We start from the raw sequence: 228,160 nt of genomic DNA, 5'->3' as shown, positions 1-228,160 counted from the left end.
GCTACGGGCCGATCTTTATTATCGTATTAACGTGCTTTCCCTCACCATTCCTCCTTTACGGGAGCGCCCGCAGGATATCAGCCAACTTATTCGCCATTTTGTGCAGAAATACGCAAAGGAATTCCAGCGACGTCTGATTCTGGATAAAGCCTGTTTTGAGGCATTGCATCATCACGCCTGGCCGGGAAACGTTCGCGAGCTGGAAAACACTATTATTCGTCTGATGCTGATGGCGGAATCCGATGTTATTACCAGAGAGGATTTGGGGATGACAAATATGCCATCGGCTAAGCAGGTCCATGCCGAGCGCCCTTTTAAAGAGCAAGTTCAGTACGCTGAGCGTCAGCTAATCGAGCAGATGGTTGAAGAAAATGTCTCGTCGCGGCATATTGCCAAAGCGTTGGGGGTATCTCATACCACGGTACTGAATAAAATCCGCAGCTATCAACTGGAGAGTGTGAGTTAAGCGCCGCCAGGATTTGACGGCGCACAATGCGGACTATTCAATCAGTTTCAATAGCGGCGACAGACACAGCAAAATTCCGTACAGCAGGATAAGCCAGGTTTTCAGCCCGCGTAGTTTTTCCAGTTGCGTCACTTTATAGATCAGGAAAAACGGAATAATGCACGAAACGATACCGTAAAGTGGGCTGCCCATCTGGAAGAATACCAACACCGACACGCGGAATGACACCCAAATAACCAGTGTTGTTACGATAAACGCGCAAATACCCAGAGTTAAAACCAGCGGGTTAATTTTCTCAACGTCGATTACGCGCCCCAGTACGTTAAGAATAATGCCCTTAATCGCTTCATGGAACCCCAGATAAATACCGAAGAATGCAGTCAACACGGCAAAGATATTTAATACCGTTGAGGTAATATGGATGATTTGTCCTGGAATAACCTGAGCCGCCAGTGCCAACGCAGAAATATTCTGCTCGAAGGCCGATACAGCTTCTTCATGGCTAATGGAAAAGGTAAATGAAAACGAGAAGAACAGGATCACCGCAATCAGCGTAATGTAACTGATTCGATGGGTGCGAATGGCCATGCGTGTAGCCAGTATTCTGTCAGACACCCGTTTGCGGTAGGCGATGTTCATTGGGTTCAGCACCTGAATAAACACCGCCGAAAAGAAGCAGAATGGGATGGTCAGCAGTACGTCACGAAAGAACACTGACGCCTCTGGGAACGCACTGATATTGCTAAAATTCCAGTGTGGAACCATCGCAAAACCAAACACAACGATGATACCCACTTTCACCACTACCATTGGACCGGAGATCTTGAATAGCAGCTTCTCCCCACCGGAGGCAATAGCAACCAGTACAGCAAAAATAGCTACTTTATAGATGATCGATTGTGAAAGATCGGCATCAGTCAGCCCGAAGGTTTTTATATATGAAGCGCTGTCAAAAACAACGGATAATGAATATATAAATATACCATGGATAATCATCAGGAAATAAATAACACCGAGAAACACTCCCCAGTTTTTTCCCAGGTAATGACTAATAATATCGGTGTAGTCATTGCAGGTTTCGCTTTCTGATAATGTTTTTAAATAAATATCCTGCACAATATAGGTTGCTGGGTAGGCAATAATAAATGCGACAATAAATACCCAAATACCTGTCAGGCCAATTTGTACTGGCATCAGTACCGTTCCGGCACCAATTGCCATGCCGATGCAGAGTAGCACCCAGCCAAAATCGTATTTCGTGAACGGTATTTTTTGTGAGAATGGTACGGCGGTTGCTGTATTGTTGCTTAATTGTAATGTGTTGTCCTGCATAGAACCCCCTGCCCAAAATACCCACTCTCCCTGAAAAAGGATTGTGCGTATAACCTGGCTGTTGTGCCTTGATTCTCAACGACCTGAACCGAGCGGCGTCGGTTCAGGTCGTAATGGTCAGAATGTTGCCTTTCTGATGGCGTGTTCAAGGTCGTTAATAATATCTTCTGGATCTTCAAGACCTACAGAAAGACGGATAAGTCCGTCGGTAATACCTGCTTTAAGCCGTTCCTCTGGCGCAACGGGCGAATGTGTCATAGACGCTGGGTGCTGAATGAGGGTTTCGGTATCACCGAGACTGACCGCGAGGAGGCACAATTCTACAGAATTGATCATCCGTCTGCCAGCCTCCAGGCCTCCGGCGATTTCGAAGCTGATAATTCCTCCCGGCAGACTCATCTGGCGTTTACCCAGCTCATACTGCGGGTGTGAAGGCAGGCCAGGATAATAAACTCGGGTAATAGACGGATGACCTTCCAGGAAGCGAGCAATTTTTAACGCGTTTTCACAGTGGCGTTCCATACGAATGCCCAGCGTTTTAACACCACGCAGCGTCAGCCAGGCGTTGAAGGGGCTCATACAGCCGCCGGTGATATCCTTCAGCCCGACGAATCGTGCCTGGTCGATAAAATCCTGCTTGCCAACAATGATGCCGCCAATCACGTCTCCGTGACCGTTGATATATTTGGTCACACTGTGCACCACGATGTCGGCACCTAACTGCAGAGGCTGCTGACAGTATGGCGACATAAAGGTGTTATCCACGACCAGCAATGCACCTTGTTGATGGGCTATGCCAGCCACCGTTTCAATATCGACCAGTGAGAGCGTTGGGTTGGCTGGCGTTTCGATATATACCACTTTAGTTTCCGGGCGCATGGCAGCACGGATTTCATCGGGTTTTGCGGCGTCAACGAAGCTCACGTTAATACCGAACTTCGGCATGCTGTGGGACAGAAAAGCATGAGTACAGCCGTAAATTGCACTGGCGGAAACGATATGATCGCCCTGCTGGCACAGGGTCAGCAGTGACGTTGTGATGGCTGAGATACCGGATGCGGTTGCCAATGCGGCGTCGCCTTTTTCCAGTACCGCCAACTTTTTCTCCAGCGCGTCGGTGGTGGGGTTACCCAAACGGGTATAAATGTACCCGGACTCCTCGAGCGCAAAGCGGGCGGCACCTTGTTCGGCGCTGTCAAAAACAAACGTTGAAGTCTGGAAAATAGGCGTACTAAGCGCGCCAGTGGAAGGATCGGGTTGTTGCCCCGCGTGAACGATCTGAGTATTGAATCCGTAAGTACGACAGTCAGACATGATATCTCCTTTAATTCGGAACAGAACAGCTCACACTCAAATAGCAATCGCTGTGCCATAAAATGAACCTATGGATATCAATACATTAGATAAATCGCTGTTTAGTAAGTTGTCAGGAAAGTTGCCATCTGGCAAAAAACTTTCCAGCCATGAAGGATGTGCGCGTACAAGTCTGATTGCGAAGCTTCACGCAGACTGAGTTATGGTGGGGTGATAGGCCGTAATTGTTGACGTAGAATCCGCGGCAAGCCGGACTCGTCCGGTGAGGCGCAATGTTGCGGGGGCTTGATCCCTGGCGGCATAGGTTGCTGGAACGAGAAAACCCCCGCACGTTGTTTGGTATAAACCGGCAACATAACGGGGGCTAACTTGAATCCAGACAATTCAAGAATAGCCGCGAAAAGTTGCCATTGCAACACAGGCGGTTATATGACGCTCGCGCAGTTAGGCATTCCCTTCTGGCACGATCTGGTTGCTTCGGTCATCGCTGGCATTACTGCCAGTCTGATTGTGAACTGGCTGCGTAACAGAAAGTGACAGGGCTTATGGGCGTCAGCCTGCTGTAATGGAAATATGCGCCCGGACCAGGCCGCAGGGATAAACCTTGCGGCCTTTTTCGTCTTTATTGCAGGTAAGTTCCATCGCTATGTGGCTAACCTGCTGCGATAATGCGTGCGGGGAAGTTTTCAGATAGCGCCTCTCTTAATACGGCTACGATCGGGTATACTCTGACGGCAGTTTCGTCTATCCGTGGAGAGTCAGTTTGCGTGTCAGTCGCTCGTTAACAATTAAGCAGATGGCGATGGTTGCGGCCGTTGTCATGGTGTTTGTTTTTATTTTTTGCACCGTTTTGCTGTTTCATCTGGTACAGCAGAATCGCTACAACACGGCTACGCAACTTGAAAGCATCGCTCGCTCCGTCCGTGAACCTCTGTCGGCCTCTATTCTGAAAGCGGATATCCCCGAAGCGGAAACGATTTTAAGCCGAATTCAGCCCGCGGGCGTGGTCAGCCGCGCTGATGTTGTCCTGCCTAATCAGTTTCAGGCATTACGGATGAGCTTTATTCCCGAACGCCCTGTCCCGGTGATGGTGACTCGCCTGTTTGAACTGCCGGTACAGATTTCATTGCCGGTCTATTCTCTTGAGCGCTCCGCCAACCCGCAGCCTCTGGCGTATCTGGTTCTGCAGGCGGATTCGTATCGCATGTACAAATTCGTTATGAGCACGCTCTCAACGTTAGTGACCATTTACTTACTTTTGTCCTTAATATTGACGGTGGCAATCTCCTGGTGCATTAACCGTTTGATTGTGCATCCGTTACGCAAAATTGCTCGCGAGTTGAACGATATTCCTCAACAGCAGCTGATTGGCTACCAACTGGCGTTACCACGCCTGCATCAGGATGATGAGATTGGCATGCTGGTGCGCAGCTATAACCTGAATCAGCAGATGGTGCAGCGCTACACTGAAGAACAAAACGACCATTCGATGCGGTTCCCAGTTTCTGATCTACCCAACAAGACCTTTCTGATGGGGCTACTGGAGCAGGTCGTTACCCGCCAGCAAACCACGGCGCTAATGATTGTCACCTGTGAGACCCTGCGTGATACCGCGGGTGTATTGACCGAAACCCAGCGGGAGATCCTGTTGCTAACGCTGGTCGAGAAACTGAAATCGGTGCTGGCGCCCAGAATGGTGCTGACCCAGGTGAGTGGCTATGACTTTGCCATTATTGCACACGGTGTGAAGGAACCCTGGCATGCGATTACATTAGGTCAGCAAGTACTCACTATCATGAATGAGCGGCTGCCTATTCAAAGCATTCAGCTACGTCCAAACTGCAACATTGGAGTGGCGATGTATTACGGTGACTTGAGTGCTGAACAGCTATACAGTCGCGCACTCTCGGCAGCATTAACCTCGCGTCGCAGAGGTAAAAACCAAATTCAGTTCTTTGACCCGCAGCAAATGGAAGAAGCACAGCAGCGTTTAACGGAAGAGAATGACATTCTTACCGCACTGGATAATCAGCAGTTTGCGCTTTGGATACAGCCACAGGTAGAGATATCCAGCGGTAAGATGTTGAGTGCAGAAGCGTTATTGCGGATCCAACAACCGGACGGAAGCTGGGAGCTGCCGGAAGGGTTAATCGACAGGATTGAATCCTGCGGTCTGATGATAACGGTCGGCTACTGGATACTTGAAGAGTCCTGTCGCCAGCTTTCCGCCTGGCAGGAGCGTGGCCTGATGTTGCCGCTGTCGGTGAATCTTTCGGCGTTGCAACTGATGCACCCGAGTATGGTGTCTGACCTGCTGGAACTGCTAAACCGCTATCGTATTAAGCCAGGCACATTGATTCTGGAAGTGACCGAAAGCCGACATATCGATGATCCGAACGCCGCTGTGGCTATTTTGCGGCCACTGCGTAATGCGGGTGTACGTATCGCGTTGGATGACTTTGGCATGGGCTATGCGGGGCTTCGACAGCTGCAACACATGAAGTCGCTGCCGGTAGATGTGCTCAAAATCGATAAGATGTTTGTTGAAGGATTACCGGAAGACAGCAGCATGATCACTGCAATTATTCAGTTGGCCCACAGCCTCGATTTGCAGATGATCGCCGAAGGTGTCGAAACCGAAGCGCAGCGAGAGTGGTTATCGCAGGCGGGAGTGGAAGTGGCCCAGGGATTCCTGTTTGCCCGTCCGGTTCCGGCAGATATCTTCGAAGAACGTTATTTAACGAAGGAATGGCCTGATTACAAAAGTTAAAAAAGGTAGCGCTTGTGCGAGCCAGCTCAAATTTTTTAACATTTTTGTATCAATTATGATCTTTGTACATTTCTGTGATGTTGTGTGGGTGTTACTTTAAGGCCGCAGGTTAAATAAAACCTTACAAGACCTGTGGTTTTTACTTTAAGGACACCCTATGAAAACCTCTATCTTCAAAAGCCTTTACTTTCAGGTCCTGACAGCAATTGCCATTGGTATTCTCCTTGGCCATTACTACCCTGAATTAGGCGCCCAAATGAAACCGCTTGGCGACGCGTTCGTTAAGCTTATTAAGATGGTCATCGCACCTGTCATCTTCTGTACTGTCGTCACCGGCATTGCAGGTATGGAAAGTATGAAAGCAGTAGGCCGCACCGGTGCGGTTGCACTGCTTTATTTTGAAGTGGTCAGTACAATTGCACTGATCATCGGTCTTATCATCGTCAACGTGGTGCAACCTGGTGCCGGGATGAACGTCGATCCGGCGACGCTGGATGCTAAAGCAGTAGCGATTTACGCTGAACAGGCAAAAGACCAGGGGATTGTGGGCTTCCTGATGGATATTATCCCGGGTAGCGTCATTGGGGCGTTCGCCAGTGGCAACATCCTGCAGGTATTGCTGTTTGCGGTAATGTTTGGTTTTGCTCTGCATCGTCTGGGCAGCAAAGGCCAGATGATTTTCAACGTAATTGAAAGCTTCTCGCAGGTCATTTTCGGCATCATCAACATGATCATGCGCCTGGCGCCAATCGGTGCTTTCGGTGCCATGGCCTTTACCATCGGTAAATATGGCGTCGGAACGCTGGTACAGTTGGGTCAGCTGATTATCTGCTTCTACATCACCTGTATTCTGTTTGTGGTGGTGGTGCTGGGATCGATTGCCCGTGCAACCGGCTTTAGCATCTTCAAGTTCATCCGCTATATCCGTGAAGAACTGTTGATCGTTCTGGGCACATCTTCTTCCGAGTCGGCGCTGCCGCGTATGCTCGATAAGATGGAAAAGCTGGGCTGTCGGAAGTCGGTGGTCGGACTGGTTATCCCTACAGGCTACTCGTTTAACCTTGATGGTACGTCGATCTATCTGACGATGGCGGCGGTATTTATCGCGCAGGCAACGAACAGTCATATGGATATCTTCCATCAGATAACTCTGCTGGTGGTGCTGCTGCTCTCCTCGAAAGGGGCTGCGGGTGTTACCGGAAGCGGCTTTATTGTTCTGGCTGCGACTATCTCCGCCGTGGGTCATTTGCCGGTTGCCGGTCTGGCGTTGATTCTTGGTATTGACCGATTCATGTCTGAAGCCCGTGCGCTGACCAACCTGGTTGGTAACGGTGTGGCAACGGTTGTCGTTGCTAAATGGGTGAAAGAACTGGACCACAAAAAGCTGGATGATGTGCTGAATAATCGTGCGCCGGATGGCAAAACGCACGAATTATCCTCTTAATCTCGTCACTTATGCCCGTAGTCCCTTGTAGGGCTACGGGCTCCTGCGCATAATTGACCCCTGTGCCCGAATTCATCAATACGATGGCTTTGGGATTTTTTCACTTCTTCCGTGACATTTTTATGTTCTCGCGGTCTAACACGAAGTGTTTTTAACGTCATATTCAGAGAGTCCTTTCAGGACTGTCTTTTTATTACCAGGATTGTTGATCAGGGGTTCACATGCAGGGCACAAAAATTCGACTTTTAGCGGGCGGCTTGCTGATGATGGCCTCTGCCGGCTATGTGCAGGCAGATGCGCTCCAGCCTGACCCGGCGTGGCAACAGGGCACGCTGGCAAATGGCTTACAGTGGCAAGTTCTCGCCACGCCCCAGCGTCCCAGCGACCGCATAGAGGTTCGCCTGCTGGTTAATACCGGTTCACTCACCGAAAGTACGCAACAGAGTGGTTTCAGCCATGCGATCCCTCGCATTGCGCTGACGCAAAGCGGTGGTCTGGATGCCGCGCAAGCCCGTTCATTGTGGCAGCAGGGGTTCGATCCAAAACGTCCCATGCCGCCCGTTATCGTTTCCTATGATTCCACACTGTATAACCTCAGTTTGCCTAACAGCCGCAATGACCTGCTGAAAGAGTCGTTATCTTATCTGGCGAACATTTCCGGCAAGCTGACCATCACGCCTGAAACGGTCAATCATGCGCTGAATAGCGAAGATATGGTTGCGACCTGGCCTATGGATACCAAAGAAGGGTGGTGGCGTTATCGTTTGAAGGGATCGACGCTGTTGGGACATGATCCCGCCGATCCGCTGAAAACACCAATTGATGCGGCGAAAATTCAGTCGTTCTATCAGAAATGGTATACCCCGGATGCCATGACGCTGATTATCGTCGGTAATGTTGATGCGCGCAGCGTGGCTGAGCAAATCAATAAAACCTTTGGTGAGTTAAAAGGAAAACGCGAAACGCCGGCACCAGTACCTACGCTCTCTCCACTGCGTGCCGAAGCGGTTAGCATTATGACCGATGCAGTGCGTCAGGATCGCCTTTCCATCATGTGGGATACACCGTGGCAGCCTATCCGCGAATCCTCCGCGCTGTTGCGCTACTGGCGTGCTGATTTAGCCCGTGAGGCGCTGTTCTGGCATATTCAGCAAACGCTAACCAAAAACAACGCTAAAGATATCGGCCTTGGTTTTGACTGTCGGGTTCTGTTCCTGCGCGCGCAGTGCGCCATTAACGTTGAGTCTCCGAACGATAAACTGAACGCGAATCTTGGCATGGTCGCGCGTGAACTGGCGAAAGTGCGTGATAAAGGTCTACCGGAAGAAGAGTTCAATGCGCTGGTGGCGCAAAAGAATCTGGAGCTGCAGAAACTGTTTGCCACCTATGGTCGTACCGATACCGATATTTTGATCAGCCAGCGGCTGCGTTCGCTGCAAAATCAGGTAGTGGATATCGCGCCAGAGCAGTACCAGCGTTTACGCCAGAACTTCCTCAACGGCCTGACCGTCGAAATGTTGAACCAGAACCTACGCCAGCAATTATCGCAAGAGATGGCGTTAATTCTGCTCCAGCCGAAAGGTGAACCTGAATTCAATATGAAGGACTTGCAGGCTACGTGGGATCAAATCATGGCTCCTGTGACAACCGCGGCGACTGCTGTTGAAACGGATGAGGCTCATCCTGAAGTGACGGATATTCCGCCGGTGCAATAAGCAGGAATTTCCCTCTCCCGGTTGGGAGAGGGTGAACAAAACTAGCGTGACATTCTATTGTGGCATTGCGTCGCGTGGAATAATCGCCCCACGATGCTGAATAACAGTGCTTGCTGTCAGGTGGCCGCGTTTGGCGGCTTCTGCGGCATCGCCACCGGTTAAGCGTACTGCCAGATATCCTGCGCTGAAGGAGTCTCCAGCAGCCGTGGTATCAATGACCTTCTCTTTCGGTAATTTTACAGCCGGTACATCAATGAGTTCTTCGCCAGCGATGGAAACCAGGCAAGAGTCTGCGCCACGCTTCACAACCACTTCCTGCACACCAGCTGCGTGAGTGCGGGCAATCACCTCGGTAACGGGTTTTTCGCCCCACAATGCGTCTTCATCATCCAGCGTCAGGAACGCGATATTGGTGCATTCCAGCATCTGCTGATACACCTGCTGCGTCTCTTCTTTACTGCTCCACAGACGTGGACGGTAGTTGTTGTCAAATATGACTTTCCCACCGTTGGCGCGGCATTCGCGGAGCAGCGATAGCAGCTTCTCACGGCTGGATGGGCTTAATATCGCCAGGCTTATTCCACTCAGATACAGGTAGTCGAATGTGGCCAGTTCTTCGCAAATGGCGGCAGACTGTTCACTCTCCAGCCAGAATTTTGCCGCAGCTTCATTACGCCAGTAATAGAAGGTGCGCTCACCGGTATTGTCTGTCTCAATGTAATAGAGACCTGGGAGGCGATTTTCCATACGCTGCGTTAAAGAGGTATCGACGTTTTCACTGTGCCAGGATTCCAGCATTTGTTGGCTGAAACTGTCAGTGCCCAGCGCCGTCACATAGTGTACGGAAAGTGCCGCAGAATCGACCTGGCGGGCGATATAAACGGATGTATTCAACGTGTCGCCACCGAATCCGCGCTGAACATCAGCACCTTTCTGTGACAGCTCAATCATGCATTCGCCAATCACGGCAATCTTTCTGGACATAGTCGTAACCTGCTCTGAAAAAAATTAGCGTTAGTGTGCGCTGTGGGTAGTATGTGGTCAACTATATTAAAACATCGTTCCATTAATTTTTTGAGCCAGCACGTGTTCTGTGTGATTTTTGCCGCTTAGTTTTTTATTTTGCGTCGCGCTGAACGTAAAGTTCTGCGCCCGAGCGCCGATAACCTTTGACGAGTCCGGTCAGTCACACTCTTATTTACAGGACACCTCAGATGATAAAGCAGGTTACCCAGCAGCTAATTACGCCTGATGCGAGTATCGAAAGCTTGCTTGAGCGACGCTATTGGCTGCAGTGCGAGCGTGCTTACACCTATCAGCCGATTTACCAGACCAATGGGCGACTGATGGCCGTTGAGCTGCTGACTGTCGTGAGCCATCCTGATAACCCTTCCCACCGTATTGCGCCGGATCGTTATTTTGCTGAAGTGGCCGTTCGACACCGGGTTGACGTGGTGAAAGAGCAGCTTCACCAGTTGCAGTTAAAAGGCGAATTTTTCAGGGCCCACGGTCTGCTGGCGTCAGTGAATGTTGATGGACCGACGTTAATTGCGATGCGCCAGGAGGCTGAAATACTGAAAATCATCGAATGCTTGCCCTGGCTGCGATTCGAGCTGGTGGAGCATATTCGCCTGCCGAAGGGATCGTCTTTCGCCTCTATGTGCGAGTTCGGGCCACTCTGGCTGGATGATTTTGGTACCGGAATGGCGAATTTTTCGGCCCTCAGCGAAGTCAGTTATGACTACATTAAAGTGGCGCGGGACCTGTTTGTTATGCTGCGCCAGACGCCGGAAGGTCGGAACCTGTTCACGCTGTTATTACAGTTAATGAACCGCTATTGCCGTGGCGTGATCGTCGAAGGTGTAGAAACGCTGGAAGAGTGGCGTGATGTGCAAAACTCACCGGCTTTCGCCGCACAGGGCTATTTCCTCTCTCGTCCGGTCCCACTGGATACCCTTGAAGAGGTGATATTGTCGCTTTGATATGGTCGTAGCGTGTCTCCTTTTGCCCTGCTGGACTATCTTTAGGACAGGCAAGGATGGAAACGAGGACGTAATATATGACGAAAGCAGGCAAAATAACCGCCATAGTATCAGGGGTTTTCTTGTTGTTGATCGTCGTACTCATCATGGTGATTGCGACATTTGACTGGAACCGGCTCAAACCGACCATCAACCAGAAAGTCTCTACTGAACTTAACCGACCATTCGCCATTCGGGGTGATTTAGGCGTTGTCTGGGAGCGCCAGAAGCAGGAGACCGGTTGGCGAAGCTGGATTCCGTGGCCGCATGTTCATGCTGAAGATATCATCCTCGGCAACCCGCCAGATATTCCTGATGTCACGATGGTACATCTTCCCCGTGTTGAAGCGACGCTTGCCCCATTGGCTTTGTTGACGAAAACCGTCTGGCTACCGTGGATCAAGCTGGTGAAACCGGATGCACGACTTATCCGCCTGTCGGAGAAAAACAACAACTGGACCTTTACCCTGGCGGGAGATGACAATCGCGAACCCAATACTTCGCCGTCTGCCTGGTCTTTTCGTCTGGATAACATTCTGTTCGATCAGGGGCGCATAGCCATCAACGATAAGGTGACTCGCTCTGAGATTGAAATTCTGGTCGATCCGTTGGGCAAGCCGCTTCCCTTTAGTGAAGTGACCGGAACGAAAAGCAAAGAGAGTAGCGCCAGCGTCGGAGACTACGTTTTTGGTCTGAAAGCGCAAGGGCGATATAACGGCGAACCGCTAACCGGGACAGGGAAAATAGGTGGAATGCTGGCATTACGGGGGGAAGGTACGCCTTTCCCGGTACAGGCCGATTTCCGTTCGGATAACACGCGTGTGGCATTTACAGGAACGGTGAAGGATCCGATGAAGATGGGGGGCGTGGATCTCCAGCTTAAATTCTCAGGTGATTCATTAGGGGATTTGTACGATTTGACGGGGGTACTTCTGCCGGACACCCCACCATTTGAAACTGACGGGCGCTTGGTGGCAAAAATCGATACCGGCAAATCTTCAGTTTTTAATTATCGTGATTTTAATGGCCGCATTGGCGACAGCGATATTCACGGTACGCTCGCCTATACCACTGGTAAGCCGCGTCCGAAGCTGGAAGGCGATGTTGAGTCGCGCCAGTTGCGGTTAGCTGATTTGGGACCACTGATTGGCGTGGACTCCGGGAAAGGTGCGGAGCGGGCGAAAAAATCTGAACAACGCAAAGGTGAAAAAAGCGTTCAGCCTGCGGGTAAAGTGTTGCCATACGACCGCTTCGAAACCGATAAATGGAACGTGATGGACGCTGACGTGCGTTTTAAAGGACGACGTATTGAGCACGGCAGTAGCCTGCCCATCAGCGATCTCTCCACTCATATCATCCTGAAAAATGCCGACTTGCGGTTGCAGCCGCTGAAATTTGGTCTGGCGGGGGGCAGCATTGTTTCAAGCATCCATTTGCAAGGGAATAAAAAGCCGATGCAAGGAAGTGCGGATATACAGGCTCGCCGCCTGAAGCTGAAAGAGCTAATGCCGGATGTGGAACTGATGCAGAAAACGTTGGGCGAAATGAACGGAGATGCCAGATTTAGCGGTAGCGGGAATTCAGTGGCGGCACTGCTTGGTAACAGTAATGGCAATCTGAAGCTGCTGATGAATGATGGTCTTATCAGTCGAAATCTGATGGAAATTGTTGGACTGAATCTGGGTAACTATATCGTCGGGCAGATATTCGGTGATGACGAGGTCCGGGTGAACTGTGCGGCGGCGAATCTGGATATCGTCAATGGTGTTGCGCGTCCGCAGATTTTTGCGTTCGATACCGAAAATGCGGTCATCAATGTGACCGGAACCGCGAGCTTTGCCTCTGAACAGCTGGATTTAACCATTGATCCCGAGAGTAAAGGTATCCGTATTATCACCCTGCGTTCACCGCTGTATGTTCGCGGGACATTCAAGGATCCACAGGCCGGGGTGAAAGCCGGGCCGCTGATTGCGCGTGGCGCGGTTGCCGCAGCGCTGGCAACCTTAGTCACACCTGCGGCTGCCCTGCTGGCGCTGATTTCACCCTCTGAAGGTGAGGCCAACCAGTGCAGGACTATTTTGTCTCAGATGAAGAAGTGATTGCAGAAGAGAATTGCCGGATAGCGGTGCTATCCGGCAAGCAAATTATAACGACTGGTGACGTGTTTCGTGGGTTAACAACAGTGCTATCAGCGTTAATGTCGCCATTGACGCCAGGTAAATGCCGACCGCTGGCAGACCATAGTTTCCCTGCAACCAGGCGGCAATATACGGAGCAACGGAAGCACCAAGGATTGACGAAACGTTATACGAAAATGATGCGCCAGTGTAGCGAACCTCGGTCGGGAAGAGCTCTGGTAGCAGCGCGCCCATCGGGCCGAATGTCAGCCCCATCAGGCTTAACCCCAGCAACAAGAAAGCGAACACCAGCGCCGGATTGCCGGAACCCAGCAACGGTTTAAAGGCGAACAGCGCGAACAAAATGATAAGCGTCGTGATGATAAGCATACTCTTGCGACGACCAAACGCGTCGGCCAACAGTCCCGCCACGGGAACCATTACGCCAAAGCCAATCACCGCCATCATCAACATCCACAACACTTCATTACGCGGCAAGCCAAGACCCACCGGGGCAGCTGCGGTACTGAACGTCATTGAATAGACGGTCATGATATAGAACAGTGTATAGGTTGCCAGCATGATAAACGTACCGAGGATCGTTACGCGTACATGTTTTGTCAGCAAGGTACCCAGCGGGATTTTAACCTGCTTTTTCGCCGCAGCCACTTTAGCGAAAACTGGCGACTCATGCAGCGAAACACGAACGTACAGGCCGATGATCACCAGCACAGCAGAAAAGATAAACGGTATGCGCCAGCCCCAGCTCATAAACTGCTCATCGGTAAGCAGCCAGGAGAGCAACAGGAACGTGCCGTTGGCAAAGAAGAAGCCGATAGGTGCGCCCAGCTGTGGGAACGAGCCGTACAACGCGCGTTTACGCGGAGGGGCGTTTTCCGTTGCCAGCAACGCCGCGCCGCCCCATTCACCACCAAGTCCCAAACCCTGACCAAAACGTGCCAGTGCCAGCAGTAGTGGTGCAAATATACCGATAGTTTCATAACCCGGCAGCAGACCAATGACGACCGTAGAAATCCCCATGGTGAGCAGTGACGCAACCAGTGTCACTTTGCGCCCTACGCGGTCACCGAAATGTCCGAACACGGCAGAACCAATTGGCCGTGCGACAAAGGCGATGGCAAAGGTCGCGAGAGACTGAAGCGTTGCCGCTGCTGGGTCGCCCTGCGGGAAGAAGATATGGGGGAACACGATCACTGCAGCGGTCGCGTATATATAGAAGTCAAAGAACTCAATGGCAGTGCCAATAAGTGAGGCGACGACGACTTTATTGCGCGAGTTGACCGGCGTGTGTTCCTGTTCATTGTCGAGCGTTGTGGCTGTTGCTTGCATAATATTTTCTTATTTTTGGTCGAACGAAAGGTCATATTACGCACAGCAAAAGAGACATTTCAATCTGTAACAAGCGTTGAGTCTGGTCAAAAATATGTCAAAAAGGGGATAATTTTTAGGCTGAAGATTTCTCTTCCATGAAATGCTTCACATAATTTAAAACTTGGATAATAAAACTGGTTTTTGGTTAAATAAAAGTTACGTACTGGATTTATATTCTAAAAAGAGTACCGGATGACGATACAGGTATCTTATCTGGCCTACAGATCCTTGCGGAACGTAAGCCGGAGGCGGCTCACGAATCCGCTGTTGGGATGAGAATTAGCGGTGAGTTTTCCCCGGCATGCGCGGGTCATCTTTGTATTCAGCTGTTGCTATCCAGGCCGCGCAGAATAAGGTCAGGCGGGCGAAGAAATAGAAGAATGCCATCAGCCCTAGCACGGAGCCAAACGCCGCACCTGATGGTGATTGCACCAGCGACGGCAGCATATACGTCATAATAATTTTAATCGCTTCAAACCCAAGCGCCGCAATAAATGTGCCGCGAATAAGCGCTCTCTTACGCGGACGGTGGCGCGGCAATCGCCAGAATATCCAGAAGAACAACAAATAGTTGGCAAAAATTGAGATGGCCAGGCCGATCAGTCGCCAGGCTGGCTTCAGCCATTCGATACCGTCGAGATAAAGTGCAGAGATAATCATCTGCTGAGCGGAACCGGCGATGGACGTAATGGAGAGGGTAACGATCAGCGCAATCAGCAAACCAATCAATGAGACAAAATCGCGCAGGTATTTTATCCAGATTTTTTCCTGATCCTGCGGTGTGCGCTCCCAGACATCCCGCGACTGGGCGCGAATAGCTTCACGTAGATTTCCCATCCAGTTAATACCGGAATAGAGCGCGATCCCTAGCCCCACCAAACCGACGGTGGTACGTTGTTGAACGGCGGTATTGATGGTGTTTTTCAGCGTGGACGCAAGGGTAGGATCGCTGACGTTCATCAGGATTTTATTGAAGATATCCTGCAACAACGTGGGATGTGACGCGAGAATAAAACCGGCAGCGGCAAACGACACCATCAGGATGGGAATCATCGACAGGAACGAGAAATAGGTGATGGCTGCGCCAAACTGATTCCCCATTCGGTCATTAAAACGCTCCGTGGCGCGGATGAGGTGGGCGATAACAGGTTGGCGCTGGACCTTTTCCGCCAGGGTTATGGCCGTTTTCAGAGCCTGGTTCGCCTTCGCGTTGCTCTCAGGCGTTGTGGGAGTTGGTTCTTGTGTATGCGTAGGGTGTTTTGCATCGTGTTCCTGCGTCATCCGGTCGGTAGTCCTTATTTTGTGCACTCAAGTCATTATAGCCTGCTCAAGCCAGAATCCCGAAAATCGGTCTAACAGACTAATCCACATAGTCTTTCATCACGCCGGTTAACCATTCCATAAACAGATGTACCCGACGAGAGAGATTGCGACGGTGCGGATACAATAAAGAAACCGGCATAGGCTCTGGGCGATACTGCGGCAACACTTCGACCAGCGTTCCGGCGCGTAATGCCTCACGTACACCTATGCGTGGTACCTGAATAATGCCTAACCCGGCAAGGCATGCCGCATGGTATGTTTCGGTGCTATTCACCGTCAGCATGCCGCCGGTTTTCACCCATTCTGTGCCGTTTTCTGTCGCCACCTCGAAACCCTGTGAACGCGAGCCTAAATTCACTGAGTAATGCACCACCGCATGTGAAGCCAAATCTTCCAGACTTTCCGGATAACCAAAACGGGCCAGGTATTGTGGGCTGGCACAGTTAACCTGCGTTAGTTTTCCCAGCGGGCGAGCAATTAGCCCGGAATCTTTTAACGTACCAACACGCACCACACAGTCGAAACCTTCACGAATCAAATCTACCAGGCGATCGCTGCTGCTCAGTTCAATTTCAAGACCTGGGTATTGATGTAAAAAATCCGGCAGGCGGGGTATTACCAGATTCTTTGCAACGCCAACCGGCATATCAACCCGCAGCTTACCGCTGATGCTGGCCGGATCGTGATGAAATAACCCGTCCAGTTCATCCAGATTGCTCAGCAGATCTTTAGCACGCTCGTAATAGATCATACCGTCCTGGGTAAGCTGTACGCGTCGGGTGGTGCGGTGAAGAAGCTGCGTACCCAGCGAGTTTTCCAGGGCCTGTATCTGGCGCGATACGCTACCTTTAGGGAGTCCGAGCGTTTCCGCTGCGCGAGAAAAGCTTTCCAGTTCTGCGACGCGGATGAACAACTGCATTGCGTGAATTTTATCCATTGCCATACCTTATTGTTGTTCTGGATGAAACAGTAATGCGTAATCAGCGATATTTATTGTTTTTTTAACACCTAATAAGCTCTGTCTCAATCTTCACAACACCTGAAATGAGGTTTCTTATGACGCAACGTATCGCATTGGTGACCGGTGGCGGTCGTGGACTCGGTAAAAACGCGGCGCTGAAGCTGGCGAACAAAGGAATTGGTATTATTCTGACGTGGAACAGCAATGAAAAAGAAGCGCAGCAGGTTGTGCATGAAATCAGACAATCTGGTGGCAAAGCAGCAGCATTGTCGTTGAATGTCGGAGATATTTCCGCTTTCCCTCTGTTTGTTGAACAGATGCAGGAAGCATTACAGACGCAGTGGCAAAGCGATGGGTTTGATTATTTATTGAACAATGCCGGGATCGGCATTAACGCGCCGTATTCGGCATTCACCGAAGCGCAATTTGACCAACTTTTGAACATACATTTTAAGGGGCCTTTTTTCCTGACGCAGAGCCTTCTACCGCTGATGAAAAAGGGGGGCAGGATCCTCAATGTCTCGACCGGATTATCGCGTTTTGCCCTGCCAGGCTACAGTGCATATGCTGCCATGAAAGGGGCGATGGAAGTGTTAACCCGTTACCAGGCCAAAGAGCTAGGTGAGCGCGGGATTACTGCAAATATTATTGCGCCAGGGGCGATAGAAACTGATTTTAGCGGTGGGAACGTACGGGACAATGCACAGCTGAATGCCTATATCGCCTCGCAAACGGCGCTGGGGCGTGTTGGATTACCGGATGATATTGGTGATGCCATTGCTGCACTACTCAGCGATGACCTGGCCTGGATGACAGCGCAGCGTATCGAGGTATCTGGCGGGATGTTCCTGTAAATCTGCAGGGTGCTTATTCAGTAGGTCGCGGTACCTGCTGAGTAAGCACTTAATGCTATATTGTGTTTTGTAACATATTCTCCGATTATCCGTGGTTCCTTATTTTTAGCAAACGTTATAGACTCTTGGAAATTAATATTTGCAAAGGTATTTTTGAACGCTAAAAATAAGAAGTTCCTTAAGCTTTGACGTAATTTTAAACGCTTTATGTAATCCTTTTTTGTGAGCTGTAACTATTTATAATTTCTGCTTCTTTCCTATCCTGTCATCGGTAGAATGGCCTCTGCCAAATGGTGAGTTCTTATTTTACCCCGTAGGTAATACCCTTCGCGTGTTAAGGCTAATATCTTATTTGGACGGAGAGAAATAATGCAGGTAATAATGTTTGACAGGCAGTCAATATTTATTCATGGAATGAATGTAAGTTTACAACAACGTATTCCAGGAGTGGATGTTCAGGGTGTCAGTCAGGCAGATGACCTTTGGCGAAAACTGGAAGAAAATCCTGATGCGCTGGTGATGCTTGACGGCGATCTTGATGGCGAATTCTGCCGTGGAATACTGCAGCGAATAGCGGAGCTATTTTCGGCGGTAAAAGTGTTGATAACGGCAACAGATTGCCGAAAAAAATGGCTGCAGGAAGTCACTCAGTTAAACGTACTGGCGGTTGTCCCGCGCGATTCTGACGCGGAAACGTTCACGCTGGCGATCAACAGTGTAGCGATGGGTATGATGTTTTTACCCAGAGATTACTTAGCGGTATCAGAGAACGGTAACCAGAATATAAAAGCGTTAAGCGCACGTCAGCGAGAGATCCTGACTATGCTGGCAGCCGGAGAATCTAATAAACAAATTGGTCGGGCGTTAAATATCAGTACCGGGACGGTAAAAGCACATCTTGAATCGCTTTATCAGCGGCTGGAGGTAAAAAACCGTACTCAGGCAGCAATGATGTTAAACGAATCATACTAACGGGTACTTATTTCACAGTCAGAAAGTGTCTGGCTGTGAAAGATGAGCGACCCCATTTCTGAAGTACAAAATTGCTTCATCCCAATGCTGAGTATCCACGCAATAAGCGCTTCCTGCTGAAACAGATCGTTAAGTTGTGGCAACTTCGTCCGTATTAATGCCTCGCAGGCATACAAATCATCGAGCAGCAGTTTATCTGCCTGCATGACTGAAATAGGTTTATCGAAGTTTTCATCTGCAGTGATTTCATGCCCGTAACCAATGACCCATATACCCTTTTTGTCCTGATACTTTTCCAGTGACAGACCCTGCCATTGTTTAATAAATGCGATACAGGTCGGCGTAAAATGTGCTGAATGGAGCTGCATACCGATCTCTCTTCATGTAAAGATCATCATTCTAAAGAGAACTGCTCGCTATAGTAGTTGCCATTCAGCCGGTTTTTTCAGTAAAACGCCTTATGGCATTGGTGAGAGGTATTCACGCTTTAACAAGCCGAAAATCCAGTCGTCATGCCAGGTTTGATGCAGCCAGTAACTTTCGCGTAGCGTGCCTTCATGAATGAATCCCACCTTTTCCAGCACATGTCGTGAAGCATGGTTGCCTGCGGTGACGCAGGCCGTCAACCGGCGTAGGCCTCCAATTGTAAACGCGAAGTCGCAGATGGCACGCAGGGATTCTGCGCCATATCCTTTACCTTGTGCTTCTGGCGCGAACAAAAAACCGACTTCGGCACATTCATTGTTTTCATGAATATATCCAGTGACGCCAAGCGGTAACCCTGTGTCGTTGTCGCAAACCACCAGACATAGCCAGTGTGGGCTTCCTGGAGACCACTCGGGTAAACGTGAGTTGAATACCGTCAGCACATCTTCTTCAGTGCGTGCGTCGGAGACAAATCGCATCACATCAGGGTTTTGCTGTAATTTTAAAAAGAACGCCCAATCGCCTTGATCCAGTGGGCGACAGGTAAGACGTGATGTTTTTAATACCGGCACAGGCTTATCTCCTGAATAATTTTCAACGATTACGCGGTTATCACTGTAAAACGTATCTATTTGGTATATGAATATGTTTTAGTCTACAACGGCACACATCTGTGGAGTGCCGCTTTATAAAAAGATAAATAAATACATTGTGAAGTCGCATTTTCGCGGCTCTTTTAGGGATGATAATGACCAATAGCGCGTTACAGGCGACATGTACGCCATTTGAACACTGTTTGGGGATCATCCGCCAGGCATCGGTGGAAATCTTACTGCTGTTAGGCGTACACGTCGCTGAGGGCAAGGATCCACGCTGGTTTCTGGAGCAACTCGATCAGGCCCGGCTGAATTTAGGCGGTTGGGGGATTGTGGCCAGACGGCTTCAGATGAATGATGCGCAACTGAGCCAGTTCACCCTGCGATTGCGCCATCTTCAACAGAATGTGCCTCAGTATGAAAGTGGTCAGGATGTCAGTGAAAATCAGCTGATCTCTGCGCTGCGCTTTGTGGCCTCCCTGGAACATTTGCGCCAGCAGCAGCCGCTGCTGAACTATCAAACCGAGTTTGACACAGGGAGTCAGGACGCACAGGTAAAGGCCCAGCGCCAGCTACGTGCAATAGAGTTAACGCTAAAATCCCTCGTCGCCCGGGTATGGCCGGATCAACACCCGCTAAACAGTTTTCTGAAACAGCATTTTGGCGCCGATCGTCTGCGCCGCTGGCTAAAGCTGGGTGAAGGGCGTGATGCGCTGGACGGTATGATGTTTAGCGAACTGGCGCTGATGGTTGTTGATAAGAAGCTGTTTGTTCGTCACTTTACCCAGATTTTTAATGATACTTCGGTGCTCACACTGTTTGTCGAACCGCGCTTAACGCTGCGTATGTTTCTGGATGACTGCCGTCAGGCACGAAACCGCGTTATCGCTCAGCAGCCGCTGACATCAGTACAATTGATGCTGTTAAATCACCAGTACGGGCAAATTACGCACCCTGTGCAGCGGGCGTTTGAAGAGCGGCGTATCCGTACTAATCCCTCGTCGTATCTGGAATCAGATGAGGACCTCGTCCGCCAGTTCTGGGAAACGGCAAGGCAAAAAGATGAGCAGGCCGGGGGAGATAAACAGGAAATCGCTGACAGTATCGATCCGCCAGATAAACGGGCAAAGCGTACGGCAGAAGAACGCGAGCAGCTCATTTCAGGCATGCTGTGGGTTGCTGTTGGTGTGATGGTGCTGGTGATATCGCTGGGGGCATTCTGGCTCTTCAGTACACCTGCTCCGCTTGCGTCCGCCGGGAAGTCCGTTGAAATTGTGCAGGAAGAACCGCGGCGTGATGCGCCTTCCGCCCGGGAAACGGTGACCCGAATGGGGATCTCCTGGGATTCATTCAATATGCGGGCTGCCATCGATCGCAACGATACTCGCGTCACGTCACTGTTTTTGCAGGGCGGTATGGACTGGAAACTGGCATGGACGGAGCAGGCGTTCTCGACAGGCAATACCGATGTGCTGAAACTGCTGTTACGTTATCCCTCGCAGATGGATGAGGCTAAACCTTGTCAGCAGTTTATGAGTACGCTAAGCCACGCAATGTCGAATGGAGCATCCTTAACGTCGCTGCATAAAAGCTATTTAAAAAGTTTTTGCTCGGTACCGGACGTTGTCGCACGTCAACAATATAACGCCGAACAAGCTCAGTTGCGTGTGGCCGCAGAGCCAAGCGCAGAGAACAAAAAATGGCAGAAAATTCACGCAGCGCTTTATGATGCGATTAACTAACTGCCTGACAAGTATGGCATTATCAGGCAGTCAGGCGATTATGGTTCCCCATACAGGCCGATTAAGCGACGGACCACGCCATTGGTCCAGCCAAAGCCATCCTGTAACGGATATTCCCCGCCGCCGCCTTCTCGCGGCGTGCCGTCCGCGATGTGGTATTTCTCGATGAGTTTGTGATGCTCCTGGTAAAAAATATTAACTGTTTTCAGCCAGTTGTGGGCGATTTCATCCCCCAGGTGATCATCACCATACAGTTTGAACCCCTGAATTGCCATCCACTGCAACGGCGCCCAGCCATTAGGTTTATCCCACTGCTCGCCGGTTTCATATTCCGTCGCCATAATTCCACCGGGTGTTAGCAGGCGGCTACGCACTGCGTTGGCGAGTCGGTCGGCTTGCTCATGGGTCGCCATACCTACATACAGTGGCACAATACTGGCTGCAGAAAAGAGAGCCATTTGTTCGCGGCGCCAGTCGTAATCACGATAACAGCCATTTTCATCGTCCCACAAATAGCGGTTCACGGCGGTACGGCGGTCACCCGCTTTCTGACGGAACAACGCTTCGGTTTCTCGATCGCCTTTTAGCGCGGAAATATTGGCAATGGTACTTTCCAGCTTGTACAGGAATGCGTTCAGGTCAATAGGGATGAACTGGGTGGTGCGTATACTGGCAAGGCGACCTGCATCGCGAAGCCAGCGTGAGGAGTAATCCCAACCGGAGGCAGCGCCAGCACGCAGATCTCGGTAGACCTCATTGGGGGGACGACCTGAATGTTTGGCGGTCTCTACATCTTCGAGCCAGGATTCATCGCGAGGAGTATCGCGATCGTCCCAGTAACGGTTGAGCAATGAACCGTCCGGCATTCTGATGACGTGGCGGTAGGCCTGGTTTAGTACCAGGGAGTCGGCACCATCCATCCAGAACGCATACTCCATTTTTAGGTGATCCAGGTAACGACGCGCACCGCGCACGCCATCCTCTTCAAACAATTCCACCATCAGCGCAAATACCGGCGGTTGAGAGCGACTCAGATAGTAAGTGCGATTACCGTTTGGGATGTGGCCATAGTTTTCAATCAACCAGGCAAAGTTATCCGCCATACACTTCAGAAGATCTTCCCGGCCGCTCTCCGCCAGGCCCAGCATGGTGAAGTAGGAGTCCCAATAGTAGGTTTCGCTAAACCGTCCGCCTGGTACAATATACGACTGTGGCAACGCCAGCAGCGAAGACCAGGGAATGTGATCCTGCGGCTCGCGCGTTAGTACTGGCCACAGTTGGTCGATATGCTCTTTCAGCGAGCTATCCGGGTCGGAAACGTATTCACTGGAGGGCGTTTCCGGTAGCCAGAAATGGTTCTCGACGAAGCGTTTCAGATCAAAGTCACGATGTCGTCTGACTTTGCGATAGCGGATAAGAATATCCAGCGGATCCATTTTGGGCGCGCAGTCGGGGAATGTTTTACTGTCGGCAAACAGTTTTGACGACTGGACGTGCTCAAACAGTTCAAGGTAGCGATCGGCTGGCGTCAGGGCATCAGAGGCGGGTAGCCCTTCAATCATCTCTGGCTCGGGCTCTGCCTCAATCATTTCATCCAGCTTTAACTCGCACGGATCCATTTCATAAAGCAGATCGACATCGATCGTGAGTTCTTCTGAAGGGGCGTGGGATAGTTTCTGGTTGAGCATAATGAGAAAGACCTCCGGTGGATGTGGAAAGGGTAAGGCTATTGCCCGGCTGTCTGTTAAGCGTAGACATTCGCTTCGGTATTTGATGGATAAAGCGTGCGCTCAATCACACTTTTATGGTTTTCAGGAATCAATGAATAAATGTATCTCAATGATAACAATGGGTAATTTTTAATTATGCGAAAATGGATATATTTCATTTTCGGAACATTCGATTGCAACGATATGTGAACAGAAATACGTAGTGGCTCCTGCTTATAATAGGCACAGGCTATTCTATTGATAGTTCTGCTCCATGTAATTGATTGATACTTATCAAAATAATATCCCCCTCATTTCCTATGATGGTCAGGTCTGACAAAGACTGCGCATTAATTATTTTAATTTTCTGGGTCACAATAACTCACAACGGTGAGGGTAAAATAATGAAAATCATTACCCGTCTTACCGCGATTGCTATAGCAGGCATCGTGATCGGTTATTTTGGATTATCCGGTTATGTGTGGTACCACGATAATCAACGAAGTAAACAGGCTGATGTTCAGGCCTCTACACTGGAAGCCAATAATAAAGTTTTAGGTTTTTTACGCGAAAAAGGATGCGATTATTGCCACACGCCTTCGGCAGAATTGCCTTTTTATTCTTCTTTTCCTGTCGCTAAACAGTTGATGAATTACGACATCCAACTGGGATATAAATCTTTCAATCTTGAAGCTGTTCGTGCTGCGCTGGTCGCGGATAAACCTGTCTCTCAAAGCGATCTGAATAAAATCGAATGGGTAATGCAGTATGACACCATGCCGCCGACGCGCTACACCGCGCTGCACTGGGCCGGTAAGGTGAGTGATGCGGAGCGCGAAGAGATCCTTGGCTGGATCGCGAAACAACGTGAGCAGTACTACGCCAGTCGTGATACCGCACCTCAACATCGTAATGAACCTGTTCAGCCGATACCGGAAAGCATCCCGACTGACGCCCAAAAAGTGGCCCTTGGATTTACGCTTTATCATGATTCGCGTATATCCGGAGACAGTACGATCTCTTGTGCCCACTGCCATGCCCTGAATGCGGGCGGCGTGGATGGCAGAAAAACGTCAATTGGTGTGGGTGGTGCAGTCGGTCCTATTAATGCGCCGACGGTATTTAACTCGGTCTTTAACGTTGAACAATTCTGGGATGGTCGTGCGCCGACATTGCAGGCTCAGGCGGGCGGTCCACCGTTGAACCCGATTGAAATGGCATCGAAATCCTGGGATGAAATTATCCAGAAACTGGATAAAGATCCGCTACTGAAACAAGAGTTTACCGCGGTCTACCCCCAGGGATTCAGCGGCGATAATATTACCGATGCCATTGCTGAGTTTGAGAAAACGCTGATTACGCCAAATTCGCCGTTCGATAAGTGGTTACGCGGTGATGAAGCGGCGTTAACTGCCCAGCAAAAGCATGGTTATCAGTTGTTTAAGGATAATAAGTGCGCGACCTGTCATGGCGGTATTATTCTGGGTGGACGTTCATTTGAACCATTGGGTTTGAAAAAGGACTTTAATTTCGGTGAAGTGACAGCCGCTGATATTGGCCGTATGAATGTTACCAATGAATTACGTGACAAACTGCGCCAGAAAGTACCGGGATTGCGTAACGTTGCACTGACGGCACCTTATTTCCACCGGGGTGATGTTCCAACGCTCGATGGTGCTGTCAAACTGATGCTGCGCTATCAGGTTGGCAAAGAACTCCCGCAGGAAGATATCGACGATATCGTTGCGTTCCTTGAAAGCCTTAACGGGGTTTATACGCCGTATATGCAGAGTAAGTAATCAATACAATGCCGGATGGCGGCTGATGCCCTATCCGGCCTACTGATTGCCGTGACTTTTAGGCCTGGTAAGCGTAACGCCGACGCATGTCACTGTACTATTCGACGGTCAGTAGGGGAACGAATTCATTTCTGGCGACTGCCAACTCGACGACACTTCAACAAGCCTACCATCTCATACATCAATAAAACTGTATATTTTTCGGTTCATCTTCAATACTCTCGGTCCCGAATTATTTGTAACACTTATTTTAAACGATGAAGACGTACAGAAATAAGAAAAAATACCGCTACGTCGGATTATATGTATTTGTTTATAAATTGTTATTTGTTGTCTTTTTATACCATGGTCTGATTATTATATAGCTTATATTTGGGGTGGCAGATATCCTGTAATATATAAAAGCGTTTCATTTTTATTACTTATAATTTTTTATCGTTACCAGATTACGGTAGTTGCGAAATAGTTCTCAAGTCTGTAGTTGACGGCTTTTTTATAGGATGTTCAAAATGAAGGCTGTATATATTATTTCAGATAATCAGTATTTCGCGCTTGGTGCTGCTGCGTTAATAAAGCATCAGCAAGCAATCATTGTTTCTCCTGAGGAACTGCTAAATCAGAACCCAGGGATCAATAGTGGCGATTGCTATATTTTCGTCCGGAACAGGGTGTTGCATCGCCGTCTGTGCTGTTATTTGAAGCAGACGAACTGCAACCTTATTTTTTTTCTGCCCGGTTTGCGTTACCGCAGTGGAACGAAATTGTTGCCCTGTTTCTGGCCCGCCAGAATATCAGCGAAAAGTTTTCGTGAGCGATCGGCGCAGGTTGCCAGATATTTCAGCAGGAGTTGCCCGGAAAATACTACGCTGTCAGGTCGTGCGCGTATGAGCATGGCTGCGGCGGGGCTGGAGCGTTATATGCGCTGGGTTAGAGCACGTAGTATTTCACACCAGGCCGCTCACAGTCATCACCGGGCTCTTATTAAAACTGTAGGCATCGAGAACGTAAGCATTCACACTTTATTTCTTTCAGAATACATTGCGGCCAGTCATATCGCCTTGTCATGACTGATAGAGAATGGATCTTTCAAATGTGAATGGCCCAATGATTCTGGGGGCTTACATATACACACTATTCAGTAAGGAAAACTGGCCTTTTACAACCAGTTTTCCAGAGCTGAGAACATGTATAGCTGCGTTTTCAATATTAACGCATCGTGACAAACTCTTCCGCTGCGGTCGGGTGTATTGCAACGGTATTGTCGAAGTCTTTCTTGGTTGCGCCCATTTTCAGTGCGACCGCGAAACCCTGCAACATTTCATCCATACCAAAGCCGATGCCGTGGATACCGACAATCTTCTCTTCTGGCCCTACACAAACCAGCTTCATACGGCACGGCTGACGATGAGTTGTCACCGCGGTGTACATCGCGGTAAACGATGATTTATACACTTTTACCAGGTCATCGCCATGCTGTTCGCGAGCCTGCTGTTCGGTCAAGCCTACAGTACCAATCGGCGGGTGGCTGAAGACCACGGTCGGGATGTTGCTGTAGTCCAGATGTTCGTCCGGTTTGTTGTTAAACAGACGTTCGGACAGACGGCGACCTGCGGCAACGGCAACAGGTGTCAGTTCAACGGCACCCGTGTTATCACCGACAGCGTAAATGCCTTTTACGTTAGTATTCTGGAATTTATCAACGACGATATAACCTTTTTCATTGGTTTTCACGCCCGTTGCCGCCAGGTTTAAATTATCGGTTGCCGGTTCGCGACCGATTGCCCAAATCAGACAATCCACAGTTTCGCTGCGACCATCTTCTAGCTCCAGGGTCAGGCTGCCGTCTGCGTTTTTAACCACTGCTTTCGGGATGGCATGCGTATGCAGAGTCGGGCCTTCGGCGTTCATCACTTCAACCAGGGTTTCAACAATCATCGGGTCAAAACTGCGCAACGGCGCATGTTTACGCACGAACAGGTGTGTTTCTGCACCCAGGCCGTTAATTACGCCAGCCAGCTCAACGGCGATGTAACCCGCACCGACAACCGCAACGCGCTTCGGCAGGGCTGGCAGTTCAAAGAAGCCATCTGAATCAATGCCGTATTCCACACCGGGAATATTCGGGTGGCTCGGGCGACCACCGGTTGCAATCAAAATATGGTCGGCAGTGATGGTTTCACCGTTTACTTCAATGGTTTTAGCATCAACGAAGCGGGCGAAGCCTTTGATCACATCAACGTTATTTTTACCCAGCACGTTGTCGTAAGAGGTGTGAATACGGTCGATATAAGCGGTGCGGCTGGCGATCAGTTTGTCCCAGTCGAATTTGTTGATGGTGGTATCGAAACCGTAGTCCGGGCCATACATATGGATCGCTTCCCGGATTTGAGCAGCATGCCACATCACTTTCTTCGGTACACAGCCAACGTTGACGCAGGTGCCGCCCAGTTCTTTGGCTTCAATCAATGCGCATTTTTGGCCGTACATTGCCGCGCGGTTAATGGAGGCAATTCCGCCGCTGCCGCCGCCGATAGCGATGTAATCATAGTGTTTGGTCATGACCGCTCCTTCATGTTCATTGTAGGGCGGAGAAGCGTTTCGCCATCCGCCAAAATATTCGCGATTGTATACCTGAAATCGAAAGGTTCCACCGATGGCTGCGATTACTCCGGCACGATCCAGCTTACCGAAGTATGCCCGGTTCCTGCCGGAACCAGTTTGCTGTGCAGCCACGGTAGCACGCTGTTCATCTGCTGCTCCAGCTTCCACGGCGGGTTAATCACAATCATGCCGGAAGCCGTCATACCGCGCCGATCGCTGTCCGGGAGAACCGCCAGTTCAATCTGCAGGATGCGGCGGATGCCGGTGGCTTCCAGATCGTGCACCATACGCTTGATTTGCTGGCGCAGGACCACTGGATACCACAGTGCATAGGTGCCGGTTGCGAAACGCTTATAGCCTTCATTGATGCCGGTAACCACGGCCTGATAGTCGGTTTTAATTTCGTACGGTGGATCGATAAGGATCAACCCGCGACGGGAAACCGGCGGTAATTTTGCCTTTAACTGCTGGTAGCCGTCAGCTTTGGCTACGCGGGCACGCTCGTCTTTCTGGAATTCGGAGCGCAGCAGCGGAAAATCACTCGGGTGCAGTTCAGTTAATTGCAGGCTGTCTTGTTCGCGCAGCAACTGGCGGGCAATCAGCGGAGATCCTGGGTAATAGCGCAACTGACCGCTACGGTTGAAATGTTGCACGACGGAAATATAGGGTTCGAGTTCAGCCGGGAGGGAGTCCTGTTGCCAGATACGGGCGATGCCTTCCAGATACTCGCCGGTACGCTCGGCATGTTCACCGCTCAGCTGATAACGGCCAGCGCCAGCATGGGTGTCCAGATAGAGAAACGGTTTTTCTTTCTCTTTGAGTGACTCGATGATCAGACTCTGAACCGTGTGTTTAAGGACGTCGGCGTGGTTGCCAGCGTGATAGCTATGGCGATAACTGAGCATGGGTAAACGTATTCCAGGTAATATAATAAACGATTTGCCACAGTTTACAGTAGAACGGTACAGATTACCCGCAGGCCCGATCGCTAAGCGCCAGCGGGCGTTTTTCCGCCACGCCCGGCATTGAAATCCTCTACACTTAACCCCATTCTACTGAGTATTACGCGCCGGAAGGCGGCTGACGCCTTATCCGGTCTACAAATGGTGATACCTGTAGGTCGGATAAGATGCTTTGGCGTCGTCATCCCGCGAAAACGCCTGAGCGTTTCGTTTCCTTTTTTTAACCAGGACTGTGCATATGACAAATCCATTACTGACGCCCTTCGAACTGCCGCCGTTTTCCAAAATTCAGCCTGAGCATGTTGTGCCTGCAGTGACTAAGGCACTGAATGATTGCCGTGAAAACGTTGAGCGAGTGGTTGCGCAGGGTGCACCGTACACCTGGGAAAATCTCTGCCAAAAACTGGCGGAAGTGGACGATGTACTGGGGCGTATCTTCTCTCCGGTAAGCCATCTGAACTCGGTGAAAAACAGCCCGGAACTGCGTGAAGCCTACGAACAGACGCTACCACTGTTGTCCGAATACAGCACCTGGGTTGGGCAACACGAAGGTCTGTACAAAGCGTACCGTGATTTGCGAGATGGTGCTCATTACGCCTCTCTGAATACTGCACAGAAAAAAGCTGTCGATAACGCGCTGCGTGATTTCGAGCTTTCTGGTATCGGTTTACCGAAGGAAAAACAGCAGCGTTATGGCGAAATAGCCACGCGTCTGTCTGAGTTGGGCAACCAGTACAGCAACAACGTTCTCGACGCCACCATGGGCTGGACGAAACTTGTTACCGACGAAAAAGCGCTGGCAGGAATGCCTGAAAGTGCGCTGGCTGCCGCGAAAGCGCAGGCAGAAGCCAAAGAGCAGGAAGGATATTTGCTGACGCTGGATATCCCGAGCTACCTGCCGGTGATGACCTACTGTGACAACCAGGGGTTGCGCGAAGAGATGTACCGCGCCTATGTAACCCGCGCTTCTGACCAGGGGCCAAATGCGGGTAAATGGGACAACAGCCCGATCATGGAAGAGATCCTCGCGTTGCGTCACGAGTTGGCTCAACTGTTGGGTTTTGACAGCTACGCCTATAAATCACTCGCCACCAAAATGGCGGAAAACCCGCAGCAGGTGCTCGACTTCCTGACAGATCTCGCGAAACGCGCGCGTCCGCAGGGTGAAAAAGAGCTGGCCCAGTTGCGTGCTTTTGCCAAAGCTGAATTTGACGTTGATGAGCTGCAACCGTGGGATATCGCGTACTACAGCGAGAAGCAAAAGCAGCACCTTTACAGCATCAGCGATGAGCAACTGCGCCCGTACTTCCCGGAAAACAAAGCCGTTAACGGCCTGTTCGAGGTGGTTAAGCGCATTTACGGCATTACCGCTAAAGAGCGCTCAGACGTCGATGTCTGGCATCCGGAAGTGCGCTTCTTCGAACTGTATGACGAAAACAATGAGCTACGTGGCAGCTTCTATCTTGATCTCTACGCGCGTGAAAACAAACGTGGCGGGGCGTGGATGGACGACTGCGTTGGCCAGATGCGTAAAACCGACGGCACGCTGCAAAAACCGGTCGCTTACCTGACCTGTAACTTCAACCGTCCGGTTAATGGCAAACCGGCGCTGTTTACTCACGATGAAGTGATTACCCTGTTCCACGAGTTCGGTCACGGCTTGCACCATATGCTGACCCGCATCGAAACTGCAGGTGTTTCCGGTATTAACGGTGTGCCGTGGGATGCGGTCGAACTGCCGAGCCAGTTTATGGAAAACTGGTGCTGGGAGCCGGAAGCGCTGGCGTTTATCTCCGGCCATTATGAAACCGGCGAACCGTTGCCGAAAGAGCTGCTGGATAAAATGCTGGCGGCGAAAAACTACCAGGCAGCGTTGTTCATTCTGCGCCAACTGGAGTTCGGTTTGTTCGATTTCCGCCTGCACGCCGAGTTTAATCCGCAGCAAGGGGCGAAAATTCTCGAAACCCTGGCAGAGATCAAAAAGCAGGTTGCCGTTGTTCCGGGGCCTGCCTGGGGTCGTTTCCCGCACGCCTTCAGTCATATTTTCGCGGGTGGTTATGCGGCGGGCTACTACAGCTATCTGTGGGCAGACGTACTGGCAGCAGATGCTTTCTCTCGTTTTGAAGAGGAGGGGATCTTCAACCGTGAAACCGGTCAGTCGTTCCTCGATAATATTCTGACTCGTGGCGGCTCTGAAGAACCGATGGAGCTGTTCAAACGCTTCCGTGGCCGTGAGCCGGAGCTGGATGCGATGCTTGAACACTATGGTATTAAAGCGTAAGTGAAGATCTGCTTAATTGATGAGACGGGCGCCGGAAACGGCGCCTTATCTGTTCTGGCTACCCGCTGGGGACTGGAGCAGGATGAAGACAATCTGATGGCGCTGGTGATGACGACGTCGCATCTGGAGTTGCGCAAACGTGATGAGCCAAAACTTGGCGGCATCTTCGTGGATTTTGTCGGTGGGGCAATGGCCCATCGGCGCAAATTTGGCGGGGGACGCGGCGAAGCGGTGGCAAAGGCGGTCGGCATTAAAGGTGATTATTTGCCGGATGTGGTGGATGCCACGGCGGGGCTGGGACGTGATGCTTTTGTGCTGGCATCTGTTGGCTGTCGTGTGCGGATGCTGGAGCGCAATCCGGTTGTTGCGGCGCTGCTCGACGATGGTCTGACGCGTGGCTATGCCGATGCTGAGATTGGTCCATGGCTGCAGGAACGGTTGCAGTTGATCCACGCATCCAGTCTGACGGCGCTAACCGATATCACTCCACGTCCACAGGTGGTGTATCTTGACCCGATGTTCCCGCATAAGCAGAAAAGCGCGCTGGTCAAAAAAGAGATGCGCGTGTTTCAGTCGCTGGTGGGCCCGGATTTAGACGCTGATGGCCTGCTGGAGCCTGCTCGCCAGCTTGCCACCAAACGCGTGGTGGTGAAGCGCCCGGATTACGCCCCACCGCTTGCAGATATCGCAACTCCCAACGCAGTGGTGACCAAAGGACACCGGTTTGATATTTACGCCGGAACGCCGTCAATTCATGGTTAAGTAGCGTGTAGAGGCCGGATAAGGTTGTTAGCCGCATCCGGCAATTCCGATTACACAAACGGTGCCAGCGGATCGGCTATCTCAAACGCGACCGCTTTATCAGCCTTCGGCGGATAAATCAGCTCGCTGACGATCGACAGTTTTAACTTCTTCGCCTCTGCGCGGGTCAGTTTCACTTGCTGATCCCAACCTTCGGTATACACCGCACCCCATGCGCCAAGATCCAGGCAGGTGACGTAGTTTTCCTGGCGGTACGGCAGCGACGGCACGTCGAGCAGGCTTGCTGCGGCATTGTTACCGGCAAATTTGCCCAGCAGAATGGCATGCTGACAGGTCATTAAGGCATGATTGCCTTTGTCATCGGTGGCGGCGTACGCCACATCGCCAGTGGCATAAATATCGTCATGTCCCACCACCTGCAAATTTGCATTTACGTGCAGACGACCCTGGCGATCGCGCGGGGCGTCAATTTGCGCCGTCAAACCGTTTGCCTGCACACCGACCGTCCAGATAACGGTGTGTGAACCGATAGTTTGCCCGTCTTTCAGTGTGACACCAGAAGCATCCACACTTTCGACTTCTGCATTTACCAGCCACTCTACACCCAGCTCAGCGGAGGCTTCAGCAATCACATCGCGCAACGCTTTGCTCCAGCGTGCGCCTGGTTGTGCGCCTCGTTCAACTACGACAACTCTGGTCTTAGCATCAGCACCAAGAATTTCTCGCAGACGGCCAGGTAACTCCAGCGCCATTTCGATGCCGGTAAAACCGCCGCCGAACACTACTACGGTATTGCGTGCCTCACTTTCTGGCTGATGTGCCAGATCATTCAGGTGTTGCTCCAGTACGGCTGCGCTTTCCAGCTGGTCGAGGTCAAAAGCGTGCTGAGCCGCTCCAGCGACCATTGAACGGTTTACCTGGCTGCCACTTGCCAGAATCAATCGGTCGTAGCCGAGCAGTTGCGTGTTGCCAGCCGCATCTGTCCAGCTCACCTCTTTTGATTGCACAAGCAACTGAGATACTGTGCCGCTGAGGAATTTTACGCCAGTTACGTCAAACAGCGGTTGCAGAGGTGCGACCAGCGTCTGGACGTTGTTTTCATAAAAACGGGGGCGAACACGCAGCTCTGGCTGGGGTGCAATAACTGTTATATCAATGGATTGCTGGTGTTTATCTGCCAGGCGCGCGGCACTCAGCGCTGCCCACATACCGGCAAAGCCGGCGCCTACGATCAGAATTTGTTTACGCATTCGGTTTTCTCACTGGTCATCACGATTTATTTACTCGGATTTTATTGGTCGTAGTTATTAAATGCAATGCGATTTGCAAAATATGAAGGGAACAAGGTGCTTAAATGAAACTATTTATTTGATATTTATATTATTTATTTTTTAGTTTCAGCGCGTGTGTACGCGGTCTATGGCAAGATTCAGTTGAAAAAGCTACAATAACTCAGATTAATTTTGGCTGAGATAAGATAATGGCATTCTACAGTTCCGGGGTTGAGTACGGCATTCATAGCCTGATGTGTATGGTCGACAGTAGAGGCGACGCGCGGGATATGAGCGTTCGGGAAATTGCTGAATTGCAAAGTGTGCCGTATGACTATCTGGCCAAGATATTTACCCGCCTGTCGAAAGCGGGCCTGGTGCGCAGTATCGAGGGTAAGGGCGGCGGTTTTCAGCTCGCCAAACCAGCTGAACATATTACGGTGCTGGATGTGGTAAACGCGATTGATGGCGATAAGCGCATTTTTGAATGCCGTGAAATACGCCAAAGACTGGCGGTATTTGACGAGCAACCGCCAGAGTGGGCATGTGAAGGGATCTGCGGTGTGCGTTCAGTGATGGATATGGCTCAGCAGCGGATGGAAGAAGCGCTCGGCCAGCACACAATTCTGGATTTGGCCCGCAAGATGTACCGCAAAGCGCCGGACACTTTTGTCATTGAAGTGCAGGAGTGGATTGACGCGCGCAAAGGATAACGGTTGGAAATGCCCGATAGCGAAAGGTGTATCGGGCATGTTGAATACAGGCCGGATCAAGCGATAGCCGCCATCCGGCACTGAGTATTATTGTTCGGTGCTTGGCGTATTAATCATCCGGTTCAACCACGGCACCATAATCGCCATCACCACTGTGACTGCCAGCGTTACCAGACCGATATTACTGAACACGTTGGTGTAGATAGGTAATGTCTGTAACGGGTCGGTGATGTTTTCCGGTACTGCGGTGAACGTCGCAACGTAACCCCCCATCAGGAAGGCTGCTGCCTGCGTCAGGAACCACATCCCAAGAATAAAGCCCATCAGATGCTGCGGCACCAGTGCGGCGACCATTGCCAGTCCCAGGGCGCTAATCAGCAACTCACCCAGGCTCTGGAACAGGTACACCAGTACGATAAACCACGGCGATGTCAGGCCCTGTGCATCAGCAAACCACATGCCGGCAGCGGCGGCAGTCAGGAATCCCAGTGAGCACAAGAACATACCGAGAGTAAACTTCATCGGCATGGTCAGGTCTTTGCCTTTGTTACCCAGACGGGTATAAATCGCTGCCAGTACCGGGCTGGCAAGAACGACCCAGAACGGGTTCAGCGCCTGGAAGCTAACCGGGTTGATGGCGAAGCCCAAAATTTCATGATGTACGTTATTGATGGCAAAGAAGTTCAGTGACGTCGGCATCTGCGCATACAGAACGTAGAACACCACCGCTTCCAGCATCAGAATAAAGGCCACAAACATCTTGTTGCGCCCGGTTTTATCCAGTTTGAATGCCTGGCGGAAGAAGATAATAGTCACAACAATCGACAGAACGATCAGTACCAGGTTAGCGATTTTAACGTTGTGCATCACGCGCAGATAAACACCATTACCACCGTACCGGCCAGCACACAGAGCAGGTTGCGGAATACCAGCGGCTTATGGTCTGGCTCAGAACCAATGTCTTTCACCATCCCGCGGCAGGCAAAGTAGACCAGCAGCGCGACGATAAGTCCGGCACCACACAGGTTATAGGTAACGGCGTAACCAAACTTATCGGCAATTACCGGTGCCAGCGACAGCGACAGCAACGAACCGATGTTAATCGACATATAAAACAGGGTGAAGGCGCCGTCCAGTCGGGCATCTTTTGGGGGATAGCATTTTGACAGCAAACTTGCCGGGTTAGCTTTAAACAGCCCGTTGCCTACGGCAATAGTACCCAGCGCGATAAAGATCAGATCGGGTTTGAGTAGTGACATCCCGGTCATGAAGTAGCCAATTGCCAGCACAATAGCACCGAGAACCAGCGTGCGTTTTGTCCCTAACAGGTGGTCGCCGACATAGCCGCCAATGGAGATTAGGCCATACACCAATGCGGCAAACGCACCGAAGGTGATAAACGCCTGTTCCTGGGAGAACCCGAGTTGCTTAACAAAAAAAACCGCCAGGATGCCCTGAACGCCGTAATAGCCAAATCGTTCCCATAATTCTACAAAAAAGATCATGAAGAACGGACGAGGTTGCTGCAGCAAGCCCGTAGGTGCACTTGTATTCATATTCCTTCGCCTTTCAAAGCCATCCCGAAAAGTATGAACGCGTATGCTAAAACGCGCCGAAAAAGTCTTATTTTGTTATAGACTGCGGAGATTAGCCGCGAGAGTAGATTATTATAGAGATAGTTTTCGATCCAATTAGTTGATCACACTAATTATGATTTATTTGTTGGGTTGATGTACTGATAAGTGCCGAAGGGATAAAAACAAAAACGCCCGCAGAGGCGGGCGCTTACAGGCGTAAATGTTTGCAGCAGGCCGGGTTACTTCCCGGCGGCAAGCATTTTATGCTTCTTCGTCGTCACGCAGCGGAACAATCAACATGTCGACGTGAACGGTGTTGATCAGTTGACGTGCGGAGGACATCAGCTTGCTCCAGAAATCCTGGTGATGACCACAAACGACCAGGTCCATGTCGTATTTTTTAATGGCATCAACCAGAACCTGACCCAGGTCACCGCTACCGCTCAGGGTTTCGGTGATAGGGTAGCCAGCATTGGTGGACAGCTCGGTTAACGCGTGATGAGTTTCTTCAGAAATACGTTTCTGCATATCACCCAGATTCACGTCGATTAACCCGGTGTACAGATCGGAATAGTTTACGTCAACGTGGATAAGGGAGACTTTTGCATTGTAAGGCCGCGCCATAGAGACCGCTTTTTCAACCAGAACTTTACTTTCCGGAGAAAGATCAACCGCGATAAGAATGTGTTTATAAGCCATAGTGTTACTCCTTCCATAAGTTGTCGATGACTAGCCTTCTGGCGTTCATTTGCCGCCGCGTCATCCGCGTCCTGCGAACGTTGTGCGCGGGGCTAGCCCAGTCGTAAAGACGTACCATTTAAGGACTATCCTTACATTATAGCGACCGGGATAATCCGTCAATCCGCCTTGATTGCCAATTAGTTAAACAAATTTTTCAGCTAATTGCATTGATAGTGATTAACCTTCTGGCAAAAAAATTAACTAATCTCCTACACTATCTAGAGAGGCGTTCGGATACGAGATACAAACACGAGCGGTTTCGGTAGCACTCTTCACTGAATGGTTTGGCAGGGTATCGGGTAGCGGTAGCCCCGGAGAGGAGTTCCGTGGGCGGGTCGCCGGGGAGGGGATATGATAAGCACCATTGCATTATTCTGGGCTTTATGTGTCGTTTGCATTGTTAATATGGCGCGCTATTTTTCTTCGCTGCGCGCACTGTTAGTCGTACTTCGTGGTTGCGATCCATTGCTCTACCAGTATGTAGATGGAGGCGGCTTTTTTACCTCGCATGGGCAACCCAATAAGCAGATGCGGCTGGTGTGGTATATCTACGCGCAGCGCTACCGTGATCATCATGATGATGAATTTATACGCCGCTGTGAGCGGGTTCGCGGTCAGTTCATTCTCACCAGCGCGTTATGCGGCCTGGTATTAATCAGTATGGTTGCGTTGATAATCTGGCACTAAGCCACGTCACTCTACGGCAGATATAAAAAAAGCGGGTCAGTTTCCTGGCCCGCTTTTTTACTGTGCATTCGCTTAGATAAGCTTCAGGGAGAGCCAGTACAGCACCCCAGAAAGAATAATCGCCGCAGGCAGGGTAAAGACCCAGGCCATCAGAATGCTGGTCACTGTTTTACGCTGTAAGCCGCCACCGTCAACAACCATCGTGCCCGCAACAGAAGAGGAGAGAACGTGGGTGGTGGAAACAGGCATACCGGTATAACTGGCGAGACCGATAGAGACAGCGGCGGTCATCTGCGCCGACATCCCCTGAGCATAGGTCATGCCTTTCTTACCAATTTTCTCACCGATAGTGGTCGCCACACGACGCCAGCCAATCATCGTACCGCAGCCCAGAGCCAGAGCAACGGCCATAATGATCCAGATAGGCGCATACTCGATGGTGCTCAGCATGTCGGTTTTCAGTTTCTTCAGCAGACGCTGGTCGTCAGCGCTTACGCCAGGCAGCTTAACCACTTTATCGGTGGTATCGGAGATGCACAGCATAATGCGGCGCAGTTGTCCGCGCTGCTCAACGCTTAACTTGTCGTAAGTTTCCAGATTCGCCAGCATACCTTTTGCACGCTCAAGCGCGTTGATGGTATTTGCCGGGTGGCAATGGAACTCGTTAGCTTGCGTTGGCACGCCAGCTTCCGGCGACGGAATGAGCTGATCTACGCCAGTGGCTTGCTTCAGCAGATCAGGACGCTGCTGGAAGAAGGTTTCGACGTTATTGATAGCATCGCGGGTACGAGTAATTTCGTAACCGGAGGCGTTCATATTCACTACGAAACCTGCAGGCGCTACGCCAATCAGTACCAGCATCACCAGACCAATGCCTTTCTGTCCGTCGTTCGCGCCATGGGAGAACGCCACGCCGATAGCAGAGAGGATCAGTGCGATACGCGTCCAGAAAGGTGGTTTTTTCTTACCGTCTTTCTTTTCACGTTCCGCTGGCGTCAGGTGGATACGGGCACGTTTTTTAGTACCGCTCCAGTAACGACGCAGAATGAAAATGAGGCCGCCTGCAACCACCAGACCGACAATCGGCGAGACGATAAGCGAGGCAAAGATACCGATAACTTTCGGGATGTTAAGTGCGTCCACCACCGAAGTGCCGTTCATCAGCGCATTGGTTAAACCAATACCGATGATCGCGCCAATCAGCGTGTGGGAGCTGGATGCAGGCAAACCAAAGTACCAGGTACCGAGGTTCCAGATAATTGCCGCCAGTAGCATAGAGAACACCATGGCGAGGCCATGTGAGGAACCCATGTTGAGCAGCAGATCCGTTGGCAGCATATGCACGATGGCATAAGCTACGCTGAGACCACCCAGCAAAACACCAAAGAAGTTGAATACCGCAGCCATGATAACCGCCAATTGCGAACGCATTGCACGGGTATAGATCACGGTTGCGACAGCATTTGCTGTGTCATGGAAGCCGTTAATTGCTTCGTAGAACAGCACAAAAGCCAGAGCAAGCAATAGTAAAAGCCCGGTATGTAAATCCAGGCCAGCAAACAAATGTAGCATAGGACGTTACGCCATTTTGAGGACATGAACGCGGCGCATTATCAGTGACTTTGGCGGCGCGGGCAAAGTGAAATATAGAGTTTTTTTGATATATCTCCTGCTTTGTTTTACACCACTAAAGAATTATCCTATAGAATTCAGATAAATACCTATTATTGATAGTTTGGTGCTGGTGCGACCACTGAGGAATCTTTACAATTCACGCCCGCTTTTTAGAGAGGATCGCAACGTGGAAAGGTTTGATACCGTTATTATAGGCGCTGGCGCAGCGGGTATGTTCTGTGCCGCGCAGGCAGGACAAGCAGGTAGTCGCGTACTGCTGATTGATAATGGTAAAAAGCCTGGGCGCAAGATCCTCATGTCTGGCGGGGGGCGCTGTAACTTTACCAATCTTTATGTGGAGCCGGCGGCTTATTTGAGTCAAAACCCGCATTTTTGCAAATCAGCGCTGGCTCGCTATACGCAATGGGATTTTATCGATCTGGTCGGCAAACACGGCATTGCCTGGCATGAAAAAACGCTCGGTCAGTTGTTCTGCGACGACTCTGCTCAGCAAATTGTCGATATGCTGGTGACAGAATGCGAAAAAGGTAACGTTACAATGCGGTTACGTAGCGAAGTCCTGAGCGTAGCGCGTGATGATGACGGCTTCCAGATTTTGCTGAACGGCATGACGGTCAGTGCGAAAAAGCTGGTTATTGCGAGCGGAGGGCTATCCATGCCGGGTCTTGGCGCTTCGCCGTTTGGTTATAAAATTGCTGAACAGTTCGGTCTGAACGTGCTGCCGACGCGTGCAGGTTTGGTGCCTTTTACGCTGCACAAGCCGCTACTGGAGCAGCTTCAGGTGCTCTCTGGCGTGTCAGTACCTTCCGTTATCACCGCTGAAGACGGCACTGTGTTTCGTGAAAACCTGCTCTTTACGCACCGTGGCCTTTCAGGTCCGGCGGTTTTACAGATTTCCAGTTTCTGGCAGCCAGGTGAATTTGTCAGCATTAATTTGTTGCCCGATGTAGACCTTGAGGCTTTCCTCGACGAACAGCGTAGCGCACACCCTAATCAGAGCCTGAAGAACACACTGGCGATGCAGTTGCCCAAACGTCTGGTGGAGTGTTTGCAGCAGTTAGGGCAACTTCCGGATGTGACGCTGAAACAGCTTAACGTGCGCGATCAGCAGGCACTGGTGGAAACCCTGACCGAATGGCGCGTGCAGCCAAACGGCACAGAAGGGTATCGCACGGCGGAAGTCACGCTGGGCGGCGTGGATACCAATGAGCTGTCATCACGTACGATGGAAGCGCGTAAAGTACCAGGTCTCTATTTTATCGGTGAAGTGATGGACGTCACTGGTTGGCTGGGCGGGTATAACTTCCAGTGGGCATGGTCGAGCGCCTGGGCGTGTGCGCAGGATTTGGTGTCTGCGTGAATGTGATGCCCGATAACCTGAGTTACCGGGCGCTATATTAGTTCAGGCCAAGAAAATACTGGGCAATTTTAAAATAGATAATCAACCCGGTACCGTCGATAAGCGTGGCGATAAACGGCGCGGATACGACGGCCGGGTCAATGCCAATACGCTTGAGCAACATTGGGATCACTGATGACACCACGGCGCTCCACAGCGTAATGCAAACCAGTGTCAGGCTGACGATCAGTGTGATTTCCATGCCGATGCCCATCATCCAGGCGCGTACGCAGCCTGCCAGACCTAGCGTCAGGGCGATCAGCAAGGAAGTTGAAACCTCTTTGCGGATCACCCGGCCCATATCCCGTAGCCGCACTTCTCCCAGCGCCATTGAACGTACCAGCGTCGAAGTGATCTGTGTACCGCTGTTTCCGCCGGTACCAATTAGCAACGGAATAAAAAAGGCCAGCGCGATCGCTGATTCCAGCGCCTCTTCGAAGTGCTGAATTACACTACTTGTGTAGGCTTCCGCGACAAACAGCAGCAGGAGCCAGACCGAACGTTTTTTCCACAATGTCCACGGACTAATTTCCAGATAGGGTTTCTCCAGCGGCAGTGTCGCTCCCTGAAGCTGTACGTCTTCGGTAACATCATCCTCCTGTAGATGGGCTATCTCTTTTTCCATCAGACAGCCGACCAGATCGCCTTTCTCAACTACAGCAACCAGATCGAGTTCACGCTCGGCTAGCTCGGCAACGACCATTGCCCGTTCATCATCAGGCTTAACATGGAACAGACAGCTGTCCATAATATGGTTGATGTTCAGCGACGTATCTTTTTCCTGCAGCAGGCGCTTGACGGATAACACCCCGCGTAGCGCTTTCCCTGCAACCACAAAAACCTGACCAGGAATATCATCCGTCGTGAGCTGTGAGACAAAGTATTCACGGGCACCGTTCACGCTGAGATGATCCGGCAGGGTAATAAAATCGGTACGCATATACTGCGCGATGGCATCGCCATTAAAATCCGGCTCAGGAAGATGGGTGGCGCAGAGTTGCATAGATGACATGGTGTAATTCCCTATAAAAAGCTCTCATAGGGGCGAACAAGACAGGATTAGCACAGGCAGATCCCTACGTCCTGGTTTTAGCACTGAACAACGTATCTGTCCGATGGTGAGATCGTCAGAAGTTACCTTGGCAACACCTTGATTCGATGGATGCCTGTATTTCCCTGAGTGGTCTCTCTCGATACCAGCAGGGCGGTAACTTATATTTGTGCAGGAGCCTCGCCATAACGAGATCGGTAAATGAGCCGCTATTATAGGTATGTCTAATTATTGATTATGTTTATAGTTACGTTTGTTTATCAATCGTTGATATACGGAATAATTTCTGAGTCGGAGCGCGGTAGGGCATAACTGGAAACTACAACCGAATAGACATATCGAATCCAGGTGTTAGTATTCAATAGATAGCAGTTATGAGTATGCGTGTTTCATTTCCGGCCAGGAACGCTGATGATGACAACATTACTACCCGATTTCACAGCATCTTCGTCATTCACTTCCTTTGCGGTGAGCGTTGTCGTGACGCCTGTCCACCGTCTGGCCTTTACTTTTCATTCCTTCTCATCCCGGATGGAATCTCCCGCTGAATAGCTGTTCAGTGGTCTTTGTGACACGCATCGTTTGGTAACAGGGATTATAGCGGGTCGAATATGGATAAAATTAAGCGTCATCTGGTGTGGTGGGGGGCAGGCCTCCTGGTGGTGGCCGCCGCGATAGTATGGTGGATGCTACGTCCGGCGGGAGTACCGGAAGGATTTGCTGCCAGTAATGGCAGAATTGAAGCTACCGAAGTAGATATAGCCACTAAGATTGCCGGGCGTATTGACACGATCCTCGTGTCGGAAGGGCAGTTCGTTCGCCAGGGCGAGGTGCTGGCGAAAATGGATACCCGCGTGCTACACGAGCAGCGGCTGGAAGCGGTCGCGCAAATCAAAGAGGCAGAAAGTGCCGTTGCGGCGGCGCGCGCGTTGCTGGAACAGCGGCAAAGTGAAATGCGCGCCGCGCAGTCGGTAGTAAAGCAGCGCGAGGCGGAACTGCAGTCGGTCTCTAAACGTCATATTCGTTCCCGTTCGCTGTCACAACGTGGAGCGGTATCTGAGCAACAACTGGATGACGATCGTGCCGCTGCCGAAAGCGCGCGGGCTGCGCTGGAATCATCAAAGGCACAGGTCTCTGCGGCGAAAGCGGCTATTGAAGCAGCCCGCACCAGCATTATTCAGGCGCAAACTCGTGTTGAAGCTGCGCAGGCAACCGAACGACGGATTGCGGCAGATATCGATGATAGCGAGCTTAAGGCTCCGCGCGATGGTCGCGTGCAGTACCGCGTAGCTGAACCGGGTGAAGTGCTTTCAGCCGGTGGGCGGGTGCTGAATATGGTCGATCTCAGCGATGTTTACATGACGTTTTTCCTGCCTACTGAACAGGCTGGTCTGCTAAAAATTGGTGGTGAAGCGCGTCTGGTACTGGATGCCGCGCCCGATCTGCGTATTCCGGCAACCATCAGCTTTGTTGCCAGCGTGGCGCAATTTACGCCAAAAACGGTCGAAACCAGCGATGAACGGCTGAAACTCATGTTTCGTGTAAAAGCCCGCATCCCACCGGAGCTGTTACAGCAGCATCTGGAATACGTCAAAACCGGGCTGCCGGGCATGGCCTGGGTACGTCTTGATGAAAGTCGTGCCTGGCCGGATGATCTGGTGGTGAGGTTACCGCAATGACGCAACTGGCGCTGGTTCCCGTTCCTCCCGTGGCGCACCTTGACGGCGTGAGTCAGCATTACGGGGCAACGGTAGCGCTGAACAATATCACGCTGGATATCCCCGCCCGCTGCATGGTGGGGTTGATTGGCCCGGACGGTGTGGGTAAGTCGAGCTTACTGTCCCTCATCTCCGGCGCTCGGGTTATTGAGCGCGGCAACGTGATGGTGCTGGGCGGCGACATGCGTGACCCGAAGCACCGCCGCGATGTCTGCCCGCGCATAGCCTGGATGCCTCAGGGGTTGGGGAAAAACTTGTACCACACGCTGTCGGTGTATGAGAACGTCGATTTTTTCGCACGCCTGTTTGGCCATGATAAAGCAGAGCGCGAGGCGCGAATAACAGAGCTGCTGGATAGCACAGGTCTGGCGCCGTTTCGCGATCGTCCTGCCGGGAAACTCTCGGGTGGGATGAAACAAAAGCTGGGGTTGTGCTGTGCGTTGATCCATGACCCGGAATTATTAATCCTTGATGAACCTACCACCGGGGTGGATCCGCTCTCCCGCGCCCAGTTTTGGGAGTTGATTAACAGCATTCGCCAGCGTCAGACCAACATGAGCGTGCTGGTCGCGACTGCCTATATGGAAGAGGCCGAGCGTTTTGACTGGCTGGTAGCGATGAACGCGGGTGAGGTATTAGCCACAGGTAGTGCACAGCACCTGCGCGAAAAAACCAACAGCGACACGCTGGAGCAGGCGTTTATCGCACTGTTACCTGAAGCCCAGCGTCAGGCGCACAAACCGGTCGTGATCCCGCCTTATCACGCAGAACAAGAAGAGATAGCCATCGAAGCGCGGGATCTGACCATGCGCTTCGGTAATTTTGTTGCCGTTGATCACGTTAATTTTCGCATACCACGCGGAGAGATCTTTGGTTTTCTCGGCTCGAACGGCTGCGGTAAATCCACCACTATGAAGATGCTCACCGGGCTGCTACCAGCCAGTGAGGGTGAGGCGTGGTTGTTCGGACAAGCGGTTGATCCGAAGAATATCGACACTCGTCGTCGGGTGGGCTATATGTCGCAGGCTTTTTCGCTCTACAGCGAACTGACCGTGCGGCAAAACCTGGAACTACACGCACGTCTCTTTCACATTCCGGAAGCGGAGATCCCTGAGCGCGTAAAAGAGATGAGTGAGCGCTTTACGCTGGCCGATGTCGAAGATGTACTGCCTGGCGCGTTACCACTGGGGATACGTCAGCGCCTGTCGCTGGCAGTGGCGGTGATTCATCGCCCGGAAATGTTAATTCTTGATGAGCCTACCTCCGGCGTTGACCCGGTGGCCAGGGATATGTTCTGGCAACTGATGGTTGATTTGTCTCGTCAGGATAAAGTAACCATTTTTATTTCCACCCACTTTATGAATGAGGCGGAGCGCTGCGACCGTATGTCGCTGATGCACGCCGGAAAAGTGCTCGCCAGTGGTACGCCTCGGGAACTGGTGAAGCAGCGTGGTGCAGCCAGTCTGGAGGAGGCATTTATCTCCTGGTTACAGGAAGCAGCAGGGCCGGCCCCTGAAACTCAGTTACCGCCAGCAGATGCTCCGGTTGAGCATGAGAGTAGCTTGCCGCCACGTCAGGGATTTAGCCTGCGGCGTCTGTTCAGTTACAGCCGCCGTGAAGCACTCGAACTACGGCGCGATCCGGTCCGCTCAACACTGGCATTGATGGGTACGGTGATCCTGATGTTGATTATGGGCTACGGCATTAGCATGGATGTGGAAAACCTGCGTTTTGCGGTGCTCGATCGTGACCAAACCGTCAGTAGCCAGGCGTGGTCGCTGAATCTGTCTGGTTCCCGCTATTTTATCGAGCAACCGCCGCTTACCAGTTATGACGAACTGGACAAACGGATGCGCTCGGGTGAGGTGGCGGTAGCAATAGAAATTCCACCTAATTTTGGTCGTGACATTGCACGCGGCACGCCGGTGCAGCTTGGTGTCTGGGTGGATGGCGCGATGCCCAGCCGTGCCGAAACGGTGAGGGGTTACGTACAGGCGATGCACCAGGCCTGGCTACAAGACGTGATGGCGCGTCAACCAAACGCCAGCGGGCAGAACGGACTGATGACCATTGAAACACGCTATCGCTATAACCCGGATGTGAAGAGCCTGCCTGCGATTGTTCCTGCCGTGATCCCATTACTGTTGATGATGATCCCTTCGATGCTTAGCGCCCTGAGCGTGGTGCGCGAGAAAGAGCTGGGGTCGATTATCAACCTGTATGTCACGCCCACTACCCGCAGTGAGTTTTTACTCGGTAAACAACTGCCTTACATCGTACTGGGGATGCTGAACTTTCTGCTGTTGTGTGCGCTATCGGTATTTGTTTTTGGCGTGCCACATAAGGGGAGTTTTTTGACGCTGACGCTTGCTGCGTTGCTGTATGTCACTATCGCTACCGGTCTGGGATTGCTGATCTCCACGTTTATGAAAAGCCAGATTGCGGCCATCTTCGGTACGGCGATTATTACGCTGATCCCGGCAACGCAGTTTTCCGGGATGATCGATCCGGTGGCGTCGCTGGAAGGACCGGGGCGCTGGATCGGTGAAATTTACCCGACCAGCCACTTTCTGACCATTGCGCGCGGCACGTTTTCGAAAGCGCTGGATTTGATGGATCTCTGGCAGTTGTTTATTCCGCTGGTGATCGCTATTCCGGTGGTGATTGGCCTGAGCGTGTTGCTGCTGAAAAAACAGGAGGGGTGATGCGCCGATTACGCAATATTTATAACCTCGGAGTCAAAGAGTTGCGCAGCCTGCTGGGTGATAAGGCGATGCTGGCACTGATTGTCTTCGCCTTCACCATTTCGGTTTATTCTTCTGCAACGGTTCTGCCGGGTTCTCTGCATCTTGCGCCGATTGCTATTGCCGATATGGACCAGTCACAACTGTCGAACCGTATCGTGAACAGTTTTTATCGCCCATGGTTTTTACCGCCGGAGATGATCACCGCGGATGAAATGGATGCTGGCCTTGATGCCGGACGTTATACCTTTGCGGTGAATATTCCCCCCAACTTTCAGCGTGATGTGCTGGCAGGGCGGCAACCAGAGTTACAGGTTAATGTGGATGCCACGCGTATGAGCCAGGCATTTACTGGCAACAGCTATATCCAGAATATTATCAGTGGTGAGGTGAACAGCTTTGTTGCTCGCTATCGTGATAACAGTATGACGCCGGTCGGGCTGGAGATCCGTATGCGCTTCAACCCGAATCTGGAACCCGCGCGTTTCGGGGCGGTAATGGCAATCATCAACAATATCACCATGCTGGCGATTGTACTCACCGGGTCGGCGCTGATCCGCGAGCGCGAACACGGGACCATTGAGCACCTGTTGGTGATGCCGGTGACGCCGTTTGAGATAATGATGGCAAAAATCTGGTCGATGGGGCTGGTGGTGTTGGTGGTTTCTGGCCTGTCGTTGATGCTGATGGTGAAAGGCGTTCTCGGCGTGCCGATTGAAGGCTCCATACCATTGTTTATGCTCGGCGTGGCGCTGAGCCTGTTTGCCACAACGTCCATTGGCATTTTTATGGGCACGCTGGCGCGTTCAATGCCACAACTGGGGTTGCTGATGATTCTGGTGCTGCTGCCATTACAGATGCTCTCTGGAGGTTCTACGCCGCGCGAAAGCATGCCGCAGGCGGTGCAGGATATCATGCTGACCATGCCGACCACCCACTTTGTCAGTCTCGCACAGGCGATACTCTATCGTGGCGCAGGGTTCAGCATCGTCTGGCCGCAGTTCCTGACGTTACTGGCGATCGGCTGCGCGTTCTTCCTGATAGCACTGCTGCGTTTCAGAAAGACGATTGGCACAATGGCGTAGTGCCGGAAAACAGAACCGACGTAGGCCGGGCAAGCTAAGCGCCCCCGGCAACGTAACGGGCAATTACTCTTCTTTTGGCAAACACTGCAAATGGCCATGGCGTACGCCGCGCTGGGAAATGACGTCGTCAGCAAAATGCTGGACATCGCCCATGTCGCCTTTCAGAACGGCGATTTCAAGGCAGTCGTCATGGTTGATGTGAACATGTAGCGTGGCGACTGACAAATCATGGTGATGATGTTGGGTTGAAACAATGCGGCTGGCTAAGTCGCGTTTCTCATGTTCGTAAACATAGGACAGCACGGCGAAACCCTGAGTGCCGTGCTCCTGGGTGGTCTCTTGTGCCAGCGCACCGCGCAGAATGTCACGGATCGCTTCGGAGCGGTTGTTGTAGCCACGGCGCTGGCTCAGGCTATCCAGCGTTTCCAGTAAATCGTCATCGAGAGTAATGGTGACTCGTTGCATCTGCAGTTAACCTTTCATATGGTGCGTCGGCGCACAGGGAATGCGGGAGTTACAGCCTCTGAACGGCGTCGGCTGTCAGGGTAAATGGTGTCGGAGTACACACTGCCAGGCTCAGCGTATCGAGCTGACACTGGCTAACAGAGAGCGAGGATGTCAGCGTGGTGCTGTCGACGCTGACAATTTGCCAGGCGCTACCACCTCGCTGTTTAATGATGGCTTCTTTACGCGTCCAGATACGCCAGAAAGCCGCCAGCTGTTGGTCTGGATGTTCTGCTTCTATTTCGGCATGTTCTCTCAGGCTGAACACCGTATTTGCCAGCGTCTGCCAGTTGTCGCGTGGGCGTACGACTTCAATATCGCAGCCCACTTCCCCTTCGTCGCTGAGCAGCAGAGCGATGTCATCGCCGCTGTGGCTAAGGTTGAACCATAGCGGCGTGTCGGCTGTAAAAGCCGGTTTTCCTTGCTCGCCGTAGATGATGTCAGGCAATGGCGAAAGGGTATGGGAAAGCAGCACGCGGCCCGCCAGCCAGCGTTCACGGCGAGCACCCTGCGGTGCCTGCTCGAAGAGCGCGGGAGGCAATGTGCCAGCGCTTAAAGTAGAAACTTTCCCGAGAACGATCCGGTACATATCAGGGCCAACGTTTGATGATAATGGAAGTGTTGATGCCGCCAAACGCAAAGTTATTGCTCTGCAGGAACTCACAATCAATCTTGCGGGCTTCACCCATAATGTAATCCAGCGCGCCGCAATTGGCATCTGGCTGGCTCAAATTTAGCGTAGGTGCAAACCAGCCTTCACGCATCATTTGCAGACTCATCCAGGCTTCCAGTGCGCCACAGGCGCCAAGGGTATGCCCAAAATAACTTTTAAGCGAGGAGAGCGGTACATTATCACCATAAACTGCGGCGGTTGCCTGGCTTTCTGCAATATCACCACGATCGGTTGCGGTACCATGTGCAGAAATATAACCGATATCCCGGGCACCAATACCGGCCATCTTCAGCGATTTTTCCATGCAAATCTGCATCGTTTCGCGTTGTGGTTGGGTAATATGCGCAGCATCGCAGTTGGTAGCAAAACCGACGATTTCGCCGTAAATAGTGGCCCCGCGCGCTTTAGCGTGTTCCAGTTCTTCCAGCACCAGCGTGCCCGCGCCCTCACCAATCACCAGACCATCGCGTTTTTCATCAAACGGGGAGGGGGTGGTTTTCGGTGCATCGTTGCGCTGGCTGGTGGCGAATAGTGTATCAAACACCGCGGCTTCAGAAGGACACAGTTCTTCTGCGCCGCCTGCGACCATCACCGTTTGATAACCGTGTCGAATAGCTTCCCATGCGTAACCAATCGCCTGACTACCAGAGGTGCAGGCGCTGGAGGTTGGGATTACCCGCCCGCGCAGGCCGAAAAACAGACCGGTGTTAACGGCAGTGGTGTGCGGCATCATCTGCACGTAAGTTGTGCCGGTGATGTTATTGGTGTGCTTCTCGGTCAGCATGGTGGCGAACTCGCTCACCGGGCCGGTACTTCCGGTGGAGGAACCGTACGCGATTCCAGTTTCACCGTTGGTCAGTATCTGATCGCCAATCAGCCCTGCTTGTTCAAGTGCCAGTTCGGATGCGCGCGTGGACATCAGCGACACGCGTCCCATGGCGCGAATACGCTTGCGGGTATAGTGTTCCGGCAGGGTGAAATCGTCGATCGGCGCGCCAAGCAGCGTGTGCAGTCCGTCATAAACCTGCCACTCCGGCATTTTGCGTACCGCATTTTCATACGCCAGTAACCTGGCGGAGACATCCTGCCATTTTTCCCCAAAGGCGGTGACGCCGCCCATGCCTGTAATCACGACACGACGTGTCATAACATCCCTCCATTGATGGAAATCACCTGACGAGTCACATAACCCGCCACATCCGACATTAAATAGCTGGCAAGTCCGGCCACTTCTTCGGCCTGACCTATCCGTTTCATTGGGATCATCGACATGGCCTCTTTCAGCGCGGCTTCCTCCATCTCGATCATTCCGGTATCAATGAGTCCCGGTGCGATGCAATTTACGGTGATTTTGCGTTTTGCCAGCTCAATGGCCAGCGCTTTGGTTGCACCGATAATCCCTGCTTTTGCTGCACTGTAATTGACCTGGCCGCGATTGCCCATTATGCCGGAAACCGAGGACAGCGTGATGATACGTCCGCCCTGGCGTGCGCTAATCATCGGCATAATGCATGGATGAATGACGTTATAGAAACTGTCGAGGTTGGTGTGGATCACCGCATCCCAGTCATTATCGTTGAGCGCAGGGAAAGCGGCATCGCGGGTGACCCCGGCGTTGCTGATGATGCCGTACCATGCGCCATGTGCGTCAATATCCTGCTCCAGTACTTCACGGCACTGTTCGCGATTAGCAACATCAAACGTCAGCAGACGCCCTGCGCCACCAGCGGTGAGGATAGAATCTAGCGTTTCTTGCGCACCTTGCGCATCACGATGATAGTGAACGCCGACCACAAAACCGTCCGCCGCCAACTGTAGGGCGATGGCGCGACCGATACCTTTGCTGGCACCCGTAACTAAAACTGAACGACTCATGTGGACGCTCCTTGTTGAAATAGCGTGTTAATTTCTTCAGATGTCGGCTGGAAGGTGTTGACGCGACCGGTTGCCAGCGTCTCTTCGCCCGCCTGAATGGCGCATTCGAAGCTGCCGAAACGTGCGTCCTGCATCAGCAATTTGACATTGATACTTAGCATCCTGCCTGCAGGCAGAACCCCCGCAGCACAGACTAACTCGCGCGCGCCAAGCACCATGCCTAAAGCAATACTCTCCTGACCTTGTTGCTGACGGTGCCAGCCAGACCAGACGCCGATGGTCTGCGCCATTAATTCCAGGGCGAACCAGCCGGGCAGGTTGCCGTCTGGATCGAGAAAGGGGGCCAGCACGCTGTTTGCTGATATTGTCACGTGGCAGATGGCGGTCTCGTCCGTCACGCTTGCGACCTCTTCGAGTAGCAGCATCGGCGCATCGTGCGGTAAATAGTCGCCAGGCGATAAATAGTGGCTCATGAGATTCTCCCGAGCAGGATACTGGCATTGTTCCCGCCGAAGGCAAACGAATTAGACAAGATTACCGGGCGAGCCAGCGGCTGCGGCTGCTCAATGATGCCGCAGGGCGGCAGCGTTTCATCGCGTGGCGACTGGCTAAAATCCTGCGGCGGCAGCGGCAGGTCGCGTTGTAAAATCAACATACTGATGGCTGCTTCGGTAATCCCGGCCGCGCCCAGCGTGTGCCCGGTCAGGTGTTTAGTCGAACTGCACGGGACATTTTCGCCAAAAATCGCGTTCACGACTTTGGACTCAATCTGATCGTTTAACGGTGTAGCGGTACCGTGCAGATTGATATAGCCTACCTGATCCGGCGTAATCCCCGCGTCGTTAAGCGCCTGGCCTATGGCGCGAATAGCACCTTCCCCCTGTGGATGGGGAGCTGAAATATGGTAAGCGTCGCTGGATTCACCGACGCCCAGTAGCGCAATGGGCTGTGGTTCACGGGTCAATAGCATCAACGCGGCACCTTCGCCGATGGTGATCCCGCTACGGTCGCGGCCAAACGGCTGACACCGCGTCAGGGAGAGGGATTCCAGACTGTGGAAGCCGTTGATTGGCATCCGACTGAGCGTATCAGCACCGCCAACAATCGCGATGTCCGCCAGACCGGATTCAATCAGGCGACGTCCGCTCATAATAGCGCGCGCGCTGGATGAACAGGCAGTTGAGAGGGTAAAGGCCGGACCATCCAGCGCCAGCCAGTGGCTGAGAAAGCGCGAGGGATCGCCCAACTCCTGCTGCGGATAGTGCCATTCGGTGCTCACTTTGCCATTGAGCGTGAGATCAACGTGAACGTCACCTTCATCCAGCCCGGAGGTACTGGTGCCGAGCACGATAGCAATCCGATCGCGGCCATACCGGGCGATGGCGTCATCCACCTGTGGCTGGATTTGCGCCAGTGCCGCCAGCAGCAGCTGATTATTGCGTGAACGATGGGCGCGAAAATTGTCGGGAATGGTCGGAAGTTCACCGTCAATGCCTGCTAATACGGCGCACAGATGCCCTTGTAGCCAGTCTGTGCGGGCGCGCATTCCGGGTGCAATGCCACGTGTGAGGTTAGCTGCAATTTCATCGGCGTCGTTGCCCAATGCGTTAATCATGCCAACGGCAGAAATGTAGATCATCTCAGTCACCCAGATATTGAATGGTGATGTGGTATTTAAAAACGTGCTGCTCGATACTGATCGGCTCGCGTTTTCCTTTCCGATTCAGATACGTGATTTCCGTAACCAGTTTGCCGTTGGCGTTGCGCAGTTCGCGTGTGTCACCCATATCAATGAGCGTCCAGCCTTTCGGCAATTGTGGCTGCCAGGCGCTAATTGGCCAATGGCTGAGCATCACGTCAGCCAGCACCTGGCTGGCGGGCGGCAGTTGCGGCACGATGATTGATTGTTCGGTATGTAAGCCTTTTTCATCGTAAGTCACAAGAAACAGACGAATGCCGACCGACGACAGCCCGGCAAGCGTTATTTTCCTGTCGTCGGCGTTAAGCATTACCAACAGTGACTGGGTTTTGCCGTTAAAACTGCCGGTCAGCAACTGTTGTGAATTAACCTGGGGGGAAATCCCCGGGGCAGGCAGCGTCACGCGTGTGCCCGGCTCCAGCCACGCTTGCGGACGGCCTTCCTGTTCCGGCTGTGAGTGGCTGCATCCGGTGAGAATTAACGTAGCGACCAGTGCGGCGGCGCGCCAGAATGTCTGTTTGATCATTTTCTTTTTTTCTCTTTTTTACCAGGCATCGCCAGTGGTGAAAGCAGGAATGCGGTGAAAATACCGCTCACCAGTACAATGCCAAAACTGCTGATGGCTTGAGTGGCGCTGAATACCAGCATGCCGAGCGTCAGGAGCGTGGTCATCATCGCCAGAGTGATAGCCAGCAGCGATGTCAGCGGTGTGCTGCGTGGATTACTGAAAAACAGCGTGTAGTTAATGCCGATTCCCAATACCAGCACCAGGGCCAGCAGTGAGAACAGGTTGAGCGCATGACCACTCAGGGCCAGTACCGCCAGACCACAACCTAAAGACAGCACTGAGGGTACCAGGCTGATAAAACCCTTACGCCAGCCAAGTCGGATGACAGCCCCGCAAGCGATTACCGCCAGCGCAATGCATAGCAGGCCGGTCAGGATATGGCGATACAGGGCGAAAAGCGTGTCGAAGCTGCTCTTACGGTCCACCCACGCGACGCCGGGATATTTCGCGCTGAGTGTGTTTAATGCCGTACTTTGTTTAACGCCTTCAACGGGAACCAGTACGCTGCTCTCGCCATCAGCCAGTGTCAGCCACAGTAACCGCCAGCCTTCGCTGGCTGAACTGGCAAGCCAGGCTTCGACTGTTACCGGCATGGCGGTAAGGTCGGGATTTACCGTTGCCAGTCCGGCGTGATTCAGGGCTTTCGTTACGGCGGGCGCAGCGTCTTTAAGCAGAGTGAGATCCTGTTGCTGTCGGGCGAGCGAATTTAGCGGAATAGTGCGATATCCGCCGAGTAATCCCTCTTTTTTCGCCTGTTCCAGCGCCGGAATAAAGGTTTCCAGCCGCTCCAGCGTTTGTTGTGCAGATTTGCCGTACACCACAAACCACTTCTGATCGACGCTTTGCCCGGTCAGGGCAGTAATCGCTTTTTCCTGAGCCAGAATATCCTGCGGCAGCGCCTGTAGCTGGGAGATATCATCGTCCACGCGCAGCGTCGCCATGCCTGCCAGCGAGAACAGCGCCAGCGCTACTGGCAGGCCAACGGCAAGTTTTTTATTGCGTCGCCAGGCGGCAAGCCAACGTAACATCAGCACCATCGCCGGAACCGGACGCACCGGCAGACTGCGGCACAGCCATGGGTGCCAGAAAATCACCGTCAGGCAGGAGGCGCTCAGACCCACCGCCGCGAATACCGCCATTTGACGGATTCCGGGGAAGGGGGCCAGCATCATGATCAGGTATGCTGCGACGGTGGTGAGTAAGGCCAGCAGCAGTGCGTTACGCACTTTGGCGAGACTTTGCCATGGCGATGTTTCCGCACCGTGTACCATCCGCTCGGTCAGATAGTAGAGCGTATAGTCAGCGGAAATACCGATGATGCTCATGCTCATAACCAGCGTCATCAGGTGGAGTTCACCGAAAATCAGCAGCGTGACGACAGTACCCGCCAGCGCGCCAACACCAATCGAAATCAGGCATAGCAGCAGCGGGCGCAGCGAGCGAAACACCGCCACAATCAGCAGTATCACCCCGATCACGGTAGCTATACCGAGGGTAGAGATGTCTTGTTTCGCCTGCTGGCTGGCGTAATCGCTATAGAACAGCGTCCCGCGCGACAACAGTTGTGCCTGGGGATATTGTGCTTTGAGTTCATTTTCCAGCGTAGTAAGCGTGGTGACCAGGTGGTGTGTCTGTTGCATATCAAACGATGAACCGGTCAGTTCGCCGTGCAGCAGATACCAGTAGTTGCCTTGTTCATCCTGAGTGACCAGCCAGCCATCCATCAGGCGCAAGCGCTGGCCGTTTTTGGCCATCGCCAGCTGCGAGCCGCGCATCAGCATCAGTGGATCGTTTTGCAGCTCTTTACCACTGACGCCGGAAAAGGCTGAGTAAAGTTGGGAGAGGATCCACTGGGCCTGCGCTTCACCGCCGTTTTGCAGTCTGGCGCGGGTGTCGTTATCTATCAGGCCGTTGCGATTTTGCCAGAAGAATGCACCCCATGCCTGCTGGCTGTCGGCATCCATCGGGCCTTTCACCTGTGCCAGCGCGTGTGATTTTTGCAGCAACGTCAGCCAGCCGCGGGCCACCGCCGGGTCTGGCCGTTTACCGGGACTCACCAGCCAGACCAGTTGCCGGTCGAGGCGCTGCATGAAACCTTCGTTCAGGCTCGGTGGTATGGTCCCCAACGTCTGTTTTGGCAACATTGCCAGCACGCTGCTGTTGAGACGCGCCTGAGGTAGCAGCGTCAGCAAAACGCCCAGCAGTATCAGGCAGGCGATTCCCCATAACAGCGCGGGACGTTTACTGGGTTGCAAAGCGTTGGCGTTCGTCATCGGTCAGTTGCGCTGGCGTCAGTTGGTGTTGAGAAAGCGCGATATCGGTGCGATCGCCCTGTTTATCGTTGAGCTGAATACTCTCCAGATAGGTTTTTCCGGCTAAATCAATAGTCGCAAAAATCTTATCCAGCGGTGTGGTAATAGGCGTCAGGCGTAGTGTCCAGCGGCCTTCACCTAAATCTGCAAACTCTACACGGAAGTTCTGCTCCAGCACTTTACGATCCGCCTGGAATAACGCACGCAGCAGATGGTTGAACTGGAACATTTGCGGGTTGTTATCGGCGGTGATGGTTTGTGGTGGCTGACCGTTAATCACCTGAACCATCCGTTTGTCATCCAGCAGCAACTGCATCGGGAACGGAGCGGTTTGATCCCACAGTAAGCCCTGGTCGCGTGCGATCAGCATCCGGCCCTGAGATCGCAACGGCTGCGGCAGATCCTTTATCGTCCGGGTTTGATCGAAGCGGGCACGGACTACCGGCTGTTCGGTAAAACGCTGTTGCAGGGAGTCAAGCGTCAGGGCGCTGACGAATGGGCTGATGAGTAGCGCCAGCAGTGGCCATAATTTCATGGTGTGACCCCCATGCGTTCAAACAGAATATCCGGGCTGACGAAGCATAGCTCGCGACTTTTTTCGTCCACCGCGACCTGAATGGTGTAGCCCGTGGTGGCGCGTTTCCCTGTTTCAGCATCGAAAATTTCGTAGCCGATACGCAGACGATTTTCGAATTCCTTAATCTGAGCACGTACACGGATACGCTGTTCGAAGGTCAGGGCGTTACGGTATTTCACCCGTGTATCGACCACCGGCCACAGATAGCCAGATTCTTTCATCTGCCGATAGCCGTAATCGAACTGGTTCAGCAGTGCCTCACGGGCAATCTCGAAATAGCGGAAGTAGTTGCCATGCCACGCGACGCCCATCATATCGACGTCATGGAACGGAATAGTCAGCTCGACTTCAGCCGTAAATCGGGGATCGTTAAGCACCCTTTACTCCTTGTCTTTGGTATCCGGCAGTTGCCAGAAATCGAAAAAGTTAAACCAGTCAAGCGGCGACTGAAGCGCATAGTGCTCCAGGCGTTCGGCGTAGCGATCGATAGCATTCTGTAACGCGTGTTGCCGGCTGGCGCGCGGTAAGAGCAACGGGTCGGCAAACGGCTCGCAGTGAATGCGTAGTTTATTCTGCTGGCGCAGGGCAAAAATCAGATCGACCGGGCAGCGTAAAATAGACGCAAGGATAAACGGCCCCTGCGGGAAGGGAGCAGCTTGTCCCATAAAGCGGCTCCAGCAGACGCGCCATTCGCCGCCACGTTGGGTATTTACCGCGATGCGATCGCCGACGATGGCGATCCATTCTCCGCGCTCCAGTTTCTCTTTGAGCAGAATGGCGGTATCCGGGCCGATATCGTTCACCGGAAGCAGGTTTAGTCCGGCCTGTGGGGCCATCTCTTCCATGATTTGCCTGAAACGCTGGGCGTTCTCGCTGAATACCAGTGCATTGATGGTTTTGCTGCCCTGTAGTTGGGCCAGAGCCCTACAGGCTTCGACATCGCCCAGATGTGAAGCCAGCAGTAGTTTTCCCCGCGGATCGCTGACGTTTAACGCCTCTTCTGCGCCTGGCGCGAAAACCACATCGCGACCAAAGTGCAGTTCACCGCGCCAACTGGCAATTTTATCCAACATTGCGTCGCCAAAACGCAGGAAATGTTGATAGCTGGTCAGGTTTGACGGCACTGCCATCTGACGTGCGGTCAGTTGTGCCCGTACGCGGCTAATCCAGCTCTGAGATGCTTTACGAGCGGCCGAAGCCGTGAGCCAGTAAACGCCGACTACCGGATATAGCATCAGGGAAAATACCTTGCGTCCCAGAAAACGCCAGACCAGCACCATCAGACGCATTCCCCACAGCCCTTTGACCTCTTGCTGATGTGCCCAGTGTGTGGATGAGCGGCGAAGAAGCAGGGAAGGGATGCGCGGCAACATGCCAAAGAACAGGCGTGTATGCATCCGTGAAATGCGCAGGTTGTCTTTGAGCGCGTCGAAATGGGACAGTCCATCCAGTGGGTAGGTAACCCTGGTTGGAATAAAATAGCTGGTGTTGCCTTGCCAGTAGAGGCGTACCATCACTTCGGTGTCAAAATCCATTCGCTTGCCAAGCGTCACGCGCTGCGCCAGTTGAAGCGTTGGCGCAACCGGATACACCCGGAAACCGCACATGCTGTCTTTTAACTGCAGTGAAAGCGTTTCTATCCACACCCAGACGTGGGTTACCCAGCGTCCGTACAGGCGCGAGCGGGGAATTGAGCCATCGTAAATCGGTTGTCCGGAAATCAGCGCCGTCGGATGTTCTTTCGCCAGCGCAAGCAGTCTGGGAATATCTTCAATGTCATGCTGTCCGTCGGCATCCACTTGCACCGCATGGCTGAACCCTGCGTCTGCCGCGGCCTGCATTCCCCGGAGCACCGCAGCACCTTTGCCCGCGTTTACAGGCAGGCGGATTAATGTCAGATTGCTATTTTCAGCTGCCAGGCGAGCCAGTTCATCCCGTGTGGCGTCATCACTGCCATCGTCGACCACAATGCAGGGGAGGTCAAACGGCTGTAGACGTGCCAGTACGCGCGACATCATCGCGCCATGGTTGTAGCAAGGGATCAGCACGCAAGGGGAAAAGGTTAGTGACATAACCGAATCTTCCCGCTGCTGGCGGTATGACGCGCTTCGCCGTCGTGACGCTGGTAGCTGAAAGAGAGCATCTGACGCTCTTCCTGCCAGCTCAGACTCAGGGTTACGGTTGTTCCCGGCAGGAGCGGTGACTGGAATTTCACGTTCTGAATACTGTGAAAACGCCAGCCGGGGATCAGCAGCGTGGTGGCGTAATGCATCACCCAATCCAGCTGTGCAACGCCAGGCAGCAGTGGCTGCACAGCAAAATGCCCGCTGAACCAGAACAAAGAAGGGTCGAGATGTAAAACGATCTCAGCCTGTTGAGGCTGTGCCTGGTGGCGCTCGATTTCATGGGGTTTCATGAAATAACTCCTGTAATTGCGCATAGACACGCTTGTTCATACTGTTGACCGGGATTTCGTCAATCACGCGCCAGTAGCGAGGAACGGCGACCGGCTCCAGCCACGGCAGCAGCGAGCGCCTCCAGCTCAGCTCTTGCGGTTTCCCCCCGCATTCATGCCAGCGTTGACGCGCCTCGTTATCCAGCACTAACAGGACGCCAACTCCCTGACGCCCTCCGCGTGAGACGGGCAATGCCGCGACTTCGCGGATACCGTCCAGAGCCAGTAAGCGTTGCTCCACTTCGCTGAGTGAAATACGCTTCTCTTCAATTTTGACCACGCGACCCCGTCTACCCATCAGACGGAACTGCCCGCTTTCTGTAAAATGCAGAATATCGTCGAGCAACAGGCCATCATCAGCGGCGATAAGTGGAGAAAACACGCGAAATGCCTCGTTTTCTGGCTGGAATATGACCCCCGGGAAGGGCTGCCATGCCACATCATCCCGCTGGCGATAACGCCAGGCGAGGATGCCGGTTTCGGTGCTGCCGTAGATCTCATCGGGCCATACGTTCAGCCAGTCAGCGGCCTGCGTGACGTCCTGCCAGGGCAGCATGCCGCCTGCGGACAGAATCATCTCGACCGGCGGCGGGGTAAGCTGATGGTCGAGGCGTTTCAGAAACGCCGGGCTGCTGATAAACACATAGCGATGTTCATGGCTTAGCGCCGCCAACTGCTCGGCGTACCACAGCATTGCAGCATGTAACGGTAAACCTAAGGCCATTGGCAAGAAGATACGAAACGTCAGACCATACAGATGCTGTGGCACCACTGACGCGACCACCCGACAACCTGCCAGGCGATCGGCAAAACGCGTCGCGAGCAGCGCGGCTTCGTTATCCAGACGATTGATTGGCTTGATGACCCGTTTCGGTTGGCCGGTGGAGCCGGAGGTGAAGAGTTCCACGAAGGCGTCGCTGGGTATTGCCGGGAAAGTAATATCGTAGGTAGCGGGTTTCATGGCAGAACTGACAACCAGCAGTGCACCTTGCCAGTCCAGCGCTTTATCGCTCAGTACGCCATCAAACAGCGCATGCTGCTCGTTTAATAATGAAACACGGCAATGACCAGGGATCACCGGTATTTTGCCTGCGTGGAGCGTTGCCAGCAGTGCGACGATAAATAAATAACTGTTCTCGAAGCACAATGCCCAGCGTTCACCTTCCTGCTGCTGCAGATGTGTTATCAACCGGGCCACATCATGGCGCAGATGACCAAGTGTCCAGGTGTGCTCTTCCTGCCACGCCACAGGCACTCCGTCCGGACGTGGGGCACTGAGCCATTGAGCAAGAGTGAGGGGCTGCTTCATTGGGTATCTCGTTTTATCATCTGTTGGCGAACTAACCACTCACCCGCCATGAGTGTTCCCATCAGCAGATAGGAGATCATACCGTTCCAGGTCGTCCACAGTGACATATCGCCATACAGTGCGGTAAAAAGCGCAACGCTGCCGTTAAGGATGAAAAAGGCGCACCAGATTTGCGTCACACGGCGAGTGTAGCGCACGCCCGCTTCGGGAAGGTTTGGGTCACGCAGTCGCGCCAGCCGTTCGACAATTGGCATGGCTGACCAGAGTGAGCCACCAAATACCGCCAGCATGACGCCATTTACCACCACCGGATAAAACAGCAACAGTTGGTGCGTTTTGAGCAGATAGCTGGCAATGCACAGTGTGATGCCAGCGACCGCCACTACCTGTGTCACGACGCGCAACGGCCCCGCCTGTCGCCGGGTCTGGCGAAAGCGCAAAAACAGGAGTAGCGCCATCAACGGCAGCAGCCAGTGCAGGCTGTTATGCGCCAGGCCAAACCAGATTAAAAATGGCCAGGCCAACAGCAGTAAACCTGTTAGCAGTTGTACGACTGGCAGCGAGCGAGTGCCCGACACGGTGAGTTACGCTTCTTTAAGAAGGCGTTCTACCGCATCGACGACATCTTGTACGGTGCGTACTGCTTTGAACTCTTCCGGCTTGATTTTCTTACCGGTTTTCTTTTGCAGATGCACGATCATGTCGACGGCATCAATGCTGTCGAGCTCCAGATCTTCGTACAGGCGTGCCTCAGGCTTGATATCCTGTGGGTCGACTTCGAATAGCTTAACCAGCAGCGAGGAGACTTCTTCGTAAATGGCTTTTTGTTCGGTCATAACGGACTATCCTCAGGCACGTTGCGCGTGAATGAAAGATGCCAGCGTGGCGACGGAGAAGAAGTGCTGGCGCATCTCTTCACTCTCAGCAGAGAGCACCACGCCATACTCGTTTTTCACCGCCAGACCCAGCTCCAGAGCATCGATCGAGTCCAGCCCTAAGCCATCACCAAAGAGTGCCGCTTCGGTTTCAATATCGTCAGCTGTCAGTTCGTCGAGATTCAGTGTCGTTATAATGAGATTTTTGATTTCAAGATAAAGCGCTTGCATCATTAATTCCTGAAAGAGGTAAATTACCTGGTTGTAATTGAAGCAAAAGATGCCGGTTTAACTGCCTTGCAGCCAGCGCCGGTTCTTGTGAATTTGCATCGTAAAATTGATCGATTTTAACTCGTTCGTGTACTGAAATAGTAAATACTGGTTTTACCGATGGGACGTCATACCATTTGCTTTCTTTATCCAGCATTTGTTCGCTGCAGTTAATGGTCACTATGCGTAAATCGCTGCTGCAGCGCACAGCGATATTTGCTGCACCGCGCTGTAGCGTCATTTCCTCTCCGGGGCGTGTGCGAGTACCCTCGGGGAAAATTAAAATTGTATCGCCTTGTTCCAGCCGTTGCTGGCAGGCAGGCAATAGCGCATCGGCCTGACTATTAATCAGGTAATCTGCCGCCCGGACTACGCCGCCGAGGAACGGATTCTTCAGGAGCGCGCTTTTCACCAGGCAGTCCGTTTCCGGCATAACCGAGGCCAGTAACACATAGTCGATTAGCGTCGGATGATTGGCGACCACCAGACACCCTCGCTCTTTGCGCAAGATATCTCGTCCTTCAATGCGGTAATCCAGTACGCCAAGTCGTTTCGCCACGGTTAAAAAGAGACGAAAACTGGCGGCAATGCTGCGTCTGGCGATGCGCCGACGTCTGGTATTATTCCATATCGCAACTAACAATAAGTTAAACCAGATAGTAGAAAGCAGTAGTCCCCCGAGACCAAACAAGGCAAAGCAAAATCCGGTCATTACCAGCCGCCATCCCCAATTAAGGCGCAGAAGTATCCTGTTCATCCCTGACTCCACTGCCACTGCACGCGTTCACCCGGCAGGGTAAACGTATCGATATCCTGTAGATAGTGCTGTAAAAACAACAAGCTTTGCGGCAACGAGGTCTCACTATGGGCGCTATGCGGACGGGTTTTGCATTGCCAGGTATCACCTGATTCAATTACCAGCGCGACGGCAAATGGCCATGTCGGCATTTCAGGAGGCAGTTGTGGGTGATAAAACTCAGGCAGAAAACCGTCGAAATCGACCATTAACACGCGCTGATATCCCGCCTGCAACAGGCTCATGACTTCGCATAATCCTTGCTGGAATGTATCCCTGCCTGCAGAGAGCGAGGAGGAGACGATCGGTTTTTTCGCAGCGATAGTCAGGTTACCCACGGCGGAGTTATGCACAGAAAGGGCAAAATCGGTCGGTGAGAGTGCCTGCTCTGTCGCCAGGGCGTGCAGGATCCGGTAGTTACGCTCCAGTTCACCGTGGCGGCTGGTATAGAGGATGGCATCGATCTTATGGCGGCGTAGCATCGCCAGCCCGCAATCGACGGCCAGCTTGCTGCCGGAACTGAGGCGGCGAGCCGTCATCATCGGTAACTCGCTGAGTTTAGCCAGTGGTGCGGCTGGATCGATAGCGTGCGAAAGCCGTGACCATTCATGCCACTGTGTCCTTTCGCTTAACCCTGGCGCCTTGGCCTGCCAGTCGATAATGTTTAATGCAAATTTCATCAACGCGCGTCCGCGATAAATCGGTAGTTCCGATTGTTTATTATTTTTTCTTCTGACATATCAATAAAGTATGTCCAACACCTAAGTTGTCGTGGCGTTCATCTACCTGAAATCCTGCCTGATTCAGATAGTGATAAAACTTCTCTACGCTGTAGAAACGGCTGTTGCCATTCGCCATACAGGTAAAATAAAGCGAAGACGCATTCAGGCTAAATGAGGCCGCTTCAAATTTTTGGGCATCCCAAAACAGTTCCATAATGCACAACTTTGCGCCGGGTTTCATCACGCGGGCAATATTGCTAAGCATGGTGATAATTTGTTCCGGAGAAAAACAATCCAGGAATTGGCTCATCCACCAGATATCCGCCTCGGCGGGTAAAGGCGAATCGCTAAGCATATCCACAGGATGGAAATTTATGCGATGAGATAATCCTGCATTTTCGATATTTTCACGTGCAAGTGCAATTTGTTGCGGTAAATCTAATAGGGTTACTGCAATATTGTCATCATGTTGACAACAACGTAATGCCCATTTCCCGGTATTTCCGCCAATATCGTACAGGGTTGCAGGGGCGCTGGCGAATACATATGGCAGTGCGGCGTCAAATGCCCCATCTGAATAGTAATGATCGAAAGCAAACCAACTTTCACGCGCAGCCGGCGGTAATTGCGACAGAGCGGGATAGATTGTTGGCCAGTCACCAAAGATTTTTAATCCAGCGGGTTTTCCTTCTTTCAGCGCATTCTCCAGATAGAACAAACCCTGATAGCAAACATCCTGGGTGAAATCCATATTCACACGCGTCATCGTGTCATGTAAAAGAAAATGACCGACTTTAGCGAGGTAATAATGCCCCTCTTTATAGGTAATGATTCGCCCGCTTAACCCCATATCCAGCAGTATGCTGGCGGCATATTCGTTGATGGTACTGTTTTCAGTAATTTCGTCGAGTGTCGCGCCGCGTTTACCTTGCTTGTCCAGCCAGGCGAGTACTCCCGCATTTCGCAGGCACAACGCGGTTTGAAAAAGCATAGGGGCAAATGCGATTCGTTGTGCTTCAGTAATGGCATCCAGTGCGCTAAGCGAATCCTGTTCGTACATGTGGGAACAACCTGTTAAATGGCAGATAGTTAGAGTATCGGGCCTTATCGGCCCGACTTTAGGCATAATTACAGATTGGCACCGGTTGACAAATTGATCTGGATGTCTTTATCCAGATTGCGCACCCAGCGGTTATAGTTTTTGTGAATTTTCCCGCCTGAAGCCTGCAGATTGAGGCTGCTGTCATATTTGATGTCGTAGCTGGTGGCGGTATAGGTAATACGGACTTCAGCCACATGATCGCGGGTTTGCTGACGTGCTTTGATGACGCCAGGGCTAACCTCAGACATGATCCACTGGCGTTGAACGCCTGCTTTCAGAATAGCGGTTTTTACCTGATCCTGAGTGTGCCCTGCGCTAACGCTGGAGTGTACTTGATCAATCGGCGCGGTACGCGCACAACCTGCCAGCGCACCGACAACAGCAATTGCCGCAAACCATTTAATATACTGTTTCATTAAAACTCCCTATCAAAGTACTGTTTATACGTGTTAAATAATAAGCTGCGAAATAATGATCACCCGCATCACCTTGTGATTTTATTTAAGCTAAATTTGTGATCTATTTCACAAGACTGATAGCAAGGTGATGGAATTACCTGAGTATAATATTCTATGTTTTTCTGCAACGGAAAGTCTACGTCGCTATTGTCGGTGGTAAGTATAGGTTGTCAAGCAAACGATATCAATGGAAATAACCTTTAAATATAGAGGGTTGGTTTGGGTTAAATGATTTTTGAAATTTATTGTTTTATATATTCAATTCATGAATTTAATGTGTTTCCTTAAATAAGATAATGAACTTATTTTCATTATCTTATTTATGGCAAATCGGCATATATATCTACGCTTATACCAGTTTAATGGTCGTGTAAGAACTACCCCGGTTGGTAGTTTTTCAGGGAAGCCGGCTTTTGGGTCTGCCTGGTCCAAGTAAAATAGCCAGTTTGCTGCCGCCTGTGGTGGTTTCCATCCAAATTTTGCACACGCTGGTTAATGGTACGGAGAGCAGCATTCCTACCGGGCCGAGTAGCCATCCCCATACCAGCAAGGAGAGAAATACGATCAGCGTCGACAATCCTAAGCGATGTCCCATCATGCGTGGCTCAAGGATGTTACCAATCACCATATGTACCGCCAGAAAAAGTGCGCCAACGAGCACGCATTCGTAGATGCCATTGAACAACAGTGCCTGGATCATCGGTGGTACGGCGGAAATGACGGAACCAATATTGGGTACGTAATTTAACAGGAATGCCAGTACGCCCCACATCAGAGCAAACTGAATACCCATTAGCGCCAGCCCCAGCCAGATGATAGCTCCTGTCCATAGGCTGAGTAGCGTTTTTAGCGCCAGATAGTGAGAGACGCCCTTTAATGCCCGATGAAGACCAGCAATATGGATTTGCGGATTATTCAGCGCAAAACGCATTTTGTAGGGGACATGGCGTACTTCAAACAGCATAAATACCACCGTCATTACCAGCAGGACGACGCTTGCCATCGCACCGGAAACTCCGGTCATCAGCGTGGTTGTAAAGGTCATCAGCTTGTCAGAATCAATGCGTTGTAGCATGCGCTCTGGCGACATATGCAGATTAAGAAAGGGCATCATATCCTGCAGATACAGTACCTTGCGTGTTAGCTCCTTGTTGTACTTTGGCAGCATGCCGATAAACTCATTGACTGAGGAAGCAAGAACACCCACCAGCGCGGTGAGAACGATCAACATCACCATCACTACCAGCGTAATGGCGATCGGTCGACGTACTCCCCGGCGAATAAACCAGGTGACCAGTGGATTCAATACAATGGCAAAAAAGAGGGCCAGCAGTAGTTGCACAATAATATCTGCGGCGGCATGTATGCCTGCGAGGATAACAACCAGAGCGGCAAGTTTGAGCAGAATGTGCAAACCCGTTTTATCGGGCTGAGAGGTTGTCATGTATTCTTCCTTTTTACGTTTTGCATTAAGTGTAGCGGCTGGCTTGCGACAGATATTCCTAATCTGGCTGCTGATTTCTCTTCTGCATCATGGTAGATATGAAACACTGTTGTAAAAATGTGGTGACACTCCATGCCCGAACCCGTCGCTGAACCAACGTTTAGCGGATTACGTCTCAATCTGCGCATTGTCTCCGTGGTAATGTTTAACTTCGCCAGCTACCTGACTATCGGCTTGCCGCTCGCGGTTCTGCCGGGATATGTCCATGATGTTATGGGCTTTAGCGCCTTCTGGGCCGGACTGGTGATTAGCCTGCAGTATTTCGCCACGCTACTGAGTCGTCCCCATGCTGGTCGATATGCCGATCTGCTGGGGCCGAAGAAGATCGTAGTTTTCGGACTGTGTGGCTGCTTTTTAAGTGGGCTGGGCTATTTGCTGGCGGGTTCGACCAGCGGCTGGCCAATGGCGAGTTTGCTGCTGCTGTGTCTGGGACGCGTGATACTGGGAATTGGGCAAAGTTTTGCTGGCACGGGATCCACGTTGTGGGGCGTGGGAGTAGTGGGGTCAATACACATTGGCCGGGTGATTTCGTGGAATGGCATCGTCACCTACGGCGCGATGGCGATAGGCGCACCACTAGGCGTACTGTGCTATGCCTGGGGCGGATTACAAGGACTGGCATTAACCGTCATGGGGGTGGCGCTACTGGCGATACTGCTGGCACTCCCTCGCCCGGCAGTGAAGGCCAGCAAGGGCAAACCGCTGCCGTTTCGCGCGGTACTCGGACGCGTCTGGTTGTATGGCATGGCGCTGGCGCTGGCCTCCGCAGGATTTGGGGTGATCGCCACCTTTATTACGCTGTTTTATGACGCCAAAGGTTGGGACGGTGCTGCATTTGCGCTAACGCTGTTCAGTTGCACGTTTGTCGGTACTCGTTTGTTATTCCCAAATGGTATCAATCGGTTAGGTGGTTTGAATGTGGCGATGATCTGCTTCAGCGTAGAGATCGTTGGGCTGCTGCTGGTAGGGATGGCATCCATGCCGTGGATGGCGAAAATAGGCGTTTTGCTGGCAGGTGCGGGATTCTCGCTGGTCTTCCCCGCGTTGGGCGTAGTGGCGGTAAAAGCTGTACCGCAACAGAATCAGGGTGCTGCGCTGGCAACTTATACGGTGTTTATGGATTTATCGCTAGGGGTCACCGGGCCGCTGGCGGGGTTGGTGATGACATGGGCGGACGTGCCAGTTATCTATCTGGCGGCAGCCGGGCTGGTTGCGGTGGCGTTCCTGCTGACCTGGAGGCTAAAAAAACGGCCCCCGATTGCATCATCGGAGGCAGCATCATCATCTTAACGATTACTGGATAACCAGGGTGTTAATGATATTTTCTGCGGTAGTCTGCGCTTTCTGCTGATCGTCAGCAGGCAACGTGATTTGCAGAGTCAGCAGCTGGTTGTTGACTTTCCCCAGTACCACGGAAGAGTAAGCAGTCTGGCCTTTCGCGGAGATGATGCTGTCTAACTGCTGAAGAGTGTGACCTTTCAGTTCAATCGACTTGTTAGTGACCACCTGTAACTGCGGGTCACGGCTGCGCTGCTGATCTTCCAGACGTTTTGCCAGAACAGCCAGGTCTTCGCTGGTATCGTCGCCGACAATCACAATCACTGCTTTTTGGCCGGTAGCATCAGAGTACACGTGCATGTTGTTGGCCTGAGTACCTAGCTTGCCGCTCTGATCGGTCATGTCTGCTGGCAGGGAAAAACTGAGTTTGCCATCCAGCAGGCTAACCGGTTGTCCGGTAGCGCTACTTTCTGCGGCAGCACCCTCTGCTGGTGCTTTTGAATCGCTATTATCACAGGCCGCAAGCCCCATAACCAGCAGGCCAATACCGACATATTTAACCAGATTGCGCATTGACTTCTTCCTTTCGATAAACGGCCATAACGGCTCATTCGTCCATCTTATCACAACTCGGAAAATGAACCTTTAACTCGTCTGCAATGCCGATATTTCGGATTTATCTGCCAGCCTTTTCAGTAACATATTCAACAGCACGCCGTACATCGGCAGGAAGAAAATAATACTGATCAGCACCTTGAAGCAGTAATCAACAAGCGCGATTTCCATCCAGTGCTCTGCCATAAAGGCATCCGGGCTACGCCAAAAGGCGATAAAGAAGAAGGCCAGCGTATCGCTGATATTGCCAAACAACGTTGAAGCCGTGGGTGCCAGCCACCAGCGACGGTTCTGACGCAGACGGTTGAAGACATGCACGTCCAGAATTTGTCCCAGCGCGTAGGCCATAAAGCTGGCGGCGGCGATACGGGCAACAAACAGGTTAAAGTGCAGCAGCGCGCCGAATCCCTGCCAGGATCCCATATAAAACAGTGCTGAAATAACATATGAGATCAGCAGCGCGGGGACCATCACTGCAAAGATGATGCGTCGTGCCAGCGGTGCGCCAAAAATACGTACGGTCAGGTCGGTTGCGAGGAAAATAAACGGAAAGCTAAAAGCACCCCATGTGGTATGAAAACCAAAGATGGAGATCGGAAGCTGCACCAGATAGTTGCTGGAGGTGATCACCAGCAGATGAAATAGCGATAGCCAGAACAACGCTTTTACGCGCTGAGTTTGTGTAAACGGAGTCATATTGTGACCTTTTTGTTGGATGGGGTGAGGGAACCCAATAAAAAACCGTCGCATGATACTGCTTTAAGAGCACATTGCAATGGTTGTTTTTCACGCAATCGTTAACCTGATTGGCTTACTGACCAACAGAGCGTAAAATAACGCCGTTTTTTATTGAACGAGATAATGATGAGCGATTTGTTTACCTCTCCCGACCATACCCTTGATGCACAGGGACTGCGCTGCCCGGAACCGGTAATGATGGTGCGTAAAACCGTACGCGGCATGCAGGCCGGAGAAACGCTGCTGATTGTCGCGGACGATCCGGCGACAACCCGCGATATTCCCGGCTTCTGCACGTTTATGGAGCATGAGTTGGTGGCAAAAGAGACCGACTCTCTGCCGTACCGTTATTTAGTGCGTAAGGGTCAGTAATCGCTGCCGGATGCCGACGCTAAAGCGTCCCATCCGGCCGACAAAACGCGTTATCCTTTACGTAACAGTCGCAACGCGTTGGCAGTCACAAGAACCGTCGCCCCCGTATCTGCCAGCACCGCCAGCCACAATCCGGTGATCCCGAGCAGTGTGGTAATCAGAAAAATTCCCTTCAGTCCCAGCGCAATCGCAATATTCTGACGAATATTGGCGTGAGTGGCGCGCGCCAGTTGAATCATTTGTACCAGACCACGCAAACGGTTATGGGTCAGGGCGGCGTCTGCGGTTTCCAGCGCGACGTCGGTCCCGCTTCCCATTGCAATGCCGATAGTGGCGGCTTTCATTGCCGGAGCGTCGTTAATTCCGTCACCGACCATTGCTAGAGGCGACTGCTGGTTCAGGCTGGTTACCACCCGAACTTTGTCTTCCGGCAGTAGCCCGGCTTTGAACTCCAGACCCAGTTCACTGGCAATCGCTGCTGCTGCTCGTGGATTATCGCCGGTGAGGATCACACCTTTCACACCTAACTGATGAAGCTCGCTGATGGCGGTGCGGGCGTCGTCACGCAACGTATCCTGCAAGGCAATTACACCCAACACGGCATTGTTGCGCAGCACCAGCACTACCGTTTGTCCTGCGCTTTCCAGTTCACTTATCTGCCCGGTAAAGGCTTCGGCAGGTTGTTTACCTGCGGCGCAAATCAGCACGCGTTCGCCATTAACCTGCGCTTCAATGCCTGAACCAACCAGCGCACGCTGTGCTTTGGCCCCTGGGATGGTCAATTCACGGGTTTGTGCTTCGCGAACAATCGCCTGTGCCAGTGGATGCGTGGCGCCTTGTTCTACCGCCGCCGCCAGTGCCAGGAGTTCGGACTCGCTGATATTGCTCGCTGGATGAATGGCTGTTACGCGGGGTTTACCTACAGTCAGCGTTCCGGTTTTATCAAACGCCACCTGAGTGACTCTGCCCAGTTGTTCCAGTGCCGCACCGCCTTTAATGAGCGCCCCACGACGTGCCGCTGCTGCCAGACCGGAGGTGATCGCTGCAGGCGTAGAGATAACCAATGCGCATGGACAACCAATCAACAACAGCGTCAGCCCTTTATAAATCCACTCCTGCCAGGATGCAGCAAACAGCAGCGGCGGCACGAGGGTGACCAGCAGGGCAACCGCCATAATAGCTGGGGTGTAAATCCGGCTGAAGCGGTCAATAAAACGCTCAATGGGCGCGCGACGCTCGTCGGCTTCTTCAATCAGTTTCAGAATGCGGTCAATGGCGCTGGCACCGGGTTCAGAGAGAACTTCAAGTGTGACCAGACGGTCGACGCTGGTTGCGCCCGCCGGGACTTTTTCGCCGGTTGCGCGTTCAACCGGGATAGATTCGCCGGTGAGTGCGCTTTCATCAAAACTGGCAAAATCGGAGACCAGTTTGCCATCGGCAGGTAAACGTCCACCCGCGGCAACTTCGATAATGTCGCCAGGCTGGAGAGTATTAATGGCGACCTCTTCACGCTTGCCATTATGCAGGCGTGTGGCGGTTTCTGGTTTCAGTGCCATCAGGGCGCTGACGCCTTTACGGGCGCGGCTGGCTGCCCATCCTTCCAGGCGTTCGCCAATTAAGAACAGCAGTAAAACCATCGCGGCTTCAGCCGTGGCACCAATAAACAGCGCGCCAATGGCGGCAACGCTCATCAGTGTTTCAATGGCGAAGTAGCTGCCGGTTTTCATCAGGCGCAGGGCCTGACGGGCAATAGGATACAGACCAACCAGCGTGGTGGCGATAAACGCCATCTGACCAAAAGGGTGATTGAACTGCTCCAGTCCCCAACTGATAGCCATCATGATGACCAGCGTAATCAGCGGCAGGTTCTCTTTAAATCGGGACTCGGGGGCCTCTTGCGGAGCCTGCTCATCGCGCAGGGTATAGCCTGCCTTTTGCACCGCGTTTTCAATTTGTTGGCGGATATCGGCGTCGGTATTGACCACCAGTTTTTCAGTCGCGAACAGCACCTGAACGTGATTGACACCACTGACCTGACGGACCGCATTTTCAACTTTACGGGCGCAGGCAGCGCAATCCATACCCGCTACTTTCCAGGAATAGCGAGTACCTTCAACGGCATCGGAAACGGGCGGTGGGGTTGAGCAACTCCCTTCACAGCAGCAGTCATCTGCCTTCTGTGGTGCAGGAGCAAGCTTGAATGAAGAAAACTGTGGGGCCTTTTTGCCATTGGCATCTGGTGTCGACATGGCATCCTCCGGTCGATAATCATTTCGTATTAACCGGAGGATACACTCTGGAGTCGACTCCAGAGTCAAGCATTTTTAAAGATACAGCGAACGAACAATCAGGAAATGTCCGGCAAAGTAGCAGGCGGCGGCAATTGCATTATCAGCGCGGAAGCGGCAACGATAATGACTTCCCAGCCAGACAATATTGCCGACAAACAGTAACGCGGCCCCCATAAATGCTGACAGCGCCGGGGCAGTTGGGCGGAAGAACCAGAGCTCACCGGCCATCCATACCATCATCAGGGTGATGCCGATAAAGGTACATATTGCTAAGCGAAGCTCTTCCAGTCGCGTCCAGATCACGGCGATCAGTAAGGCTCCCATCACCAGCAGCACCAACGGCAGTGGCCAGAAGAACGACAGTGTCATTTGGCTGGCGAAATAAATGGTATACAGCAAATGCGACAGGAAAAACGCGCCCACGGCATACAACAGGCGTTGACGTGGCAACAGTGTCAGTGCATCGCCCAGTAGTGAGGCAAACAAGCCGGCCAGCACCAGGTAGCTGACGGCGTTAAACATTGGTGCCTGCCAGGCCAGTAACAGCAGGAGTAATAATGTGAGTGGCTTAAAGACCCAACGTTGCCAGACGGGGCCACGATAAGAGGCATCTACAAACAGCCATGCGGAAAGACAGACAGCGATAAACGACCAAAGCATCTTAGTTCCTTGAATTCGTTATTTTTTCGTAAGCGGGGTGCCTACGGCTCTTCTGACCAGTGTAGAGGCCGATAGCGCCAGATGACAACACCATAACAGGCAGGTTATGCTTATTTCCGCATTTTCTGATGGGTTAATAATATGAGTAAACCACCACTTTTTTTCATTGTTATCATTGTATTAATTGTTATTGCCGCATCGTTTCGCTTTGTTCAGCAGCGACGTGAAAAAGCGGATAATGATGCCGCACCGCTGGTGCAAAAGCAGGTGGTGGTAAGTAATAAACGAGAAAAGCAGCTTAACGACAGGCGTTCACGTCAGCAGGAAGTGACTCCGGCGGGCACCAGCATGCGTTATGAAGCGAGCTTCAAGCCGCAAAATGGAGGTCTGGAGCAGACGTTTCGTCTTGATGCGCAGCAATATCATGCATTAACGGTCGGGGACAAGGGCACGCTGAGTTACAAAGGCTCGCGCTTTGAGGGGTTTAGCGCACAACCGTAATTGAGCAGGCCGGATAAGGCGTAAACCGCCATCCGGCATTGCGGTTACTTCTTCAACTGAGTCTTAATTTTCTTCTGCCAGACCAGTAGCTCAAACACGCCAAACAGAAAAATGCGGATTTTCTCACCGCGGGTCATCTGCGGGCCATCTTTTGGCAACGTGCTTTTTAACAGCGCTAACTGCATCCCATGCATCAGTGCCATAAACACCAGTGCAACGTTAACGAAGATGTTGAGTGGGCGTGGAAACGGCTGAAAAATATTAAGCAGTAAAAAGGCCCAGACGCAGAGCATCAATAAGCGTCCCAGATTAATCAGCATTGTGCTCTCCTTTGGCTTCGCGTTGATACAGGCGATAGGCGACCTGTCCGGCTACCTTTTCGCGATACAACGACCAGTTAACAGGAACCGGAGGCAGACCGTTTTCAACTTCGCTTTCCACGTAAATATACGCCTCGTTTGCCAGCCAGTTGTTTGTTTCCAGAAGAGTTAATGTTTCTTCCAGTAAACCTTTGCGAAAAGGTGGATCAACAAACACCACATTATGCGGCGTACCCGCCTGGGCCAGAAATGCGAGCGTGTTGGTGTTGATGACGCGGGCATGGCTTGCCTTAAGTGTGGCAAGATTCTTTTGTAACTGCTGCGATACCGCACGGTCCATCTCCAGCAGCGTGGCGTCTGCTGCATAGCGGGAGAGGGCTTCCAGCCCCAGCGCGCCGCTTCCGGCGAAGCAGTCGAGGCAGCGCGCGTCGACCATCACCGGGGCCAGCCAGTTAAACAATGTTTCGCGGACTCGGTCGGTCGTCGGTCGTAAACCGGGACTGTCCGGAACCGGGAGTTTACGGCCCCGCCATTGCCCGCCAATAATGCGGATCTGACCGCTGCCTGAGTGATTCGGTTTTTTCATTTCGATTATTGCTCAATCCGCCTATAGCATGTCGTTCCAGGCGGTGATGTGAGTTGAGTTAAGTGATAGACTATTTCATCATTTTTATAGCTGCTATGTACATAGCGTTGACGCTGTGCCATGAAGCAACAGCGGGGGAGTGTAGTCGCAAATGGCGAAAGAGAAAAAACGTGGCTTTTTTTCCTGGCTGGGCTTTGGTCAAAAAGAGCAGGCACCGGAAAACGAGACAGAATTAAAAAACGAAGAACAACAATCGGTTGCCGAAGAAACTGTCGTCGTAGAGGAACAACCTCGCGCGCAGGAAACGCATAGTGAAGCGGAATCAGAAGCTTTTGCTGCTGAAGTTGTTGAAGTCACGGAACAGGTTGCGGAAATCGAAAAGCTGCAGCCTGAAATAGAGCCCGTTGCCGAACATGTTCAGCCGGTTGTTGAAGCACCTGAACCGACAGTGGCCGCCGTTGAGGTTATTGAACGCGAAGAGTTGCCGCTGCCGGAAGAGGTGAAAGCTGAAGAAACTTCACCTGAGGAGTGGCAGGCCGAAGCGGAAACCGTTGAAATTGTGGAGGCGGTTGAAGAAGAAGCGGATAACGAACCGCAACTGACTGACGAAGAGCTGGAAGCGCAGGCGCTGGCAGCCGTGGCGGTGGAAGAAGCCGAAACTGTTGTACCGGTTGAAGATACCCCAGCGGAAGAGGGTTTGGTAGAGGAAACGGTAGAAGAAGAGGCCGCGCAGGAGCAGGAAAAGCCGACGAAAGAAGGTTTCTTTGCGCGTCTTAAACGCAGCTTGCTGAAAACAAAAGAAAACCTCGGTTCCGGATTTATCAGTCTGTTCCGTGGTAAAAAGATCGACGATGATCTGTTTGAAGAGCTGGAAGAGCAGTTACTGATCGCTGACGTGGGTGTGGAAACCACCCGCAAGATCATCGCCAATCTGACGGAAGGCGCCAGCCGCAAGCAACTGCGTGATGCAGAAGCGCTGTATGGTCTGCTGAAAGATGAAATGGGCGAGATTCTGGCAAAGGTTGATGAACCGCTGAATGTTGATGGTAAAACGCCATTTGTTATTTTAATGGTGGGTGTGAACGGTGTGGGTAAAACGACCACCATCGGTAAGCTGGCGCGCCAGTTTGAGCAGCAGGGTAAGTCGGTGATGCTGGCAGCCGGGGACACCTTCCGTGCTGCGGCGGTAGAGCAGCTGCAGGTCTGGGGTCAGCGTAACAACATCCCGGTGATTGCTCAGCATACCGGCGCGGATTCCGCATCCGTTATCTTTGATGCTATTCAGGCTGCGAAGGCGCGTAACGTTGACGTGCTGATCGCTGATACTGCGGGTCGCTTGCAGAACAAAGCGCACCTGATGGAAGAATTGAAAAAAATCGTTCGTGTCATGAAGAAGCTGGACGAGGATGCGCCGCATGAAATTATGCTGACCCTTGACGCCAGTACCGGGCAGAATGCAATAAGCCAGGCCAAACTGTTCCATGAAGCGGTGGGATTGACCGGTATTACCCTCACCAAGCTGGACGGTACGGCGAAAGGTGGAGTAATTTTCTCGGTTGCCGACCAGTTTGGCATCCCTATCCGTTATATCGGCGTGGGCGAACGTATCGAGGATTTACGTCCGTTTAAAGCGGACGATTTTATAGAGGCACTTTTTGCCCGAGAGGATTAACAATGATTCGCTTTGAACATGTCAGCAAGGCCTATCTCGGTGGGAGACAAGCGCTGCAGGGAGTCACATTCCATATGCAGCCTGGCGAGATGGCGTTTCTGACCGGCCACTCCGGTGCGGGGAAAAGTACCCTGCTGAAGCTGATCTGTGGAATTGAGCGGCCCAGCGCCGGGAAAATCTACTTCAGCGGGCATGACATTAGCCGTTTAAAAAACCGTGAAGTGCCTTTTCTGCGCCGTCAGATCGGGATGATTTTTCAGGATCACCATCTGTTGATGGACCGAACCGTTTTTGACAACGTAGCAATCCCGCTCATCATTGCGGGTGCCAGCGGGGACGATATCCGTCGCCGCGTGTCGGCGGCACTGGACAAGGTCGGGCTGTTGGACAAAGCGAAGAACTTCCCGATTCAACTCTCCGGCGGCGAACAGCAGCGCGTGGGGATTGCCCGTGCGGTGGTGAATAAGCCTGCGGTACTTCTGGCGGATGAACCTACAGGGAACCTCGACGATGCGCTGTCGGAAGGGATCTTACGCTTGTTTGAAGAGTTTAACCGCGTAGGAGTAACGGTATTAATGGCAACGCACGATATTGGGCTGATCTCCCGACGTTCATATCGTCAGCTTGTCCTGAGCGATGGACATCTGCATGGAGGCCTGGCCCATGAATAGGCGCGACGCTATCAATCAAATTAAACAGTTTGGTGGCCGACTGGACCGCTTCCGTAAATCGGGCGGTGCTCCGGGGGACGGTGGTCGCAACGCGCCAAAGCGTGCAAAATCATCGCCGAAGCCGAACTCGCGTAAAACCAACGTCTTTAACGAGCAGGTGCGCTATGCATTCCAGGGGGCGTTACAGGATCTGAAAAGTAAGCCACTGGCGACATTCCTGACGGTGATGGTAATCGCCATCTCCCTGACGCTGCCAAGCGTCTGCTACATGGTTTATAAGAACGTTAACCAGGCGGCAAGCCAGTATTATCCGTCCCCGCAGATCACTGTTTATCTGCAAAAAACGCTGGATGACGATGCGGCGGCGCGGGTGGTGGGTCAATTGCAGGCAGAGCAGGGCGTGGAGAAAGTGAATTATCTTTCCCGCGATGATGCGCTGGGCGAATTCCGCAACTGGTCCGGTTTTGGTGGTGCGCTGGATATGCTGGAAGAGAACCCGCTTCCGGCTGTGGCGGTGGTGATCCCGAAACTGGATTTCCAGGGCACGGAGTCGCTGAATACGCTGCGTGACCGTATTACGCAAATCAATGGTATTGATGAAGTTCGCATGGATGACAGCTGGTTTGCGCGGCTGGCTGCGCTGACGGGACTGGTTGGGCGTGTGTCAGCGATGATTGGCGTGCTGATGGTGGCAGCGGTCTTCCTGGTCATCGGTAACAGTGTACGTCTGAGTATCTTTGCTCGTCGCGATACCATTAACGTACAGAAACTGATTGGTGCAACGGATGGATTTATCCTGCGACCGTTCCTCTACGGTGGGGCGCTGTTAGGCTTTTCTGGCGCATTTCTTTCACTGATTTTGTCAGAAATTTTGGTGATGCGGCTGTCGTCAGCGGTAACAGAAGTGGCGCAGATTTTTGGAACAAAGTTTGATATCAATGGCTTATCATTTGATGAATGCCTGCTGCTTCTGCTGGTGTGCTCGATGATTGGCTGGGTGGCAGCCTGGCTTGCCACGGTTCAACATTTACGCCACTTTACCCCCGATTAAAAAATCTCTGGTATAATCTTTCCCTGCACTGAGTAGTTCGCTCTGCAGGGAAAGAGTCACTGTTTTCTCTTCCCGGCGCATTCATCGTGATGTCACATTTTGTGCGTAATTTATACACAATACGACATGGAACTTGTGGATAAAATCACTGTCTGATAAAAGATTGAATGATATTCTCGTTGCTCATAAGCTCTGGCATGGTTGTTGCTATTGGTTTTCCATCGCGCCAGATGATACAGATTGAGAGGATTTGAATGACCAAAGAAATGCAAAATTTAGCTTTAGCCCCTGTTGGTAACCTGGAGTCTTACATCCGGGCTGCGAACGCGTGGCCGATGTTGTCGGCTGACGAGGAGCGGGCACTGGCTGAAAAGCTGCATTACCAGGGCGATCTGGAAGCAGCTAAAACGCTGATCCTGTCTCACCTGCGCTTTGTTGTTCATGTTGCTCGTAATTATGCGGGCTATGGCCTGCCGCAGGCGGATCTGATTCAGGAAGGTAATATCGGCCTGATGAAAGCCGTGCGCCGTTTCAACCCGGAAGTGGGTGTGCGCCTGGTTTCCTTCGCCGTGCACTGGATCAAAGCTGAGATCCACGAATACGTTCTGCGTAACTGGCGTATCGTTAAAGTCGCGACCACCAAAGCACAGCGTAAGCTGTTCTTTAACCTGCGTAAAACCAAGCAGCGTCTGGGCTGGTTTAATCAGGATGAAGTTGAAATGGTTGCTCGTGAGCTGGGTGTTTCCAGCAAAGACGTCCGCGAAATGGAATCCCGTATGGCGGCGCAGGACATGACGTTTGATATGTCTTCGGACGACGAGTCCGACAGCCAGCCGATGGCTCCCGTGCTTTATCTGCAGGATAAATCGTCTAACTTTGCTGACGGCATCGAAGATGACAACTGGGAAGAGCAGGCGGCTAACCGACTGACCGACGCAATGCAGGGTCTGGACGAGCGTAGCCAGGACATCATTCGTGCCCGTTGGCTGGACGAAGACAACAAGTCGACGTTGCAGGAACTGGCCGATCGCTACGGCGTCTCCGCTGAACGTGTGCGTCAGCTTGAAAAGAACGCCATGAAAAAACTGCGCGCGGCAATCGAAGCGTAACCTTCCAGTAAACCTGGAAATGCTTATAAACCCTGGATGAAAATCTGGGGTTTTTTGTTTTTATCTCTCCTGCTCTCTCCTGAGGTCTATGCTTTTTGTCATCAAGTTGTTATCTGCATGTCAAATTTAGCTATTCCAAAATAATAAAAATCGGGTATGTTTTAGCAGAGTATGCTGCTAAAGCACGGGTGGCTATCCAATAATTGAAATAAAGTGCTGAACAACAACATCACAACACACGTAATAACCACAATAATGGGGATTGTCAGGATGAATATGAAGGGTAAAGCGTTATTGGCAGGATGTATCGCCCTGTCTTTGAGCAATATGGCGTTTGCTAAGGATATTAAGGTTGCCGTCGTCGGCGCGATGTCGGGCCCGGTGGCGCAGTATGGCGACCAGGAATTTACCGGTGCAGAACAAGCGATTGCGGACATCAACGCAAAAGGTGGCGTTAAGGGTGACAAACTGGCCGTAGTGAAATACGACGACGCCTGTGACCCTAAGCAGGCGGTAGCGGTTGCTAACAAAGTGGTCAACGACGGGATCAAATACGTTATCGGCCACCTTTGCTCATCATCCACTCAGCCAGCATCAGATATTTATGAAGATGAAGGTATTCTGATGATCACCCCGGCGGCTACGGCACCGGAACTGACTGCGCGTGGCTATAACCTGGTTATGCGTACGACCGGCCTGGACTCCGATCAGGGGCCAACCGCCGCGAAATACATTCTGGAAAAAGTGAAGCCGCAGCGCATCGCTATCATCCACGATAAGCAGCAGTATGGTGAAGGTCTGGCGCGCGCAGTGCAGGACGGTCTGAAAAAAGGCAACGCCAACGTAGTATTCTTTGACGGGATCACCGCCGGTGAAAAAGACTTCTCTACCCTGGTAGCGCGCCTGAAGAAAGAGAACATCGACTTTGTTTACTATGGTGGTTATCACCCGGAAATGGGGCAGATTTTACGTCAATCGCGCGCCGCAGGTCTGAAAACGCAGTTTATGGGGCCGGAAGGAGTTGCGAACGTATCGCTGTCTAACATTGCCGGTGAATCTGCTGAAGGGTTGCTGGTAACCAAGCCGAAGAACTACGATCAGGTTCCTGCGAACAAACCAATCGTAGATGCGATTAAGGCCAAGAAACAGGATCCGAGCGGAGCCTTCGTGTGGACGACCTACGCTGCACTGCAGTCTTTGCAGGCCGGTCTGAACCAGTCTGAAGATCCAGCTGAAATTGCCAAATACCTGAAAGCAAACTCAGTGGAAACCGTCATGGGGCCGCTGTCCTGGGATTCGAAGGGTGATCTGAAAGGCTTCGAGTTTGGCGTGTTCGACTGGCACGCTAACGGTACTGCAACCGACGCCAAATAATTTTCCTGCGCCTTTCGCGCTGCAGGGGCGTTGGCTGCGTTATTCTCCCCCGGGAACTTACTTATGTAAGTTCCCGGGGATTTAATGAGGGACATCCCTGTCCCTCACCGAAGGCAGCCTTTGGCTGTTCAAATTCGTTCCAGACGAATTTGTCACTCCCTTGCCGCCTTCCTGCAACGCGAAATTCTTGGAAAATTGCGAGGCGGTTATTTTATCTTTTCTCCCAGCCATCCGCCTGCGCAGTAAACCCTAACGCATGCATAAACGCGGCCATGGTATTTCGGTCCTCGACGCCAACATCCGCCATCCACCAGCATGAAACGTCCGGGTTATCCCGGAGAACCTCCTCTACTAAATACTGCCCGACGCCTCGACGACGCGTGATTTCACGAACACGTAATGAATCCAGCGCGCCTTGCGTACCGCTCAGTGTCACACGTACCGCTCCCAGCAGACGCTCGTTAAAACGCGCAGCATAGATCCGGTGGGCGTCATCTACGCTTAAGGATGAGGCGGAATATTCAGGCCAGATTTTGCCCAGATCGATGTGATCCTGAGCGCTAAAGTTTTCTAAACGAATGATGGTCAGCTTCATTGACAGCATGTCCAAATCACAAAAGATGAAATCAGTGTACCGAAATAATTCACCCGGACGCTTTCTCTTTTTTATGCGAATAACCAGGTTAATAGTTTTGTAACAACGATAATGACAGTTTGAAACATTAGAGATTGAAAAACAGGCAGGATAATACCCTGGAATGCAGCATTTTATTCCGCTCATTATGCCGTTATTTTATGCTGACAAACGCACTTTTTTTTGTTTATCTATAGTGAAAAGCAGAATATTATCTTTTCTTAATCGACTGAAAAATAGAGATTTTAGCCTGATTATGCTTAAAAATCTGCGCTAAGCCATTAATGAGACTGGTAAAAATAGCGCAGTTCAAAAAAAGCACAGTCTGCTTTTTAACCATATAAATACAAAATATATACGCAAAATCATTCAAGTTGCATCAAGGCGGCAAGGGAGTGACAAATTCGTCTGGAACGAATTTGAACAGCCAAAGGCTGCCTTCGGTGAGGGACAGGGATGTCCCTCATTAAATCCCCAGGAGCTTACATAAGTAAGTGACTGGGGTGAGCGAAGGTAGCCAACACTGAGGCAGCTTGAAGGATGAAGTGTAAACACATCACGAATGGGGATTCAGTTAATGAAACGGAATGCGAAAACAATCATCGCGGGAGTGATAGCACTGGCAATGTCGCACACTGCCATGGCGGAAGATATTAAGGTCGCTGTTGTCGGAGCGATGTCAGGCCCGGTCGCGCAGTGGGGCGATATGGAATTTAATGGCGCACGTCAGGCAATTAAAGATATCAATGCTAAAGGCGGGATCAAAGGCGACAAGCTGGTGGGCGTGGAATATGACGATGCCTGCGATCCGAAACAGGCTGTGGCTGTGGCGAACAAAATCGTTAACGACGGCATTCAGTATGTTATTGGTCACCTGTGCTCGTCCTCCACTCAGCCAGCCTCCGATATCTACGAAGACGAAGGTATTTTGATGATCTCCCCGGGAGCCACCAACCCGGAACTGACGCAACGCGGCTACGCGCACATCATGCGTACCGCAGGTCTGGACTCCTCCCAGGGACCGACCGCCGCGAAATACATTCTGGAGACGGTGAAGCCCCAGCGTATCGCCATCATCCACGATAAACAGCAGTACGGCGAAGGTCTTGCGCGTTCGGTACAAGACAGCCTGAAAGCGGGCAAAGCCAATATTGTCTTCTTTGATGGGATCACCGCGGGTGAAAAAGATTTTTCTGCGCTGATTGCTCGCCTGAAAAAAGAGAACATCGACTTCGTTTACTACGGTGGCTATTACCCGGAGATGGGACAAATGCTGCGCCAGGCCCGTTCTGTTGGTCTGAAAACTCAGTTTATGGGACCAGAAGGTGTGGGTAATGCCTCACTGTCCAACATTGCAGGTGATGCCGCTGAAGGCATGCTGGTTACGATGCCAAAACGCTATGACCAGGATCCGGCGAATAAAGGTATCGTGGATGCGCTCAAAGCTGACAAGAAAGATCCAACCGGACCTTATGTATGGATCACCTACGCCGCCGTACAGTCGCTGGCGACAGCTATGGATCGTAGCGGTAGCAAAGAACCGCTGGAGCTGGTGAAAGATCTGAAAGCTCACGGGGCTGACACCGTGATTGGGCCGCTGAATTGGGACGAAAAAGGCGATTTGAAGGGATTTGAGTTTGGTGTCTTCCAGTGGCACGCGGATGGTTCTTCCACCGCCGCCAAATAAGGCAGCCACTCGTTATACTTCGAATCGCAGGTGCGTTGGCTGCAACTCGAATTATTTAGAGTGGATTCAATATCCCGTCCGGGCGGGTTTGGAAAGGTTATTTTATGTCCGAGCAGTTCCTCTATTTTTTGCAGCAGATGTTTAACGGCGTCACGCTGGGAAGCACCTATGCGCTGATTGCCATCGGTTACACGATGGTGTACGGCATTATCGGCATGATCAACTTCGCCCACGGCGAGGTGTATATGATCGGCAGCTATGTCTCCTTTATGATTATCGCCGCGCTGATGATGATGGGCATTGATACCAGCTGGCTGCTGGTGGCGGCCGGATTTATCGGTGCTATCGTGATTGCCAGCGCCTACGGTTGGAGTATCGAGCGCGTGGCATACCGGCCCGTGCGTAGCTCCAAGCGTCTGATTGCGCTGATTTCTGCGATCGGGATGTCTATCTTCCTGCAAAACTACGTCAGCCTGACGGAAGGCTCGCGTGATGTGGCGCTGCCAAGCCTGTTTAACGGTCAATGGACTATCGGCAGTAGCGAAAACTTTTCTGCTTCCATCACTACCATGCAGTTGGTTATCTGGATAGTGACCTTCATGGCGATGCTGGCGCTGACCATTTTTATCCGTTATTCACGTATGGGACGCGCCTGCCGCGCCTGTGCGGAAGACCTGAAAATGGCCAGTCTGCTGGGTATCAACACTGACCGCGTCATTGCGCTGACCTTTGTGATTGGTGCGGCGATGGCGGCGGTGGCGGGTGTGCTGCTCGGTCAGTTCTACGGCGTAATTAATCCGTATATTGGCTTTATGGCCGGGATGAAAGCCTTTACTGCTGCGGTTCTCGGCGGTATTGGCAGCATTCCTGGTGCGATGATCGGCGGCCTGATTCTGGGCGTAGCTGAAGCGCTTTCCTCTGCTTATCTGAGTACGGAATACAAAGACGTGGTGTCGTTCGCACTGCTGATTCTGGTGCTGCTGGTGATGCCGACCGGTATTCTGGGTCGTCCGGAGGTAGAGAAAGTATGAAACCAATGCATTTTGCGATGGCGCTGCTCTCTGCCGTTATGTTTTTCATCCTGGCGGGTGTCTTTATGGGCGTCCAGCTAGAGCTGGATGGCACTAAGCTGGTTGTTGATGTCGCCAGTGATATTCGCTGGCAGTGGGTGTTTATTGGCACTGGGGTGGTTTTTCTGTTCCAGCTGCTGCGTCCGGTGTTCCAGAAGAGCTTGAAAAGCGTCTCCGGACCGAAGTTTATTCTGCCAGCGATTGACGGCTCAACTGTCAAACAAAAGCTGTTCCTGGTGGCGCTGCTGGTCATTGCCGTGGCATGGCCATTTATGGTGTCACGTGGGACGGTGGATATCGCCACGCTGACGATGATTTATATCATCCTCGGTCTGGGCTTAAACGTCGTGGTTGGTCTTTCCGGTCTGTTAGTGTTGGGCTACGGTGGTTTTTATGCGATTGGCGCTTACACCTTCGCGCTGCTGAACCACTATTACGGTCTTGGTTTCTGGACCTGCCTGCCACTGGCGGGGCTGGTTTCGGCAGCTGCAGGCTTTATGCTCGGCTTCCCGGTGCTGCGCCTGCGTGGTGACTACCTGGCGATTGTGACGCTGGGCTTTGGCGAGATCGTTCGTATTCTGTTGCTCAACAATACTGAAGTGACCGGTGGTCCGAACGGTATCAGCCAGATCCCGAAACCAACCTTTTTCGGCCTTGAGTTCAGTCGTAGTGCCCGCGAAGGCGGCTGGGATACCTTCAGCAACTTCTTTGGCGTGAAGTATGATCCGTCTGACCGCGTGATTTTCCTTTATCTGGTGGCGCTGCTGCTAGTGGTCTTCTCGCTTTTCGTCATTAACCGTCTGTTACGTATGCCGCTGGGTCGCGCATGGGAAGCGTTGCGTGAAGATGAAATTGCCTGTCGTTCGCTGGGCCTAAACCCAACGCGCATCAAACTGACCGCTTTTACTATCAGCGCTGCGTTTGCTGGTTTTGCCGGAACGTTGTTTGCCGCTCGCCAGGGCTTTGTCAGCCCGGAATCTTTTACCTTTGCCGAATCCGCCTTTGTGCTGGCGATTGTCGTCCTGGGGGGAATGGGGTCGCAGTTTGCGGTGATCCTGGCGGCTGTCCTGCTGGTTGTATCACGCGAGCTGATGCGCGATTTCAATGAATACAGCATGTTGATGCTGGGTGGTTTAATGGTACTGATGATGATCTGGCGTCCACAGGGCTTGTTGCCGATGACCCGTCCACAGTTGAAGCTGAAAAACGGTCAAGCAAAAGGAGAGCAGGCATGAGTCAGCCATTATTATCCGTTAACGGCCTGATGATGCGCTTCGGTGGACTGCTGGCGGTCAACAACGTTGAGCTGGAGCTGAGGCCGCAGGAGATCGTTTCGTTAATCGGGCCAAACGGCGCGGGAAAAACTACGGTCTTCAACTGCCTGACCGGCTTTTATAAGCCGACCGGCGGCACGATCAAGTTGCGTGACCAGCACCTGGAAGGGCTACCGGGCCAGCAAATCGCCCGTATGGGCGTGGTGCGCACCTTCCAGCATGTGCGTCTGTTTCGTGAAATGACGGTGATTGAAAACCTGCTGGTAGCACAACATCAGCAACTGAAAACGGGCGTGTTCTCTGGTTTGCTGAAGACTCCGTCGTTCCGTCGTGCACAGAGTGAAGCGCTGGACCGCGCCGCTACCTGGCTGGAGCGTATTGGTCTGCTGGAGCATGCCAACCGTCAGGCCAGTAACCTGGCGTACGGTGATCAGCGTCGCCTGGAGATAGCCCGTTGTATGGTCACGCAGCCGGAAATCCTGATGCTCGACGAACCCGCTGCGGGTCTCAATCCGAAAGAGACTAAAGAGCTGGACGAGCTGATTGCCGAACTACGTAATCATCACAACACCACCATTTTGCTGATTGAACACGACATGAAACTGGTGATGGGCATTTCTGACCGTATTTATGTGGTGAACCAGGGCACGCCGCTGGCGAACGGGACGCCGGAACAGATTCGTAATAACCCGGACGTGATCCGCGCATACCTTGGTGAGGCGTAAGATGGAAAAAGTCATGTTGTCCTTTGACAAAGTCAGTGCCCACTACGGCAAGATCCAGGCGCTGCACGACGTCAGCCTGTATATTAACCAGGGTGAAATCGTGACGCTGATTGGTGCCAACGGTGCAGGGAAAACGACGCTGCTCGGTACGCTGTGCGGCGATCCGCGTGCTACAAGCGGGCATATTGTCTTTGACGGTAAAGATATTACCGACTGGCAGACGGCGAAAATTATGCGTGAAGCGGTAGCGATTGTTCCGGAAGGACGTCGTGTGTTTTCCCGTATGACGGTGGAAGAGAACTTGGCGATGGGCGGCTTCTTTGCTGAGCGTGACCAGTTTCAGGAACGCATCAAGTGGGTATATGATCTGTTCCCCCGCCTGCATGAGCGCCGTATCCAGCGCGCAGGGACCATGTCCGGCGGCGAGCAGCAGATGCTGGCGATTGGTCGTGCATTGATGAGTCAACCGCGCCTGCTGCTACTTGATGAGCCTTCCCTGGGGCTGGCACCGATCATTATTCAGCAGATTTTTAACACCATCGAGCAGCTACGCGAGCAGGGGATGACAATCTTCCTCGTTGAGCAGAACGCCAACCAGGCGCTGAAGCTCGCCGACCGCGGATACGTGCTGGAAAACGGTCATGTGGTGCTATCCGATACCGGTGACGCCTTGCTTGCCAACGAAGCGGTACGCAGCGCGTATCTCGGCGGTTAGCCCTTTGCGGCACTACAGGATGGCAGCGTAAACGCTTAATCCGGCCTACACGTGATCGTAGGCCGGATTAAACGCACCAGCGTTGTCATCCTGCAGAGTGTTCATAAGCAGCACCGTATCTATACGTGTCTTAACTCCCACTTTCTCCTCTCATAACCTTCACTGCCTTGCCATCTGTTTGTCGCCTTACTATCTTTTTTTTGTAATAAAAAAGTTATTTTTCTGTCATTCGAGCATGTCATGTTACCCCCGCGAGCATAAAACGCGTGATATCGCGCATCCGGCACAACAAGAGAGATAACCGATGATATCGTTACGACATACAGCTTTAGGACTGGCTCTCAGTCTGGCATTTGCAGGTCAGGCTCTGGCAGTAACTACCATCCCATTCTGGCATTCAATGGAAGGCGAACTGGGTAAAGAAGTTGATTCACTGGCGCAACGTTTTAATGAATCCAACCCCGATTACAAAATTGTTCCGCAGTACAAAGGTAATTACGAGCAGAGTCTGAGCGCAGGTATTGCCGCCTTCCGTACCGGAAACGCGCCTGCGCTGCTGCAGGTGTATGAAGTTGGTACGGCGACGATGATGGCTTCGAAAGCGATTAAGCCAGTTTTCGAAGTGTTTAAAGAGGCCGGAATTAACTTCGATGAGTCCCAGTTTGTGCCGACGGTGTCCGGGTATTACACCGACTCTAAAACCGGGCACTTACTCTCTCAGCCGTTTAACAGCTCCACTCCGGTGCTGTATTACAACAAAGATGCCTTTAAAAAAGCCGGCTTAGATCCCGATCAGCCGCCGAAAACCTGGCAGGATTTGGCCGAATACACCGCGAAGTTGAAAGCCGCAGGCATGAAGTGTGGTTACGCCAGCGGCTGGCAGGGGTGGATCCAGATTGAAAACTTCAGCGCCTGGAACGGCTTACCCGTTGCAACCAAAAATAATGGCTTTGACGGTACCGATGCGGTTCTGGAGTTCAATAAGCCAGAGCAGGTGAAACACATTGCTCTGTTGGAAGAGTTGAACAAGAAAGGGGATTTCAGCTACTTCGGGCGCAAAGATGAATCCACTGAGAAGTTCTACAACGGTGACTGCGCAATTACTACCGCCTCTTCGGGTTCTCTGGCTGATATTCGTCACTACGCTAAATTCAACTACGGTGTAGGCATGATGCCATACGATGCCGACGTGAAAGGCGCGCCGCAGAACGCGATTATTGGCGGTGCGAGCCTGTGGGTGATGCAGGGTAAAGACAAAGCAACCTACCAGGGTGTGGCGCAGTTCCTCAACTTCCTGGCGAAACCTGAAATCGCTGCCGAATGGCACCAGAAAACAGGTTATCTGCCGATTACTACCGCCGCGTACGATCTGACCCGTGAGCAGGGTTTCTATGACAAGAATCCGGGAGCGGATATCGCTACACGTCAGATGCTGAACAAACCGCCGTTGTCGTTTACCAAAGGTCTGCGTCTGGGCAATATGCCTCAAATCCGCACTATCGTGGATGAGGAACTGGAAAGCGTATGGACCGGTAAGAAAACGCCACAGCAGGCGCTGGATTCCGCTGTTGAACGTGGGAATCAGTTGCTGCGCCGCTTTGAGCAATCGACCAAGTCTTAATGTGAAATGCCGGGTGGCGGCTTCGCCTTACCCGGCCTACAAATGCGCGTAGGCCGGATAAGCGTAGCGCCATCCGGCGCTGTTCAGGAATCAAACCTCAATGTCCTCATCCCGTCCGGTGTTCCGCTCGCGCTGGCTTCCCTACTTATTGGTTGCCCCGCAGTTGGTCATCACCGTTATTTTCTTTATCTGGCCCGCAGGTGAAGCGCTGTGGTATTCACTGCAAAGCGTCGATCCGTTTGGTCTTTCCAGCCAGTTTGTAGGCCTGGATAACTTCGTCGCTCTGTTCCATGACATCTACTACCTCGACTCTTTCTGGACAACGATGAAGTTCAGTACGCTGGTCACGGCAAGCGGCCTGCTGGTTTCGCTGTTTTTTGCCGCACTGGTGGATTATGTGGTGCGTGGTAGCCGTCTTTACCAGACGCTGATGCTATTACCTTACGCCGTGGCCCCCGCCGTCGCTGCCGTGCTGTGGATCTTCCTGTTCAACCCCGGACGTGGGTTGATTACGCATTTTCTCGGTGAGTTTGGCTATGACTGGAACCATGCGCAAAACAGTGGCCAGGCGATGTTCCTGGTGGTGTTCGCGTCCGTCTGGAAGCAGATTAGTTACAACTTCCTGTTCTTCTTTGCTGCCTTGCAGTCTATCCCTCGTTCGCTGATAGAAGCCGCTGCAATTGATGGTGCAGGGCCGATTCGCCGTTTCTTTAAACTGGCGCTGCCGTTAATTGCCCCGGTGAGCTTCTTTTTGCTGGTGGTGAATCTGGTTTATGCCTTCTTTGACACTTTCCCGGTTATCGATGCAGCGACTGCAGGTGGGCCGGTACAGGCGACCACTACGCTGATTTATAAGATCTATCGTGAAGGGTTTGTTGGACTGGATCTCTCAGCTTCCGCCGCACAGTCAGTGGTGCTGATGTTCCTTGTCATTATTTTGACAGTGGTGCAGTTCCGCTATGTCGAAAGTAAGGTGCGTTACCAATGATTGAGAATCGCCACGGGCTGACAATATTCAGCCATACCATGTTGATTCTGGGGATTATGGTGATCCTTTTTCCACTGTACGTCGCGTTCGTCGCGGCGACGCTGGATAACAAAGCGGTGTTTGAAACGCCGATGACGCTGGTTCCTGGTACGCATCTGCTGGAAAACATGTACACCATCTGGGTCAACGGCGTGGGCGTCAATAGCGCGCCGTTCTGGCTGATGATGCTGAACAGTTTCATCATGGCGTTCAGCATTACGGTGGGGAAAATTACGGTTTCCATGCTCTCTGCGTTTGCCATTGTCTGGTTTCGCTTCCCGCTGCGTAACCTGTTTTTCTGGATGATCTTTATCACGCTGATGCTGCCGGTTGAGGTGCGTATCTTTCCAACGGTGGAGGTTATCGCCAACCTGAAGATGCTTGACAGTTATGCAGGCCTGACGCTACCGCTGATGGCGTCGGCTACCGCCACCTTCCTGTTCCGTCAGTTCTTTATGACTCTGCCGGATGAACTGGTCGAAGCGGCGCGTATTGACGGCGCTTCTCCAATGCGTTTCTTCCGGGACATCGTGCTGCCGTTGTCGAAAACCAACCTGGCGGCGCTGTTTGTCATCACCTTTATCTACGGCTGGAATCAGTACCTTTGGCCGTTGTTAATTATTACCGACGTTAATTTGGGCACGGCCGTGGCAGGCATCAAAGGCATGATCGCCACTGGCGAAGGCACCACGCAGTGGAACCACGTAATGGCAGCCATGCTGCTGACGCTCATCCCCCCGGTAATCATCGTGTTAGCCATGCAGCGCGCATTTGTGCGTGGTTTAGTAGACAGTGAGAAATAAAAATGGCTGGTTTAAAACTACAGGCAGTAACCAAAAGCTGGGACGGTAAAACCCAGGTTATTCAACCGCTGACGCTGGATGTTGCGGACGGGGAATTTATTGTGATGGTCGGCCCGTCGGGCTGCGGTAAGTCCACGCTGCTGCGAATGGTCGCCGGGCTGGAACGGGTGACTAGCGGTGACATCTGGATTGATCGTAAGCGCGTCACTGAGATGGAGCCAAAGGATCGCGGTATTGCCATGGTGTTTCAAAACTACGCGCTCTACCCGCATATGAGCGTGGAAGAAAATATGGCCTGGGGGTTAAAAATCCGCGGGATGGGCAAGGAACATATTGCGGAGAGGGTGAAAGAAGCCGCGCGTATTCTTGAACTGGGTGAACTGCTCAAACGCCGCCTGCGTGAGCTTTCCGGTGGTCAGCGGCAGCGTGTGGCGATGGGGCGGGCGATTGTGCGCGATCCGGCGGTATTCCTGTTCGATGAACCGCTTTCTAACCTTGATGCCAAGCTGCGTGTGCAGATGCGCCTTGAGTTACAACATCTGCACCGCCGACTGAAAACCACCTCGCTATACGTTACGCACGATCAGGTTGAGGCCATGACACTTGCCCAGCGCGTGCTGGTGATGAACAAAGGTGTCGCTGAGCAAATTGGCACCCCGGTCGAGGTATACGAAAAACCCGCCAGCCGCTTTGTGGCGAGTTTTATTGGTAGCCCGGCCATGAACCTGATGGACGGACACATCAGCGCCTCGGGTACCCATTTTGAACTGGAGGGGGGCATGGCGTTGCCTGCCGGTCATGACTATCGTCGCTATAGTGGACGGAAAATGACGTTGGGTATCCGCCCGGAGCATATTGCGCTAAGCTCGCAAGCCGAAGGCGGCGTGCCGTTGGTTGTCGACACGCTGGAAATGCTGGGAGCAGATAACCTGGCACACGGACGTTGGGGTGAGCAAAAGTTGGTGGTGCGACTGGCACATCAGCATCGCCCGACGGCTGGCAGTACGCTATGGCTGCATCTGCCAGAAAATCATTTGCATCTCTTTGATGGCGAAACAGGACAACGCGTATGAGTAACTGGCCTTATCCTCATATTGTCGCCCACCGTGGTGGCGGCAAACTGGCTCCGGAGAACACCCTGGCGGCAATCGACATGGGGGCGCGATACGGGCATACCATGATTGAATTTGACGCTAAATTGTCGAAGGATGGCGAGATCTTTTTACTGCACGACGACAACCTCGAGCGTACTAGCAACGGTTGGGGCGTTGCCGGTGAACTGAACTGGCAGGATTTGCTGCGTGTGGATGCTGGCGGTTGGTTTAGCGGTGAGTTCAAAGGCGAGCCGTTGCCGTTGCTCTCACAGGTGGCTGAGCGCTGTCGCCAGCACGGTATGATGGCGAATATAGAGATTAAACCTACCACGGGTAGCGGAACCATCACGGGGAAAGCCGTCGCGCTCGCCGCGCGTGAATTATGGGCTGAAATGACGCCGCCGCTGCTTTCATCATTCGAGATTGACGCCCTTGAAGCGGCGCAATTGGCTGTTCCTGAACTGCCGCGTGGGCTACTGCTTGACGAGTGGCGTGAAGACTGGCGAGAACTCACCGCGCGCCTGGGCTGCATCTCGATTCATCTTAACCATAAGCTGTTGGATGAGGCGAGAGTGGACGCGTTGCGCGATGCGGGTTTAAGAATTCTGGTGTATACCGTCAACCGGCCCCAGCGCGCTGCTGAGCTGTTGCGCTGGGGAGTGGACTGCATTTGTACTGATGCTATTGATGTGATTGGCCCTGATTTTCAGCCCGATTAAGGCCCAATCGTTTTTAACGGAACGTTAGGCTGCGGCGTGTTGGAGGGTCTCAGCATGTCGCCGTTCTTTTTCTCCGGAAGCATTTGCTGCTGTTTATTCAGCGAGCTGTCCGGATTACGGGCTCCGTTTAACATCCCACCGTTGTTGTTGGGCAGCATTTGCTGTTGGGTGGAATTCAACTCCCCTGGCTGAGACTGACGTACTCGCTGGGAGTTGGTGTTGATTTGATTTTCCATATGCTGCTGTTGCATACGCGTCTGCGATTGCAACTGCTGGTTGAGCATCCCTTTCTGCTGAATTTGCTGTGTCTGCATTTGCGTCTGCATACGCTGCTGACTCGGGATCTGATAACCAGGTTGATTCGGGTTATTCATGGTGTTGATGGGCTGTGCAAAGCCTGCAAACGGCAATAGCATGGCTAATATCAAGAGTCGTTTCATCGCTTTTCTCCTCCCGGGGATCTCTTAAGTTTACTCCTTATTCACCGTTACGATGATTATTTCAGAGTTATGCACCAGGCTTAGTGGGGGCTGACCCCATACATCTGGAGAATAACGATGATAAAACCGACGTTTTTACGCCGGGTAGCCATTGCTGCTCTGCTCTCAGGAAGTTGTTTTAGTGTTGCCGCCGCACCGCCGACACCCTCACCGGTGTCATACGGTGTTGAGGAAGATGTGTTCCATCCTGTGCGCGCGCAGCAGGGGATGGTGGCCTCCGTGGATGCGCTGGCTACGCAGGTTGGCGTTGATATCCTTAAGCAGGGTGGCAATGCTGTAGACGCCGCCGTTGCCGTTGGCTACGCGCTGGCGGTGACGCATCCTCAGGCGGGGAACCTGGGTGGCGGTGGGTTTATGCTGCTGCGCACCAAAGACGGAAAGACTACCGCGATTGATTTCCGTGAAATGGCGCCTGCTGGCGCAACCCGTGATATGTTCCTCGATGAACAGGGCAACGCTGATGCGAAAAAGTCGCTGACTTCACATCTGGCTTCCGGCACGCCAGGCACTGTGGCGGGTTTCTCGCTGGCTCTGGAAAAGTATGGCACCCTGCCGCTGAATAAAGTGGTGCGCCCGGCGATGAAGCTGGCCGAAGAGGGTTTTGTGGTTAACGATGCGCTGGCCGACGATCTAAAGACCTACGGCAGTGAAGTGATCCCAAACCACGAGAACAGCAAAGCCATTTTCTGGAAAGACGGTGAGCCGCTGAAAAAAGGCGACAAGCTGGTACAGGCAAACCTGGCGAAAAGCCTGGAAATGATTGCTGAGAACGGCCCGGATGCGTTTTATAAAGGGGCGATTGCCGATCAGATAGCCGCGGAGATGAAGAAGAACGGTGGTCTGATGACCAAAGAGGACTTAGCCACCTATAAAGCTGTGGAGCGTACGCCAATCAGCGGCGACTATCGTGGGTATCAGGTTTTCTCGATGCCGCCTCCATCCTCTGGCGGTATTCACATCGTGCAGATCCTTAATATTCTCGAAAACTTCGATATGAAGAAATACGGATTTGGCAGTGCCGATGCCATGCAGGTGATGGCGGAAGCGGAGAAACATGCCTACGCCGACCGTTCAGAGTATCTCGGCGATCCGGATTTTGTGAAGGTTCCGTGGCAGGCACTCACCGATAAGGCCTATGCCAAATCCCTTGCCGATCAGATTGATATCAATAAGGCCAGGCCTTCAAGCCAGATTAAGCCAGGTAAGCTTGCCCCATATGAAAGTAACCAGACCACCCACTTCTCGGTGGTGGATAAAGACGGTAATGCTGTGGCGGTGACCTACACCCTGAACACCACCTTTGGTACTGGTATTGTGGCGGGTAACACAGGCATTTTGCTCAATAACGAGATGGATGATTTTTCTGCCAAGCCAGGAGTCCCGAATGTCTACGGATTGGTAGGCGGCGATGCCAATGCCGTGGGGCCGAAGAAACGTCCGTTGTCGTCGATGTCACCGACCATCGTGGTCAAAGATGGTAAAACCTGGCTGGTCACTGGCAGCCCCGGCGGTAGCCGAATTATCACCACTGTGCTGCAAATGGTGGTGAACAGTATCGACTTTGGGATGAACGTTGCCGAAGCCACCAATGCGCCGCGCTTCCACCACCAGTGGTTGCCGGATGAACTGCGTGTGGAAAAAGGCTTCAGCCCGGATACTATCAAGCTGCTGGAGCAGAAGGGGCAGAAAGTGGTGCTGAAAGAGGCTATGGGTAGCACTCAGAGCATCATGGTTGGACCGGACGGCGCACTGTATGGTGCTTCCGATCCACGCTCTGTGGATGATTTAACGGCAGGGTTCTAAGGTTAGTGGCCTACATCGTCTGGAACGCTGTAGGCCTTATCTGTCGGTTACGGGAGATACCGTTGCTTCGATTCGGACCAGCGAAATATGTGACTGCTTTTATCCTGTAGATCAACGCGTTCCAGGTCATAAAACCCCTCGGTTTTTGCTGAACGCATTTTCAGGATGTATTTACTTTCGCTGATGTCGTGCTGTCGCGTTCCATCCTGATTCCAGTCTCCGGCGAGATCCTGATATTGGTAAACAAGGTCGGAAAAGACGTTGATTATCCTGTTATCTTTGATCGCGTAGAGCTCCAGCACTTCATAGAAGGCACCGCCGCCGGAATACGCATCAGAGTATCCGCCGCGTACCCCGAATGCCAGGGTATCGGGTGCGATCCGATAAGGGGCCAGATCCAGTTTGGTGTAATAGGCCAGCGGTCTGACCGATTCATCATTGCTCTCTTTCTCGGCAGCGTTATTCCATGTTGAAAGCTGGTCCAGCGGGTTTTCTGAACGTGCGATCGGCTGCAACTGTTGATTCTGCCAGGAAAATACGCCGAGATATAATTTATTGACGCGGCTGGTGCTGTAATTTTCCGGACAGCCGTTATCTGCGCGTTTCCTGGTTTGTTCTGCCTCTGCCTGATTATCTGCAAAACAGGCAACACCAATGTATTTCCCGTTTTTGCCCCAGGCTTTGGCACCGCTCATGATCAGGTTTTTGGGGTCTTCATTCGGCGCAACCCAGGCAATCCATTGGGCCACATCCAACCCTTGCGGAAGTTCGCCAAACCCTTTGGCAGGTGTCGCACCCATCATTTGTTCGGTGAAGATCTGCTTACCTTCCGGATGGTGAATGGCGCTGGGTACGGAGTCCAGATTCTGTACGGTCGTGGCATAGCCAGGGAAGATTGCTGCCAGCAGAACAAGCGAAAAAACCTTTTTCACAATGCGTCCTTTCAAGATAAAGGGCGATATAACTCGCCCAAAAAATTATTTCACCCGCGCCATAAAGTAAGCATCAACGTATTCACCGTTGCGCAGGCCGTATTTCTTGCCTGTGCCTTCGATTGCAAAACCATGCTTCTTATAGACCGCAACAGCAGGTTCATTATCGACAAACACTGTGAGCTCGATACGATCGACGCGCAGCCAGTTGTCGCACATATCAATCATCGTGCGAATTAGCGCGCTGGCAACGCCGCGGTTCTGCCATCGGGCATCTACACAGATACCAAAATCGGCGACGTGGCTACGGCGCGGGCGCTGTGCGACTTCAATGGAAAGATGCCCAACGACAATATCATCAACACAGGCGACCAGTTGTTTAATTCCAGATCGCTCGGCGAGTCTTTCCTGCCACATCTCCAAAGAAGGATGAGGAACCTGTAGCGTGTTGTGGTACACCTCCGGCTGGGCATGGATCTGACGAATTGCGTCGTAATCTTTCGGTTCAGCGTGGCGTATCACTATCTCACTCATTCCTTATCTCCTGCAGGGTTAATTGTGTATTTACACTCGCTGAGATTGAAAATGCCGTCAACTGCATTTTTTTGCAAAAAGAAGTGGACAAGTGCGAATGAGAATGATTATTATTGCTCTGCGTTCAGGGGAACCCTACGGAGAACCTGAAAGCACGACATTGCTCACATTGCTTCCAGTATTACTTTAGCCAGCCTTGCGCTGGCTTTTTTTTTGGCTCGGTTTCGGACTAGTTTGCTTGCCAGCTTAATCCCGGGCTGTGCTCACAATCCTCACATACTCTGTGTACGCTCCTGGCCCTGCGCGCTTGCCGTGAACAAACTGACGGCGACGCTGATGGTCGATTTTTTTGTTTTGTAGGCCGGATAAGGCCGCGCCACATCTGGCAAAGAATCCAATATTCAGTCTCCCCCCACTTTGCGCTATGGTGTAGACAATCACCTTCAAAAGGACTGTCCCATGACCTTACACTGCGCATTCATTGGTTTTGGTAAAAGCACCACGCGCTACCATTTGCCATACGTCCTTAACCGCAAAGAGAGCTGGCATGTTGCTCATATCTTCCGTCGTCATGCTAAACCGGAAGAGCAGGCACCCCAGTATTCACATATTCACTTCACCAGCGACCTCGACGAGATCTTAAACGATCCGCAGGTGAAACTGGTGATCGTTTGCACCCACGCCGATAGCCATTTTGAATACGCCAAACGTGCGCTGGAAGCAGGGAAAAGTGTACTGGTCGAGAAACCTTTCACCCCGACGCTGGCTGAAGCGAAAGTGTTGTTCGAACTGGCGAAAAGTAAGGGACTCACCGTTACTCCGTATCAGAACCGTCGGTTTGACTCCTGCTTCCTTACCGCCAAAAAAGCGATAGAGAGCGGCAAGTTGGGCGAGATTGTTGAGGTTGAAAGCCATTTCGACTACTACCGACCTGTTGCGGAAACCAAACCAGGGTTGCCGCAGGACGGTGCGTTTTATGGTCTGGGTGTGCACACGATGGATCAGATTATTTCGCTGTTTGGCCGCCCCGATCATGTGGCGTATGACATCCGTAGTCTGCGCAACAAAGCGAATCCGGATGATACCTTTGAAGCACAACTGTTCTACGGCGATCTGAAGGCGATTGTCAAAACCAGTCATCTGGTGAAAATCGACTACCCGAAGTTTATCGTCCACGGTACGAACGGTTCGTTTGTGAAGTACGGTATCGACCAACAGGAAACCAGCCTGAAAGCGAATATCATGCCGGGTGAACCCGGTTTTGCCGCCGACGATTCCATTGGGATGCTGGAGTACGTCAATGATGAAGGTGTGACGGTGAAAGAAGAGGTGAAACCGGAAGTGGGAGACTATGGTCGCGTCTATGATGCGCTGTACCAGACACTGACATCCGGTACGCCCAATTACGTCAAGGAATCTGAAGTTCTTACCAACCTGGAAATCCTCGAACGTGCGTTTGAACAGGCATCGCCTGCGACGATAACGCTCGCCAATTAGCGTTTACCGACTCCTCTGGGTTTGTTCATATTTTTTGAACAGAGGAGTCAATTTTCACCCTCTATGATCCCAGACTGATTAAGTCCACACTTACTTCATCGAAAACATCTGGGGGTGAACACAATGATCTATTTACGCAAAGCTAACGACCGTGGTCATGCTAATCATGGCTGGCTCGATTCCTGGCATACCTTCTCTTTTGCCAACTACTATGACCCGAATTTTATGGGGTTCTCTGCACTGCGCGTGATTAACGACGACGTTATCGACGCAGGTCAGGGTTTTGGTACTCACCCCCATAAAGATATGGAGATCCTGACCTACGTGCTCGAAGGCGCGGTAGAGCATCAGGACAGCATGGGCAACAAAGAGCAGGTTCCGGCTGGTGAATTCCAGATTATGAGCGCCGGGACGGGGATCCGTCACTCGGAGTACAATCCGAGCGATACTGAGAAGCTGCATCTGTATCAGATTTGGATCATTCCGCAGGAGAACGGTATTACGCCGCGTTACGAGCAACGTCGTTTCGATGCCGCTCAGGGCAAACAACTGGTGCTTTCGCCGGATGCTCGCGATGGTTCGCTTAAGGTTTATCAGGATATGGAGCTGTACCGTTGGGCGCTGGTCAAAGATGAGCAGTCAGTGCATCAGATTGCCGCTGAACGCCGCGTCTGGATCCAGGTGGTAAAAGGCAATGTGACTATTAATGGAACCAAAGCGTCCACCAGTGATGGACTGGCTATCTGGGACGAGCAGGCGATTTCTATCCATGCCGACAGTGATTGTGAAGTGTTACTGTTTGACCTGCCGCCAGTCTAATGTGCTGTAACCCTTTGTAGGCCGGATAAAACGCGAAAGCGTCGACATCCGGCTTTTCATCGTTTGTCATTAATTCCGCGCGTCCGTGGTAAACTGGGGATATCTATCCCCTTTTTAATACTTCAGGACGATGAAAAAGAAAAGACCCGTACTTCAGGATGTAGCCGACCGCGTGGGTGTGACCAAAATGACGGTCAGCCGCTTTTTGCGTAATCCGGAGCAGGTCTCCGTCGCGCTGCGGGGCAAAATTGCCGCTGCACTTGATGAGCTGGGTTATATTCCCAATCGTGCTCCTGATATCCTTTCTAACGCTACCAGCCGCGCTATCGGCGTACTGTTACCATCTCTTACCAACCAGGTTTTTGCTGAAGTATTACGCGGTATTGAGGCTGTTACTGACGCTCACGGTTATCAGACTATGCTGGCGCACTATGGCTATAAACCCGAGATGGAACAAGAGCGTCTGGAATCGATGCTGTCGTGGAATATCGATGGTCTGATCCTCACCGAACGTAGTCATACTCCCCGCACGTTAAAAATGATTGAAGTCGCGGGGATCCCGGTGGTTGAGCTGATGGATAGCCAGACTCCGTGTCTTGATATCGCTGTGGGTTTTGACAACTTCGAGGCTGCTCGCCAGATGACCGCCGCCATCATTGCTCGCGGACATCGCCATATTGCTTATCTTGGCGCGCGTCTTGATGAACGTACTATCATCAAACAAAGAGGCTACGAACAGGCAATGCGGGATGCGAACCTGGTGCCTTACAGCGTGATGGTGGAACAATCCTCTTCTTACTCCTCCGGTATTGAGCTAATCCGCCAGGCGCGACGTGAATATCCGCAACTGGACGGTGTCTTTTGTACCAACGATGACCTGGCTGTCGGGGCGGCATTTGAATGCCAGCGGTTAGGATTGAAAATCCCTGATGATATGGCGATTGCTGGTTTCCACGGTCACGATATCGGGCAGGTGATGGAGCCACGTCTGGCGAGTGTGCTCACGCCGCGTGAACGGATGGGCAGCATTGGCGCAGAACGTCTGCTGGCGCGTATCCGTGGTGAAACAGTTACCCCTAAAATGTTAGATTTAGGTTTCACCTTGTCACCGGGCGGATCTATTTAGCCCAACAAGTTTGAAGTAGCTCACACTTATACACTTCTGGCACGAATGGATATTGCTTCTCCATTTATCCGGTCGGACAATGTTACCGATAACAGTTACCCGTAACAATTTCCTGATTCTTGTACCAGTGGGGGCAACGCTTTGAGCACGACTAATCATGATCACCACGTTTACGTTCTGATGGGCGTATCGGGCAGCGGTAAATCTGCTGTCGCCAGCGAAGTGGCGCATCAACTGCAGGCCGCGTTTCTTGATGGCGATTTTCTCCATCCACGCAGCAACATCATGAAAATGGCTTCCGGTGAGCCGTTAAACGATGATGACCGTAAACCGTGGTTACAGGCGCTGAATGACGCCGCTTTTGCGATGCAGCGTACCAACAAAGTGTCGCTTATCGTCTGTTCTGCCTTGAAAAAACACTATCGTGACCTGCTGCGTGAAGGTAACCCGAATCTCTCTTTCATCTATCTGAAAGGGGAGTTTGACGTTATCGAAAGCCGCCTGAAGGAGCGTAAAGGCCACTTCTTCAAAACGCAGATGCTGGTGACCCAGTTTGAAACGCTGGAAGAACCGGGTGCAAACGAAAGTGATGTTCTGGTGGTGGATATCGATCAGCCGCTGGACGGTGTGGTAGCAAGCACCATTGAGGTCATTAACCAAGGCAGTAAGTAGTGAGTACATTAACGCTTGTTTTAACAGCAGTAGGGTCCGTTTTATTACTGCTGTTTTTAGTGATGAAGGCGCGTATGCACGCCTTCGTTGCTTTGATGGTGGTTTCTATAGGTGCAGGTCTCTTTTCCGGTATGCCGCTCGATAAAATCGCTGCGACTATGGAAAAAGGGATGGGAGGCACACTCGGTTTCCTGGCGATTGTGGTCGCTCTGGGAGCGATGTTCGGTAAGATTTTGCATGAGACCGGGGCGGTCGATCAGATTGCCGTCAAAATGCTGAAGTCCTTCGGCCACAGCCGCGCGCATTATGCGATTGGCCTGGCCGGCCTGATTTGCGCGCTGCCGCTGTTCTTTGAAGTTGCGATTGTGCTGCTGATAAGCGTGGCGTTCTCTATGGCGCGTCATACGGGCACCAACCTCGTGAAGCTGGTTATCCCGCTGTTTGCGGGTGTGGCGGCTGCTGCAGCGTTTCTGCTGCCGGGGCCTGCGCCAATGCTGCTGGCCTCTCAGATGCACGCCGATTTCGGCTGGATGATCCTGATTGGCCTGTGTGCGGCAATTCCTGGCATGATTATCGCCGGACCGTTGTGGGGCAATTTCATCAGTCGTTTCGTTGAACTGCATGTGCCGGACGATATTACCGAGCCGCATCTGGGCGAAGGCAAAATGCCGTCCTTTGGTTTCAGTCTCGCGCTTATCCTGCTGCCGCTGGTATTGGTTGGCCTGAAAACCATTGCTGCTCGCTTTGTGCCGGTCGGTTCTACCGCTTACGAATGGTTTGAGTTTATTGGTCACCCGTTCACCGCGATTCTGGTCGCCTGCCTGGTCGCTATTTATGGTCTGGCAATCCGTCAGGGTATGGCGAAGGACCGCGTGATGGAGATCTGTGGTCACGCGTTGCAACCTGCGGGGATTATTCTGCTGGTGATTGGTGCTGGCGGCGTGTTCAAGCAGGTGCTGGTGGATTCTGGTGTCGGTCCGGCACTGGGTGAAGCGTTAACCGGCATGGGGCTGCCAATTGCCATTACCTGCTTTGTGCTGGCGGCTGCGGTTCGTATCATCCAGGGTTCCGCGACGGTGGCCTGCTTAACGGCGGTCGGTCTGGTGATGCCAGTGATTGAACAGCTGAACTTCTCCGGGGCGCAGATGGCGGCGCTGTCTATTTGCATCGCGGGTGGTTCTATCGTGGTCAGCCACGTCAATGACGCTGGTTTCTGGCTGTTCGGTAAATTCACCGGTGCGACTGAAGCACAAACGCTGAAGACCTGGACGATGATGGAAACTATCCTCGGAACGGTCGGTGCAATTGTCGGTATGATTGCCTTTCAGCTCCTGAGCTGAGTTAGAAAGCCCGGTGGCGCTTGCGCTTACCGGGCCTACAAACTGGCACATATCCACACCGTAGGCCGGGTAAGGCGAAGCCGCCTCCCGGCGTAAAACGAGTACATCACCCCTTCATCCACATCCGCACACCATCCAGGAACATCTGGGTCGCCATCATCACCAGAATCAGCCCCATCAGGCGTTCCAGCGCATTAACACCTTTCTCGCCCAGCAGACGCAAAAACAGCGATGACTGTAGCAAGATCACAAATGTACCGCCCCAGGCGATCAGCAGTGCAATCACCAGATGTCCCATCTGATTCGGGTATTGATGCGATAACAGCATCAACGATGCCAGGATAGTCGGTCCTGCAACCAGTGGAATGGCCAACGGCACGATAAAGGGCTCTTCACCCGCCGGAAGTCCGGTGCTATTGCCGGTTGCGCTGGGGAAAATCATCTTGATGGCAATCAGGAACAAAATGATGCCCCCGGAGATGGAGACGGTTTCCGCTCGCAGGTTAAGAAATGCCAGAATTTTCTCGCCCGCGAACAGGAATATCAGCATCACCAACAGCGCAATAAACAGCTCGCGAACCATAATCGCGCGACGACGTTTAGGTTCGGTATGTTTCAATACGGACATGAAAATGGGCAGATTTCCGAGCGGGTCCATAATCAGGATCAATAAAACTGCCGCAGAAATGATTTCATTCATAAGTCAAATTCCCTGATAATTACAGCGGACTTTCTGCTTGCTTGCGCAGCGGGATAAGTCGCATTACTGATGGCTTCGCTATCATTGATTAATTTCACTTGCGACTTTGGCTGCTTTTTGTATGGTGAAGGATAGGCCAGTAGGATACTGGTTAGCATACACAGCACACATCTCTGCAGGAAAAAACGCTATGAAAAATGTTGGTTTTATCGGCTGGCGCGGTATGGTCGGCTCTGTACTCATGCAACGCATGGTAGAAGAACGTGACTTCGACGCCATTCGCCCTGTTTTCTTTTCTACTTCCCAGCTCGGACAGGCGGCACCGACGTTTGGTACGACCTCCACTGGCATGCTTCAGGATGCATTTGATCTGGAAGCGCTGAAGGCGCTCGACATCATTGTGACCTGTCAGGGCGGCGATTATACCAACGAAATCTATCCAAAGCTTCGTGAAAGCGGTTGGCAAGGGTACTGGATTGATGCGGCATCTTCGCTGCGTATGAAAGACGATGCCATCATTATCCTCGATCCGGTTAACCAGGATGTGATTACCGACGGTCTGAACAAAGGCGTTAAGACCTTTGTCGGCGGTAACTGCACCGTTAGTCTGATGCTGATGTCACTCGGCGGCCTGTTTGCCAACGATCTGGTGGACTGGGTATCCGTAGCAACCTACCAGGCGGCTTCCGGCGGCGGTGCGCGTCATATGCGTGAACTCCTCTCCCAGATGGGCCATCTGTATAGCCATGTGGCCGATGAACTGGCGACCCCTTCTTCTGCTATTCTCGATATCGAACGTAAAGTGACAACCCTGTCCCGCAGCGGTGACCTGCCGGTTGATAACTTTGGCGTACCGCTGGCCGGGAGCCTGATTCCGTGGATCGACAAACAGCTCGATAACGGTCAGAGCCGCGAAGAGTGGAAAGGGCAGGCAGAAACCAACAAAATTCTCAACACGTCTTCCGTGATCCCGGTGGATGGTCTTTGCGTGCGCGTAGGCGCACTGCGCTGCCACAGCCAGGCGTTCACCATTAAACTGAAAAAAGATGTGTCAATTCCGACCGTGGAAGAACTGCTGGCAGCTCACAATCCATGGGCGAAAGTGGTGCCTAACGATCGGGATATCACTATGCGTGAGTTAACCCCTGCGGCCGTAACCGGTACGCTTTCCACGCCAGTAGGCCGTCTGCGTAAGCTGAATATGGGACCGGAGTTCCTGTCAGCCTTTACCGTTGGCGACCAACTGCTCTGGGGTGCTGCTGAGCCACTGCGCCGGATGCTGCGTCAACTGGCGTAATGATGACTGCCTGACGGCACTCTATTTATCTGGCCTGCACATGACGTGAGTCAGTAGGCCAGGTTAGACGAGTTCGTCATCAGGCAGATGATAATCATGTGTAAACAATGGGTGCTGAGTCGCCCTTTTTTTTGCGTAATACAGGAGTAAGCGCAGATGTTTCATTTTTTACCGGGAGTAAGATAAAGCATTGGCTATTCTTTAAGGGTGGCTTAGTACCGGAGGTATTAAGTTGTTGCCTGAAGGTGGGACGACGCAGAGAGGATGCACAATTGTGCTGCGCCGTTCAGGTCAAAAAAATGTCACTACCTGATGTCGAAAATCAGTTGGAAGGGGTGACACATAAAACAGGATGACAACCATGTCCGTTCGTGTTGATAGAGACGTGATTAATGCGCTAATTGCAGGCCATTTTGCGGATCCTTTTTCCGTACTCGGTATGCACCAAACTGAAGCGGGACTTGAAGTCCGTGCCCTATTGCCTGACGCCACCGAAGTGTGGGTGATCGAACCTAAAACCGGACGCAAAGTCGGCAAACTGGACTGTCTCGACTCTCGCGGTTTTTTCTGTGCTGTACTTCCCCGACGTAAAAATTTCTTTCGCTATCAACTGGCTGTTGTCTGGCATGGACAGCAGAATCTGATTGATGACCCTTACCGTTTTGGCCCACTAATACAAGATATGGATGCCTGGCTGCTGTCTGAAGGGACGCATCTGCGCCCCTACGAAACGCTGGGCGCACATGCGGATACCATGGACGGCGTAACAGGTACTCGTTTCTCCGTCTGGGCGCCGAATGCACAACGTGTCTCGGTAGTCGGGCAGTTCAATTACTGGGATGGACGCCGACACCCGATGCGTCTGCGTAAAGAGAGCGGCATCTGGGAGCTGTTTATCCCCGGTGCACAGCATGGTCAGCTATATAAGTACGAGATGATCGATGCTAACGGCAAGCTACGCATCAAAGCTGATCCTTACGCTTTTGAAGCGCAAATGCGTCCTGAAACAGCATCGCTGATCTGTGGTTTGCCGGAAAAAGTCGTGCAAACTGAGGAGCGTAAAAAAGCTAACCAGTTTGATGCTCCGATCTCTATCTATGAAGTCCATCTGGGCTCATGGCGTCGCCATACGGACAACAATTTTTGGTTGAGCTACCGCGAACTTGCGGATCAGCTAATCCCCTACGTGAAGTGGATGGGGTTTACCCACCTTGAGTTGCTGCCAATTAACGAACATCCGTTCGATGGTAGCTGGGGTTACCAGCCGACTGGCATGTACGCACCGACCCGTCGTTTCGGCACGCGCGATGACTTCCGCTATTTCGTGAATGCCGCGCATCAGGCCGGGCTGAATGTCATCCTTGACTGGGTGCCGGGCCATTTTCCGTCGGACGATTTTGGGCTGGCAGAGTTTGATGGCACCAATTTGTATGAACACAGCGATCCGCGCGAAGGGTATCACCAGGACTGGAACACGCTGATATACAACTACGGTCGCCGTGAAGTCAGCAACTATCTGGTGGGCAACGCCCTGTACTGGATTGAACGATTTGGCATTGACGCGCTACGGGTCGATGCCGTGGCGTCGATGATCTATCGCGATTACAGTCGTAAGGAAGGGGAATGGGTTCCTAACGAATTCGGCGGGCGCGAAAACCTCGAAGCCATTGAGTTTTTGCGTAATACCAACCGTATTCTTGGTGAACAGGTACCTGGTGCTGTGAGCATGGCGGAGGAATCCACCGACTTTGCCGGAGTATCGAGACCGCAGGATATGGGCGGCTTAGGTTTCTGGTACAAGTGGAACCTGGGCTGGATGCATGACACGCTGGACTACATGAAGCTGGATCCGATTTATCGTCAGCATCATCACGATAAGCTGACTTTCGGCATGCTCTACAACTATACCGAAAACTTTGTTCTGCCGTTGTCCCACGATGAAGTGGTGCACGGTAAGAAATCGATCCTTGATCGCATGCCAGGCGACGCGTGGCAGAAGTTTGCCAATCTACGTGCCTACTATGGCTGGATGTGGGCCTTCCCCGGCAAGAAACTGCTGTTTATGGGTAACGAATTTGCCCAGGGACGAGAATGGAACCACGATGCCAGCCTCGACTGGCATTTGCTGGAAGGGGGCGATAACTGGCATCACGGCGTACAACGCCTGGTACGTGATTTGAACCACACCTACCGTCACCACAAGGCGCTGCATGAGCTCGACTTTGACGGGTATGGGTTCGAATGGCTGGTGGTGGACGACAACGAGCGTTCGGTGCTGATTTTTGTCCGTCGTGACAAAGCTGGCAACGAAATTATTGTCGCCAGCAACTTTACGCCAGTGCCACGTTACGGCTATCGCTTTGGCATCAATCAGCCGGGTAAATGGCGTGAGATCCTTAATACTGACTCGATGCATTACCACGGCAGCAATACCGGTAATGGCGGCGTGGTACACAGCGATGAAATCGCCAGCCATGGTCGTCAGCACTCGTTGAGTCTCACCTTGCCTCCGCTGGCCACGATTTGGCTGGTTCGGGAGGGGTGATGACGCAACTGGCAATCGGTAACGCCACCCCCCACGGTGCCATGTATGACGGTCATGGCGTCAATTTTACACTCTTCTCGGCCCACGCTGAGCGCGTTGAGCTATGCGTCTTCGATGAGCAAGGCTGCGAGCACCGCTATGACCTGCCTGGACGTAGCGGTGATGTCTGGCACGGTTATCTGGCCGGTGCCAGACCGGGTTTGCGTTATGGTTATCGTGTACATGGGCCGTGGCAACCTGGGCAAGGTCATCGTTTTAACCCGGCGAAACTGCTGATTGACCCCTGTGCACGCCGCGTGGAAGGCGAGTTAAAAGATAACCCGCTGCTACACGGTGGGGTGGATGAGCCGGATCATCGTGACAATGCGGAGATTGCGCTCAAGTGCGTGGTGGTATCAGACCGATATGACTGGGAGGATGATGTCCCGCCGCGTACACCGTGGGGCAACACCGTCATTTACGAAGCACACGTCAAAGGACTGACGTATCTGCACCCCGATATCCCGGAGGATATTCGCGGCACGTACAAAGCGCTCGGTCATCCGGTGATGATTGACTATTTCAGGCACCTTGGCATTACCGCGCTGGAGCTGCTGCCAGTGGCGCATTTCGCCAGCGAACCCCGTCTTCAACGGCTGGGATTATCTAACTACTGGGGTTACAACCCGTTGGCGATGTTTGCGCTGCATCCGGCTTATGCCTGCTCGCCAGAGAGCGCTCTTGATGAGTTTCGTGACGCGGTGAAAGCGCTGCACAAAGCGGGTATTGAGGTCATTCTCGATATCGTTTTAAACCACAGCGCCGAGTTGGATCTTGAGGGGCCGCTCTTCTCGCTGCGCGGAATTGATAACCGTAGCTATTATTGGATTAGGGAAGATGGTGATTACTACAACTGGACCGGCTGTGGGAACACCATCAATCTGAGCCATCCCGGTGTGGTGGAGTATGCGTGTGAATGCCTGCGTTATTGGGTTGAAACCTGCCACGTGGATGGTTTTCGTTTCGATTTAGCTTCCGTTATGGGGCGCACGCCTGCGTTTCGTCAGGATGCACCGCTGTTTACCGCCATCCAAAACTGTCCGTTGCTCTCACGCGTTAAGCTGATTGCAGAGCCGTGGGATATTGGTGAAGGCGGTTATCAGGTGGGTAATTTCCCACCACCGTTTGTCGAATGGAATGACCATTTCCGCGACGCAATCCGACGCTTCTGGCTACAGCGTAATCTGTCGCTGGGGGAGTTTGCTGGACGTTTTGCAGCATCCAGCGATGTGTTTAAACGCAATGGTCGTAAACCCAGCGCCACGGTTAATCTGGTTACTGCGCATGACGGTTTTACGCTGCGCGACTGTGTGTGCTTCACAAATAAGCACAATGAAGCGAACGGTGAGGAAAATCGGGACGGCACTAGCAATAACTACAGTGATAATCATGGTAAAGAAGGGTTAGGCGGCACGCTGGACCTGATTGAAAGGCGGCGCGACAGCATTCATGCCCTGTTAACGACGCTGTTGCTCTCTCAGGGGACGCCGATGTTGTTGGCGGGCGATGAGCATGGTCATAGCCAGCACGGCAACAATAACGCTTACTGCCAGGATAACGCTTTAACCTGGCTGGACTGGCAGCAGGCAAACAGTGGGCTAACCGCATTTACCGCCGCCTTGATTCATCTTCGCCGGCAGATCCCCGCGTTAACAAACGATCGCTGGTGGGAAGAGGGTGATGGCAATGTCCGTTGGCTGAACAAGTATGCACAACCCTTAAGTGCGGATGAGTGGCAAAACGGCCTGAAGCAGATGGAAATCCTGCTTTCAGAGCGTTTTTTGATTGCGATAAACGCTTCGCTTGAGGTGACAGATATCGTTTTACCTGAAGGGGAATGGCACGCCATCCCCCCATTTGCCGGAGAGGATAATCCGGTGCTTACGGCTGTCTGGCAGGGACCTGCGCACGGACTGTGTGTGTTCCAGAGAAGATAAAAAAGGAGTTAGTCATGGTGAGTTTAGATAAGAACGATCGTGTAATGTTGGCGCGCCAGCTGCCATTGAAATCTGTTGCCCTAATCCTGGCCGGTGGCCGCGGGACACGCCTGAAAGATTTAACCAACAAACGCGCCAAGCCAGCCGTACACTTTGGCGGTAAGTTCCGCATTATCGATTTTGCTTTATCCAACTGTCTTAACTCCGGGATCCGCCGTATTGGCGTGATCACGCAGTACCAGTCGCACACGCTGGTACAGCATATCCAGCGCGGTTGGTCGTTCTTCAGCGAAGAGATGAACGAGTTTGTCGACCTGCTTCCTGCTCAGCAAAGAATGCAGGGGGAAAACTGGTATCGCGGAACGGCAGATGCGGTAACGCAAAACCTGGACATCATTCGACGCTATAAAGCGGAGTATGTGGTGATACTCGCGGGGGATCATATTTACAAACAGGACTACTCGCGCATGCTGATCGACCACGTTGAGAAGGGCGCTCGCTGCACCGTAGCCTGTATGCCGGTACCGATTGAAGAGGCCAGCGCATTTGGCGTAATGGATGTGGACGAAAACGACAAAATTATCGAATTCGTTGAAAAACCGGCAAATCCGCCAGCCATGCCAAATGATCCAACAAAATCCCTCGCCAGTATGGGGATCTACGTATTTGACGCCGATTATCTCTATGAACTGTTGGCGGAAGATGACCTGGACGAAAACTCAAGCCATGACTTCGGCAAAGATATCATCCCGAAAATCACCGAAGCGGGTATGGCGTTTGCACATCCTTTCCCGTTGTCCTGCGTACAGTCCGACCCGGAATCCGAGCCGTACTGGCGTGATGTTGGAACATTGGAGGCCTACTGGAAGGCGAACCTCGATCTGGCTTCGGTAACGCCTGAACTGGACATGTATGACCAGGACTGGCCAATTCGTACACATATGGAATCACTGCCACCAGCGAAGTTCGTGCAGGACCGTTCCGGTAGCCACGGAATGACGCTGAACTCGCTGGTTTCCGGTGGGTGTATTATTTCCGGTTCGGTGGTGGTGCAGTCCGTGCTGTTCCCGCGGGTGCGGGTGAATTCATTCTGTAACATTGATTCGGCAGTGTTGTTACCTGAAGTGTGGGTAGGGCGTTCGTGCCGGTTACGTCGCTGTATCATCGACCGCGCCTGCGTTATCCCTGAAGGTATGGTCATTGGTGAAAATGCGGAAGAAGATGCACGTCGCTTCTACCGTTCAGAGGAAGGCATTGTGCTGGTCACGCGTGAAATGCTACGCAAACTGCAGATCAAACAGGAGCGATAATGCAGGTTTTACACGTATGTTCAGAGATGTTTCCCCTGTTAAAAACCGGGGGACTGGCGGATGTGATTGGGGCATTGCCCGCTGCGCAAATTGCGGACGGAGTGGATGCCCGCGTGCTGCTCCCGGCGTTTCCCGATATTCGCCGTGGTATCCCTGATGCGCAGGTTGTAACGCGCCGGGATACCTTTGCTGGCAGAATCACCTTGCTGTTCGGACATTACAACGGTGTCGGCATTTACCTGATTGATGCGCCGCATCTCTATGACCGCCCCGGCAGCCCGTATCACGACACAAATCTGTTTGCTTATACCGATAACGTCCTGCGCTTTGCACTGCTCGGCTGGGTCGGATGTGAAATGGCCTGTGGTCTTGATCCATTCTGGCGCCCGGATGTGGTGCACGCGCACGACTGGCATGCCGGGTTGGCCCCGGCGTATCTGGCGGCGCGCGGCCATCCGGCGAAGTCTGTGTTCACTGTGCACAATCTGGCGTATCAAGGCATGTTTTATGCAAAGCATATGGATGACATCCAATTGCCATGGTCGTTCTTTAATGTGCATGGTCTGGAGTTCAATGGGCAGATTTCCTTCCTGAAGGCCGGTTTGTACTACGCCGACCACATTACGGCGGTCAGCCCGACCTATGCGCGGGAAATCACTGAGCCGCAGTTTGCCTACGGGATGGAAGGTTTGTTGCAGCAGCGCCATCGCGAGGGGCGTCTTTCCGGCGTGCTGAACGGTGTCGATGAAAACATCTGGAGTCCGGAAACGGACTTGCTGTTGGCATCGCGCTATACCCGCGATACGTTGGAGGATAAAGCAGAGAACAAGCGTCAGTTGCAGATTGCAATGGGGCTTAAGGTTAACGATAAAGTGCCGCTCTTTGCAGTGGTAAGTCGCCTGACCAGCCAGAAAGGTTTGGACCTGGTGCTGGAAGCGCTGCCGGGTTTGTTAGAGCAGGGTGGACAGCTGGCGTTACTCGGCGCGGGCGATCCGGTGTTGCAGGAGGGGTTCCTGGCCGCTGCAGCAGAGCATCCAGGGCAGGTGGGGGTGCAGATTGGTTATCACGAGGCCTTCTCTCATCGCATCATGGGTGGGGCCGATGTCATTCTGGTTCCCAGCCGCTTTGAGCCATGTGGCTTAACGCAATTGTATGGACTGAAGTACGGCACGCTGCCGCTGGTGCGGCGCACCGGTGGGCTGGCTGATACGGTGTCTGATAGTTCGCTGGAAAACCTGGCGGACGGTATCGCCAGTGGGTTTGTATTTGAAGATAGTAATGCCTGGTCGCTGTTGCGGGCGATTCGGCGTGCTTTCGTATTGTGGTCCCGGCCTTCGCTTTGGCGGTTTGTACAACGTCAGGCCATGACCATGGATTTTAGCTGGCAAGTCGCGGCGAAGTCTTACCGTGAGCTTTACTATCGCTTGAAATAGATATCCAGGAATCACCTATATGAATGCTCCATTTACTTATGCATCGCCCACACTCAGCGTAGAGGCACTTAAGCATTCTATTGCCTATAAGCTGATGTTCACTATTGGTAAAGATCCGGTCATTGCCAATAAACATGAGTGGCTGAACGCCACATTATTCGCGGTGCGGGATCGTCTCGTGGAGCGCTGGCTGCGTTCTAACCGTGCGCAATTGTCTCAGGAAACTCGCCAGGTCTATTATCTGTCAATGGAGTTTCTGATTGGCCGCACACTTTCTAATGCACTGTTATCGTTGGGAATCTACGACGATGTAAAAAATGCACTGGAAGGTATGGGGTTAGATCTCGAAGATCTGATCGACGAAGAAAATGACCCCGGCCTCGGAAACGGTGGTCTCGGGCGTCTGGCAGCCTGTTTCCTGGATTCTCTGGCGACGCTGGGCCTGCCGGGACGTGGTTACGGTATTCGTTATGACTACGGCATGTTCAAACAGAACATTGTTGATGGCCGACAGAAAGAATCCCCGGACTACTGGCTGGAATATGGTAACCCGTGGGAGTTTAAACGCCACAATACCCGCTACAAAGTACGTTTTGGCGGTCGTATTCAGCAGGAAGGCAAGAAAACGCGCTGGATTGAAACTGAAGAGATCCTCGCGGTGGCTTACGACCAGATTATCCCGGGCTACGATACCGACGCCACCAACACGCTGCGCCTGTGGAACGCCCAGGCCAGTAGCGAAATCAACCTTGGTAAATTTAACCAGGGGGATTACTTCGCGGCGGTGGAAGATAAAAACCACTCCGAGAACGTATCTCGTGTGCTATATCCGGATGACTCCACCTATTCAGGGCGCGAGCTGCGTTTGCGTCAGGAGTACTTTCTGGTCTCCTCCACGGCGCAGGACATCCTGAGTCGTCATTATCAGTTGCACAAAACCTACGACAATCTGGCGGATAAAATCGCCATTCACCTCAACGATACCCATCCGGTGCTGTCTATTCCGGAGCTGATGCGCCTGCTTATTGATGAGCACAAATTTAGCTGGGATGACGCGTTTGAAGTGTGCTGTCAGGTCTTCTCTTACACCAACCACACGTTAATGAGTGAAGCGCTGGAAACCTGGCCGGTCGATATGCTGGGTAAAATTTTGCCGCGCCATCTGCAAATCATCTTTGAGATTAACGATTACTTCCTGAAAACGTTACAGGAGCAGTATCCGAATGATACCGGCCTGTTGGGGCGGACGTCGATCATTGATGAATCCAACGGTCGTCGTGTGCGTATGGCATGGCTGGCGGTAGTGGTGAGCCATAAAGTGAACGGCGTTTCTGAGCTGCACTCCAACCTGATGGTGCAGTCGTTGTTTGCGGATTTTGCGAAGATTTTCCCGACGCGCTTCTGTAATGTGACCAACGGTGTGACTCCTCGTCGCTGGCTGGCGCTGGCGAACCCGCCGCTCTCCGATGTGCTGGATGAGAATATTGGCCGCACCTGGCGTACCGATCTCAGCCAGCTCAGCGAGCTTGAGCAGCACTGTGATTATCCGCTGGTGAATCACGCAGTGCGCCAGGCAAAGCTGGAGAATAAAAAGCGTCTGGCTGCGCTCATTGCCCAACAGCTTAACGTGGTAGTGAACCCGAAATCGCTGTTTGACGTGCAGATCAAACGTATTCATGAGTACAAACGGCAGTTGATGAATGTGCTGCATGTGATCACCCGCTACAACCGCATTAAGGACGATCCTGAAGCCGAGTGGGTACCACGCGTAAATATCTTCGCCGGTAAGGCTGCTTCGGCCTATTACATGGCGAAGCACATTATTCATCTTATCAACGATGTCGCTAAAGTGATCAATAACGATCCGCAGATTGGCGACAAGCTGAAGGTGGTGTTTATTCCCAATTACAGTGTCAGCCTGGCGCAGGTGATCATTCCTGCAGCCGACCTGTCTGAACAGATTTCTCTGGCAGGGACGGAAGCTTCCGGTACCAGCAATATGAAGTTTGCTCTGAACGGAGCGCTGACTATTGGCACGCTGGACGGAGCAAACGTCGAGATGCTGGAGCATGTGGGTGCGGAAAATATCTTTATCTTCGGTAATACAGCGGAAGAAGTCGAAGCATTACGCAGTAAAGGCTACAAACCGCGTGAATATTACGAGAAAGATGAAGAATTGCATCAGGTGCTGACGCAAATCGGCAGCGGCGTATTCAGCCCTGAGGAGCCGGGACGCTATCGCGATCTGGTGGACTCGTTAATCAACTTTGGCGACCACTACCAGGTGCTGGCGGATTACCGCAGCTATGTCGATTGCCAGGATAAGGTAGACGAACTGTATCGCCGTCCGGAAGAGTGGACCACGAAGTCGATGATCAATATCGCCAATATGGGGTACTTCTCATCAGACAGGACGATCAAAGAGTATGCCGAAAACATCTGGCATATTGATTCGGTGCGGTTGTAACAAGGGATAGGATGACCTGTAGGCCGGATAAGGCGTTAGCCGCCATCCGGCAAAAGGCCCGGTGGCTCTGACGCTTACCGGGCCTACAGTTTTATAGCGTGTGTCTTAAGACGCTAGCGACAACTGGTGTTTTTCCACATATTCCACCAGCCACTGGGTCATGCGCGACTGCTGTTCGGCATTCAGCCACATACCTTCTTTCGTACGACGCCACAGGGCATCGTCTGCGCGACGCACCCATTCGTGATCGACCAGATACTTCAGCTCTGCTTCGTAGAATTCATGGCCGAAGTCTTCGCCCAGCTCAGCAACCGAGGTCGCGTCACCGAGGATCCATTCCGTGTTGCTACCGTAGGTGCGCGAGTAGTGGCGTGCCAAAGACTCGGTCAGGAACGGATAGCGGCGGCGCAGTTTTGCCGCGTAGTCTTCACGATCGCCGCCAATATCACCGCCGGGCAGGATGCACTCTTTGGTCCATGCCGGGCCAATGCCCTGATAGTAAGACGACAGTTTTTCCATCGCGTGTTCTGCCAGCTTACGGTAGGTCGTCAGTTTGCCGCCAAAGACGGAAAGCAGCGGCGCTTTGCCGTTTTCATCGTGGATATCCAGCGTGTAATCACGGGTGATAGCCTGCGGTGAATCGGACTCGTCATCGCACAGCGGGCGGACGCCAGAATAGGTCCAGACGATATCATCACGGCCCAGCTGTTTCTTAAAGTGTGCGTTGTAGACCTTCAGCAGGTAATTGATTTCGCTTTCATCAATCTTCACCGCTTTCGGGTCGCCCTGATACTCAACGTCAGTGGTACCGATAATTGAGAATTCATCCATCCAGGGGATAACGAAAACAATACGCTTATCTTCGTTTTGCAGGATATAAGCCTGCTTCTGGGTATGCACGCGTGGTACCACGATGTGGCTGCCTTTAATCAGGCGAATACCATACGGTGATGGCAGGTGCATTCCGTCATCGAAGAACTCTTTTACCCACGGGCCAGTGGCGTTTACCAGGCCGCGAGCCTGCCAGGTGTGTTTTTTACCGGTATCGATATCTTCTGCTTCGACAATCCACAGACCGTTTTCGCGACGAGCGGAAGTGGCGCGAGTGCGGGTCAAGACTTCGCCACCTTTACGTACCACCATTTGGGCGTTTGCCAGAACCAGACGCGCATCGTCTACCCAGCAGTCAGAATATTCGAAACCGCGCACGATCTCAGGCTTCATCACCGAGTCTGCGCCAAAACGCAAACCAGTTGAACCTGGTAAACTGGTGCGTTTGCCCAGGTGATCGTACATAAACAGACCAATGCGAATCATCCATGCCGGGCGCAGGTGTGGGCGATGGGGCAGACGAAAACGCATCGGGAAAGCAATATGCGGTGCCATTTTCAACAGCACTTCACGTTCAGCCAGCGCTTCACTGACCAGACGAAATTCATAGTGTTCCAGGTAGCGCAGACCACCGTGGATGAGTTTAGAGCTGGCGGAAGAGGTCGCACAGGCTAAATCCTGCGCTTCCAGCATCAGCACGGATAAACCGCGTCCAGCGGCATCTGCCGCGATACCGGCACCGTTGATGCCTCCACCTATCACAATCAGATCTTTGGTTTCCATGCTGGCCTCTCGCACTTTCGTTATAGCTCATTAATGTTCGTTATCGAGCATAATAGCAAAGAATAGCGCCATTGGTAACATCGGATAAACAATTTACAGTGATACATATAACATTATGGCGTTTACCTGTGCAGGCAACGTACACTGGACGGTAATATTGAACACCTGCAGAGAAAGAAAAAGAGAACACCATGGATCAGTTTGAATGTATTAATGTCGAAGAAGCCCATCAAAAGTTGCTGCATGGAATGGCGGTGCTGGTGGATATCCGCGATCCACAAAGTTATGCAATGGGTCATGCGCCACAAGCGTTTCATTTGACTAACGATACGCTGGGTTCATTTATGCGCGACCATGATTTCGATACCGCAGTGATGGTGATGTGTTACCACGGCAACAGCAGTAAAGGCGCGGCGCAATATCTGCTTCAACAGGGATATGACGCGGTATACAGCGTTGACGGCGGCTTTGATGCGTGGCATCGACATTTTCCTGCAGAAGTGGCTTTTGGTTCGTAAGCTAACAAAGATGCAGCCTGAAATGAGCAGGGTATATATACTGTCCCCTTTTGTGTGGAATAAGCGACAGCAACAATGTTGATGATTACCTCTTTTGCTAACCCCCGCGTGGCGCAGGCATTTGTTGATTATATGGCGACACAGGGCGTTATTCTGACAATTCAACAACATCAGCAAACCGATGTCTGGCTGGCGGATGAGTCCCAGGCTGAGCGCGTGCGGGCTGAACTGGCGCGTTTTCAGGAAAATCCAGGGGACCCGCGTTATTTGGCTGCCAGCTGGCAGTCTGGCCAGACAGACAGTGGGCTGCGCTATCAACGTTTTCCGTTTCTTGCCACGCTGCGCGAACGGGCTGGTCCGGTGACCTGGGCTGTGATGGCGGCGTGCGTGTTGGTGTATATCGCGATGAACGTCGTGGGCGACCAGACGGTCATGCTATGGCTGGCGTGGCCGTTTGACCCGACGCTGAAGTTTGAGTTCTGGCGTTATTTCACCCACGCTTTTATGCACTTTTCGCTGATGCACATTCTTTTTAACCTGCTGTGGTGGTGGTATCTCGGCGGGGCGGTAGAAAAACGTCTGGGCAGCGGCAAACTCATTGTCATTACCGTTATCAGCGCGCTGCTGAGCGGCTATGTTCAACAAAAATTTAGTGGCCCGTGGTTTGGTGGATTGTCTGGCGTGGTTTATGCGTTGATGGGGTACGTGTGGTTGCGCGGCGAGCGCGATCCGCAAAGCGGTATTTTCCTGCAACGCGGTTTGATTATCTTTGCCTTGATCTGGATTGTTGCCGGCTGGTTTGATCTGTTCGGCATGTCTATGGCGAACGGAGCACATATTGCCGGGCTGGCCGTCGGTCTGGCAATGGCATTTGCAGATACTATTCATGTACGAAAACGAACGTGAATGAGATTGAGCGGGATGGTAATGCGAATTGCAGGCCGGATAAGGCCGCAGCCGCCATCCGGCACAAGATCTTTGTTAATTCCAGGGACTTATAATGAAACAAACACAACGACATGACGCGATCATTGAACTGGTAAAAAAACAGGGATACGTCAGCACCGAGGAACTGGTGGAGCATTTCTCCGTCAGCCCACAAACGATTCGCCGGGATCTTAACGATCTGGCCGATCAGAATATGATTTTGCGCCACCACGGTGGCGCGGCATTACCATCCAGCTCAGTGAATACCCCGTGGCATGACCGTAAGGCGACGCAGACGGCGGAAAAAGAGCGTATTGCTCGTAAAGTTGCCACGCAGATCCCTAACGGCTCCACGCTGTTTATAGACATCGGTACCACGCCGGAAGCGGTGGCTCACGCATTGCTGAATCACAGCAACTTACGTATTGTGACCAACAACCTCAATGTGGCAAACACGCTGATGGCGAAAGAGGATTTCCGTATCATTCTGGCCGGTGGCGAACTGCGCAGCCGTGATGGCGGCATTATGGGTGAAGCGACCCTCGACTTTATTTCACAGTTCCGTCTGGACTTCGGTATTTTGGGTATTAGCGGCATCGACAGCGATGGTTCATTGCTGGAGTTTGATTATCACGAAGTTCGCACCAAACGTGCCATTATTGAAAATTCACGTCATGTGATGTTGGTGGTGGATCACTCGAAGTTTGGACGTAACGCGATGGTGAATATGGGGAGTATCAGCATGGTGGATGCCGTCTATACCGATATCTTGCCGCCAGCGGGCGTGATGCAGGTGATTGCGGATAATCACATTCAGTTAGAGCTGTGCTAGGTCATCTGTGGGCCCGGTAAGCTTCAATGCCACCGGGCAAAATTAAACGCCGTACCCCATCATCTTCAGCAGTTTCTGCGCATGCTGCACCGCATCCTGGCGGTGTGCCACGCCAAGTTTTTGGTACAAGTTGCGAATATGCGTTTTGATGGTTGTCGCCGCTACCGCCAGTTCTCCGGCGATTTGTTCGTTGCTGTAACCGGAATAAATCAGGCCTAAAACCTGCCACTCACGCTGGGTTAGTGGGCTGGTACGGATCAGTTCCGGCACTTCCGGGTGAGTCAGCAGACGTTCAACGAATCCTTCATCAAAGTGGGCGAATTTGTGGCGATGGTGTTGGTTAATCTCACGCAAAATACGCTGGGCACGATGCTGATCGAGTTCCGGCAGCGTATTAAGCTGAATCAACTGACGCAACTGCTGCGCCATGGCCTCACCTTCGATGACAAAGTGGCTGATAAACCCGGTACGGTTAGCCAGTTGCAGCGCATCAAGCAATACGCGTTGGGCATCATTTTTGCGTCCTGCCTGCCAGTAAAGCTGATTGAGCAGCAGCAGGTTGCGGTTCAGATCGCTCATCAGGCGCAGGTTGCGCGCATTTTCGTTTAATTCTTCCAGCACAATCTCTGCCGGCTCGAATTCACCCAACAGGATCTGCGCACGGGCGATGTTACGCCACTGACTTTGCAGGAAATGGTTGTTGGCGAATTCCGGTTTTGGCGTGTGGCGCAGCCAGTTGGCAGCCGAGTTTTTGTCCCCGGTCATTTGCCAGTAAATTACCCGGACCTTATCGGCATTGGAAATCCAGTCGCTGTGATAACGTCCGTTACCCAGCAGGTTTTCCAGGCGATTAAGCAGACTGCGGGCGTTGTCCAGGTCACCCCGCGCCAGTGAGCACTGAACCAGCAGAGCCAGGCATTGAAGCTGCTGCTGGGGTTGAAAAGTAGAAAGGAGTTCAATACCGCTGCGGGCAGAGGCTTCGGATTCATCCAGACGTGCCCAGGCCCATAGTAACTGTGCCCGGATACGAACCAGAAACTCGTGCATCGGCAGTTGCTCCAGATGCTGCTCTTTGATTAACTGGAACGCTTTTTCCTGAGTCTCCCAGGCGGCCTGCAAAAAGCCCTGAGCGAATAAAATTTCACTTTGCTGGATCAGGCTCCAGAGCGCGTAATGCCAGACGTCATGATGACGTGCCATTTGCTCTGTTTGTTGCATCAACGACAACGAACGAGTGAGATCGCCTTTGCAGTGCAGGACTTCACCGTGTACCGACATGGCGACAATGCGGCTATAGAACCAGGCGATAGGTAATTCATCCAGCGCCAGTTTTGCCAGACGTTCTGCTTCGTCAGGGTTACCGTCGTTAATCGCCACCTGTGCACGCAGAGCATTAAATTCCGCATGCAGGGTTGTTTCCATATCGCCTTTCATTTCCTGCTCGGCACGCGCCAGCAGGGTGTTAACCTCACTGTAGCGATGCTGACTCTGCATCAGCCAGGCCTGCAACAGCACCAGACGTGGGTTTTCCAGCAGACTTTCCCACGGTAGAGCTTTCAGTGACTCTTCCAGTAACGCCAGCTCGCTGTGGTTAAACAGCCCCCATGCATGATTGAGCAGGATATCGCGCAGCATATGGGCATCGCCCGCGGCCAGTGCATGATGAATCGCTTCGCTGGGGAAACCTTGTGCCATCCAGCTTTCTGCGGCGGCACGGTGTATTTCGGGGAGCTCGGTCGCCAGTTCCCACTGGCAGCGCTGGCGTAAAAAGTTGCCAAACAGAGGGTGATAGCTAAACCATTCGCCAACGTCATCCATCCGTTGCAGGAATAAACCCTGACGCTCAATTTCTTCCAGCCGCATTTGGCCGTTTTCTTCACCGGTTACCCGGGTAATCAACGTGTCGTTCATTGAACGCAGGATGGCGCTTTTCAGCAGGAAGTGACGAGTACCCTGATCAACGCTATCCAGAACTTCATCGACCAGATAGTCGGACAAATGACTGGCGTTGATACCCGCCAGACGGCGCGCTGATTGGTGCGCAGAATTGTTATTCTGGCGAGCTGAAAGGGCGATCAGTTGTAATGCGGTTGCCCAGCCAGCGACGTCATCACACATGCGGCTGCTTTCCGCCGCCTCAATGGGGGATGAAAGACGACGGTCAAAGAATTGTTTGGCTTCCTGATGGTTAAAGGCTAATTGTTGGCTGCCTATCTCCAGCAGTTGATCGCGCACACGCAGGTTAGCGATACCCAGTTGCGGTAAGTTACGTGACAGTACGACCAGCGTGAGATTCTCAGGCTGGTGGCGCAGGAAAAAGCGCATCGCTTCGTGGATAGCCGGATTAGAGATCAGATGATAATCATCTACGACCAGATAAAGCGGACGATGCCACTCTGCCAGCTCAATAAATAGCTGAGCAAAGAGAGAAGTCAGGCTGGCGTACTGGCGTTTTTGCACCATCGTTTCGCTGGTCGTACAGTGCCCACCAGTTGCCTGCTGGATAGCGGCAATCAAATAGCTGGCAAATCGCTCCTGCTGATTATCACCTTCATCAAGAGAGTACCAGCCTAATTCATTTTTCCCCGCAGCCCACTGCGAAATAAGCGTCGTTTTTCCGTAGCCAGCAGGACTTGTTATCAGAGCGAGCCTGAAATTGTTCGCGCCGGAAAGTTTAGCCAGCAGGCGCTCACGAACCACCGTATGGTCGAGTCGAACCGGACGACTTAATTTAGACGGAATCAACATAGGTTAGTCACTTCACTGTGTGAAAATGGGGAAAAATGATTTTTTTTGCGCTTCGTAATTAATGGTTATAAGGTCGGCCAGAAAGTCATTTTATGCAAGCTAAGTGGACTTTTTGTGTGTCTGATTTTGCACTATGTCACAATTTTATACATCTATTGCAATAATTATCTCAAAGAGCCGCAACAGGCGTGGCTACTGGATCCAACGTTATTTTTACCGTATTGAAAAATACCTTACTATGCGTGCGCCTACCGGGGTGTTTAATGAAATCGGCAAATTTTGCGATCGGCATATAACTTTCGCGTGAAATATCTTAATTATTATATGTATTTCAGACTGGAAATTATTTCTCTGTTTACATATTTTTTCTCAACATCATCTCCCTGTTTGGTATTGTCTGGTTAAGAGCCTGGCCCAACAGGCTAATGCGAAATGTGTGGTGCATTTCGGGGATGATGTACGGGTATTCTGTATCTGTACGAGCCATCACATCCCCTTTAAGTGGCCGCGATCACATTTTTATGCTCATCCCCACTCCTCCTCCCTGCCTAATCCTCGCCAGGATGAGGAAGGTCAACAACGAGCCTGGCAAACTAGCGATAACGTTGTTTATTACCTAAGGATCTGGAATCTCTATGTCACAGCCTACCTTCAACAAAGATCACTTTCAGGCTGCACTGACGCGTCAGTGGCAGCGCTTCGGTTTATTGTCGGCTTCAGAAATGACGTCACGCCAGTGGTGGCAGGCGGTGAGCGGAGCTTTAGCTGAGTTGCTCAGCGCCCAGCCTGCGGCGAAACCGGCAAAAAATCAGCGTCATGTTAACTACATTTCAATGGAGTTTTTGATTGGTCGTCTGACGGGCAATAACTTGCTTAACCTGGGCTGGTATCAGGGCGTGAGCGATGAGCTGAAAGCGCATGACATCAATCTGACCGACCTGCTGGAGGAAGAAATCGATCCGGCGTTGGGTAACGGCGGCCTGGGGCGTCTGGCGGCATGTTTCCTCGATTCGATGGCGACAGTTGGCCAGTCCGCTACGGGCTATGGCCTGAACTATCAGTACGGTCTGTTCCGTCAATCTTTTACCGACGGTCAGCAGATGGAAGCCCCGGATGACTGGCATCGCGGAAGCTATCCGTGGTTCCGCCATAATGAGGCGCTGGATGTACAGGTCGGTATTGGCGGTAAAGTTAGCAAAGAGGGGCTCTGGGAGCCTGGGTTTACCATCACCGGACAGGCCTGGGATCTGCCGGTACTGGGCTACCGTAACGGCGTGGCGCAACCGCTACGTCTGTGGCAGGCCAGCCATGCACATCCGTTTAACCTGACTAAATTTAACGACGGCGATTTCCTGCGCGCAGAGCAGCAGGGTATTGACGCCGAAAAACTGACTAAAGTGCTGTACCCGAACGACAACCATACGGCAGGTAAAAAACTGCGCCTGATGCAGCAATATTTCCAGTGTGCCTGCTCCGTTGCTGATATTCTGCGCCGTCATCATCTGGCGGGACGTAAATTGCATGAACTGGCTGATTATGAAGTCATTCAACTGAACGATACCCACCCGACCATCGCCATTCCAGAACTGCTGCGCGTGCTGATTGATGAGCACCAGATGAGCTGGGACGACGCATGGGCGATTACCAGTAAGACCTTTGCCTACACCAACCACACGTTGATGCCGGAGGCGCTGGAGTGCTGGGATGAGAAGCTGGTGAAAGCACTGCTGCCGCGTCATATGCAGATTATCAAAGAGATAAACGACAGATTTAAGAAGCTGGTCGATAAAACCTGGCCGGGCGATGCCGCCGTCTGGGCGAAGCTGGCGGTAGTTCACAATAAACAGGTGCGCATGGCGAACATGTGCGTGGTCAGCGGCTTTGCGGTCAATGGTGTGGCAGCGCTGCACTCCTCCCTGGTCGTGAAAGACTTGTTCCCGGAATACCACCAGCTGTGGCCGAATAAATTCCATAACGTCACCAACGGGATTACGCCGCGTCGCTGGATCAAACAGTGCAACCCGGCGCTTGCTGCCTTACTGGATAAATCGCTGAAGAAAGAGTGGGCGAACGATCTCGATCAGTTGATCAATCTGGAAAAATACGCTGACGATGCGACGTTCCGTCAGCAGTATCGCGATATCAAGCTGGCGAACAAAGAGCGGCTGGTGAAGTTTATCAAAGCGCGTACCGGTATTGAGATTACAACCAACGCGATATTTGATATTCAGATCAAACGCCTGCATGAGTACAAACGTCAGCACCTGAACCTGCTGCATATTCTGGCGTTGTACAAAGAAATCCGTGAAAACCCACAGGCGGATCGCGTACCGCGCGTATTCCTGTTTGGCGCGAAAGCGGCACCGGGTTACTACCTGGCAAAAAATATTATCTTCGCCATTAACAAGGTGGCAGAAACCATCAATAACGACCCGAAAGTCGGTGACAAGCTGAAAGTTGTGTTCCTGCCTGATTATTGTGTCTCGGCGGCGGAAATGTTGATTCCGGCGGCGGATATCTCAGAGCAGATCTCGACTGCTGGGAAAGAGGCTTCCGGTACCGGTAACATGAAACTGGCGCTGAACGGGGCGTTAACGGTCGGTACGCTGGACGGTGCGAACGTCGAAATCGCCGAGAAAGTGGGAGACGAGAACATCTTTATCTTTGGTCACACTGTGGAAGAGGTTCAGCGGCTTAAAGCGAAAGGCTATGATCCGGTGAAATGGCGCAAGAAAGACAAAGTGTTGGATGCGGTACTCAAAGAGCTGGAAAGCGGCAAATACAGCGATGGCGATAAGCATGCCTTCGACCAGATGCTGCACAGTATCGGTAAGCAGGGCGGCGATCCGTATCTGGTAATGGCAGATTTCACAGCTTACGTTGAGGCGCAGAAGCAGGTCGACGTATTGTACCGTGATCAGGATGCCTGGACCCGGGCTGCCATTCTGAATACTGCTCGCTGCGGTATGTTCAGTTCGGATCGCTCCATCCGCGATTATCAGGCTCGTATCTGGCAGGCGAAACGCTAAGGAATCGCGATGGAAAGCAAACGTCTGGATAATGCCGCACTGGCGGCGGGGATCAGCCCCAATTACATCAATGCCCACGGTAAACCGCAGTCTATTGGCGCCGAAACCAAGCGGCGTTTGCTTGATGCCATGCATCGCACTACCTCCGCCACGAAAGTGGCGGTAACACCGGTGCCAAACGTCATGGTTTATACAGTGGGGAAAAAAATGCCGCTGGCGGTGGAGGGTAACGGTGAGTTTAGCTGGCTGCTCACCACCGAAGATGGCGTGCAGCACAAAGGTCATGTCTTCGGCGGTAAATCTTTTCACCTTCCGGCGAAGTTGCCGGAGGGGTATCACGCGCTCACCCTGACACAGGGAGAATTGCGTACCCATTGTCGTATTATCGTCGCCCCTAAACGCTGCTATGAGCCGCCGGCTTTGCTGGCCGGGAAAAAGCTGTGGGGCGCATGCGTGCAACTTTACACTCTGCGTTCAGAGAACAACTGGGGGATTGGCGACTTTGGTGATCTCCGCGCCATGCTGGCAGACGTAGCAAAACGTGGCGGGGCGTTTATCGGTCTGAACCCGATTCATGCGCTGTATCCGGCAAATCCGGAGAGTGCCAGCCCGTACAGCCCGTCTTCACGCCGCTGGCTGAACGTTATTTATATTGATGTGAATGCGGTAGACGATTTCCGTCTGAGTAAAGAGGCGCAGGACTGGTGGCAGATGCCATCTACTCAGCAAATTCTGCAACGTGCGCGGGATGCTGAGTGGGTTGATTACTCCACCGTGACCGCGTTGAAGATGACGGCGCTGCGCATGGCGTGGAAAGGTTTCTCTGCCCGTGATGATGAACAGATGGCGGCATTCCGTCGTTTTGTGACTCAGGAGGGCGATAGCCTGTACTGGCAGGCGGCGTTTGACGCGCTGCATGCGCATCAGGTGAAAGAAGATGAATTGCGCTGGGGTTGGCCAGTATGGCCGGAGGGGTTCCAGTCGGTGGACTCACCGCAGGTGAAGCAGTTCTGCGAAGAGTATCGTGATGAAGTGGATTTCTACCTCTGGTTACAGTGGCTGGCATATACCCAGTTTGCCGCCTGCTGGGAAACCAGCCAGGGCTTTGATATGCCAATCGGTCTGTACCGCGACCTGGCGGTCGGCGTCGCAGAAGGCGGAGCGGAAACCTGGTGTGACCGTGAGCTGTATTGCCTGAAAGCTTCCGTTGGCGCACCGCCGGATATCCTCGGCCCGCTCGGCCAAAACTGGGGGCTGCCGCCGATGGATCCGCACATCATCACGGCGCGCGCTTACGAGCCATTTATTGAACTGCTGCGCGCCAATATGCAGAACTGTGGTGCGCTGCGCATTGATCATGTCATGTCGATGCTGCGCTTGTGGTGGATCCCTTACGGTGAGACAGCAGATCACGGTGCGTATGTGCATTATCCGGTAGACGACCTGCTCTCTATTCTGGCGCTGGAAAGTAAACGTCATCACTGCATGGTGATTGGCGAAGACCTGGGTACTGTCCCGGTTGAAATTGTCAGCAAGCTGCGCGACAGCGGCGTGTATTCATACAAAGTGCTCTATTTTGAGAATGACCATGAGAAGAATTTCCGTGCGCCGCAAGCGTACCCGGAACAATCAATGGCAGTCGCGGCGACGCATGACCTTCCAACGCTTAAAGGTTATTGGGACAGCGGTGATTTGACGCTGGGTAAAACGCTGGGGCTGTACCCGGATGAGGTCGTACTGCGCGGCTTGTATCAGGACAGGGAGCTGGCGAAGCAGGGCCTGCTGGATGCGCTGCATAAATATGGCTGTCTGCCGAAACGAGCCGGGCACAAGGCGTCGCTGATGTCGATGACGCCTATCCTCAATCGTGGGATGCAACGCTACATTGCCGACAGTAACAGCGCCCTGCTGGGGCTGCAGCCGGAAGACTGGCTTGATATGGCTGAGCCGGTCAACATCCCTGGGACCAGCTATCAGTATAAAAACTGGCGACGTAAGCTCTCCACTACGCTTGAGAAGATGTTTGCTGATGATGAGGTGAACAAGCTGATTAAGGATTTAGATAAACGGCGAAAAGCAGCCGCCAGGAAGAGGTAAAAAAGAACCCGCCAGATGGCGGGTTCTTTATATTTATGTTGGCCGGGTAAGCATTAGCGAACCCGGCTTTTTTACATCAGATTGCCATATTTAACAGCAGGCACCCTACCAGGCCGCATACCGAAATAATGGTTTCCAGCATTGACCATGACTTGATCGTTTCGCCGATGGTCAGGTTGAAGTATTCCTTGAACAGCCAGAAGCCCGGATCGTTCACGTGGGAGAAAATCACGGAACCCGAACCTACCGCGATAACCATCAGTTCTGGGCTAACGCCGGTGGTCGCAATCAGCGGTGCCACAATCCCACCTGCGGTGATTGCCGCAACGGTGGCAGAACCCAGCGCGATACGCAGTACGGCGGCAATGGACCATGCCATCAGCAGCGGAGATACGTTGGTTTCATGCATCATCGAGGCGATGTATTTGTCGACGCCGCTATCAACCAGAACCTGTTTGAAGGCACCGCCACCACCGATAATCAGCAGCATCATGGCGATGATTTTGATTGAGGAAACCAGCGTGTCGTTAATCTGATCCATCGAACGTCCACGGTTCAGACCAAATGTGAACATCGCAATCAACACCGCAATAAGCGTAGCCATGACCGGGTCGCCGAGGAATTCCGCAACTGGCAGGAAGGCATGTCCTTTCGGCAGGATCATCTCTGCGATAGCACGCATCGCCATCAATACCACCGGAACAAGAGAGGTCCAAACGCTGACGCCAAAGCCAGGCATCTCTTCTTCAGTGAAGGTTTTGGCGCTGTACAGACCTTCCGGGATCGGCTTATCAATACCTTTCAGGAAACGTGCATAAACCGGACCGGCGAGAATAACGGTCGGGATAGCCAGAATCGTACCAAACAGCAGCGTTTTGCCCATATCTGCGTGGAAAATGGTCGCAATAGCGGTCGGGCCCGGGTGCGGTGGTAAGAAACCGTGGGTTACAGACAGCGCAGCGGCCATCGGAACACCAACGTACAGCAGCGGGATATTCGCGGCGGCGGCAATGGTGAATACCAGCGGCAGCATCAGTACGAAGCCAACTTCGTAGAACAGTGCAAAGCCCACGGTGAAGCCGGTTAATACTACCGCCCACTGAATGTGCTTTTTACCGAATTTAGCAATCAGTGTGGTCGCAATACGTTGCGCACCACCGCAGTCTGCCAGCATTTTACCCAGCATGGCGCCAAAACCCATAATCAGGGCAAGGCTGCCAAGGGTTCCGCCGACGCCGGCTTTAATAGAACCGATGACTTTATCCAGTGGCATCCCTTGCATCAATCCGACAGCAAGCGCCACCAGGACGAGAGCGATGAAACCGTTCATTTTGAAACGGATCATCAGGAGGAGTAACAAGATTACACCGATAGCAACGATGACTAATGGCATGATTTACCTGGCCTTTACTTTGTTATGGGTAACGTCAGTGTTTAGATGACAAATTCTGATTGTCCCGACCGGGAACAGAGTATTTACAGCACCAATGCTGATTGCCTTCAAAACTAATCAGTTCAGCTGGCTATTATGGAGTAGTTAGGTGCCCATAAGAATGATACGGGTAACATATGGTGGTTGAAAATCACCTGGGACAGCAAAATTTAAATTATGAGAGGCAGGTCAAATTATGGTGGGGTAATTGCAAGATGGTAGCAGAAGAACGTAGGCCCGGATCGCTGCGCGTCACCGGGCGAATACAGATGGGGACTTAGTAGTAAGAGTGCTCGCCGCGCTGGTGTTCGGTCAAATCGCGAACGCCTTTCAGTTCAGGGAATTCCCCCAGCAGCTGTTTCTCGATGCCTTCTTTCAGCGTGACATCTACCATTGAACAACCGTTACAGCCGCCACCAAACTGCAGAATAGCGTAGCCTTCATCGGTGATCTCCATCAGAGTGACGCGTCCACCGTGGCCAGCCAGTTGCGGGTTGATCTGCGACTGCAGCATGTATTCAACGCGTTCCATCAGCGGCGCATCATCGGATACTTTACGCATTTTCGCATTAGGCGCTTTCAGGGTCAGCTGGGAGCCTAACTGATCGGTAACGAAATCGATTTCAGCATCTTCCAGATAGGGTGCACTCAGTTCATCAACATATGCGGTCAGCAGGGAAAATTTGATGGCGGTGTCGGTTGCTTCCACGGCGTCCGGTGGACAATAAGAAACGCCGCATTCAGCGTTAGGCGTGCCGGGATTAATCACAAATACGCGGATTTGTGTCCCTTCTTCCTGATTTGCCAGCAGTTTGGCAAAGTGCGCTTGTGCAGCATCGGAAATATGGATCATAGTAATGGCCTAATAGTTGACTATTTTACTTGGTTATAATACGCCCATCATCGAGGCTCTACAAGGTTCGACACAGGCACCATACCTGGACAGTCGCCGCGCCGTTGCGCAAAAGTAGTTGCGCGATTTCCGCGACGGTACTTCCGGTAGTGACGACATCATCCACAACAACCATATGGAGTCCCTGTACCGGCAATTCAAGGCGAAAAGCATTTTTCAGGTTGCGTTTGCGTAATCGGGCGCTGAGATGATGCTGCGTGGCGGTCGCCCGAACCCGTGTTATTGCCTGACTGTCCCAGTCACAACCCAGCCAGTGCGCCAAAGGACGGCACAATAAATCGCTCTGGTTAAACCCTCTTCGCCAGTGTCGGCGTTGCCAGAGTGGGACGCTGACGATCCTGTCCGGCAGAGGAAGCCCGCTGGTACGGCGAGCCAGCAACACGTCCAGTAGCAGCAGGCGTGAAAGTGCAGTGGCAATCTCGCTACGGCGCGAAAATTTCAGCTGGTGGATAAGGTTACTCAGCGGCGGAACATAGTCATTGACCGTAACCAACCGCTGCCACGGCGGCGGTTGTTGCAGACACCGGCCGCAGGGAATGGCGGTGTGGGCGGCTGGCATCCCGCACTGGGGGCACAAATTGATATGACGGCGTGTCGCCCGTGTACAAACGGAACAAATTCCCCAATGTCCCAGCGTCAGTGGCATTCGGCATAGCCAGCACAATCCCGGTACTGTTAGCATAGGTTTATCCTTAACAATGTATGCCTACAGGGCTAGGCTCCAAAAAAGAGAACAGTAACTGATGAATGACATCTGGTGGCAGACCCGAGGTTCGGGAAATTGCCATCTTGTGCTGCTGCACGGATGGGGATTGAATGCGGAAGTATGGCATTGCATAAGTGAGGAACTGAGTTCGCATTTCACGCTACATCTTGTCGACTTACCGGGATTTGGCCGTAGTCAGGGTTTCGGCGCGATGCCGCTGGAGGAGATGGCGGAACGTGTTTTACAACAGGCACCAGAGAAAGCCATCTGGCTGGGCTGGAGCCTGGGCGGGCTGGTAGCAAGTCAGGTAGCGTTGACCCATCCTGCTCGTGTTCAGGCGCTGGTTACTGTGGCTTCTTCGCCATGTTTTAGCGCTCGTGATGAGTGGCCGGGTATTAAGCCGGACGTGCTGGCGGGATTCCAGCAACAGCTTAGCGAAGACTTCCAGCGTACGGTAGAGCGTTTTCTGGCGCTACAAACGATGGGAACGGAAACCGCACGTCAGGACGCGCGAACTTTGAAGAAAACGGTGCTGGCATTACCGATGCCGGAAGTGGCGGTACTGAATGGTGGGCTGGAGATCCTGAAAACGGTTGATCTGCGTGAATCTCTCTGCGCATTGCGCATGCCGTTCCTGCGGTTGTATGGATATCTTGATGGGCTGGTACCGCGCAAAGTTGTACCGATGCTGGATGCACTGTGGCCGGAGAGCGAATCTCTGGTGTTTGCCAAAGCGGCACATGCGCCGTTTATCTCGCATCCTGGTGAGTTCTGTGCCGCGCTGATGGCGTTGAAACAGCGGTTATAGCGCCTTTGACTTGCCCGGTGACGCGATGCTTACCGGGCCGACATTAATGCCTTTTTGCCATTAACTCCTCAGCAGAAAGGCCAGTGATTCTGAGAATGGTCAGTCTGTCGATACCGTCGGCTAACATGGTGGCAGCAATGCGTCGTGCTTCGTCTCGTTTACCTTGTTGTAAGCCCTCCTGTAACCCTTCCTGTAACCCATTCATATGCCCTTCCTGGCGTAATCTCTCTGCGATAGTCATCAGTCTCTCCTTGTGTTGAGGTAGGCGTCCGGTTACTTCGTCCATAAATTCTTTGAAATGCGCTGTGTCGCCAGCCTGAATCATGTAATTAAACAGGGCTTTCAACTGGTTGTCATTAGCGTTTCCTTTAACAAGCAGGACGACCAGTTTTTCCACTAATCCCATCAAATCTCGTTTCCGGATATGTTTTTGAATCAGCTCCAGTAGTGCTATACGGCGATGCTGCATGATCTCGTCATCAGCCATTACCGTGATATCTATTAATGGAAAAGTGTTCGCATAAAGTTGTCTGGCTGTCTCCGGATCGTCAAATTTATCCAGCCAGCACAAGGAGTAGGGATATGGGCTGACGGTGCCGTGATAAAAAAGCATGGGGATCACCAGTGGCAGCTTTTTGTGGCCCGCATCCAGATGTCGCTGCATGACTGCAATAGCATAACGCATAAGACGAAACGCCATATGTGCATCCGCGGTGCTCTGATGTTCAATAACCGTGTAGATGTAGCCATCGCCTTCACGAGTTTTTAGTGACCACAACACATCGCAATAGTGCGCACGCAAATCGTCCTCAATAAAACTGCCCGGTTCCAGTTTCAGTGTCTTTAGGTCACAAAGAATACGTAAAGAGTCTGGAAGATGAAGTTGAAGAAAGTCGCGAGCGGTAGCTGGATGGCCCATAAAAGTCTTGAAAATTGCGTCATGCGGCGTAGCTGTAGCGTCAGTATTCATGGCGGTCCGTCACCTGAAGAACAAGATGATGAGACTCTACTTGCCGTAGAAAAGGGAAGCATCCCCGTAATGTTAACGATGTGCAGAGGGTTGGAGGATAAATCTGTTTTGCTGAAAGAGTGACATTCCTATGGAATTCGTTTCGCAAAATCCCGGACAGCATGGATATTAGGTGCCGTTTGTAGGCCGGACAAACGTAGCGTCATCCGGCAAATAGCATTACGTTTAACGCAAAGCCCACCATTCGCGCAGGCAGGCTTTGCCTTCCGGGCAGCTTTTGCAGCTTCCGGAAAGACACCCCTCGGCATCTTCCTGAATTCGCTTCGCTTTGCCCATTTTCTCTAACTGATTCAGCATGGCGTCAATCATTGGCTGCGGGGTATGCAGCGTGTGGCTAATTTGCTTAGCCTCCATACGTCCCCGCAGAGCCAGTAAATCACGAACCTGTATAAGCGATGCCATGATCCACAACCTTAGTGGCAATCGCCAGTCGTGCTGGCACAGCACGAGCTTACCGTTTTGTTGGTTGCCAGCAGCGCAATATCCACACGGCTACGGGCGCGGCGTAGCAGACCCAGCAATACGATGTTAAACAGGATGACGGCTAAAATGCAGACCAGACTGTAGGTCGGGTGCTGACTGTAGCTGACTGCCTGATAGAACAGCGTCGACAGTGAGTAGGCGATATTCAGGCCCCACAGAACGGAGAAGCCCATCCAGCCACGGCTGGATTCACGCGCGATAGCCCCCATAACTGAAATGCACGGAACATACAGCAGTACGAAAATCAGGTAGCTGTAAGCGGCTGCGGCGCTGCCAAATTTTTCGCCCATCACGCCCATGGCGCCAGTTGCCATCTCACCGTCACCTTTACTGGCTTCGATAGGGTTAGCCAGGACGCTCAGGCTGAAGGTATCTTTCAGGCTTTGCCAGGTTTCATCCAGTGCGCCGACTAACTCATCACCGAGGTGGAAATCTGCCGGGTTGAACTCTTCTTCCTGAATATTTTCAGCGGTATAGAGTGTATTCAGTGTACCGACAACCACTTCTTTGGCCATCGCACCGGTGAACAGACCCACGGTGGCCTGCCAGTTATCTTCGTGTACGCCAATCGGTTTAAAGACCGGGGTAATAACGCGGCTGACGGAAGCAAGAGCTGAGTCGTTGATGTTATCGACGATTTTCCCGCTCAGGGAGAAACTGTTAAACGCGCTAAGGAAAATACTGACAATGATAATGACTTTACCGGCACGGAGGACGAAGCCTTTCAGGCGCTGCCAGGTCTGGATGATCAGGCTTTTAATATGCGGGACGTGATAAACCGGCAGTTCCATCACGAACGGCGTTGCTTCGCCACGCATGATGGTGTGCTTGAGCATCAGGCCAGTCAGCACTGCCATGACGATACCTAATACATATAGCGAGAAGACCGCCAGCGCACCGTTCTGACCAAAGAATGCCGCTGCAAACACAGCGAAAATCGCCAGACGTGCACCGCAGGACATAAACGGTGCCATCATGATGGTCATCAGACGTTCACGCGGCGCATCCAGTGTACGTGCGCCCATCACCGACGGTACGTTACAGCCGAAACCAACAATCAGCGGGACAAACGATTTACCCGGTAGCCCCAGCGCCTGCATCAGACGGTCCATTACAAACGCGGCTCGCGCCATGTAGCCGGAGTCTTCGAGGAAGGAGAGGAACAGGTACATCATACCGATTTGAGGGACCAGTGGCAGAACGGTGTTAATCCCGCCGCCAAGACCCTGCGCCAGGAAGATGGTCAGCCAGTCCGGGAAGTGCAGCGTGTAACCAATCCATTGAATACCATGGATAAAGAGTGCCACTGAACCGACGTCAAATAACGGCTGCAGCGCGCCACCGATGTTAATGGCGAGCAGGAACATCAGGTACATCACGAACAGGAAAATTGGCAGACCGAGGAAGCGGTTGAGGACGATTTTATCGACAGCGGTGGTGAAGCGGCTTGGCTCGGCGGTTAGCGTGTTGCTGACGGTATCGCAGATCGCGGCAATGCACTGGTATCGCGCATCGGCAATGTGCAGCGCGGGATCGTCCATCGTTTCACTCAGACGGGCAATTGCACCATCCAGATTTTGCGCAGCATCGCCCGCGTAGGCGCGGCTGTAGATATCGCCTTCCAGCATTTGCAGGCCAAGCCAGCGACGTTGTTGTAGCGGCATCTCTTCGGTCATTGCGTCAGCCAGAGAATCTGCTTCACGTAGCAGTGGCTGAGCATAATGGACCAACTCGACGGCGTCGTTCTCTTTATAACGATCGATCGCCAGCTTCAGCGCTTCAATCCCACGTCCACGCGTAGAAACCAGTGGAACCACTGGGCAGCCAAGACGGGCGGAAAGCGCGTCGATATCAATACGGATTTGCTGCTTCTCAGCAATGTCCAGCATGTTAAGCGCGACGATACAGGGGATACCCAGTTCGAGCAGTTGCAGCGTCAGGTAGAGGTTGCGCTCAAGGTTTGAGGCATCGACGACGTTGATAAGCAAGTCGGCGTCGCCGCTTAAAATATAGTGACAGGCAATTTGCTCATCGAGGGAGGTCTGGGATGAGATCGTTGTCAGTGAATACGTACCTGGTAAATCCACCAGTGTGACCTGATGGTCCGTCGTCGCAAAATGACCTTCTTTACGCTCAACGGTGACTCCAGCCCAGTTGCCTACACGCTGACGCGCGCCGGTGAGCTGATTGAATAAAGTTGTCTTGCCGGAATTAGGATTACCAATTAAACCAATGGTTAGTTTTTTCATTTTTATTGACTCACTGTATTAACAGGAAACCGCTTCCACTTCTAATAACGCCAGATCTTTTTTACGCAATACCAGACTTACGCGGCGAGTTTCAATGTGGATAGGATCGCCCAAAGGTGCGACACGTACCACGTTGAATGATGAGCCTGGTAGCATGCCGAGTGACAATAACTTCTGACGGTACGCCGGACTGATTTCACGAGAAAAACCGGTAATTTTCCACGCAGTGTCTGGAGTGAATTGCATAGGGACCTACTTATATCTCGCTAACTGGATGATTACCTCATGGGGCTGCAGGGCGGCATGAGACCAGATGATTAGCTAACGGAGGAAAGAGTAAATAATCAACAATGCAATGATAATGAGAATGGTTTTTATCATCAATAGAATAAGTGTGACGGAATGTAGAATTGGATAATAATTTGAGTCAATTTTGATATGCCTCAACATTTAATCTGGTTTGAGACCGTTAATTTAATTCGGCAATTATTGATTTTTTAATGTTTAATTAAGGTTTCATCTGTTAACGATGTGAAAATTAATTGTGCGGTTAGTCCTCGGCTAATTAAATAACCGCTTCAATTTGTATTATTTAATTGTTAATCGAAATGATATAGCCGGAGGAGCACAAGTGCCCCCCGGCATTCTGTCAGCGTTTCTTACCCATCGCCGCCGCCAGGGCATCCATCATGGCGCTGTTGCCGGCAGGCTGTGTATCACGCCCGCGCGGTTTTGCCGCTTTAGCTGCCGCTGTCGGGCGATTGCCCTGAGCGCGATCGTTGCTACCGCCGCCGCGACGGGCGTTGGTTTCACCTGGCTGTTCGTCCAGACGCATGGTCAGGGCGATACGCTTGCGTGGTAGATCCACTTCCAGCACTTTCACCTTCACAATGTCTCCCGCTTTCACCACGGTGTGTGGATCTTCGACGAACTTATTCGACAGAGAGGAGATATGTACCAGACCGTCCTGGTGAACGCCGATATCAACAAACGCACCGAAGTTAGTGACGTTGGTGACTGCGCCTTCCAGAATCATTCCTGGCAGCAGGTCATTCATGGTTTCCACGCCATCAGCAAACTGTGCGGTTTTGAACTCCGGACGCGGATCTCGGCCCGGTTTTTCCAGCTCTTTGATGATGTCGGTGACGGTCGGCACCCCGAAACGTTCGTCGGTAAAGTCAGATGCCTTCAGGTTACGCAGTTCATTGCTGTTGCCCATCAGGTCACGCAGTGACTGCTCGGTCGCAGCCAGAATACGTTCTACGATCGGATAGGCTTCCGGGTGCACGGTCGAGGCATCCAGCGGGTTATCGCCGTGGTTGATGCGCAGAAAGCCCGCACACTGTTCAAACGCTTTTGGCCCCAGTCGGCTGACTTTTAGTAGCTGCTGACGATTCTGGAACTGACCGTTCTCATCACGCCAGGCAACAATATTTTGCGCCATCATCCGGGTCAGGCCCGCGACACGCGTTAACAGCGGGACGGAGGCGGTGTTCAGGTCTACGCCGACGGCGTTTACGCAGTCTTCCACCACCGCATCCAGCTTACGGGCAAGCTGTGTCTGGCTAACGTCGTGTTGATACTGACCGACACCGATCGATTTCGGATCGATTTTCACCAACTCAGCCAGTGGATCCTGCAGACGACGGGCGATAGAGACCGCACCGCGCAGTGAGACGTCGAGATCAGGAAACTCCTGTGCGGCCAGTTCGGAAGCGGAGTAGACCGATGCCCCGGCTTCGCTGACGATCACTTTTTGCGCGGTGACTTTCGGGAACTGTTTTTGCACATCCAGGAAGAAGCGTTCGGTTTCGCGGGACGCGGTGCCGTTACCAATCGCTACCAGTTCAACGTTGTATTTTTCACACAGCGCAGCAACGGCAACGGCGGCTTTGGCTGCCTGACCGGTATGTGGATAAATGGTGTCGGTAGCAACCAGTTTGCCGGTGCCGTCGACGACCGCAACCTTAACGCCGGTACGCAGGCCGGGATCGAGACCCATCGTAGCACGCAGGCCTGCCGGAGCAGCCATCAACAGATCGTGCAGGTTTCGGGCAAAGACGTTAATCGCCTCATCTTCCGCACGCTCGCGCACGGTCCCCATAAGTTCAGTCTCAAGATGCATCAGCACTTTGATGCGCCATGTCCAACTGACGACGCCTTTTCGCCAGCTGTCTGCTGGTGCGTTGTTCAGTCGCAGGCCAAGGTGATCCTGAATTATCTGCTCACCGTGACTCTCTTTTGGCGGCTCATCGAATTGCGGATCGGCATTCAATGAAAGCTGTAGCACGCCTTCGTTACGGCCACGGAACATTGCCAGTGCGCGGTGAGAAGGGACGCTGGAAATCGGTTCATGGTGATCGAAGTAATCACGGAATTTTGCGCCTTCCTCTTCTTTACCGCTCACTACGGTGGAAACCAGATGCGCATTCTTCCACAGGTAATCACGCACTTTTGCCAGCAGCGCAGCGTCTTCAGCAAAACGTTCCATCAGGATGTAACGTGCGCCGTCGAGTGCGGCTTTAGTATCCGCTACGCCGTTGTCGGCGTTGATGTATTGTGCCGCTGTGGTTTCTGGATCGTGGGAAGGTTCGTTCCACAGCAGATCAGCCAACGGCTCAAGTCCGGCTTCAATGGCGATTTGTCCGCGGGTGCGGCGTTTTGGTTTGTACGGCAGATAGAGGTCTTCGAGTTCGGTCTTACTTAACGTGCCGTTGATCGCTTTCGCCAGGTCGTCGGTCAGTTTGCCTTGCTCGCTGATAGATTTGAGAATGGCCTGACGGCGGTCTTCCAGTTCACGTAAATAACCCAGACGGCTTTCCAGGTTACGCAACTGCGTGTCATCCAGACCGCCGGTGATTTCCTTACGATAACGTGCGATAAACGGCACGGTGTTCCCTTCGTCAAGCAGGCGAACGGCAGCTTCTACCTGTTCGGCGCGAGCCTGAATTTCACCCGCGATAATGCGGCAGAACGAATCATTCATCATGGATTTAGTTTCATCTTTAGGATCAAAAATCAGGGGATAGTTATACGGACTGACACGCCAAAATGCCAGCCGAGAACCGATTCTCTCGGAATGTTCCAGGCTTATTTAACGTATTCAATCTCGTTAACGTACCAGCTGGCTTCCCCGGCAGGTGTGTTCACCACCGCGAGATCGCCCACCTCTTTTTTCAGCAGTGCTCGCGCCATCGGTGAGTCGATAGAGATGTAATCCTTACGACCAAAAATTTCATCGTATCCGACAATGCGGAATTTGCGGGTATCGCCATCATCATTTTCAATCTCAACCCACGCGCCAAAGAATACTTTGCCCTCCTGCTGTGGGGAGTAATCGACTATTTTCAGATTCTCCATGCACTTCGTCAAATAACGGACACGCCTGTCGATCTCTCGCAGGCGCTTTTTATTATACTGGTAGTCAGCATTTTCGCTGCGGTCGCCCAGACTTGCGGCCCAGGTGACTTTTTTGGTGACTTCCGGGCGCTCTTCACGCCAGAGATAATTCAGCTCTTGTTTGAGTTTTTCATACCCTTCACGGGTTATCAGGGGCGTTTTCATCTTATTGTTTTACCTTCGACTCTGTGATGATGCGCACAATTAGTATTACGTGAGCATATCAACAGAATAAATAATGTATTGCGAGAAACATTGTATACTTAAGCTGCTGTTTAATATGCTTTGTAACAATTTAGCCTGGAATTCATACCAGAATTCACTGGTTACTCTCGTAAGCTTTCTTAAGAATACACACTTACAATTGTTGCGAACCTTTGGGAGTATAAAACAATGCAAGAGAACTATAAGATTCTGGTGGTCGATGACGACATGCGCCTGCGTGCGCTGCTGGAGCGTTATCTGACTGAGCAGGGCTTCCAGGTTCGAAGCGTCGCAAACGCTGAGCAGATGGATCGTCTGCTAACCCGTGAATCCTTCCACCTTATGGTACTGGATCTAATGCTTCCTGGTGAAGATGGCCTGTCAATTTGCCGCCGCCTGCGCAGTCAGAGTAACCCGATGCCCATCATTATGGTGACGGCGAAGGGCGAAGAAGTTGACCGTATCGTCGGGCTGGAAATCGGTGCTGACGACTACATCCCTAAACCGTTTAACCCGCGTGAACTGCTGGCGCGTATTCGCGCTGTGCTGCGTCGTCAGGCGAATGAGCTACCGGGCGCGCCTTCTCAGGAAGAAGCGGTAATTGCTTTCGGTAAGTTCAAACTTAACCTCGGTACTCGCGAAATGTTCCGCGAAGATGAGCCTATGCCGCTGACCAGCGGTGAATTTGCGGTGCTGAAAGCGCTGGTCAGTCACCCGCGTGAACCGCTGTCTCGCGATAAGCTGATGAATCTTGCCCGTGGTCGCGAGTATTCCGCGATGGAGCGTTCCATTGACGTGCAGATTTCTCGTCTGCGTCGCATGGTGGAAGAGGATCCAGCACATCCGCGTTACATTCAGACCGTATGGGGTCTGGGCTACGTCTTTGTCCCGGACGGTTCTAAAGCATGAGGCGAATGCGCTTCTCGCCACGAAGTTCGTTTGCTCGCACATTATTGCTCATCGTCACCTTGCTTTTTGCAAGCCTGGTGACGACTTATCTGGTGGTGCTGAACTTCGCGATCCTGCCGAGCCTCCAGCAGTTTAATAAGGTCCTGGCCTACGAAGTTCGTATGCTGATGACCGATAAACTGCAACTGGAGGACGGTACACAGCTGGTTGTGCCTCCCGCATTCCGCCGGGAAATTTACCGTGAGCTGGGAATTTCCCTCTATTCCAACGAAGCCGCTGAAGAAGCTGGACTGCGTTGGGCGCAACACTATGAATTCTTAAGCCATCAGATGGCGCAACAGCTCGGTGGCCCGACGGAAGTTCGCGTTGAGGTCAACAAAAGCTCGCCTGTTGTCTGGCTGAAAACCTGGCTGTCGCCTAATATCTGGGTGCGCGTACCACTGACGGAAATCCATCAAGGCGATTTCTCACCGCTGTTCCGCTATACGTTGGCGATTATGCTGCTGGCTATCGGGGGGGCGTGGCTGTTTATTCGTATCCAGAACCGACCGCTGGTAGATCTTGAGCATGCGGCATTGCAGGTGGGGAAAGGTATTATCCCACCGCCGCTGCGAGAGTATGGCGCTTCAGAGGTGCGTTCCGTTACCCGTGCTTTCAACCATATGGCGGCGGGCGTTAAGCAACTAGCCGATGACCGAACCCTGCTGATGGCGGGAGTCAGCCACGATCTGCGTACGCCGCTGACGCGTATTCGTCTGGCGACGGAAATGATGGGCGAAGAAGATGGTTATCTTGCGGAGTCCATCAATAAGGATATTGAAGAGTGTAACGCCATTATCGAGCAGTTCATCGATTACCTGCGGACGGGTCAGGAGATGCCAATGGAGATGGCGGATCTGAACTCCGTGCTGGGGGAAGTGGTTGCGGCGGAAAGTGGTTATGAGCGTGAAATTGACACCGCACTGCAGCCTGGCGTTATTCAGGTGAAGATGCATCCACTGTCGATTAAACGTGCGGTCGCCAATATGGTGGTTAACGCAGCCCGCTATGGTAATGGCTGGATTAAGGTCAGCAGCGGAACGGAGCCACATCGCGCCTGGTTCCAGGTGGAAGATGATGGTCCGGGTATCAAGCCGGAGCAACGCAAACATCTGTTCCAGCCGTTTGTCCGCGGCGACAGCGCGCGTAGCACCAGTGGTACCGGTCTGGGTCTGGCTATCGTACAGCGTATTATTGATAACCATAACGGTATGCTGGAAATTGGTACCAGTGAGCGCGGGGGATTGTCGATTCGCGCCTGGCTTCCGGTTCCTTTCACCCGCGTACAGGGTGCAACTAAAGACGTATAAAAAAGGGAGGCGCGATGCCTCCCTTTTTGTCTCGGTCATTTCTGTTGACCGGAAGGATACCCACCTTCCGGCACGTCAATTTACAGTTTCGGACCTGCGCTAACCAATGCTGCACCAGCTGGTGTATCGGTGTACTTCTCAAAGTTTTCGATAAACAGTTTCGCCAATGCATTGGCTTTTTCCTGCCATTGCTCTGGTGATGCGTAGGTATTACGCGGATCGAGAATACGCGTATCCACGCCCGGCAGTTCCGTTGGGATCGCCAGGTCAAACATCGGCAGACTGAACGTTTCCGCATCATCCAGCGAACCGTTCAGAATGGCGTCGATAATGGCGCGAGTATCTTTAATTGAGATACGCTTGCCGGTGCCGTTCCAGCCGGTATTCACCAGATAAGCCTGTGCGCCTGCGGCCTGCATACGTTTCACCAGAACTTCTGCATACTGGGTTGGGTGCAGTGACAGGAATGCCGCACCGAAGCAGGCAGAGAAGGTTGGGGTCGGTTCAGTCACACCACGCTCGGTACCGGCCAGTTTAGCGGTAAAGCCTGAGAGGAAGTGGTACTGAGTTTGATCTGCTGTCAGGCGAGAGACTGGCGGCAGAACACCAAACGCATCGGCGGTCAGGAAGATTACCTTGGTGGCATGGCCCGCTTTTGACACCGGCTTAACGATATTGTCGATGTGATAAATCGGGTAGGAAACACGGGTATTCTCGGTTTTAGAACCGTCGTCGAAATCGATAGAACCGTCTTCACGAACGGTGACGTTTTCCAGCAGCGCATCACGGCGGATTGCATTGTAGATTTCCGGCTCGGCATCTTTAGACAGCTTGATAGTCTTCGCGTAGCAGCCGCCTTCAAAGTTAAATACACCATCGTCATCCCAACCGTGCTCATCGTCGCCAATCAGGCGGCGTTTCGGGTCGGTGGACAGGGTGGTTTTACCGGTACCTGAGAGGCCAAAGAAGACCGCCACATCACCTTTTTCGCCTACGTTCGCAGAGCAGTGCATGGATGCAATACCCTTCAGCGGCAGCAGGTAGTTCATGACGGAGAACATACCTTTCTTCATCTCGCCGCCGTACCAGGTGCCACCGATCAACTGAATGCGTTCAGTCAGGTTGAATGCAACGAAGTTTTCAGAGTTCAGACCCTGCTCTTTCCATTGTGGGTTGGTGCATTTTGCGCCGTTCATTACGATAAAATCAGGTTTAAAATCAACCAGTTCTTCATCGCTCGGACGGATGAACATATTTTTGACAAAATGCGCCTGCCAGGCGACTTCGGTAATGAAGCGCACGGAAAGACGGGTATCTGCGTTGGCACCGCAGAACGCATCAACGATAAACAGGCGCTTGCCAGAAAGTTGTTGGGTGACTAACCCTTTCAGATGCTGCCAGGTTTCCTGGGAGAGCGGTTTGTTGTCGTTCTTGCCTTTACCTTTGTCGGACCACCACAGCGTGTCACGCGTGGTGTCGTCGCGGACAATGTACTTATCCTTCGGCGAACGCCCGGTAAAGATACCGGTATCAACTGCAACGGCGCCCAGGTTAGTTAATACGCCACGCTCGTAACCTTCCAGGTTTGGATCAAGTTCTTCCTGGTACAACAGGTCGTAGCTTGGATTGTAAACGATATCCTGAACGTCATTGATACCATAAGCCTTGAGATCTTGCGGGGTTAAACTGGTGTTCACACGCATTTCACTGCTCCTTAGCCAATATGTATTACCTGGAATAGTAAGGTTTTTTAGGGGTTGCTAACCGCGACAAGGCTCATAGATTTACGTATCCGGGCAAAATCACGGGCGACCGAATACGCTGCGACTCCTGTCACAAAGAGGCGGATATTATGGCAGGAAACCCTTTTTTGTTGTGGAAAATGTTCTTAAAACGTTAATGGAGAGTGTATTTGGCGGGAATGTTGTGAGTGTAATCGCATTCATGTAAGAAAATAACGTAACTAAAACATGAGAAATATCGATTCACTTCGCGCAGTTGTGGACTGAAAGCGGCATGTTGGTGCAACGAATTGTGAAGATGATGCGATAATTAGCCTTTCTCTCCAGTCAGGATAACGATATGGATAGTGTTGAACTTTCACCTACGACTCGTTGGGGCATGATGTTAGTCGGCCTGCTGCAAGGCGTGTTGTGTTATCTGCTGATGACATACCTCATACCTCATAACAGCGACTGGCTGTTCTATGGGATGCCCGTAACGGTTGCGCTGACTTCGGCACTTCTGCTTACTGTCGTTTCTTTCAGGCAGCGTGCGCTGTGGTGCTGGATGGCACTGATCTTCGTTGTTGTGCTGGCGATGAGCGTTTGGCTGAAATGGAACGTCGGGGGCAGTAATCGGTGGAGACAGGAAGACGTTTTTTTCGTTTACGGCTGGCGCTTACTTCTCATGGCAATGCTGGCACTGCCCTGGATTCAATACCAACTCCACGCGCGTACCGATCAGTCTCGCTATTCTCAGTTTTATACCTGCTTTTGGCTTAACACGCTGACGCTGCTGATTGTCTTTGTCACTAACGGCTTGTTCTGGCTGGTGCTCCTGCTGTGGAGTGAGATGTTTAAGCTCGTCGATATTACCTTCTTTAAGACGCTTTTCTTTGAGACCGATTGGTTCGGTTATGTGGCATTTAGCTTGATTACCGCACTGGCGGTAGTTCTGGCACGTACGCAGTCGCGTTTGGTGGCTGCCGTTCAAAAGTTACTGACATTTATCGCTACGGGTCTTTTACCGCTGGTTGCGCTGTTAGCGCTGATGTTTATGCTGACCGTGCCTTTCACCGGGCTGGAGGCGATTTCACAGCGGGTGTCGGCGGCTGGCTTGATGTCCACGTTGACGCTGATCCTCCTGCTGTTGATGGCCATTGTGCGCGAGCCGCAAAAAGAGGCGTTACCCTATCCTGGCGCGTTACGCTATCTGATCAAATTCTCACTCGTTGTCGCCCCCATTTATATGCTGATTGCCGGTTGGGCACTATGGGTGCGCATTCACCAATATGGCTGGACGCCTGAGCGCTTGCATGGTGTGCTGGTTGTCGTTGTGCTGCTGACCTGGTCGCTTGGCTATCTGGCGAGCATATTATGTCGTGGCCGTAACCCACTTGAAATTCAGGGAAAGGTTATCCTTGGTGTTTCATTACTGGCCCTGGGGCTGTTGATTCTGTTGACGTCGCCCGTACTCGACGCATGGCGCATTAGCGTCAACAGTCATATGGCACGCTACTACAGTGGTAAAAATACGCCGGATCAGGTCAGTCTGTATATGCTGGATCGTAGCGGAAAACCGGGACGGGCAGCGTTGGAGGCATTACGCAATGATGAGGCGTTCAACAAGGATAGTAAGCGCAGGCGTGACTTAAACTCACTTCTACAGGGAGAGCGCGATCCGATTAAGACTCTGACCGCGACACAGCTAGCTCCAAAGGTGATGATCGCGCCGGGCAGCAAGAAGCCAGACGAGGCGTTCTGGGTGTTTGTCAAAGGGCAGAGCTACCGTATTAGCTCCTGTTTTGAACAGGACGCATGTGTGCTCGTTGATCAGGATCTCAACGCTGATGGCAAGCCTGAACAGGTGCTGTATGCATTTGCTGAGGGAGAAAGTCTGGTCATTGGTATGAAAGGGGAACAATGGGATCTGGTCGCCGTTGCTCAGTTACCGGAGGGATTTAATAAGGACCAACTTCTGCAGGCGCTGGTGAATCATAAACTGGATTCAGCCCCCAGGGTCTGGCGGGATATCACCATTAATGGCGAACGGCTAAAAATGAATTATTACGCTGAGTAAGCGAGCGTTAGCCCGGCAGGATGAACAGCCCGCCGGGCTAAGAACTTAATGCACCTGCGGGTCAGCAGGGGACGCGTTACTACGGATCTCAGCAATATCCATAGCGTTAAACAGATAGTGGCTACCGCAGTAATCGCAGTGCATATCGATTTCGCCTTCTTCTGCCAGAATGCTGTCCACTTCTTCGTCCGGCAGCGTTTTCAGTGCGCCAGCACAACGTTCGCGTGAACAGGTACATTTGAACTCAACATCCTGCGGATCGTAAAGCGTCACTTCTTCTTCGTGGTACAAACGCCACAGTACTTCGTTGGCAGGCAGCGTTAGCAGTTCTTCAGCTTTAATGGTTTCTGTCAGCGCAGCAAGGTGATCAAAATCATCCGCCTGCGCATTTTGTGCTGGCATCACCTGCAGCAGCATACCGCCAGCTGCTGGTTTGCCATCGACGTCGCCAGTACGGATAAAGAGACGCGTTGGCAGCTGTTCTGAACGCAGGAAGTAGTCTTCCAGACAGGCCGCCAGAGTATCTCCTTCCAGACCGACCACGCCCTGATAGCGCTCGCCTTCTTCCGGGGTAATGGTGATCACCAGATAGCCGTTGCCGACCAGAGTTTTCAGGTCGGCATTTTCAGGGATATCGCCCTGTATGCGAGCGACTCCGCGCATTTGCTGATTGTTGTTGCCATTAATTACCGCCAGGCTGAGCGGGCCATCGCCTTGCAACTGCACGGTGATATCACCGGCAAATTTCAGTGTAGCGGTCAGCAGGCTGGTAGCAACCAGCAGCTCGGCCAGCACGGTTTTGACCGGCTGAGGGTAAGTATGGTTTTCGAGGATCTGTTGCAGGGTTTCCGAAACGGTTACCAGCTCGCCGCGCACGGCAAAGTTTTCAAACAGATAACGATGTAATTGGTCATGTTGCGGCATAATCATCTCTCTTGCAGGTGACAGTCATTCACTGTCGCCGTGTTTAAATCGTAACAGGTCGCGGCGCTCTTTTTTGTCCGGCCGCCTGTCCGGGTGCGGCATAGTCAGGGCATTAAGCTTACGTGCCAGCGCCATTTTTTCGCGTTTTTCAACGCTCTCCGCGGTTTCTTCATACAGCGAAACGGCTTCAGTTGCCGGGCGACGCTGTTCGGTAATGGCCTTGATAATGACCGTCCGCTCGTCATTTCCCTGGCGCAGGGTGAGGGTGGCATTCAGTTCGACAATTTTACTCGGCTTACTGCGCTGCCCGTTGTAATGCACCTTACCGCCTTCAACCATTTCACGGGCTATCGCACGTGTTTTATAAAAACGTGCTGCCCACAGCCATTTATCCAGCCTGACTTCAACAGAGGGCTTCTCTTTCATGGCATCTCCTTCACATCAGTGAGGGGATCAGTCGGCGGTAGTCATTCAGTGACGGATGGCGTGCATACTGTTTTTCCGCAATACCTGAGTCGGGATTGGTCACGCCGAGGCAGTAACGAATGCCGAATTGAGCAGCGGCGTCGAGAATGGGTTCGCTGTCGTCAATAAACAGCGTCTTCTCGGCACTTATTCCCGTTTCTTCAGCCACAGCGTGCCATAACCGCTGATCCTCTTTGGGATAACCAAATGTGTGGGTGGAAAGTAATAAATCAAGGTGTGAGGCCAGTCCGGTATGCTCCAGCTTCACCGCCAGGTTATGTGGATGTGCGTTAGTCAGCAAAATACGTCGCTTACCGGACGCTTTTAAGGCATCAAGAAACGGAACCGTATCTTCACGCAGCACTGCACGCGGCCCCTGTTCCGTCGTCATGGCGCAAATATCCAGACCCAGGCACTCGCTCCAGTAATCCAGGCAGTACCAGTTTAGCGTATGCTGTACGGCATGATACTGCTGGCGAATATATTCCTGAGCTTCCCGGGGGGTAATGCCTTGCTGAGCGCCATAGGTTTCCGGCACCAGTTTTTGCCAGAAATAGTTATCGAACGCCAGATCGAGCAGCGTGCCGTCCATGTCCAGCAAGACCGTGTCGACATTCTGCCAGGCAATATCAAGACACTTCATCATTCAAGCTGCCCCTGCGTTTGTTGACCCCAGAGACTGACTTTCATCAGCACCTGGGAATTATCCTGAGGAAAATTAGATGCGCGACAGGGTAGCATATCCTGTCGCGCGGGCGTGTTATCGAATCAGGCTTTCCGGGTCGTCAATCAGCGTTGGATTCAGGCAACTTTCGTAGTATCCCTGAATTTCCGCGATGCGGGAGCGGTGACGCTGGTAGCGTCTGAAGGCCTGAACGCCGTTGTAGATGGCGCAACCCAGCATGCTAAACATCAACAGCGTGGTGCCAAGATAACGCCATAAGCCCGCGCGATCAGGGATTCGATGCAGGCCAATGTGCTGAGTGCCGTTGGCGTCGGTAGAGATATTGGTGACAATTCCTTCAGCGCGGAAGGGAGTCTGCATTAGCATCTGCGCCAGGCGCTGGAAGGCGCTCCACTGTTCTTGCGGCGGGTAGTCGTACAGAGAGGTCGATGGCCAGGCTTGATCGACCAGATCGCTGCCTTCATCACTAATAATCAGGAATCCCCCCGGGGCAGGGCTGTTCAGCGCCTGAGCCGCCCGTGCGGTCTCTCGTGAAATAAACGGTGCTGTAGACGTATTCACCAGATTATCCAGCGACTCTGCGCTAACCGGTCGCAGCAGAACGTTTACGCCATCCAGCTTCCCGGCGTTTGCCCGCTTAACCAGCGCAGTCCAGTCTTTACTGTTGCCTAAATTAACCAGCGCATTTTTCAGGCGCACGCATTCATCCTCGGCGGCGCACAGATCGGCAGTTTTCAGGACAATTTCACCAAAATCATCCAGCAGTACCATACCGGATTTTTGGATTGCCGAACGTAGCGATGCGCTGACACGGGAGTCATCATCTGGTTTTGGATGGAGCTGACGGTTGACGGCCTGCGTTAGCGCAATGGCTTTATTCACCAGATCGGATTCTGGCAACGGCAGCGCACGGGCATCGTTCCAGATAATTTGCGAGCAGTCGAAAGGCGTAAAAGGCGTGGCGGGCAGCGCGCTCCAGCTCCCTGGTGTATGAATATTACACATTCCCGTACCGCTCAGATGCAGTGTGTCACCAACACGAACGCCTGCGTTTTCAAGCTGCTTAACGCTGGTGGCTTCGATAGTTTGTGCGCCTTTCATCCATGAAAGGGTGAATTTTATCGGCATATCCAGCGGGATCCAAAACAGCAGCATCAGCAATACCAGCAACGAGCCGCCAGCGATGACGGCGCTGCGTAACCAGTGTTGTAGCGGAAAGTTTTTTACTTCGTCGTGCAGGGATAAAAAACGGCCCTGGCGGACAACGTGGCGATCCAGATAAATATCGATATCCGTTTGCTGCCCGAGGTCCTGCGCAATGTATGGCTGCCAGTGAGGCGGGTAAATCAAATCGATAATTCCCAGCGAGATATTATTGATTTGCTCCTGGTCGTTTTCACCAAATAGTCCCCACCGGCGCGGGGTTCCACGCAGACAATGTATTTCCCGCAGCGCGGTTTTAGACGGCGGGGCAAACAATCCCCACAGCCCAGCGGCCAGCAGCAGCACGGCTCCGCCGACCATCCACGGCACGAAAGTATCCGGCATAATTAAACAGAAAAAGAACAGCAGGAACGAAGCCACAATCAGTAACGCTTCGCGCAGCCCCGCAGGGCGGCTAAGTACATACTCTTCGTGTGTTTCCTGGCGAATATTCAGCAATTCAATCTGCTCACTCTCTTCGCCGCGAATGGATGCCTGCGTAGACGCGGTGTGTTGCAGCGCGTAGCCACGCGCCTCCTGCATATACTCTTGCAGTGTGTGCCCGTTTAAAGAGATAACCAAAGGCAGCGTATTGGTGTGGATCAGCTCAACGTTATTTTCGTCATTGATGTACTGTTCCCAGAATGGAGGCAGGTGTACCTCAACGGAGTCCAGATAGTAGCGCCATTTGTTAGGATCGTCGGTGGTGATGCCATAGCGCGTAATCGAATGAGTCAGAACGATGACGCTGTTACTTTGGGAATTCAACGTTAACGATACAGGCGCAGTACTGGCTCCTGTTGGGCCAGGAACTTGCTGAATTTGACTGAGGTTTTCAAGATAGTTTTCGACTGCACCACGCTCTTCGGGTGTCAGTTTACGCTTTGTCGCGTCTGAGAATACGTTGCTCCAGGGCAATTTTTGCCGCCTGGATTTTAATCTGAGTAGCCAACCTGCAAGTAACGAGCAGGCCAGCAAAGCAGCTAAAAAAATCAGAATGGTGCTCATGCTTTCCCCATCTTACTTAGTCTGTCAGGTGTAGTCAGTCGCACCTTGTACAATATTCGTGATTCTGTGGTTGGCTATCGGCAAGCGTGGAGTTGAACTTGAGCATCTTTATGAACAGCCCAGTAAATGCGAATAATAGCAAAATCACTAAAAACGGAATATCAGCAAATTCCTGGAGTTATTTCAACCTATTGACTTTTAATTTGAAATGAGAATTAACTTTTAGTACGTTACATAAATGTAAATAAACGGCAATTCACGTTGCCGAAACCGTGCGGTCTATCGCACAATGACCCCAGATTTCACAGCAAAGATCCTCATGATGAGCAAATCATTACAGAAACCCACGATTTTGAAAGTGGAAACCGTCGCACAATCCCGGTTGTTTAAAATCGAAAGCGTGGACCTTGAGTTCAGCAACGGCGTACGCCGCGTGTATGAACGTATGCGCCCGTCCACTCGCGAAGCGGTAATGATTGTGCCGATTGTTGACGACCACCTGATTCTTATCCGCGAATATGCGGTGGGGACAGAATCCTACGAACTTGGGTTTTCTAAGGGATTAATCGATCCCGGTGAAAGCGTGTTTGACGCGGCGAATCGGGAGCTGAAAGAAGAAGTGGGATTTGGGGCAAAGGACCTGACGTTTTTGAAAAAACTCAGCATGGCACCCTCCTATTTCTCCAGCAAGATGAACATCGTGGTGGCGGAGGATCTTTATCCTGAATCGTTGGAAGGCGATGAACCAGAACCGTTACCACAAGTGCGCTGGCCGCTGGCACATTTGATGGACCTGTTAGAAGATCCTGATTTTCATGAAGCGCGTAATGTGAGCGCACTGTTTCTGGTTCGCGAATGGCTGAAAGGACAGGGACGACTTTGATTTTTATGTCCGGTGGTGCTGTCGCTTATCCGGCCTACGATTTAGCCACTGTACGTAGGCCGGATGAGCAACGCACCATCCGGCAAAAGATTAGAACAACTCGTGTGTCTCACCATTATCGATAATGGTTGTCCCCACTTCATGTACAGCCTGCTGAGTTGGCTGCGTGCCCTCAATAAAATACTCTTCGCGACTGTTTCCGCCGCTCGCCAGTTGCCCAGTACTGCGATCAATATTGACCGTCACGATGCCAGGCGGTGGCGTCAGCGGCTGCTCAGGAACGCCTTCTAACACACTCTTCATGTAGGCATCCCACGCCGGCTGTGCGCTCTTTGCTCCACCTTCATAGCCAGAGATTTGATCTTTGATTGCACCAGAGGCGGTGGAGTGTCCGAGATTGCGGCGATGATCGTCAAAACCGATCCATACCGAGGTTACAACCCCAGGCCCATAGCCGGAGAACCATGCATCTTTAGAGCTGTTGGTGGTCCCGGTTTTACCGCCGATATCACGACGTTGTAAATCGCGACCCGCACGCCAACCGGTTCCCATCCAGCCCGGCTCGCCGAAGATATTGGTGTTCAGCGCGCTTTTAATCAGGAAAGCCAGCGGTGTGTTGATCACGTGAGGAGCATATTCCTGTGTCCCGCTTTGTGCGACCAGCGCCTGATTAGCCTGCTCAAGCTTCGGCATCGGCACGGTGGAATTCTGCTGTTCCTGCGAGATGGCGACGTCCTCAACGTTACTGTTTTCCAGTACGTTAGACTTCTGGGTATCACCATAAATGACAGGAATATCACACTCCGGGCAGGCAATTTTCGGCTTCGCTTCGAAGATGACCCCGCCCTGATCGCTTTCAATCTTGCTGATAAACCATGGGTCAACCAGGAAACCACCGTTGGCCATAACCGCGTAGCCGCGTGCCACCTGCATTGGGGTGAATGATGCGGAACCCAGAGCCAGTGATTCGGTGTGGACAATGTTCTGTGCCGGGAAGCCGAAACGCTGCAGATATTCTGCCGCGTAGTCCACGCCCATCGCTCGCATCGCGCGAACCATCACGACGTTCTTCGACTGACCGAGTCCCTGACGTAAGCGGATAGGCCCGGCGTACTGCGGCGGTGAGTTTTTCGGCTGCCAGTCAGAACCGGCACCCGCATCCCAGCGAGAAATCGGCACGTCATTCAGCATACTTGCCAGCGTCAGACCTTTATCCATCGCGGCGGTATAGAGGAATGGTTTGATATTCGAACCGACCTGACGCAACGCCTGAGTTGCACGGTTGAATTTGCTCTGATTGAAATCAAAACCACCCACCAGCGCCAGTACCGCACCGTTTTGCGGGTTGATAGAGACCAGGGCGGAGTTAACGTCCGGTACTTGTGCCAACCACCAGGCATCGCCGACCTGGCGTACCCAGATTTGCTGACCTGTCTGGACGACATCTGTCACTTTACGCGGTGTCGGGCCTTGTTGTGTATCTGAACGGTATGGACGCGCCCAGCGCATGCCTTCCATGCGCAATGCAACCGACGTGCCGTCTGCCAGTGTAGCTGTTGCTTCCTGCGGATTAGCGCTGGTGATCGCCGCCGGTAGTAATGGTCCGTAGGTTGGGAGAGCTTTCAGCGAATCGGTGATTTTTTTGGTATCCCAGGCGCTTTCACCCACTTTCCACAACACATTCGACGGGCCGCGGTAGCCGTGGCGCATGTCGTAATCCATTACGTTGTTGCGTACTGCCTGCTGGGCTGCTTGCTGTACTTTGCGTGTGATGGTGGTGGTGATGCGATACCCGTCTTCATAGGCTTTTTCGCCATAACGGCTATACATCTCCTGACGTACCATCTCTGATAAATAGGGTGCAGAGAAGGCTATTTCCGGAGCGTGGTAGTTGGCGTCAATGGCTTCGCTACGCGCTTGATCGTACTGGGCCTCGGTAATGTAGTTCTCGCTCAACATACGTGACAACACGACGTTACGTCTCGCGGTAGCTCGGTCCATTGAATAGAGCGGGTTGAATGTTGACGGCGCTTTTGGCAGCCCGGCAATTACGGCTATCTCGCTTAAGCTGAGCTGGTCGACCGTCTTGCCGAAATAGACCTGTGCCGCGGCACCCACGCCATACGCGCGATACCCCAGATAAATCTTGTTCAGATAAAGCTCGAGGATCTCGTCTTTACTCAGCAATTGCTCAATGCGGATCGCTAGGAACACCTCTTTGATCTTACGCATCAGCGTGCGTTCCGGGCTAAGGAAGAAGTTTCTCGCCAGCTGTTGGGTAATGGTACTTGCCCCCTGCGACGCATGGCCGGAGAACAGCGCTACGCTTGCCGCACGGAAGATCCCGACCGGGTCAACACCATGATGCTCATAAAAACGGCTGTCTTCTGTCGCGATAAAAGCTTTGACCATTTCCGGCGGCATTTGATCCAGCGTTACCGGGATTCGGCGTTTCTCGCCATATTGCGCGATCAGCTCGCCGTCAGCGCTGTAAACCTGCATCGGGATCTGCAAACGTACATCTTTTAACGTCGCGACGTCAGGTAATTGCGGCTCAATATAGCGATAGAGGCCATAAATCGAGCCTGCTCCAAGCAGGATGCAACATACTGCAAGGATTAATAAATACTTTACGAACTTCACTGGAGATTTCCCATTTAGTGGCATTTGGGCAGTTTATAAACAAACGCGCGGTAGTATAAAGGCAAGCCAGACGCATTGATATACCCGTTAAAGCAACGGGTGATAAGGAGATCATCAGCAATGGCTTTCAGTATCTGGAAAATTGGTCTGCATATTCAGCAACATGAAGTGCTGGCTGTTGTCGTCTCTCGTGACGGCTCTGGTTGGTTTCTACCACGCTGGTGGCGTATGCCATTGGCACGTCAGGTTATCGTTGAGGGTCACATTCGCGAGCCTGAACAGCTTGCGGCAGTGTTAATGCCGTGGAGTCGTGAGCTTCCCCGCCGACACCATATCTATCTGTCCTTTCCCGCCAACAGGACACTACAAAAAAAATTTCCACGCCCTGCAATGACCTTACGTGAGCCAGAACAAACGGCATGGTTGTCGGGGTCTATGGCACGTGAGCTGGATATGGAGCCGGATGCGCTGAATTTTGATTATAGTGAAGATACGTTAAGCCCGGCATTTAACGTGACAGCTGCGCAAAGCAAAGAAATTTCAGCACTCCTGACACTGATGCAAACGCTGAAAGTACAGGTTGCTGCCATCACGCCTGATGCCAGCGCACTACAACGCTTTATTTCCTATTTGCCACCGCATCAACAGTGTCTGGCCTGGCGTGACGATGAGCAATGGCTATGGGCGACCCGTTATGCCTGGGGACGTAAATCGGCAAGTGATATTACCGGTCTTGACGATCTTGCTGCGACATTATCTCTGGCAACAGAAAACATTGCTCTGTGCGCGCCCAAAGGATTCGATCCCTTAAGCGTCGTGTCTGTCCGCCAGCCGCCCATTCCTCCAGAAAGCCACGTTTTTGCCATTGCACTGGGTCTTGCTATGGGGGAAATGGAATGATGACACCGACAATCAATCTTTTGCCCTGGCGTCAGTCACGACGCAATGCCTGCCTGCGGTTTTGGGGGGCTTTATTTAGCGGTTCACTGCTGTTGATTGTCGGCTGCGCGTTGAGCTATTACGCCGTTACCCGTGTAGAAAACCGGGCTGATACTGTGCTGATAACCGCCGAAAAAATGCGGGCTGATGCCCTGGCGGCGCTAAAGCCTCGTTTGCAACTACGTCAGCAACAATGGCAACAAGCTCAGCAACGAGAAAGACTGCGTGATCAGACGCGAAGTTGGCAGCCCATTCTGGAAGGGCTGGCGGCTCTGTTACCAGAGCATGCGTGGTTGACGAAAATGACCTGGCAGCAAGATACGCTGGAAATTACCGGCAGTACGCTGAACTTTGCTGCATTAAAAGTGCTGGAAAATCAATTGCATCAGCAGACCTTTCTTCAGGTAGGTAGCCCAGGGGAAACACAGCAGGATGCACAGGGCCGTTGGCATTTCCACTATCGTCTGATACGGAGCGCTACGCATGATAGCCCTCTGTGATGGCTGGTTGACACAATCGCCGCGTTTTCGCACCGCCTGTTGGGCTGGCTGGAGTTTTGCGCTGGTTATTATTGTCGCGTTATGCCTGTTTTACCCTGCGGTGCAGGTGCGAAATGCACAACGAACAGCGTTAACACAGCAACGTGCGGTAATTCAATTGCAGTGGCGAAACCTGTACCAGTTGGCTGCTTCGGTCGACTCAACGCTTTCGGCAACTGAAGAGAAGATAATTCCTTTTTCTGCTTTAGCGTTCCAGACCCCTGTTACACGTTTGATTCACTGGCAACCCTCCGCGCAGGGGGGCGAGCTGGCGCTGAGGTCAGCCTGGGATGCGATCCCGCCAATGTTCGGGCGTTTGGCGGAGCAGGGAATGAGTGTCAATCGGTTCTCTCTCAGCGTGGAGGATGCTGAGCTGCTATTAACGATACAGCTGGAGCGTCTGAATGAAGGGTAAACGCTGGCTGTTGGTGTGTTCCAGCTTGCTGATATTGACCGGTATGCGTAATCCCTTCCAGCCGCCAGAAGATCACTGTCAGCTTTCTGAACTATCGACGTGGCGCTATCAAGGCGCCGTGATCAAGGGAGAGCGAACGATAGGCCTGGTGCTGGATGGCAAGCATAAATGGCGGCGTGTAGAGCAGCACGATGTTTTGAACAGTGGCTGGACGGTCTCTCAGGTTACGGCGCAAAACATGACCATTGACACGGATAAAAATTGCGAGCCGTCACGGAGGCAATGGCAACGACAAGGAGAGGTGAATGAAGCGATGGATAGCGGCAGTTCTGATGACAATAGTTCCCACCTTGCTGGCGGGGAAAACGCAAAACGTGACGCTGGTGGTGGATGAGGTTCCAGTTGTTCAGGTGCTGCAGGCGCTTGCTGAACAGGAAGGCAAAAATCTGGTGGTTTCTCCCGATGTCAGTGGCGTACTGTCACTGCACCTGGCTGATGTACCGTGGAAGTTGGCATTCCAGACTGTGGTGAAAAGCGCCGGACTGGTACTGCGCCAGGAGGGAAACATCCTGCATGTGCATTCTGTTCGCTGGCAGAATGAAAATGCGGCACGTCAGGAGAGTGATCAGGTACGGATTCAGGCGAGTCTACCGCTGGAACATCGCAACATAATTTTGCACTACGCTGATGCAACAGAGCTGGCTAAAGCCGGTGAGAAGCTGCTGAGTGCAAAGGGCAGCATGACGGTCGACAAACGAACCAACCGGTTATTACTGCGTGATAACAACGTTGCGCTGCTCGCTCTGGAGAAGTGGGTGGCGCAAATGGATTTACCCGTTGAGCAGGTTGAACTGGCGGCACACATTGTTACGATTAATGAGAAAAGTCTGCGCGAGCTGGGAGTTAAGTGGTCACTGGCTGATGCACAACAATCGGCGACGGTGGGTGATGTCACGACGCTTGTCAGCGATCTCTCCGTACCTGCTGCGACCACCCGTGTAGGGTTTAACATTGGGCGTATTAATGGGCGTTTACTTGAGCTGGAGCTTTCTGCGCTCGAGCAAAAGCAGCAGCTCGATATTATTGCCAGCCCACGGTTACTGGCATCTCACTTGCAACCTGCCAGTATTAAGCAGGGGAGTGAGATCCCTTACCAGGTTTCCAGCGGAGAAAGTGGCGCGACCTCCGTTGAGTTCAAGGAGGCTGTGCTGGGAATGGAAGTCACGCCAACAGTGCTGCAGCAAGGGCGGATTAGACTTAAACTACATATCAGCCAGAATGTTCCCGGTCAGGTATTACAACAAGCGGATGGCGAAGTGCTGGCTATTGATAAGCAAGAGATTGAAACCCAGGTAGAAGTAAAAAGTGGAGAAACAATCGCACTGGGTGGGATTTTTTCGCGTAAAAATAAATCTGCGGAGGACAGCGTCCCGCTGTTAGGCGATATCCCCTGGCTGGGTTATTTTTTTCGTCATGACGGCAAAGAAGATGAGCGACGCGAGTTAGTCGTGTTTATCACGCCAAGACTGGTCCCGACAGAATAACTTATGCAGGAAAAGCCGTTGTTTTTGCACTGAACACGTTTCAGGGATTTGACGTGCGGGTGTATTTAGCATACAAGGAGTACCGATTTGAGCGTCGGTACTTTTCTTTACTTATGCGAGCAGTGAACATGCCTTGCCTTTCTGGTGGTGTGTCATTGGCTTATTTGGCCTCATTTGGCTACGCGATACGTCGCTGAGCCTGATGTTTACGGGGTAGCTTATCTACCACAACCAGAAATGCGCAAGGATTGGTGATTTATTCAGTTGCCAAACCCGCTTGAGTATTGAGATAATTTTCAGTCTGACTCTCGCAATATCTTATGAGGTTTCAGTTCATGTCCTGCTGCGCTGTGTGTCTGCGAAGCGGGTTTACCATTAACGAATAGTCTTAGTAGTACCGAAAAAATGGCAGAGAAACGCAATATCTTTCTGGTTGGGCCTATGGGTGCCGGAAAAAGCACTATTGGGCGCCAGTTAGCTCAACAACTCAATATGGAATTTTACGATTCTGATCAAGAGATTGAGAAACGAACCGGAGCTGATGTGGGCTGGGTCTTCGATGTAGAAGGTGAAGACGGCTTCCGTGATCGCGAAGAAAAAGTCATCAACGAGTTGACGGAAAAACAGGGTATTGTGCTGGCAACTGGCGGTGGCTCTGTTAAATCACGTGAAACACGTAACCGTCTTTCCGCTCGTGGCGTCGTGGTCTATCTTGAAACGACAATTGAAAAACAACTTGCGCGAACTCAACGCGACAAGAAACGCCCGCTGCTGCAGGTAGAATCGCCGCCTCGTGAAGTTCTGGAAGCGTTGGCTGATGAACGCAATCCTCTGTATGAAGAGATTGCTGACGTGACCATTCGCACCGATGATCAGAGCGCAAAAGTCGTGGCAAACCAGATTATTCATATGTTGGAAAGCAACTGATTCTGGCTTAATACACTCGTCTGCGGGTACAAGTAACTAAGGTGGATGTCGCGTCATGGAGAGGATTACAGTCACTCTCGGGGAACGTAGTTACCCTATCACCATCGCGGCTGGTTTGTTTAATGAACCGGCTTCATTCTTACCGCTGAAATCGGGCGATCAGGTTATGTTGGTGACCAACGAAACTCTGGCTCCCCTTTATCTCGATAAGATTCGCGGCGTACTTGAACAGGCGGGTGTTAACGTTGATAGCGTGATCCTTCCCGATGGCGAGCAATATAAAAGCCTGACGGTTCTGGACACGGTTTTCACCGCGTTACTGCAAAAACCGCACGGTCGTGATACCACGCTGGTTGCTCTCGGTGGCGGCGTGATTGGCGATCTTACCGGTTTTGCTGCGGCAAGCTATCAGCGTGGTGTACGTTTTATTCAAGTTCCGACAACGCTGTTGTCGCAGGTTGACTCCTCCGTTGGCGGCAAAACTGCCGTAAACCATCCCCTCGGTAAAAATATGATTGGCGCGTTTTACCAACCGGCCTCCGTGGTGGTGGATCTCGACTGTCTGAAAACGCTTCCTGCGCGAGAGCTGGCATCGGGACTGGCGGAAGTAATCAAGTACGGCATCATTCTTGACGGTGAATTTTTCAGTTGGCTGGAAGAAAATCTGGACGCGCTGTTACGTCTGGATGGCCCGGCAATGGCGTACTGTATCCGCCGTTGTTGTGAGCTGAAAGCAGAAGTTGTCGCAGCAGACGAGCGCGAAATGGGCTTACGTGCTTTACTGAATCTGGGGCATACGTTTGGCCACGCAATCGAAGCTGAAATGGGTTATGGCAATTGGTTGCATGGTGAAGCTGTTGCAGCAGGTATGGTGATGGCGGCTCGTACGTCAGAGCGCCTGGGCCAGTTTACCTCCTCTGATACGCAGCGCATCATTACGCTGCTTAAGCGAGCAGGCTTACCGGTTAATGGACCTCGTGAGATGTCCACTCAGGCATATTTGCCGCACATGCTGCGTGATAAGAAAGTGTTGGCGGGAGAGATTCGTTTAGTGCTTCCGCTGGCCATAGGGAAGAGTGAAGTACGCGGCGGAGTGTCGCACGAGGTGGTTCTTAACGCTATTGCTGATTGCCAGCAGGTGTAACAACAAGAAAGGTCCGACTTGCGTTGCAAAGCGTAAGTCTTTTAGCTTCAGGTTATGTGCAAAGTCGTAAGCATTAACCTTTGAGTGGGGTGTTAAATGGATGAATTCAAACCAGAAGACGAGCTGAAACCCGATCCCAGCGATCGTCGCACTGGTCGTTCTCGTCAATCGTCTGAACGTGATAATGAGCCGCAAATCAATTTTGATGATGTTGATCTGGATGCCGACGATCGTCGTCCAACGCGTGCGCGTAAAGAGCGTGATGAAGAGCAAGAAGTTGAAGAAGACTATGAATCTGATGACGAAGCCGTGGATGAAGAGCGTGTAGAACGTCGTCCGCGTAAGCGTAAACAAGCTGCCAGTAAACCTGCCTCTCGTCAGTACATGATGATGGGCGTAGGTGTCCTGGTGCTATTGCTGTTGATCATCGGTATCGGTTCAGCGCTGAAGGCCCCCTCATCCTCCTCTTCCAGTGATCAGACTGCGTCTGGCGAGAAGAGCATCGATCTTTCTGGCAGTAACGCAACGGATCAAGCGAGCACGGCTCAGCCGGCTGGCAATACGCAGCAGGATGTTTCTCTGCCACCGATTTCCTCTACACCGACCCAAGGACAGGCACCTGCTGCCGCTGAAGGTCAGCAGCGGGTTGAAGTGCAGGGCGATCTGAACAATGCCCTGACGCAGCCGCAAGGCCAGGAACAAGTTAATAATGTGGTAGTGAATTCTACGCTGCCCACTGAACCTGCTACCGTTGCACCAATTCGCAATGGCAATACGGCACGTCAGACTGCTACAACAGAACCTGCGGAACGCCACGCAACTACGCGTCCGGCAGAACGCAAACAGGTTGTTATTGAGCCGAAGAGTAAGCCGCAAACTACAGTGAAAGCGACGCCGACAGAGCCAAAACCGGTTGCTCAGGCGAAACGCACTGAACCGACAGCGCCAGTCACTACGACGAAAGCGCCAGCCGTGACAGCTACACCAAAAGCGACAACTGAGCCAAAAGCAACCGTAAGTACGACGCCTGCCCAGACTGCTGCACCTGCGACAACGACTACAACACCTGTTGCTGGCGGCGCGAAAAGTGCAGGGAATGTTGGTGCTTTAAAATCCGCACCGTCCAGTCATTACACTTTGCAGCTCAGCAGTTCTTCTAACTACGACAACCTGAATGGTTGGGCGAAGAAAGAGAACCTGAAAAACTACGTGGTGTATCAGACGACGCGTAACGGTCAACCGTGGTATGTTCTGGTGACTGGCGTGTATGCGTCTAAAGATGACGCTAAACGTGCAGTGTCTACGTTGCCTGCCGATATTCAGGCGAAAAATCCGTGGGCAAAACCGCTGCATCAGGTTCAGGCAGATTTGAAGTAAGATAGGCTATGTTCTGCAATTGTTTGATGTTTCGCCCAATTGCGGGACAAAGACTAAAGCGCAGGATGCTGTCGGAGCTTTCTCCACAGCCGGAGAAGGTGTAATTAGTTAGTCAGCATGAAAAAAAATCGCGCTTTTCTGAAGTGGGCAGGGGGAAAATACCCCCTGCTTGATGATATCAAGCGGCATTTGCCCCAAGGTGAATGTCTGGTTGAACCCTTCGTGGGTGCCGGGTCGGTGTTCCTCAACACCGACTTTTCTCGTTATATTCTTGCCGATATCAACAGCGACCTCATCAGTCTCTATAACATCGTGAAGGCGCGTACTGATGAGTATGTGCAGGCTTCACGCGAGCTGTTTGTACCTGAAACTAATCAGGCTGAGGTGTACTATCAGTATCGGGAAGAATTTAATGCCTGTCAGGATCCGTTTCGACGTGCGGTGCTGTTCTTATATCTGAACCGTTTTGGCTACAATGGCCTGTGTCGTTATAACCTCCGTGGCGAATTTAACGTGCCATTTGGCCGTTATAAAAAACCCTATTTCCCGGAAGCAGAGTTGTATCATTTTGCAGAAAAAGCGCAGAATGCAGAATTCCATTGCCTTTCGTATGAAGAGTGCATGGATCGTGCCGATGTAAACTCTGTCGTCTATTGTGATCCGCCGTATGCCCCATTGTCTGCTACGGCGAATTTCACCGCTTATCATACCAACAGCTTCAGCCCAAAAGAGCAGGCCCGTTTGGCTGAGATGGCAGAAAAGCTGGTCAGTAAGCGAATCCCGGTGTTAATTTCGAACCATGACACGCCCGATACCCGAGAGTGGTACAAAGCGGCGAAACATTTTCAGGTCAAAGTGCGGCGCAGTATAAGCAGCAACGGCGGCACACGTAAAAAGGTGAACGAATTGCTGGCTCTGTACAAACCAGGGGTCGTAACGCCTGCGAAAAAATAATTCTCAAGGAGAAGCGGATGAAACAGTATTTGATTGCCCCCTCAATTCTGTCGGCTGATTTTGCCCGCCTGGGTGAGGACACCGCGAGAGCATTAGCTGCCGGTGCCGATGTCGTGCACTTCGACGTCATGGACAACCACTATGTACCGAATCTGACTATCGGGCCGATGGTGTTGAAGTCGCTGCGTAAATATGGGATCACTGCCCCAATTGATGTCCATCTGATGGTGAAGCCGGTTGATCGTATTGTCCCGGACTTTGCTGCGGCAGGAGCCAGCATCATTACTTTTCATCCTGAAGCCTCCGAGCATGTCGACCGCACTTTACAGCTCATCAAAGAGAATGGTTGCAAGGCGGGTCTGGTGTTTAACCCGGCAACACCGCTGAGCTACCTGGACTACGTAATGGATAAGCTGGATGTGATCCTGCTGATGTCCGTAAATCCGGGGTTTGGCGGGCAGTCTTTCATTCCGCAAACGCTGGAAAAATTACGTGAAGTCCGTCGCCGTATTGATGAATCCGGCTATGACATCCGCCTGGAAGTCGATGGCGGCGTCAAGGTGAACAACATTGGCGAAATCGCGGCAGCGGGTGCTGATATGTTTGTCGCAGGCTCTGCAATTTTCGACCAACCAGACTACAAAAAAGTCATTGATGAAATGCGCAATGAATTGGCGAAGGTAAGTCATGCATAAATTTCAGGACATTCGTGGCGTTGCATTCGACCTCGACGGTACGCTGGTTGACAGTGCGCCAGGATTAGCCGCAGCGGTGGATATGGCGCTGTACGCGCTGGAGTTACCGACGGCGGGTGAAGAACGCGTGATTACCTGGATAGGTAATGGCGCTGATGTGTTGATGGAGCGTGCGCTCACCTGGGCTCGTCTGGAGCGTGCCACGCTGCGTAAAACGATGGGTAAACCGCCCGTAGATGACGACATTCCTGCTCAAGAGCAGGTGCGTATTTTACGTAAGCTGTTCGACCGCTATTACGGTGATATCGCTGAAGAAGGAACCTTCTTGTTCCCTCATGTTGCTGATACGCTGGGTGCGTTGCATGCGCAAGGCCTGCCGTTAGGCCTGGTGACCAACAAACCAACGCCGTTTGTGGCGCCGTTGCTCAACGCATTGGACATCGCCAAATATTTTAGCGTGGTCATCGGTGGTGACGACGTGAAAAACAAAAAACCGCATCCCGATCCACTACTGTTAGTGGCTGACAGGATGGGGATTCCCCCCGAGCAATTGCTCTTTGTGGGCGATTCGCGCAATGATATTCAGGCCGCAAAAGCGGCTGGTTGTCCCTCAGTTGGCCTAACGTATGGTTATAACTACGGTGAAGGGATAGATCTCAGCCAGCCAGATGTAATTTACGACAGCATTAATGACCTTCTGCCCGCACTCGGGCTTCCGCATAGCGAAAATCAGGAATTGAAAAATGACTAAGCCCATCGTTTTTAGTGGCGCACAGCCCTCAGGTGAATTGACCATTGGCAACTATATGGGTGCGCTGCGTCAATGGGTAAACATGCAGGATGACTACCATTGCATCTACTGTATTGTGGACCAGCATGCTATCACCGTCCGTCAGGATGCTCAGAAGCTGCGTAAAGCAACACTGGATACGCTGGCGCTTTATCTGGCGTGTGGTATCGATCCTGAGAAAAGCACCATTTTTGTTCAGTCCCACGTACCAGAGCATGCACAGTTAGGCTGGGCGCTGAACTGCTACACCTATTTTGGTGAACTGAGCCGTATGACCCAGTTCAAAGACAAATCTGCGCGCTACGCTGAGAACATCAACGCCGGTCTGTTTGACTATCCGGTACTGATGGCCGCTGATATTCTGCTGTACCAGACGAATCTGGTACCGGTAGGTGAGGATCAGAAGCAGCACCTGGAACTGAGCCGCGATGTTGCTCAGCGTTTTAATGCGCTGTATGGCGATATCTTTAAAGTGCCTGAGCCGTTTATTCCTAAATCTGGTGCGCGCGTGATGTCCCTGCTGGAGCCGACGAAGAAAATGTCTAAGTCGGATGACAACCGTAACAACGTGATCGGCCTGCTGGAAGATCCGAAATCAGTGGTTAAAAAAATCAAACGTGCAATGACGGATTCCGATGAGCCGCCTGTTGTGCGCTACGATCTGCAGAATAAAGCGGGTGTTGCTAACCTGCTGGATATTCTCTCTGCCGTGACCGGCCAGAGCATTCCAGAACTGGAACAGCACTTTGAAGGCAAAATGTATGGTCACCTGAAAGGCGAAGTTGCGGAAGCTGTTTCCGGTATGCTGACTGAGCTTCAGGAGCGCTACCACCGTTATCGTAATGATGAAGCTTTCCTGCAGAAAGTAATGAAAGACGGCGCAGAAAAAGCCAGTGCTCGCGCATCTGAAACGCTGAAAGCGGTTTATGAAGCGATTGGTTTTGTCGCTAAGCCGTGATTCATTCAGTGTTATTAAAAAAACCGGGTAAACCCCGGTTTTTTTTCGTCTGTGTTTTTTGCAACCCACAAAAATTGTGAAGCGCTTCGCCGTTTGCACATTCCCCCATTGCGTTATACCTTCAATTTAATGAAGATATAAATATTCAATTTACTGAAAATATATGATGAGCCGGACATTTATCAAGAAAGAGGGGGTTGTGCAGACAACCCTGGCCCGTTACTTGCTCGGAGAGAAGTGCGGTAACCGTTTGAAAACGATTGATGAACTGGCAAATGAATGCCATTCATCGGTAGGGTTAACGCAGGCCGCGCTTAAAACGCTGGAATCCTCAGGGGCGATCCGTATTGAACGTCGCGGGCGCAACGGTAGCTATCTGGTGGAGATGGATAATCGGACGTTGTTGAAGCATGTCGACATCAATAACGTGGTCTGTGCAATGCCGCTGCCCTATACCCGTTTATATGAAGGGCTGGCGAGTGGGTTGAAGGCACAGTTTGACGGCATTCCATTTTATTACGCGCATATGCGTGGGGCAGATATTCGTGTGGAATGTTTGCTAAATGGTGTCTACGACATGGCGGTTGTTTCCCGTCTGGCGGCGGAAAGCTACCTTGCGCAAAATGGGCTTTTCATCGCACTGGCGCTGGGGCCGCACACTTATGTAGGTGAACACCAGTTAATCTGTCGCAAGGGTGAGTCCGGGAGCGTGAAGCGTGTTGGGTTGGATAATCGTTCGGCAGATCAGAAGATCATGACCGAAGCCTGTTTTGGCGAGCGTGATGTTGAGCTAATTGATCTTCCTTATCACGAAAGCCTTCAGCGTATTGCGAAAGGGGATGTAGATGCGGTTATCTGGAATGTGGTTGCGGAGGCTGAACTGGCGGTGCTGGGATTAGAAGCTACACCGCTGACTAGCGACCCGAGATTCCTTCAGGCCACGGAGGCTGTGGTGCTGACCCGGACAGATGATTATCCGATGCAGCAATTGCTACGTACCATCGTTAACAAAGAGGCGCTGCTTGCCCATCAGCAACGAGTGGCAAATGGCGAGCAGGAACCCAGTTATTAAGCGAAGGGCATGGGATGGAAAACAGACTGAACCTGCTGTGTGACGCAGGCGTTATCGACCAAGATATCTGTAGCGGCATGCTGCAGGTTGTGAAGCGACTGGATGAAGAGTGGCGTTTGCCGGTTTATTCCGAGCAAGGGACGATGGCGATGACCCATATGGCAAGTGCATTAATGCGCAGTCGTCGGGGAGAAGTGATTGAAGCGCTGGATGATGAACTGCTGACAGAACTGACGCAATCCAACCTCTGGCCAACTATTTTGTTGGTACACCAGATTTTGCTGAAAGAGTTTGCGGTGACACTGCATCCGAATGAAGAGGGGTATCTGTTGGCAAATCTGTACGGTTTGTGGATGGCGGCGCACGAAGCCGTCTGAAGTAAAAAGAGTATCGGCGTATTGCACTTTAAATATTCAAAAAAATGAATATTTAACTGAGGGATTAGAAACGAGGCATACAGATGTTTATACATGCATTGAAACGCCAGAACCCTGCTCTTATTACTGCTGCGGTTAGCTTGTGGCAGAAGGGAAAGATCGCTCCGGACAGTTGGGTCATTGATGTTGACCAGGTGATGGAGAATGGCAAACGCCTGCTAGACGTAGCCAGACAGCACGGTATGTCACTCTATTTGATGACGAAGCAGATAGGTCGTAATCCCTGGCTGGCGGACAAGCTTTTACAGCTGGGATACGAAGGCATTGTGGTCGTTGATTACAAAGAAGGTCGGGTCATGCGACGTGCGGGGCTGCCGGTCGCACATCAGGGACACCTGGTGCAGATCCCTTCGCGACAGGTTAGTGAAGCGGTAGCTCAGGGGACCGACGTTATTACCCTGTTTTCGTTGGAGAAAGCGCGTGAGGTTTCTGCAGCAGCGCTAAAGACCGGTCGTGAACAGAGCGTAATGCTTAAAGTGTATGGCAAAGATGATTTTCTTTATCCGGGACAAGAAAGCGGTTTCCCAGTGACGTATCTGAATGAAGTGGTAAGTGAAATACGTCGTTTACCTGGCCTTCGCCTGAGCGGCTTAACGCATTTTCCTTGTCTGCTATGGGATGAGAAATCTGCCGAAACGATACCGACACCAAACCTGCACACTCTGGTGGAAGCCAGACGTCAGTTAGAGGCAGCGGGAATTGAGATTGAACAACTTAATGCCCCTTCTGCCAGCAGCTGCGCGTCGCTGCCGCTACTGGCGAAATATGGTGTAACTCATGCTGAACCAGGACATGCCCTGACAGGGACTGTCCCTTCCAATCAAAAAGGTGATCAACCTGAACGTATTGCGATGCTCTGGCTGAGTGAAATTTCGCACAATTTTCGTGGAGATAGCTATTGCTATGGCGGTGGTTATTACCGTCGCGGTCATGCGCAAAATGCACTGGTTTTTACTCCTGACAGTAATACGCCCATTGACGCGAAGCTGAAACCTGTGGACGCCAGCAGTATCGATTATTACCTGCCTCTGGCTGGAGAGTTCCCGGTGAGCAGTGCGGTGGTGTTCTGCTTCCGTACCCAAATTTTTGTGACGCGCAGTGATGTGGTGTTGGTATCCGGGATTCAACGTGGTGCGGCAGAAATTGTGGCCCGTTACGACAGCCTTGGCAACGTTCTGGAGGACTGATGGCCCGATTCGTGGTGTTGGTGATCGATAGTTTTGGCGTTGGCGCAATGAAAGACGTGGCTCGGGTCAGGCCGCAGGATGCCGGGGCAAATACCTGCGGACATATTCTTGGCAAATTACCGCAGTTGCAGCTTCCCACGCTGGAAAAACTGGGGCTGATTAACGCGTTGGGCTATACGCCTGGTGTGATGAATCCTTCTGCGTCAGCGGTTTGGGGCGTTGCTGAATTGCAACATGAAGGTGGCGACACCTTTATGGGACATCAGGAAATTTTAGGAACCCAACCACAGTCTCCGTTACGTATGCCGTTTAGCGAAGTTATTGCCGACGTTGAACGGGCACTGATTGCCGAAGGCTGGCTGGTAGAGCGACGTGGTGGCGAGTTGACGTATTTGTGGGTCAACCAGGCGGTTGCAGTGGGTGACAACCTCGAAGCCGATTTAGGTCAGGTCTATAACCTTACCGCGAACCTTTCTGTTATCCCGTTTGATGAGGTGTTGAAGATAGGGCACGTGGTACGCGAACAAGTACAAGTAGGGCGGGTGATTGCCTTTGGTGGGCAGCTTAATGACAGCCAACGCATTCTGGATGCCGCTGAGATAAAAGAAGGCCGCTTTATCGGTATTAACGCTCCGCGTTCCGGTGCTTATGAATGTGGTTTCCAGGTCAGACATATGGGCTACGGCGTTGATGATCGGGTACAGGTACCACAAAAGCTGTATGAGGTGGGAGTGCCTACGGTTCTGGTTGGTAAAGTAGCGGATATCGTCAGCAATCCTCACGGCCGCAATTGGCAAAACCTGGTAGACAGTCAGCAGATTATGGATATCACGCTGAATGAATTTCAGGCCAAATCAACAGTGTTCATCTGCACCAACATCCAGGAAACCGACCTCGCCGGACACGCAGAGGATGTCGCACGCTATGCCGAACGTTTACAGCTTGTCGATCGTAATCTTACACGTCTTCTGGCGGCTATGGCTCGGGATGATTGTTTGGTCGTCATGGCCGATCACGGCAACGATCCGACCATCGGACATAGTCACCATACCCGCGAAGTCGTACCGATATTGGTTTATCAGCAGGGACTGGAACCCACCCGGTTGGGCGTTCGTACCACGTTGTCGGATGTAGGGGCAACGGTTTGCGAGTTTTTTGGCGCGCAACCTCCACAAAACGGCACCTCTTTTCTTTCATCGTTGCGACTTACAGGAGACACCTTATGAAGATTGATACGACGGGCTATACCTACGTCCACGAGCATTTGCATATCGATCTCTCTGGTTTTAAGAACAACCTCGATTGTCGACTGGATCAGTACGATCTCATCTGTCAGGAGATGAAGGATCTGCGGGCGTTGGGCGTTCGCAACATCATTGAGATGACTAACCGATACATGGGGCGTGATCCACAATTTATGCTCGATATCATGCGTGATACGGGGATGAACGTGGTGGCCTGTACTGGCTATTACCAGGATGCGTTTTTCCCGGAGCATGTTGCGACCCGCAGCGTGGAGCAGCTTGCTCAGGAGATGATTGATGAGATCCTTATCGGTATCGATGGCAGCGAACTCAAAGCTGGGATTATTGCGGAAATTGGCTCCAGCGAAGGGGTGATTACGCCACTGGAGGAGAAGGTGTTCATTGCCGCCGCACGAGCGCATAACGAAACCGGGCGACCGGTTTCGACCCATACCTCTTTTAGCACCATGGGGCTGGAACAGCTGGCGCTACTGAAAGCGCAAGGCGTTTCGCTCTCTCGCGTGGTTGTAGGCCACTGCGATTTGAAAGATAACCTCGACAATATTCTGCACATGATCGATCTCGGCGCGTATGTGCAGTTCGACACCATCGGTAAAAACAGCTACTACCCGGACGAAAAGCGTATTGGGATGCTGCATGCGTTACGCGATCGTGGGTTGCTTAACCGCGTGATGCTCTCAATGGATATTACCCGCCGCTCCCATCTGAAAGCCAATGGCGGTAATGGTTACAACTACCTGTTAACCAACTTTATTCCACAGCTGCGCCAGTCAGGATTCAGTCAGGCCGATGTGGATACGATGTTACGTGATAACCCCTCTCAATTTTTCCAATAAGGACAGAATAATGAAAAAGATTGGCGTTGCTGGCTTACAGCGTGAGCAGATTAAAAAAACTATCGAAACAGTGGCTCCTGGCTGCTTTGAAGTCTCTATTCATAACGATATGGAAGCGGCGATGAAGGTGAAATCCGGGCAACTGGATTACTACATTGGCGCTTGTAACACCGGTGCGGGCGCGGCGTTGTCGATTGCCATTGCGGTGATTGGTTACAACAAAAGCTGCACCATTGCCAAGCCGGGGATTAAGGCGAAAGACGACCATATTGCAAAAATGATTACGGAAGGAAAAGTCGCGTTTGGTCTCTCCGTTGAACACATTGAACACGCAATCCCAATGCTGATTAACCATCTGAAATAAAGGCACGAATATGGATCTGTATATTCAGATTATCGTGGTGGCCTGCCTGACCGGTATGACATCACTGCTGGCGCATCGGTCAGCTGCCGTATTCCATGACGGCATTCGCCCAATTCTGCCGCAGCTTATCGAAGGTAACATGAACCGCCGCGAGGCGGGGAGTATTGCCTTTGGTCTGAGCATTGGTTTTGTGGCGTCAGTGGGGATTTCGTTCACCCTGAAAACCGGGTTGCTCAACGCCTGGTTGCTGTTCCTGCCGACGGACATCCTCGGTGTGCTGGCGGCCAACAGTCTGCTGGCGTTTGGTATGGGGGCTATCTGGGGCGTATTGATCCTCACCTGCCTGCTGCCGGTAAACCAGTTGCTGACAGCGTTGCCGGTCGATGTGCTGGGGAGTCTGGGTGAGCTGAGCTCTCCGGTTGTTTCTGCATTCGCACTTTTTCCACTGGTGGCGATTTTCTACCAGTTCGGCTGGCAACGTAGCCTTATCGCTGCGGTCGTGGTGCTGATGACCCGCGTTATTGTCGTGCGCTACTTCCCGCATCTGAACCCCGAATCGATCGAGATTTTCGTGGGGATGATCATGCTGTTGGCGATCGCTATCACGCACGACCTGCGTCATCGGGGCGATGAAGGAATGGATACCAGCGGGCTATCGGTGTTTGAAGAGCGTACCTCGCGGATCATTAAAAACCTGCCGTATATCGCGATTGTCGGGGCATTGATTGCAGCGGTTGCCAGTATGAAGATTTTCGCGGGTAGTGAGGTGTCCATCTTTACGCTGGAAAAAGCCTATTCCGCAGGTATTACACCGGAGCAGTCGCAAACACTGGTTAATCAGGCGGCATTAGCTGAATTTATGCGCGGTTTAGGTTTTGTGCCGTTGATTGCCACTACGGCGCTGGCGACCGGGGTGTACGCAGTGGCGGGCTTTACCTTTGTCTATGCCGTGGGCTATTTAGCGCCGAATCCGTGGATTGCGGCACTTCTTGGCGCACTGGTCATTTCCGCAGAAGTCCTGTTACTGCGCTCTATCGGTAAATGGCTGGGACGTTATCCGTCCGTGCGTAACGCATCGGATAACATTCGTAACGCCATGAATATGTTGATGGAAATGGCGCTGCTGGTCGGCTCTATTTTTGCTGCGATTAAGATGGCGGGCTATACCGGTTTTTCTATCGCCGTCGCGATTTATTTCCTCAACGAATCGATTGGACGCCCGGTACAGAAAATGGCTGCACCCGTGGTGGCAGTGATGATAACCGGCATTGTGCTGAATATTCTTTACTGGTTGGGGCTGTTTGTCCCGGCATAAGGTGGTGTAAATGAAGACGTTTCCGTTGCAAAGTTTGACACTTGCTGAGGCGCAGCAAAAGCAGTTTGCGCTGGTAGACTCCCTCTGCCGCCACTTTCCCGGTGCAGATTTTCTGTCGGGCGGCGACCTGGGGCTGAGCCCTGGGTTGAATCAGCCCCGGGTGACGCAGCGAGTGGAACACGTGTTGGCTGATGCCTTTCATGCGGAAGCGGCGGTGTTGGTTCAGGGCGCAGGAACCGGGGCGATTCGCGCGGGGTTGGCGTCGTTACTCAAACCAGGGCTGCGGCTACTGGTGCATGTTGCGCCGGTTTATCCCACCACGATGGTGCTCGTTGAGCAGATGGGAATTGAGCTGGTCAGGGCCGACTTCAATGACCTTGCGGCATTAAGACAGGTTATCGCTGAACATCGCCCCGATGCAGCGCTGGTACAGCATACCCGTCAGCAGCCGCAGGACAGCTATGTGCTGGCTGAAGTACTGGCGGAGATTGCCCTGTGTGGGCTGCCAACGTTAACCGATGACAACTATGCGGTGATGAAAGTTGACCGTATTGGCTGTGAATGTGGGGCGACGCTCTCTACCTTCTCCTGTTTTAAGCTCTTTGGGCCGGAAGGGGTGGGGGCGGTGGTTGGCAAGGCGGATATTATCGGCAGAATCCGTGCGACTCAGTATTCCGGCGGCTGCCAGATTCAGGGAGCGCAGGCGTTGGAGGTACTTCGGGGGCTGGTTTTCGCCCCAGTGATGCATGCGGTGCAGGCAGGCGTGTCTGAGCGATTGCTAACGTACCTGAATAGCGGGGGGCTTCCCGAGGTGAAACTGGCGGCGATCGCTAATGCGCAGTCGAAGGTTCTGATCGTCGAGTTTCATCAGCCGATAGCTAAAAGGGTATTGGAAGAGGCGCAAAAACGAGGGGCGCTGCCGTATCCGGTGGGTGCGGAGTCGAAATATGAGCTCCCTCCTCTGTTTTATCGCCTCTCCGGGACTTTTCGTGAAGCCAGTCCGGGGCTTGAGGAATATGCGATTCGCATTAATCCAAACCGTAGTGGAGAGCAAACGGTGCTACGTATTTTGCGGGAAAGCATTAAGCAAGTCATGACTGGCTGAAAATGGGTGACGACAGGCATAAAAAAACCGGGAAACTCCCGGTTTTTTTATTGGCTTCATACTGCAGTGTTAGCGTCGAATTAGTGATTCGAAAACCAGTTCAGCTTATCGCGCAATCCAACAACACGACCAACAATAATCAGGGCCGGACTTTCAACCTGCTGCGCCAGTTCACCGAGTTGCGTCAGCGCTCCGTTGACGACGCGTTGTTTAACGGAGGTTCCGTTTTCTACCAGCGCAACCGGCATATCAGCCTGCATACCAAACTCGATCAATTTTTCCTGGATAGTGGCAGCCTGGTTCAGTCCCATATAGAACACCAGTGTCTGCTTTTCTGCTGCCAGGTTTTCCCAGTCCAGCTCGCCGCCAGTTTTCAGGTGGCCGGTGACCAGACGTACGCTCTGGGCGTAATCTCGATGTGTCAGTGGAATACCCGAATATGCAGAGCAGCCAGAAGCTGCGGTAATGCCTGGAACCACAGAGAACGGAATGCCTGCGTGGCACAGCGTTTCCAGCTCTTCGCCACCGCGTCCAAAGATGAACGGATCGCCGCCTTTCAGGCGTACTACGCGTTTGCCCTGTTGCGCTTCGCGTAGGAGGATCTGGTTAATTTCTTCCTGCGGTACACAGTGATAGCCTGCGCGTTTACCGACAAATACACGATCTGCATCGCGGCGCACAAGGTTCATGATGTCATCAGAAACCAGGCGGTCATACACCACGACATCGGCCTGCTGGATCTGCTGTAGTCCTTTCAGCGTCAGCAGCCCAGCGTCACCAGGGCCGGCGCCAACCAGTACCACTTCACCGCGATGATCCAGCGGTTCGCTGAGCAACTGTTCGGTGGTTTCCTCAATCGCTTTCTGATCGTTATTTGCCAGCGATTGCGCCAGACGATCGTTAACGAACAACTTTTCCCAGAAACGGCGACGTTCGCCCATGCTGGCAAACTGTTTTTTCACCCGGGAACGTAGTTGCCCCGCATACTGCGCGACCTGGCCCAGATGCTGCGGTAACACGGATTCGAGCCGTTCACGCAGCAGGCGGGCAAGGACAGGTGAGGTGCCACCAGAGGAGACTGCCACCATTAACGGCGAGCGGTCGATAATGGAAGGCATGATGAAACTGGCGGCTTTTGGCGCATCGACCACGTTACAGAAAATTCGTCGTGATTCAGCGGCATTGCTGACGCGAAGGTTGACGGCATCGTCATCGGTTGCGGCGATCGCCAGCCAACAGGAGTCGAGCAGGGCTTCATCGAACGGCCCTTCAACCAGCGTCAGCATTCCTTCATTTGCCCATACGGTAAACTGAGGAATAAACGCAAGTGCATTAACCGTTAAACGGGCACCCGCTTCCAGCAGTAACCGCGCTTTGCGTTCTGCGACATCACCACCGCCGACGATCAAGCAGTCGCGCTCACGTAGTTGACAAAATATAGGCAAATGATCCACGACATTACCCCTTAATGATTTGGCTGTTATGCCAGATTCTCAGTTTGGTTGATTTTTGCCGGAACAGGGCGCTCCGATTTTGGCGTAGCATACCAATAACCCAATCCCATGAATACGACACCGGACAAAGTATTACCTAGTGTTACCCACAGCAGATTATGACCAATTCCAGCCAACGTATAAGCATCGCTGTGGTGACCGAACCATGAGAGGGCAAACAGCGTCATATTGGCAACAGAGTGCTCGTAGCCGGAAGCGATAAAAGCCAGCAGGCACCACCAGATAGCGAGGAATTTCGCCGCACCTTCAGTACGGATTGCCATCCAGATCGCCAGGCAAACCAGCCAGTTACACAGCGCACCTTTAAAGAACAGTACTGTTGCAGGTGCGGTGGTTTTTGCCAGTGCTACCGTATGTACGATGCTGGTATCGACCGGTAACAGGCTGCCGCCGCCCCAGCTGTACAGCAGGGCAACGAATACGGAACCGACCAGATTTCCCAGCCAGGTTTGCGGCAGAATTGCCCACATCTGGCTGTGGCTGATGGTGCCCGCTTTCACGCCAAGTGTCAGAAACATTGTGTGGCCGGTGAACAGTTCAGAACCGGCGATAATCACCAGCGTTAAGGCAATACCAAAGGTTGCACCCATTACCAGAGGACGTACGGATGGGTCGAGCAGATTACCGAGAGTAAAAATAAGGATGATGCCGAGGCCAACGTAGGCCCCTGCCATAGCTGAGCTGACCCAGAAGCCAAGTGGATTATTAGCCGACAGGCGTGCAATGCGCGCAGCGTTAGCCGCACACTTATTAATAGTGTCTGTGAACATATGTTGATTATCCTTGAAGTACAAAAATAAAAAGAAATCGTAACCGTAGGCCGGATAAGGCATTTATGCCGCCATCCGGCAATTGCAATTGCCGGATGGCGCTACGCTTATCAGGACTACCAATAAAAGAACTACAAATACGTCAAAAAAGGGGAGGCATTGCGCCTCCCTAAAAATTAATTAACCGCGCAGTTGCACCATGCCGTCTTTCACCCGAGCTTCGTAATGTTTCACAGAAAACTGTTCGTCTTCCATGCACAGACCGTCGCTTAAGCGAAAACGCTGTTTTTTCAGCGGGCTGGCAACCCACAATTCGCCCTGATGTTCAGCAATCAGCCCGCGAGAAAGCACGCTGGACTCAAAGAACGGGTCGATATTGCTGATCGCAAACACCTGATCGCTGTGATATGGGCGGAAAATAGCAACCTGCTCAGTACCTAACAGGGCGCAGACGCCTGTTGCAGGCAGAATGTCATCGATTTTGCAGATGTTTTTCCACTGGCTCATGCGTTTTCCTCCACCAGAGTGACCGGGATGCGCTCATATGGCGTGGCCGGACGATGTTGTTCACGTTCAGGCACAACCTGGACATTCGGATCGCGTTTATCGCTGTTGATAAAGTGTTTAAAACGAACCTGTGCAGATGGGGTGTTGACGGTTTCCGTCCACTCGCACACGACGGCTTCACGCAGACGCGCCATTTCTTCTTCCAGGTGTTCATTCAGACCCAGTTTGTCGTCAATAATGACGGACTTCAGATACTCAATGCCGCCTTCCAGGTTATCTAACCACGGTGCGGTACGGGTCAGTTTGTCTGCAGTACGAATGTAGAACATCATGAAACGATCAAGATATTTGAGCAGCGTTTCGCGATCGATATCCGCCGCCAGCAGATCAGCATGGCGTGGTTTCATCCCGCCGTTACCACAAACGTACAGGTTCCAGCCTTTTTCAGTGGCGATGATACCCACGTCTTTACCCTGGGCTTCAGCGCACTCACGGGTACAACCAGAGACACCAAATTTCATTTTGTGCGGCGTACGAATGCCCTTGTAGCGGTTTTCCAGCTCAACGCCGAAACCTACGCTGTCACCCACGCCATAGCGGCACCAGGTGCTGCCTACGCAGGTTTTCGCCATACGTAATGCTTTAGCGTACGCATGACCAGTTTCGAAGCCCGCTTCAATCAGCTGACGCCAGATTTCCGGCAGGTCATCTTTCTGCGCACCGAACAGGCCAATACGTTGAGAGCCGGTGATCTTGGTGTACAGGTTGAATTCGCGTGCGATACGACCAACGGCAACCAAACCTTCCGGAGTAATTTCACCACCTGCAGAACGCGGGATAACGGAGTAAGTACCGTCTTTCTGGATGTTCGCCAGGAAGTTGTCGTTAGTATCCTGCAGCGGCGTGTGCTGCGGTTTAAGAATGTATTCATTCCAGCAGGAGGCCAGCAGGGAGCCAACGGTCGGTTTACACACTTCACAGCCGTAACCTTTACCGTGTTTTGCCAGCAACTCTTCGAAGGTTTTAATACCTTCCACACGGATGAGATGGAACAGTTCCTGACGCGAATACGGGAAGTGTTCGCACAGGTTGTTGTTGACTTCAATCCCTTGTTTCGCCAGTTCAGCATTCAGTACCTGGGTAACCAGAGGAATACACCCGCCGCAACCGGTACCGGCTTTGGTTTCAGCCTTCAGCGCCGCAACGGTATGGCAGCCTTTGTTGATAGCGGCGACCAGCATGCCTTTGGTGACGTCAAAGCAGGAGCAAATTTGCGCGCTGTCCGGCAGCTTATCCACGCCTATTGAGGGTTTACCGCTGCCTGCGTGCGCTGGCAGAATCAGTGAATCCGGATTTTCCGGCAGTTCGATAGCGTTCAGCACCAGCTGCAACAGGTTACCGTAATCGCTGGTGTCACCCACCAGGACCGCACCGAGTAGCGTTTTGTTATCTTCGCTGACAATCAGGCGTTTGTAGACTTCTTTGCTTTCGTCGAGATAGACGTAGCTGCGGGCACCCGGCGTGCGTGCGTGTGCGTCGCCAATACCGCCAACATCGACACCCAGCAGCTTCAGTTTGGCACTCAGATCCGCGCCTTCGAAGGCATTTTCGCTACCGAGAATATGGTCAACAGCGACCTGCGCCATTTTGTAACCAGGGGCAACCAGGCCATAAACACGGTTGTTCCAACTGGCGCATTCGCCAATGGCGTAGATATCCGGGTCAGAGGTCTGGCAGGCATCGTTAATCACGATACCGCCGCGTGGTGCCACGTCCAGGCCGCACTGGGTTGCCAGTTTGTCGCGCGGGCGAATACCCGTGGAGAAAACGATAAAGTCAACTTCCAGTTCGCTCCCGTCGGCAAAACGCATGGTTTTACGTGCTTCAGTACCTTCCTGGACGATCTCTTTCGTGTTTTTGCTGGTGTGCACACGCACGCCCATGCTTTCAATTTTGCGACGTAACTGTTCGCCACCCATATGATCCAGCTGTTCAGCCATCAGCATCGGGGCGAATTCAATTACGTGGGTTTCAACGCCTAAGCTTTTCAGGGCGCCGGCGGCTTCCAGACCTAACAAGCCACCACCGACAACGGCACCGCGTTTGCTACGGCGAGCGCAGGATTCAATGGCATTGAGATCTTCGATGGTGCGGTAAACGAAACAGTCCTGAGTTTCTGAGCCTTTAATTGGCGGGATCCACGGGAAGGACCCGGTCGCCATGATCAGTTTATCGTAATAGACCGTACGGCCTGCGCTGGAGTGGATCACCTTCTCCTGACGGTTGATGGTAATCGCGCGTTCACCGACTAATACTTTAACGCCATGCTTCTCGTAGAATCCCTCGCGCACCAATGACAGTTCTTCAGCGGTGTGGTGAGAGAAGTAAGAAGACAGGTGTACACGGTCGTATGCTTTGCGGGGTTCTTCACAGAAGACGGTAATATCAAACTTGTCCGCATCAGATTTATCAAGAAGATCCTCAATAAAGCGATGGCCGACCATACCATTACCAATAATAGCGAGTCTGACTTTGCTCATTTTTGCCTCGATTTCTTTTCTATTACTGCCTACCTTAACGATTCAGCAACCCCGCTTATTGATACAAATCAAATTCGCCCTTATATACCCCTTAAGAGGTATATAACTGATTTGTCAGCATTTTTATAAGTCACGGAATTGACAGGCTTTTCATGTTTGTATGAAAAGCATACAAATCGAAGGGTTTTGGCGTGAGTTATCCTGCCTCTTAAGATTGCGAGGTCTACGCAGTCTGGAGAAGGGAAGGCGGATGATCAAAGGCCGGATGGTCATCCGGCCTGGGGAATGCTTTTATACGCCGGATAAGGTGCTTTAACATCATTATCCGGTATTCAGATTTAATGTGCGGCTGGTGTGCTGTGCTGACGATGGCGCGTAACGAATCCAAGGATAAAGCACATCACGAACACCACGGCATACAGTCCGTTAGCCGTCTGTAATGCAGCCAGAGGACCACTGTGGGCGACAATAGGGCCGGTGACCACGAAGGTCAGCATGGTACCAATAGTGCCGCAGGTCAGTACGAAATTAACCAGTTTTGGTGATGCGACTTTAGTCTGCTGAGAGCCGAGGGTGATAATAGTGGTATAGATCGCGCTGGAGAAGAAGCCCAGTGTCAGAATGAACCACGGCATATGCTCTGGCGTGCCAGTGATGAACAGATACATCAGCACAGTAGCCAGACCGGCCAGTACGGTCAGAATGCGCTGCAAATCAAAGAAACGAAGGATAAAGCTAAACGCCCACATGCCGACCATGTAAGACATCCAGAAGTCACTCACCAGTTTACCCGCATCGTTCAGGCTCATACCGAGGCTTTTGGCGTATTCCGGTACCCAGGAGATAAAACCAAGTTGACCAAGGATGTAGCACAATGCAGCAATAGCCAGGAACAGCACGCCTATGCCCCACTTCTCTTTCGCCACTGGCGTTTCCGGCTGCTGTGCATGTTTACCCAGCACCGGGAATTCACAGCCGAAGGTCAGAATGAAAATCGCGACATAAACCAGGCCAATGCAAGCGTAAACCCAATACCATTCAATGCTGCGTGCCAGCAGGAATGCCGCGACCATTGGGAAAATCATCCCTGCCATGCTGAAGAATGAGTCGGTAAACAACAGACGGGAACCGCGCTGGCGACCTTCATACATCTGGGTAACCAGGAATGTCCCAATTGACATGGTGATACCACTGACCAGGCCCAGTACAAACATCGCCGCTGAGAACAGCGCCAGACTATGGCTGAGCATCAGCCCGGCGACGGCCAGCACCATCAGGACGAAGCCAAAACGCAATTGCGTTTTCAGGGGCACAATTTCCATCAGCCAGGCATTGAGAAAAATAGAGATCAGGATCCCGGCATTCAGGAAGGTGAAAGTGTTACTCATACTGGAAACAGGCAAATGAAAATATTCTGCGATGTTTCCCATCACCATCCCGGTGACAATTACCAACGCACCTGTCAGGGCGTAAGAGAGAAAGCTAATCCATGTGAGCTTGATACGATTGCTGTTAGTCATGACTGGCCTGTATTGAAGTGTAAAGCGCGTTGACAGCGCTATGAGCGGGCAGATTTTAGGCGTTTTAGTGATGTATTTAAATGTTTATTGGTAAATTGGGTTGGCGTTACATTTTTTAATGTGATCAAGGTCACTTTATGAGGTTTGAGTGGCGGGATAATCCGCATCGTTACATTTGTTTCAGGTTCGTAAAATTAAGTAAAGGGATGGCCTTGTCCATGAAGGCTCTTTAGAATCAATTCACTTGCTCTATTTCTGCTCTTGTTAAGGAATTCTCATGCTCAAATCGACTCTGGCGGCTGTTGCAGCTGTTCTCGCCCTTTCTGCTCTCTCTCCCGCAGCACTGGCAGCGAAAGGTGACCCACATGTCCTGCTGACAACCTCTGCCGGTAACATTGAGCTGGAGCTGAATAGCCAGAAAGCCCCGGTATCAGTGCAAAATTTTGTCGATTATGTAAATAGCGGTTTCTATAACAACACCACGTTTCACCGTGTGATCCCTGGCTTTATGGTACAGGGTGGTGGTTTTAACGAGCAGATGCAGCAGAAGAAACCTAATCCGCCAATTAAGAATGAAGCCGATAATGGACTGCGTAATACCCGCGGTACCATTGCCATGGCACGTACTGCGGACAAAGACAGCGCGACCAGTCAGTTCTTTATCAACATTGCGGACAACGCCTTCCTTGATCATGGCCAGCGCGACTTTGGTTACGCTGTCTTCGGAAAAGTTGTGAAGGGTATGGATGTCGCGGATAAGATTTCTCAGGTTCCGACTCATGATGTCGGTCCATACCAGAACGTGCCATCAAAACCGATTGTTATCCTGTCAGCGAAAGTCCTGCCATAATCGAATTTTGCGCGGGCAGTTCCTGTCCGCGTTCTCTCCCTTCTCTGCGTAACCCGAAATTGCTGCTTATACTTGTGGCAAGTGTCGGCACATTCAGGGAGGTCACGTGAAAAAACTCACCGATAAACAAAAGTCCAGTCTCTGGGTACAACGGCGAAACGACAATTTTCAGGCTAGCCGGCGGCTGGAAGGCGTGGATATTCCACGGGTTACTCTGAGCGCTGAAGACGCACTGGTGCGCCTTGAAGAATTGAGGAGGCACTATGAGCGATAAATTTGGTGATGGACGTGATCCCTATCTGTATCCAGGTCTGAACGTCATGCGTAATCGTCTGGGCGTTCATCAAACTCAGCGTCTTGAGCAGGCCGCCTGGGAGTTGACGGCGTTGCGTGCGGCGACGATTGAGCTGGGGCCGCTAAAACGGGGCCTGCCGCATCTGTGTGCTATCCATCGCCAGCTGTATCAGGATATTTTCGACTGGGCAGGTCATCTGCGTGAGGTCGACATTTATCAGGGGGATACCCGTTTCTGCCATTTTGCATATATCGAGAAAGAGGGTAATGCGCTGATGCAGGATCTTGAAGAAGAGTCCTGGCTGGCAGGATTACCGGAAGAAAAATTTGTCGACCGGCTCACGCATTATTATTGCGAAATTAATGTGTTGCATCCGTTTCGTATCGGCAGCGGTTTGGCGCAACGTATTTTCTTTGAGCAGTTAGCGATTCATGCCGGGTATGTGCTCAACTGGAATGGCATTCAGGTCGCGGAGTGGAACCTGGCAAATCAAAGTGGTGCAATGGGTGACCTGTCTGCGTTGCGAGCGATATTTCGTAAAGTGGTAAGTGTAGCCGAGGAAACTGAGTAGAATAGCGCGGTTCTTATGTACCGGAGCCGCCATGATCCTGCTTATCGATAACTACGATTCTTTTACCTGGAACCTGTATCAATACTTCTGTGAACTGGGCGCTGATGTTCTCGTCAGGCGTAACGACGAGTTGACGTTGCCGCAAATTGACACGCTTAATCCGCAAAAAATCGTTATTTCTCCCGGACCCTGTACCCCGGATGACGCCGGGATCTCGTTGGATGTGATTCGACATTTTGCGGGAAAAACGCCCATGTTGGGTGTTTGCCTGGGGCACCAGGCGATGGCACAGGCATTTGGCGCGACCGTGGTTCGGGCTGCGAAAGTGATGCACGGTAAAACATCACCGATTACGCATAACGGACAGGGGGTGTTTCAGGGACTCGTGAACCCGTTAACGGTCACTCGCTATCACTCGCTGGTTGTTGCCCCTGCGACACTCCCTGATTGTTTTGAGGTAACGGCCTGGAGCGACACCAGGGAGATCATGGGGATTCGCCATCGGGAGTGGGATCTTGAAGGGGTACAGTTTCACCCAGAGAGTATTCTCAGTGAACAGGGGCATCAGCTGCTGGCTAATTTCCTCAACCGTTGATTTGTGGTTGCTATTCAGTGATTTTTTATTCATATTTTGTGATTATAATTTCACTAACATTTCTGCTTAACTGGGTGGTAATGACATGGCAACTGAACAAACTGCAATTACGCGCGCGACATTCGATGAAGTGATTCTGCCGATTTATGCACCGGCGGAGTTTATTCCGGTAAAAGGGAAAGGGAGTCGAGTCTGGGATCAACAAGGGAAAGAATATGTTGATTTCGCGGGTGGAATTGCCGTTACCGCATTAGGGCATTGTCATCCGGCACTGGTCGAAGCGTTGAAAAGCCAGGGCGAAACGTTGTGGCATACCAGCAACGTTTTCACTAATGAACCTGCTCTGCGCTTAGGCCGCAAAATCATCGACGCGACCTTTGCCGAACGTGTGCTGTTCATGAACTCTGGTACTGAAGCTAACGAAACCGCTTTTAAGCTGGCGCGTCACTATGCCTGTGTACGCCATAGCCCCTTTAAAACCAAAATTATCGCCTTCCATAATGCGTTTCATGGTCGCTCACTGTTTACCGTTTCCGTGGGCGGACAGCCAAAATATTCTGATGGCTTTGGTCCAAAACCGGCGGACATTATTCATGTGCCGTTTAACGATCTGCATGCAGTGAAAGCAGTGATGGACGACCACACCTGTGCGGTGGTGGTTGAGCCAATTCAGGGGGAAGGTGGCGTAACCGCAGCGACACCAGAATTTCTGCAAGGCCTGCGTGAATTGTGCGATCAGCACCAGGCACTGTTGGTATTTGATGAAGTGCAGTGCGGGATGGGGCGTACAGGTGACCTGTTTGCCTATATGCATTTCGGTGTGACGCCGGATATCCTGACCAGCGCCAAAGCCCTCGGCGGCGGATTCCCGGTGAGTGCTATGCTAACGACTCAGGAGATCGCCTCGGCGTTTCATGTGGGATCTCACGGTTCGACCTATGGCGGTAATCCTTTGGCCTGCGCGGTTGCAGGAGCGGCGTTCGATATTATCAATACCCCGGAAGTGCTGGAGGGTATTCAAGCCAAACGTCAGACGTTTGTTCAACATTTACAGAAGATTGATGCGCAGTATGACATTTTTAGCGACATTCGCGGCATGGGCTTGTTGATCGGCGCGGAACTGAAGCCACAGTTCAGAGGCCGGGCACGTGATTTCCTTTACGCTGCAGCGCACGAAGGGGTGATGGTGCTGAATGCTGGCCCGGACGTAATGCGTTTTGCGCCGTCGCTGGTGGTGGATAAAACGGACATTGATGAAGGCATGCAGCGCTTTGCGCAGGCGGTAGCGAAGGTCGTCGCCTGATTACCCGATAGTGCGCTGCTTTCAGGCCTACAGGAAAACAGCGTTAACCCTTCATGTCCCGCAACCGGCGGCTAAGCCAGATGCCATGATGCGGCCTTTGACGCCATGCTACCGACGAAATGGTGTGCATGGTGTTCAGGTGGCCAAGTATACGTTGCAGATGCTGTTCCAGGGTGCTTAACGGGCCTTGGGACAGCATTTCCGAAGACTCGAGAATATTCACATCGCCGGAACTTCCCGGCCCGTCATACTCCAACCGCTGCTGGCAACGCTGGATAGCAATTTCACAGGATTCCAGATACCGCTGTGCTAAATCCGGCGTCAGCATCGTATGTTCCCTTGCCAGAGTGGTCATCGCGTTAATGTGCTCGACAATAAACTGGCTGTGCGTAACCCACAGTTTCATATCTGCCAGATAGTGTGAGTTAAACCCTGGTTCCTGCATCGCCTGGTTCAGTGAGTTAAACAGTGTGTTATGCGCCTGATTAACCCGCATACGCTGATATGCCAGCGGCGTAGCCTGCGGGTCGTTGCTGAGAATCAGGCGAATGGCTTCCTGATCGGACTCTAGCGCATCGTGGGCGTTCTTACGCAGCAGGCCGCTCTGCCATTGCGGCCACAGCCAGAGCGTGCCGCCAAAGGCGATCAAACAGCCCATCACCGTATCGACAAAGCGCGGTACGATAAACTGCTCTCCATTCAGCGTCAGTAGTTGCAGGGTATACACTGCCGTGACAGTAAAACCTACTGTTGCCCAGCCGTAGTTTTTGCGGATAATCAGGTAGCTCACCAAAGTGATAAGCAACATAGCCGCCAGCGTGAAACCCTCGGGGATATGGAAGTGCAATGTGACGCCAGCGATGATAAGCCCAACGAGAGTACCTGCCGAGCGATGCAGAATACGCACCCGGGTTGCGCCGTAGCCATTTTGCGTGACGAACAATATCGTCATCAGGATCCAGTATGGTTTTGGCAAATGTAAGGCGCTACCCATCAGGCTGGCGATACTTAACATGACGCTGATACGCCCCGCATTACGCAGCGCAGGGGATTTAAACGACAAATAGCTTTTCAGAGCAGGGAGCAACGGCAATCGGCGCTGCTTATCAGCCATCAAATCCCGGGCATAAAGCGGGCGCTGGGTACGCAGCACGCGGGCAATGCGGCTAAAGTGCCAGTAGCAGAACTGTCCAACGGGATTATCCGGATGCTGCCTGGCAATTTTTTCCAGGGTGCCAATCTGCTTTTCCATTGAAAATCGCGTAGGCAAGCGGTGATACAAAATGTCATCTGCCAGCACTCGTAGTCGGGCGGCGACAGTTCGCGCATTCCAGCGAATCACCTGCTCTGCATGGCTGCGTTCGACCAGTTTCTGCACCTCTTCCGGTTGATGCAGGCTGACGGAAATATGCTCCTGTAAATCCAGAGCCTCCTGAAAGGCACGCAGCAGGCGTTTGTACTCATTGTTGTGATGCGCCGACAGCATGTGCATCTGCTGATAACACTGGGTAATGAGATCGACTGCTTTCTGCTGGCGTACCAGCAGCGGAGGCAGCGCTTTTTCAGGATCGATGTGCTGGGTCAGCAGACTGTATTTAGCCTCACAGTAATCGGCCAGTTCGCGGTATAGCAGGCTGAGTGATTCACGTAGCGGCTGCTCGCGCCACAGCCAAAACCAGAACCAGTTGAACAGACCGTACCACAATGTACCCAGCGCATAGATTAACAGTGGTTCCCAGACGGGCATGTTCCCGGCAAGGCTAAGCGTGAAAATTGCAGCAATGAGCGAGGCAGGCAACAATCGTGCATGCAGAGGACTTAACTCTGCAGTTACGCCGAGAATAAGCGTCAGGCCGGTGAGGATCAGCGGTAACGGTATGGTCTGCGCCAGCAGTAGTTGCATGATCAAACTGCATCCGGCAAACAGCGACGCACCAATAATTAAGCGTTTAAAAAAGCGTTTATGTGGGGTGTCAAGACCGGCAATGTTGCAGCAGGCTGGGACGAGGGAGAAAAGCAGCCCCAGATGTAGTTGACCGATGATAAGACCGACACCCACAGGTAAACACAGCACCAGCGTCTGTCGTAGTGCGTAGTTGATCTCGGGGTGATAAATCAGTCTTCGCCACATCAGTGTAAACAAAAATGGCGCATTACTGAGTAACGCGCCATTTTGGCGGAATTAACGTGTGCCGTAAACGACGATGGTTTTACCGTGCGCGGAGATCAGGTTTTGATCTTCCAGCATCTTCAGGATGCGACCAACGGTTTCACGGGAGCAACCCACGATCTGGCCAATTTCCTGACGGGTGATTTTGATCTGCATGCCGTCCGGGTGAGTCATCGCATCAGGTTGTTTCGCCAGGTTCAACAGCGTCTGGGCGATACGGCCTGTCACGTCGAGGAAGGCAAGGTTACCCACTTTCTCGGACGTAACTTGCAGACGACGAGCCATCTGGGAAGACAGACGCATCAGAATATCCGGGTTCACCTGGATTAACTGACGGAATTTTTTGTATGAAATTTCAGCGACTTCACATGCGGTTTTAGCTCGTACCCAGGCGCTACGTTCCTGGCCTTCTTCGAACAGGCCCAGTTCGCCAATAAAATCGCCCTGATTCAGATAAGAGAGGATCATTTCCTTCCCTTCTTCATCTTTGATCAGCACTGCCACTGAGCCTTTAACGATGTAATACAACGTTTCCGCTTTTTCACCCTGGTGAATCAGCGTGCTCTTCGATGGGTACTTATGAATATGGCAATGAGACAAGAACCATTCGAGAGTCGGGTCTGTTTGCGGTTTGCCAAGCACCATGCGCGGTTATCCTCTGTTATAAGCTGTCTCCAGAGCCAGAAAACGACGCTGCCTCTGGGGTTGCAAAAATGTGCTTCCCGCTACCTGGGAAGGGGGCTGCTAAAAAGTGCACTGCAGCCTGTAATGTGATGTCCTCTGCATACATGCAGTACGTCATTGTATTACTGTAGCATCCCGACTGTTTTAGCATAGCTTTCGCCGTGTGTCTCCTGGTGTCTCGCTTCAGCATGACGCAGGTCGCCTTCCGTTGCGAGAATTGTTATGTGCGCGTAATCTGTCAGGAAAATTGAAACATTGGAGTTACGAAATATGCAAGCGCGTGTAAAGTGGGTTGAGGGGTTAACCTTCCTTGGTGAGTCCGCCTCTGGCCACCAAATTCTGATGGACGGTAACTCCGGTGATAAAGCGCCGAGCCCGATGGAAATGGTGTTAATGGCTGCGGGTGGTTGCAGCGCAATTGATGTGGTGTCGATCCTGCAAAAGGGTCGCCAGGATGTGACCAACTGTGAAGTGAAACTCACCTCTGAACGTCGTGAAGAAGCACCGCGTCTTTTTACCCATATCAATCTGCATTTCATTGTCACCGGCCATGACCTGAAAGATGCCTCCGTGTCCCGCGCGGTAGATCTTTCGGCTGAGAAATATTGCTCCGTAGCGTTGATGCTGGAAAAAGCGGTGAATATCACCCATTCCTATGAAGTGATTGCTGCTTCGTAATGCACGCCTGATGGCGTCATACTTATCAGGCCTGCATGATGTAAACCCGTAGGCCGGATAAGACATCAGCCGCCATCCGGCAACACATCACTCGATCCTCTTTCCTTCCATCAGTCGTTGCACTAACGGCAGCATGATCAATTCCATTGCCAGCCCCATCTTGCCACCCGGTACGACTAACGTATTGATGTGGGAGATGAATGAACCCTGCAGCATCGCCAGCAACCAGGGATAATCGATCCCTTCCAGGTTGCGGAAATGAATCACCACAAAGCTCTCATCCAGTGACGGAATACTCTTGGCCGCAAAGGGATTGGAGGTGTCGACAGTTGGCACACGCTGGAAGTTAATATGCGTGCGGGAAAACTGTGGAGTGATGTAATTGATGTAGTCGTCCATTGAACGCACGACCGAGTCCATCACCGCTTCACGTGAGTGTCCGCGCTCGCTGGTATCACGGGTCAGTTTCTGAATCCATTCCAGATTGACGATTGGCACAACGCCAACCAGCAGGTCGACATGTCGCGCCACATTTTGTTGCGGAGTAACGACACCGCCGTGCAGTCCTTCGTAGAACAGAACGTCAGTCGGCTCAGGTAGTGGTTGCCAGGGGGTAAACGTACCTGGAACCTGGTTCCACGGAACGGCTTCGTCGTAAGTGTGCAGATATTTACGCGACTGGCCTTTTCCTGCCTGACCATACTCAATGAAGGTTTGTTCTAACAGGCCGAAGTCATTGGCTTCGGGGCCGAAATAGCTGATATGCCGTCCGGCATCGCGCGCTTTGCGGATCGCCATGTCCATTTCCGGGCGGGTATAGCGATGAAAACTGTCACCTTCCACCTCGGCAGCACGCAGATTTAACTGCGCGAAAATTTTACGAAACGCGAGGCTGGTGGTGGTGGTCCCCGCGCCGCTGGATCCTGTTACCGCAATCACCGGATGTTTGGCAGACATAACAACTCCATAAATAGGTTGGTTTTTTTATTATAGTCAGCCGTCGGCAGCGGATTACTCGTGAAGCTGTTTCCTTGGCATAATGTTGACCGTTTCATGCAGTTCGGACCACACCAGCACGGCTTCACCAGATTGTAGTTGGCGTTTGACGTCGGCGACTTTTTGTTCGAGCGAGCGTTCATGTTCACCATAATCGGTGCCTTCACGCAAGACAAAGCTTTCAATCAGGTTGTCCAGTGCTTCCGGGGAGATATCCTGCCACGGGATCATCATGATGACGCCTCCAGGTATGTTGTCAGCCAGTCTGGGATACGGGACTCCAACCACATCTCAGGATGGCGCAATGTGCCACCAATAAATCCGACGTGTCCGCCGTGTTCGGTTAACTGATATTCCACCTGCGATGGCAGGTTTTCCGGTTTGGGGATCACATGATGATCCATAAAAGGATCGTCTTTGGCATGAATAATCAGCGTCGGTTTGGCGATCTGATTCAATAACGGCATGGCACTACACTGACGATAATAGTCTATAGCATCGGCAAAACCGTGGATTTTGGCGGTGATGAGATCGTCAAAATCGCGAATGCGGCGCAGGGATTTCAGTTGCGCCAGACTGACCGGCAGTGAGCCTGGATAGGCTTCGAGTTTACGTGAGGCATTGGCTTTTAAAAGATTGAGCAGATAGCGCTGATAGACCCGGGAGAAACCTTTCTCCATATGGTAGCTACAGGCTTCGAGCACGAAAGGTGCGGATACAATAACCGCCGCATCTATCGGAATGTCTCGCCCTTCTTTTGCCAGCAGGCATGCCAGCATATTGCCGCCGAGCGAATAACCTACCGCCGCAGTTGGTACGCGGCCGTATTCACGTTCCAGCCAGTGTAAAAACCAGGTGCCGTCTTCGGTTTCGCCGGAGTGATAAATTCGGTTCAGGCGATTCGGTTCTCCGCTACAGCCGCGAAAGTGCATCACCACACCCAGCCAGCCGCGCTTTTGCGCTGCTTCAATCAGTCCATGAGCATATGGACTATTCAGGCTACCTTCCAGGCCGTGAAAAACCACCAGACGCGGTTTATGTTTTGCCTGCTGTGGATCTTCACTCCAGGCCAGATCGACAAAGTCGCCATCAGGTAACTCGAGCCGCTGCCAGTGGGCGTCGAACTTCACTTTACGGCGAATCAAACGCGGTAGCATCGTCTGTAGATGGCGATTACGGATCCCGCGCATCGGACGGAATTCTCGTGAATCGTCGGCGGATGGGGTCATTTCTGTAGGAGTGATTTCAACCATAACACCAGAGCAATCAATAAACGGAATGAGCAACTATACCGCGCAGAAGGCCTGCGGGTTAGTCAATATGTAAGTTTACGCTTAGTCAGTCAGTAGGTTACGCGAGAAAAGATGGATATCCACGCCGGGTTTACGCCGCCATAAACGGGCTTTTCGCGTGCCTGTCGCCATACTTTCACCGGTATCTTCAAACATGCCTGATGCTTCAAAGCGGCGGATCAGACTTTTACGCTGAATGGACTGGCCAAGGATTACCTCAGTGGCTTCCTGGAGCTGACCATGAGTAAAGGTATCCGGTAAACAGTAAACGGGCAGTAAAGAATACATCGTTTTTTGCCGTAGCCGATGCAGGGCCGCCTCAATGATTTTCTGGTGGTCAAATGCGAGTGGATAGTCGGCAAGTTTATCAACAGGAACCCAACGGGCATCACTGACGCTGGCAATGTGCGGCTCACAGTCTACCCAGGCGATCAAGGCGAACCAGGTGACGGTCAGGCTCCAGCCGCGCGGATCACGATCTGGTCCGGAAAACGTATCTAGTTGTTCCAACCAGGAAGGAGAAACACCTGTTTTTTCAGTGAGTTTACGCATTGCCGTGGCACGGGTGGAATCATCGTGGGCCATATCAATGAAGCCACCGGGTAATCCCCAGTACCCCTTTTGTGGCTGGTTTGCCCGTTCTACCAGCAACACACACAGCGCCTGTTGATGCAGGGTAAACAACACACTATCCACTGTCACCAAAGGGGAGAGAAAGCGGCGGGCATCATACTGATTCAGATAGTCAGCTTCGGTGGTCATAAGGTACTCACGATGATTTGCAACGCTCACAAGTGTACCAGCCCAACCATGGGGGGCAAGTTTCGTTTTTTCTTGTTACTTATCAGTTGATTATCATCATGGTGAAGATTAATGCATATTATGCTTGCTTTAAATGTGTCTTAAGGACATTATTAATTGTGTCTAAGGGACACAATTAAGGAGAGAGCGATGAGCGTAAAATTGACATTAACCCTGGATGAGCAGGTGTACGCAATTGCCAGCGGTATTTTTCCTGACGGGGCCGCCTGGTTGAAAGTAACCGATGCGTTGCCATCCTCTGCTCGTCTGATGCGCATTCGGGCGATAGCAATGCGTGATATGAACGACTTTATGCTGGTGGCGCAACTAGTGGAAGCGGTTCGCCACCAAACCGATGTACTGGTCAGTCACCTCGAACTCCCCTGGCTGCCATGGGCGCGCCAGGACCGACATATGGTCGCGGGTGACAGCTTTGCGCTGAAAGTCTTTGCCAGTCAGCTCAATACACTGAAGTTTGACAAGGTAAAAGTGCTCGACCCACACAGCGAAGCCGCGGCAGCGGCAATAGATAACTTTGTGGCTATTTCGCAGGAGACCTGTCTGCAACAAAGCGCGACCCTGCTGCGCCAGTTTCAACAAAAAGCGTTGATGCTGGTTGCACCAGATGCCGGATCGTTGAAGAAAATTGATGCTGTCGCCAGAGCGGTAGGTGTCTCTGAATATGCCATTCTGAGCAAAAAACGTGATGTGGCAACTGGCAATCTGACCGGGTTTGCACTGGTTGCGGGGAATGTTAAGGGCAGAGATCTGCTGATTGTTGACGACCTGTGTGATGCCGGTGGCACCTTTATTGGATCAGCTCAGGTTTTACGTGATGCCGGAGCCCGCAGCGTTAGCCTGTATGTCACCCACGGTATCTTTTCTAAGGGTGTTGAACACTTGTTCGCCAACGGAATCGATGCCATCTACACCACAACCTCTTTAGCTGCATCTGCGCTGGCACATCCGCAGCTTGAACTTATCGATATTGACGCGATTTACCGCGCCTGAGGGAGATAATTATTATGAAAATGAACCCTATTCTGGCCATCGACGGCTACAAAGTTTCTCACCGCGTACAGTATCCGCAAGGAACCAGCCGGGTCTATTCCAACTTTACGCCACGCAGCGATCGCTTTTTTTCGTCACCACTGCCGGATGGCAAGCTGGTGTTCTTCGGTCTGCAGGGATTTCTGCAGTGGTTTCTGATCGACCTGTTTAACGAGGCGTTCTTTGCTCGAGCGCAGGAAGAGGTGGTAAAGGAATACAAGCAGGTAATGGACAGCTATCTTGGAAAAGATGCTGTAGCGGTTGACCACATTCGCGCGCTGCACCAGTTGGGTTATTTGCCACTGCATATCAAGGCGCTGGATGAAGGTAGCAAAGTTCCGATGGCGGTGCCGGTATTAACCATCATCAATACCAAACCTGAGTTTTTCTGGCTGGTGAATTACCTTGAGACTGTGTTGTCGGCGGAGCTGTGGAAAGCGTCAACTAACGCTACTATTGCTCACCACTATCGCAAAATCTGCGAACGTTGGGCGGAGAAAACCTGTAGCGATCAGACACATCTCGATTTCCAGTGTCATGATTTTTCATTTCGAGGCATGTCTGGTTTGCAGGATACCATGCAGGCAGGAAGCGGGCATTTGCTGAGTTTTAAAGGTACTGACAGCATTCCATCGTTGCTCTATGCCCGCGATTATTACACTGACGGCGAAGGATATTTTATCGGCGCCAGTATTCCCGCAACTGAGCACAGCGTAATGTGTATGGGGGAGCGCGAGCATGAGATTGAAACTTTTCGTCGCCTGATTGCTGATCTCTACCCGCAGGGATTTGTGTCGATAGTCTCAGATACCTGGGACTACTGGCAGGTGTTGACGGAATATACCCTTGAACTAAAGCACATCATTTTGGCGCGTGAGGGCCGGGTAGTATTCCGCCCGGACAGCGGTAATCCGGTAGATATTCTGTGCGGCACCGGCGCGGATGAAGATTCTCGTGCCGATCGTACCCCGCAGGAGAAAGGCTCAGTGGAAGTGCTGTGGGCAATTTTTGGCGGCACGATTAACTCCAAAGGGTATAAGGTGCTCGACCCACATGTCGGGTTGATCTATGGCGATTCCATTACCCTTGAGCGGGCGAATGAAATCCTGCGTCGCCTGGAAGCAAAAGGATTTGCCAGTTCAAATGTGGTATTTGGGGTTGGTTCATTCACTTACCAGTACAGCACGCGTGATACATTTGGTTTTGCGATGAAAGCAACATGGGGGGAGGTTGACGGTAAAGGACGGACGATCTTTAAAGAGCCGAAAACCGACAATGGTCTGAAACGTTCAGCCCGGGGACTGCTGCGCGTCGCGCGTGATGATCAAGGTGAGCTATGCCTGCATGATGAACAAAACTGGGGGCAGGAGATGGAAGGAGAGTTGAAAACGCGCTTTCTTGACGGCAAGCTTTTCAATCGTGAACATTTCGAACAAATTCGCCAGCGTCTGGCGACGCAACGCTAGTTTACATCCTCCCATTAATCTGTCGCTAGGCCTGATAAGACGCTTTCGCGCCTTTATCCGGCAATCAAGGCTACTCGGCAAGCATTTGCTCAAGCTGTTCCTGCGCGTCCAGCCAGGCCATTTCGCACTCTTCCAGCCCGGATTTTGCGCTCGCCTGTTGTTGCAGGCATGCCGTTAGTTCAGCTTTGCGACTTTGGTCGTACAGTTCGCTGTCGCCAAGCTTCTCTTCCGCCTGTGCCAGTTGTGCGTGTAGCTTTTCCATCTCTTTTTCCAGACGGGTTATCTCTTTACGCAGTGGTTGCGTCAGGGTTCGCAGCTCTGCTTCGCGGCGCTTCTGGTCTTTACGCGCCTGGGCGCTGTTGACACTCTCTTTCGCCGGTTCGTCGCTCTGGTTTTCCTGCTTTTGTACGTCGCTTAGCCACTGCTGATAGTCTTCCAGATCGCCATCAAACGGCTCGACCTTCTTGTCGTGTACCAGATAGAGGTCGTCGGTAGTGGAGCGAATCAGGTGACGGTCGTGCGAAACCACAACCAGTGCGCCTTCGAAATCAATTAATGCTTCGGTCAGCGCCTGACGCATGTCGAGATCCAGGTGGTTAGTCGGCTCATCGAGCAGCAACAGGTTCGGGCGTTGCCAGACGATCAGCGCCAGCACCAGACGCGCTTTTTCACCGCCGGAGAAGCGCGCGGTCTGTTCGGTAACTTTATCTCCCTGGAAGCCGAATCCGCCGAGGTAATCGCGTAGTTTCTGTTCCAGCTCTTGCGGCGCCATGCGTGCCAGATGCTGAATAGGGGATTCATCAGCCCGCAGGAACTCCAATTGATGCTGAGCGAAATAGCCGAGCTTAATACCCTTCGCCAGACCGATTTCACCACTGATCGGCGCCAGTTCTCCCGCCAGCAGTTTAATCAGTGTTGATTTACCCGCACCGTTACGTCCTAACAGGCCGATACGTGACCCCGGAACCAGGTTCAGTTTGATGGAGTCGAGGATGACGCGATCGCCATAGCCTGCGCTGACTTTTTCCATTTTCAGCAATGGATTGGGCAGGCTTTCCGGCGCGCGGAAACTGAAATGGAACGGGTTATCGACATGAGCCGGAGCGATGAGCTCCATGCGTTCCAGCATTTTAATACGGCTCTGTGCCTGCTTTGCTTTAGTTGCTTTGGCGCGGAAGCGATCGATATAGCTTTGCAGATGCGCCACGCGCTCCTGCTGGCTTTCGTACATCGCCTGCTGTTGTGCGAGACGCGTAGCGCGCTGAATTTCAAACGCGCTGTAGTTACCGGTGTACTCGAACATCGTCTGTTGTTCGATATGAATAATTTTATCTACCACCGGATCGAGGAAATCACGGTCATGAGAGATCAGGATCAGCGTGCCCTGATAGCTTTTCAGCCACCGTTCCAGCCAGATTACCGCGTCGAGATCGAGGTGGTTGGTCGGTTCATCAAGCAGCAGAAGATCTGAACGACAAATCAGTGCCTGAGCAAGGTTGAGGCGCATACGCCATCCGCCGGAGAAATCGCTGACCGGACGTTCAAGCTGCTCATTCGAAAAACCGAGGCCGTGTAACAGGCTGGCGGCACGCGAGCGAACCGTCCATGCATCAATAGCGTCCAGTTTGCCGTGTACGGTCGCAATGGCGTTTCCATCGTTACGTTCGTTGGCATCGTTCAACTGTGCTTCCAGCTGACGATATTCGCGGTCACCGTCAATCACGTACTCCAGCGCAGGCTGAGGAAGTGCTGGTGTTTCCTGGTTCACCCAAGCGAGCTGCCAGTTACCAGGGAACGTAAATCCCCCGGCGTCGGCGCTGATTTCATTTTTCAGCAATGCCAGCAGGGTAGATTTACCGCAGCCATTTTTACCGACCAGACCAACCTTCTGCCCTGGATTAATGGTGGCCGTGGCATTGTCCAGTAAGACGCGCACGCCGCGACGAATTTGTAACGAGGAGAAAACAATCATAAGGCGCCGTATGTTCAGACTATGTTAATTTATCATTATGATAATGTAATGTGCGGGCGCTTTGCCGCACCGAGGCGCAATGGTAGCCCAAAACGTCGAAAATAGACAAAAGACATAACCGGGAGGGGAATGATGTTCCAGCCAGCGAAAGTTTTGCTGCTGTATGCCCATCCGGAATCTCAGGACTCGGTCGCGAACCGGGTTCTGCTTAAACCGGCCATGCAGCTCAGTAATGTTACCGTGCACGATCTTTATGCACACTATCCCGATTTTTTTATCGATATTCCGCACGAGCAGGAACTGCTGCGTGAGCATGATGTGATTGTTTTCCAGCATCCGCTATACACCTATAGCTGTCCGGCCCTGTTAAAGGAATGGCTTGATCGTGTTCTCAGCCGTGGATTTGCCAGCGGTCCGGGTGGAAATCAACTGGCGGGAAAGTACTGGCGGAGTGTCATCACTACCGGTGAGCCGGAAAGTGCTTACCGTTATGATGCGCTGAACCGCTATCCGATGAGCGATGTGCTGCGCCCTTTTGAGTTGACGGCCGGAATGTGCCGGATGCACTGGATGAGCCCTATTATCGTTTACTGGGCCAGGCGGCAGACAAAGCAGGAGCTGGACAGTCATGCTAAAGCGTATGGCGACTGGCTGGCAAATCCGATTCCTTCGGGAGGCCGCTGATGGAAGGTTCTGATTTATTACTGGCGGGAGTGTTATTCCTCTTCGCGGCGGTAGCTGCGGTGCCGTTGGCATCGCGGCTGGGCATTGGCCCTGTATTGGGGTATTTGCTGGCGGGGATCGCTATTGGTCCGTGGGGATTAGGGTTCATCAGCGATGTGGATGAAATCCTCCACTTCTCTGAATTGGGTGTGGTTTTTCTGATGTTTATCATTGGGCTGGAGCTTAACCCTTCCAAGCTATGGCAGTTGCGACGCTCAATATTTGGCGTCGGCGCGGCTCAAGTGATGCTCAGCGCAGTGGTTCTGGCTGGCCTGCTGATGCTCACGAATTTCTCCTGGCAGGCGGCAGTGGTGGGCGGAATCGGGTTGGCGATGTCCTCAACGGCGATGGCGCTGCAGCTGATGCGGGAAAAGGGGATGAACCGCAGCGAATCCGGGCAACTGGGTTTTTCGGTATTACTATTTCAGGATCTGGCGGTGATCCCCGCGCTGGCGTTGGTTCCGCTGTTAGCCGGTTCTGCTGACGAACATTTTGACTGGATCAAAGTAGGAATGAAGGTGCTGGCCTTTGCTGGCATGTTGATTGGTGGGCGTTATCTGCTCCGTCCCGTTTTTCGCTTTATCGCGGATTCCGGTGTACGGGAGGTATTTACCGCAGCCACGCTGCTCCTGGTACTGGGTTCTGCTTTATTCATGGATGCGTTGGGGTTGTCGATGGCCCTTGGAACTTTTATCGCGGGCGTGCTGCTGGCGGAAAGCGAATATCGACATGAGCTGGAAACGGCAATTGATCCTTTTAAAGGTCTGTTGCTTGGTTTGTTCTTCATATCTGTGGGGATGTCGCTAAATCTTGGCGTTCTGTATACCCACATTCTGTGGGTGGTCGCGAGCGTTATTGTGCTGGTAGTTGTTAAGACGCTGGTGCTGTATCTATTGGCGCGACTGAATGGGATGAGAAGCTCGGAGCGTATGCAGTTTGCCGGTGTGTTAAGCCAGGGGGGAGAATTTGCCTTCGTCCTTTTTTCAACGGCATCATCACAACGACTGTTTCAGGGCGATCAAATGGCGCTGCTGCTGGTGACCGTCACATTGTCGATGATGACGACACCGTTGTTGATGAAGCTGATTGATAAATGGCTCTCCCGCCAGATTAACGGCCCGGATGATGAAGATGAAAAACCTTGGGTGGAAGACGATAAACCGCAGGTGATTGTGGTGGGGTTTGGGCGCTTTGGGCAGGTAATAGGCCGTTTGCTGATGGCGAATAAAATGCGTATTACCGTGCTGGAACGCGATATCAGCGCGGTTAATCTGATGCGTAAATATGGCTATAAAGTTTATTACGGCGATGCGACACAAGTAGAACTTTTACGTTCCGCTGGTGCTGAAGCGGCGGAGTCGATAGTGATCACCTGTAACGAGCCTGAAGATACGATGAAGCTGGTGGAACTGTGTCAGCAGCATTTTCCGCATTTGCATATTCTTGCGCGAGCGCGCGGACGCGTGGAAGCACATGAGTTATTACAAGCTGGTGTAACGCAGTTTTCCCGCGAAACCTTTTCGAGTGCGCTGGAATTGGGACGTAAAACTCTGGTTTCATTGGGTATGCATCCGCATCAGGCCCAACGTGCTCAGCTGCATTTCCGGCGGCTGGACATGCGTATGCTACGGGAGTTGATCCCGATACATACCGATACGGTACAAATCTCTCGTGCCAGAGAAGCCCGGCGCGAACTGGAGGAAATTTTCCATCGAGAGATGCAGCAAGAGCGACGACAGCTGGATGGCTGGGATGAATTTGAGTAGGGGATAACCATGGCAATTCGTAAACGTTTTATTGCAGGTGCAAAATGTCCGTCCTGCCAGGCGCAGGACTCGCTGGCGATGTGGCGCGAAAATAATATCGATATTGTTGAGTGTGTTAAGTGTGGCCATCAGATGCGGGAAGCCGATAAAGAAGCACGCGAGCACGTTCGCAAAGAAGAACAAGTGATAGGGATTTTTCATCCGGACTAGCGATATGGCGCAGCTTTTTTTAAGCTAGAGGGTACACGGGTGCAGAATTCCGCTACAATCTGCGCCACTATTCTTTCCATGCTCAGGAGATATCATGAAAGTAGCAAAGGACCTGGTGGTCAGCCTGGCCTATCAGGTACGTACAGAAGACGGTGTGTTGGTTGATGAGTCTCCGGTGAGTGCACCGCTGGACTACCTGCATGGTCACGGTTCCCTGATCTCTGGTCTGGAAACAGCGCTGGACGGTCATGAAGTTGGCGATAAATTCGATGTTGCTGTAGGCGCAAACGACGCTTATGGTCAGTATGACGAAAACCTGGTGCAGCGCGTTCCTAAAGATGTATTTATGGGCGTTGATGAACTGCAGGTTGGCATGCGCTTCCTGGCTGAAACCGACCAGGGACCTGTACCGGTAGAAATTACCGAAGTGGAAGACGACCACGTAGTGGTTGACGGTAACCACATGCTGGCTGGCCAGAACCTGAAATTCAACGTGGAAGTTGTTGCGATCCGCGAAGCAACCGAAGAAGAACTGGCTCACGGTCACGTTCACGGTGCGCACGGTCATGACCACGATCACGACCACGACGGTTGCTGCGGCGGTCATGGCCACGACCATGGGCACGAGCACGGCGGCGAAGGTTGCTGCGGCGGTGGCGGTAAAGGTAATGGCGGCTGCGGTTGCCACTAATACCCTTCATCTTTCAACCCACAGCGGTATTGGCTGTGATTTGAAATCCTTTGGGTATATATGAGTAGGCCGGATAAGATGTTTACGTCGCTATCCGGCACAAAAAAAGCGGGAATTCCCCGCTTTTTTTATGTCTCAATAATGCGGCGGCGGTGTCTCTTCGGACTGCGACGCAATATGGGACGGCTGAGTTGCTTTGAGCTTCTCCGTCAGTAGACGCAGATGATCGCGCAGTTTGGCCATTTCCAGTTCGTGAGCAGTTACCGTCACATTAAGCTCTTCAATGGTTATTTCCTGAAATGCCAGGCGACTCTCCAGTTCAGCCAGCCGAGTTTCCATCGTTGTATCCTGCATGATTCACCTCTTCTGTTATTTCCGGCAGATCGCGGACTGCGGCGAATTCTACTCAACTTTGCCTGTTTGCACAGCACTCATTCCCGTGTGACGAAACTAATTTAAACAAAAAGAGTCTGAAATGTGGTGATAATAGGGCGTGTCCGTATGTTGATTTGTTCTACAACGCTTTATAGTACGTTTTTATGTTAGCTAACCCTGGGGTGAGATGCCCCGGCCCTGGAGAGATGGATGAAATCACTGTTTAAAGTAACGTTGCTGGCGACCACAATGGCCGTTGCTCTGCATGCCCCGATCACCTTCGCTGCTGATACTGCGAAACCAGCCGCTACCGCTGACAGCAAAGCAGCATTCAAGAATGACGACCAGAAAGCGGCTTACGCGCTGGGAGCATCCCTGGGGCGTTACATGGAAAACTCCCTGAAAGAGCAGGAGAAACTGGGCATCAAACTGGATAAAGATCAGCTGATCGCTGGCGTTCAGGATGCGTTTGCGGACAAGAGCAAATTGTCTGACCAGGAAATCGAACAAACTCTGCAGGCGTTTGAAGCGCGCGTGAAGACTTCCGCCCAGGCGAAAATGGAAAAAGACGCGGCTGATAATGAAGCCAAGGGTAAAGCGTACCGTGAGAAGTTTGCCAAAGAGAAAGGTGTTAAAACCTCTTCTACTGGTCTGGTCTACAAAGTAGAGAAAGCCGGTACAGGTGAAGCACCGAAAGACAGCGATACCGTGGTTGTGAACTACAAAGGTACGCTGATTGATGGTAAAGAGTTTGATAACTCTTACACCCGTGGCGAGCCACTCTCTTTCCGTCTTGACGGTGTTATCCCGGGCTGGACAGAAGGCCTGAAAAACATCAAGAAAGGCGGTAAAATTCAGCTGGTTATTCCACCGGATCTGGCTTATGGCAAAACCGGCGTTCCGGGTATTCCGGCAAACTCCACGCTGGTCTTTGATGTTGAGCTGTTAGATATCAAACCGGCGCCGAAAGCGGATGCGAAGGCAGACGCTGCACCGGCAGATAAAGCTGCAGATGCCAGCAAAAAATAAGGTACCAAAAACCGCCGCCCACAGGGCGGCGGTTTTTTATTATCGACAGGATATAATTAATACTGGAAAGCGCCTTGTGCGCTGTATTACTTTAGATGCCCCTAATAGTGATGAGCCTGCCCTGACAACATAACGACAGGCTCCTGAAAAGGAGTGCTTTTTTTCATGTCCAGGTCGCTTTTAACCAACGAAACCAGTGAGCTAGATTTGCTGGATCAACGTCCTTTCGATCAAACCGACTTCGATATCCTTAAATCCTACGAAGCGGTAGTGGACGGGTTGGCGATGCTCATTGGTTCCCATTGTGAAATCGTATTGCACTCTTTGCAGGATTTGAAATGCTCGGCTATTCGCATCGCCAACGGTGAACACACGGGCCGAAAAATCGGCTCACCGATTACCGATCTTGCGTTGCGCATGCTGCATGATATGACGGGTGCGGATAGCAGCGTGTCGAAATGTTATTTCACACGTGCGAAAAGCGGTGTCTTAATGAAGTCGGTGACGATTGCCATTCGCAACCGTGAGCATCGCGTAATTGGTCTGCTGTGCATCAATATGAATCTTGATGTACCTTTCTCGCAAATAATGAATACCTTTATTCCGCCGGAAACCCCGGAAGTGGGCTCAGCCGTAAACTTTGCTTCATCAGTGGAAGATCTGGTGACACAGACGCTGGAATTCACGATTGAAGAAGTGAATGCCGATCGTAACGTATCTAACAATGCGAAGAATCGTCAGATCGTCCTGAATCTGTATGAGAAAGGCATCTTCGATATCAAAGATGCTATTAATCAGGTCGCTGACCGTCTGAACATCTCCAAACATACTGTTTACCTCTATATTCGCCAGTTCAAAAGTGGTGATTTCCAGGGGCAAGACAAGTAATGCGTTTTGCCATCATGGTGACAGGACCTGCCTATGGCACACAGCAGGCGAGCAGCGCGCTGCAATTTGCACATGCGTTGCTTGAGGAAGGGCATGAGTTAAGCCGTGTCTTTTTTTATCAGGAGGGGGTATATAACGCTAACCTTCTGACATCACCCGCCAGTGATGAATTTGATTTGGTGCGAGGCTGGCAGCAAATCAATCAACAATTTGGTGTAGAGCTTAATATTTGTGTGGCGGCGGCGTTGCGTCGTGGCGTTGTTGATGAGACCGAAGCGAAGAGGCTTGGGCTGACAAGTTCGAACTTACAATCAGGTTTTAACCTCAGTGGGCTTGGCTCGCTGGCCGAGGCATCCCTGACGTGCGATCGCGTGGTACAGTTTTAATGAAACGTGTTGCTTTTGTTTTTTCCACTGTGCCGCACGGCAGTGCATCAGGCCGCGAAGGTCTTGATGCATTACTGGCGACTTCAGCATTAACGGAAGACCTTGGTGTATTTTTTATTGGTGATGGCGTCTTCCAGATCCTGCAAGGACAAAAACCGGATGCTGTCCTCGCCCGTGATTATATCGCGACTTTTAAACTGCTGGGGCTGTACGATATAGAGCAATGCTGGCTTTGCGCCGCCTCCCTGCGTGAGCGAGGGCTTGATCAGGGGGCCAGTTTTGTGGTCGATGCGACGGTTCTTGAACCCCATGATTTGCGCCGTGAGCTTGGCAACTATGATGTTATTTTGAGGTTTTGACATTCTCATGCTGCATACTTTACATCGCTCCGCGTGGCTTACTGATTTCTCCTCTCTTCTTCGTCTTGTTGGTGAAGACGATGAGCTTTTATTGCTCCAGGATGGCGTGACGGCGGCAATAGATGGTACCCGCTTCCTTGAAAGTCTGCAGAATGCCTCCATTAAGGTCTATGTACTGGAAGAAGACATTAAAGCTCGCGGGTTAGATGGTCAAATTTCAGACAGTGTCGTCAGGGTTGGCTATACTGACTTCGTCAGACTTACGGTGAAGCATCCCAACCAGATGGCCTGGTAATTGTGGGATCGTTGTATATTTCTTGACACCTTTTCGACACCGACCTAAAATTCTGCGTCCTCATATTGTATGAGGTCGTTTTATTACGTGTTTACGAAGCAAAAGCTAAAACCAGGAGCTATTTAATGGCAACAGTTAACCAGCTGGTACGCAAACCACGCGCACGCAAAGTTGCAAAGAGCAACGTGCCTGCGCTGGAAGCATGCCCGCAGAAACGTGGCGTATGTACTCGTGTATATACTACCACTCCTAAAAAACCGAACTCCGCACTGCGTAAAGTTTGCCGTGTTCGTTTGACTAACGGTTTTGAAGTGACTTCCTACATCGGTGGTGAAGGTCACAACCTGCAGGAGCACTCCGTGATCCTGATCCGTGGCGGTCGTGTAAAAGACCTTCCGGGTGTTCGTTACCACACCGTTCGTGGTGCGCTTGACTGCTCCGGCGTTAAAGACCGTAAGCAATCACGTTCCAAGTATGGCGTGAAACGTCCTAAGGCTTAATGGTTCTCCGTTAAGTAAGGCCAAACGTTTTATATTAATGTCAAACTAAACTCTTAGAGTTTTGGACAATCCTGAATTAACAACGGAGTATTTCCATGCCACGTCGTCGCGTCATTGGTCAGCGTAAAATTCTGCCGGATCCGAAGTTCGGATCAGAACTGCTGGCTAAATTTGTAAATATCCTGATGGTAGATGGTAAAAAATCTACTGCCGAAACAATCGTATACAGCGCGCTGGAGACCCTGGCTCAGCGTTCTGGTAAAAATGAACTGGAAGCTTTCGAAGTAGCTCTCGAAAACGTGCGCCCGACTGTCGAAGTTAAGTCTCGCCGCGTTGGTGGTTCTACTTATCAGGTACCAGTTGAAGTCCGTCCGGTCCGTCGTAATGCCCTGGCAATGCGTTGGATCGTTGAAGCTGCTCGTAAACGCGGTGATAAATCCATGGCTCTGCGCCTGGCGAACGAACTTTCTGATGCTGCAGAAAACAAAGGTACTGCAGTTAAGAAACGTGAAGACGTTCACCGTATGGCAGAAGCCAACAAGGCGTTCGCACACTACCGTTGGTAATCCCTTCGGAGTATTAGTCACCAGGCGGGCGCTTCTTGTAAGCAGCCCGCTTTGGGCTACTTAAATTGAACGCCTAAAAGATAAACGAGGAATCAAATGGCTCGTACAACACCCATCGCGCGCTACCGTAACATCGGTATCAGTGCGCACATCGACGCCGGTAAAACCACTACTACCGAACGTATTCTGTTCTACACCGGTGTAAACCATAAAATCGGTGAAGTTCATGACGGCGCAGCCACCATGGACTGGATGGAACAGGAGCAGGAGCGTGGTATTACTATCACCTCCGCAGCGACTACTGCATTCTGGTCTGGTATGGCTAAGCAGTATGAACCGCATCGCGTAAACATCATCGACACCCCGGGGCACGTTGACTTCACTATCGAAGTAGAACGTTCCATGCGTGTGCTTGATGGTGCAGTAATGGTTTACTGCGCAGTTGGTGGTGTTCAGCCGCAGTCTGAAACCGTATGGCGTCAGGCTAACAAATATAAAGTTCCGCGCATTGCGTTCGTTAACAAAATGGACCGTATGGGCGCGAACTTCCTGAAAGTTGTTGGTCAGATCAAAACCCGTCTGGGCGCGAACCCTGTTCCGCTGCAGCTGGCAATTGGTGCTGAAGAAAACTTCACTGGTGTTGTTGACCTGGTGAAAATGAAAGCCATCAACTGGAACGAAGAAGATGCAGGCGTAACCTTCACTTATGAAGATATCCCGGCTGACATGCAGGAACTGGCTGAAGAATGGCACCAGAACCTGATCGAGTCCGCCGCGGAAGCTTCAGAAGAGCTGATGGAGAAATACCTGGGTGGTGAAGAACTGACTGAAGAAGAGATCAAGAAAGCTCTGCGTCAGCGCGTTCTGAACAACGAAATCATCCTGGTAACCTGTGGTTCTGCGTTTAAGAACAAAGGTGTTCAGGCGATGCTGGATGCGGTAATTGATTACCTGCCATCCCCGACTGATGTACCTGCGATCAACGGTATTCTGGACGACGGTAAAGATACTCCGGCTGAGCGTCACGCTAGCGATGAAGAGCCGTTTGCTGCTCTGGCATTCAAAATCGCTACCGACCCGTTCGTGGGTAACCTGACCTTCTTCCGCGTGTACTCTGGTGTGGTTAACTCCGGTGATACCATCCTGAACTCCGTGAAATCTGCACGTGAGCGTTTTGGCCGTATCGTTCAGATGCACGCCAACAAACGTGAAGAGATCAAAGAAGTTCGCGCGGGCGACATCGCTGCTGCGATCGGTCTGAAAGACGTGACCACTGGTGATACCCTGTGTGATCCAGATTCTCCGATCATTCTGGAGCGTATGGAATTCCCGGAACCGGTAATTTCCATCGCGGTAGAACCGAAAACCAAAGCTGACCAGGAAAAAATGGGTCTGGCTCTGGGCCGTCTGGCTAAAGAAGACCCGTCATTCCGCGTATGGACTGACGAAGAATCTAACCAGACTATTATCGCCGGTATGGGTGAGCTGCACCTCGACATCATCGTTGACCGCATGAAGCGTGAATTCAACGTTGAAGCGAACGTCGGTAAACCTCAGGTTGCTTACCGTGAAGCGATTCGCGCGAAAGTTACCGATATCGAAGGTAAACACGCTAAGCAGTCTGGTGGTCGCGGTCAGTATGGTCATGTTGTTATCGACATGTACCCGCTGGAGCCGGGTTCAAACCCGAAAGGCTACGAATTCATCAACGACATCAAAGGTGGTGTAATTCCTGGCGAATACATCCCGGCCGTTGATAAAGGCATCCAGGAACAGCTGAAATCTGGCCCGCTGGCTGGTTACCCGGTTGTTGATCTGGGCGTGCGTCTGCACTTCGGTTCTTACCATGACGTTGACTCCTCTGAGCTGGCGTTTAAACTGGCCGCTTCTATCGCCTTTAAAGATGGCTTTAAGAAAGCGAAACCAGTTCTGCTTGAGCCTATCATGAAGGTTGAAGTAGAGACTCCGGAAGAGAACACCGGTGACGTTATCGGTGACTTGAGCCGCCGTCGTGGTATGCTTCGTGGTCAGGAATCCAACGTCACTGGCGTTGTGATCCACGCTGAAGTTCCGCTGTCTGAAATGTTCGGATATGCAACCCAGCTGCGTTCTCTGACCAAAGGCCGTGCTTCTTACTCCATGGAGTTCCTGAAGTACGACGATGCGCCGAACAACGTTGCTCAGGCCGTTATTGAAGCCCGTGGTAAATAAGCCACAGGATTAAAACCTAAGTCCCGTGCTCTCTCCAAAGGGGAGAGCACTATAGTAAGGAATATAGCCGTGTCTAAAGAAAAATTTGAACGTACAAAACCGCACGTTAACGTCGGCACCATCGGCCACGTTGACCACGGTAAAACTACCCTGACCGCTGCAATCACCACCGTTCTGGCTAAAACCTACGGCGGTGCTGCTCGTGCTTTCGACCAGATCGATAACGCTCCGGAAGAAAAAGCTCGTGGTATCACCATCAACACTTCTCACGTTGAATATGACACCCCGACTCGCCACTACGCGCACGTAGACTGCCCGGGCCACGCCGACTATGTTAAAAACATGATCACCGGTGCTGCGCAGATGGACGGCGCGATCCTGGTTGTTGCTGCGACTGACGGCCCGATGCCGCAGACTCGTGAGCACATCCTGCTGGGTCGTCAGGTAGGCGTTCCGTACATCATCGTGTTCCTGAACAAATGCGACATGGTTGATGACGAAGAGCTGCTGGAACTGGTAGAAATGGAAGTTCGTGAACTTCTGTCTCAGTACGATTTCCCGGGCGACGACACTCCGATCGTTCGTGGTTCTGCTCTGAAAGCGCTGGAAGGCGATGCAGAGTGGGAAGCAAAGATCATCGAACTGGCTGGCTTCCTGGATTCTTACATCCCGGAACCAGAGCGTGCGATTGACAAGCCGTTCCTGCTGCCTATCGAAGACGTATTCTCCATCTCCGGTCGTGGTACCGTTGTTACCGGTCGTGTAGAGCGCGGTATCATCAAAGTTGGTGAAGAAGTTGAAATCGTTGGTATCAAAGAGACTGCTAAGTCTACCTGTACTGGCGTTGAAATGTTCCGCAAACTGCTGGACGAAGGCCGTGCTGGTGAGAACGTTGGTGTTCTGCTGCGTGGTATCAAACGTGAAGAAATCGAACGTGGTCAGGTACTGGCTAAGCCGGGTTCAATCAAGCCGCACACCAAGTTCGAATCTGAAGTGTACATTCTGTCCAAAGACGAAGGCGGCCGTCATACTCCGTTCTTCAAAGGCTACCGTCCGCAGTTCTACTTCCGTACTACTGACGTGACTGGTACCATCGAACTGCCAGAAGGCGTAGAGATGGTAATGCCGGGCGACAACATCAAAATGGTTGTTACCCTGATCCACCCGATCGCGATGGACGACGGTCTGCGTTTCGCAATCCGTGAAGGCGGCCGTACCGTTGGCGCGGGCGTTGTTGCTAAAGTAATGAGCTAATTATTGATTAATTAGTTTTGAGCTTAAAAAGGGCGCTTCGGCGCCCTTTTTGCTGCCTGCAATTCATTCGCTGTAATATTTATTCGCATTTTTCGCTAACCCAACCGGCGTGCAAACATAATTGTGCTATTGTAATCATAACTATTCTCATTTACACTTTGCACAGAAATTGAACGGGAGCGATCATGTACGTTTGTTTGTGTAATGCGATAAGTGATAAAAAAATTCGTCAGGCTGTTCGCCAGTTTCATCCTCAGTCCTTTCAGCAATTACGTAAATTTATTCCTGTTGGAAATCAATGCGGTAAGTGTATTCGGGCTGCGCGTGAAGTGATGCAGGATGAATTAACTCAAATACCAGAATTTAAAGAGATCGCCTAAGTCACACTCTTTTTTTTGACATCCCTGTAGCCCCATCTACGCTCTAAGAGTGGAAGCGGAGGGACTATAAAATGAAAGGTGATGTTAAAATCATAAATTATCTCAATAAACTATTGGGAAATGAGCTTGTCGCAATCAACCAGTATTTTCTCCATGCCCGTATGTTTAAAAACTGGGGACTGACTCGCCTCAATGATGTTGAGTATCATGAATCTATTGATGAGATGAAACACGCCGATAAATATATCGAGCGTATTTTATTCTTAGAAGGGCTGCCAAACTTACAGGATCTGGGTAAGTTAGGGATTGGTGAAGATGTTGAGGAGATGCTGCAGTCAGATCTTCGACTTGAACTTGATGGCGCGAAAGATTTGCGTGAAGCCATTGCCTATGCCGATAGCGTTCATGACTACGTCAGCCGGGATATGATGATAGAAATCCTTACTGAAGAAGAAGGGCATATTGACTGGCTCGAAACGGAGCTGGATTTGATTTCAAAACTTGGCTTGCAAAATTATCTGCAATCACAGATTAAAGTCAGTGACTAATCGCCCTGCATCAGATTTACCCAGCCAATAATAAAACCCGCCGCCGCCAGATATGGCCCAAAAGGCAGCGGGTTTTTTAGTACCTTTCTTCCATCCGTAACGCTCCTAATCCCAATGATGCAACAGGCCAGACAGGCAGCAGTGAAGACCAACAGCGGTAATGATTCCCAACGATGCCACGCACCAAGTGCTGCGAGAAATTTTACATCACCATAGCCTAGTCCTTCCTGTCGTCTTACCAGCCGGTAGCTCCAATAGATAAGTGAAAACACGCTATATCCCACCGCGGCCCCCCAAACTGCATCAGATAATTCAGCCGGTTTACAGCATTGATGATAAATAAGACCACTCCATAGAAGAGGGCAGGTAAACTTGTCTGGCAATAAACCGGTGCGTAAATCCTGTATCCAAAGAAGCCCGCATAAGGACGTGTAGGTAAACAGGAAGAGGAGGTTGATGTACATGCTCGAATTCTCATCGCTAAAGAGATAACCCTCCAGTAAATGTGGCGTCCATACAAGATCCGAATAGCTATAACGGTTGCCTGCTTCCAGTAAAAACATGCATGCGCAAGTTTCTACAATCTGCCTGGAATGGTGCTCGCATTACAGGTCGGGTGATTAATTTCTACACGGCACTTGCGTAAGGCTGAGATTTACGTATAATGCGCGGGCTTGTCTTAATTGACGGCTGGTTCAATCTGAACCACTGATAGTCGATTTGACTATCTGACAATGTTCCCGATTGGGGAACTCTGTAAGAACGGTTACACTCTCCCATCAATCGTAATGGGTTTGAGGAGTAACTATTTCGTCTATAAAATAATTGGAGCTCTGGTCTCATGCAGAACCAAAGAATCCGTATCCGCCTGAAAGCGTTTGATCATCGTCTGATCGATCAATCAACCGCGGAAATCGTCGAGACTGCTAAGCGCACTGGTGCGCAAGTCCGTGGTCCGATCCCGCTGCCGACCCGCAAAGAGCGCTTTACCGTTCTGATCTCTCCGCACGTTAACAAAGACGCGCGTGATCAGTACGAGATTCGCACTCACAAGCGTCTGGTTGACATCGTTGAGCCAACTGAGAAAACCGTTGATGCTCTGATGCGTCTGGATCTGGCTGCCGGTGTAGACGTGCAGATCAGCCTGGGTTAATCAGGTCATCGAGCGATTGAGAGGTTGATACAATGATTGGTTTAGTCGGTAAAAAAGTGGGAATGACCCGCATCTTCACTGAAGATGGCGTATCTATCCCAGTAACCGTAATCGAAGTTGAAGCAAACCGCGTTACTCAGGTTAAAGACCTGGCTAACGACGGCTACCGCGCTATTCAGGTTACCACTGGTGCTAAAAAAGCTAACCGTGTAACCAAGCCGGAAGCTGGTCACTTTGCTAAAGCTGGCGTTGAAGCTGGCCGCGGCCTGTGGGAGTTCCGTCTGGCGGATGGTGAAGAATTCACCGTAGGTCAGAGCATTAGCGTTGAACTGTTTGCTGACGTTAAAAAAGTTGACGTAACCGGTACCTCTAAAGGTAAAGGTTTCGCTGGTACCGTTAAGCGCTGGAACTTCCGTACCCAGGACGCTACTCACGGTAACTCCTTGTCTCACCGCGTTCCGGGTTCTATCGGTCAGAACCAGACTCCGGGCAAAGTGTTCAAAGGCAAGAAAATGGCAGGTCAGCTGGGCAACGAGCGTGTAACCGTTCAGAGCCTGGACGTAGTACGTGTTGACGCTGAGCGCAACCTGCTGCTGGTTAAAGGTGGTGTTCCGGGTGCGACCGGTTGCGACCTGATCGTTAAACCAGCTGTGAAGGCGTAAGGGGATAGCAATGGAATTAGTATTGAAAGACGCGCAGAGCGCGCTGACTGTTTCCGAAACTACCTTCGGTCGTGATTTCAACGAAGCGCTGGTTCACCAGGTTGTTGTTGCTTATGCAGCTGGTGCTCGTCAGGGTACTCGTGCTCAGAAGACTCGTGCTGAAGTAACTGGTTCAGGCAAAAAGCCGTGGCGCCAGAAAGGTACCGGCCGTGCGCGTTCAGGTTCTATCAAGAGCCCGATCTGGCGTTCTGGTGGCGTGACCTTCGCTGCTCGCCCGCAGGACCACAGTCAAAAAGTTAACAAAAAGATGTACCGCGGCGCGCTGAAAAGCATTCTGTCCGAACTGGTACGTCAGGATCGTCTGATCGTTGTCGAATCATTCTCTGTAGAAGCGCCTAAAACTAAGCTGCTGGCACAGAAACTGAAAGACATGGCTCTGGAAGATGTGCTGATCATCACCGGTGAGCTGGACGAAAACCTGTTCCTGGCTGCGCGCAACCTGCACAAGGTTGACGTACGCGATGCAACTGGTATCGACCCGGTTAGCCTGATCGCCTTCGACAAAGTCGTAATGACTGCTGATGCTGTTAAGCAAGTTGAGGAGATGCTGGCATGATTCGTGAAGAACGTCTGCTGAAGGTGCTGCGCGCACCGCACGTTTCTGAAAAAGCGTCTACTGCGATGGAAAAAACTAATACCATCGTTCTCAAAGTTGCTAAAGACGCGACCAAAGCAGAAATCAAAGCTGCTGTGCAGAAACTGTTTGAAGTCGAAGTCGAAGTCGTTAACACCCTGGTAGTTAAAGGGAAAGTTAAACGTCACGGACAGCGTATCGGTCGTCGTAGCGACTGGAAAAAAGCTTACGTCACCCTGAAGGAAGGCCAGAATCTGGACTTCGTCGGCGGCGCTGAGTAAGTCGGAGGAGTAATACAATGGCAGTTGTTAAATGTAAACCGACATCTCCGGGTCGTCGCCACGTCGTTAAAGTGGTCAACCCAGAGCTGCACAAGGGCAAACCTTTTGCTCCGCTGGTTGAAAAAAACAGCAAATCCGGTGGTCGTAACAACAATGGCCGTATCACCACTCGTCACATCGGTGGTGGTCACAAGCAGGCTTATCGTATCGTTGACTTCAAACGCAACAAAGACGGTATCCCGGCAGTTGTTGAACGTCTTGAGTACGATCCGAACCGTTCCGCGAACATCGCGTTGGTTCTGTACAAAGACGGTGAACGCCGTTACATCCTGGCCCCTAAAGGCCTGAAAGCTGGCGACCAGATTCAGTCTGGCGTTGATGCTGCAATCAAAGCAGGTAACACCCTGCCGATGCGCAATATCCCGGTTGGTTCTACCGTTCATAACGTAGAAATGAAACCAGGTAAAGGCGGTCAGCTGGCTCGTTCTGCTGGTACTTACGTTCAGATCGTTGCTCGTGATGGTGCTTATGTCACCCTGCGTCTGCGTTCTGGTGAAATGCGTAAAGTCGAAGCAGACTGTCGTGCAACTCTGGGCGAAGTTGGCAATGCTGAGCATATGCTGCGCGTTCTGGGTAAAGCAGGTGCTGCACGCTGGCGTGGTGTTCGTCCTACCGTTCGCGGTACTGCGATGAACCCAGTCGACCACCCACATGGTGGTGGTGAAGGTCGTAACTTTGGTAAGCACCCGGTAACTCCGTGGGGCGTTCAGACCAAAGGTAAGAAGACCCGCAGCAACAAGCGTACTGATAAATTCATCGTACGTCGCCGTAGCAAATAATTTTAGAGGATAAGCCATGCCACGTTCTCTCAAGAAAGGTCCTTTTATTGACCTGCACTTGCTGAAGAAGGTAGAGAAAGCGGTGGAAAGCGGAGACAAGAAGCCCCTGCGCACTTGGTCCCGTCGTTCAACGATCTTTCCTAACATGATCGGTTTGACCATCGCTGTCCATAATGGTCGTCAGCACGTTCCGGTATTTGTTTCCGACGAAATGGTCGGTCACAAACTGGGTGAATTCGCACCGACTCGTACTTATCGCGGCCACGCTGCTGATAAAAAAGCGAAGAAGAAATAAGGTAGGAGGAAGAGATGGAAACTTTAGCTCAACATCGCCATGCTCGTTCTTCTGCTCAGAAGGTTCGCCTTGTTGCAGACCTGATTCGCGGTAAGAAAGTGTCGCAGGCTCTGGATATTCTGACCTACACCAATAAGAAAGCGGCTGTACTGGTTAAGAAAGTCCTGGAATCTGCCATTGCTAACGCTGAACACAACGATGGCGCTGACATTGACGATCTGAAAGTTACGAAAATTTTCGTAGACGAAGGCCCGAGCATGAAGCGCATTATGCCGCGTGCAAAAGGTCGTGCAGATCGCATCCTGAAGCGCACCAGCCACATTACTGTGGTTGTGTCCGATCGCTGAGACTCTGGAGACTAGCAATGGGTCAGAAAGTACATCCTAATGGTATTCGCCTGGGTATTGTAAAACCATGGAACTCAACCTGGTTTGCGAACACCAAAGAATTCGCTGACAACCTGGACAGCGATTTTAAAGTACGTCAGTACCTGACTAAGGAACTGGCGAAAGCGTCTGTATCTCGTATCGTGATCGAGCGTCCGGCTAAGAGCATCCGTGTGACCATTCACACCGCTCGTCCGGGTATCGTTATCGGTAAGAAAGGCGAAGACGTAGAAAAACTGCGCAAAGTCGTAGCGGATATTGCTGGCGTTCCTGCTCAGATCAATATCGCCGAAGTGCGTAAACCTGAACTGGACGCAAAATTGGTTGCTGACAGCATCACTTCTCAGCTGGAACGTCGTGTTATGTTCCGTCGTGCTATGAAGCGTGCTGTACAGAACGCAATGCGTCTGGGCGCTAAAGGTATTAAAGTTGAAGTTAGCGGCCGTCTGGGCGGCGCGGAAATCGCACGTACCGAATGGTACCGCGAAGGTCGCGTACCTCTGCACACTCTGCGTGCTGACATCGACTACAACACCTCTGAAGCGCACACCACTTACGGTGTAATCGGCGTTAAAGTGTGGATCTTCAAAGGCGAGATCCTGGGTGGTATGGCTGCTGTTGAACAACCGGAAAAACCGGCTGCTCAACCTAAAAAGCAGCAGCGTAAAGGCCGTAAATAAGGAGCGTCGCTGATGTTACAACCAAAGCGTACAAAATTCCGTAAAATGCACAAAGGCCGTAACCGCGGTCTGGCGCAGGGTACGGATGTTAGCTTCGGCAGCTTCGGTCTGAAAGCTGTTGGCCGTGGTCGTCTGACTGCCCGTCAGATCGAAGCAGCACGTCGTGCTATGACCCGTGCAGTTAAGCGTCAAGGTAAGATCTGGATCCGTGTATTCCCGGACAAACCGATCACTGAAAAGCCGCTGGCAGTGCGTATGGGTAAAGGTAAAGGTAACGTGGAGTATTGGGTTGCCTTGATTCAGCCGGGTAAAGTCCTGTATGAAATGGACGGCGTACCGGAAGAGCTGGCCCGTGAAGCATTCAAGCTGGCAGCAGCGAAACTGCCGATTAAAACCACCTTTGTAACTAAGACGGTGATGTAATGAAAGCAAAAGAGCTGCGTGAGAAGAGTGTTGAAGAGCTGAACACCGAGCTGCTGAATCTGCTGCGTGAGCAGTTCAACCTGCGTATGCAGGCTGCAAGTGGCCAGCTGCAACAGTCTCACCTGTTGAAGCAAGTGCGTCGTGATGTCGCACGCGTTAAGACTTTACTGACTGAGAAGGCGGGTGCGTAATGACCGATAAAATCCGTACTCTGCAAGGTCGCGTTGTTAGCGACAAAATGGAGAAATCCATTGTTGTTGCTATCGAACGTTTTGTGAAACACCCGATCTACGGTAAATTCATTAAGCGTACGACCAAACTGCACGTACATGACGAGAACAACGAATGCGGTACTGGTGACGTGGTTGAAATCCGCGAATGCCGTCCGCTGTCCAAGACTAAGTCCTGGACGCTGGTTCGCGTTGTAGAGAAAGCTGTTCTGTAATACAGTAGGCATTCTCAACGAATAAACGGCTCAGCGATGAGCCGTTTATTTTTTCTACCCATATCGTTTAAGCGGTGTTATAATGCCGCGCCCCCGATATGGGGCTTTTTTAACGACCTGATTTTCGGGTCTCAGTAGTAGTTGACATTAGCGGAGCACTAAAATGATCCAAGAACAGACTATGCTGAACGTCGCCGACAACTCCGGTGCACGTCGCGTAATGTGTATCAAGGTTCTGGGTGGCTCGCACCGTCGCTACGCAGGCGTAGGCGACATCATCAAGATCACCATCAAAGAAGCAATTCCGCGTGGTAAGGTCAAAAAAGGTGATGTGCTGAAGGCGGTAGTGGTGCGCACCAAGAAGGGTGTTCGTCGCCCGGACGGTTCTGTCATTCGCTTCGATGGTAATGCATGCGTTATTTTAAACAATAACAGCGAGCAACCTATCGGTACGCGTATTTTTGGGCCGGTAACTCGTGAACTTCGTAACGAGAAGTTCATGAAAATTATCTCTCTGGCACCAGAAGTACTCTAAGGAGCGAATCATGGCAGCGAAGATCCGTCGTGATGACGAAGTTATCGTGTTAACCGGTAAAGATAAAGGTAAACGCGGTAAAGTGAAAAATGTCCTGTCTTCCGGCAAGGTCATTGTTGAAGGTATCAACCTGGTTAAGAAACATCAGAAGCCGGTTCCGGCCCTGAACCAACCAGGCGGCATCGTAGAGAAAGAAGCAGCTATTCAGATCTCTAACCTTGCTATCTTCAACGCGGCAACCGGCAAGGCTGACCGTGTAGGCTTTAGATTCGAAGACGGCAAAAAAGTCCGTTTCTTTAAATCTAATAGCGAAACTATCAAGTAATTTGGAGTAGTACGATGGCGAAACTGCATGATTACTACAAAGACGAAGTAGTCGCTAAACTCATGACTGAGTTTAACTACAATTCTGTCATGCAAGTCCCTCGGGTCGAGAAGATCACCCTGAACATGGGTGTTGGTGAAGCGATCGCTGACAAGAAACTGCTGGATAACGCAGCAGCTGACCTGACAGCAATCTCCGGTCAAAAACCGCTGATCACCAAAGCACGCAAATCTGTTGCAGGCTTCAAAATCCGTCAGGGCTATCCGATCGGCTGTAAAGTAACTCTGCGTGGCGAACGCATGTGGGAGTTCTTTGAGCGCCTGATCACTATTGCTGTTCCACGTATCCGTGACTTCCGTGGCTTGTCCGCTAAGTCTTTCGACGGTCGTGGTAACTACAGCATGGGTGTCCGTGAGCAGATCATCTTCCCAGAAATCGACTACGATAAAGTCGACCGCGTGCGTGGTTTGGATATTACCATTACCACTACTGCGAAATCTGATGAAGAAGGCCGTGCTCTGCTGGCTGCCTTTGACTTCCCGTTCCGCAAGTAAGGTAGGGTTACTGAATGGCTAAGCAATCAATGAAAGCACGCGAAGTAAAGCGCGTAGCTTTAGCTGATAAGTACTTCGCAAAACGCGCTGAACTGAAAGCTATCATCTCTGATGTGAACGCGACCGACGAAGATCGTTGGAACGCAGTTCTGAAGCTGCAGTCTCTGCCGCGTGATTCCAGCCCGTCTCGTCAGCGTAACCGCTGCCGTCAAACTGGTCGTCCGCACGCTTTCCTGCGGAAGTTCGGGTTGAGCCGTATTAAGGTCCGTGAAGCCGCTATGCGCGGTGAAATTCCGGGTCTGAAAAAGGCTAGCTGGTAATTGTCACCAATTGAATCACGGGAGTAAAGACAGATGAGCATGCAAGATCCGATCGCGGATATGCTGACCCGTATCCGTAACGGTCAGGCCGCGAATAAAGCTGCGGTCACCATGCCTTCCTCCAAGCTGAAAGTGGCAATTGCCAACGTGCTGAAGGAAGAAGGTTTTATTGAAGATTTTAAAGTTGAAGGCGACACCAAGCCGGAACTGGAACTTACTCTTAAGTATTTCCAGGGTAAAGCTGTTGTAGAAAGCATTCAGCGTGTCAGTCGCCCTGGTCTGCGCATTTATAAGCGTAAAGACGAGCTGCCAAAAGTTATGGCTGGCATGGGTATCGCAGTTGTTTCTACCTCTAAAGGTGTTATGACTGATCGTGCAGCGCGCCAGGCTGGTCTTGGTGGCGAAATTATCTGCTACGTAGCCTAATCGGAGGAAAAAATGTCTCGTGTTGCTAAAGCACCGGTCGTTATTCCTGCCGGCGTTGATGTAAAAATCAACGGTCAGGTTATTACGATCAAAGGTAAAAACGGCGAGCTGACTCGTACTCTCAACGATGCTGTTGAAGTTAATCATGCAGATAATGCACTGACCTTCGGTCCGCGTGATGGTTACGCAGATGGATGGGCTCAGGCTGGTACCGCGCGTGCCCTGCTGAACTCAATGGTTGTCGGTGTTACCGAAGGCTTCACTAAGAAGCTGCAGCTGGTTGGTGTAGGTTATCGTGCAGCGGTCAAAGGGAATGTAGTAAACCTGGCATTAGGTTTCTCTCATCCAGTTGATCATGAGCTGCCGGCAGGGATTACTGCAGAATGTCCGTCTCAGACTGAAATCGTGCTGAAAGGCGCTGATAAACAGCTGATCGGTCAGGTTGCAGCAGATCTGCGCGCCTACCGTCGTCCTGAGCCTTACAAAGGCAAGGGTGTTCGTTACGCCGACGAAGTCGTGCGTACCAAAGAGGCTAAGAAGAAGTAAGGTAACACTATGGATAAGAAATCTGCTCGTATCCGTCGTGCGACCCGCGCACGCCGCAAGCTCAAAGAGCTGGGCGCAACTCGCCTGGTGGTACATCGTACCCCGCGTCATATTTACGCACAGGTAATTGCACCGAACGGTTCTGAAGTTCTGGTAGCTGCTTCTACTGTAGAAAAAGCTATCGCTGAACAACTGAAGTACACCGGTAACAAAGACGCTGCAGCAGCTGTGGGTAAAGCTGTCGCCGAACGCGCTCTGGAAAAAGGCATCAAAGATGTGTCCTTTGACCGTTCCGGGTTCCAATATCATGGTCGTGTCCAGGCACTGGCAGATGCTGCCCGTGAAGCTGGCCTTCAGTTCTAAGGTAGAGGTGTAAGATGGCTCACATCGAAAAACAAGCTGGCGAACTGCAGGAAAAGCTGATCGCGGTAAACCGCGTATCTAAAACCGTTAAAGGTGGTCGTATTTTCTCCTTCACAGCTCTGACTGTAGTTGGCGATGGTAACGGTCGCGTTGGTTTTGGTTACGGTAAAGCGCGTGAAGTTCCAGCAGCGATCCAGAAAGCGATGGAAAAAGCCCGTCGCAATATGATTAACGTCGCGCTGAACCACGGCACCCTGCAGCACCCGGTTAAGGGTACTCACACGGGTTCTCGTGTATTCATGCAGCCGGCTTCCGAAGGTACCGGTATCATCGCCGGTGGTGCAATGCGCGCCGTTCTGGAAGTCGCTGGAGTTCGTAACGTTCTGGCTAAAGCGTATGGTTCCACCAACCCGATTAACGTGGTTCGTGCAACTATCGATGGTCTGGAAAATATGAAATCTCCGGAAATGGTCGCTGCCAAGCGTGGTAAATCCGTTGAAGAAATTCTGGGGAAATAAACCATGGCAAAGACTATTAAAATTACTCAAACCCGCAGTGCAATCGGTCGTCTGCCGAAACATAAGGCAACGCTGCTTGGCCTGGGTCTGCGTCGTATTGGTCACACCGTAGAGCGCGAGGATACTCCTGCTGTTCGTGGTATGGTCAACGCGGTTTCCTTCATGGTTAAAGTTGAGGAGTAAGAGATGCGTTTAAATACTCTGTCTCCGGCCGAAGGCTCCAAAAAGGCGGGTAAACGCCTGGGTCGTGGTATCGGTTCTGGCCTCGGTAAAACCGGTGGTCGTGGTCACAAAGGTCAGAAGTCTCGTTCTGGCGGTGGCGTACGTCGCGGTTTCGAAGGTGGTCAGATGCCTCTGTACCGTCGTCTGCCGAAATTCGGCTTCACTTCACGTAAATCAGCGATTACAGCCGAAGTTCGTCTGTCTGACCTGGCTAAAGTTGAAGGCGGTGTTGTAGACCTGAATACGCTGAAAGCAGCTAACATTATCGGTATCCAGATCGAGTTCGCGAAAGTGATCCTGGCTGGTGAAGTAACTACTCCGGTAACTGTTCGTGGCCTGCGTGTTACTAAAGGCGCTCGTGCTGCTATCGAAGCTGCTGGCGGTAAAATCGAGGAATAAGTAGCAGATGGCTAAACAACCGGGATTAGATTTTCAAAGTGCCAAAGGTGGCTTAGGCGAGCTGAAACGCAGACTGCTGTTTGTAATCGGCGCGCTGATTGTGTTCCGTATTGGCTCTTTCATTCCGATCCCTGGTATTGATGCCGCTGTACTTGCCAAACTGCTTGAGCAACAGCGAGGCACCATCATTGAAATGTTTAACATGTTCTCTGGTGGTGCTCTCAGCCGTGCTTCTATCTTTGCTCTGGGGATCATGCCGTATATTTCGGCGTCGATCATTATCCAACTGCTGACGGTGGTTCACCCAACGTTAGCGGAAATTAAGAAAGAAGGGGAGTCTGGTCGTCGTAAGATCAGCCAGTACACCCGCTACGGTACTCTGGTGCTGGCTATATTCCAGTCGATCGGTATTGCTACCGGTCTACCGAATATGCCTGGTATGCAGGGCCTGGTGATGAATCCAGGCTTTGCATTCTATTTCACCGCTGTTGTAAGTCTGGTTACAGGAACAATGTTCCTGATGTGGTTGGGCGAACAGATTACTGAACGTGGTATCGGGAACGGTATCTCAATCATTATCTTCGCCGGTATTGTCGCGGGACTCCCGCCAGCCATTGCCCATACTATCGAGCAAGCGCGTCAAGGCGACCTGCACTTCCTCGTGTTGCTGTTGGTTGCAGTATTAGTATTTGCAGTGACGTTCTTTGTTGTATTTGTTGAGCGTGGTCAACGCCGCATTGTGGTAAACTACGCGAAACGTCAGCAAGGTCGTCGTGTCTATGCTGCACAGAGCACACATTTACCGCTGAAAGTGAATATGGCGGGGGTAATCCCGGCAATCTTCGCTTCCAGTATTATTCTGTTCCCGGCTACCATCGCGTCATGGTTCGGGGGCGGTACTGGTTGGAACTGGCTGACAACAATTTCGCTGTATTTGCAGCCTGGGCAACCGCTTTATGTGTTACTCTATGCGTCTGCAATCATATTCTTCTGTTTCTTCTACACGGCGTTGGTTTTCAACCCGCGTGAAACAGCAGATAACCTGAAGAAGTCCGGTGCATTTGTACCAGGAATTCGTCCGGGAGAGCAAACGGCGAAGTATATCGATAAAGTAATGACCCGCCTGACTTTGGTTGGTGCGCTTTACATTACCTTTATCTGCCTGATCCCGGAGTTCATGCGTGATGCAATGAAAGTACCGTTCTACTTCGGTGGGACCTCACTGCTTATCGTTGTAGTCGTGATTATGGACTTTATGGCTCAAGTGCAAACTCTGATGATGTCAAGTCAGTACGAGTCTGCATTGAAGAAGGCGAACCTGAAAGGCTACGGTCGTTAACGGTCGCCCGAGAAGTTACGGAGAGTAAAAATGAAAGTTCGTGCTTCCGTCAAGAAATTATGCCGTAACTGCAAAATCGTTAAGCGTGATGGTGTCATCCGTGTGATTTGCAGTGCCGAGCCGAAGCATAAACAGCGCCAAGGCTGATTTATTCGCATATTTTTCTTGCAAAGTTGGGTTGAGCTGGCTAGATTAGCCAGCCAATCTTTTGTATGTCTGTGCGTTTCCATTTGAGTATCCTGAAAACGGGCTTTTCAGCATGGTGCGTACATATTAAATAGTAGGAGTGCATAGTGGCCCGTATAGCAGGCATTAACATTCCTGATCAGAAACATGCTGTGATCGCATTAACTTCGATCTACGGCGTCGGCAAGACCCGTTCCAAGGCCATTCTGGCTGCAGCGGGTATCGCTGAAGATGTTAAGATCAGTGAGCTGTCTGAAGAACAAATCGACACGCTGCGTGACGAAGTTGCCAAATTTGTCGTTGAAGGTGATCTGCGCCGTGAAGTTAGCATGAGCATCAAGCGCCTTATGGACCTTGGTTGCTATCGCGGTTTGCGTCATCGTCGTGGTCTCCCGGTTCGCGGTCAGCGTACCAAGACCAACGCACGTACCCGTAAGGGTCCGCGCAAACCGATCAAGAAATAATCGGGGTGATTGAATAATGGCAAAGGCACCAATTCGTGCACGTAAACGTGTAAGAAAACAAGTCTCTGACGGCGTGGCTCATATCCATGCTTCTTTTAACAACACCATCGTTACCATTACTGATCGTCAGGGTAACGCACTGGGTTGGGCAACAGCCGGTGGTTCCGGTTTCCGTGGTTCTCGCAAATCCACTCCGTTTGCAGCTCAGGTTGCAGCAGAGCGTTGCGCTGAAGCCGTAAAAGAATACGGTATCAAGAATCTGGAAGTTATGGTCAAAGGACCGGGTCCAGGTCGCGAATCTACTGTTCGTGCTCTGAACGCCGCTGGTTTCCGCATCACTAATATTACTGATGTGACTCCGATCCCTCATAACGGTTGTCGTCCGCCGAAAAAACGTCGCGTATAACGCTGTCGTTTCTAGGATTGTTGGAGAAAGAAAATGGCAAGATATTTGGGTCCTAAGCTCAAGCTGAGCCGTCGTGAGGGCACTGACTTATTCCTTAAGTCTGGCGTTCGCGCGATCGATACCAAGTGTAAAATTGAACAAGCTCCTGGCCAGCACGGTGCGCGTAAACCGCGTCTGTCTGACTATGGTGTGCAGTTGCGTGAAAAGCAAAAAGTTCGCCGTATCTACGGTGTGCTGGAGCGTCAGTTCCGTAACTACTACAAAGAAGCAGCGCGTCTGAAAGGCAACACCGGTGAAAACCTGTTGGGTCTGCTGGAAGGTCGTCTGGACAACGTTGTATACCGTATGGGCTTCGGTGCCACTCGTGCAGAAGCACGCCAGCTGGTCAGCCATAAAGCAATTATGGTAAACGGTCGTGTTGTTAACATCGCTTCTTATCAGGTTAGTCCGAATGACGTTGTTAGCATTCGTGAGAAAGCGAAGAAGCAGTCTCGCGTGAAAGCCGCTCTGGAGCTGGCTGAGCAGCGTGAAAAGCCAACCTGGCTGGAAGTTGATGCTGGCAAGATGGAAGGTACGTTCAAGCGTAAGCCGGAGCGTTCTGATCTGTCTGCGGACATTAACGAACACCTGATCGTCGAGCTTTACTCCAAGTAAAGCTTAGTACCAAAGAGAGGACACAATGCAGGGTTCTGTGACAGAGTTTCTAAAACCGCGCCTGGTAGATATCGAGCAAGTGAGTTCGACGCACGCCAAGGTGACCCTTGAGCCTTTAGAGCGTGGCTTTGGCCATACTTTGGGTAACGCACTGCGCCGTATTCTGCTCTCATCGATGCCGGGTTGTGCGGTGACCGAGGTTGAGATTGATGGTGTACTACATGAGTACAGCACCAAAGAAGGCGTTCAGGAAGATATCCTGGAAATCCTGCTCAACCTGAAAGGGCTGGCGGTGAGAGTTCAGGGTAAAGATGATGTTATTCTTACCTTGAATAAATCTGGCATTGGCCCTGTGACTGCAGCCGACATTACCCATGATGGGGATGTCGAAATCGTCAAGCCACAGCACGTGATCTGCCACCTGACCGATGAGAATGCATCTATTAGTATGCGTATCAAAGTTCAGCGCGGTCGTGGTTATGTGCCGGCTTCTACCCGAATTCATTCGGAAGAAGATGAGCGCCCAATCGGCCGTCTGCTGGTCGACGCATGCTACAGCCCTGTAGAGCGTATTGCCTACAATGTTGAAGCAGCGCGTGTAGAACAGCGTACCGACCTGGACAAGCTGGTCATCGAAATGGAAACCAACGGCACAATCGATCCTGAAGAGGCGATTCGTCGTGCGGCAACCATTCTGGCTGAACAACTGGAAGCTTTTGTTGACTTACGTGATGTACGTCAGCCAGAAGTTAAAGAAGAGAAACCAGAATTCGATCCGATCCTGCTGCGCCCTGTTGACGATCTGGAATTGACTGTCCGCTCTGCTAACTGCCTCAAAGCAGAAGCTATCCACTATATCGGTGATCTGGTACAGCGTACTGAGGTTGAGCTTCTTAAGACGCCTAACCTTGGTAAAAAATCTCTTACTGAGATTAAAGACGTGCTGGCTTCCCGTGGACTGTCTCTGGGCATGCGCCTGGAAAACTGGCCACCGGCAAGCATCGCTGACGAGTAACCGGATCACAGGTTAAGGTTTTACTGAGAAGGATAAGGTCATGCGCCATCGTAAGAGTGGTCGTCAACTGAACCGCAACAGCAGCCATCGCCAGGCTATGTTCCGCAATATGGCAGGTTCACTGGTTCGTCATGAAATCATCAAGACGACTCTGCCGAAAGCGAAAGAGCTGCGTCGCGTAGTTGAGCCGCTGATTACTCTTGCCAAGACTGATAGCGTAGCTAATCGTCGTCTGGCATTCGCCCGTACTCGTGATAACGAGATCGTGGCAAAACTGTTTAACGAGCTGGGCCCGCGTTTCGCGAGCCGCGCCGGTGGTTACACTCGCATTCTGAAGTGTGGCTTCCGTGCAGGCGACAACGCGCCGATGGCATACATCGAGCTGGTTGATCGCTCTGAGTCGAAAGCAGAAGCTGCTGCAGAGTAATCTGTAGTAACGTAAAAAAACCCGCCCCGGCGGGTTTTTTTATATCCGTTGCATCCCCACTTATCTAAAGTATCTGTACTCTTTTTGTTCATCTTTTGGAGTGTTGTATGTGGCTACTCGACCAGTGGGCAGAGCGTCATATTATTGATGCGCAGACCAAAGGTGAGTTTGATAATTTGCCTGGTATAGGCGAGCCGCTTACCCTTGATGATGATTCCCATGTTCCGCCAGAACTTCGAGCCGGATATCGGTTATTAAAAAATTCCGGGTGTCTTCCCCCTGAGATTGAACAACGCAGAGAGGCGATACACCTGCTTGATATCCTCACTGGTATTCGCAAAGATGATCCTCGGTATCAGGAAGTGAGCCGACGCCTTTCTATGCTTGAACTCAAACTACGACAGGCTGGTCTAAGTACCGAGTTTTTACGCGGCGAGTACGCAGATAAACTTCAACATAAAATTAATGATGACTAGCGGAGGGAGCATGTACCGTATTGGTGAATTAGCAAAACTGGCGGAAGTGACGCCCGATACCATCCGCTACTATGAAAAACAGCAGATGATGGAGCATGAAGTACGCACTGAAGGTGGATTCCGGCTCTATACAGAAAGCGATCTTCAACGTCTTAAATTTATCCGCTATGCACGTCAACTCGGTTTTACTCTGGAGTCGATCCGTGAACTTCTGTCGATCCGCATAGATCCAGAACATCATACCTGCCAGGAATCAAAGGGGATCGTTCAGGAAAGATTAAAGGAAGTTGAAGCCCGTATTGCGGAGCTTCAGACTATGCAAAGGTCACTACAGAGATTGAATGATGCATGTTGCGGTATGGCTCACAGTAGTGTGTATTGCTCTATTCTCGAAGCGCTTGAGCAAGGTGCCAGCGGTACAAAGTCGGGCTGTTGATTTATTGAACCGACGGGAATACACTCGCGCCGTTAAACCAAACAATATGGAGTAATTATGAGTTGTTATCAGCATACGAAGGGGCAGATAAAGGACAATGCCATTGAGGCATTACTGCATGACCCACTATTCAGACAGCGTGTTGAGAAAAATAAGAAAGGGAAAGGCAGTTATCTGCGTAAAGGTAAACATGGCAATCGGGGGAACTGGGAGGCCAGTGGCAAGGAAGTGAATCACTTTTTTACCACTGGCCTTCTTGTTTCAGTGATAGCTTAAGAACGATTATTTTGTTCTTTCAGCAGATCACGAATTTCACTTAACAATACTTCTTCTTTCGATGGTGCTGGCGGTGCAGCAGGCTCTTCAGCTTTTTTACGGTTTAGTTTATTAATTAGTTTGATAGCCATAAAGATGGCGAACGCAACAATGATGAAATCGAAGATATTCTGTATAAACACACCGTAATGCATCACAACTGCCGGGATATCTCCCTGCGCATCGCGTAGTGTTAACGCAAACTGTTTAAAATCAATCCCACCAATCAGTAACCCAAGTGGCGGCATGATGATATCGGCAACCAGTGATGAAACAATCTTACCGAATGCCGCACCAATAATGACACCCACTGCCAAATCTACAACATTCCCGCGCATCGCAAATTCGCGAAACTCTTTAATAATACTCATTTTATTCTCCCTATGCGGCTGACGTTTATAAGTTTAACAAATGTTTAGGTAATTTCCATTTATGTATTGCTGAAAGATAAATTTATTAATCCATGATAAATAAAGGGAAATAAAAAGGGCGCTGTATTAGCGCCCGAATAATTACAGAAAGAAAGGACTTGGCTGGAATAATCGCTCGACGTCGGTAATAAACTTTTTATCTGTCAGGAACATAATAACGTGATCGCCCTGCTCAATACGCAAGTTATCATTAGCGATCATGACATCATTACCACGTACAACGGCACCAATAATCGTTCCTGGCGGAAGTTTGATTTCGTCTATTGAGCGACCCACCACCCGGGATGTTGTTTCATCCCCGTGCGCGACGGCTTCAATGGCTTCTGCGACACCACGACGCAGCGAAGAAACACCGACGATGTCAGCTTTACGCACGTGGCTCAGTAGCGCTGAGATGGTTGCCTGTTGCGGTGAAATTGCAATATCGATTACGCTGCCCTGTACCAGATCGACGTATGCCTTACGCTGGATCAGCACCATTACTTTTTTGGCTCCCATCCGTTTGGCGAGCATTGCCGACATGATGTTCGCTTCATCATCGTTGGTTACAGCGATAAACAGATCAACTTGATCAATGTGCTCTTCCGCCAGCAACTCTTGATCAGAAGCATCACCAAAAAAGACGATCGTATTCTGCAGTTTTTCAGCAAGCTCAGAAGCACGTTGTTGATCGCGTTCGATCAACTTGACGCTGTAATCTTTTTCCAGTCGACGCGCCAGACCGGCACCGATATTGCCGCCACCTACTAACATAATGCGCTTGTAGGGTTTCTCCAGACGCTGTAATTCGCTCATTACAGCACGAATATGCTGTGAGGCAGCAATAAAGAACACCTCATCACCGGCTTCAACAATAGTAGAGCCTTGCGGACGAATGGGGCGGTCATGACGGAAAATTGCCGCAACTCGGGTATCAATGTGCGGCATATGTTCGCGCATTGTTGACAACGCATTCCCGATCAGTGGGCCGCCATAGTAGGCTTTAACCACTGCAAGGCTGACTTTTCCTTCCGCGAAATTCACAACCTGTAGTGCACCTGGATATTCAATCAGACGATAAATGCTATCGATAACCAACTGCTCAGGTGCAATCAGATGATCAATAGGTACTGCATCGGAATGGAATAGCTTGTCCGCATCGCGGACATAATCTGGTGAGCGAATACGTGCGATGCGGTTGGGTGTATTAAAGAGTGAATAAGCTACCTGACAGGCAACCATATTGGTTTCATCGGAACTGGTCACCGCAACCAGCATATCGGCATCATCAGCACCGGCTTCGCGTAGTACTCTGGGATGCGAACCATGCCCTTGTACTACACGGAGATCAAACTTGTCTTGCAGACTGCGCAGACGCTCACCGTTGGTATCGACTACCGTGATATCGTTGTTCTCTCCGACCAGGTTCTCAGCCAGCGTACCGCCAACCTGCCCTGCGCCCAGAATGATAATTTTCATCAGTCGCGACCCATTATCTCATCACTTTTTGATTAGCTTAGCGTAAAAGAAGCCATCACCTTCTTCCGCAGCCGGTAAATTCTGACGTCCGGGTTGCTCTGACGTACCCGTTTCGCTTAATACTGCATCTGGCGTACGGGCCAGGAAGCCTGCAATCTGTTGCTGGTTCTCTTCCGGTAAAATAGAGCAGGTCGCATAAACCAGCGTGCCGCCAGGCTTCAGATGTGCCCACGTTGCATTAAGGATCTCAGCCTGTAACTGTGCGAGTTCGGCAATATCCCGGTCACGGCGCAGCCATTTGATATCGGGATGGCGACGAATGACTCCAGTCGCTGAACAAGGTGCATCCAGCAAAATACGATCGAACTTCTTCTTACCACACCATTGTTGCGGGTAGCGTCCATCACCCTGCTTAATGGTCGCCTTCATGCCAAGGCGTTTCAGGTTGTCGTAAACACGTGACAAACGTTTTTCATCAACGTCCACTGCTGTTACGTTAGCCTCGGGGGCTACTTCCAGAATATGTGTTGTCTTACCACCAGGGGCGCAGCATAAATCAAGGATCTGCTCACCATTTTGCGGTTGCAGATAGCTCATGCAACCCTGAGCTGAGGCATCCTGGACCGTTACCCAGCCCTGTTCGAAACCAGGTAAAGCCAGTACCGATACAGGAGTTTCCAGCCGCACGGCATCTGGGTATTCCGGATGTGGGAAACCGGTCAGGCCCGCTTCATTCAACAGGCTCAGCCAGGTATCACGGTTGTGGTGGTTGCGATTTACGCGCAGCCACATTGGTGGACGCTGGTTATTTGCCTCAAGAATAGCTTCCCATTGCTGCGGATAGGCACTTTTAATACGCTTCACTAACCAGGACGGATGTAAGAAACGTAGCTCGCTGTGTGCAAACTCAGTGAGTAGTTCTTCCTGGCGGCGTTGAAACTGGCGTAAGACGCCGTTAATTAGTCCTTTCAACTGCGGACGCTTGATAACAACTGCGCCTTCTACAGTCTCGGCAAGCGCCGCATGAGGTGGAATACGGGTATACAACAACTGGTAGAGGCCAACCATGACCAGATAGTGAACTGTGCGCTGTTTGCCCGTCATCGGGCGTTCCATCAGCTGTTTAATTATCCACTCTAGTTGGGAAAGCGTACGTAACACGCCAAAGCAAAGCTCCTGTAACAGCGCTTTATCTTTATCGGATACTTTCTGCTGCATGGCGGGTAGCACATTGCTCAGCGACTGCCCTTTTTCAACAACCTGTTCGACGGCCTGGGCCGCCATACTGCGTAAATTAATATGTTTTTTCATAAGCGCAAAAATAAAAATGCCCGGAGAGTCCGGGCTTTAAAGAGATGAACCGTCAGAGCAGACGATTTCCGGGCACGAACCACTCCCGGCGCGAATTGAGCAAATCCTGCGCGCTCATGGCCTTTTTACCGGCAGGCTGCAAAGAGATGAGATTCAGGATGCCATCGCCTGTCGCTATCTGGATGCCCTGACGGGTTGCCTCCAGGATAGTCCCTGGTTCGGCACCGGCAGGTTTATCGATGACCGTAGCTTGCCAGATTTTGACCGGTTGCTCGTCGATGACGATGTAGCTCATTGGCCATGGGTTAAAGGCTCGGATGCAGCGTTCCAGTTGTGCGGCGCTGAGCGTCCAGTCCACGCGTGCCTCTTCTTTACTGAGCTTCTCAGCATAGCAAACCAGCGACTCGTCCTGAACCTCAGGTTTTGCGGTACCAGTTGCCAGCAGATGCAACGTATGCAGCAGACCCTGAGGGCCGAGCTTAGCCAGCTTGTCATAGAGGCTGGCACTGGTATCGTCGGCGGTGATTGGGCAGGAGAGTTTATGCAACATATCACCCGTATCAAGACCAACATCCATCTGCATGATGGTAACGCCTGTTTCAGCATCGCCAGCCCAGAGCGAACGTTGGATAGGGGCAGCGCCTCTCCAGCGCGGAAGCAGAGAACCGTGAACGTTGATGCACCCCAGACGCGGCATATCCAGCACGGCTTTCGGCAGGATCAGGCCATATGCCACCACTACCATTACGTCTGCGTGTAAGTCAGCAACCAACTGCTGGTTTTCCTGGGGACGAAGAGAAACAGGTTGAAAAACAGGTAACCCTTTCTCTTCCGCCAGTACTTTTACCGGACTGGGCATCAGCTTTTTGCCGCGTCCAGCAGGGCGGTCCGGTTGGGTGAATACGCCGACGACGTTATGTCCAGAAGACAGCAACGCGTCGAGATGACGCGCTGCAAAGTCAGGTGTACCCGCAAAAATTATACGTAGTGATTCTGACACGTTGATCCTTGTCCTTAAGCTCGTGCGTTCAGACGGTCGAGTTTTTCAACTTTCTGACGAATACGTTGTTGCTTCAACGGAGACAGATAATCGATAAACAGTTTACCGACCAGGTGATCCATTTCATGTTGAATACAGATGGCTAACAAGCCATCGGCTTCGAGTTCAAAAGGTTTACCATCGCGATCGAGCGCACGAATTTTAACGGTCTCAGCGCGTGGTACGAGTGCTCGCTGTTCCGGGATCGACAGGCAACCTTCTTCAATTCCAGTCTCACCGTTTTTTTCCAGCAGTTCCGGGTTAATTAACACCAGACGCTCGTCGCGGTTTTCAGAGACATCAATAACAATAATACGTTGATGAATATCGACCTGCGTTGCCGCCAGACCGATACCTTCTTCGGCGTACATCGTTTCGAACATATCATCGACGATACGCTGAATTTCTGCATTCACTTCTTCAACCGGTTTTGCGACTTTGCGAAGACGCTCGTCCGGAATATGTAACACTTGCAAAACTGACATAGTTATCCAGAGTTGTATTCAGGAGTTGGAAAGATTATTACCTCTATTCTAGACAAAACCCCCTCTGATTGACAGCATCAGTGACCAATCGCAAAGATTGCTAAGGCTGCTTGTGGCAGGGGAATAAGGATGACCCACACCGAGATTTGGTTACGTTTAACACGAGTGAGTGAGCTGTATGGTGATGAGATGGTTCGCGTCGCTCACTTGCTTATTGCTCTGCCCTGTATTAACAAAGCGATACTTCAACATGCAGGATTCTCGGAGCGACAGGCAGAGCGTTTCTTAACCTTTCCAGAGTCTACTCTGGATAAAACGCTGCGCTGGCTGGAACTGCCCCATCACTATTTAATTGTTGCCGACAGCATGCATTATCCTTCGCAACTTCGCGCTATTGAGGATTATCCAGGAGTCCTCTTTGTTGTTGGAAATCCCGAATGCCTTCATTCATTTCAGGTCGCAGTCGTAGGTAACCGGCAGCACTCCTGGTATGGCGAGCGTTGGGGGCGTTTTTTTTGTGAAAAGCTCGCTGCGTATGGGGTGACGATCACCAGTGGACTCGCTCGAGGTATTGATGGCGTGGCACACAAGGCCGCGGTGAATATGAAAGGGACAAGTATTGCAGTGCTGGGGAATGGATTGGAAACCATTCATCCAAGGCGGCATGTTTGTCTCGCTGAACATCTGGTTGAGGCTGGAGGTGCGCTGGTGTCTGAATTCCCTCTGGACACGCTTCCTTTACCGCGTAATTTCCCCCAACGAAATCGTATTATCAGTGGTCTAAGTAAAGGAGTGCTGGTCGTTGAAGCTGCACAGCGTAGCGGCTCACTGGTTACGGCACGTTGTGCACTGGAACAAGGACGAGAGGTATTTGCCTTGCCCGGGCCAATCGGGAGTCCGGGTAGCGAAGGTCCTCATTGGCTCATTAAGCAGGGGGCGACACTTGTGACGATGCCAGAGGATATTCTGGAAAATTTGCAATACGGGTTACATTGGTTGCCAGATGAGCCTGAAAATTCAATTTATTCGCCAGATCACGAAGAGGTGGCATTGCCATTTCCTGAGCTCCTGGCTAACGTAGGAGATGAGGTAACACCTGTTGACGTCGTCGCTGAACGTGCCGGCCAACCTGTGCCAGAGGTAGTGGCTCAGCTACTCGAACTGGAGTTAGCAGGATGGATCGCAGCTGTACCCGGCGGCTATGTCCGATTGAGGAGGGCAAGCCATGTTCGACGTACTAATGTATTTGTTTGAGACATATATCCATAACGAAGCAGAGCTACGTGTGGATCAGGACAAACTGGAACGGGATCTTACCGACGCTGGTTTTGATCGTGAAGACATCTACAACGCGTTACTGTGGCTGGAAAAGCTTGCTGATTATCAGGACGGCCTTGCTGAGCCTATGCAGCTTGCATCGGATCCTCTTTCTATGCGTATTTATACTGCAGAAGAGTGCGATCGACTGGATGCGAGTTGTCGGGGGTTCTTGTTATTCCTGGAACAGATTCAGGTGCTAAACCTCGAAACGCGAGAAATGGTGATTGAACGCGTACTCGCACTGGATACGGCAGAGTTCGATCTGGAAGACCTGAAGTGGGTGATCCTGATGGTTTTATTCAACATTCCAGGTTGTGAAAATGCATATCAACAAATGGAAGAATTACTCTTTGAAGTGAATGAAGGTATGCTGCATTAATCAATCTTCGTTCAGTATGAGTTGTTATGGCTAAATCAGCACTGTTTACGGTGCGTAAAAACGATCCCTGCCCACAATGCGGGGCCGAACTGGTTATTCGCTCCGGGAAACACGGTCCGTTTCTCGGCTGTTCACACTATCCAGAATGCGATTATGTCCGTCCGCTTAAATCTTCTGCGGACGGACATATAGTCAAAGTTCTGGAGGGTAAGTTTTGTCCTGTATGTGGTTCAGAGCTGGTGCTGAGGCAAGGACGATTCGGGATGTTTATTGGTTGCAGTGATTATCCTGCCTGCGAACATACCGAACTTATCGACAAACCTGATGAAACGGCAATTGTTTGTCCTCAATGCCAGACGGGCCATCTGGTTCAGCGCCGCTCCCGTTATGGCAAAACGTTTTACTCCTGCGATCGCTATCCGGAGTGCCAGTTTGTCATTAACTTCAAACCTTTAGCTGGAGAGTGTCCTGAGTGTCACTATCCGCTCCTCATCGAAAAGAAAACCGCGCAGGGTGTGAAACACTTCTGTGCCAGTAAACAATGTGGAAAGCCGATATCGGCGGAATAAAAAGTGAATAATAACCTGCCCACAGACACCATCGCTGCGGCGATAGAAGTTCTGAAACAAGAAAATGTCATCGCCTATCCAACGGAAGCTGTTTTCGGCGTAGGCTGTAATCCTGACAGTGAAATGGCGGTTACCCGCTTACTGGAGCTGAAACAACGGCCAATTGAAAAAGGCTTAATTCTGATTGCGGCTAGTTTTGAGCAACTCAAACCGTATATCGATGACAGCATGCTTACCGATACACAACGTAAAGCTGTTTTTGCTCGCTGGCCAGGCCCTGTCACTTTTGTTTTTCCTGCTCGTTCTTCCACCCCTCGTTGGTTGACAGGGCGTTTTGATTCTCTGGCCGTTCGCGTCACGGATCACCCGCTAGTGGTTGCATTGTGCCAGGCTTATGGCAAACCGTTAGTCTCTACCAGTGCTAATTTGAGTGGTTTACCCCCTTGCAGAACGGTAGAGGAAGTACGAGCGCAGTTCGGTGTAGACTTTCCCGTTGTTGAAGGCGATACCGGAGGGCGTTTGAATCCTTCGGAAATCCGTGATGCTTTGACGGGTGAACAGTTTCGACAGGGGTAATATGAAAGAAGCCTATGCTGTTTTTGGTAATCCGATAGCGCACAGTAAATCGCCTTTAATCCATCAGCAATTTGCTCAACAGCTGAAGATTGATCATTCCTATGGGCGTGTACTGGCGCCAATCAATAACTTTGTGAATACGCTGAATACCTTTTTTGCTGAAGGGGGGAAGGGAGCGAATATTACCGTTCCTTTTAAAGAAGAGGCATTTGCGCGAGCCGATGAATTGACTGAACGGGCGTCACTTGCCGGGGCGGTCAATACGCTTAAGCGTCTGGAGGATGGGCGTTTACTGGGAGATAACACCGATGGCATTGGCTTGTTAAGCGATCTTGAGCGTTTATCTTTTATTCGCCCCGGGACACGTATTCTGCTTATTGGCGCTGGTGGTGCATCCCGTGGAGTATTGTTGCCTCTTCTTTCTATGGATTGTGCGGTTACCATCGTTAACCGTACCGCATCTCGAGCTGAAGAACTGGCTCAGATCTTCTCCCATACCGGCAGTGTTCAGGCAGCAGGGATGGATGAACTTGAGAACTACGAATTCGATCTGATTATTAATGCGACGTCCAGTGGAATTAGTGGTGATGTTCCAGCCATTCCTGCATCGTTGATTCATGCTTCCGTCTGTTGTTACGACATGTTTTATCAGAAAGGCGCAACACCGTTCCTTTCCTGGTGTGTGCTTCAGGGAGCAAAACGTTATGCTGATGGCTTGGGAATGCTGGTGGGGCAAGCGGCGCATGCTGTTTTACTCTGGCATGGCGTACTGCCGGAGATTGAACCAATCATTAAAAAGTTGCAACAGGAACTGTCCGCATGAATCAGGCGATCCAGTTCCCCGATAGAGAAGAGTGGAAAGCAGATATCAATGCTGTCGTCTTTCCTGCTATGGTTCATGGCATGCAGCTAATATGTGCCATAAAGGGAGAAGTGTTGGCGCATCGCTTTGGTGGCGACACGCCTGAACAGTGGCTGGAGATTTTTCGGATGCATCGCTGGGATCTGGAAGAAGAGGCAGAAACACTGATCCAAGCCCAGCAAGAAGACGATCACGGCTGGGTCTGGTTACCCTGACTTAAATACTCGTCTTTCCACTTCACATAGTTGTTAGCGGAGTATTGTAGACCAGCTTTCTCTTCATCACTCAGTGGGCGGATCTGCTTTACTGGACTTCCCAGGTACAGATACCCGCTTTCCAGGCGTTTATTTTGTGGAACCAGGCTTCCTGCACCAATCATAACGTCATCTTCTACTACCACACCGTCCAGCAGAATCGAACCCATACCGACCAAAACACGGTTGCCAATGACGCAGCCGTGCAGCATCGCTTTATGACCTACGGTGACATCCTCACCAATGATGAGTGGGTTACCCTGTGGGTTAGAAGAGGATTTATGCGTGACATGTAGCACGCTACCGTCCTGAATGTTCGTACAAGCGCCAATTTGCACGTAGTTAACATCACCACGGATAGCCACCAGTGGCCAGACCCCGACATCATCAGCCAGGCGAACATCACCAATGACGACACTGCTGGTATCGATCATCACGCGTTTCCCGATCTGTGGGAAAAGATCCTTATAAGGACGTAGTACATCAGACATGTTTACCTCAACGAAAATAGAGCGGTAATGAAGACTTTGGTTGGATTATTTAGACTGTGCAAGTGATTTAGTTATCAAAAATCAGCCAAATTGCGCAGGAATGTAGCGAAAGGGGCAAAAAAACGTCATTCAGTAAAAAAGATCTAAAAAACACTTGTGCTAAAAAATGGGATCCCTATAATGCGCCTCCATCGACACGGCGGATGTGAATCACTTCACGCAAACAGCCGGTCCGGTTGAAGAGAAAAATCCTGACATTCAGGGTTGACTCTGAAAGAGGAAAGCGTAATATACGCCACCTCGCGACAGAGCGCTAAAGCGCGTCGCAACTGCTCTTTAACAATTTATCAGACAATCTGTGTGGGCACTCAATGATACGGATTCTTAATGTCGCAAGACGAAAAATGAATACCAAGTCTCTGAGTGAACACGTAATTCATTACGAAGTTTAATTCACGAGCATCAAACTTAAATTGAAGAGTTTGATCATGGCTCAGATTGAACGCTGGCGGCAGGCCTAACACATGCAAGTCGAACGGTAGCACAGAGGAGCTTGCTCCTTGGGTGACGAGTGGCGGACGGGTGAGTAATGTCTGGGAAACTGCCCGATGGAGGGGGATAACTACTGGAAACGGTAGCTAATACCGCATAACGTCGCAAGACCAAAGAGGGGGACCTTCGGGCCTCTTGCCATCGGATGTGCCCAGATGGGATTAGCTAGTAGGTGGGGTAACGGCTCACCTAGGCGACGATCCCTAGCTGGTCTGAGAGGATGACCAGCCACACTGGAACTGAGACACGGTCCAGACTCCTACGGGAGGCAGCAGTGGGGAATATTGCACAATGGGCGCAAGCCTGATGCAGCCATGCCGCGTGTATGAAGAAGGCCTTCGGGTTGTAAAGTACTTTCAGCGAGGAGGAAGGTGTTGAGGTTAATAATCTCAGCAATTGACGTTACTCGCAGAAGAAGCACCGGCTAACTCCGTGCCAGCAGCCGCGGTAATACGGAGGGTGCAAGCGTTAATCGGAATTACTGGGCGTAAAGCGCACGCAGGCGGTCTGTCAAGTCGGATGTGAAATCCCCGGGCTCAACCTGGGAACTGCATCCGAAACTGGCAGGCTAGAGTCTTGTAGAGGGGGGTAGAATTCCAGGTGTAGCGGTGAAATGCGTAGAGATCTGGAGGAATACCGGTGGCGAAGGCGGCCCCCTGGACAAAGACTGACGCTCAGGTGCGAAAGCGTGGGGAGCAAACAGGATTAGATACCCTGGTAGTCCACGCCGTAAACGATGTCGACTTGGAGGTTGTGCCCTTGAGGCGTGGCTTCCGGAGCTAACGCGTTAAGTCGACCGCCTGGGGAGTACGGCCGCAAGGTTAAAACTCAAATGAATTGACGGGGGCCCGCACAAGCGGTGGAGCATGTGGTTTAATTCGATGCAACGCGAAGAACCTTACCTACTCTTGACATCCAGAGAACTTAGCAGAGATGCTTTGGTGCCTTCGGGAACTCTGAGACAGGTGCTGCATGGCTGTCGTCAGCTCGTGTTGTGAAATGTTGGGTTAAGTCCCGCAACGAGCGCAACCCTTATCCTTTGTTGCCAGCGGTCCGGCCGGGAACTCAAAGGAGACTGCCAGTGATAAACTGGAGGAAGGTGGGGATGACGTCAAGTCATCATGGCCCTTACGAGTAGGGCTACACACGTGCTACAATGGCATATACAAAGAGAAGCGACCTCGCGAGAGCAAGCGGACCTCATAAAGTATGTCGTAGTCCGGATTGGAGTCTGCAACTCGACTCCATGAAGTCGGAATCGCTAGTAATCGTGGATCAGAATGCCACGGTGAATACGTTCCCGGGCCTTGTACACACCGCCCGTCACACCATGGGAGTGGGTTGCAAAAGAAGTAGGTAGCTTAACCTTCGGGAGGGCGCTTACCACTTTGTGATTCATGACTGGGGTGAAGTCGTAACAAGGTAACCGTAGGGGAACCTGCGGTTGGATCACCTCCTTACCTTAAAGAACCGTTCCTTGTAGTGTCCACACAGATTGTCTGATGAAAATTAGCAGTAAGAAATCTCTGCAGGCTTGTAGCTCAGGTGGTTAGAGCGCACCCCTGATAAGGGTGAGGTCGGTGGTTCAAGTCCACTCAGGCCTACCAAATTCGCTCCCGCGCTTTGTTGTGCCAAAGCTCGCATACTTCAGTATGCTTCGCTTCGCCACGCCGCGCCCGGAAACGAATTGAGGTGAACGAGATGACTTCGATGGGGCTATAGCTCAGCTGGGAGAGCGCCTGCTTTGCACGCAGGAGGTCTGCGGTTCGATCCCGCATAGCTCCACCATTACTTACTGCAAAAATACCAAGAAAACTTCAGAGTGTACCTGAAAAGGTTCACTGCGAAGTTTTGCTCTTTAAAAATCTGGATCAAGCTGAAAATTGAAACGACACACTGTGTCTGTTCTCCGTAATAAGAACAGATAAATGGTGTGTTCGAGTCTCTCAAATTTTCGCAACACGATGGTGTTTTACGAAACATCTTCGGGTTGTGAGGTTAAGCGACTAAGCGTACACGGTGGATGCCCTGGCAGTCAGAGGCGATGAAGGACGTGCTAATCTGCGATAAGCGTCGGTAAGGTGATATGAACCGTTATAACCGGCGATTTCCGAATGGGGAAACCCAGTGTGATTCGTCACACTATCATTACGTGAATACATAGCGTAATGAAGCGAACCGGGGGAACTGAAACATCTAAGTACCCCGAGGAAAAGAAATCAACCGAGATTCCCCCAGTAGCGGCGAGCGAACGGGGAGCAGCCCAGAGTCTGAATCAGCATGTGTGGTAGTGGAACGGTCTGGAAAGTCCGACGGTACAGGGTGATAGTCCCGTACACAAAATCACACGTGTTGTGAACTCGAAGAGTAGGGCGGGACACGTGGTATCCTGTCTGAATATGGGGGGACCATCCTCCAAGGCTAAATACTCCTGACTGACCGATAGTGAACCAGTACCGTGAGGGAAAGGCGAAAAGAACCCCGGCGAGGGGAGTGAAAAAGAACCTGAAACCGTGTACGTACAAGCAGTGGGAGCCTCTTTATGGGGTGACTGCGTACCTTTTGTATAATGGGTCAGCGACTTATATTCTGTAGCAAGGTTAACCGAATAGGGGAGCCGAAGGGAAACCGAGTCTTAACTGGGCGTTAAGTTGCAGGGTATAGACCCGAAACCCGGTGATCTAGCCATGGGCAGGTTGAAGGTTGGGTAACACTAACTGGAGGACCGAACCGACTAATGTTGAAAAATTAGCGGATGACTTGTGGCTGGGGGTGAAAGGCCAATCAAACCGGGAGATAGCTGGTTCTCCCCGAAAGCTATTTAGGTAGCGCCTCGTGAATTCATCTTCGGGGGTAGAGCACTGTTTCGGCTAGGGGGTCATCCCGACTTACCAACCCGATGCAAACTGCGAATACCGAAGAATGTTATCACGGGAGACACACGGCGGGTGCTAACGTCCGTCGTGAAGAGGGAAACAACCCAGACCGCCAGCTAAGGTCCCAAAGTCATGGTTAAGTGGGAAACGATGTGGGAAGGCACAGACAGCCAGGATGTTGGCTTAGAAGCAGCCATCATTTAAAGAAAGCGTAATAGCTCACTGGTCGAGTCGGCCTGCGCGGAAGATGTAACGGGGCTAAACCATGCACCGAAGCTGCGGCAGCGACACTATGTGTTGTTGGGTAGGGGAGCGTTCTGTAAGCCGTTGAAGGTGTCCTGTGAGGGGTGCTGGAGGTATCAGAAGTGCGAATGCTGACATAAGTAACGATAATGCGGGTGAAAAACCCGCACGCCGGAAGACCAAGGGTTCCTGTCCAACGTTAATCGGGGCAGGGTGAGTCGACCCCTAAGGCGAGGCCGAAAGGCGTAGTCGATGGGAAACAGGTTAATATTCCTGTACTTGGTGTTACTGCGAAGGGGGGACGGAGAAGGCTATGTTAGCCGGGCGACGGTTGTCCCGGTTTAAGCATGTAGGCGGAGGTTCCAGGTAAATCCGGTACCTTATTAACGCTGAGGTGTGATGACGAGGCACTACGGTGCTGAAGTAACAAATGCCCTGCTTCCAGGAAAAGCCTCTAAGCATCAGGTAACACGAAATCGTACCCCAAACCGACACAGGTGGTCAGGTAGAGAATACCAAGGCGCTTGAGAGAACTCGGGTGAAGGAACTAGGCAAAATGGTGCCGTAACTTCGGGAGAAGGCACGCTGATATGTAGGTGAAGTGATTTACTCATGGAGCTGAAATCAGTCGAAGATACCAGCTGGCTGCAACTGTTTATTAAAAACACAGCACTGTGCAAACACGAAAGTGGACGTATACGGTGTGACGCCTGCCCGGTGCCGGAAGGTTAATTGATGGGGTTATCCGTAAGGAGAAGCTCTTGATCGAAGCCCCGGTAAACGGCGGCCGTAACTATAACGGTCCTAAGGTAGCGAAATTCCTTGTCGGGTAAGTTCCGACCTGCACGAATGGCGTAATGATGGCCAGGCTGTCTCCACCCGAGACTCAGTGAAATTGAACTCGCTGTGAAGATGCAGTGTACCCGCGGCAAGACGGAAAGACCCCGTGAACCTTTACTATAGCTTGACACTGAACACTGGTCCTTGATGTGTAGGATAGGTGGGAGGCTTTGAAGTGTGGACGCCAGTCTGCATGGAGCCAACCTTGAAATACCACCCTTTAATGGCTGGTGTTCTAACGTAGACCCGTGATCCGGGTTGCGGACAGTGTCTGGTGGGTAGTTTGACTGGGGCGGTCTCCTCCTAAAGAGTAACGGAGGAGCACGAAGGTTAGCTAATCCTGGTCGGACATCAGGAGGTTAGTGCAAAGGCATAAGCTAGCTTGACTGCGAGAGTGACGGCTCGAGCAGGTGCGAAAGCAGGTCTTAGTGATCCGGTGGTTCTGAATGGAAGGGCCATCGCTCAACGGATAAAAGGTACTCCGGGGATAACAGGCTGATACCGCCCAAGAGTTCATATCGACGGCGGTGTTTGGCACCTCGATGTCGGCTCATCACATCCTGGGGCTGAAGTAGGTCCCAAGGGTATGGCTGTTCGCCATTTAAAGTGGTACGCGAGCTGGGTTTAGAACGTCGTGAGACAGTTCGGTCCCTATCTGCCGTGGGCGCTGGAGAATTGAGGGGGGCTGCTCCTAGTACGAGAGGACCGGAGTGGACGCATCACTGGTGTTCGGGTTGTCATGCCAATGGCATTGCCCGGTAGCTAAATGCGGAAGAGATAAGTGCTGAAAGCATCTAAGCACGAAACTTGCCCCGAGATGAGTTCTCCCTGAGACT

General features: G+C 51.8%; 223 protein-coding genes, 2 tRNA genes, 2 rRNA genes, 2 pseudogenes and 1 riboswitch (1 of these 230 cut by a window edge). Of the genes and pseudogenes, 144 read left to right on the top strand and 85 right to left on the bottom strand.

The genetic code is table 11. From position 1 onward, the window contains the following. Window positions 1–466: the end of a sigma-54 interaction domain-containing protein gene (locus SK36_RS20695; RefSeq protein ID WP_045448660.1), read on the top strand. 737 nt of this gene lie to the left of the window's left edge; 466 of the gene's 1,203 nt are visible here — the last part of the coding sequence; its start codon lies beyond the left edge, outside the window; its stop codon occupies window positions 464–466. 33 nt (window positions 467–499) lie between these two features. On the opposite strand, the gene SK36_RS20690 is transcribed toward SK36_RS20695, so the two are convergent. Together SK36_RS20690 and megL are read right to left on the bottom strand one after the other, a co-directional pair. After that, the gene (locus SK36_RS20690; protein WP_045448658.1) at window positions 500–1,798 is read right to left on the bottom strand and encodes an SLC5/6 family protein; all 1,299 of its coding nucleotides are present in this window, start codon (window positions 1,796–1,798) and stop codon (window positions 500–502) included. A 117-nt stretch (window positions 1,799–1,915) separates the two neighbouring features. Beyond that, window positions 1,916–3,112, bottom strand: coding sequence for a methionine gamma-lyase (megL, locus tag SK36_RS20685; protein ID WP_045448656.1), 1,197 nt, complete (start codon window positions 3,110–3,112; stop codon window positions 1,916–1,918). A gap of 429 nt (window positions 3,113–3,541) precedes the next feature. On the opposite strand from megL, the gene SK36_RS24785 reads away from it, so the two are divergent. The 4 genes from SK36_RS24785 (at window position 3,542) to SK36_RS20665 (ending at window position 9,041) form a co-directional block, all read left to right on the top strand. Continuing rightward, window positions 3,542–3,649 carry a type I toxin-antitoxin system toxin Ldr family protein gene (locus SK36_RS24785; RefSeq protein WP_048223020.1) on the top strand — a complete coding sequence of 36 codons (108 nt, stop codon included), beginning with the start codon at window positions 3,542–3,544 and terminating at the stop codon, window positions 3,647–3,649. Window positions 3,650–3,875: 226 nt separating this feature from the next. After that, on the top strand, window positions 3,876–5,882 hold the full coding sequence (gene hmsP, locus SK36_RS20675) for a biofilm formation regulator HmsP (RefSeq protein ID WP_071829050.1): 2,007 nt from the start codon (window positions 3,876–3,878) through the stop codon (window positions 5,880–5,882). A 157-nt stretch (window positions 5,883–6,039) separates the two neighbouring features. Next, the gene (gene dctA, locus SK36_RS20670) at window positions 6,040–7,326 is read left to right on the top strand and encodes a C4-dicarboxylate transporter DctC (RefSeq protein WP_045448651.1); all 1,287 of its coding nucleotides are present in this window, start codon (window positions 6,040–6,042) and stop codon (window positions 7,324–7,326) included. Window positions 7,327–7,547: 221 nt separating this feature from the next. After that, window positions 7,548–9,041: a M16 family metallopeptidase gene (locus SK36_RS20665; RefSeq protein WP_045448650.1), complete on the top strand. Its 1,494-nt coding sequence runs from the start codon at window positions 7,548–7,550 to the stop codon at window positions 9,039–9,041. A gap of 54 nt (window positions 9,042–9,095) precedes the next feature. Here SK36_RS20665 and SK36_RS20660 read toward each other — a convergent pair whose 3' ends face one another. Then, the gene (locus SK36_RS20660) at window positions 9,096–10,025 is read right to left on the bottom strand and encodes a 2-dehydro-3-deoxygluconokinase (RefSeq protein WP_045448645.1); all 930 of its coding nucleotides are present in this window, start codon (window positions 10,023–10,025) and stop codon (window positions 9,096–9,098) included. Between the two features lie 230 nt (window positions 10,026–10,255). Here SK36_RS20660 and pdeH point away from each other — a divergent pair, with 230 nt between their 5' ends. Both pdeH and SK36_RS20650 read left to right on the top strand, forming a co-directional pair. Continuing rightward, window positions 10,256–11,023 (top strand): cyclic-guanylate-specific phosphodiesterase, encoded by a 768-nt coding sequence (gene pdeH / locus SK36_RS20655; protein ID WP_045448643.1) that lies wholly within the window; start codon window positions 10,256–10,258, stop codon window positions 11,021–11,023. Between the two features lie 77 nt (window positions 11,024–11,100). Further along, the gene (locus SK36_RS20650) at window positions 11,101–13,161 is read left to right on the top strand and encodes an AsmA family protein (protein ID WP_048223016.1); all 2,061 of its coding nucleotides are present in this window, start codon (window positions 11,101–11,103) and stop codon (window positions 13,159–13,161) included. A gap of 45 nt (window positions 13,162–13,206) precedes the next feature. Here the strand turns inward: SK36_RS20650 and SK36_RS20645 are convergent, their stop codons facing one another. From SK36_RS20645 to SK36_RS20635, 3 genes are all read right to left on the bottom strand, one after another. Further along, on the bottom strand, window positions 13,207–14,529 hold the full coding sequence (locus SK36_RS20645) for an MFS transporter (protein WP_045448639.1): 1,323 nt from the start codon (window positions 14,527–14,529) through the stop codon (window positions 13,207–13,209). Between the two features lie 321 nt (window positions 14,530–14,850). After that, the gene (yhjD, locus tag SK36_RS20640) at window positions 14,851–15,852 is read right to left on the bottom strand and encodes an inner membrane protein YhjD (protein WP_045448637.1); all 1,002 of its coding nucleotides are present in this window, start codon (window positions 15,850–15,852) and stop codon (window positions 14,851–14,853) included. 79 nt (window positions 15,853–15,931) lie between these two features. Then, entirely contained in the window at window positions 15,932–16,831 is a 900-nt protein-coding gene (locus tag SK36_RS20635) for a LysR family transcriptional regulator (RefSeq protein ID WP_048223014.1), read from the bottom strand. Between the two features lie 119 nt (window positions 16,832–16,950). Between SK36_RS20635 and SK36_RS20630 the strand changes: the two genes are divergently transcribed. Both SK36_RS20630 and SK36_RS20625 read left to right on the top strand, forming a co-directional pair. Next, window positions 16,951–17,709 (top strand): SDR family NAD(P)-dependent oxidoreductase, encoded by a 759-nt coding sequence (locus tag SK36_RS20630; RefSeq protein ID WP_045448633.1) that lies wholly within the window; start codon window positions 16,951–16,953, stop codon window positions 17,707–17,709. Between the two features lie 369 nt (window positions 17,710–18,078). Continuing rightward, the gene (locus SK36_RS20625) at window positions 18,079–18,681 is read left to right on the top strand and encodes a helix-turn-helix transcriptional regulator (RefSeq protein WP_045448631.1); all 603 of its coding nucleotides are present in this window, start codon (window positions 18,079–18,081) and stop codon (window positions 18,679–18,681) included. Here SK36_RS20625 and SK36_RS20620 read toward each other — a convergent pair. Further along, the gene (locus SK36_RS20620) at window positions 18,678–19,049 is read right to left on the bottom strand and encodes a glycoside hydrolase family protein (RefSeq protein WP_048223012.1); all 372 of its coding nucleotides are present in this window, start codon (window positions 19,047–19,049) and stop codon (window positions 18,678–18,680) included. The two genes, SK36_RS20625 and SK36_RS20620, sit on opposite strands and share 4 nt — an antisense overlap. Before the next feature lie 90 nt (window positions 19,050–19,139). Next, window positions 19,140–19,679 carry a GNAT family N-acetyltransferase gene (locus SK36_RS20615; protein ID WP_045448627.1) on the bottom strand — a complete coding sequence of 180 codons (540 nt, stop codon included), beginning with the start codon at window positions 19,677–19,679 and terminating at the stop codon, window positions 19,140–19,142. 176 nt (window positions 19,680–19,855) lie between these two features. Here SK36_RS20615 and SK36_RS20610 point away from each other — a divergent pair, with 176 nt between their 5' ends. After that, a complete protein-coding gene (locus SK36_RS20610) occupies window positions 19,856–21,445 on the top strand; it encodes an STY4199 family HEPN domain-containing protein (protein ID WP_048223010.1) in 1,590 nt (529 codons plus the stop codon). A gap of 38 nt (window positions 21,446–21,483) precedes the next feature. Here SK36_RS20610 and SK36_RS20605 read toward each other — a convergent pair whose 3' ends face one another. After that, entirely contained in the window at window positions 21,484–23,133 is a 1,650-nt protein-coding gene (locus SK36_RS20605) for an alpha,alpha-trehalase (RefSeq protein WP_048223007.1), read from the bottom strand. Between the two features lie 425 nt (window positions 23,134–23,558). Here SK36_RS20605 and SK36_RS20600 point away from each other — a divergent pair, with 425 nt between their 5' ends. Both SK36_RS20600 and SK36_RS24780 read left to right on the top strand, forming a co-directional pair. Continuing rightward, window positions 23,559–24,953, top strand: a complete 1,395-nt coding sequence (locus tag SK36_RS20600) for a cytochrome-c peroxidase (protein ID WP_048223004.1) — start codon at window positions 23,559–23,561, stop codon at window positions 24,951–24,953. A 509-nt stretch (window positions 24,954–25,462) separates the two neighbouring features. Next, on the top strand, window positions 25,463–26,020 hold the full coding sequence (locus SK36_RS24780) for a hypothetical protein (RefSeq protein ID WP_136345375.1): 558 nt from the start codon (window positions 25,463–25,465) through the stop codon (window positions 26,018–26,020). Window positions 26,021–26,159: 139 nt separating this feature from the next. Here SK36_RS24780 and gorA read toward each other — a convergent pair whose 3' ends face one another. Beyond that, a complete protein-coding gene (gene gorA / locus SK36_RS20595) occupies window positions 26,160–27,512 on the bottom strand; it encodes a glutathione-disulfide reductase (protein WP_048223001.1) in 1,353 nt (450 codons plus the stop codon). A gap of 104 nt (window positions 27,513–27,616) precedes the next feature. Continuing rightward, on the bottom strand, window positions 27,617–28,459 hold the full coding sequence (locus SK36_RS20590; protein ID WP_045448618.1) for a 23S rRNA (adenine(2030)-N(6))-methyltransferase RlmJ: 843 nt from the start codon (window positions 28,457–28,459) through the stop codon (window positions 27,617–27,619). Window positions 28,460–28,754: 295 nt separating this feature from the next. On the opposite strand from SK36_RS20590, the gene prlC reads away from it, so the two are divergent. Both prlC and rsmJ read left to right on the top strand, forming a co-directional pair. Then, entirely contained in the window at window positions 28,755–30,797 is a 2,043-nt protein-coding gene (gene prlC, locus SK36_RS20585) for an oligopeptidase A (RefSeq protein ID WP_045448615.1), read from the top strand. Then, a complete protein-coding gene (gene rsmJ / locus SK36_RS20580) occupies window positions 30,798–31,559 on the top strand; it encodes a 16S rRNA (guanine(1516)-N(2))-methyltransferase RsmJ (protein WP_048222997.1) in 762 nt (253 codons plus the stop codon). Window positions 31,560–31,609: 50 nt separating this feature from the next. Here rsmJ and SK36_RS20575 read toward each other — a convergent pair whose 3' ends face one another. Next, window positions 31,610–32,809: an NAD(P)/FAD-dependent oxidoreductase gene (locus SK36_RS20575; RefSeq protein ID WP_048222994.1), complete on the bottom strand. Its 1,200-nt coding sequence runs from the start codon at window positions 32,807–32,809 to the stop codon at window positions 31,610–31,612. A gap of 230 nt (window positions 32,810–33,039) precedes the next feature. Here SK36_RS20575 and SK36_RS20570 point away from each other — a divergent pair, with 230 nt between their 5' ends. Continuing rightward, entirely contained in the window at window positions 33,040–33,543 is a 504-nt protein-coding gene (locus SK36_RS20570; protein ID WP_048222991.1) for an RrF2 family transcriptional regulator, read from the top strand. An 87-nt stretch (window positions 33,544–33,630) separates the two neighbouring features. Here the strand turns inward: SK36_RS20570 and dtpB are convergent. Together dtpB and uspA are read right to left on the bottom strand one after the other, a co-directional pair. Then, window positions 33,631–35,099 (bottom strand): annotated as a pseudogene (dtpB, locus tag SK36_RS20565) (dipeptide/tripeptide permease DtpB). Window positions 35,100–35,381: 282 nt separating this feature from the next. Further along, entirely contained in the window at window positions 35,382–35,819 is a 438-nt protein-coding gene (gene uspA, locus SK36_RS20560) for a universal stress protein UspA (protein ID WP_003023368.1), read from the bottom strand. A 393-nt stretch (window positions 35,820–36,212) separates the two neighbouring features. Here uspA and uspB point away from each other — a divergent pair, with 393 nt between their 5' ends. Beyond that, window positions 36,213–36,548 carry a universal stress protein UspB gene (uspB, locus tag SK36_RS20555; protein ID WP_003023371.1) on the top strand — a complete coding sequence of 112 codons (336 nt, stop codon included), beginning with the start codon at window positions 36,213–36,215 and terminating at the stop codon, window positions 36,546–36,548. A 72-nt stretch (window positions 36,549–36,620) separates the two neighbouring features. On the opposite strand, the gene pitA is transcribed toward uspB, so the two are convergent. After that, a complete protein-coding gene (pitA, locus tag SK36_RS20550) occupies window positions 36,621–38,120 on the bottom strand; it encodes an inorganic phosphate transporter PitA (RefSeq protein ID WP_045448605.1) in 1,500 nt (499 codons plus the stop codon). 229 nt (window positions 38,121–38,349) lie between these two features. On the opposite strand from pitA, the gene SK36_RS20545 reads away from it, so the two are divergent. Further along, the gene (locus tag SK36_RS20545) at window positions 38,350–39,543 is read left to right on the top strand and encodes a BaiN/RdsA family NAD(P)/FAD-dependent oxidoreductase (protein WP_048222989.1); all 1,194 of its coding nucleotides are present in this window, start codon (window positions 38,350–38,352) and stop codon (window positions 39,541–39,543) included. 37 nt (window positions 39,544–39,580) lie between these two features. Here the strand turns inward: SK36_RS20545 and SK36_RS20540 are convergent, their stop codons facing one another. Further along, complete coding sequence (locus SK36_RS20540; protein WP_048222986.1) at window positions 39,581–40,594, bottom strand: magnesium transporter; 1,014 nt, start codon at window positions 40,592–40,594, stop codon at window positions 39,581–39,583. Window positions 40,595–40,649: 55 nt separating this feature from the next. Next, a riboswitch (M-box (ykoK) riboswitch) is annotated at window positions 40,650–40,833 on the bottom strand. A 411-nt stretch (window positions 40,834–41,244) separates the two neighbouring features. On the opposite strand from SK36_RS20540, the gene SK36_RS20535 reads away from it, so the two are divergent. Genes SK36_RS20535 through SK36_RS20525 form a run of 3 tightly spaced genes read left to right on the top strand, consistent with a single transcriptional unit; the run spans window position 41,245 to window position 46,180 of the window. Beyond that, a complete protein-coding gene (locus SK36_RS20535; RefSeq protein WP_048222983.1) occupies window positions 41,245–42,312 on the top strand; it encodes an HlyD family secretion protein in 1,068 nt (355 codons plus the stop codon). Continuing rightward, entirely contained in the window at window positions 42,309–45,056 is a 2,748-nt protein-coding gene (gene rbbA, locus SK36_RS20530) for a ribosome-associated ATPase/putative transporter RbbA (protein WP_048222982.1), read from the top strand. Before SK36_RS20535 ends, rbbA begins: the two co-directional genes overlap by 4 nt. Continuing rightward, window positions 45,056–46,180, top strand: a complete 1,125-nt coding sequence (locus SK36_RS20525; protein ID WP_045448595.1) for an ABC transporter permease — start codon at window positions 45,056–45,058, stop codon at window positions 46,178–46,180. Before rbbA ends, SK36_RS20525 begins: the two co-directional genes overlap by 1 nt. 63 nt (window positions 46,181–46,243) lie before the next feature. On the opposite strand, the gene nikR is transcribed toward SK36_RS20525, so the two are convergent. From nikR to SK36_RS20420, 21 genes are all read right to left on the bottom strand, one after another. Beyond that, window positions 46,244–46,645: a nickel-responsive transcriptional regulator NikR gene (gene nikR, locus SK36_RS20520; protein WP_005121550.1), complete on the bottom strand. Its 402-nt coding sequence runs from the start codon at window positions 46,643–46,645 to the stop codon at window positions 46,244–46,246. Window positions 46,646–46,694: 49 nt separating this feature from the next. Next, window positions 46,695–47,273, bottom strand: coding sequence for a 4'-phosphopantetheinyl transferase AcpT (gene acpT / locus SK36_RS20515; RefSeq protein WP_048222979.1), 579 nt, complete (start codon window positions 47,271–47,273; stop codon window positions 46,695–46,697). A gap of 1 nt (window position 47,274) precedes the next feature. Further along, a complete protein-coding gene (locus tag SK36_RS20510; protein ID WP_045448590.1) occupies window positions 47,275–48,504 on the bottom strand; it encodes a beta-ketoacyl-ACP synthase in 1,230 nt (409 codons plus the stop codon). After that, on the bottom strand, window positions 48,501–49,232 hold the full coding sequence (locus tag SK36_RS20505; RefSeq protein WP_045448588.1) for a 3-ketoacyl-ACP reductase FabG2: 732 nt from the start codon (window positions 49,230–49,232) through the stop codon (window positions 48,501–48,503). Before SK36_RS20505 ends, SK36_RS20510 begins: the two co-directional genes overlap by 4 nt. Further along, on the bottom strand, window positions 49,229–49,705 hold the full coding sequence (locus SK36_RS20500; RefSeq protein WP_045448585.1) for a hotdog family protein: 477 nt from the start codon (window positions 49,703–49,705) through the stop codon (window positions 49,229–49,231). The genes SK36_RS20505 and SK36_RS20500 overlap by 4 nt, the downstream gene beginning before the upstream one ends. Continuing rightward, window positions 49,702–50,871 (bottom strand): beta-ketoacyl-[acyl-carrier-protein] synthase family protein, encoded by a 1,170-nt coding sequence (locus tag SK36_RS20495; protein ID WP_048222976.1) that lies wholly within the window; start codon window positions 50,869–50,871, stop codon window positions 49,702–49,704. The genes SK36_RS20500 and SK36_RS20495 overlap by 4 nt, the downstream gene beginning before the upstream one ends. Window position 50,872: 1 nt before the next feature. After that, the gene (locus tag SK36_RS20490; protein ID WP_048222974.1) at window positions 50,873–51,457 is read right to left on the bottom strand and encodes a DUF3261 domain-containing protein; all 585 of its coding nucleotides are present in this window, start codon (window positions 51,455–51,457) and stop codon (window positions 50,873–50,875) included. Continuing rightward, the gene (locus SK36_RS20485; RefSeq protein WP_045448575.1) at window positions 51,454–53,772 is read right to left on the bottom strand and encodes an MMPL family transporter; all 2,319 of its coding nucleotides are present in this window, start codon (window positions 53,770–53,772) and stop codon (window positions 51,454–51,456) included. Before SK36_RS20485 ends, SK36_RS20490 begins: the two co-directional genes overlap by 4 nt. Beyond that, entirely contained in the window at window positions 53,741–54,346 is a 606-nt protein-coding gene (locus tag SK36_RS20480) for a LolA family protein (protein WP_048222970.1), read from the bottom strand. Before SK36_RS20480 ends, SK36_RS20485 begins: the two co-directional genes overlap by 32 nt. Then, window positions 54,343–54,765: an acyl-CoA thioesterase gene (locus SK36_RS20475; protein ID WP_045448568.1), complete on the bottom strand. Its 423-nt coding sequence runs from the start codon at window positions 54,763–54,765 to the stop codon at window positions 54,343–54,345. The genes SK36_RS20480 and SK36_RS20475 overlap by 4 nt, the downstream gene beginning before the upstream one ends. Window positions 54,766–54,768: 3 nt before the next feature. Further along, window positions 54,769–56,460, bottom strand: a complete 1,692-nt coding sequence (locus SK36_RS20470) for a glycosyltransferase family 2 protein (protein ID WP_048222967.1) — start codon at window positions 56,458–56,460, stop codon at window positions 54,769–54,771. Continuing rightward, window positions 56,451–56,804 carry an ApeI family dehydratase gene (locus tag SK36_RS20465; protein WP_045448564.1) on the bottom strand — a complete coding sequence of 118 codons (354 nt, stop codon included), beginning with the start codon at window positions 56,802–56,804 and terminating at the stop codon, window positions 56,451–56,453. Before SK36_RS20465 ends, SK36_RS20470 begins: the two co-directional genes overlap by 10 nt. Beyond that, window positions 56,791–58,152 (bottom strand): AMP-binding protein, encoded by a 1,362-nt coding sequence (locus SK36_RS20460; protein WP_048222965.1) that lies wholly within the window; start codon window positions 58,150–58,152, stop codon window positions 56,791–56,793. Before SK36_RS20460 ends, SK36_RS20465 begins: the two co-directional genes overlap by 14 nt. After that, entirely contained in the window at window positions 58,149–58,730 is a 582-nt protein-coding gene (locus SK36_RS20455; protein ID WP_045448560.1) for a COG4648 family protein, read from the bottom strand. The genes SK36_RS20460 and SK36_RS20455 overlap by 4 nt, the downstream gene beginning before the upstream one ends. Window positions 58,731–58,736: 6 nt before the next feature. Beyond that, the gene (locus SK36_RS20450; protein WP_005121566.1) at window positions 58,737–58,988 is read right to left on the bottom strand and encodes an acyl carrier protein; all 252 of its coding nucleotides are present in this window, start codon (window positions 58,986–58,988) and stop codon (window positions 58,737–58,739) included. A 12-nt stretch (window positions 58,989–59,000) separates the two neighbouring features. After that, the gene (locus tag SK36_RS20445; protein WP_016154854.1) at window positions 59,001–59,258 is read right to left on the bottom strand and encodes a phosphopantetheine-binding protein; all 258 of its coding nucleotides are present in this window, start codon (window positions 59,256–59,258) and stop codon (window positions 59,001–59,003) included. Next, window positions 59,239–60,054, bottom strand: a complete 816-nt coding sequence (locus SK36_RS20440) for a lysophospholipid acyltransferase family protein (RefSeq protein ID WP_045448556.1) — start codon at window positions 60,052–60,054, stop codon at window positions 59,239–59,241. The genes SK36_RS20445 and SK36_RS20440 overlap by 20 nt, the downstream gene beginning before the upstream one ends. Further along, on the bottom strand, window positions 60,051–60,773 hold the full coding sequence (locus tag SK36_RS20435) for a beta-ketoacyl synthase chain length factor (RefSeq protein ID WP_048222962.1): 723 nt from the start codon (window positions 60,771–60,773) through the stop codon (window positions 60,051–60,053). The genes SK36_RS20440 and SK36_RS20435 overlap by 4 nt, the downstream gene beginning before the upstream one ends. A 40-nt stretch (window positions 60,774–60,813) precedes the next feature. Continuing rightward, window positions 60,814–61,875 (bottom strand): class I SAM-dependent methyltransferase, encoded by a 1,062-nt coding sequence (locus tag SK36_RS20430; RefSeq protein ID WP_045448552.1) that lies wholly within the window; start codon window positions 61,873–61,875, stop codon window positions 60,814–60,816. A 68-nt stretch (window positions 61,876–61,943) separates the two neighbouring features. Beyond that, window positions 61,944–62,321: a hypothetical protein gene (locus SK36_RS20425; RefSeq protein WP_144243109.1), complete on the bottom strand. Its 378-nt coding sequence runs from the start codon at window positions 62,319–62,321 to the stop codon at window positions 61,944–61,946. A 451-nt stretch (window positions 62,322–62,772) separates the two neighbouring features. Next, complete coding sequence (locus tag SK36_RS20420; RefSeq protein ID WP_048222960.1) at window positions 62,773–63,819, bottom strand: AI-2E family transporter; 1,047 nt, start codon at window positions 63,817–63,819, stop codon at window positions 62,773–62,775. 132 nt (window positions 63,820–63,951) lie between these two features. Here SK36_RS20420 and SK36_RS20415 point away from each other — a divergent pair, with 132 nt between their 5' ends. Beyond that, a complete protein-coding gene (locus SK36_RS20415; protein ID WP_045448546.1) occupies window positions 63,952–65,169 on the top strand; it encodes an MFS transporter in 1,218 nt (405 codons plus the stop codon). Between the two features lie 3 nt (window positions 65,170–65,172). Here SK36_RS20415 and SK36_RS20410 read toward each other — a convergent pair whose 3' ends face one another. Continuing rightward, window positions 65,173–65,730: a DcrB family lipoprotein gene (locus SK36_RS20410; RefSeq protein WP_045448544.1), complete on the bottom strand. Its 558-nt coding sequence runs from the start codon at window positions 65,728–65,730 to the stop codon at window positions 65,173–65,175. A gap of 72 nt (window positions 65,731–65,802) precedes the next feature. After that, window positions 65,803–66,468 carry a 7-cyano-7-deazaguanine/7-aminomethyl-7-deazaguanine transporter gene (locus SK36_RS20405; RefSeq protein WP_045448542.1) on the bottom strand — a complete coding sequence of 222 codons (666 nt, stop codon included), beginning with the start codon at window positions 66,466–66,468 and terminating at the stop codon, window positions 65,803–65,805. A 168-nt stretch (window positions 66,469–66,636) separates the two neighbouring features. Between SK36_RS20405 and tusA the strand changes: the two genes are divergently transcribed. Continuing rightward, window positions 66,637–66,882 (top strand): sulfurtransferase TusA, encoded by a 246-nt coding sequence (gene tusA, locus SK36_RS20400; RefSeq protein ID WP_003827551.1) that lies wholly within the window; start codon window positions 66,637–66,639, stop codon window positions 66,880–66,882. Window positions 66,883–66,932: 50 nt separating this feature from the next. Here the strand turns inward: tusA and zntA are convergent, their stop codons facing one another. Together zntA and SK36_RS20390 are read right to left on the bottom strand one after the other, a co-directional pair. Then, window positions 66,933–69,131: a Zn(II)/Cd(II)/Pb(II) translocating P-type ATPase ZntA gene (gene zntA / locus SK36_RS20395; protein ID WP_048222958.1), complete on the bottom strand. Its 2,199-nt coding sequence runs from the start codon at window positions 69,129–69,131 to the stop codon at window positions 66,933–66,935. A gap of 75 nt (window positions 69,132–69,206) precedes the next feature. Then, on the bottom strand, window positions 69,207–69,833 hold the full coding sequence (locus SK36_RS20390; protein WP_045448538.1) for a lysoplasmalogenase: 627 nt from the start codon (window positions 69,831–69,833) through the stop codon (window positions 69,207–69,209). A gap of 141 nt (window positions 69,834–69,974) precedes the next feature. On the opposite strand from SK36_RS20390, the gene SK36_RS20385 reads away from it, so the two are divergent. Next, window positions 69,975–70,334, top strand: coding sequence for a DUF2500 domain-containing protein (locus SK36_RS20385; protein ID WP_048222956.1), 360 nt, complete (start codon window positions 69,975–69,977; stop codon window positions 70,332–70,334). 44 nt (window positions 70,335–70,378) lie between these two features. Here the strand turns inward: SK36_RS20385 and SK36_RS20380 are convergent, their stop codons facing one another. Next, the gene (locus SK36_RS20380) at window positions 70,379–70,654 is read right to left on the bottom strand and encodes a DUF1145 family protein (protein WP_045448534.1); all 276 of its coding nucleotides are present in this window, start codon (window positions 70,652–70,654) and stop codon (window positions 70,379–70,381) included. Further along, window positions 70,644–71,240 (bottom strand): 16S rRNA (guanine(966)-N(2))-methyltransferase, encoded by a 597-nt coding sequence (gene rsmD, locus SK36_RS20375; RefSeq protein ID WP_045448532.1) that lies wholly within the window; start codon window positions 71,238–71,240, stop codon window positions 70,644–70,646. The genes SK36_RS20380 and rsmD overlap by 11 nt, the downstream gene beginning before the upstream one ends. 151 nt (window positions 71,241–71,391) lie before the next feature. On the opposite strand from rsmD, the gene ftsY reads away from it, so the two are divergent. The 5 genes from ftsY (at window position 71,392) to livJ (ending at window position 77,117) form a co-directional block, all read left to right on the top strand. Next, entirely contained in the window at window positions 71,392–72,912 is a 1,521-nt protein-coding gene (ftsY, locus tag SK36_RS20370; protein ID WP_048222954.1) for a signal recognition particle-docking protein FtsY, read from the top strand. A 2-nt stretch (window positions 72,913–72,914) separates the two neighbouring features. Further along, window positions 72,915–73,583, top strand: coding sequence for a cell division ATP-binding protein FtsE (ftsE, locus tag SK36_RS20365; RefSeq protein ID WP_006687468.1), 669 nt, complete (start codon window positions 72,915–72,917; stop codon window positions 73,581–73,583). Beyond that, window positions 73,576–74,634, top strand: coding sequence for a permease-like cell division protein FtsX (gene ftsX, locus SK36_RS20360; protein ID WP_045448527.1), 1,059 nt, complete (start codon window positions 73,576–73,578; stop codon window positions 74,632–74,634). The genes ftsE and ftsX overlap by 8 nt, the downstream gene beginning before the upstream one ends. A 254-nt stretch (window positions 74,635–74,888) precedes the next feature. Continuing rightward, a complete protein-coding gene (gene rpoH / locus SK36_RS20355) occupies window positions 74,889–75,743 on the top strand; it encodes an RNA polymerase sigma factor RpoH (RefSeq protein WP_045448525.1) in 855 nt (284 codons plus the stop codon). Between the two features lie 270 nt (window positions 75,744–76,013). Continuing rightward, complete coding sequence (gene livJ / locus SK36_RS20350; protein ID WP_156184456.1) at window positions 76,014–77,117, top strand: branched chain amino acid ABC transporter substrate-binding protein LivJ; 1,104 nt, start codon at window positions 76,014–76,016, stop codon at window positions 77,115–77,117. Between the two features lie 211 nt (window positions 77,118–77,328). Here livJ and panM read toward each other — a convergent pair whose 3' ends face one another. Then, window positions 77,329–77,712: an aspartate 1-decarboxylase autocleavage activator PanM gene (panM, locus tag SK36_RS20345; RefSeq protein WP_045449824.1), complete on the bottom strand. Its 384-nt coding sequence runs from the start codon at window positions 77,710–77,712 to the stop codon at window positions 77,329–77,331. 616 nt (window positions 77,713–78,328) lie between these two features. Between panM and livK the strand changes: the two genes are divergently transcribed. From livK to ugpQ, 10 genes are all read left to right on the top strand, one after another. Further along, the gene (gene livK / locus SK36_RS20340; protein ID WP_045449822.1) at window positions 78,329–79,438 is read left to right on the top strand and encodes a high-affinity branched-chain amino acid ABC transporter substrate-binding protein LivK; all 1,110 of its coding nucleotides are present in this window, start codon (window positions 78,329–78,331) and stop codon (window positions 79,436–79,438) included. Between the two features lie 104 nt (window positions 79,439–79,542). Beyond that, the gene (livH, locus tag SK36_RS20335; RefSeq protein ID WP_045448521.1) at window positions 79,543–80,469 is read left to right on the top strand and encodes a high-affinity branched-chain amino acid ABC transporter permease LivH; all 927 of its coding nucleotides are present in this window, start codon (window positions 79,543–79,545) and stop codon (window positions 80,467–80,469) included. Next, entirely contained in the window at window positions 80,466–81,743 is a 1,278-nt protein-coding gene (gene livM / locus SK36_RS20330) for a branched chain amino acid ABC transporter permease LivM (RefSeq protein WP_045448520.1), read from the top strand. The genes livH and livM overlap by 4 nt, the downstream gene beginning before the upstream one ends. Beyond that, window positions 81,740–82,507 (top strand): high-affinity branched-chain amino acid ABC transporter ATP-binding protein LivG, encoded by a 768-nt coding sequence (livG, locus tag SK36_RS20325; RefSeq protein WP_003023438.1) that lies wholly within the window; start codon window positions 81,740–81,742, stop codon window positions 82,505–82,507. The genes livM and livG overlap by 4 nt, the downstream gene beginning before the upstream one ends. 1 nt (window position 82,508) lies before the next feature. Further along, window positions 82,509–83,222 carry a high-affinity branched-chain amino acid ABC transporter ATP-binding protein LivF gene (livF, locus tag SK36_RS20320; protein ID WP_136345540.1) on the top strand — a complete coding sequence of 238 codons (714 nt, stop codon included), beginning with the start codon at window positions 82,509–82,511 and terminating at the stop codon, window positions 83,220–83,222. 304 nt (window positions 83,223–83,526) lie between these two features. Further along, window positions 83,527–84,843 carry a sn-glycerol-3-phosphate ABC transporter substrate-binding protein UgpB gene (ugpB, locus tag SK36_RS20315; protein ID WP_045448519.1) on the top strand — a complete coding sequence of 439 codons (1,317 nt, stop codon included), beginning with the start codon at window positions 83,527–83,529 and terminating at the stop codon, window positions 84,841–84,843. A gap of 100 nt (window positions 84,844–84,943) precedes the next feature. After that, entirely contained in the window at window positions 84,944–85,831 is an 888-nt protein-coding gene (gene ugpA, locus SK36_RS20310) for a sn-glycerol-3-phosphate ABC transporter permease UgpA (protein WP_045448518.1), read from the top strand. Beyond that, window positions 85,828–86,673 (top strand): sn-glycerol-3-phosphate ABC transporter permease UgpE, encoded by an 846-nt coding sequence (gene ugpE, locus SK36_RS20305; RefSeq protein ID WP_048222947.1) that lies wholly within the window; start codon window positions 85,828–85,830, stop codon window positions 86,671–86,673. Before ugpA ends, ugpE begins: the two co-directional genes overlap by 4 nt. A 2-nt stretch (window positions 86,674–86,675) precedes the next feature. After that, window positions 86,676–87,746 (top strand): sn-glycerol-3-phosphate import ATP-binding protein UgpC, encoded by a 1,071-nt coding sequence (locus SK36_RS20300; RefSeq protein ID WP_048222945.1) that lies wholly within the window; start codon window positions 86,676–86,678, stop codon window positions 87,744–87,746. After that, complete coding sequence (gene ugpQ / locus SK36_RS20295; RefSeq protein ID WP_048222942.1) at window positions 87,743–88,486, top strand: glycerophosphodiester phosphodiesterase; 744 nt, start codon at window positions 87,743–87,745, stop codon at window positions 88,484–88,486. Before SK36_RS20300 ends, ugpQ begins: the two co-directional genes overlap by 4 nt. On the opposite strand, the gene SK36_RS20290 is transcribed toward ugpQ, so the two are convergent. Next, a complete protein-coding gene (locus tag SK36_RS20290; protein ID WP_045448511.1) occupies window positions 88,483–88,926 on the bottom strand; it encodes a DUF2756 family protein in 444 nt (147 codons plus the stop codon). The genes ugpQ and SK36_RS20290 overlap by 4 nt on opposite strands. A gap of 117 nt (window positions 88,927–89,043) precedes the next feature. Here SK36_RS20290 and ggt point away from each other — a divergent pair, with 117 nt between their 5' ends. Beyond that, entirely contained in the window at window positions 89,044–90,789 is a 1,746-nt protein-coding gene (gene ggt, locus SK36_RS20285; RefSeq protein WP_048222939.1) for a gamma-glutamyltransferase, read from the top strand. Window positions 90,790–90,836: 47 nt separating this feature from the next. Here the strand turns inward: ggt and SK36_RS20280 are convergent, their stop codons facing one another. Further along, a complete protein-coding gene (locus SK36_RS20280; RefSeq protein WP_048222936.1) occupies window positions 90,837–91,721 on the bottom strand; it encodes a hypothetical protein in 885 nt (294 codons plus the stop codon). A gap of 45 nt (window positions 91,722–91,766) precedes the next feature. After that, complete coding sequence (gene yhhY, locus SK36_RS20275; protein WP_045448505.1) at window positions 91,767–92,255, bottom strand: N-acetyltransferase; 489 nt, start codon at window positions 92,253–92,255, stop codon at window positions 91,767–91,769. Window positions 92,256–92,714: 459 nt separating this feature from the next. Between yhhY and SK36_RS20270 the strand changes: the two genes are divergently transcribed. From SK36_RS20270 to gntU, 5 genes are all read left to right on the top strand, one after another. Continuing rightward, on the top strand, window positions 92,715–93,752 hold the full coding sequence (locus SK36_RS20270; RefSeq protein ID WP_048222933.1) for an oxidoreductase: 1,038 nt from the start codon (window positions 92,715–92,717) through the stop codon (window positions 93,750–93,752). 123 nt (window positions 93,753–93,875) lie between these two features. Then, a complete protein-coding gene (gene yhhW, locus SK36_RS20265; protein WP_048222930.1) occupies window positions 93,876–94,571 on the top strand; it encodes a quercetin 2,3-dioxygenase in 696 nt (231 codons plus the stop codon). A 130-nt stretch (window positions 94,572–94,701) separates the two neighbouring features. Continuing rightward, window positions 94,702–95,697, top strand: a complete 996-nt coding sequence (gene gntR, locus SK36_RS20260) for a gluconate operon transcriptional repressor GntR (protein ID WP_045448499.1) — start codon at window positions 94,702–94,704, stop codon at window positions 95,695–95,697. Window positions 95,698–95,838: 141 nt separating this feature from the next. Continuing rightward, the gene (gene gntK / locus SK36_RS20255) at window positions 95,839–96,369 is read left to right on the top strand and encodes a gluconokinase (protein ID WP_045448497.1); all 531 of its coding nucleotides are present in this window, start codon (window positions 95,839–95,841) and stop codon (window positions 96,367–96,369) included. Then, window positions 96,369–97,709: a gluconate transporter gene (gene gntU, locus SK36_RS20250; RefSeq protein ID WP_045448495.1), complete on the top strand. Its 1,341-nt coding sequence runs from the start codon at window positions 96,369–96,371 to the stop codon at window positions 97,707–97,709. The genes gntK and gntU overlap by 1 nt, the downstream gene beginning before the upstream one ends. 106 nt (window positions 97,710–97,815) lie before the next feature. Here gntU and yhgN read toward each other — a convergent pair whose 3' ends face one another. After that, a complete protein-coding gene (gene yhgN / locus SK36_RS20245) occupies window positions 97,816–98,409 on the bottom strand; it encodes an NAAT family transporter YhgN (protein WP_045448493.1) in 594 nt (197 codons plus the stop codon). Window positions 98,410–98,599: 190 nt separating this feature from the next. On the opposite strand from yhgN, the gene asd reads away from it, so the two are divergent. The 6 genes from asd (at window position 98,600) to glgP (ending at window position 109,437) form a co-directional block, all read left to right on the top strand. Further along, on the top strand, window positions 98,600–99,706 hold the full coding sequence (gene asd / locus SK36_RS20240; protein WP_045448491.1) for an aspartate-semialdehyde dehydrogenase: 1,107 nt from the start codon (window positions 98,600–98,602) through the stop codon (window positions 99,704–99,706). Between the two features lie 361 nt (window positions 99,707–100,067). Next, window positions 100,068–102,251, top strand: coding sequence for a 1,4-alpha-glucan branching enzyme (glgB, locus tag SK36_RS20235; protein WP_048222925.1), 2,184 nt, complete (start codon window positions 100,068–100,070; stop codon window positions 102,249–102,251). Continuing rightward, window positions 102,251–104,227, top strand: coding sequence for a glycogen debranching protein GlgX (gene glgX / locus SK36_RS20230; RefSeq protein WP_048222923.1), 1,977 nt, complete (start codon window positions 102,251–102,253; stop codon window positions 104,225–104,227). The genes glgB and glgX overlap by 1 nt, the downstream gene beginning before the upstream one ends. A 14-nt stretch (window positions 104,228–104,241) precedes the next feature. Continuing rightward, window positions 104,242–105,537, top strand: coding sequence for a glucose-1-phosphate adenylyltransferase (glgC, locus tag SK36_RS20225; RefSeq protein ID WP_045448484.1), 1,296 nt, complete (start codon window positions 104,242–104,244; stop codon window positions 105,535–105,537). Beyond that, window positions 105,537–106,970, top strand: a complete 1,434-nt coding sequence (gene glgA, locus SK36_RS20220) for a glycogen synthase GlgA (protein WP_045448482.1) — start codon at window positions 105,537–105,539, stop codon at window positions 106,968–106,970. The genes glgC and glgA overlap by 1 nt, the downstream gene beginning before the upstream one ends. A 19-nt stretch (window positions 106,971–106,989) precedes the next feature. Continuing rightward, on the top strand, window positions 106,990–109,437 hold the full coding sequence (glgP, locus tag SK36_RS20215) for a glycogen phosphorylase (RefSeq protein WP_048222920.1): 2,448 nt from the start codon (window positions 106,990–106,992) through the stop codon (window positions 109,435–109,437). A 105-nt stretch (window positions 109,438–109,542) separates the two neighbouring features. On the opposite strand, the gene glpD is transcribed toward glgP, so the two are convergent. Then, complete coding sequence (glpD, locus tag SK36_RS20210) at window positions 109,543–111,051, bottom strand: glycerol-3-phosphate dehydrogenase (RefSeq protein ID WP_045448478.1); 1,509 nt, start codon at window positions 111,049–111,051, stop codon at window positions 109,543–109,545. 191 nt (window positions 111,052–111,242) lie between these two features. On the opposite strand from glpD, the gene glpE reads away from it, so the two are divergent. The 3 genes from glpE (at window position 111,243) to SK36_RS20195 (ending at window position 113,328) form a co-directional block, all read left to right on the top strand. Next, a complete protein-coding gene (gene glpE, locus SK36_RS20205) occupies window positions 111,243–111,569 on the top strand; it encodes a thiosulfate sulfurtransferase GlpE (protein WP_045448476.1) in 327 nt (108 codons plus the stop codon). A 75-nt stretch (window positions 111,570–111,644) separates the two neighbouring features. Then, entirely contained in the window at window positions 111,645–112,475 is an 831-nt protein-coding gene (glpG, locus tag SK36_RS20200) for a rhomboid family intramembrane serine protease GlpG (protein WP_048222917.1), read from the top strand. A 94-nt stretch (window positions 112,476–112,569) separates the two neighbouring features. After that, the gene (locus SK36_RS20195) at window positions 112,570–113,328 is read left to right on the top strand and encodes a DeoR/GlpR family transcriptional regulator (RefSeq protein ID WP_045448472.1); all 759 of its coding nucleotides are present in this window, start codon (window positions 112,570–112,572) and stop codon (window positions 113,326–113,328) included. A 42-nt stretch (window positions 113,329–113,370) separates the two neighbouring features. Here SK36_RS20195 and malT read toward each other — a convergent pair whose 3' ends face one another. After that, window positions 113,371–116,076: an HTH-type transcriptional regulator MalT gene (gene malT, locus SK36_RS20190; RefSeq protein ID WP_045448470.1), complete on the bottom strand. Its 2,706-nt coding sequence runs from the start codon at window positions 116,074–116,076 to the stop codon at window positions 113,371–113,373. 635 nt (window positions 116,077–116,711) lie between these two features. Between malT and malP the strand changes: the two genes are divergently transcribed. Together malP and malQ are read left to right on the top strand one after the other, a co-directional pair. After that, window positions 116,712–119,105 (top strand): maltodextrin phosphorylase, encoded by a 2,394-nt coding sequence (malP, locus tag SK36_RS20185; RefSeq protein WP_048222915.1) that lies wholly within the window; start codon window positions 116,712–116,714, stop codon window positions 119,103–119,105. 9 nt (window positions 119,106–119,114) lie between these two features. Next, on the top strand, window positions 119,115–121,202 hold the full coding sequence (gene malQ / locus SK36_RS20180) for a 4-alpha-glucanotransferase (protein ID WP_045448466.1): 2,088 nt from the start codon (window positions 119,115–119,117) through the stop codon (window positions 121,200–121,202). A gap of 76 nt (window positions 121,203–121,278) precedes the next feature. Here malQ and gntT read toward each other — a convergent pair whose 3' ends face one another. The 3 genes from gntT to gntX all read right to left on the bottom strand — a co-directional run bounded on the left by gntT (window position 121,279) and on the right by gntX (window position 124,229). Continuing rightward, window positions 121,279–122,595 carry a gluconate transporter gene (gntT, locus tag SK36_RS20175; RefSeq protein WP_045448464.1) on the bottom strand — a complete coding sequence of 439 codons (1,317 nt, stop codon included), beginning with the start codon at window positions 122,593–122,595 and terminating at the stop codon, window positions 121,279–121,281. Window positions 122,596–122,911: 316 nt separating this feature from the next. Next, on the bottom strand, window positions 122,912–123,487 hold the full coding sequence (gene nfuA / locus SK36_RS20170; RefSeq protein WP_045448462.1) for a Fe-S biogenesis protein NfuA: 576 nt from the start codon (window positions 123,485–123,487) through the stop codon (window positions 122,912–122,914). Window positions 123,488–123,545: 58 nt separating this feature from the next. After that, window positions 123,546–124,229, bottom strand: coding sequence for a DNA utilization protein GntX (gntX, locus tag SK36_RS20165; RefSeq protein ID WP_048222911.1), 684 nt, complete (start codon window positions 124,227–124,229; stop codon window positions 123,546–123,548). Window positions 124,230–124,290: 61 nt separating this feature from the next. Between gntX and bioH the strand changes: the two genes are divergently transcribed. Then, complete coding sequence (gene bioH, locus SK36_RS20160; RefSeq protein ID WP_048222907.1) at window positions 124,291–125,061, top strand: pimeloyl-ACP methyl ester esterase BioH; 771 nt, start codon at window positions 124,291–124,293, stop codon at window positions 125,059–125,061. Between the two features lie 43 nt (window positions 125,062–125,104). Here the strand turns inward: bioH and SK36_RS20155 are convergent, their stop codons facing one another. The 6 genes from SK36_RS20155 to greB form a co-directional block, all read right to left on the bottom strand. Next, window positions 125,105–126,031 (bottom strand): Rpn family recombination-promoting nuclease/putative transposase, encoded by a 927-nt coding sequence (locus SK36_RS20155; RefSeq protein ID WP_048222904.1) that lies wholly within the window; start codon window positions 126,029–126,031, stop codon window positions 125,105–125,107. Window positions 126,032–126,256: 225 nt separating this feature from the next. Beyond that, a complete protein-coding gene (feoC, locus tag SK36_RS20150; protein ID WP_045448454.1) occupies window positions 126,257–126,493 on the bottom strand; it encodes a [Fe-S]-dependent transcriptional repressor FeoC in 237 nt (78 codons plus the stop codon). 11 nt (window positions 126,494–126,504) lie between these two features. Continuing rightward, window positions 126,505–128,823, bottom strand: coding sequence for a Fe(2+) transporter permease subunit FeoB (feoB, locus tag SK36_RS20145; RefSeq protein WP_045448452.1), 2,319 nt, complete (start codon window positions 128,821–128,823; stop codon window positions 126,505–126,507). 18 nt (window positions 128,824–128,841) lie between these two features. After that, the gene (feoA, locus tag SK36_RS20140) at window positions 128,842–129,069 is read right to left on the bottom strand and encodes a ferrous iron transporter A (RefSeq protein ID WP_045448450.1); all 228 of its coding nucleotides are present in this window, start codon (window positions 129,067–129,069) and stop codon (window positions 128,842–128,844) included. A gap of 403 nt (window positions 129,070–129,472) precedes the next feature. Next, window positions 129,473–131,812 carry a Tex family protein gene (locus tag SK36_RS20135; RefSeq protein WP_048222901.1) on the bottom strand — a complete coding sequence of 780 codons (2,340 nt, stop codon included), beginning with the start codon at window positions 131,810–131,812 and terminating at the stop codon, window positions 129,473–129,475. A 101-nt stretch (window positions 131,813–131,913) separates the two neighbouring features. Continuing rightward, window positions 131,914–132,387: a transcription elongation factor GreB gene (greB, locus tag SK36_RS20130; RefSeq protein WP_045448445.1), complete on the bottom strand. Its 474-nt coding sequence runs from the start codon at window positions 132,385–132,387 to the stop codon at window positions 131,914–131,916. A 228-nt stretch (window positions 132,388–132,615) separates the two neighbouring features. Here greB and ompR point away from each other — a divergent pair, with 228 nt between their 5' ends. Together ompR and envZ are read left to right on the top strand one after the other, a co-directional pair. Then, window positions 132,616–133,335, top strand: a complete 720-nt coding sequence (gene ompR, locus SK36_RS20125; protein WP_001157751.1) for an osmolarity response regulator transcription factor OmpR — start codon at window positions 132,616–132,618, stop codon at window positions 133,333–133,335. Beyond that, complete coding sequence (envZ, locus tag SK36_RS20120) at window positions 133,332–134,684, top strand: two-component system sensor histidine kinase EnvZ (RefSeq protein ID WP_045448442.1); 1,353 nt, start codon at window positions 133,332–133,334, stop codon at window positions 134,682–134,684. Before ompR ends, envZ begins: the two co-directional genes overlap by 4 nt. 80 nt (window positions 134,685–134,764) lie before the next feature. On the opposite strand, the gene pckA is transcribed toward envZ, so the two are convergent. After that, window positions 134,765–136,387, bottom strand: coding sequence for a phosphoenolpyruvate carboxykinase (ATP) (gene pckA / locus SK36_RS20115; protein WP_045448440.1), 1,623 nt, complete (start codon window positions 136,385–136,387; stop codon window positions 134,765–134,767). Between the two features lie 379 nt (window positions 136,388–136,766). Between pckA and SK36_RS20110 the strand changes: the two genes are divergently transcribed. Next, entirely contained in the window at window positions 136,767–138,485 is a 1,719-nt protein-coding gene (locus tag SK36_RS20110) for a DUF4153 domain-containing protein (RefSeq protein ID WP_048222898.1), read from the top strand. Between the two features lie 45 nt (window positions 138,486–138,530). Here SK36_RS20110 and hslO read toward each other — a convergent pair whose 3' ends face one another. The 4 genes from hslO to igaA all read right to left on the bottom strand — a co-directional run bounded on the left by hslO (window position 138,531) and on the right by igaA (window position 142,770). Beyond that, entirely contained in the window at window positions 138,531–139,409 is an 879-nt protein-coding gene (gene hslO, locus SK36_RS20105; protein ID WP_045449817.1) for an Hsp33 family molecular chaperone HslO, read from the bottom strand. A 24-nt stretch (window positions 139,410–139,433) separates the two neighbouring features. Then, window positions 139,434–139,835 (bottom strand): ribosome-associated heat shock protein Hsp15, encoded by a 402-nt coding sequence (gene hslR / locus SK36_RS20100; RefSeq protein ID WP_048222895.1) that lies wholly within the window; start codon window positions 139,833–139,835, stop codon window positions 139,434–139,436. Between the two features lie 10 nt (window positions 139,836–139,845). Further along, window positions 139,846–140,517 (bottom strand): GMP/IMP nucleotidase, encoded by a 672-nt coding sequence (yrfG, locus tag SK36_RS20095; protein WP_048223482.1) that lies wholly within the window; start codon window positions 140,515–140,517, stop codon window positions 139,846–139,848. A 117-nt stretch (window positions 140,518–140,634) separates the two neighbouring features. Further along, on the bottom strand, window positions 140,635–142,770 hold the full coding sequence (igaA, locus tag SK36_RS20090; protein ID WP_045448434.1) for an intracellular growth attenuator protein IgaA: 2,136 nt from the start codon (window positions 142,768–142,770) through the stop codon (window positions 140,635–140,637). Window positions 142,771–143,092: 322 nt separating this feature from the next. On the opposite strand from igaA, the gene nudE reads away from it, so the two are divergent. Continuing rightward, complete coding sequence (gene nudE / locus SK36_RS20085) at window positions 143,093–143,653, top strand: ADP compounds hydrolase NudE (protein WP_045449813.1); 561 nt, start codon at window positions 143,093–143,095, stop codon at window positions 143,651–143,653. Window positions 143,654–143,743: 90 nt separating this feature from the next. Here nudE and mrcA read toward each other — a convergent pair whose 3' ends face one another. Beyond that, entirely contained in the window at window positions 143,744–146,296 is a 2,553-nt protein-coding gene (gene mrcA, locus SK36_RS20080; RefSeq protein WP_045448432.1) for a peptidoglycan glycosyltransferase/peptidoglycan DD-transpeptidase MrcA, read from the bottom strand. 120 nt (window positions 146,297–146,416) lie between these two features. Here mrcA and SK36_RS20075 point away from each other — a divergent pair, with 120 nt between their 5' ends. The 20 genes from SK36_RS20075 to SK36_RS19980 all read left to right on the top strand — a co-directional run bounded on the left by SK36_RS20075 (window position 146,417) and on the right by SK36_RS19980 (window position 164,159). Beyond that, entirely contained in the window at window positions 146,417–147,196 is a 780-nt protein-coding gene (locus SK36_RS20075) for a type IV pilus biogenesis protein PilM (protein WP_048222892.1), read from the top strand. Then, a complete protein-coding gene (locus SK36_RS20070) occupies window positions 147,196–147,735 on the top strand; it encodes a PilN domain-containing protein (RefSeq protein WP_048223479.1) in 540 nt (179 codons plus the stop codon). Before SK36_RS20075 ends, SK36_RS20070 begins: the two co-directional genes overlap by 1 nt. Further along, window positions 147,719–148,189, top strand: coding sequence for a HofO family protein (locus tag SK36_RS20065; protein WP_048222889.1), 471 nt, complete (start codon window positions 147,719–147,721; stop codon window positions 148,187–148,189). Before SK36_RS20070 ends, SK36_RS20065 begins: the two co-directional genes overlap by 17 nt. Next, complete coding sequence (locus tag SK36_RS20060) at window positions 148,179–148,583, top strand: HofP DNA utilization family protein (RefSeq protein WP_045448425.1); 405 nt, start codon at window positions 148,179–148,181, stop codon at window positions 148,581–148,583. The genes SK36_RS20065 and SK36_RS20060 overlap by 11 nt, the downstream gene beginning before the upstream one ends. Next, window positions 148,495–149,733, top strand: a complete 1,239-nt coding sequence (gene hofQ / locus SK36_RS20055; protein ID WP_048222886.1) for a DNA uptake porin HofQ — start codon at window positions 148,495–148,497, stop codon at window positions 149,731–149,733. The genes SK36_RS20060 and hofQ overlap by 89 nt, the downstream gene beginning before the upstream one ends. A 405-nt stretch (window positions 149,734–150,138) precedes the next feature. Beyond that, the gene (gene aroK, locus SK36_RS20050) at window positions 150,139–150,660 is read left to right on the top strand and encodes a shikimate kinase AroK (protein WP_003023552.1); all 522 of its coding nucleotides are present in this window, start codon (window positions 150,139–150,141) and stop codon (window positions 150,658–150,660) included. 55 nt (window positions 150,661–150,715) lie between these two features. After that, window positions 150,716–151,804, top strand: coding sequence for a 3-dehydroquinate synthase (gene aroB / locus SK36_RS20045; protein ID WP_048222884.1), 1,089 nt, complete (start codon window positions 150,716–150,718; stop codon window positions 151,802–151,804). Window positions 151,805–151,900: 96 nt separating this feature from the next. Then, entirely contained in the window at window positions 151,901–153,181 is a 1,281-nt protein-coding gene (gene damX / locus SK36_RS20040; RefSeq protein ID WP_045448418.1) for a cell division protein DamX, read from the top strand. Window positions 153,182–153,298: 117 nt separating this feature from the next. After that, entirely contained in the window at window positions 153,299–154,135 is an 837-nt protein-coding gene (gene dam, locus SK36_RS20035; RefSeq protein ID WP_045448416.1) for an adenine-specific DNA-methyltransferase, read from the top strand. A 17-nt stretch (window positions 154,136–154,152) separates the two neighbouring features. After that, the gene (gene rpe, locus SK36_RS20030; RefSeq protein WP_045448414.1) at window positions 154,153–154,830 is read left to right on the top strand and encodes a ribulose-phosphate 3-epimerase; all 678 of its coding nucleotides are present in this window, start codon (window positions 154,153–154,155) and stop codon (window positions 154,828–154,830) included. Then, the gene (gene gph, locus SK36_RS20025; RefSeq protein WP_048222880.1) at window positions 154,823–155,581 is read left to right on the top strand and encodes a phosphoglycolate phosphatase; all 759 of its coding nucleotides are present in this window, start codon (window positions 154,823–154,825) and stop codon (window positions 155,579–155,581) included. The genes rpe and gph overlap by 8 nt, the downstream gene beginning before the upstream one ends. Continuing rightward, complete coding sequence (gene trpS, locus SK36_RS20020; protein ID WP_045448410.1) at window positions 155,574–156,578, top strand: tryptophan--tRNA ligase; 1,005 nt, start codon at window positions 155,574–155,576, stop codon at window positions 156,576–156,578. Before gph ends, trpS begins: the two co-directional genes overlap by 8 nt. Window positions 156,579–156,744: 166 nt before the next feature. Continuing rightward, window positions 156,745–157,650, top strand: coding sequence for a GntR family transcriptional regulator YhfZ (gene yhfZ / locus SK36_RS20015; protein WP_048222877.1), 906 nt, complete (start codon window positions 156,745–156,747; stop codon window positions 157,648–157,650). A gap of 14 nt (window positions 157,651–157,664) precedes the next feature. Beyond that, window positions 157,665–158,027, top strand: coding sequence for a hypothetical protein (locus tag SK36_RS20010; protein ID WP_048222874.1), 363 nt, complete (start codon window positions 157,665–157,667; stop codon window positions 158,025–158,027). A gap of 83 nt (window positions 158,028–158,110) precedes the next feature. After that, on the top strand, window positions 158,111–159,274 hold the full coding sequence (locus SK36_RS20005) for a YhfX family PLP-dependent enzyme (protein WP_048222871.1): 1,164 nt from the start codon (window positions 158,111–158,113) through the stop codon (window positions 159,272–159,274). After that, window positions 159,274–160,500: a phosphopentomutase gene (locus tag SK36_RS20000; protein ID WP_048222868.1), complete on the top strand. Its 1,227-nt coding sequence runs from the start codon at window positions 159,274–159,276 to the stop codon at window positions 160,498–160,500. The genes SK36_RS20005 and SK36_RS20000 overlap by 1 nt, the downstream gene beginning before the upstream one ends. Continuing rightward, window positions 160,497–161,375 (top strand): phosphotriesterase-related protein, encoded by an 879-nt coding sequence (locus SK36_RS19995; RefSeq protein WP_048222865.1) that lies wholly within the window; start codon window positions 160,497–160,499, stop codon window positions 161,373–161,375. The genes SK36_RS20000 and SK36_RS19995 overlap by 4 nt, the downstream gene beginning before the upstream one ends. Before the next feature lie 10 nt (window positions 161,376–161,385). Continuing rightward, on the top strand, window positions 161,386–161,739 hold the full coding sequence (locus SK36_RS19990) for a DUF2620 domain-containing protein (RefSeq protein WP_045448399.1): 354 nt from the start codon (window positions 161,386–161,388) through the stop codon (window positions 161,737–161,739). A gap of 10 nt (window positions 161,740–161,749) precedes the next feature. Further along, a complete protein-coding gene (locus SK36_RS19985) occupies window positions 161,750–163,054 on the top strand; it encodes a YhfT family protein (protein WP_045448397.1) in 1,305 nt (434 codons plus the stop codon). Between the two features lie 10 nt (window positions 163,055–163,064). Further along, the gene (locus SK36_RS19980) at window positions 163,065–164,159 is read left to right on the top strand and encodes a PLP-dependent aminotransferase family protein (RefSeq protein WP_045448395.1); all 1,095 of its coding nucleotides are present in this window, start codon (window positions 163,065–163,067) and stop codon (window positions 164,157–164,159) included. Between the two features lie 80 nt (window positions 164,160–164,239). Here the strand turns inward: SK36_RS19980 and cysG are convergent, their stop codons facing one another. The 5 genes from cysG to tsgA form a co-directional block, all read right to left on the bottom strand. Next, window positions 164,240–165,613 carry a siroheme synthase CysG gene (gene cysG, locus SK36_RS19975; RefSeq protein ID WP_048222861.1) on the bottom strand — a complete coding sequence of 458 codons (1,374 nt, stop codon included), beginning with the start codon at window positions 165,611–165,613 and terminating at the stop codon, window positions 164,240–164,242. 26 nt (window positions 165,614–165,639) lie between these two features. Next, window positions 165,640–166,443, bottom strand: a complete 804-nt coding sequence (gene nirC / locus SK36_RS19970; RefSeq protein WP_045449812.1) for a nitrite transporter NirC — start codon at window positions 166,441–166,443, stop codon at window positions 165,640–165,642. Window positions 166,444–166,623: 180 nt separating this feature from the next. Beyond that, window positions 166,624–166,950 (bottom strand): nitrite reductase small subunit NirD, encoded by a 327-nt coding sequence (nirD, locus tag SK36_RS19965; RefSeq protein ID WP_045448391.1) that lies wholly within the window; start codon window positions 166,948–166,950, stop codon window positions 166,624–166,626. Next, complete coding sequence (nirB, locus tag SK36_RS19960; RefSeq protein ID WP_045448389.1) at window positions 166,947–169,490, bottom strand: NADPH-nitrite reductase large subunit; 2,544 nt, start codon at window positions 169,488–169,490, stop codon at window positions 166,947–166,949. The genes nirD and nirB overlap by 4 nt, the downstream gene beginning before the upstream one ends. Before the next feature lie 338 nt (window positions 169,491–169,828). Next, window positions 169,829–171,010, bottom strand: coding sequence for an MFS transporter TsgA (gene tsgA, locus SK36_RS19955; RefSeq protein ID WP_048222859.1), 1,182 nt, complete (start codon window positions 171,008–171,010; stop codon window positions 169,829–169,831). A 277-nt stretch (window positions 171,011–171,287) separates the two neighbouring features. Between tsgA and ppiA the strand changes: the two genes are divergently transcribed. The 5 genes from ppiA (at window position 171,288) to argD (ending at window position 174,624) form a co-directional block, all read left to right on the top strand. Continuing rightward, window positions 171,288–171,860: a peptidylprolyl isomerase A gene (ppiA, locus tag SK36_RS19950; RefSeq protein ID WP_048222857.1), complete on the top strand. Its 573-nt coding sequence runs from the start codon at window positions 171,288–171,290 to the stop codon at window positions 171,858–171,860. 106 nt (window positions 171,861–171,966) lie between these two features. Further along, window positions 171,967–172,134 carry a YhfG family protein gene (locus SK36_RS24055; RefSeq protein ID WP_071829046.1) on the top strand — a complete coding sequence of 56 codons (168 nt, stop codon included), beginning with the start codon at window positions 171,967–171,969 and terminating at the stop codon, window positions 172,132–172,134. Continuing rightward, on the top strand, window positions 172,124–172,726 hold the full coding sequence (locus tag SK36_RS19945; RefSeq protein ID WP_045448383.1) for a putative adenosine monophosphate-protein transferase Fic: 603 nt from the start codon (window positions 172,124–172,126) through the stop codon (window positions 172,724–172,726). Before SK36_RS24055 ends, SK36_RS19945 begins: the two co-directional genes overlap by 11 nt. Window positions 172,727–172,757: 31 nt before the next feature. Beyond that, complete coding sequence (gene pabA / locus SK36_RS19940; protein WP_045448381.1) at window positions 172,758–173,321, top strand: aminodeoxychorismate synthase component 2; 564 nt, start codon at window positions 172,758–172,760, stop codon at window positions 173,319–173,321. An 85-nt stretch (window positions 173,322–173,406) separates the two neighbouring features. After that, window positions 173,407–174,624, top strand: a complete 1,218-nt coding sequence (gene argD / locus SK36_RS19935; protein ID WP_045448379.1) for a bifunctional acetylornithine/succinyldiaminopimelate transaminase — start codon at window positions 173,407–173,409, stop codon at window positions 174,622–174,624. A gap of 43 nt (window positions 174,625–174,667) precedes the next feature. Here the strand turns inward: argD and SK36_RS19930 are convergent, their stop codons facing one another. Then, complete coding sequence (locus SK36_RS19930; protein ID WP_048222853.1) at window positions 174,668–176,755, bottom strand: YccS/YhfK family putative transporter; 2,088 nt, start codon at window positions 176,753–176,755, stop codon at window positions 174,668–174,670. A 51-nt stretch (window positions 176,756–176,806) separates the two neighbouring features. After that, a complete protein-coding gene (gene crp, locus SK36_RS19925) occupies window positions 176,807–177,439 on the bottom strand; it encodes a cAMP-activated global transcriptional regulator CRP (RefSeq protein WP_000242758.1) in 633 nt (210 codons plus the stop codon). 309 nt (window positions 177,440–177,748) lie between these two features. On the opposite strand from crp, the gene SK36_RS19920 reads away from it, so the two are divergent. Further along, the gene (locus SK36_RS19920) at window positions 177,749–178,156 is read left to right on the top strand and encodes an OsmC family protein (RefSeq protein WP_045448374.1); all 408 of its coding nucleotides are present in this window, start codon (window positions 177,749–177,751) and stop codon (window positions 178,154–178,156) included. Window positions 178,157–178,243: 87 nt separating this feature from the next. On the opposite strand, the gene SK36_RS19915 is transcribed toward SK36_RS19920, so the two are convergent. The 4 genes and pseudogenes from SK36_RS19915 to SK36_RS19900 form a co-directional block, all read right to left on the bottom strand. Next, entirely contained in the window at window positions 178,244–179,113 is an 870-nt protein-coding gene (locus SK36_RS19915) for a phosphoribulokinase (RefSeq protein ID WP_045448372.1), read from the bottom strand. Between the two features lie 54 nt (window positions 179,114–179,167). Next, the gene (locus SK36_RS19910) at window positions 179,168–179,386 is read right to left on the bottom strand and encodes a YheU family protein (RefSeq protein ID WP_045448370.1); all 219 of its coding nucleotides are present in this window, start codon (window positions 179,384–179,386) and stop codon (window positions 179,168–179,170) included. Then, window positions 179,383–180,451: pseudogene (locus SK36_RS19905) on the bottom strand (hydrolase). Before SK36_RS19905 ends, SK36_RS19910 begins: the two are co-directional and overlap by 4 nt. Window positions 180,452–180,486: 35 nt before the next feature. Then, entirely contained in the window at window positions 180,487–181,206 is a 720-nt protein-coding gene (locus SK36_RS19900) for an NUDIX hydrolase (RefSeq protein WP_048223476.1), read from the bottom strand. Window positions 181,207–181,395: 189 nt separating this feature from the next. Between SK36_RS19900 and prs the strand changes: the two genes are divergently transcribed. Then, window positions 181,396–182,256 (top strand): ribose-phosphate diphosphokinase, encoded by an 861-nt coding sequence (gene prs / locus SK36_RS19895; protein WP_048222850.1) that lies wholly within the window; start codon window positions 181,396–181,398, stop codon window positions 182,254–182,256. Between the two features lie 14 nt (window positions 182,257–182,270). Further along, window positions 182,271–183,761 (top strand): nicotinate phosphoribosyltransferase, encoded by a 1,491-nt coding sequence (locus SK36_RS19890; protein ID WP_048222847.1) that lies wholly within the window; start codon window positions 182,271–182,273, stop codon window positions 183,759–183,761. A 70-nt stretch (window positions 183,762–183,831) separates the two neighbouring features. Here SK36_RS19890 and SK36_RS19885 read toward each other — a convergent pair whose 3' ends face one another. After that, window positions 183,832–185,733 (bottom strand): ABC transporter ATP-binding protein, encoded by a 1,902-nt coding sequence (locus SK36_RS19885; protein WP_045448362.1) that lies wholly within the window; start codon window positions 185,731–185,733, stop codon window positions 183,832–183,834. 132 nt (window positions 185,734–185,865) lie between these two features. Here SK36_RS19885 and kefG point away from each other — a divergent pair, with 132 nt between their 5' ends. The 4 genes from kefG (at window position 185,866) to slyD (ending at window position 189,123) form a co-directional block, all read left to right on the top strand. Then, window positions 185,866–186,417 carry a glutathione-regulated potassium-efflux system ancillary protein KefG gene (gene kefG, locus SK36_RS19880; protein WP_048223473.1) on the top strand — a complete coding sequence of 184 codons (552 nt, stop codon included), beginning with the start codon at window positions 185,866–185,868 and terminating at the stop codon, window positions 186,415–186,417. After that, a complete protein-coding gene (kefB, locus tag SK36_RS19875) occupies window positions 186,417–188,222 on the top strand; it encodes a glutathione-regulated potassium-efflux system protein KefB (RefSeq protein ID WP_045448360.1) in 1,806 nt (601 codons plus the stop codon). The genes kefG and kefB overlap by 1 nt, the downstream gene beginning before the upstream one ends. A 9-nt stretch (window positions 188,223–188,231) precedes the next feature. Next, the gene (locus SK36_RS19870) at window positions 188,232–188,432 is read left to right on the top strand and encodes a YheV family putative zinc ribbon protein (RefSeq protein ID WP_005121675.1); all 201 of its coding nucleotides are present in this window, start codon (window positions 188,232–188,234) and stop codon (window positions 188,430–188,432) included. 94 nt (window positions 188,433–188,526) lie between these two features. After that, on the top strand, window positions 188,527–189,123 hold the full coding sequence (gene slyD, locus SK36_RS19865; RefSeq protein WP_045448357.1) for a peptidylprolyl isomerase: 597 nt from the start codon (window positions 188,527–188,529) through the stop codon (window positions 189,121–189,123). Window positions 189,124–189,258: 135 nt separating this feature from the next. On the opposite strand, the gene SK36_RS19860 is transcribed toward slyD, so the two are convergent. After that, the gene (locus SK36_RS19860) at window positions 189,259–189,477 is read right to left on the bottom strand and encodes a protein SlyX (protein WP_003023639.1); all 219 of its coding nucleotides are present in this window, start codon (window positions 189,475–189,477) and stop codon (window positions 189,259–189,261) included. 231 nt (window positions 189,478–189,708) lie between these two features. Between SK36_RS19860 and fkpA the strand changes: the two genes are divergently transcribed. From fkpA to bfr, 11 genes are all read left to right on the top strand, one after another. After that, window positions 189,709–190,527, top strand: a complete 819-nt coding sequence (gene fkpA / locus SK36_RS19855; protein WP_045448355.1) for an FKBP-type peptidyl-prolyl cis-trans isomerase — start codon at window positions 189,709–189,711, stop codon at window positions 190,525–190,527. Between the two features lie 165 nt (window positions 190,528–190,692). Then, window positions 190,693–191,415, top strand: a complete 723-nt coding sequence (locus SK36_RS19850) for a helix-turn-helix transcriptional regulator (RefSeq protein ID WP_003023643.1) — start codon at window positions 190,693–190,695, stop codon at window positions 191,413–191,415. Further along, a complete protein-coding gene (gene tusD, locus SK36_RS19845) occupies window positions 191,415–191,801 on the top strand; it encodes a sulfurtransferase complex subunit TusD (protein ID WP_045448353.1) in 387 nt (128 codons plus the stop codon). Before SK36_RS19850 ends, tusD begins: the two co-directional genes overlap by 1 nt. Further along, window positions 191,801–192,160, top strand: coding sequence for a sulfurtransferase complex subunit TusC (gene tusC / locus SK36_RS19840; RefSeq protein WP_048222844.1), 360 nt, complete (start codon window positions 191,801–191,803; stop codon window positions 192,158–192,160). The genes tusD and tusC overlap by 1 nt, the downstream gene beginning before the upstream one ends. A gap of 7 nt (window positions 192,161–192,167) precedes the next feature. Next, a complete protein-coding gene (tusB, locus tag SK36_RS19835; RefSeq protein WP_045448350.1) occupies window positions 192,168–192,455 on the top strand; it encodes a sulfurtransferase complex subunit TusB in 288 nt (95 codons plus the stop codon). Window positions 192,456–192,580: 125 nt separating this feature from the next. Continuing rightward, complete coding sequence (rpsL, locus tag SK36_RS19830) at window positions 192,581–192,955, top strand: 30S ribosomal protein S12 (RefSeq protein WP_003023654.1); 375 nt, start codon at window positions 192,581–192,583, stop codon at window positions 192,953–192,955. 95 nt (window positions 192,956–193,050) lie between these two features. Then, a complete protein-coding gene (rpsG, locus tag SK36_RS19825) occupies window positions 193,051–193,521 on the top strand; it encodes a 30S ribosomal protein S7 (protein ID WP_003023657.1) in 471 nt (156 codons plus the stop codon). A gap of 96 nt (window positions 193,522–193,617) precedes the next feature. Continuing rightward, window positions 193,618–195,732, top strand: a complete 2,115-nt coding sequence (gene fusA, locus SK36_RS19820) for an elongation factor G (RefSeq protein ID WP_045448338.1) — start codon at window positions 193,618–193,620, stop codon at window positions 195,730–195,732. Window positions 195,733–195,801: 69 nt separating this feature from the next. Then, entirely contained in the window at window positions 195,802–196,986 is a 1,185-nt protein-coding gene (gene tuf, locus SK36_RS19815; protein WP_042998381.1) for an elongation factor Tu, read from the top strand. A gap of 185 nt (window positions 196,987–197,171) precedes the next feature. Next, window positions 197,172–197,366 (top strand): bacterioferritin-associated ferredoxin, encoded by a 195-nt coding sequence (gene bfd, locus SK36_RS24040; protein WP_071829044.1) that lies wholly within the window; start codon window positions 197,172–197,174, stop codon window positions 197,364–197,366. A gap of 71 nt (window positions 197,367–197,437) precedes the next feature. Continuing rightward, a complete protein-coding gene (gene bfr, locus SK36_RS19805) occupies window positions 197,438–197,914 on the top strand; it encodes a bacterioferritin (protein WP_045448334.1) in 477 nt (158 codons plus the stop codon). Here bfr and SK36_RS19800 read toward each other — a convergent pair. Beyond that, complete coding sequence (locus SK36_RS19800) at window positions 197,911–198,378, bottom strand: prepilin peptidase (RefSeq protein ID WP_048223470.1); 468 nt, start codon at window positions 198,376–198,378, stop codon at window positions 197,911–197,913. The two genes, bfr and SK36_RS19800, sit on opposite strands and share 4 nt — an antisense overlap. A gap of 377 nt (window positions 198,379–198,755) precedes the next feature. Here SK36_RS19800 and rpsJ point away from each other — a divergent pair, with 377 nt between their 5' ends. The 31 genes from rpsJ (at window position 198,756) to arfA (ending at window position 213,599) form a co-directional block, all read left to right on the top strand. After that, a complete protein-coding gene (gene rpsJ / locus SK36_RS19795) occupies window positions 198,756–199,067 on the top strand; it encodes a 30S ribosomal protein S10 (protein ID WP_001181005.1) in 312 nt (103 codons plus the stop codon). 32 nt (window positions 199,068–199,099) lie between these two features. After that, entirely contained in the window at window positions 199,100–199,729 is a 630-nt protein-coding gene (rplC, locus tag SK36_RS19790) for a 50S ribosomal protein L3 (RefSeq protein WP_045448329.1), read from the top strand. A gap of 10 nt (window positions 199,730–199,739) precedes the next feature. Further along, window positions 199,740–200,345: a 50S ribosomal protein L4 gene (gene rplD / locus SK36_RS19785; RefSeq protein ID WP_003031119.1), complete on the top strand. Its 606-nt coding sequence runs from the start codon at window positions 199,740–199,742 to the stop codon at window positions 200,343–200,345. Further along, on the top strand, window positions 200,342–200,644 hold the full coding sequence (gene rplW / locus SK36_RS19780; RefSeq protein WP_000617546.1) for a 50S ribosomal protein L23: 303 nt from the start codon (window positions 200,342–200,344) through the stop codon (window positions 200,642–200,644). Before rplD ends, rplW begins: the two co-directional genes overlap by 4 nt. A gap of 17 nt (window positions 200,645–200,661) precedes the next feature. Next, window positions 200,662–201,483: a 50S ribosomal protein L2 gene (gene rplB, locus SK36_RS19775; protein WP_000301869.1), complete on the top strand. Its 822-nt coding sequence runs from the start codon at window positions 200,662–200,664 to the stop codon at window positions 201,481–201,483. Between the two features lie 16 nt (window positions 201,484–201,499). Next, window positions 201,500–201,778: a 30S ribosomal protein S19 gene (rpsS, locus tag SK36_RS19770; protein ID WP_001138115.1), complete on the top strand. Its 279-nt coding sequence runs from the start codon at window positions 201,500–201,502 to the stop codon at window positions 201,776–201,778. A 14-nt stretch (window positions 201,779–201,792) separates the two neighbouring features. Beyond that, a complete protein-coding gene (rplV, locus tag SK36_RS19765) occupies window positions 201,793–202,125 on the top strand; it encodes a 50S ribosomal protein L22 (RefSeq protein WP_000448832.1) in 333 nt (110 codons plus the stop codon). Between the two features lie 17 nt (window positions 202,126–202,142). Beyond that, the gene (gene rpsC, locus SK36_RS19760) at window positions 202,143–202,844 is read left to right on the top strand and encodes a 30S ribosomal protein S3 (protein ID WP_000529945.1); all 702 of its coding nucleotides are present in this window, start codon (window positions 202,143–202,145) and stop codon (window positions 202,842–202,844) included. A 12-nt stretch (window positions 202,845–202,856) separates the two neighbouring features. Then, entirely contained in the window at window positions 202,857–203,267 is a 411-nt protein-coding gene (gene rplP / locus SK36_RS19755; protein ID WP_000941212.1) for a 50S ribosomal protein L16, read from the top strand. Continuing rightward, window positions 203,267–203,458 carry a 50S ribosomal protein L29 gene (gene rpmC / locus SK36_RS19750; protein ID WP_000644742.1) on the top strand — a complete coding sequence of 64 codons (192 nt, stop codon included), beginning with the start codon at window positions 203,267–203,269 and terminating at the stop codon, window positions 203,456–203,458. The genes rplP and rpmC overlap by 1 nt, the downstream gene beginning before the upstream one ends. Beyond that, the gene (gene rpsQ / locus SK36_RS19745) at window positions 203,458–203,712 is read left to right on the top strand and encodes a 30S ribosomal protein S17 (RefSeq protein WP_003031120.1); all 255 of its coding nucleotides are present in this window, start codon (window positions 203,458–203,460) and stop codon (window positions 203,710–203,712) included. The genes rpmC and rpsQ overlap by 1 nt, the downstream gene beginning before the upstream one ends. 163 nt (window positions 203,713–203,875) lie before the next feature. Next, window positions 203,876–204,247, top strand: coding sequence for a 50S ribosomal protein L14 (gene rplN, locus SK36_RS19740; RefSeq protein WP_000613954.1), 372 nt, complete (start codon window positions 203,876–203,878; stop codon window positions 204,245–204,247). Between the two features lie 10 nt (window positions 204,248–204,257). Further along, window positions 204,258–204,572 carry a 50S ribosomal protein L24 gene (gene rplX, locus SK36_RS19735; RefSeq protein WP_003031122.1) on the top strand — a complete coding sequence of 105 codons (315 nt, stop codon included), beginning with the start codon at window positions 204,258–204,260 and terminating at the stop codon, window positions 204,570–204,572. Window positions 204,573–204,586: 14 nt separating this feature from the next. Next, on the top strand, window positions 204,587–205,126 hold the full coding sequence (gene rplE / locus SK36_RS19730; protein ID WP_003031123.1) for a 50S ribosomal protein L5: 540 nt from the start codon (window positions 204,587–204,589) through the stop codon (window positions 205,124–205,126). Between the two features lie 14 nt (window positions 205,127–205,140). Further along, on the top strand, window positions 205,141–205,446 hold the full coding sequence (gene rpsN / locus SK36_RS19725) for a 30S ribosomal protein S14 (RefSeq protein WP_045448294.1): 306 nt from the start codon (window positions 205,141–205,143) through the stop codon (window positions 205,444–205,446). 33 nt (window positions 205,447–205,479) lie between these two features. Beyond that, window positions 205,480–205,872, top strand: coding sequence for a 30S ribosomal protein S8 (rpsH, locus tag SK36_RS19720; RefSeq protein ID WP_003031127.1), 393 nt, complete (start codon window positions 205,480–205,482; stop codon window positions 205,870–205,872). Between the two features lie 12 nt (window positions 205,873–205,884). Next, window positions 205,885–206,418, top strand: coding sequence for a 50S ribosomal protein L6 (rplF, locus tag SK36_RS19715; protein WP_045448292.1), 534 nt, complete (start codon window positions 205,885–205,887; stop codon window positions 206,416–206,418). A gap of 9 nt (window positions 206,419–206,427) precedes the next feature. After that, on the top strand, window positions 206,428–206,781 hold the full coding sequence (rplR, locus tag SK36_RS19710; protein ID WP_000358956.1) for a 50S ribosomal protein L18: 354 nt from the start codon (window positions 206,428–206,430) through the stop codon (window positions 206,779–206,781). Window positions 206,782–206,795: 14 nt separating this feature from the next. Beyond that, a complete protein-coding gene (rpsE, locus tag SK36_RS19705; RefSeq protein ID WP_003031131.1) occupies window positions 206,796–207,299 on the top strand; it encodes a 30S ribosomal protein S5 in 504 nt (167 codons plus the stop codon). A 3-nt stretch (window positions 207,300–207,302) separates the two neighbouring features. Beyond that, complete coding sequence (rpmD, locus tag SK36_RS19700) at window positions 207,303–207,482, top strand: 50S ribosomal protein L30 (protein ID WP_001140434.1); 180 nt, start codon at window positions 207,303–207,305, stop codon at window positions 207,480–207,482. Window positions 207,483–207,485: 3 nt separating this feature from the next. Further along, window positions 207,486–207,920, top strand: a complete 435-nt coding sequence (gene rplO / locus SK36_RS19695) for a 50S ribosomal protein L15 (protein ID WP_045448284.1) — start codon at window positions 207,486–207,488, stop codon at window positions 207,918–207,920. Between the two features lie 7 nt (window positions 207,921–207,927). Continuing rightward, window positions 207,928–209,259, top strand: coding sequence for a preprotein translocase subunit SecY (secY, locus tag SK36_RS19690; RefSeq protein ID WP_001118864.1), 1,332 nt, complete (start codon window positions 207,928–207,930; stop codon window positions 209,257–209,259). 30 nt (window positions 209,260–209,289) lie between these two features. After that, window positions 209,290–209,406 (top strand): 50S ribosomal protein L36, encoded by a 117-nt coding sequence (gene rpmJ / locus SK36_RS19685; RefSeq protein WP_000868187.1) that lies wholly within the window; start codon window positions 209,290–209,292, stop codon window positions 209,404–209,406. A gap of 146 nt (window positions 209,407–209,552) precedes the next feature. Then, entirely contained in the window at window positions 209,553–209,909 is a 357-nt protein-coding gene (gene rpsM, locus SK36_RS19680; protein WP_003031135.1) for a 30S ribosomal protein S13, read from the top strand. A 16-nt stretch (window positions 209,910–209,925) separates the two neighbouring features. Then, window positions 209,926–210,315 (top strand): 30S ribosomal protein S11, encoded by a 390-nt coding sequence (rpsK, locus tag SK36_RS19675; RefSeq protein ID WP_003031137.1) that lies wholly within the window; start codon window positions 209,926–209,928, stop codon window positions 210,313–210,315. Window positions 210,316–210,348: 33 nt separating this feature from the next. Next, window positions 210,349–210,969, top strand: a complete 621-nt coding sequence (gene rpsD / locus SK36_RS19670) for a 30S ribosomal protein S4 (protein ID WP_003031138.1) — start codon at window positions 210,349–210,351, stop codon at window positions 210,967–210,969. A gap of 25 nt (window positions 210,970–210,994) precedes the next feature. Beyond that, the gene (locus SK36_RS19665) at window positions 210,995–211,984 is read left to right on the top strand and encodes a DNA-directed RNA polymerase subunit alpha (RefSeq protein ID WP_003031139.1); all 990 of its coding nucleotides are present in this window, start codon (window positions 210,995–210,997) and stop codon (window positions 211,982–211,984) included. 40 nt (window positions 211,985–212,024) lie between these two features. Next, window positions 212,025–212,411 carry a 50S ribosomal protein L17 gene (gene rplQ, locus SK36_RS19660; protein WP_001216372.1) on the top strand — a complete coding sequence of 129 codons (387 nt, stop codon included), beginning with the start codon at window positions 212,025–212,027 and terminating at the stop codon, window positions 212,409–212,411. Window positions 212,412–212,518: 107 nt separating this feature from the next. Then, window positions 212,519–212,887 (top strand): DnaJ family domain-containing protein, encoded by a 369-nt coding sequence (locus SK36_RS19655; protein WP_048222836.1) that lies wholly within the window; start codon window positions 212,519–212,521, stop codon window positions 212,885–212,887. Window positions 212,888–212,897: 10 nt separating this feature from the next. Next, window positions 212,898–213,323 (top strand): Zn(2+)-responsive transcriptional regulator, encoded by a 426-nt coding sequence (gene zntR, locus SK36_RS19650; RefSeq protein WP_045448272.1) that lies wholly within the window; start codon window positions 212,898–212,900, stop codon window positions 213,321–213,323. A 57-nt stretch (window positions 213,324–213,380) separates the two neighbouring features. After that, entirely contained in the window at window positions 213,381–213,599 is a 219-nt protein-coding gene (gene arfA, locus SK36_RS19645) for an alternative ribosome-rescue factor ArfA (protein WP_048222833.1), read from the top strand. On the opposite strand, the gene mscL is transcribed toward arfA, so the two are convergent. The 5 genes from mscL to def form a co-directional block, all read right to left on the bottom strand. Beyond that, window positions 213,596–214,009, bottom strand: coding sequence for a large-conductance mechanosensitive channel protein MscL (mscL, locus tag SK36_RS19640; RefSeq protein WP_045448267.1), 414 nt, complete (start codon window positions 214,007–214,009; stop codon window positions 213,596–213,598). The genes arfA and mscL overlap by 4 nt on opposite strands. 141 nt (window positions 214,010–214,150) lie before the next feature. Beyond that, entirely contained in the window at window positions 214,151–215,527 is a 1,377-nt protein-coding gene (trkA, locus tag SK36_RS19635; protein WP_045448264.1) for a Trk system potassium transporter TrkA, read from the bottom strand. A 21-nt stretch (window positions 215,528–215,548) separates the two neighbouring features. Continuing rightward, complete coding sequence (gene rsmB, locus SK36_RS19630) at window positions 215,549–216,838, bottom strand: 16S rRNA (cytosine(967)-C(5))-methyltransferase RsmB (protein ID WP_048222830.1); 1,290 nt, start codon at window positions 216,836–216,838, stop codon at window positions 215,549–215,551. 52 nt (window positions 216,839–216,890) lie between these two features. After that, a complete protein-coding gene (gene fmt / locus SK36_RS19625) occupies window positions 216,891–217,838 on the bottom strand; it encodes a methionyl-tRNA formyltransferase (protein WP_045448258.1) in 948 nt (315 codons plus the stop codon). A gap of 14 nt (window positions 217,839–217,852) precedes the next feature. Beyond that, window positions 217,853–218,362, bottom strand: a complete 510-nt coding sequence (gene def / locus SK36_RS19620) for a peptide deformylase (protein ID WP_048222827.1) — start codon at window positions 218,360–218,362, stop codon at window positions 217,853–217,855. Window positions 218,363–218,491: 129 nt separating this feature from the next. Between def and dprA the strand changes: the two genes are divergently transcribed. Genes dprA through SK36_RS19590 form a run of 6 tightly spaced genes read left to right on the top strand, consistent with a single transcriptional unit; the run spans window position 218,492 to window position 222,283 of the window. Beyond that, window positions 218,492–219,616 carry a DNA-protecting protein DprA gene (gene dprA, locus SK36_RS19615; protein WP_048222825.1) on the top strand — a complete coding sequence of 375 codons (1,125 nt, stop codon included), beginning with the start codon at window positions 218,492–218,494 and terminating at the stop codon, window positions 219,614–219,616. Beyond that, complete coding sequence (gene smg, locus SK36_RS19610; RefSeq protein WP_045448249.1) at window positions 219,588–220,061, top strand: DUF494 family protein Smg; 474 nt, start codon at window positions 219,588–219,590, stop codon at window positions 220,059–220,061. Before dprA ends, smg begins: the two co-directional genes overlap by 29 nt. Window positions 220,062–220,087: 26 nt before the next feature. Further along, entirely contained in the window at window positions 220,088–220,630 is a 543-nt protein-coding gene (locus SK36_RS19605; RefSeq protein WP_045448246.1) for a DNA topoisomerase family protein, read from the top strand. A 3-nt stretch (window positions 220,631–220,633) separates the two neighbouring features. Next, window positions 220,634–221,206, top strand: a complete 573-nt coding sequence (gene tsaC, locus SK36_RS19600; RefSeq protein ID WP_045448243.1) for an L-threonylcarbamoyladenylate synthase type 1 TsaC — start codon at window positions 220,634–220,636, stop codon at window positions 221,204–221,206. A gap of 1 nt (window position 221,207) precedes the next feature. Beyond that, complete coding sequence (aroE, locus tag SK36_RS19595; RefSeq protein ID WP_045448240.1) at window positions 221,208–222,029, top strand: shikimate dehydrogenase; 822 nt, start codon at window positions 221,208–221,210, stop codon at window positions 222,027–222,029. Next, on the top strand, window positions 222,026–222,283 hold the full coding sequence (locus tag SK36_RS19590; RefSeq protein ID WP_045448237.1) for a DUF1488 family protein: 258 nt from the start codon (window positions 222,026–222,028) through the stop codon (window positions 222,281–222,283). Before aroE ends, SK36_RS19590 begins: the two co-directional genes overlap by 4 nt. Here SK36_RS19590 and SK36_RS19585 read toward each other — a convergent pair. Continuing rightward, a complete protein-coding gene (locus tag SK36_RS19585) occupies window positions 222,259–222,813 on the bottom strand; it encodes a gamma carbonic anhydrase family protein (protein WP_048222823.1) in 555 nt (184 codons plus the stop codon). The two genes, SK36_RS19590 and SK36_RS19585, sit on opposite strands and share 25 nt — an antisense overlap. Before the next feature lie 470 nt (window positions 222,814–223,283). Here SK36_RS19585 and SK36_RS19580 point away from each other — a divergent pair. The 4 genes from SK36_RS19580 to SK36_RS19565 all read left to right on the top strand — a co-directional run. Further along, window positions 223,284–224,825: ribosomal RNA gene (locus SK36_RS19580) — 16S ribosomal RNA — on the top strand. Between the two features lie 70 nt (window positions 224,826–224,895). Further along, window positions 224,896–224,972, top strand: a tRNA-Ile gene (locus tag SK36_RS19575). A 105-nt stretch (window positions 224,973–225,077) separates the two neighbouring features. After that, window positions 225,078–225,153: transfer RNA gene (locus SK36_RS19570), tRNA-Ala, on the top strand. A gap of 208 nt (window positions 225,154–225,361) precedes the next feature. Beyond that, a 23S ribosomal RNA gene (locus tag SK36_RS19565) occupies window positions 225,362–228,160 on the top strand; the annotation flags it as partial.

This window comes from Citrobacter sp. MGH106, assembly GCF_001037495.1.
GTDB classification, from domain to species: domain Bacteria; phylum Pseudomonadota; class Gammaproteobacteria; order Enterobacterales; family Enterobacteriaceae; genus Citrobacter; species Citrobacter murliniae.
The sequence above is the reverse complement of the archived record's forward strand: the minus strand, read 5'-3'. Positions and strand labels throughout refer to the sequence as shown.

What these genes read in the sequence shown, in the direction of transcription:
- SK36_RS19995 (WP_048222865.1), top strand. Translation starts at nt 160,497, where the DNA reads ATGAAGATTGATACGACGGGCTATACCTACGTCCACGAGCATTTGCAT.
- SK36_RS20465 (WP_045448564.1), bottom strand. Translation starts at nt 56,804, where the DNA reads ATGAAACCCCATGAAATCGAGCGCCACCAGGCACAGCCTCAACAGGCT.
- rpmC (WP_000644742.1), top strand. Translation starts at nt 203,267, where the DNA reads ATGAAAGCAAAAGAGCTGCGTGAGAAGAGTGTTGAAGAGCTGAACACC.
- feoC (WP_045448454.1), bottom strand. Translation starts at nt 126,493, where the DNA reads ATGGCATCGCTTATACAGGTTCGTGATTTACTGGCTCTGCGGGGACGT.
- SK36_RS19800 (WP_048223470.1), bottom strand. Translation starts at nt 198,378, where the DNA reads ATGTACATCAACCTCCTCTTCCTGTTTACCTACACGTCCTTATGCGGG.
- trkA (WP_045448264.1), bottom strand. Translation starts at nt 215,527, where the DNA reads ATGAAAATTATCATTCTGGGCGCAGGGCAGGTTGGCGGTACGCTGGCT.
- SK36_RS20635 (WP_048223014.1), bottom strand. Translation starts at nt 16,831, where the DNA reads ATGGATAAAATTCACGCAATGCAGTTGTTCATCCGCGTCGCAGAACTG.
- SK36_RS20420 (WP_048222960.1), bottom strand. Translation starts at nt 63,819, where the DNA reads ATGACAACCTCTCAGCCCGATAAAACGGGTTTGCACATTCTGCTCAAA.
- SK36_RS19915 (WP_045448372.1), bottom strand. Translation starts at nt 179,113, where the DNA reads ATGTCTGCCAAACATCCGGTGATTGCGGTAACAGGATCCAGCGGCGCG.
- SK36_RS19585 (WP_048222823.1), bottom strand. Translation starts at nt 222,813, where the DNA reads ATGTCTGATGTACTACGTCCTTATAAGGATCTTTTCCCACAGATCGGG.
- hslR (WP_048222895.1), bottom strand. Translation starts at nt 139,835, where the DNA reads ATGAAAGAGAAGCCCTCTGTTGAAGTCAGGCTGGATAAATGGCTGTGG.
- zntA (WP_048222958.1), bottom strand. Translation starts at nt 69,131, where the DNA reads ATGTCGACACCAGATGCCAATGGCAAAAAGGCCCCACAGTTTTCTTCA.
- megL (WP_045448656.1), bottom strand. Translation starts at nt 3,112, where the DNA reads ATGTCTGACTGTCGTACTTACGGATTCAATACTCAGATCGTTCACGCG.
- malT (WP_045448470.1), bottom strand. Translation starts at nt 116,076, where the DNA reads ATGTTGATTCCGTCTAAATTAAGTCGTCCGGTTCGACTCGACCATACG.
- SK36_RS20625 (WP_045448631.1), top strand. Translation starts at nt 18,079, where the DNA reads ATGCAGGTAATAATGTTTGACAGGCAGTCAATATTTATTCATGGAATG.
- SK36_RS19920 (WP_045448374.1), top strand. Translation starts at nt 177,749, where the DNA reads ATGCAAGCGCGTGTAAAGTGGGTTGAGGGGTTAACCTTCCTTGGTGAG.
- glgC (WP_045448484.1), top strand. Translation starts at nt 104,242, where the DNA reads ATGGTGAGTTTAGATAAGAACGATCGTGTAATGTTGGCGCGCCAGCTG.
- SK36_RS20490 (WP_048222974.1), bottom strand. Translation starts at nt 51,457, where the DNA reads ATGATCAAACAGACATTCTGGCGCGCCGCCGCACTGGTCGCTACGTTA.
- fkpA (WP_045448355.1), top strand. Translation starts at nt 189,709, where the DNA reads ATGAAATCACTGTTTAAAGTAACGTTGCTGGCGACCACAATGGCCGTT.
- SK36_RS20620 (WP_048223012.1), bottom strand. Translation starts at nt 19,049, where the DNA reads ATGCAGCTCCATTCAGCACATTTTACGCCGACCTGTATCGCATTTATT.
- rplN (WP_000613954.1), top strand. Translation starts at nt 203,876, where the DNA reads ATGATCCAAGAACAGACTATGCTGAACGTCGCCGACAACTCCGGTGCA.
- rpsD (WP_003031138.1), top strand. Translation starts at nt 210,349, where the DNA reads ATGGCAAGATATTTGGGTCCTAAGCTCAAGCTGAGCCGTCGTGAGGGC.
- gntT (WP_045448464.1), bottom strand. Translation starts at nt 122,595, where the DNA reads ATGCCATTAGTCATCGTTGCTATCGGTGTAATCTTGTTACTCCTCCTG.
- rsmD (WP_045448532.1), bottom strand. Translation starts at nt 71,240, where the DNA reads ATGAAAAAACCGAATCACTCAGGCAGCGGTCAGATCCGCATTATTGGC.
- aroB (WP_048222884.1), top strand. Translation starts at nt 150,716, where the DNA reads ATGGAGAGGATTACAGTCACTCTCGGGGAACGTAGTTACCCTATCACC.
- SK36_RS20135 (WP_048222901.1), bottom strand. Translation starts at nt 131,812, where the DNA reads ATGATGAATGATTCGTTCTGCCGCATTATCGCGGGTGAAATTCAGGCT.
- nikR (WP_005121550.1), bottom strand. Translation starts at nt 46,645, where the DNA reads ATGCAACGAGTCACCATTACTCTCGATGACGATTTACTGGAAACGCTG.
- rplP (WP_000941212.1), top strand. Translation starts at nt 202,857, where the DNA reads ATGTTACAACCAAAGCGTACAAAATTCCGTAAAATGCACAAAGGCCGT.
- rplB (WP_000301869.1), top strand. Translation starts at nt 200,662, where the DNA reads ATGGCAGTTGTTAAATGTAAACCGACATCTCCGGGTCGTCGCCACGTC.
- tusA (WP_003827551.1), top strand. Translation starts at nt 66,637, where the DNA reads ATGAGCGATTTGTTTACCTCTCCCGACCATACCCTTGATGCACAGGGA.
- SK36_RS20390 (WP_045448538.1), bottom strand. Translation starts at nt 69,833, where the DNA reads ATGCTTTGGTCGTTTATCGCTGTCTGTCTTTCCGCATGGCTGTTTGTA.
- SK36_RS19930 (WP_048222853.1), bottom strand. Translation starts at nt 176,755, where the DNA reads ATGTGGCGAAGACTGATTTATCACCCCGAGATCAACTACGCACTACGA.
- SK36_RS20460 (WP_048222965.1), bottom strand. Translation starts at nt 58,152, where the DNA reads ATGAAGCAGCCCCTCACTCTTGCTCAATGGCTCAGTGCCCCACGTCCG.
- SK36_RS20525 (WP_045448595.1), top strand. Translation starts at nt 45,056, where the DNA reads ATGCGCCGATTACGCAATATTTATAACCTCGGAGTCAAAGAGTTGCGC.
- fusA (WP_045448338.1), top strand. Translation starts at nt 193,618, where the DNA reads ATGGCTCGTACAACACCCATCGCGCGCTACCGTAACATCGGTATCAGT.
- glpE (WP_045448476.1), top strand. Translation starts at nt 111,243, where the DNA reads ATGGATCAGTTTGAATGTATTAATGTCGAAGAAGCCCATCAAAAGTTG.
- SK36_RS20450 (WP_005121566.1), bottom strand. Translation starts at nt 58,988, where the DNA reads ATGACCGAACAAAAAGCCATTTACGAAGAAGTCTCCTCGCTGCTGGTT.
- SK36_RS20600 (WP_048223004.1), top strand. Translation starts at nt 23,559, where the DNA reads ATGAAAATCATTACCCGTCTTACCGCGATTGCTATAGCAGGCATCGTG.
- SK36_RS20690 (WP_045448658.1), bottom strand. Translation starts at nt 1,798, where the DNA reads ATGCAGGACAACACATTACAATTAAGCAACAATACAGCAACCGCCGTA.
- gntX (WP_048222911.1), bottom strand. Translation starts at nt 124,229, where the DNA reads ATGCTAACAGTACCGGGATTGTGCTGGCTATGCCGAATGCCACTGACG.
- rbbA (WP_048222982.1), top strand. Translation starts at nt 42,309, where the DNA reads ATGACGCAACTGGCGCTGGTTCCCGTTCCTCCCGTGGCGCACCTTGAC.
- dprA (WP_048222825.1), top strand. Translation starts at nt 218,492, where the DNA reads ATGACCCACACCGAGATTTGGTTACGTTTAACACGAGTGAGTGAGCTG.
- SK36_RS20290 (WP_045448511.1), bottom strand. Translation starts at nt 88,926, where the DNA reads ATGAAACGACTCTTGATATTAGCCATGCTATTGCCGTTTGCAGGCTTT.
- rpsN (WP_045448294.1), top strand. Translation starts at nt 205,141, where the DNA reads ATGGCTAAGCAATCAATGAAAGCACGCGAAGTAAAGCGCGTAGCTTTA.
- yhhW (WP_048222930.1), top strand. Translation starts at nt 93,876, where the DNA reads ATGATCTATTTACGCAAAGCTAACGACCGTGGTCATGCTAATCATGGC.
- acpT (WP_048222979.1), bottom strand. Translation starts at nt 47,273, where the DNA reads ATGTACCGGATCGTTCTCGGGAAAGTTTCTACTTTAAGCGCTGGCACA.
- rpsS (WP_001138115.1), top strand. Translation starts at nt 201,500, where the DNA reads ATGCCACGTTCTCTCAAGAAAGGTCCTTTTATTGACCTGCACTTGCTG.
- rplW (WP_000617546.1), top strand. Translation starts at nt 200,342, where the DNA reads ATGATTCGTGAAGAACGTCTGCTGAAGGTGCTGCGCGCACCGCACGTT.
- SK36_RS20065 (WP_048222889.1), top strand. Translation starts at nt 147,719, where the DNA reads ATGATAGCCCTCTGTGATGGCTGGTTGACACAATCGCCGCGTTTTCGC.
- rplX (WP_003031122.1), top strand. Translation starts at nt 204,258, where the DNA reads ATGGCAGCGAAGATCCGTCGTGATGACGAAGTTATCGTGTTAACCGGT.
- kefB (WP_045448360.1), top strand. Translation starts at nt 186,417, where the DNA reads ATGGAAGGTTCTGATTTATTACTGGCGGGAGTGTTATTCCTCTTCGCG.
- SK36_RS20480 (WP_048222970.1), bottom strand. Translation starts at nt 54,346, where the DNA reads ATGAAATTATGGCCACTGCTGGCGCTACTCATCAGCCCATTCGTCAGC.
- SK36_RS20300 (WP_048222945.1), top strand. Translation starts at nt 86,676, where the DNA reads ATGGCTGGTTTAAAACTACAGGCAGTAACCAAAAGCTGGGACGGTAAA.
- SK36_RS20470 (WP_048222967.1), bottom strand. Translation starts at nt 56,460, where the DNA reads ATGTCACTAACCTTTTCCCCTTGCGTGCTGATCCCTTGCTACAACCAT.
- SK36_RS20195 (WP_045448472.1), top strand. Translation starts at nt 112,570, where the DNA reads ATGAAACAAACACAACGACATGACGCGATCATTGAACTGGTAAAAAAA.
- livJ (WP_156184456.1), top strand. Translation starts at nt 76,014, where the DNA reads ATGAATATGAAGGGTAAAGCGTTATTGGCAGGATGTATCGCCCTGTCT.
- livM (WP_045448520.1), top strand. Translation starts at nt 80,466, where the DNA reads ATGAAACCAATGCATTTTGCGATGGCGCTGCTCTCTGCCGTTATGTTT.
- zntR (WP_045448272.1), top strand. Translation starts at nt 212,898, where the DNA reads ATGTACCGTATTGGTGAATTAGCAAAACTGGCGGAAGTGACGCCCGAT.
- malP (WP_048222915.1), top strand. Translation starts at nt 116,712, where the DNA reads ATGTCACAGCCTACCTTCAACAAAGATCACTTTCAGGCTGCACTGACG.
- dctA (WP_045448651.1), top strand. Translation starts at nt 6,040, where the DNA reads ATGAAAACCTCTATCTTCAAAAGCCTTTACTTTCAGGTCCTGACAGCA.
- SK36_RS20630 (WP_045448633.1), top strand. Translation starts at nt 16,951, where the DNA reads ATGACGCAACGTATCGCATTGGTGACCGGTGGCGGTCGTGGACTCGGT.
- ftsX (WP_045448527.1), top strand. Translation starts at nt 73,576, where the DNA reads ATGAATAGGCGCGACGCTATCAATCAAATTAAACAGTTTGGTGGCCGA.
- SK36_RS20500 (WP_045448585.1), bottom strand. Translation starts at nt 49,705, where the DNA reads ATGAGCCACTATTTATCGCCTGGCGACTATTTACCGCACGATGCGCCG.
- glpD (WP_045448478.1), bottom strand. Translation starts at nt 111,051, where the DNA reads ATGGAAACCAAAGATCTGATTGTGATAGGTGGAGGCATCAACGGTGCC.
- bioH (WP_048222907.1), top strand. Translation starts at nt 124,291, where the DNA reads ATGAATGACATCTGGTGGCAGACCCGAGGTTCGGGAAATTGCCATCTT.
- SK36_RS20665 (WP_045448650.1), top strand. Translation starts at nt 7,548, where the DNA reads ATGCAGGGCACAAAAATTCGACTTTTAGCGGGCGGCTTGCTGATGATG.
- feoB (WP_045448452.1), bottom strand. Translation starts at nt 128,823, where the DNA reads ATGAAAAAACTAACCATTGGTTTAATTGGTAATCCTAATTCCGGCAAG.
- SK36_RS19980 (WP_045448395.1), top strand. Translation starts at nt 163,065, where the DNA reads ATGAAGACGTTTCCGTTGCAAAGTTTGACACTTGCTGAGGCGCAGCAA.
- SK36_RS24780 (WP_136345375.1), top strand. Translation starts at nt 25,463, where the DNA reads ATGAAGGCTGTATATATTATTTCAGATAATCAGTATTTCGCGCTTGGT.
- yhhY (WP_045448505.1), bottom strand. Translation starts at nt 92,255, where the DNA reads ATGAGTGAGATAGTGATACGCCACGCTGAACCGAAAGATTACGACGCA.
- rplD (WP_003031119.1), top strand. Translation starts at nt 199,740, where the DNA reads ATGGAATTAGTATTGAAAGACGCGCAGAGCGCGCTGACTGTTTCCGAA.
- SK36_RS20415 (WP_045448546.1), top strand. Translation starts at nt 63,952, where the DNA reads ATGCCCGAACCCGTCGCTGAACCAACGTTTAGCGGATTACGTCTCAAT.
- yhfZ (WP_048222877.1), top strand. Translation starts at nt 156,745, where the DNA reads ATGAGCCGGACATTTATCAAGAAAGAGGGGGTTGTGCAGACAACCCTG.
- asd (WP_045448491.1), top strand. Translation starts at nt 98,600, where the DNA reads ATGAAAAATGTTGGTTTTATCGGCTGGCGCGGTATGGTCGGCTCTGTA.
- gntR (WP_045448499.1), top strand. Translation starts at nt 94,702, where the DNA reads ATGAAAAAGAAAAGACCCGTACTTCAGGATGTAGCCGACCGCGTGGGT.
- hofQ (WP_048222886.1), top strand. Translation starts at nt 148,495, where the DNA reads ATGAAGCGATGGATAGCGGCAGTTCTGATGACAATAGTTCCCACCTTG.
- SK36_RS20000 (WP_048222868.1), top strand. Translation starts at nt 159,274, where the DNA reads ATGGCCCGATTCGTGGTGTTGGTGATCGATAGTTTTGGCGTTGGCGCA.
- secY (WP_001118864.1), top strand. Translation starts at nt 207,928, where the DNA reads ATGGCTAAACAACCGGGATTAGATTTTCAAAGTGCCAAAGGTGGCTTA.
- pckA (WP_045448440.1), bottom strand. Translation starts at nt 136,387, where the DNA reads ATGCGTGTGAACACCAGTTTAACCCCGCAAGATCTCAAGGCTTATGGT.
- rpmJ (WP_000868187.1), top strand. Translation starts at nt 209,290, where the DNA reads ATGAAAGTTCGTGCTTCCGTCAAGAAATTATGCCGTAACTGCAAAATC.
- crp (WP_000242758.1), bottom strand. Translation starts at nt 177,439, where the DNA reads ATGGTGCTTGGCAAACCGCAAACAGACCCGACTCTCGAATGGTTCTTG.
- kefG (WP_048223473.1), top strand. Translation starts at nt 185,866, where the DNA reads ATGTTCCAGCCAGCGAAAGTTTTGCTGCTGTATGCCCATCCGGAATCT.
- glpG (WP_048222917.1), top strand. Translation starts at nt 111,645, where the DNA reads ATGTTGATGATTACCTCTTTTGCTAACCCCCGCGTGGCGCAGGCATTT.
- SK36_RS20590 (WP_045448618.1), bottom strand. Translation starts at nt 28,459, where the DNA reads ATGCTCAGTTATCGCCATAGCTATCACGCTGGCAACCACGCCGACGTC.
- aroE (WP_045448240.1), top strand. Translation starts at nt 221,208, where the DNA reads ATGAAAGAAGCCTATGCTGTTTTTGGTAATCCGATAGCGCACAGTAAA.
- SK36_RS20005 (WP_048222871.1), top strand. Translation starts at nt 158,111, where the DNA reads ATGTTTATACATGCATTGAAACGCCAGAACCCTGCTCTTATTACTGCT.
- SK36_RS20645 (WP_045448639.1), bottom strand. Translation starts at nt 14,529, where the DNA reads ATGCAAGCAACAGCCACAACGCTCGACAATGAACAGGAACACACGCCG.
- feoA (WP_045448450.1), bottom strand. Translation starts at nt 129,069, where the DNA reads ATGCAATTCACTCCAGACACTGCGTGGAAAATTACCGGTTTTTCTCGT.
- glgP (WP_048222920.1), top strand. Translation starts at nt 106,990, where the DNA reads ATGAATGCTCCATTTACTTATGCATCGCCCACACTCAGCGTAGAGGCA.
- pitA (WP_045448605.1), bottom strand. Translation starts at nt 38,120, where the DNA reads ATGCTACATTTGTTTGCTGGCCTGGATTTACATACCGGGCTTTTACTA.
- rsmB (WP_048222830.1), bottom strand. Translation starts at nt 216,838, where the DNA reads ATGAAAAAACATATTAATTTACGCAGTATGGCGGCCCAGGCCGTCGAA.
- envZ (WP_045448442.1), top strand. Translation starts at nt 133,332, where the DNA reads ATGAGGCGAATGCGCTTCTCGCCACGAAGTTCGTTTGCTCGCACATTA.
- rpmD (WP_001140434.1), top strand. Translation starts at nt 207,303, where the DNA reads ATGGCAAAGACTATTAAAATTACTCAAACCCGCAGTGCAATCGGTCGT.
- SK36_RS20570 (WP_048222991.1), top strand. Translation starts at nt 33,040, where the DNA reads ATGGCATTCTACAGTTCCGGGGTTGAGTACGGCATTCATAGCCTGATG.
- rplR (WP_000358956.1), top strand. Translation starts at nt 206,428, where the DNA reads ATGGATAAGAAATCTGCTCGTATCCGTCGTGCGACCCGCGCACGCCGC.
- pdeH (WP_045448643.1), top strand. Translation starts at nt 10,256, where the DNA reads ATGATAAAGCAGGTTACCCAGCAGCTAATTACGCCTGATGCGAGTATC.
- ompR (WP_001157751.1), top strand. Translation starts at nt 132,616, where the DNA reads ATGCAAGAGAACTATAAGATTCTGGTGGTCGATGACGACATGCGCCTG.
- SK36_RS20440 (WP_045448556.1), bottom strand. Translation starts at nt 60,054, where the DNA reads ATGAACAGGATACTTCTGCGCCTTAATTGGGGATGGCGGCTGGTAATG.
- SK36_RS20610 (WP_048223010.1), top strand. Translation starts at nt 19,856, where the DNA reads ATGACCAATAGCGCGTTACAGGCGACATGTACGCCATTTGAACACTGT.
- ppiA (WP_048222857.1), top strand. Translation starts at nt 171,288, where the DNA reads ATGCTCAAATCGACTCTGGCGGCTGTTGCAGCTGTTCTCGCCCTTTCT.
- damX (WP_045448418.1), top strand. Translation starts at nt 151,901, where the DNA reads ATGGATGAATTCAAACCAGAAGACGAGCTGAAACCCGATCCCAGCGAT.
- aroK (WP_003023552.1), top strand. Translation starts at nt 150,139, where the DNA reads ATGGCAGAGAAACGCAATATCTTTCTGGTTGGGCCTATGGGTGCCGGA.
- SK36_RS20430 (WP_045448552.1), bottom strand. Translation starts at nt 61,875, where the DNA reads ATGTACGAACAGGATTCGCTTAGCGCACTGGATGCCATTACTGAAGCA.
- SK36_RS20605 (WP_048223007.1), bottom strand. Translation starts at nt 23,133, where the DNA reads ATGCTCAACCAGAAACTATCCCACGCCCCTTCAGAAGAACTCACGATC.
- SK36_RS20535 (WP_048222983.1), top strand. Translation starts at nt 41,245, where the DNA reads ATGGATAAAATTAAGCGTCATCTGGTGTGGTGGGGGGCAGGCCTCCTG.
- SK36_RS20650 (WP_048223016.1), top strand. Translation starts at nt 11,101, where the DNA reads ATGACGAAAGCAGGCAAAATAACCGCCATAGTATCAGGGGTTTTCTTG.
- SK36_RS20435 (WP_048222962.1), bottom strand. Translation starts at nt 60,773, where the DNA reads ATGAAATTTGCATTAAACATTATCGACTGGCAGGCCAAGGCGCCAGGG.
- gorA (WP_048223001.1), bottom strand. Translation starts at nt 27,512, where the DNA reads ATGACCAAACACTATGATTACATCGCTATCGGCGGCGGCAGCGGCGGA.
- rplQ (WP_001216372.1), top strand. Translation starts at nt 212,025, where the DNA reads ATGCGCCATCGTAAGAGTGGTCGTCAACTGAACCGCAACAGCAGCCAT.
- rpsK (WP_003031137.1), top strand. Translation starts at nt 209,926, where the DNA reads ATGGCAAAGGCACCAATTCGTGCACGTAAACGTGTAAGAAAACAAGTC.
- bfr (WP_045448334.1), top strand. Translation starts at nt 197,438, where the DNA reads ATGAAAGGTGATGTTAAAATCATAAATTATCTCAATAAACTATTGGGA.
- tusD (WP_045448353.1), top strand. Translation starts at nt 191,415, where the DNA reads ATGCGTTTTGCCATCATGGTGACAGGACCTGCCTATGGCACACAGCAG.
- trpS (WP_045448410.1), top strand. Translation starts at nt 155,574, where the DNA reads ATGACTAAGCCCATCGTTTTTAGTGGCGCACAGCCCTCAGGTGAATTG.
- SK36_RS20155 (WP_048222904.1), bottom strand. Translation starts at nt 126,031, where the DNA reads ATGAATACTGACGCTACAGCTACGCCGCATGACGCAATTTTCAAGACT.
- livH (WP_045448521.1), top strand. Translation starts at nt 79,543, where the DNA reads ATGTCCGAGCAGTTCCTCTATTTTTTGCAGCAGATGTTTAACGGCGTC.
- SK36_RS19860 (WP_003023639.1), bottom strand. Translation starts at nt 189,477, where the DNA reads ATGCAGGATACAACGATGGAAACTCGGCTGGCTGAACTGGAGAGTCGC.
- rpoH (WP_045448525.1), top strand. Translation starts at nt 74,889, where the DNA reads ATGACCAAAGAAATGCAAAATTTAGCTTTAGCCCCTGTTGGTAACCTG.
- SK36_RS20505 (WP_045448588.1), bottom strand. Translation starts at nt 49,232, where the DNA reads ATGAGTCGTTCAGTTTTAGTTACGGGTGCCAGCAAAGGTATCGGTCGC.
- rplV (WP_000448832.1), top strand. Translation starts at nt 201,793, where the DNA reads ATGGAAACTTTAGCTCAACATCGCCATGCTCGTTCTTCTGCTCAGAAG.
- SK36_RS19945 (WP_045448383.1), top strand. Translation starts at nt 172,124, where the DNA reads ATGAGCGATAAATTTGGTGATGGACGTGATCCCTATCTGTATCCAGGT.
- rpsL (WP_003023654.1), top strand. Translation starts at nt 192,581, where the DNA reads ATGGCAACAGTTAACCAGCTGGTACGCAAACCACGCGCACGCAAAGTT.
- livF (WP_136345540.1), top strand. Translation starts at nt 82,509, where the DNA reads ATGGAAAAAGTCATGTTGTCCTTTGACAAAGTCAGTGCCCACTACGGC.
- ugpB (WP_045448519.1), top strand. Translation starts at nt 83,527, where the DNA reads ATGATATCGTTACGACATACAGCTTTAGGACTGGCTCTCAGTCTGGCA.
- gph (WP_048222880.1), top strand. Translation starts at nt 154,823, where the DNA reads ATGCATAAATTTCAGGACATTCGTGGCGTTGCATTCGACCTCGACGGT.
- tsgA (WP_048222859.1), bottom strand. Translation starts at nt 171,010, where the DNA reads ATGACTAACAGCAATCGTATCAAGCTCACATGGATTAGCTTTCTCTCT.
- SK36_RS19850 (WP_003023643.1), top strand. Translation starts at nt 190,693, where the DNA reads ATGTCCAGGTCGCTTTTAACCAACGAAACCAGTGAGCTAGATTTGCTG.
- SK36_RS20070 (WP_048223479.1), top strand. Translation starts at nt 147,196, where the DNA reads ATGACACCGACAATCAATCTTTTGCCCTGGCGTCAGTCACGACGCAAT.
- glgA (WP_045448482.1), top strand. Translation starts at nt 105,537, where the DNA reads ATGCAGGTTTTACACGTATGTTCAGAGATGTTTCCCCTGTTAAAAACC.
- nirD (WP_045448391.1), bottom strand. Translation starts at nt 166,950, where the DNA reads ATGAGCCAGTGGAAAAACATCTGCAAAATCGATGACATTCTGCCTGCA.
- rplC (WP_045448329.1), top strand. Translation starts at nt 199,100, where the DNA reads ATGATTGGTTTAGTCGGTAAAAAAGTGGGAATGACCCGCATCTTCACT.
- igaA (WP_045448434.1), bottom strand. Translation starts at nt 142,770, where the DNA reads ATGAGCACCATTCTGATTTTTTTAGCTGCTTTGCTGGCCTGCTCGTTA.
- SK36_RS20510 (WP_045448590.1), bottom strand. Translation starts at nt 48,504, where the DNA reads ATGACACGTCGTGTCGTGATTACAGGCATGGGCGGCGTCACCGCCTTT.
- SK36_RS20495 (WP_048222976.1), bottom strand. Translation starts at nt 50,871, where the DNA reads ATGATCTACATTTCTGCCGTTGGCATGATTAACGCATTGGGCAACGAC.
- yrfG (WP_048223482.1), bottom strand. Translation starts at nt 140,517, where the DNA reads ATGAAGTGTCTTGATATTGCCTGGCAGAATGTCGACACGGTCTTGCTG.
- SK36_RS20010 (WP_048222874.1), top strand. Translation starts at nt 157,665, where the DNA reads ATGGAAAACAGACTGAACCTGCTGTGTGACGCAGGCGTTATCGACCAA.
- tusC (WP_048222844.1), top strand. Translation starts at nt 191,801, where the DNA reads ATGAAACGTGTTGCTTTTGTTTTTTCCACTGTGCCGCACGGCAGTGCA.
- SK36_RS19655 (WP_048222836.1), top strand. Translation starts at nt 212,519, where the DNA reads ATGTGGCTACTCGACCAGTGGGCAGAGCGTCATATTATTGATGCGCAG.
- bfd (WP_071829044.1), top strand. Translation starts at nt 197,172, where the DNA reads ATGTACGTTTGTTTGTGTAATGCGATAAGTGATAAAAAAATTCGTCAG.
- rpsE (WP_003031131.1), top strand. Translation starts at nt 206,796, where the DNA reads ATGGCTCACATCGAAAAACAAGCTGGCGAACTGCAGGAAAAGCTGATC.
- ftsY (WP_048222954.1), top strand. Translation starts at nt 71,392, where the DNA reads ATGGCGAAAGAGAAAAAACGTGGCTTTTTTTCCTGGCTGGGCTTTGGT.
- ftsE (WP_006687468.1), top strand. Translation starts at nt 72,915, where the DNA reads ATGATTCGCTTTGAACATGTCAGCAAGGCCTATCTCGGTGGGAGACAA.
- SK36_RS20060 (WP_045448425.1), top strand. Translation starts at nt 148,179, where the DNA reads ATGAAGGGTAAACGCTGGCTGTTGGTGTGTTCCAGCTTGCTGATATTG.
- livG (WP_003023438.1), top strand. Translation starts at nt 81,740, where the DNA reads ATGAGTCAGCCATTATTATCCGTTAACGGCCTGATGATGCGCTTCGGT.
- nudE (WP_045449813.1), top strand. Translation starts at nt 143,093, where the DNA reads ATGAGCAAATCATTACAGAAACCCACGATTTTGAAAGTGGAAACCGTC.
- nirB (WP_045448389.1), bottom strand. Translation starts at nt 169,490, where the DNA reads ATGAGCAAAGTCAGACTCGCTATTATTGGTAATGGTATGGTCGGCCAT.
- SK36_RS24785 (WP_048223020.1), top strand. Translation starts at nt 3,542, where the DNA reads ATGACGCTCGCGCAGTTAGGCATTCCCTTCTGGCACGATCTGGTTGCT.
- SK36_RS19605 (WP_045448246.1), top strand. Translation starts at nt 220,088, where the DNA reads ATGGCTAAATCAGCACTGTTTACGGTGCGTAAAAACGATCCCTGCCCA.
- SK36_RS20380 (WP_045448534.1), bottom strand. Translation starts at nt 70,654, where the DNA reads ATGCTGATTAATCTGGGACGCTTATTGATGCTCTGCGTCTGGGCCTTT.
- SK36_RS20540 (WP_048222986.1), bottom strand. Translation starts at nt 40,594, where the DNA reads ATGTCATCTATGCAACTCTGCGCCACCCATCTTCCTGAGCCGGATTTT.
- SK36_RS19890 (WP_048222847.1), top strand. Translation starts at nt 182,271, where the DNA reads ATGAAAATGAACCCTATTCTGGCCATCGACGGCTACAAAGTTTCTCAC.
- prlC (WP_045448615.1), top strand. Translation starts at nt 28,755, where the DNA reads ATGACAAATCCATTACTGACGCCCTTCGAACTGCCGCCGTTTTCCAAA.
- glgX (WP_048222923.1), top strand. Translation starts at nt 102,251, where the DNA reads ATGACGCAACTGGCAATCGGTAACGCCACCCCCCACGGTGCCATGTAT.
- SK36_RS20445 (WP_016154854.1), bottom strand. Translation starts at nt 59,258, where the DNA reads ATGCAAGCGCTTTATCTTGAAATCAAAAATCTCATTATAACGACACTG.
- glgB (WP_048222925.1), top strand. Translation starts at nt 100,068, where the DNA reads ATGTCCGTTCGTGTTGATAGAGACGTGATTAATGCGCTAATTGCAGGC.
- ggt (WP_048222939.1), top strand. Translation starts at nt 89,044, where the DNA reads ATGATAAAACCGACGTTTTTACGCCGGGTAGCCATTGCTGCTCTGCTC.
- greB (WP_045448445.1), bottom strand. Translation starts at nt 132,387, where the DNA reads ATGAAAACGCCCCTGATAACCCGTGAAGGGTATGAAAAACTCAAACAA.
- rplF (WP_045448292.1), top strand. Translation starts at nt 205,885, where the DNA reads ATGTCTCGTGTTGCTAAAGCACCGGTCGTTATTCCTGCCGGCGTTGAT.
- panM (WP_045449824.1), bottom strand. Translation starts at nt 77,712, where the DNA reads ATGAAGCTGACCATCATTCGTTTAGAAAACTTTAGCGCTCAGGATCAC.
- rpsC (WP_000529945.1), top strand. Translation starts at nt 202,143, where the DNA reads ATGGGTCAGAAAGTACATCCTAATGGTATTCGCCTGGGTATTGTAAAA.
- arfA (WP_048222833.1), top strand. Translation starts at nt 213,381, where the DNA reads ATGAGTTGTTATCAGCATACGAAGGGGCAGATAAAGGACAATGCCATT.
- uspA (WP_003023368.1), bottom strand. Translation starts at nt 35,819, where the DNA reads ATGGCTTATAAACACATTCTTATCGCGGTTGATCTTTCTCCGGAAAGT.
- SK36_RS19665 (WP_003031139.1), top strand. Translation starts at nt 210,995, where the DNA reads ATGCAGGGTTCTGTGACAGAGTTTCTAAAACCGCGCCTGGTAGATATC.
- tusB (WP_045448350.1), top strand. Translation starts at nt 192,168, where the DNA reads ATGCTGCATACTTTACATCGCTCCGCGTGGCTTACTGATTTCTCCTCT.
- dam (WP_045448416.1), top strand. Translation starts at nt 153,299, where the DNA reads ATGAAAAAAAATCGCGCTTTTCTGAAGTGGGCAGGGGGAAAATACCCC.
- rpsJ (WP_001181005.1), top strand. Translation starts at nt 198,756, where the DNA reads ATGCAGAACCAAAGAATCCGTATCCGCCTGAAAGCGTTTGATCATCGT.
- SK36_RS20110 (WP_048222898.1), top strand. Translation starts at nt 136,767, where the DNA reads ATGGATAGTGTTGAACTTTCACCTACGACTCGTTGGGGCATGATGTTA.
- SK36_RS19990 (WP_045448399.1), top strand. Translation starts at nt 161,386, where the DNA reads ATGAAAAAGATTGGCGTTGCTGGCTTACAGCGTGAGCAGATTAAAAAA.
- SK36_RS20075 (WP_048222892.1), top strand. Translation starts at nt 146,417, where the DNA reads ATGGCTTTCAGTATCTGGAAAATTGGTCTGCATATTCAGCAACATGAA.
- uspB (WP_003023371.1), top strand. Translation starts at nt 36,213, where the DNA reads ATGATAAGCACCATTGCATTATTCTGGGCTTTATGTGTCGTTTGCATT.
- SK36_RS20410 (WP_045448544.1), bottom strand. Translation starts at nt 65,730, where the DNA reads ATGCGCAATCTGGTTAAATATGTCGGTATTGGCCTGCTGGTTATGGGG.
- yhjD (WP_045448637.1), bottom strand. Translation starts at nt 15,852, where the DNA reads ATGACGCAGGAACACGATGCAAAACACCCTACGCATACACAAGAACCA.
- rpsG (WP_003023657.1), top strand. Translation starts at nt 193,051, where the DNA reads ATGCCACGTCGTCGCGTCATTGGTCAGCGTAAAATTCTGCCGGATCCG.
- nirC (WP_045449812.1), bottom strand. Translation starts at nt 166,443, where the DNA reads ATGTTCACAGACACTATTAATAAGTGTGCGGCTAACGCTGCGCGCATT.
- nfuA (WP_045448462.1), bottom strand. Translation starts at nt 123,487, where the DNA reads ATGATCCATATTTCCGATGCTGCACAAGCGCACTTTGCCAAACTGCTG.
- SK36_RS20575 (WP_048222994.1), bottom strand. Translation starts at nt 32,809, where the DNA reads ATGCGTAAACAAATTCTGATCGTAGGCGCCGGCTTTGCCGGTATGTGG.
- ugpA (WP_045448518.1), top strand. Translation starts at nt 84,944, where the DNA reads ATGTCCTCATCCCGTCCGGTGTTCCGCTCGCGCTGGCTTCCCTACTTA.
- SK36_RS20405 (WP_045448542.1), bottom strand. Translation starts at nt 66,468, where the DNA reads ATGACTCCGTTTACACAAACTCAGCGCGTAAAAGCGTTGTTCTGGCTA.
- def (WP_048222827.1), bottom strand. Translation starts at nt 218,362, where the DNA reads ATGTCAGTTTTGCAAGTGTTACATATTCCGGACGAGCGTCTTCGCAAA.
- ugpE (WP_048222947.1), top strand. Translation starts at nt 85,828, where the DNA reads ATGATTGAGAATCGCCACGGGCTGACAATATTCAGCCATACCATGTTG.
- rplE (WP_003031123.1), top strand. Translation starts at nt 204,587, where the DNA reads ATGGCGAAACTGCATGATTACTACAAAGACGAAGTAGTCGCTAAACTC.
- rpsQ (WP_003031120.1), top strand. Translation starts at nt 203,458, where the DNA reads ATGACCGATAAAATCCGTACTCTGCAAGGTCGCGTTGTTAGCGACAAA.
- SK36_RS19885 (WP_045448362.1), bottom strand. Translation starts at nt 185,733, where the DNA reads ATGATTGTTTTCTCCTCGTTACAAATTCGTCGCGGCGTGCGCGTCTTA.
- SK36_RS19900 (WP_048223476.1), bottom strand. Translation starts at nt 181,206, where the DNA reads ATGACCACCGAAGCTGACTATCTGAATCAGTATGATGCCCGCCGCTTT.
- pabA (WP_045448381.1), top strand. Translation starts at nt 172,758, where the DNA reads ATGATCCTGCTTATCGATAACTACGATTCTTTTACCTGGAACCTGTAT.
- SK36_RS20270 (WP_048222933.1), top strand. Translation starts at nt 92,715, where the DNA reads ATGACCTTACACTGCGCATTCATTGGTTTTGGTAAAAGCACCACGCGC.
- argD (WP_045448379.1), top strand. Translation starts at nt 173,407, where the DNA reads ATGGCAACTGAACAAACTGCAATTACGCGCGCGACATTCGATGAAGTG.
- SK36_RS19985 (WP_045448397.1), top strand. Translation starts at nt 161,750, where the DNA reads ATGGATCTGTATATTCAGATTATCGTGGTGGCCTGCCTGACCGGTATG.
- malQ (WP_045448466.1), top strand. Translation starts at nt 119,115, where the DNA reads ATGGAAAGCAAACGTCTGGATAATGCCGCACTGGCGGCGGGGATCAGC.
- SK36_RS20385 (WP_048222956.1), top strand. Translation starts at nt 69,975, where the DNA reads ATGAGTAAACCACCACTTTTTTTCATTGTTATCATTGTATTAATTGTT.
- yhgN (WP_045448493.1), bottom strand. Translation starts at nt 98,409, where the DNA reads ATGAATGAAATCATTTCTGCGGCAGTTTTATTGATCCTGATTATGGAC.
- mscL (WP_045448267.1), bottom strand. Translation starts at nt 214,009, where the DNA reads ATGAGTATTATTAAAGAGTTTCGCGAATTTGCGATGCGCGGGAATGTT.
- rplO (WP_045448284.1), top strand. Translation starts at nt 207,486, where the DNA reads ATGCGTTTAAATACTCTGTCTCCGGCCGAAGGCTCCAAAAAGGCGGGT.
- SK36_RS20485 (WP_045448575.1), bottom strand. Translation starts at nt 53,772, where the DNA reads ATGACGAACGCCAACGCTTTGCAACCCAGTAAACGTCCCGCGCTGTTA.
- smg (WP_045448249.1), top strand. Translation starts at nt 219,588, where the DNA reads ATGTTCGACGTACTAATGTATTTGTTTGAGACATATATCCATAACGAA.
- prs (WP_048222850.1), top strand. Translation starts at nt 181,396, where the DNA reads ATGAGCGTAAAATTGACATTAACCCTGGATGAGCAGGTGTACGCAATT.
- livK (WP_045449822.1), top strand. Translation starts at nt 78,329, where the DNA reads ATGAAACGGAATGCGAAAACAATCATCGCGGGAGTGATAGCACTGGCA.
- SK36_RS19870 (WP_005121675.1), top strand. Translation starts at nt 188,232, where the DNA reads ATGGCAATTCGTAAACGTTTTATTGCAGGTGCAAAATGTCCGTCCTGC.
- SK36_RS20660 (WP_045448645.1), bottom strand. Translation starts at nt 10,025, where the DNA reads ATGTCCAGAAAGATTGCCGTGATTGGCGAATGCATGATTGAGCTGTCA.
- rpsH (WP_003031127.1), top strand. Translation starts at nt 205,480, where the DNA reads ATGAGCATGCAAGATCCGATCGCGGATATGCTGACCCGTATCCGTAAC.
- slyD (WP_045448357.1), top strand. Translation starts at nt 188,527, where the DNA reads ATGAAAGTAGCAAAGGACCTGGTGGTCAGCCTGGCCTATCAGGTACGT.
- rpe (WP_045448414.1), top strand. Translation starts at nt 154,153, where the DNA reads ATGAAACAGTATTTGATTGCCCCCTCAATTCTGTCGGCTGATTTTGCC.
- ugpQ (WP_048222942.1), top strand. Translation starts at nt 87,743, where the DNA reads ATGAGTAACTGGCCTTATCCTCATATTGTCGCCCACCGTGGTGGCGGC.
- SK36_RS19590 (WP_045448237.1), top strand. Translation starts at nt 222,026, where the DNA reads ATGAATCAGGCGATCCAGTTCCCCGATAGAGAAGAGTGGAAAGCAGAT.
- hslO (WP_045449817.1), bottom strand. Translation starts at nt 139,409, where the DNA reads ATGCCGCAACATGACCAATTACATCGTTATCTGTTTGAAAACTTTGCC.
- SK36_RS19910 (WP_045448370.1), bottom strand. Translation starts at nt 179,386, where the DNA reads ATGATGATCCCGTGGCAGGATATCTCCCCGGAAGCACTGGACAACCTG.